This window comes from Rhodococcus sp. p52 (assembly GCF_000763325.2).
Classification (GTDB): Bacteria; Actinomycetota; Actinomycetes; order Mycobacteriales; family Mycobacteriaceae; genus Rhodococcus; species Rhodococcus pyridinivorans.
Genome location: NZ_CP016819.1, coordinates 1142519 through 1373204, shown reverse-complemented (window position 1 = coordinate 1373204; position 230686 = coordinate 1142519). Strand labels below are relative to the sequence as shown.

The 230686-nt window shown below is 67.2% G+C and carries 221 protein-coding genes and 10 pseudogenes (2 of these 231 cut by a window edge); 111 read left to right on the top strand and 120 right to left on the bottom strand.

Going from position 1 to position 230686, the window contains the following annotated elements; translation table 11 throughout:
* The 3 genes in view from murJ to IM25_RS06295 are tightly spaced (each overlapping or abutting the next) and all read right to left on the bottom strand, a layout consistent with a single transcriptional unit that may run on beyond the window.
* On the bottom strand, positions 1–776 hold the start of the coding sequence (murJ, locus tag IM25_RS06305; RefSeq protein WP_065995875.1) for a murein biosynthesis integral membrane protein MurJ. 3043 nt of this gene lie to the left of the window's left edge; only the first 776 of its 3819 coding nucleotides appear in the window; the start codon lies at positions 774–776; its stop codon lies off the left edge, out of view.
* Positions 773–3256, bottom strand: coding sequence for a DUF6049 family protein (locus IM25_RS06300; RefSeq protein ID WP_033098069.1), 2484 nt, complete (start codon positions 3254–3256; stop codon positions 773–775). Before IM25_RS06300 ends, murJ begins: the two co-directional genes overlap by 4 nt.
* Positions 3253–3858: an NUDIX hydrolase gene (locus IM25_RS06295; RefSeq protein ID WP_033098068.1), complete on the bottom strand. Its 606-nt coding sequence runs from the start codon at positions 3856–3858 to the stop codon at positions 3253–3255. Before IM25_RS06295 ends, IM25_RS06300 begins: the two co-directional genes overlap by 4 nt.
* A 75-nt stretch (positions 3859–3933) precedes the next feature.
* Here IM25_RS06295 and IM25_RS06290 point away from each other — a divergent pair, with 75 nt between their 5' ends.
* The 6 genes from IM25_RS06290 (at position 3934) to IM25_RS06265 (ending at position 12643) form a co-directional block, all read left to right on the top strand.
* Positions 3934–5388, top strand: coding sequence for a CCA tRNA nucleotidyltransferase (locus IM25_RS06290; protein ID WP_006550891.1), 1455 nt, complete (start codon positions 3934–3936; stop codon positions 5386–5388).
* A gap of 141 nt (positions 5389–5529) precedes the next feature.
* Entirely contained in the window at positions 5530–9585 is a 4056-nt protein-coding gene (locus tag IM25_RS06285) for a bifunctional nitrate reductase/sulfite reductase flavoprotein subunit alpha (RefSeq protein WP_065995874.1), read from the top strand.
* Between the two features lie 64 nt (positions 9586–9649).
* Positions 9650–10054, top strand: coding sequence for a TOBE domain-containing protein (locus tag IM25_RS06280; RefSeq protein WP_019290487.1), 405 nt, complete (start codon positions 9650–9652; stop codon positions 10052–10054).
* Positions 10051–10803 carry a molybdate ABC transporter substrate-binding protein gene (modA, locus tag IM25_RS06275; protein ID WP_033098066.1) on the top strand — a complete coding sequence of 251 codons (753 nt, stop codon included), beginning with the start codon at positions 10051–10053 and terminating at the stop codon, positions 10801–10803. The genes IM25_RS06280 and modA overlap by 4 nt, the downstream gene beginning before the upstream one ends.
* The gene (locus tag IM25_RS06270) at positions 10800–11585 is read left to right on the top strand and encodes an ABC transporter permease (protein WP_033098065.1); all 786 of its coding nucleotides are present in this window, start codon (positions 10800–10802) and stop codon (positions 11583–11585) included. Before modA ends, IM25_RS06270 begins: the two co-directional genes overlap by 4 nt.
* Entirely contained in the window at positions 11582–12643 is a 1062-nt protein-coding gene (locus IM25_RS06265) for a sulfate/molybdate ABC transporter ATP-binding protein (protein WP_065995873.1), read from the top strand. The genes IM25_RS06270 and IM25_RS06265 overlap by 4 nt, the downstream gene beginning before the upstream one ends.
* A 3-nt stretch (positions 12644–12646) precedes the next feature.
* Here IM25_RS06265 and IM25_RS06260 read toward each other — a convergent pair whose 3' ends face one another.
* Positions 12647–13939, bottom strand: coding sequence for an MFS transporter (locus IM25_RS06260; protein WP_065995872.1), 1293 nt, complete (start codon positions 13937–13939; stop codon positions 12647–12649).
* A gap of 10 nt (positions 13940–13949) precedes the next feature.
* On the bottom strand, positions 13950–14897 hold the full coding sequence (locus IM25_RS06255) for an NAD-dependent epimerase/dehydratase family protein (protein WP_006550883.1): 948 nt from the start codon (positions 14895–14897) through the stop codon (positions 13950–13952).
* A gap of 166 nt (positions 14898–15063) precedes the next feature.
* On the opposite strand from IM25_RS06255, the gene IM25_RS06250 reads away from it, so the two are divergent.
* Positions 15064–15732 carry a TetR/AcrR family transcriptional regulator gene (locus IM25_RS06250; RefSeq protein WP_006550882.1) on the top strand — a complete coding sequence of 223 codons (669 nt, stop codon included), beginning with the start codon at positions 15064–15066 and terminating at the stop codon, positions 15730–15732.
* 13 nt (positions 15733–15745) lie between these two features.
* Positions 15746–16363 carry a YqgE/AlgH family protein gene (locus IM25_RS06245; RefSeq protein ID WP_019290494.1) on the top strand — a complete coding sequence of 206 codons (618 nt, stop codon included), beginning with the start codon at positions 15746–15748 and terminating at the stop codon, positions 16361–16363.
* A 25-nt stretch (positions 16364–16388) separates the two neighbouring features.
* On the opposite strand, the gene IM25_RS06240 is transcribed toward IM25_RS06245, so the two are convergent.
* Positions 16389–17342 (bottom strand): DUF1648 domain-containing protein, encoded by a 954-nt coding sequence (locus IM25_RS06240; protein WP_006550880.1) that lies wholly within the window; start codon positions 17340–17342, stop codon positions 16389–16391.
* 5 nt (positions 17343–17347) lie between these two features.
* Positions 17348–18508 (bottom strand): helix-turn-helix transcriptional regulator, encoded by a 1161-nt coding sequence (locus IM25_RS06235; RefSeq protein WP_033098062.1) that lies wholly within the window; start codon positions 18506–18508, stop codon positions 17348–17350.
* Positions 18509–18609: 101 nt separating this feature from the next.
* Here IM25_RS06235 and IM25_RS06230 point away from each other — a divergent pair, with 101 nt between their 5' ends.
* On the top strand, positions 18610–19263 hold the full coding sequence (locus IM25_RS06230) for a hemerythrin domain-containing protein (protein WP_033098061.1): 654 nt from the start codon (positions 18610–18612) through the stop codon (positions 19261–19263).
* A gap of 21 nt (positions 19264–19284) precedes the next feature.
* On the opposite strand, the gene IM25_RS06225 is transcribed toward IM25_RS06230, so the two are convergent.
* Complete coding sequence (locus IM25_RS06225) at positions 19285–19689, bottom strand: SdpI family protein (protein WP_016691037.1); 405 nt, start codon at positions 19687–19689, stop codon at positions 19285–19287.
* Positions 19690–19785: 96 nt separating this feature from the next.
* Between IM25_RS06225 and leuS the strand changes: the two genes are divergently transcribed.
* Entirely contained in the window at positions 19786–22653 is a 2868-nt protein-coding gene (gene leuS / locus IM25_RS06220) for a leucine--tRNA ligase (RefSeq protein WP_033098060.1), read from the top strand.
* A 68-nt stretch (positions 22654–22721) separates the two neighbouring features.
* Here the strand turns inward: leuS and IM25_RS06215 are convergent, their stop codons facing one another.
* The 4 genes and pseudogenes from IM25_RS06215 to IM25_RS06200 all read right to left on the bottom strand — a co-directional run bounded on the left by IM25_RS06215 (position 22722) and on the right by IM25_RS06200 (position 26321).
* Positions 22722–23381, bottom strand: coding sequence for a hypothetical protein (locus tag IM25_RS06215; protein ID WP_019290499.1), 660 nt, complete (start codon positions 23379–23381; stop codon positions 22722–22724).
* Positions 23382–23440: 59 nt separating this feature from the next.
* Complete coding sequence (locus IM25_RS06210) at positions 23441–24061, bottom strand: CsbD family protein (protein ID WP_084294967.1); 621 nt, start codon at positions 24059–24061, stop codon at positions 23441–23443.
* 65 nt (positions 24062–24126) lie between these two features.
* Positions 24127–24954, bottom strand: a complete 828-nt coding sequence (locus IM25_RS06205; RefSeq protein WP_065995871.1) for an alpha/beta hydrolase — start codon at positions 24952–24954, stop codon at positions 24127–24129.
* Positions 24955–25107: 153 nt separating this feature from the next.
* A pseudogene (locus tag IM25_RS06200) lies at positions 25108–26321 on the bottom strand (IS110 family transposase).
* Positions 26322–26547: 226 nt separating this feature from the next.
* Here IM25_RS06200 and IM25_RS06195 point away from each other — a divergent pair.
* The 3 genes and pseudogenes from IM25_RS06195 (at position 26548) to IM25_RS06185 (ending at position 28827) form a co-directional block, all read left to right on the top strand.
* The gene (locus IM25_RS06195; RefSeq protein WP_033098487.1) at positions 26548–26931 is read left to right on the top strand and encodes a nuclear transport factor 2 family protein; all 384 of its coding nucleotides are present in this window, start codon (positions 26548–26550) and stop codon (positions 26929–26931) included.
* Positions 26931–27811 (top strand): annotated as a pseudogene (locus IM25_RS25320) (alpha/beta fold hydrolase). The gene IM25_RS06195 and the pseudogene IM25_RS25320 overlap by 1 nt, the downstream one beginning before the upstream one ends.
* Positions 27766–28827 carry a DUF6777 domain-containing protein gene (locus IM25_RS06185; RefSeq protein WP_065995870.1) on the top strand — a complete coding sequence of 354 codons (1062 nt, stop codon included), beginning with the start codon at positions 27766–27768 and terminating at the stop codon, positions 28825–28827. Before IM25_RS25320 ends, IM25_RS06185 begins: the two are co-directional and overlap by 46 nt.
* A 38-nt stretch (positions 28828–28865) precedes the next feature.
* Here IM25_RS06185 and IM25_RS06180 read toward each other — a convergent pair whose 3' ends face one another.
* Together IM25_RS06180 and IM25_RS06175 are read right to left on the bottom strand one after the other, a co-directional pair.
* On the bottom strand, positions 28866–29537 hold the full coding sequence (locus IM25_RS06180) for an SDR family oxidoreductase (RefSeq protein WP_024102514.1): 672 nt from the start codon (positions 29535–29537) through the stop codon (positions 28866–28868).
* A gap of 10 nt (positions 29538–29547) precedes the next feature.
* Entirely contained in the window at positions 29548–30252 is a 705-nt protein-coding gene (locus IM25_RS06175) for a SanA/YdcF family protein (protein WP_006550869.1), read from the bottom strand.
* Positions 30253–30292: 40 nt separating this feature from the next.
* Between IM25_RS06175 and IM25_RS06170 the strand changes: the two genes are divergently transcribed.
* Positions 30293–31303, top strand: a complete 1011-nt coding sequence (locus IM25_RS06170) for a PHP domain-containing protein (protein ID WP_065995869.1) — start codon at positions 30293–30295, stop codon at positions 31301–31303.
* Between the two features lie 3 nt (positions 31304–31306).
* Entirely contained in the window at positions 31307–32749 is a 1443-nt protein-coding gene (locus tag IM25_RS06165; protein WP_033098486.1) for a flavin-containing monooxygenase, read from the top strand.
* A 4-nt stretch (positions 32750–32753) separates the two neighbouring features.
* Here IM25_RS06165 and IM25_RS06160 read toward each other — a convergent pair whose 3' ends face one another.
* Positions 32754–33374 carry a class I SAM-dependent methyltransferase gene (locus tag IM25_RS06160; protein WP_033098485.1) on the bottom strand — a complete coding sequence of 207 codons (621 nt, stop codon included), beginning with the start codon at positions 33372–33374 and terminating at the stop codon, positions 32754–32756.
* 86 nt (positions 33375–33460) lie between these two features.
* Between IM25_RS06160 and IM25_RS06155 the strand changes: the two genes are divergently transcribed.
* Complete coding sequence (locus IM25_RS06155) at positions 33461–33751, top strand: putative quinol monooxygenase (RefSeq protein WP_006550865.1); 291 nt, start codon at positions 33461–33463, stop codon at positions 33749–33751.
* A 47-nt stretch (positions 33752–33798) separates the two neighbouring features.
* Here the strand turns inward: IM25_RS06155 and IM25_RS06150 are convergent, their stop codons facing one another.
* The 3 genes and pseudogenes from IM25_RS06150 to IM25_RS25315 form a co-directional block, all read right to left on the bottom strand.
* Entirely contained in the window at positions 33799–34779 is a 981-nt protein-coding gene (locus tag IM25_RS06150; protein ID WP_006550864.1) for a pirin family protein, read from the bottom strand.
* 59 nt (positions 34780–34838) lie between these two features.
* Positions 34839–35738 (bottom strand): spermidine synthase, encoded by a 900-nt coding sequence (locus IM25_RS06145; RefSeq protein ID WP_006550863.1) that lies wholly within the window; start codon positions 35736–35738, stop codon positions 34839–34841.
* Between the two features lie 41 nt (positions 35739–35779).
* A pseudogene (locus IM25_RS25315) lies at positions 35780–35974 on the bottom strand (MFS transporter); the annotation flags it as partial.
* Positions 35975–36045: 71 nt separating this feature from the next.
* Between IM25_RS25315 and IM25_RS06140 the strand changes: the two are divergent.
* Positions 36046–36768 (top strand): annotated as a pseudogene (locus IM25_RS06140) (LLM class flavin-dependent oxidoreductase); the annotation flags it as partial.
* 118 nt (positions 36769–36886) lie between these two features.
* The gene (gene ggh / locus IM25_RS06135; protein WP_006550860.1) at positions 36887–38224 is read left to right on the top strand and encodes a glucosylglycerate hydrolase; all 1338 of its coding nucleotides are present in this window, start codon (positions 36887–36889) and stop codon (positions 38222–38224) included.
* Between the two features lie 49 nt (positions 38225–38273).
* On the opposite strand, the gene IM25_RS06130 is transcribed toward ggh, so the two are convergent.
* From IM25_RS06130 to IM25_RS06120, 3 genes are all read right to left on the bottom strand, one after another.
* On the bottom strand, positions 38274–40352 hold the full coding sequence (locus IM25_RS06130; RefSeq protein ID WP_065995868.1) for a PhoX family protein: 2079 nt from the start codon (positions 40350–40352) through the stop codon (positions 38274–38276).
* Between the two features lie 128 nt (positions 40353–40480).
* The gene (locus IM25_RS06125; RefSeq protein ID WP_019290511.1) at positions 40481–41713 is read right to left on the bottom strand and encodes an alpha/beta fold hydrolase; all 1233 of its coding nucleotides are present in this window, start codon (positions 41711–41713) and stop codon (positions 40481–40483) included.
* Positions 41714–41773: 60 nt separating this feature from the next.
* The gene (locus IM25_RS06120) at positions 41774–42568 is read right to left on the bottom strand and encodes an LLM class F420-dependent oxidoreductase (RefSeq protein ID WP_065995867.1); all 795 of its coding nucleotides are present in this window, start codon (positions 42566–42568) and stop codon (positions 41774–41776) included.
* 403 nt (positions 42569–42971) lie between these two features.
* Between IM25_RS06120 and IM25_RS06115 the strand changes: the two genes are divergently transcribed.
* Positions 42972–43220, top strand: a complete 249-nt coding sequence (locus IM25_RS06115; RefSeq protein ID WP_033098482.1) for a type II toxin-antitoxin system Phd/YefM family antitoxin — start codon at positions 42972–42974, stop codon at positions 43218–43220.
* Positions 43217–43471: a Txe/YoeB family addiction module toxin gene (locus IM25_RS06110; RefSeq protein WP_033098481.1), complete on the top strand. Its 255-nt coding sequence runs from the start codon at positions 43217–43219 to the stop codon at positions 43469–43471. The genes IM25_RS06115 and IM25_RS06110 overlap by 4 nt, the downstream gene beginning before the upstream one ends.
* A gap of 100 nt (positions 43472–43571) precedes the next feature.
* On the opposite strand, the gene IM25_RS26380 is transcribed toward IM25_RS06110, so the two are convergent.
* Positions 43572–44093: a hypothetical protein gene (locus IM25_RS26380; RefSeq protein ID WP_198162539.1), complete on the bottom strand. Its 522-nt coding sequence runs from the start codon at positions 44091–44093 to the stop codon at positions 43572–43574.
* Between the two features lie 156 nt (positions 44094–44249).
* Here IM25_RS26380 and IM25_RS06100 point away from each other — a divergent pair, with 156 nt between their 5' ends.
* Complete coding sequence (locus tag IM25_RS06100; protein WP_019290518.1) at positions 44250–45206, top strand: ERCC4 domain-containing protein; 957 nt, start codon at positions 44250–44252, stop codon at positions 45204–45206.
* Between the two features lie 313 nt (positions 45207–45519).
* The gene (locus IM25_RS06095) at positions 45520–45762 is read left to right on the top strand and encodes a transposase (RefSeq protein WP_082331778.1); all 243 of its coding nucleotides are present in this window, start codon (positions 45520–45522) and stop codon (positions 45760–45762) included.
* A gap of 376 nt (positions 45763–46138) precedes the next feature.
* On the opposite strand, the gene IM25_RS06085 is transcribed toward IM25_RS06095, so the two are convergent.
* Positions 46139–46765, bottom strand: a complete 627-nt coding sequence (locus IM25_RS06085) for a TetR/AcrR family transcriptional regulator (protein ID WP_065995866.1) — start codon at positions 46763–46765, stop codon at positions 46139–46141.
* A gap of 102 nt (positions 46766–46867) precedes the next feature.
* Between IM25_RS06085 and IM25_RS06080 the strand changes: the two genes are divergently transcribed.
* Together IM25_RS06080 and IM25_RS06075 are read left to right on the top strand one after the other, a co-directional pair.
* Positions 46868–48037 carry an acyl-CoA dehydrogenase family protein gene (locus IM25_RS06080; RefSeq protein WP_065995865.1) on the top strand — a complete coding sequence of 390 codons (1170 nt, stop codon included), beginning with the start codon at positions 46868–46870 and terminating at the stop codon, positions 48035–48037.
* A 10-nt stretch (positions 48038–48047) separates the two neighbouring features.
* Positions 48048–49184: an acyl-CoA dehydrogenase family protein gene (locus IM25_RS06075; protein WP_065995864.1), complete on the top strand. Its 1137-nt coding sequence runs from the start codon at positions 48048–48050 to the stop codon at positions 49182–49184.
* Positions 49185–49194: 10 nt separating this feature from the next.
* Here the strand turns inward: IM25_RS06075 and IM25_RS06070 are convergent, their stop codons facing one another.
* From IM25_RS06070 to IM25_RS06015, 12 genes are all read right to left on the bottom strand, one after another.
* On the bottom strand, positions 49195–49488 hold the full coding sequence (locus IM25_RS06070) for a gas vesicle protein K (RefSeq protein ID WP_016693994.1): 294 nt from the start codon (positions 49486–49488) through the stop codon (positions 49195–49197).
* Positions 49485–49712 carry a gas vesicle protein gene (locus tag IM25_RS06065; RefSeq protein ID WP_033098480.1) on the bottom strand — a complete coding sequence of 76 codons (228 nt, stop codon included), beginning with the start codon at positions 49710–49712 and terminating at the stop codon, positions 49485–49487. Before IM25_RS06065 ends, IM25_RS06070 begins: the two co-directional genes overlap by 4 nt.
* Positions 49709–50497 (bottom strand): GvpL/GvpF family gas vesicle protein, encoded by a 789-nt coding sequence (locus tag IM25_RS06060; RefSeq protein ID WP_033098479.1) that lies wholly within the window; start codon positions 50495–50497, stop codon positions 49709–49711. The genes IM25_RS06065 and IM25_RS06060 overlap by 4 nt, the downstream gene beginning before the upstream one ends.
* Positions 50490–50888: a gas vesicle protein GvpJ gene (gene gvpJ, locus IM25_RS06055; protein WP_033098478.1), complete on the bottom strand. Its 399-nt coding sequence runs from the start codon at positions 50886–50888 to the stop codon at positions 50490–50492. The genes IM25_RS06060 and gvpJ (IM25_RS06055) overlap by 8 nt, the downstream gene beginning before the upstream one ends.
* Positions 50885–51181 carry a gas vesicle protein GvpO gene (gene gvpO / locus IM25_RS06050; protein WP_019290524.1) on the bottom strand — a complete coding sequence of 99 codons (297 nt, stop codon included), beginning with the start codon at positions 51179–51181 and terminating at the stop codon, positions 50885–50887. Before gvpO ends, gvpJ (IM25_RS06055) begins: the two co-directional genes overlap by 4 nt.
* A 4-nt stretch (positions 51182–51185) precedes the next feature.
* Positions 51186–51440, bottom strand: coding sequence for a gas vesicle protein GvpG (locus IM25_RS06045; protein WP_065995863.1), 255 nt, complete (start codon positions 51438–51440; stop codon positions 51186–51188).
* 2 nt (positions 51441–51442) lie between these two features.
* A complete protein-coding gene (locus IM25_RS06040) occupies positions 51443–52255 on the bottom strand; it encodes a GvpL/GvpF family gas vesicle protein (RefSeq protein WP_033098477.1) in 813 nt (270 codons plus the stop codon).
* Complete coding sequence (gene gvpJ / locus IM25_RS06035; RefSeq protein ID WP_024102484.1) at positions 52255–52665, bottom strand: gas vesicle protein GvpJ; 411 nt, start codon at positions 52663–52665, stop codon at positions 52255–52257. Before gvpJ (IM25_RS06035) ends, IM25_RS06040 begins: the two co-directional genes overlap by 1 nt.
* Entirely contained in the window at positions 52662–53924 is a 1263-nt protein-coding gene (locus IM25_RS06030; protein ID WP_065995862.1) for an SRPBCC family protein, read from the bottom strand. Before IM25_RS06030 ends, gvpJ (IM25_RS06035) begins: the two co-directional genes overlap by 4 nt.
* Positions 53925–53929: 5 nt before the next feature.
* Positions 53930–54625, bottom strand: a complete 696-nt coding sequence (locus IM25_RS06025; protein ID WP_065995861.1) for a hypothetical protein — start codon at positions 54623–54625, stop codon at positions 53930–53932.
* Positions 54626–54922: 297 nt separating this feature from the next.
* Entirely contained in the window at positions 54923–55450 is a 528-nt protein-coding gene (locus tag IM25_RS06020) for a TIGR04338 family metallohydrolase (RefSeq protein ID WP_019290529.1), read from the bottom strand.
* Positions 55447–56256, bottom strand: coding sequence for a DUF2786 domain-containing protein (locus tag IM25_RS06015; RefSeq protein ID WP_033098495.1), 810 nt, complete (start codon positions 56254–56256; stop codon positions 55447–55449). The genes IM25_RS06020 and IM25_RS06015 overlap by 4 nt, the downstream gene beginning before the upstream one ends.
* A gap of 97 nt (positions 56257–56353) precedes the next feature.
* Between IM25_RS06015 and IM25_RS06010 the strand changes: the two genes are divergently transcribed.
* From IM25_RS06010 to IM25_RS05980, 7 genes are all read left to right on the top strand, one after another.
* Positions 56354–57808: an alanine/glycine:cation symporter family protein gene (locus IM25_RS06010; RefSeq protein WP_033098474.1), complete on the top strand. Its 1455-nt coding sequence runs from the start codon at positions 56354–56356 to the stop codon at positions 57806–57808.
* A 47-nt stretch (positions 57809–57855) separates the two neighbouring features.
* Positions 57856–58929, top strand: coding sequence for an ABC transporter ATP-binding protein (locus IM25_RS06005; RefSeq protein ID WP_065995860.1), 1074 nt, complete (start codon positions 57856–57858; stop codon positions 58927–58929).
* 157 nt (positions 58930–59086) lie between these two features.
* The gene (locus tag IM25_RS06000) at positions 59087–60370 is read left to right on the top strand and encodes an ABC transporter substrate-binding protein (RefSeq protein ID WP_006550832.1); all 1284 of its coding nucleotides are present in this window, start codon (positions 59087–59089) and stop codon (positions 60368–60370) included.
* A 17-nt stretch (positions 60371–60387) separates the two neighbouring features.
* Positions 60388–61461 (top strand): carbohydrate ABC transporter permease, encoded by a 1074-nt coding sequence (locus tag IM25_RS05995; protein WP_019290533.1) that lies wholly within the window; start codon positions 60388–60390, stop codon positions 61459–61461.
* 83 nt (positions 61462–61544) lie between these two features.
* A complete protein-coding gene (locus tag IM25_RS05990; RefSeq protein WP_033098494.1) occupies positions 61545–62366 on the top strand; it encodes a carbohydrate ABC transporter permease in 822 nt (273 codons plus the stop codon).
* Entirely contained in the window at positions 62363–62587 is a 225-nt protein-coding gene (locus IM25_RS05985) for a hypothetical protein (RefSeq protein WP_065995859.1), read from the top strand. Before IM25_RS05990 ends, IM25_RS05985 begins: the two co-directional genes overlap by 4 nt.
* Before the next feature lie 109 nt (positions 62588–62696).
* Positions 62697–64826, top strand: a complete 2130-nt coding sequence (locus IM25_RS05980) for a transglycosylase domain-containing protein (protein ID WP_006550828.1) — start codon at positions 62697–62699, stop codon at positions 64824–64826.
* A 37-nt stretch (positions 64827–64863) separates the two neighbouring features.
* Here the strand turns inward: IM25_RS05980 and IM25_RS05975 are convergent, their stop codons facing one another.
* On the bottom strand, positions 64864–65451 hold the full coding sequence (locus IM25_RS05975; protein WP_033098472.1) for a TetR/AcrR family transcriptional regulator: 588 nt from the start codon (positions 65449–65451) through the stop codon (positions 64864–64866).
* A gap of 81 nt (positions 65452–65532) precedes the next feature.
* On the opposite strand from IM25_RS05975, the gene IM25_RS05970 reads away from it, so the two are divergent.
* Genes IM25_RS05970 through IM25_RS05960 form a run of 3 tightly spaced genes read left to right on the top strand, consistent with a single transcriptional unit; the run spans position 65533 to position 68610 of the window.
* A complete protein-coding gene (locus IM25_RS05970; RefSeq protein WP_006550825.1) occupies positions 65533–66765 on the top strand; it encodes an acyl-CoA dehydrogenase family protein in 1233 nt (410 codons plus the stop codon).
* Positions 66766–66781: 16 nt separating this feature from the next.
* On the top strand, positions 66782–67855 hold the full coding sequence (locus IM25_RS05965; RefSeq protein ID WP_006550824.1) for a phosphotransferase family protein: 1074 nt from the start codon (positions 66782–66784) through the stop codon (positions 67853–67855).
* Positions 67852–68610, top strand: a complete 759-nt coding sequence (locus IM25_RS05960) for an SDR family oxidoreductase (protein ID WP_006550823.1) — start codon at positions 67852–67854, stop codon at positions 68608–68610. The genes IM25_RS05965 and IM25_RS05960 overlap by 4 nt, the downstream gene beginning before the upstream one ends.
* Before the next feature lie 88 nt (positions 68611–68698).
* Here the strand turns inward: IM25_RS05960 and IM25_RS05955 are convergent, their stop codons facing one another.
* Positions 68699–69799 (bottom strand): inositol-3-phosphate synthase, encoded by a 1101-nt coding sequence (locus IM25_RS05955; protein WP_065995858.1) that lies wholly within the window; start codon positions 69797–69799, stop codon positions 68699–68701.
* The gene (locus IM25_RS05950) at positions 69792–70349 is read right to left on the bottom strand and encodes a PadR family transcriptional regulator (RefSeq protein WP_006550821.1); all 558 of its coding nucleotides are present in this window, start codon (positions 70347–70349) and stop codon (positions 69792–69794) included. Before IM25_RS05950 ends, IM25_RS05955 begins: the two co-directional genes overlap by 8 nt.
* Positions 70350–70581: 232 nt before the next feature.
* On the opposite strand from IM25_RS05950, the gene IM25_RS05945 reads away from it, so the two are divergent.
* The 15 genes and pseudogenes from IM25_RS05945 (at position 70582) to IM25_RS05885 (ending at position 83436) form a co-directional block, all read left to right on the top strand.
* Entirely contained in the window at positions 70582–71004 is a 423-nt protein-coding gene (locus tag IM25_RS05945) for a DUF5318 domain-containing protein (protein ID WP_172414849.1), read from the top strand.
* Between the two features lie 33 nt (positions 71005–71037).
* Positions 71038–71196: a hypothetical protein gene (locus IM25_RS25995; RefSeq protein ID WP_019290537.1), complete on the top strand. Its 159-nt coding sequence runs from the start codon at positions 71038–71040 to the stop codon at positions 71194–71196.
* 523 nt (positions 71197–71719) lie between these two features.
* Entirely contained in the window at positions 71720–74389 is a 2670-nt protein-coding gene (locus IM25_RS05940; RefSeq protein WP_052040168.1) for a transglycosylase domain-containing protein, read from the top strand.
* A 9-nt stretch (positions 74390–74398) separates the two neighbouring features.
* Positions 74399–75991, top strand: a complete 1593-nt coding sequence (locus IM25_RS05935; RefSeq protein WP_065995857.1) for a glycosyltransferase family 87 protein — start codon at positions 74399–74401, stop codon at positions 75989–75991.
* 27 nt (positions 75992–76018) lie between these two features.
* Positions 76019–76501, top strand: coding sequence for a hypothetical protein (locus tag IM25_RS05930; RefSeq protein ID WP_024102475.1), 483 nt, complete (start codon positions 76019–76021; stop codon positions 76499–76501).
* Positions 76502–76757: 256 nt separating this feature from the next.
* Positions 76758–76941, top strand: a pseudogene (locus tag IM25_RS25310) (IS256 family transposase); the annotation flags it as partial.
* Between the two features lie 166 nt (positions 76942–77107).
* Positions 77108–77407: a YrhK family protein gene (locus IM25_RS05920; protein WP_006550815.1), complete on the top strand. Its 300-nt coding sequence runs from the start codon at positions 77108–77110 to the stop codon at positions 77405–77407.
* A gap of 89 nt (positions 77408–77496) precedes the next feature.
* Positions 77497–78744, top strand: coding sequence for a cation:proton antiporter domain-containing protein (locus IM25_RS05915; RefSeq protein ID WP_065995856.1), 1248 nt, complete (start codon positions 77497–77499; stop codon positions 78742–78744).
* An 815-nt stretch (positions 78745–79559) separates the two neighbouring features.
* Positions 79560–79778 (top strand): hypothetical protein, encoded by a 219-nt coding sequence (locus tag IM25_RS05910; RefSeq protein WP_006550812.1) that lies wholly within the window; start codon positions 79560–79562, stop codon positions 79776–79778.
* 8 nt (positions 79779–79786) lie between these two features.
* Positions 79787–79939: a hypothetical protein gene (locus tag IM25_RS25990; RefSeq protein WP_157126929.1), complete on the top strand. Its 153-nt coding sequence runs from the start codon at positions 79787–79789 to the stop codon at positions 79937–79939.
* A gap of 261 nt (positions 79940–80200) precedes the next feature.
* The gene (locus tag IM25_RS26690) at positions 80201–80542 is read left to right on the top strand and encodes a lipopolysaccharide assembly protein LapA domain-containing protein (RefSeq protein ID WP_232333413.1); all 342 of its coding nucleotides are present in this window, start codon (positions 80201–80203) and stop codon (positions 80540–80542) included.
* Positions 80543–80594: 52 nt separating this feature from the next.
* Positions 80595–81206, top strand: coding sequence for a hypothetical protein (locus IM25_RS05900; protein ID WP_052040166.1), 612 nt, complete (start codon positions 80595–80597; stop codon positions 81204–81206).
* Between the two features lie 282 nt (positions 81207–81488).
* Positions 81489–81995: pseudogene (locus tag IM25_RS05895) on the top strand (IS1634 family transposase); the annotation flags it as partial.
* Positions 81996–82256: 261 nt separating this feature from the next.
* Positions 82257–82991 carry a WD40 repeat domain-containing protein gene (locus IM25_RS05890; protein ID WP_033098469.1) on the top strand — a complete coding sequence of 245 codons (735 nt, stop codon included), beginning with the start codon at positions 82257–82259 and terminating at the stop codon, positions 82989–82991.
* Positions 82992–83112: 121 nt separating this feature from the next.
* Complete coding sequence (locus IM25_RS05885; RefSeq protein ID WP_033098468.1) at positions 83113–83436, top strand: hypothetical protein; 324 nt, start codon at positions 83113–83115, stop codon at positions 83434–83436.
* Positions 83437–83518: 82 nt separating this feature from the next.
* Here IM25_RS05885 and IM25_RS05880 read toward each other — a convergent pair whose 3' ends face one another.
* The 3 genes from IM25_RS05880 to IM25_RS05870 are packed head-to-tail and all read right to left on the bottom strand — an operon-like array spanning position 83519 to position 85853.
* A complete protein-coding gene (locus IM25_RS05880; protein WP_006550806.1) occupies positions 83519–83899 on the bottom strand; it encodes a DUF2752 domain-containing protein in 381 nt (126 codons plus the stop codon).
* A gap of 26 nt (positions 83900–83925) precedes the next feature.
* The gene (locus tag IM25_RS05875) at positions 83926–84513 is read right to left on the bottom strand and encodes a GNAT family N-acetyltransferase (protein ID WP_019290550.1); all 588 of its coding nucleotides are present in this window, start codon (positions 84511–84513) and stop codon (positions 83926–83928) included.
* Entirely contained in the window at positions 84510–85853 is a 1344-nt protein-coding gene (locus IM25_RS05870; RefSeq protein WP_033098467.1) for a glycosyltransferase 87 family protein, read from the bottom strand. Before IM25_RS05870 ends, IM25_RS05875 begins: the two co-directional genes overlap by 4 nt.
* A gap of 154 nt (positions 85854–86007) precedes the next feature.
* On the opposite strand from IM25_RS05870, the gene rpsF reads away from it, so the two are divergent.
* The 5 genes from rpsF (at position 86008) to dnaB (ending at position 91329) form a co-directional block, all read left to right on the top strand.
* Positions 86008–86295 carry a 30S ribosomal protein S6 gene (gene rpsF / locus IM25_RS05865; RefSeq protein ID WP_006550802.1) on the top strand — a complete coding sequence of 96 codons (288 nt, stop codon included), beginning with the start codon at positions 86008–86010 and terminating at the stop codon, positions 86293–86295.
* A gap of 64 nt (positions 86296–86359) precedes the next feature.
* Positions 86360–86878, top strand: coding sequence for a single-stranded DNA-binding protein (locus IM25_RS05860; protein WP_006550801.1), 519 nt, complete (start codon positions 86360–86362; stop codon positions 86876–86878).
* 41 nt (positions 86879–86919) lie between these two features.
* Positions 86920–87162, top strand: a complete 243-nt coding sequence (gene rpsR, locus IM25_RS05855; RefSeq protein WP_006550800.1) for a 30S ribosomal protein S18 — start codon at positions 86920–86922, stop codon at positions 87160–87162.
* Positions 87163–87179: 17 nt separating this feature from the next.
* Positions 87180–87635 (top strand): 50S ribosomal protein L9, encoded by a 456-nt coding sequence (rplI, locus tag IM25_RS05850; RefSeq protein ID WP_006550799.1) that lies wholly within the window; start codon positions 87180–87182, stop codon positions 87633–87635.
* Positions 87636–88104: 469 nt separating this feature from the next.
* Entirely contained in the window at positions 88105–91329 is a 3225-nt protein-coding gene (gene dnaB, locus IM25_RS05845; RefSeq protein WP_084294966.1) for a replicative DNA helicase, read from the top strand.
* Between the two features lie 75 nt (positions 91330–91404).
* On the opposite strand, the gene IM25_RS05840 is transcribed toward dnaB, so the two are convergent.
* Complete coding sequence (locus tag IM25_RS05840) at positions 91405–91905, bottom strand: ArsI/CadI family heavy metal resistance metalloenzyme (RefSeq protein WP_033098489.1); 501 nt, start codon at positions 91903–91905, stop codon at positions 91405–91407.
* 93 nt (positions 91906–91998) lie between these two features.
* On the opposite strand from IM25_RS05840, the gene IM25_RS05835 reads away from it, so the two are divergent.
* Together IM25_RS05835 and IM25_RS05830 are read left to right on the top strand one after the other, a co-directional pair.
* Positions 91999–92358, top strand: a complete 360-nt coding sequence (locus tag IM25_RS05835; protein WP_006550795.1) for an Rv2640c family ArsR-like transcriptional regulator — start codon at positions 91999–92001, stop codon at positions 92356–92358.
* A gap of 48 nt (positions 92359–92406) precedes the next feature.
* On the top strand, positions 92407–93012 hold the full coding sequence (locus tag IM25_RS05830; protein WP_006550794.1) for a phosphoribosylanthranilate isomerase: 606 nt from the start codon (positions 92407–92409) through the stop codon (positions 93010–93012).
* Between the two features lie 23 nt (positions 93013–93035).
* Here the strand turns inward: IM25_RS05830 and IM25_RS05825 are convergent, their stop codons facing one another.
* From IM25_RS05825 to IM25_RS05810, 4 genes are all read right to left on the bottom strand, one after another.
* On the bottom strand, positions 93036–93986 hold the full coding sequence (locus IM25_RS05825; RefSeq protein WP_183079246.1) for a DUF808 domain-containing protein: 951 nt from the start codon (positions 93984–93986) through the stop codon (positions 93036–93038).
* Between the two features lie 205 nt (positions 93987–94191).
* Complete coding sequence (locus tag IM25_RS05820) at positions 94192–94599, bottom strand: arsenate reductase ArsC (protein ID WP_019290558.1); 408 nt, start codon at positions 94597–94599, stop codon at positions 94192–94194.
* Positions 94596–95675: an ACR3 family arsenite efflux transporter gene (arsB, locus tag IM25_RS05815; protein WP_033098464.1), complete on the bottom strand. Its 1080-nt coding sequence runs from the start codon at positions 95673–95675 to the stop codon at positions 94596–94598. The genes IM25_RS05820 and arsB overlap by 4 nt, the downstream gene beginning before the upstream one ends.
* A complete protein-coding gene (locus IM25_RS05810; protein WP_232333412.1) occupies positions 95672–95983 on the bottom strand; it encodes an ArsR/SmtB family transcription factor in 312 nt (103 codons plus the stop codon). Before IM25_RS05810 ends, arsB begins: the two co-directional genes overlap by 4 nt.
* Positions 95984–96112: 129 nt before the next feature.
* Between IM25_RS05810 and IM25_RS05805 the strand changes: the two genes are divergently transcribed.
* Entirely contained in the window at positions 96113–96871 is a 759-nt protein-coding gene (locus IM25_RS05805) for an IclR family transcriptional regulator (protein ID WP_033098463.1), read from the top strand.
* A gap of 111 nt (positions 96872–96982) precedes the next feature.
* Here the strand turns inward: IM25_RS05805 and IM25_RS05800 are convergent, their stop codons facing one another.
* A complete protein-coding gene (locus tag IM25_RS05800; RefSeq protein WP_065995854.1) occupies positions 96983–98197 on the bottom strand; it encodes an IS110 family transposase in 1215 nt (404 codons plus the stop codon).
* 227 nt (positions 98198–98424) lie between these two features.
* On the opposite strand from IM25_RS05800, the gene IM25_RS05795 reads away from it, so the two are divergent.
* A complete protein-coding gene (locus IM25_RS05795; protein ID WP_033097543.1) occupies positions 98425–99621 on the top strand; it encodes a 4-hydroxybenzoate 3-monooxygenase in 1197 nt (398 codons plus the stop codon).
* Between the two features lie 3 nt (positions 99622–99624).
* Here IM25_RS05795 and IM25_RS05790 read toward each other — a convergent pair whose 3' ends face one another.
* Positions 99625–100842 carry an alpha/beta hydrolase gene (locus IM25_RS05790; RefSeq protein WP_065995853.1) on the bottom strand — a complete coding sequence of 406 codons (1218 nt, stop codon included), beginning with the start codon at positions 100840–100842 and terminating at the stop codon, positions 99625–99627.
* A 134-nt stretch (positions 100843–100976) separates the two neighbouring features.
* Positions 100977–101966, bottom strand: coding sequence for a bile acid:sodium symporter family protein (locus IM25_RS05785; protein ID WP_065996477.1), 990 nt, complete (start codon positions 101964–101966; stop codon positions 100977–100979).
* An 84-nt stretch (positions 101967–102050) separates the two neighbouring features.
* On the opposite strand from IM25_RS05785, the gene IM25_RS05780 reads away from it, so the two are divergent.
* Both IM25_RS05780 and IM25_RS05775 read left to right on the top strand, forming a co-directional pair.
* Positions 102051–102908 (top strand): LysR family transcriptional regulator, encoded by an 858-nt coding sequence (locus IM25_RS05780; protein WP_033097578.1) that lies wholly within the window; start codon positions 102051–102053, stop codon positions 102906–102908.
* 70 nt (positions 102909–102978) lie between these two features.
* Positions 102979–103473 (top strand): hemerythrin domain-containing protein, encoded by a 495-nt coding sequence (locus IM25_RS05775; RefSeq protein ID WP_006550785.1) that lies wholly within the window; start codon positions 102979–102981, stop codon positions 103471–103473.
* On the opposite strand, the gene IM25_RS05770 is transcribed toward IM25_RS05775, so the two are convergent.
* On the bottom strand, positions 103466–104149 hold the full coding sequence (locus IM25_RS05770) for a phosphodiesterase (RefSeq protein ID WP_033097577.1): 684 nt from the start codon (positions 104147–104149) through the stop codon (positions 103466–103468). The genes IM25_RS05775 and IM25_RS05770 overlap by 8 nt on opposite strands.
* A gap of 85 nt (positions 104150–104234) precedes the next feature.
* Between IM25_RS05770 and IM25_RS05765 the strand changes: the two genes are divergently transcribed.
* Positions 104235–105509 (top strand): glutaminase, encoded by a 1275-nt coding sequence (locus IM25_RS05765; protein WP_024102450.1) that lies wholly within the window; start codon positions 104235–104237, stop codon positions 105507–105509.
* Between the two features lie 208 nt (positions 105510–105717).
* A complete protein-coding gene (locus tag IM25_RS05760) occupies positions 105718–106590 on the top strand; it encodes an alpha/beta fold hydrolase (RefSeq protein WP_065995852.1) in 873 nt (290 codons plus the stop codon).
* 301 nt (positions 106591–106891) lie between these two features.
* Here the strand turns inward: IM25_RS05760 and IM25_RS05755 are convergent, their stop codons facing one another.
* The 8 genes from IM25_RS05755 to IM25_RS05720 form a co-directional block, all read right to left on the bottom strand.
* Entirely contained in the window at positions 106892–107365 is a 474-nt protein-coding gene (locus tag IM25_RS05755; protein ID WP_033097541.1) for a hypothetical protein, read from the bottom strand.
* A 95-nt stretch (positions 107366–107460) separates the two neighbouring features.
* A complete protein-coding gene (locus IM25_RS05750; RefSeq protein ID WP_006550780.1) occupies positions 107461–108135 on the bottom strand; it encodes an ABC transporter permease in 675 nt (224 codons plus the stop codon).
* Positions 108132–108776 carry an ABC transporter permease gene (locus tag IM25_RS05745; RefSeq protein WP_065995851.1) on the bottom strand — a complete coding sequence of 215 codons (645 nt, stop codon included), beginning with the start codon at positions 108774–108776 and terminating at the stop codon, positions 108132–108134. The genes IM25_RS05750 and IM25_RS05745 overlap by 4 nt, the downstream gene beginning before the upstream one ends.
* Positions 108773–109882: an ABC transporter ATP-binding protein gene (locus tag IM25_RS05740; protein ID WP_065995850.1), complete on the bottom strand. Its 1110-nt coding sequence runs from the start codon at positions 109880–109882 to the stop codon at positions 108773–108775. Before IM25_RS05740 ends, IM25_RS05745 begins: the two co-directional genes overlap by 4 nt.
* A gap of 16 nt (positions 109883–109898) precedes the next feature.
* Positions 109899–110810, bottom strand: a complete 912-nt coding sequence (locus IM25_RS05735; protein WP_065995849.1) for an ABC transporter substrate-binding protein — start codon at positions 110808–110810, stop codon at positions 109899–109901.
* Positions 110811–110893: 83 nt separating this feature from the next.
* Entirely contained in the window at positions 110894–111394 is a 501-nt protein-coding gene (locus IM25_RS05730) for a cysteine dioxygenase (protein ID WP_033097539.1), read from the bottom strand.
* Positions 111395–111600: 206 nt separating this feature from the next.
* A complete protein-coding gene (locus tag IM25_RS05725; protein WP_033097538.1) occupies positions 111601–112494 on the bottom strand; it encodes an amidohydrolase family protein in 894 nt (297 codons plus the stop codon).
* A 48-nt stretch (positions 112495–112542) separates the two neighbouring features.
* Entirely contained in the window at positions 112543–114618 is a 2076-nt protein-coding gene (locus IM25_RS05720; protein WP_065995848.1) for a sensor histidine kinase, read from the bottom strand.
* Between the two features lie 287 nt (positions 114619–114905).
* Here IM25_RS05720 and IM25_RS05715 point away from each other — a divergent pair, with 287 nt between their 5' ends.
* A complete protein-coding gene (locus IM25_RS05715) occupies positions 114906–115829 on the top strand; it encodes a LysR family transcriptional regulator (RefSeq protein WP_006550773.1) in 924 nt (307 codons plus the stop codon).
* A gap of 71 nt (positions 115830–115900) precedes the next feature.
* Here IM25_RS05715 and IM25_RS05710 read toward each other — a convergent pair whose 3' ends face one another.
* From IM25_RS05710 to IM25_RS05695, 4 genes are read right to left on the bottom strand one after another with little or no spacing between them, the layout of a single operon-like run.
* The gene (locus IM25_RS05710; RefSeq protein ID WP_033097536.1) at positions 115901–116773 is read right to left on the bottom strand and encodes an SRPBCC family protein; all 873 of its coding nucleotides are present in this window, start codon (positions 116771–116773) and stop codon (positions 115901–115903) included.
* A 55-nt stretch (positions 116774–116828) separates the two neighbouring features.
* Positions 116829–117683, bottom strand: coding sequence for an FAD binding domain-containing protein (locus IM25_RS05705; RefSeq protein ID WP_019290574.1), 855 nt, complete (start codon positions 117681–117683; stop codon positions 116829–116831).
* Positions 117680–120079, bottom strand: coding sequence for a xanthine dehydrogenase family protein molybdopterin-binding subunit (locus IM25_RS05700; RefSeq protein WP_033097535.1), 2400 nt, complete (start codon positions 120077–120079; stop codon positions 117680–117682). The genes IM25_RS05705 and IM25_RS05700 overlap by 4 nt, the downstream gene beginning before the upstream one ends.
* 2 nt (positions 120080–120081) lie before the next feature.
* A complete protein-coding gene (locus IM25_RS05695; protein WP_006550769.1) occupies positions 120082–120570 on the bottom strand; it encodes a (2Fe-2S)-binding protein in 489 nt (162 codons plus the stop codon).
* Between the two features lie 172 nt (positions 120571–120742).
* Between IM25_RS05695 and IM25_RS25300 the strand changes: the two are divergent.
* Positions 120743–121062: pseudogene (locus IM25_RS25300) on the top strand (SDR family oxidoreductase); the annotation flags it as partial.
* Here IM25_RS25300 and IM25_RS05685 read toward each other — a convergent pair.
* The 6 genes from IM25_RS05685 to IM25_RS05665 all read right to left on the bottom strand — a co-directional run bounded on the left by IM25_RS05685 (position 121050) and on the right by IM25_RS05665 (position 125148).
* Positions 121050–122192, bottom strand: a complete 1143-nt coding sequence (locus IM25_RS05685) for an XdhC family protein (protein ID WP_006550767.1) — start codon at positions 122190–122192, stop codon at positions 121050–121052. The pseudogene IM25_RS25300 and the gene IM25_RS05685 overlap by 13 nt on opposite strands.
* A complete protein-coding gene (locus IM25_RS05680) occupies positions 122185–123297 on the bottom strand; it encodes a vWA domain-containing protein (RefSeq protein WP_006550766.1) in 1113 nt (370 codons plus the stop codon). Before IM25_RS05680 ends, IM25_RS05685 begins: the two co-directional genes overlap by 8 nt.
* Positions 123294–124187, bottom strand: a complete 894-nt coding sequence (locus tag IM25_RS05675) for an AAA family ATPase (protein ID WP_006550765.1) — start codon at positions 124185–124187, stop codon at positions 123294–123296. The genes IM25_RS05680 and IM25_RS05675 overlap by 4 nt, the downstream gene beginning before the upstream one ends.
* A gap of 56 nt (positions 124188–124243) precedes the next feature.
* Entirely contained in the window at positions 124244–124456 is a 213-nt protein-coding gene (locus IM25_RS05670) for a hypothetical protein (protein WP_019290577.1), read from the bottom strand.
* 72 nt (positions 124457–124528) lie between these two features.
* Positions 124529–124693 (bottom strand): hypothetical protein, encoded by a 165-nt coding sequence (locus IM25_RS25985; RefSeq protein WP_153811622.1) that lies wholly within the window; start codon positions 124691–124693, stop codon positions 124529–124531.
* Between the two features lie 125 nt (positions 124694–124818).
* Complete coding sequence (locus IM25_RS05665) at positions 124819–125148, bottom strand: MerR family transcriptional regulator (RefSeq protein WP_006550764.1); 330 nt, start codon at positions 125146–125148, stop codon at positions 124819–124821.
* Positions 125149–125305: 157 nt separating this feature from the next.
* Between IM25_RS05665 and IM25_RS05660 the strand changes: the two genes are divergently transcribed.
* Positions 125306–125731: an Hsp20/alpha crystallin family protein gene (locus tag IM25_RS05660; protein WP_019290579.1), complete on the top strand. Its 426-nt coding sequence runs from the start codon at positions 125306–125308 to the stop codon at positions 125729–125731.
* A gap of 56 nt (positions 125732–125787) precedes the next feature.
* Here IM25_RS05660 and IM25_RS05655 read toward each other — a convergent pair whose 3' ends face one another.
* Entirely contained in the window at positions 125788–126969 is a 1182-nt protein-coding gene (locus IM25_RS05655; RefSeq protein WP_006550762.1) for a zinc-dependent alcohol dehydrogenase, read from the bottom strand.
* A 227-nt stretch (positions 126970–127196) separates the two neighbouring features.
* Here IM25_RS05655 and IM25_RS05650 point away from each other — a divergent pair, with 227 nt between their 5' ends.
* Positions 127197–127442 (top strand): DUF6480 family protein, encoded by a 246-nt coding sequence (locus IM25_RS05650; RefSeq protein ID WP_006550761.1) that lies wholly within the window; start codon positions 127197–127199, stop codon positions 127440–127442.
* Between the two features lie 34 nt (positions 127443–127476).
* On the opposite strand, the gene IM25_RS05645 is transcribed toward IM25_RS05650, so the two are convergent.
* Together IM25_RS05645 and IM25_RS05640 are read right to left on the bottom strand one after the other, a co-directional pair.
* Positions 127477–127941 carry a response regulator gene (locus IM25_RS05645; protein ID WP_006550760.1) on the bottom strand — a complete coding sequence of 155 codons (465 nt, stop codon included), beginning with the start codon at positions 127939–127941 and terminating at the stop codon, positions 127477–127479.
* Positions 127938–129578: a sensor histidine kinase gene (locus tag IM25_RS05640; protein ID WP_006550759.1), complete on the bottom strand. Its 1641-nt coding sequence runs from the start codon at positions 129576–129578 to the stop codon at positions 127938–127940. Before IM25_RS05640 ends, IM25_RS05645 begins: the two co-directional genes overlap by 4 nt.
* A gap of 264 nt (positions 129579–129842) precedes the next feature.
* On the opposite strand from IM25_RS05640, the gene IM25_RS05635 reads away from it, so the two are divergent.
* Positions 129843–130715, top strand: a complete 873-nt coding sequence (locus tag IM25_RS05635; RefSeq protein WP_198162536.1) for an LLM class F420-dependent oxidoreductase — start codon at positions 129843–129845, stop codon at positions 130713–130715.
* Between the two features lie 71 nt (positions 130716–130786).
* Here the strand turns inward: IM25_RS05635 and IM25_RS05630 are convergent, their stop codons facing one another.
* Positions 130787–131557 carry a thioesterase family protein gene (locus IM25_RS05630; protein ID WP_006550757.1) on the bottom strand — a complete coding sequence of 257 codons (771 nt, stop codon included), beginning with the start codon at positions 131555–131557 and terminating at the stop codon, positions 130787–130789.
* Positions 131554–132213: an SACE_7040 family transcriptional regulator gene (locus IM25_RS05625; RefSeq protein ID WP_006550756.1), complete on the bottom strand. Its 660-nt coding sequence runs from the start codon at positions 132211–132213 to the stop codon at positions 131554–131556. The genes IM25_RS05630 and IM25_RS05625 overlap by 4 nt, the downstream gene beginning before the upstream one ends.
* 89 nt (positions 132214–132302) lie before the next feature.
* Between IM25_RS05625 and IM25_RS05620 the strand changes: the two genes are divergently transcribed.
* The 5 genes from IM25_RS05620 to IM25_RS05600 are packed head-to-tail and all read left to right on the top strand — an operon-like array spanning position 132303 to position 138406.
* Positions 132303–133922: a carboxyl transferase domain-containing protein gene (locus tag IM25_RS05620; protein ID WP_065995847.1), complete on the top strand. Its 1620-nt coding sequence runs from the start codon at positions 132303–132305 to the stop codon at positions 133920–133922.
* Between the two features lie 8 nt (positions 133923–133930).
* Positions 133931–135934, top strand: a complete 2004-nt coding sequence (locus IM25_RS05615; RefSeq protein ID WP_065995846.1) for an acetyl-CoA carboxylase biotin carboxylase subunit — start codon at positions 133931–133933, stop codon at positions 135932–135934.
* On the top strand, positions 135934–137097 hold the full coding sequence (locus IM25_RS05610) for an acyl-CoA dehydrogenase family protein (protein WP_024102433.1): 1164 nt from the start codon (positions 135934–135936) through the stop codon (positions 137095–137097). The genes IM25_RS05615 and IM25_RS05610 overlap by 1 nt, the downstream gene beginning before the upstream one ends.
* Positions 137094–137588, top strand: a complete 495-nt coding sequence (locus IM25_RS05605) for a MaoC family dehydratase (RefSeq protein ID WP_019290589.1) — start codon at positions 137094–137096, stop codon at positions 137586–137588. Before IM25_RS05610 ends, IM25_RS05605 begins: the two co-directional genes overlap by 4 nt.
* Entirely contained in the window at positions 137585–138406 is an 822-nt protein-coding gene (locus IM25_RS05600) for an HpcH/HpaI aldolase/citrate lyase family protein (protein ID WP_065995845.1), read from the top strand. The genes IM25_RS05605 and IM25_RS05600 overlap by 4 nt, the downstream gene beginning before the upstream one ends.
* A gap of 7 nt (positions 138407–138413) precedes the next feature.
* Here the strand turns inward: IM25_RS05600 and IM25_RS05595 are convergent, their stop codons facing one another.
* Positions 138414–139187 (bottom strand): IclR family transcriptional regulator, encoded by a 774-nt coding sequence (locus IM25_RS05595; protein WP_019290591.1) that lies wholly within the window; start codon positions 139185–139187, stop codon positions 138414–138416.
* 202 nt (positions 139188–139389) lie between these two features.
* Here IM25_RS05595 and IM25_RS05590 point away from each other — a divergent pair, with 202 nt between their 5' ends.
* Complete coding sequence (locus IM25_RS05590; protein WP_024102430.1) at positions 139390–140151, top strand: CoA transferase subunit A; 762 nt, start codon at positions 139390–139392, stop codon at positions 140149–140151.
* 3 nt (positions 140152–140154) lie between these two features.
* Positions 140155–140808 carry a CoA transferase subunit B gene (locus tag IM25_RS05585; protein WP_024102429.1) on the top strand — a complete coding sequence of 218 codons (654 nt, stop codon included), beginning with the start codon at positions 140155–140157 and terminating at the stop codon, positions 140806–140808.
* On the opposite strand, the gene IM25_RS05580 is transcribed toward IM25_RS05585, so the two are convergent.
* Positions 140795–141331, bottom strand: coding sequence for a J-domain-containing protein (locus tag IM25_RS05580; RefSeq protein WP_024102428.1), 537 nt, complete (start codon positions 141329–141331; stop codon positions 140795–140797). The genes IM25_RS05585 and IM25_RS05580 overlap by 14 nt on opposite strands.
* 138 nt (positions 141332–141469) lie before the next feature.
* Here IM25_RS05580 and IM25_RS05575 point away from each other — a divergent pair, with 138 nt between their 5' ends.
* From IM25_RS05575 to dmpG, 4 genes are all read left to right on the top strand, one after another.
* Positions 141470–142225, top strand: a complete 756-nt coding sequence (locus tag IM25_RS05575; protein WP_033097576.1) for an IclR family transcriptional regulator — start codon at positions 141470–141472, stop codon at positions 142223–142225.
* A gap of 91 nt (positions 142226–142316) precedes the next feature.
* Complete coding sequence (locus tag IM25_RS05570) at positions 142317–143162, top strand: 2-keto-4-pentenoate hydratase (protein WP_065995844.1); 846 nt, start codon at positions 142317–142319, stop codon at positions 143160–143162.
* Positions 143159–144091: an acetaldehyde dehydrogenase (acetylating) gene (locus tag IM25_RS05565; RefSeq protein WP_019290597.1), complete on the top strand. Its 933-nt coding sequence runs from the start codon at positions 143159–143161 to the stop codon at positions 144089–144091. Before IM25_RS05570 ends, IM25_RS05565 begins: the two co-directional genes overlap by 4 nt.
* Positions 144088–145143 (top strand): 4-hydroxy-2-oxovalerate aldolase, encoded by a 1056-nt coding sequence (gene dmpG / locus IM25_RS05560; protein WP_033097530.1) that lies wholly within the window; start codon positions 144088–144090, stop codon positions 145141–145143. The genes IM25_RS05565 and dmpG overlap by 4 nt, the downstream gene beginning before the upstream one ends.
* A gap of 19 nt (positions 145144–145162) precedes the next feature.
* Here the strand turns inward: dmpG and IM25_RS05555 are convergent, their stop codons facing one another.
* From IM25_RS05555 to IM25_RS05515, 9 genes are all read right to left on the bottom strand, one after another.
* On the bottom strand, positions 145163–145450 hold the full coding sequence (locus IM25_RS05555) for a GNAT family N-acetyltransferase (protein ID WP_065995843.1): 288 nt from the start codon (positions 145448–145450) through the stop codon (positions 145163–145165).
* A gap of 111 nt (positions 145451–145561) precedes the next feature.
* A complete protein-coding gene (gene bfr / locus IM25_RS05550; RefSeq protein ID WP_016693088.1) occupies positions 145562–146038 on the bottom strand; it encodes a bacterioferritin in 477 nt (158 codons plus the stop codon).
* 48 nt (positions 146039–146086) lie between these two features.
* Entirely contained in the window at positions 146087–146284 is a 198-nt protein-coding gene (locus IM25_RS05545) for a (2Fe-2S)-binding protein (protein WP_033097528.1), read from the bottom strand.
* A 151-nt stretch (positions 146285–146435) separates the two neighbouring features.
* Positions 146436–147185 carry an AIM24 family protein gene (locus tag IM25_RS05540; RefSeq protein WP_016693090.1) on the bottom strand — a complete coding sequence of 250 codons (750 nt, stop codon included), beginning with the start codon at positions 147183–147185 and terminating at the stop codon, positions 146436–146438.
* Entirely contained in the window at positions 147182–147886 is a 705-nt protein-coding gene (locus IM25_RS05535; protein WP_065995842.1) for an AIM24 family protein, read from the bottom strand. Before IM25_RS05535 ends, IM25_RS05540 begins: the two co-directional genes overlap by 4 nt.
* A 6-nt stretch (positions 147887–147892) precedes the next feature.
* Positions 147893–148513, bottom strand: coding sequence for an AIM24 family protein (locus IM25_RS05530; protein ID WP_033097527.1), 621 nt, complete (start codon positions 148511–148513; stop codon positions 147893–147895).
* 83 nt (positions 148514–148596) lie between these two features.
* Positions 148597–149754 carry an acyl-CoA dehydrogenase family protein gene (locus IM25_RS05525; RefSeq protein WP_019290603.1) on the bottom strand — a complete coding sequence of 386 codons (1158 nt, stop codon included), beginning with the start codon at positions 149752–149754 and terminating at the stop codon, positions 148597–148599.
* Positions 149755–149796: 42 nt separating this feature from the next.
* A complete protein-coding gene (locus tag IM25_RS05520; protein ID WP_006550736.1) occupies positions 149797–150990 on the bottom strand; it encodes an acyl-CoA dehydrogenase family protein in 1194 nt (397 codons plus the stop codon).
* Positions 150987–152231 carry a CoA transferase gene (locus IM25_RS05515; RefSeq protein ID WP_033097526.1) on the bottom strand — a complete coding sequence of 415 codons (1245 nt, stop codon included), beginning with the start codon at positions 152229–152231 and terminating at the stop codon, positions 150987–150989. Before IM25_RS05515 ends, IM25_RS05520 begins: the two co-directional genes overlap by 4 nt.
* A gap of 304 nt (positions 152232–152535) precedes the next feature.
* Between IM25_RS05515 and IM25_RS05510 the strand changes: the two genes are divergently transcribed.
* From IM25_RS05510 to IM25_RS05495, 4 genes are all read left to right on the top strand, one after another.
* Positions 152536–153882: an MFS transporter gene (locus IM25_RS05510; protein ID WP_006550734.1), complete on the top strand. Its 1347-nt coding sequence runs from the start codon at positions 152536–152538 to the stop codon at positions 153880–153882.
* A gap of 166 nt (positions 153883–154048) precedes the next feature.
* Positions 154049–155179: a thiolase family protein gene (locus IM25_RS05505; protein ID WP_033097525.1), complete on the top strand. Its 1131-nt coding sequence runs from the start codon at positions 154049–154051 to the stop codon at positions 155177–155179.
* A 40-nt stretch (positions 155180–155219) separates the two neighbouring features.
* Entirely contained in the window at positions 155220–155984 is a 765-nt protein-coding gene (locus IM25_RS05500) for an SDR family NAD(P)-dependent oxidoreductase (RefSeq protein WP_006550732.1), read from the top strand.
* Between the two features lie 14 nt (positions 155985–155998).
* The gene (locus tag IM25_RS05495) at positions 155999–157654 is read left to right on the top strand and encodes an AMP-binding protein (protein WP_033097575.1); all 1656 of its coding nucleotides are present in this window, start codon (positions 155999–156001) and stop codon (positions 157652–157654) included.
* 126 nt (positions 157655–157780) lie between these two features.
* Here IM25_RS05495 and IM25_RS05490 read toward each other — a convergent pair whose 3' ends face one another.
* Positions 157781–158965, bottom strand: coding sequence for an acyl-CoA dehydrogenase family protein (locus IM25_RS05490; RefSeq protein WP_065995841.1), 1185 nt, complete (start codon positions 158963–158965; stop codon positions 157781–157783).
* A 166-nt stretch (positions 158966–159131) separates the two neighbouring features.
* On the opposite strand from IM25_RS05490, the gene fabG reads away from it, so the two are divergent.
* The 3 genes from fabG to IM25_RS05475 all read left to right on the top strand — a co-directional run bounded on the left by fabG (position 159132) and on the right by IM25_RS05475 (position 162158).
* Positions 159132–159872, top strand: coding sequence for a 3-oxoacyl-ACP reductase FabG (fabG, locus tag IM25_RS05485; protein ID WP_019290608.1), 741 nt, complete (start codon positions 159132–159134; stop codon positions 159870–159872).
* Between the two features lie 40 nt (positions 159873–159912).
* Positions 159913–161124 carry an acetyl-CoA C-acetyltransferase gene (locus IM25_RS05480; protein ID WP_006550728.1) on the top strand — a complete coding sequence of 404 codons (1212 nt, stop codon included), beginning with the start codon at positions 159913–159915 and terminating at the stop codon, positions 161122–161124.
* Between the two features lie 173 nt (positions 161125–161297).
* On the top strand, positions 161298–162158 hold the full coding sequence (locus IM25_RS05475; protein ID WP_065995840.1) for an endonuclease domain-containing protein: 861 nt from the start codon (positions 161298–161300) through the stop codon (positions 162156–162158).
* A 77-nt stretch (positions 162159–162235) separates the two neighbouring features.
* Here the strand turns inward: IM25_RS05475 and IM25_RS05470 are convergent, their stop codons facing one another.
* The 9 genes from IM25_RS05470 to IM25_RS05430 form a co-directional block, all read right to left on the bottom strand.
* Positions 162236–163336: a class I SAM-dependent methyltransferase gene (locus IM25_RS05470; RefSeq protein ID WP_084294964.1), complete on the bottom strand. Its 1101-nt coding sequence runs from the start codon at positions 163334–163336 to the stop codon at positions 162236–162238.
* A gap of 56 nt (positions 163337–163392) precedes the next feature.
* Positions 163393–164304: a LysR family transcriptional regulator gene (locus IM25_RS05465; RefSeq protein WP_065995839.1), complete on the bottom strand. Its 912-nt coding sequence runs from the start codon at positions 164302–164304 to the stop codon at positions 163393–163395.
* 4 nt (positions 164305–164308) lie between these two features.
* Complete coding sequence (locus IM25_RS05460) at positions 164309–165178, bottom strand: LysR family transcriptional regulator (RefSeq protein ID WP_006550724.1); 870 nt, start codon at positions 165176–165178, stop codon at positions 164309–164311.
* 44 nt (positions 165179–165222) lie between these two features.
* A complete protein-coding gene (locus IM25_RS05455) occupies positions 165223–166017 on the bottom strand; it encodes an enoyl-CoA hydratase/isomerase family protein (protein WP_033097523.1) in 795 nt (264 codons plus the stop codon).
* 2 nt (positions 166018–166019) lie between these two features.
* The gene (locus tag IM25_RS05450) at positions 166020–166781 is read right to left on the bottom strand and encodes a crotonase/enoyl-CoA hydratase family protein (protein ID WP_006550723.1); all 762 of its coding nucleotides are present in this window, start codon (positions 166779–166781) and stop codon (positions 166020–166022) included.
* Position 166782: 1 nt separating this feature from the next.
* A complete protein-coding gene (locus tag IM25_RS05445; RefSeq protein ID WP_006550722.1) occupies positions 166783–167847 on the bottom strand; it encodes an MBL fold metallo-hydrolase in 1065 nt (354 codons plus the stop codon).
* The gene (locus IM25_RS05440) at positions 167844–169409 is read right to left on the bottom strand and encodes a long-chain-fatty-acid--CoA ligase (protein ID WP_065995838.1); all 1566 of its coding nucleotides are present in this window, start codon (positions 169407–169409) and stop codon (positions 167844–167846) included. Before IM25_RS05440 ends, IM25_RS05445 begins: the two co-directional genes overlap by 4 nt.
* A gap of 198 nt (positions 169410–169607) precedes the next feature.
* The gene (locus tag IM25_RS05435) at positions 169608–169931 is read right to left on the bottom strand and encodes a putative quinol monooxygenase (RefSeq protein ID WP_006550720.1); all 324 of its coding nucleotides are present in this window, start codon (positions 169929–169931) and stop codon (positions 169608–169610) included.
* Between the two features lie 125 nt (positions 169932–170056).
* Positions 170057–171184 (bottom strand): DUF418 domain-containing protein, encoded by a 1128-nt coding sequence (locus IM25_RS05430; RefSeq protein WP_442971911.1) that lies wholly within the window; start codon positions 171182–171184, stop codon positions 170057–170059.
* A gap of 172 nt (positions 171185–171356) precedes the next feature.
* Between IM25_RS05430 and IM25_RS05425 the strand changes: the two genes are divergently transcribed.
* Positions 171357–171881, top strand: coding sequence for a pyridoxamine 5'-phosphate oxidase family protein (locus IM25_RS05425; protein ID WP_033097520.1), 525 nt, complete (start codon positions 171357–171359; stop codon positions 171879–171881).
* Between the two features lie 21 nt (positions 171882–171902).
* Here IM25_RS05425 and IM25_RS05420 read toward each other — a convergent pair whose 3' ends face one another.
* From IM25_RS05420 to IM25_RS05390, 7 genes are all read right to left on the bottom strand, one after another.
* A complete protein-coding gene (locus IM25_RS05420) occupies positions 171903–173390 on the bottom strand; it encodes a TerD family protein (protein ID WP_033097519.1) in 1488 nt (495 codons plus the stop codon).
* 3 nt (positions 173391–173393) lie between these two features.
* Entirely contained in the window at positions 173394–174611 is a 1218-nt protein-coding gene (locus tag IM25_RS05415) for a TerD family protein (RefSeq protein WP_033097518.1), read from the bottom strand.
* Positions 174612–174653: 42 nt separating this feature from the next.
* Positions 174654–175430: an HAD family hydrolase gene (locus IM25_RS05410; RefSeq protein WP_052040079.1), complete on the bottom strand. Its 777-nt coding sequence runs from the start codon at positions 175428–175430 to the stop codon at positions 174654–174656.
* Positions 175431–175495: 65 nt separating this feature from the next.
* Positions 175496–176602: a cysteine protease StiP family protein gene (locus IM25_RS05405; RefSeq protein WP_065995836.1), complete on the bottom strand. Its 1107-nt coding sequence runs from the start codon at positions 176600–176602 to the stop codon at positions 175496–175498.
* The gene (locus IM25_RS05400; protein WP_065995835.1) at positions 176599–177894 is read right to left on the bottom strand and encodes a phosphoribosyltransferase family protein; all 1296 of its coding nucleotides are present in this window, start codon (positions 177892–177894) and stop codon (positions 176599–176601) included. Before IM25_RS05400 ends, IM25_RS05405 begins: the two co-directional genes overlap by 4 nt.
* A complete protein-coding gene (locus tag IM25_RS05395; protein ID WP_006550712.1) occupies positions 177891–179048 on the bottom strand; it encodes an HpcH/HpaI aldolase/citrate lyase family protein in 1158 nt (385 codons plus the stop codon). Before IM25_RS05395 ends, IM25_RS05400 begins: the two co-directional genes overlap by 4 nt.
* 29 nt (positions 179049–179077) lie before the next feature.
* Positions 179078–180199, bottom strand: a complete 1122-nt coding sequence (locus tag IM25_RS05390) for a hypothetical protein (RefSeq protein ID WP_033097515.1) — start codon at positions 180197–180199, stop codon at positions 179078–179080.
* A 292-nt stretch (positions 180200–180491) separates the two neighbouring features.
* Here IM25_RS05390 and IM25_RS05385 point away from each other — a divergent pair, with 292 nt between their 5' ends.
* From IM25_RS05385 to IM25_RS05375, 3 genes are all read left to right on the top strand, one after another.
* Complete coding sequence (locus IM25_RS05385; protein ID WP_006550710.1) at positions 180492–181067, top strand: TerD family protein; 576 nt, start codon at positions 180492–180494, stop codon at positions 181065–181067.
* A gap of 104 nt (positions 181068–181171) precedes the next feature.
* Positions 181172–182278: a DUF475 domain-containing protein gene (locus tag IM25_RS05380; RefSeq protein ID WP_033097514.1), complete on the top strand. Its 1107-nt coding sequence runs from the start codon at positions 181172–181174 to the stop codon at positions 182276–182278.
* A gap of 121 nt (positions 182279–182399) precedes the next feature.
* On the top strand, positions 182400–183059 hold the full coding sequence (locus IM25_RS05375) for a TerD family protein (protein ID WP_065995834.1): 660 nt from the start codon (positions 182400–182402) through the stop codon (positions 183057–183059).
* A 155-nt stretch (positions 183060–183214) separates the two neighbouring features.
* Here IM25_RS05375 and IM25_RS05370 read toward each other — a convergent pair.
* The 3 genes and pseudogenes from IM25_RS05370 to IM25_RS26685 form a co-directional block, all read right to left on the bottom strand.
* Positions 183215–183352, bottom strand: a pseudogene (locus IM25_RS05370) (nitroreductase/quinone reductase family protein); the annotation flags it as partial.
* An 80-nt stretch (positions 183353–183432) separates the two neighbouring features.
* Positions 183433–184257 (bottom strand): helix-turn-helix transcriptional regulator, encoded by an 825-nt coding sequence (locus IM25_RS05365; RefSeq protein WP_033097512.1) that lies wholly within the window; start codon positions 184255–184257, stop codon positions 183433–183435.
* A gap of 126 nt (positions 184258–184383) precedes the next feature.
* The gene (locus tag IM25_RS26685; protein WP_232333411.1) at positions 184384–184560 is read right to left on the bottom strand and encodes a hypothetical protein; all 177 of its coding nucleotides are present in this window, start codon (positions 184558–184560) and stop codon (positions 184384–184386) included.
* Between the two features lie 44 nt (positions 184561–184604).
* Here IM25_RS26685 and IM25_RS26680 point away from each other — a divergent pair, with 44 nt between their 5' ends.
* The 3 genes from IM25_RS26680 to IM25_RS05350 are packed head-to-tail and all read left to right on the top strand — an operon-like array spanning position 184605 to position 186671.
* Entirely contained in the window at positions 184605–184967 is a 363-nt protein-coding gene (locus IM25_RS26680; RefSeq protein ID WP_232333410.1) for an Atu4866 domain-containing protein, read from the top strand.
* A gap of 22 nt (positions 184968–184989) precedes the next feature.
* On the top strand, positions 184990–186390 hold the full coding sequence (locus IM25_RS05355) for an amidohydrolase family protein (RefSeq protein WP_033097511.1): 1401 nt from the start codon (positions 184990–184992) through the stop codon (positions 186388–186390).
* Between the two features lie 23 nt (positions 186391–186413).
* On the top strand, positions 186414–186671 hold the full coding sequence (locus IM25_RS05350) for an Atu4866 domain-containing protein (protein ID WP_006550703.1): 258 nt from the start codon (positions 186414–186416) through the stop codon (positions 186669–186671).
* A gap of 21 nt (positions 186672–186692) precedes the next feature.
* Here the strand turns inward: IM25_RS05350 and IM25_RS05345 are convergent, their stop codons facing one another.
* The 10 genes and pseudogenes from IM25_RS05345 to IM25_RS05300 all read right to left on the bottom strand — a co-directional run bounded on the left by IM25_RS05345 (position 186693) and on the right by IM25_RS05300 (position 194709).
* Complete coding sequence (locus tag IM25_RS05345) at positions 186693–187445, bottom strand: nucleotidyltransferase domain-containing protein (protein ID WP_232333409.1); 753 nt, start codon at positions 187443–187445, stop codon at positions 186693–186695.
* A gap of 161 nt (positions 187446–187606) precedes the next feature.
* Positions 187607–188502, bottom strand: a pseudogene (locus IM25_RS05340) (IS256 family transposase); the annotation flags it as partial.
* Between the two features lie 108 nt (positions 188503–188610).
* Positions 188611–189072: a Sec-independent protein translocase subunit TatA/TatB gene (locus tag IM25_RS05335; RefSeq protein ID WP_033097510.1), complete on the bottom strand. Its 462-nt coding sequence runs from the start codon at positions 189070–189072 to the stop codon at positions 188611–188613.
* Positions 189073–189088: 16 nt separating this feature from the next.
* Positions 189089–189874, bottom strand: coding sequence for a twin-arginine translocase subunit TatC (gene tatC / locus IM25_RS05330; protein WP_052040073.1), 786 nt, complete (start codon positions 189872–189874; stop codon positions 189089–189091).
* A complete protein-coding gene (locus IM25_RS05325; RefSeq protein WP_033097509.1) occupies positions 189871–190116 on the bottom strand; it encodes a twin-arginine translocase TatA/TatE family subunit in 246 nt (81 codons plus the stop codon). The genes tatC and IM25_RS05325 overlap by 4 nt, the downstream gene beginning before the upstream one ends.
* A gap of 33 nt (positions 190117–190149) precedes the next feature.
* The gene (locus IM25_RS26375; RefSeq protein WP_198162566.1) at positions 190150–191067 is read right to left on the bottom strand and encodes an intradiol ring-cleavage dioxygenase; all 918 of its coding nucleotides are present in this window, start codon (positions 191065–191067) and stop codon (positions 190150–190152) included.
* Between the two features lie 6 nt (positions 191068–191073).
* Positions 191074–192269 (bottom strand): annotated as a pseudogene (locus IM25_RS26370) (IS3 family transposase); the annotation flags it as partial.
* Between the two features lie 32 nt (positions 192270–192301).
* Positions 192302–193087 carry an AAA family ATPase gene (locus IM25_RS27435; RefSeq protein ID WP_335739991.1) on the bottom strand — a complete coding sequence of 262 codons (786 nt, stop codon included), beginning with the start codon at positions 193085–193087 and terminating at the stop codon, positions 192302–192304.
* 477 nt (positions 193088–193564) lie between these two features.
* Positions 193565–194233 (bottom strand): DUF6308 family protein, encoded by a 669-nt coding sequence (locus IM25_RS05305; protein WP_033097507.1) that lies wholly within the window; start codon positions 194231–194233, stop codon positions 193565–193567.
* Positions 194230–194709: a hypothetical protein gene (locus IM25_RS05300; RefSeq protein WP_033097506.1), complete on the bottom strand. Its 480-nt coding sequence runs from the start codon at positions 194707–194709 to the stop codon at positions 194230–194232. Before IM25_RS05300 ends, IM25_RS05305 begins: the two co-directional genes overlap by 4 nt.
* A gap of 954 nt (positions 194710–195663) precedes the next feature.
* Between IM25_RS05300 and IM25_RS05290 the strand changes: the two genes are divergently transcribed.
* The 4 genes from IM25_RS05290 (at position 195664) to IM25_RS05275 (ending at position 199855) form a co-directional block, all read left to right on the top strand.
* Positions 195664–196299: a TetR/AcrR family transcriptional regulator gene (locus IM25_RS05290; protein ID WP_019290640.1), complete on the top strand. Its 636-nt coding sequence runs from the start codon at positions 195664–195666 to the stop codon at positions 196297–196299.
* Positions 196300–196404: 105 nt separating this feature from the next.
* On the top strand, positions 196405–197049 hold the full coding sequence (locus tag IM25_RS05285) for an HAD family hydrolase (protein WP_065995833.1): 645 nt from the start codon (positions 196405–196407) through the stop codon (positions 197047–197049).
* A 305-nt stretch (positions 197050–197354) separates the two neighbouring features.
* Positions 197355–198311 carry an alpha/beta fold hydrolase gene (locus IM25_RS05280; RefSeq protein WP_232333408.1) on the top strand — a complete coding sequence of 319 codons (957 nt, stop codon included), beginning with the start codon at positions 197355–197357 and terminating at the stop codon, positions 198309–198311.
* Between the two features lie 158 nt (positions 198312–198469).
* The gene (locus IM25_RS05275; RefSeq protein ID WP_033097502.1) at positions 198470–199855 is read left to right on the top strand and encodes an MFS transporter; all 1386 of its coding nucleotides are present in this window, start codon (positions 198470–198472) and stop codon (positions 199853–199855) included.
* 20 nt (positions 199856–199875) lie between these two features.
* Here the strand turns inward: IM25_RS05275 and IM25_RS05270 are convergent, their stop codons facing one another.
* Complete coding sequence (locus IM25_RS05270; RefSeq protein WP_232333407.1) at positions 199876–201006, bottom strand: PucR family transcriptional regulator; 1131 nt, start codon at positions 201004–201006, stop codon at positions 199876–199878.
* Between the two features lie 103 nt (positions 201007–201109).
* Here IM25_RS05270 and IM25_RS05260 point away from each other — a divergent pair, with 103 nt between their 5' ends.
* The 4 genes from IM25_RS05260 to IM25_RS05245 are packed head-to-tail and all read left to right on the top strand — an operon-like array spanning position 201110 to position 208731.
* Positions 201110–204631, top strand: coding sequence for an indolepyruvate ferredoxin oxidoreductase family protein (locus IM25_RS05260; RefSeq protein WP_232333406.1), 3522 nt, complete (start codon positions 201110–201112; stop codon positions 204629–204631).
* Entirely contained in the window at positions 204628–205611 is a 984-nt protein-coding gene (locus IM25_RS05255; RefSeq protein WP_232333405.1) for a 2-hydroxyacid dehydrogenase, read from the top strand. Before IM25_RS05260 ends, IM25_RS05255 begins: the two co-directional genes overlap by 4 nt.
* A gap of 52 nt (positions 205612–205663) precedes the next feature.
* Positions 205664–207373 (top strand): dihydroxy-acid dehydratase, encoded by a 1710-nt coding sequence (locus IM25_RS05250; RefSeq protein WP_033097499.1) that lies wholly within the window; start codon positions 205664–205666, stop codon positions 207371–207373.
* Positions 207373–208731 (top strand): alpha-hydroxy acid oxidase, encoded by a 1359-nt coding sequence (locus IM25_RS05245; RefSeq protein WP_232333404.1) that lies wholly within the window; start codon positions 207373–207375, stop codon positions 208729–208731. Before IM25_RS05250 ends, IM25_RS05245 begins: the two co-directional genes overlap by 1 nt.
* 143 nt (positions 208732–208874) lie before the next feature.
* Here the strand turns inward: IM25_RS05245 and IM25_RS05240 are convergent, their stop codons facing one another.
* Both IM25_RS05240 and IM25_RS05235 read right to left on the bottom strand, forming a co-directional pair.
* Positions 208875–210374: an AMP-binding protein gene (locus IM25_RS05240; RefSeq protein WP_065995830.1), complete on the bottom strand. Its 1500-nt coding sequence runs from the start codon at positions 210372–210374 to the stop codon at positions 208875–208877.
* A 243-nt stretch (positions 210375–210617) separates the two neighbouring features.
* A complete protein-coding gene (locus IM25_RS05235; protein WP_033097497.1) occupies positions 210618–211094 on the bottom strand; it encodes a MaoC family dehydratase in 477 nt (158 codons plus the stop codon).
* A 229-nt stretch (positions 211095–211323) separates the two neighbouring features.
* Here IM25_RS05235 and IM25_RS05230 point away from each other — a divergent pair, with 229 nt between their 5' ends.
* The 10 genes from IM25_RS05230 to IM25_RS05185 all read left to right on the top strand — a co-directional run bounded on the left by IM25_RS05230 (position 211324) and on the right by IM25_RS05185 (position 224564).
* Positions 211324–212139 (top strand): SDR family oxidoreductase, encoded by an 816-nt coding sequence (locus tag IM25_RS05230; RefSeq protein ID WP_033097496.1) that lies wholly within the window; start codon positions 211324–211326, stop codon positions 212137–212139.
* Between the two features lie 65 nt (positions 212140–212204).
* Positions 212205–213431 (top strand): acyl-CoA dehydrogenase family protein, encoded by a 1227-nt coding sequence (locus IM25_RS05225; protein WP_019290707.1) that lies wholly within the window; start codon positions 212205–212207, stop codon positions 213429–213431.
* Positions 213432–213433: 2 nt separating this feature from the next.
* Entirely contained in the window at positions 213434–214216 is a 783-nt protein-coding gene (locus IM25_RS05220) for an SDR family oxidoreductase (RefSeq protein ID WP_065995829.1), read from the top strand.
* Positions 214176–215252: a phosphotransferase family protein gene (locus IM25_RS05215; RefSeq protein ID WP_050993556.1), complete on the top strand. Its 1077-nt coding sequence runs from the start codon at positions 214176–214178 to the stop codon at positions 215250–215252. The genes IM25_RS05220 and IM25_RS05215 overlap by 41 nt, the downstream gene beginning before the upstream one ends.
* 180 nt (positions 215253–215432) lie before the next feature.
* Positions 215433–216416, top strand: coding sequence for an NADPH:quinone oxidoreductase family protein (locus tag IM25_RS05210; protein ID WP_019290704.1), 984 nt, complete (start codon positions 215433–215435; stop codon positions 216414–216416).
* A 213-nt stretch (positions 216417–216629) separates the two neighbouring features.
* Positions 216630–218018, top strand: a complete 1389-nt coding sequence (locus IM25_RS05205; RefSeq protein WP_019290703.1) for an MFS transporter — start codon at positions 216630–216632, stop codon at positions 218016–218018.
* Positions 218015–218716, top strand: coding sequence for a TetR/AcrR family transcriptional regulator (locus IM25_RS05200; protein ID WP_230824873.1), 702 nt, complete (start codon positions 218015–218017; stop codon positions 218714–218716). Before IM25_RS05205 ends, IM25_RS05200 begins: the two co-directional genes overlap by 4 nt.
* A gap of 2 nt (positions 218717–218718) precedes the next feature.
* Positions 218719–220422, top strand: a complete 1704-nt coding sequence (locus tag IM25_RS05195) for an AMP-binding protein (protein ID WP_033097494.1) — start codon at positions 218719–218721, stop codon at positions 220420–220422.
* A gap of 3 nt (positions 220423–220425) precedes the next feature.
* Positions 220426–223623, top strand: coding sequence for an acetyl-CoA carboxylase family protein (locus tag IM25_RS05190; RefSeq protein ID WP_065995828.1), 3198 nt, complete (start codon positions 220426–220428; stop codon positions 223621–223623).
* A gap of 53 nt (positions 223624–223676) precedes the next feature.
* Positions 223677–224564: an SDR family NAD(P)-dependent oxidoreductase gene (locus tag IM25_RS05185; RefSeq protein WP_065995827.1), complete on the top strand. Its 888-nt coding sequence runs from the start codon at positions 223677–223679 to the stop codon at positions 224562–224564.
* Positions 224565–225165: 601 nt separating this feature from the next.
* Here IM25_RS05185 and IM25_RS25975 read toward each other — a convergent pair.
* Both IM25_RS25975 and IM25_RS05180 read right to left on the bottom strand, forming a co-directional pair.
* Entirely contained in the window at positions 225166–225369 is a 204-nt protein-coding gene (locus IM25_RS25975; RefSeq protein WP_157126926.1) for a hypothetical protein, read from the bottom strand.
* A 403-nt stretch (positions 225370–225772) separates the two neighbouring features.
* Positions 225773–227344, bottom strand: coding sequence for an FMN-binding glutamate synthase family protein (locus IM25_RS05180; RefSeq protein ID WP_174556248.1), 1572 nt, complete (start codon positions 227342–227344; stop codon positions 225773–225775).
* A 122-nt stretch (positions 227345–227466) separates the two neighbouring features.
* Between IM25_RS05180 and IM25_RS05175 the strand changes: the two genes are divergently transcribed.
* Positions 227467–229836, top strand: a complete 2370-nt coding sequence (locus tag IM25_RS05175) for an FdhF/YdeP family oxidoreductase (protein WP_065995826.1) — start codon at positions 227467–227469, stop codon at positions 229834–229836.
* 7 nt (positions 229837–229843) lie between these two features.
* On the opposite strand, the gene IM25_RS05170 is transcribed toward IM25_RS05175, so the two are convergent.
* Positions 229844–230686, bottom strand: partial view of an MBL fold metallo-hydrolase gene (locus IM25_RS05170; protein WP_065996474.1) — the 3' portion only. Its footprint extends 156 nt past the window's final position; 843 of the gene's 999 nt are visible here — the last part of the coding sequence; its start codon lies beyond the right edge, outside the window; the stop codon is at positions 229844–229846.

The window sequence follows — 230686 nt, the reverse complement described above, 5'->3', positions numbered from 1 at the left end:
ATGCCTTCGCGGCGCAGCGCGGGTACCAGGCACATCGCCTGCGTGATGACGCCGAGCAGCACGCCGATGCCGAGGACGAGCAGTTTCGGATCGCTCATCCGCACCGGATCGAGCGTGATCTCGCCCGGCATCAGGTAGTAGATCACCAGCACGGTGAGCACCACGAGGTTGTTGCACACCGGGGCCCAGGCGCCCGGCTTGAACACCTGCCGGGTGTTGAGGATGCCCGTGAACAGGCCCGACAACCCGTAGAACATGATCGCGGGCAGGAGCAGGTACGACAGCGCTGTGGTCAGCGACGTCGAGACCTTGCCGGACTCGTCGAGGAAGACGTGGGTGGTCAGGACCGGGGCTGCGGCCACCGCGAGAACGGTCGCCGTGCCGAGCAGCACCAGCGCCGCGGTGAACAGTCGCCGGACGAAGGCCTCACCGCCGTCGGGGTCCTCCCGCTCGGCCCGCACCAGCACCGGCACGACGATCGAGGTCAGGACGGCGCCGAGCACCAGCTCGGAGATCATGTTGGGGATCTGGTGCGCCACGGTGAAGGACGACGCGACGCTCGCACCGAGCAGGGTCAGGATGAGCAGCTGCTTGAGGAAGCCGGTGATGCGGCTGACCAGGGTCGCCACGGCGATGGAGCCGGTCGCCGCGAGCAGGCTCTGCGGCCTGCGGCGACCCGCACCGGCACCCGTGACGTCCGGTGAGGTGGTGGGAGAGTCCGACGGTCCCGGGTTCGGGTGTGTCTCCACGTCGTCCCGTGTGGAGTTCCCGGTCATTTCTCATACCCTTCGTCGGCTGGATCCGGCTCTCCCCGGAACCGGTGCAGAAGTCGCCTGCCCGCCAGGAACAGCAGGAGGGCTCCCGCACATCCCGTGACGACGGCGAGGATCTGGCCGTACGCATTGGAACGTACCGTCACCGTCGTCGAGCTGCCGAGAGGCAGGCCGGAGTCGGTGGTGAGTGCGAACTCCAACCGGAGGTTCCGCGAGTCGCTGATCTGAGCCGGCACCGTGAGGGTGCGGCTGCCACGCGGCGGGAGCTGGGTCGGCCCGATATCGGTGATGTCCACCGTGTCGGGCGCGTCCACCTGCAGTCGCACGGTGATGCCCACGGGCAGGTCGTTGCGCGCGGTGAGCAGCAGCGGACTCTGTTCGGACGTCAGGGTGTAGACACCGCCGGTCGAGATGACCGTCACGGCGTCGTAGATGTCGTCGACGGCCTCCCGCACCTCGGAGGCGCGGTGCTCGCCGGTCGCGTAGGCACCGTCGGCGTCGGCACCGCGACGACCGGCCAGGCTCATCGCGCGCAGCAGGTCCTCGCGCAGCGGGGCGGTGAACTGCTGCGGGGTGAGCTGGGCCTGCGGGTCCTCGACCAGCGCCGTCTGGATCGCGTCGAGGCGGCCGATCTGTTCCTCGGCCTCGGACACGACCGCCGCGGAGGCGCCGTCGGTGATCGCCTGCTCGGGATAGACCAGCATCGAGGCCGTCGGGTCGTTCGCGGTGTTCGCGGCCGCGTCGACGAGCGCGGCGAGCGGTCGCGGCGTGGTCAGGCCCGAGCGGACGAGCGTGGAGAGCATCGACAGCACGGAGGCGGCGTCGTCGGGCGATGCCGACCAGTTCTGCGGCGGCGCGAACAGCACCGATCGGCCTGCGGCCGGCAGTGCCGCCCCGGTGACCTCGCTGACCGTCGGCACCATGGCCGGCCAGGCCAGCGCGCCGAGGGCGTCCTGCAGGCGGGCCGTCGAGGAATCGCGGGAGAGGTCGTAGCGCGCCGAGGAGGGGACGAAGGACGGCGTCTGCGGGTCGGTGCCCATCCCGGCCAGTGCCGCGGACGCGGACGAGTCGAACAGGGCGGCGGTGAGGCCGGAGACACCGGAGATCCGGAAGCCGTTGCCGCCCGGCGCGGTGGACGGCGTCGACGACGTGCCCGCGAGCAGGGCGCGTCCGCCCTCGAGGGCGTTGTCGGACACCAGAGCGGTCACCGGGCCGTCGGCGGCGAGCATCGATCCGGTCTTCTCGGTGAGTACGCCGGAGTCGGGCCACATCACGCCCGGGGTGGAGGTGACGCCGAGGATGGAGTCGACGATGGCCGCCGGTGATTCGAGCGCGGAGTCGGTCAGGGACGAGTCGGCGAGGTCGCCGAGCGCGGTCAGGTCGACCTGTGCGAACGGCACGGCCATCGTGCAGGTCGTCGCCGCGAGGGCACGCAACCGCTCGAGCCAGGCGACCGCGGCATCCGTGCCCGAGCCCGGACGCGCATCGCCGGTCGGTTCGTTCGGATCCTCGACGACGAGATAATCGCGCGTCATGTTCGCGACGGTCACGAGCAGGTCCGGGTCCACGGCCAGGCACAGTCCCTCGAGGACGCGGGGTTCGGTGCGGGCGGTGTCCTCGACGGCGCGCAGCAGACCGTCGAGCCTCCCGCCCTCGGTGAGCGAGGCCGCGAGGTCGTCGTCGACCAGGCGTACCGGCTCGGTGCCGGAACCGGCCACGCCGGCGGCGAGCCTCGGCCGATCGGCCAGTGGCCACAGCATCGTGACCGCGGCGGGGCGGGACACGTCGGGCGGTACGGCGGGGAACGCCTTCTCCTCGCGGTCGAGCCGGCCGTCGTCGGACGAGCGGGTCGTGCCCCGCGACCCGCCGTTCCCGGTTTCGGTCTCCTCGGTGACCTCGTCGCTCGCGGGAACCGCGAGCACGGGCAGCAGGAAGCGTGCGTCGTCGAGCCGGGCCGCCCCGCCGTATTCGGGGACCCCGTTGACGTTCACCAGCAGCGGGTAGACGCCGGGAGTGTCGATGTCGAGCGACGGCACGAGATCGGAGCGCAGCGGCAGTTCGAGTTCGAAGTCGGCACGTTCGCCCTGCCCCAGCCGGTCGGCGACCTCCTCGAACTCACCGACCGTGTCGAATCCGGCCTGGTCGAGGGACAGCGAGGTGCGCAGCGCTGCGGAGTCGGAGACCACCGGTGCGCGCTGCAGCCGCACCCAGACGTCCTCGACGTCCCGGTCGCCGATGTTCGCCACCGTGCCGCGGACCGTGACGACGGACTCGCTCGTGAGAGTCACCGTCTGCGGCGTCACCTCGTCGATACTCAACTCGAGGAAGCGCGGCTCGTCGGGGTCGGTCTGGGCTGCGGCCGGATTCGCCGAGGCCGTCGGGAGAAGAGTCGTCGGCAGAAGAGGCGTCACGCCTGCCGTTGTGAGGACGAGTACGAGCACGGCGAGCACCGCGGCGCCCGCCCGGGACACCACCACCGTCATCCGCGTGGGGCCCCCGGTTCGTCGGCATCGGGGAGTCGCGTGTGGTCCATCTCGGCGATGAGCTGATCGGCGATGTCGGCGAGCTTGCGTTCGTCGGCGTACGCCAGGCGGGTCCGCAGTTCGCGCAGCGGCACCCACGCCACCTCGGTGACCTCGACGTCCGCGTCGGAGAGTTCTCCGCCGAGATAACGCAGCAGATAGTGGTGCACGGTCTTGTGGACCCGGCGGCCCTCGGTGACGAACCAGTAATCGATGCTGCCCAGCTCGGCGAGCACCGAACTGCGCACGCCGGTCTCCTCGCGGACCTCGCGCATCGCGGTTTCCTCGGCGGTCTCACCCTGCTCGATGTGGCCCTTCGGCAACGACCACAGCAGGCGTCCCCGCCGGTCGGTGCGGCCGATCAGGGCTGCGCAGAGTTTCTCGGGCGGACCACCGAGTCCGTCGACCACCAGACCTCCCGCGGAAGTCTCGCGGACGGTCCGCATGCGAGGTCCGGGCGAAGCGGACGATCCGGGCGAAGCACCGTGTGCGGTCTTCTTTGCGCCCGCGCCACGCCGCCGCGAGCTGCGGCGGTTACGGTTGGCACGTTCGGCGGGCGACACCTCATAGATAGTAGATGGACCGACGTCGGTCCCGGCTCAACCACACGAACGCGCTGCTCGGTAAGGTGCAAAGACGTGAACTCCCCCACCGCAGACACCGACCGTCGTACCCGGCTGCTCGCCGGAGCCGAGGCCACTCTGCGCGATCTGTCCGACATCCTCGCCCCGCTGGGGGCGCGATTCGCCGAAGCCGGACACGAGCTGTATCTCGTGGGGGGCAGCGTGCGCGACGCGGTGCTCGGTCGCCTCGGCACCGACCTCGACTTCACCACCGATGCGCGTCCGGAGGTCGTGCAGGAGCTGCTGCGCGGATTCGTCGACCACCAGTGGGACACGGGTATCGACTTCGGGACCATCAGTGCGGTGAAGGGACTCGAGCAACTCGAGATCACCACCTTCCGCAGCGACGCCTACGACCGTGTCACGCGTCACCCCATCGTGAAGTACGGCACGAGTCTCGAGGACGATCTCGTGCGCCGCGACTTCACCGTCAACGCGATGGCCGTGCGGATCGGACCGGACGGTGCGGGTGAGTTCGTCGACCCGCTCGGCGGCATGGACTCCCTGCTCGCCGGCGTGCTCGACACCCCGGCGAAGCCCGAGGACTCCTTCCACGACGATCCGCTGCGCATGCTGCGCGCGGCGCGGTTCGTCTCCCAGCTCGGCTTCGCCCTCACCGAGCGCGTGCACACCGCGATCGTCTCGATGGCCGACGAGATCCTGCGGATCAGCGCCGAGCGGGTGCAGGCCGAGCTCGACAAGCTGATCCTCGGCGACTATCCGATCGAGGGCATCGACACGATGGTCGAGACCGGTCTGGCGCAGCGGGTGATCCCCGAGATCCCCGCGATGAAGCTCGAGATCGACGAGCACCACCAGCACAAGGACGTGTACTGGCACTCGCTGACCGTCCTGAAGCAGGCCATCGACCTCGAGGACGGCGATCCCGATCTCGTCCTGCGGTGGGCCGCGCTGCTGCACGACATCGGCAAGCCCGACACCAAACGCAACGAGCCGCAGGGCGGCGTCAGCTTCCACCACCACGAGGTGGTCGGAGCGAAGCTCGTGCGCAAGCGCATGCGCGCCCTCAAGTACTCGAAGCAGATGATCGAGGACGTCAGCCGTCTGGTCTTCCTGCACCTGCGCTTCCACGGCTACGGCAGGGGACAGTGGACGGATTCGGCCGTGCGCCGTTACGTGCACGACGCCGGGCCGCTGCTGCCGAAGCTCCACAAGCTGGTGCGCGCCGATTGCACGACCCGCAACAAGCGTCGGGCCGCCGCGCTGCAGGCCACCTACGACGGTCTCGAGGAACGGATCGAGCGCATCGCCGCCGAGGAGGATCTCGCCAAGGTCCGGCCCGACCTCGACGGCAACGCGATCATGGAACTGCTGGGTATCTCCGCAGGTCCGACGGTCGGCAAGGCGTGGAACTTCCTCAAGGAACTGCGGCTCGACCGCGGCCCGCTCGAGCGCGACGAGGCCGAGGCCGCGCTGCTCGAGTGGTGGGCACAGCAGCAGGAGGCCTGACTCCGAACGTCTGATCTCACATCGTCGTGACGGCGGCGTGAGCCAGATGTCACCGCGTGCTCACCGCGGGTGACGCCACCGCAACACCGCTTCTCCAGCATGGACACCGGCGTAGTCGAGACGGTGTCGAGGAGTTGCGGGATGCAGGACGCGATCACCACGGTGAAATCCACCTGCTCCTACTGCGGTGTGGGATGCGGGATGCTCCTCGACGTCGCCGTCGACTCGGAGACGGGTGACCGACGCGTGGTGAGGGCATACGGAGACAAGGATCACCCGACCAACAGGGGTCGGTTGTGCACGAAGGGCGCGACCAGCGCGGAGATGCTCGCGGCCGGGGGCCGGCTCGATACGGCGTGGATGCGTTCCGAGCGGGCGGCCGAGGTCGCCCCCCTCCCCTTCGACGATGCGATCGCCGAGACCGCGCGGCGCCTGAACGATATCGTCTCGGCCCACGGCTCCGACGCGGTGGCTCTCTACGTCTCGGGACAGATGTCGCTCGAGGCCCAGTATCTCGCGACGAAGCTCGCGAAGGGATACCTGCGCACCTCGCACATGGAATCGAACTCGAGACTGTGCATGGCCGGCGCCGCGACCGGGTACAAGCAGTCGCTCGGATCCGACGGCCCGCCCGGCTCGTACGAGGACTTCGACCGCGCCGACGTCTTCTTCGTGTCGGGTTCCAATATGGCCGACTGCCATCCCATTCTGTTCCTGCGCATGATGGATCGGGTCAAGGCGGGAGCGCGACTGATCGTCGTCGATCCGCGGCGCAGCGCGACCGCCGACAAGGCCGACCTGTTTCTGCAGATCGCGCCGGGCACCGACCTGGCGCTTCTCAACGGTCTGCTGCACCTGATCGTCGAGAACGGACACGTCGACCGCGACTTCGTCGAGAAGCACACCGACGGCTGGGACGCGATGGAGTCCTTCCTCGCCGACTACCCACCGCACGTCGTCGCCGAAGTCACCGGTCTGGCCGAGGCCGACATCCGCACCGCGGCGCAGTGGATCGGCGAGGCCGGGGAGTGGATGAGTTGCTGGACGATGGGTCTGAACCAGAGCACCCACGGCACGTGGAACACCAACGCGATCTGCAATCTGCACCTCGCGACCGGGGCGATCTCCCGCACCGGCAGCGGGCCGTTCTCCCTCACCGGTCAGCCCAACGCGATGGGCGGCCGCGAGATGGGATACATGGGACCGGGTCTGCCCGGTCAGCGCAGTGTCCTCTCCGACGATGACCGCGCGTTCGTCGAAGATCGCTGGTCGCTGCCGCGCGGCACGCTGCGCACCGAGGGCGGCGCCGGCACCGTCGACATGTTCGAGCGCATGGCCGCCGGAGAGATCAAGGCGTGCTGGATCATCTGCACCAATCCCGTGGCGTCGATCGCGAATCGGAGCACCGTTCTCGAGGCACTCGGGAAGGCCGAGCTGGTGATCGTGCAGGACGTCTATCGCGAGACCGAAACCGCTTCGTACGCAGACGTTCTCCTACCCGCAGCTCTGTGGGCCGAATCCGAGTATGTCACCGTCGGATCCGACCGCACCGTCAATCTTCTACAGCAGGCCGTCGAACCCGTCGGTGAGTCGCTGCCCGACTGGGAGATCATCGCGCGGGTCGCTCAGGAGATGGGTTTCGGCGACGCCTTCGACTATTCGAGTGCCGAGGAAATCTTCGAGGAGATCACCGGATTCGCGAATCCGCAGACCGGCTACGACCTGCGCGGCATGACCTACGACCGACTGCGGGAAGGGCCCGTGCAATGGCCGTGCCCGCCGGAGTCGGCCGCGACACGGCCCCCCGTCCGCTATCTCAACGACGGGACGAGCCGGACCCCGGTGGTGCGCGAGGACGGTTCCCGTCCGCGACTGGCGTTCGCGACCCCCGACGGCCGCGCTCGTTTCTTCCCTCGCCCGCACATGCCCGCCGCGGAAATGCCGGACGACGACCACCCCTTCGTCCTGAACACCGGACGCGTCCCGCACCAGTGGCACACCCTCACCAAGACCGGGAAGGTCGAGAAACTCACCAAACTGAATCCCGGACCGTTCGTCGAGATCAATCCCGATGATGCACAGCGACTGTCGATCGTCGACGGCGACCGGGTCGAGATCGCATCGCGGCGCGGCCGGGCCGTGCTGCCGGCCGTCGTCACCGACCGGGTGCTGCCCGGGAACTGTTTCGCGCCCTTCCACTGGAACGACCTCTTCGGCGACGATCTCGCCATCAACGCCGTGACGAACGACGCCGTCGACCCGGCATCCCTGCAGCCCGAATTCAAGGTCTGCGCCGTGTCGGTGGAGAAGGTCGCGGGTGCGGTCGAACCGGTGCTCGAGAGCGGTTCGGTGCTCGACCGTCTCGAGTCTGCGCTGGGACTCGGGACGATTCCCGCACCCACCTTCGACGACGCCGAACGAGGTTATCTCGCAGGTCTTCTCGCCGGACTCAGGACGGCGGAGATCACTGCCGCGCCGACCCTTCCGCCGACCGCGCCGTTCCCGGCCGACAAGCGGGTATGGGTCGACGGACTGCTCGCCGGGATGTACGCGCACTCGGCCCCGGTTCCCGACGCGACGCCCACCGAGGCGGTGCCGGACGGGCCGGTCGTCGTGGTGGCCTGGGCGTCGCAGACGGGCAACGCCGAATCCTTCGCGGCGAGTTGCGCACAACGGCTCCGCGATGCCGGTCGGGCCGTGCGGCTGAGGGGGCTGAACGAACTCGACGTCGCCGCGCTGGCCGACATCGACGACCTCGTGGTCGTCACGAGCACCTTCGGCGACGGCGACCCACCCGACAACGGCGGGGCGTTCTGGCGGTCGCTCGCGGCGGACACCGCGCCCGAAATGAGCGGAACGCGTTATGCAGTAATGGCTTTCGGCGATTCGAGCTACGACGATTTCTGCGGCTTCGGGCGCCGTGTCGATGACCGTCTGAGCACTCTCGGCGCGACCCGCCTGGCCGAGCGCGTCGACTGCGAACCCGGAGAGGACGAGCGCGCGCAGAACTGGCTCGACGCCCTCGTACCGCTGCTGGGAGGCTCGACGACCCCGGTCGCATCGGCTGCTCCCGCGGCCCCTGCCTATACCCGCAACTCGCCGCTCGTCACCCGGATCACCCGCAACATTGCACTGAGCGGTGCGGGTTCGGCGAAGGACGTGCGTCAGTTCGGATTCGAGATCTTCGATCCAGCATTCGAATACGAGGCCGGCGACGCACTCGGGGTGATGCCGACGAACGGCCCGGAGGCCGTCGACGAATGGCTGCAGGTCACCGCCCTCGACCCGGAGACCGCCGTCGAACTCGGCGACCGTCCTACCGTGCCGCTGCGCGAGGCCGCGACCCGTCACCTCGACATCACCCGGGTGACACCGGAACTGCTCCGGTTCGTGCAGAAGCAGAGCGGCAGTCCCGAACTCGCGAAACTCCTGCGACCGGGCAACAAGATCGAGCTGCAGCAGTGGCTGTACGGGAGGCAGGCGATGGACGTCATCGCCGAGTACCCGTTCAAGGCGCCCTGGGACGAATGGAAGGACCTCCTCGGCCGTCTGCGTCCGCGCCTGTACTCGATCTCGTCGAGCCCGAAGACGAACCCGCGCGAGGTACAACTGACGGTGTCGGTGGTGCGCTACGAATTCGAGGGTCGATCCCGGGCAGGCGTGTGCTCGTCGTTCCTCGCGGATCACAGCAAGGGTGTGGACATCCCGATCTTCGTGCAGCGCAACGAGCACTTCCGGCCACCGGCACCCGAGACCGACATGATCATGGTCGGTCCCGGTACGGGCATCGCACCGTTCCGCGGTTTCCTCCACGACCGTCGCGAGGCCGGGCACACGGGCCGCAACTGGTTGTTCTTCGGCGACCAGCGATCCGAGGCCGACTATCTCTACCGCGACGAGATCGAGTCGATGCACGCCGACGGTTTCCTCACCGAGCTGGGACTGTCCTTCTCCCGCGACCAGCGGCAGAAGATCTACGTGCAGGACCGGATACGCGAGCATGGTGCGCAGGTGTGGAAGTGGCTGCAGAACGGTGCCCACTTCTATGTGTGCGGCGACGCCGGACGTATGGCGAAGGACGTCGACGCGGCCCTGCGCGAGGTGGTGCAGGCACACGGACGGCTCGACCGCGACGCCGCCGCGGCGTACGTCGAGCAGATGGCCGCCGACAAGCGGTACGTCCGCGATGTCTACTGATCTGTTTATCGGTCCGCAGATGCGGGTATAACGTAGCGTTCATGATGCATCTGCGGAGATACCCGTGACTTCCCTCCGGATCCGCGACGCCGCGTCGTTGCTGGGGGTCAGCGACGACACGGTCCGTCGCTGGATCGACCAGGGGCTGCTGCGCGCCGGCAAGGATTCCGCCGGACGCAAGACAGTCGACGGTCGCGAGCTGGCGGAGTTCGCCCGCGCTCAGGCCGATGCCGGTCCCGATCCGCTCGGGGTGGGCAGCTCCGCTCGCAATCGCTTCGTCGGGCTGGTTACGCGCGTCGTCTCCGACACCGTCATGTCGCAGGTGGAGATGCAGTGCGGTCCGCACCGCATCGTCTCGCTCATGAGCACCGAGGCCGTGAACGAACTCGGTCTCGAGCCGGGCAGCATCGGGGTGGCCGTCGTCAAGGCGACCACTGTCATCGTCGAGACACCCGGAGGGGACGGATGAGGCGCCGGGCGCTCGCCGCGTTCGCTGCCGGTCTCACCGCTGCGGCACTGACGTCGTGCGGCACCGGCGGTGGCTCGGATGTCCTCACCGTTTATGCGGCGGCCTCGCTCCGGGCGCCGTTCACCGAGATCGCCGAACGATTCGAGGAGGCGAACCCCGGAGTGTCGGTGGAATTCTCGTTCGCCGGCTCGTCCGATCTCGAGACCCAACTCGAGCAGGGGGCCCCCGCCGACGTCTTCGCCTCCGCCGACACCCGGACGATGGACGCCGCCGTCGCGGCCGGACTCGTTGCCGGTGAGCCGATCCCGTTCGCGACCAACATGCTCACGATCGTCACCGAACCGGGGAACCCGAAGAACGTCACCTCGTTCGACGATCTCACCGGCGACGGTCTCTCGGTGGTCGTGTGTGCGCCCCAGGTGCCGTGCGGGGCGGCGACCGAGCGACTCGAGGAGGCCGGCGGTGTCGAGCTCGCGCCGGTGTCCGAGGAATCGTCGGTGACCGACGTGCTCGGCAAGGTCACCTCCGGTCAGGCCGACGCCGGTCTGGTCTACGTCACGGACGCGATGGGGGCCGGCGAGAAGGTCACCATTGTCCCCGTCCCGGAAGCCGCGGAGATCGTCAACATCTATCCCGTTGCACCACTGTCGAATTCCCGAAATCCCGGTCGCGCCGACGCCTTCGTGCGCTTCGTCACCGGCACGGGCGGTCGTGCCGTCCTGGCCGACGCAGGATTCGGTGCACCGTGACCGCGACGGGACTGCCCCGGTGGTTGTTCGTTCCCGCGGCACTCGGGTTGCTGTTCGTCGTCGTGCCCCTGGTGTCGATGCTGCTCACCGTGGACTGGACGACCTTCCCCTCGCTGGTGACATCCCCGGCGTCCCTCGACGCGCTCGTCCTGAGCCTGCGCACCTCCGCGGCCGCCACGATCCTGTGCATCCTGCTCGGCGTGCCTCTCGCAATGGTGCTGGCGCGCAGTAGCTTCCGGTGGATATCGGTGATCCGCGGGTTCGTCCTGCTGCCGCTCGTGCTGCCCCCGGTCGTGGGCGGTATCGCCCTGCTCTACACCTTCGGTCGTCGCGGACTGATCGGTGAGCACCTCGATGCGCTCGGGATCCACATCGCCTTCACCACCACCGCGGTCGTGCTCGCGCAGACCTTCGTCGCACTGCCCTTCCTCGTCACGAGTCTCGAAGGTGCGCTGCGCAGTGCGGGTTCACGCTACGAGGACGTCGCGGCGACACTCGGTGCGCGTCCCACGACGGTCTTCCGGCGCATCACCCTGCCCCTCGTGCTGCCCGGCCTGGTCTCCGGTTCGGTACTCGCATTCGCCCGCGCACTGGGCGAATTCGGCGCGACCCTCACCTTCGCCGGCAGCCTCCAGGGTGTAACGCGCACGCTGCCGCTCGAGATCTATCTGCAGCGGGAAACCGATCCCGATGCCGCCGTCGCGCTGTCGCTCGTGTTGATCCTGGTGGCCGTCGTGATCGTCGTGGCCGTGTACTCGCGGCGGAAGGACCGCCCGCTGTGAGCCTGACGGTGCGGGCCCGGGTCGCCGCACGCGATGTCGACGTCGACCTCGAGGTCGCGCAGGGTGAGATCGTCGCGGTGCTCGGCCCCAACGGAGCCGGCAAGTCGACGCTGCTGGGAGTGGTCTCCGGTCTGCTGCGTCCCGATGCGGGTCGCGTGGAACTCGACGGTCGCGTCCTCACCGATACCGCGACCGGCGTCGCCGTCGCTCCGCACGACCGGTCGGTGGTGCTGCTCGCCCAGCAGGCGCTGCTCTTCCCGCACCTGACGGTCGCGGACAACGTCGAGTTCGCACCGCGCAGTGCGGGTGCGGGTCGGCGTGAGGCCCGTGTGCGCGCCGAGAGGTGGCTGCAGGAGGTCGATGCCGCAGCACTCGCCGATCGTCGTCCGCACGAGTTATCGGGTGGGCAGGCGCAACGGGTCGCACTCGCACGTGCCCTCGCGGCCGAACCGCACCTGCTGTTGCTCGAGGAGCCGATGGCCGCGCTCGACGTCACCGCGACACCGGTGTTGCGGTCGTTGCTGCGACGCGTCCTGCGCGACAGTGGACGCACGGGCCTGCTCGTCACCCACGACCCGCTCGACATGCTCGCCCTCGCCGATCGGGTGATCGTGATCGAGGCCGGGCGGGTCGTCGAGGACGGGCCGGTACGCCGGGTGCTGACGCGACCGCGCAGTGCCTTCGCCGCCCGCATCGCGGGGAGCAATCTCGTCACCGGCATCGTGCGAGCTGAGGCGCTGGAATCCGCGGACGGTCTCGTCCACGGCCGCGTCCACGACGACTGCGTCCCGGGAACGGCCGCCGTCGCCGTCTTCGCGCCGTCGGCGGTCGCCGTCTACACCGAGGCCCCGCACGGGAGCCCGCGCAACGCCCTGAGGGTGAGGATCGCGGAACTCGAGGCGCAGGGTTCGTCGGTGCTCGTGCGATCGGATACGGGTATCGCCGCGGAGATCACGACGGCGGCACTCGCCGACCTCGACGTCCATCCGGGTGACTCCGTATGGTTCGTCGTCAAGGCCACGGAGGTGGGGATCCATCCGGCCGCGCTGAGCGCGTGATCGCTACTGCCGCGTGCGGCGCACGACGAGCACGGCGACGAGCCCGATCAGGTAGACGACCCCACCTGCGACGGCCAGCTCGGGTGTGCGCCCGTCGGGGTCGATGACGAAGGCCGCCACGACGATCGCGCCGAGGAAGGCGATGTTGAAGACGGTGTCCTGCAGCGCGAAGACCTGACCTCGGCGCGCGTCGTCGATATCGATCTGCATCGCGGCGTCGCCGGTGAGTTTGATGGTCTGACCGGCGAGGCCGAGCAGAAAGGCCGCGACGAGCAACGGTCCGGCCGACACGGTGGTGACGAACGCGAACTGCACGATCGCGGCGACGATCAACCCGACGGTGACGGTGCGCGGCCGGCCCAGCCGCGGGATCAGGATCGGTGCGAGCACCGCTGCGAGGAGCATGCCGGTGGCGGTGCAGGCGACCGCGACACCGAATCCGGAGAATCCCGCGAGCAGGTCGGAGCCATTCTCCTCGGCACGCAGGACGAGCACCATGATGAGCGTGTCGATGCCGAACACGATGCGGTGCGCGCCGATTCCGAGCATCGCGATCGTCACGCCAGGAGCTTCGAGGACGGCCCCTGCACCGGTCCGCAGACCTGACAGGACGGTGGGGATCACGGCCCGGGGACGTATTCCCTCGGGGCCGAGGGCATTCGCGGCGAATCCCGCTGCGGCGACCGCACCGACGAGCGAACCGCTCACTCCGAGGAGGACGGCCGTCCCGGAGCCAGTGTCGCCCGCGCCCACGAATCCTATGGTCGCGACCGCCGTGGCGGCCCCGACCGCCGAGACACCCGAACCGACCGTTGCCAGAACGGAATTGACCGGGACGAGCCACGACTGGGCGACCACGTGTGGGAGCGAGGCCGAGACGCCCGCCAGGACGAATCTGCTCACACCGATGGCGGCGAGCGCGAGCAGCATGAGTGGGGTCTGCGGTCCCCCGAGGAGCAACACGGCCGCCGCTGCCGCGATGAACACTCCGCGGAGCAGGTTGGCCCAGACGAGGACGAGGCGCCGGTCCCACCGGTCGAGCAGGGCGCCGGCGAACGGACCGATCACCGAGTACGGCAACAGCAGCACCGCGAAGCCTGCCGCGATCGTCACCGGGTCGGTGTGACGTTCGGGGTTGAACAGGATCGCCCCGCCGAGTGCGGCCTGGAACAGTCCGTCACCGAACTGGCTCCCGAACCGCACTCCGGTCAGTCGTACGAGACCCGGCGAGTTCCGCAGGGCGGTTGCGGTCGATCGCCACGCCCGCTGCCTGGACTGCTGCCCGGAGTCTCGCACAAGCACGACACTATCGGCTCCGCCACCATTCGACGGTGCGGGCGGCCGCCTCGTCGAGCGGGGTGGGCGACAGGCCGAGTACCTGTTCGGTGCGGGTCGAGTCCATGACGAACGGGGCATCGAACTGGTAGAGCATCTCGGCGAGTTCCTTCATGTCCCGGTTCACGTGGCCGCCGGCCCGCACCAGCCAGGACGGGATCGTCCCCACCGCGGGCGCGGGCAGGCCGGCCGTCCGCGTGAAGGCGGTGGCGATCTCGCGCTGTGCCACGGCCGGTCCGGTGGGTGCGTGGATCACGGTGTTCCACACGGTCGGCTCCCCCGCTGCCGCGATCATCGCCGCGGCCAGGTCGGGAACGTAGGTGAACGAATGCGGGACGTCGGCCGAGCCGAGCACCCGCACCTTCTTCCCGGCGAGCACGGTGGGCACCATGCGTGCGCCGGCCATCGCGTTCAGTACCCGCGGACCGAAGAAGTCCGACGCGACCACGCTCACCGTCGGTGCGCGATGCGCTGCCCGGGCGGCGAGGAGCTGCCGTCGGACACCGCGCTTGCCGGTGTCGGCCTCGCGGGGCGAGTCCTCGGTCATGACCCGGTCGGGTTCGCTGTACGAGTAGAGGCTCTCGGGGAAGACGACGACCGTCTTCTCCGACAGGTTCGCGGCGGCGTCGAGAACGACCCGCTCGGCGACGGGGAGTTCGCGTGCCCACACGTCGGCGCGGTAGGCCGACCCGTGGACGCACATGTACACCGCGTCGGCAACAAGTCCGTCTTCGTCGACGAGTGCTGCGGCCGCGGCCTCGGGATCCGTGACGTCGACACGCAGGCGTTCGATGCCCGCGCCTTCCGGTCCACTGCCCGATCGGGTGAGAACGCGCACGCGATGTCCTTGTGCGGCAATCTGTTCGGCGACGGTCCAGCCGACGGGTCCGGCTCCTGCGACCACCTGGAGATGCGACATGATTCCTCGCTTCGGAAAAGTGTGAGCACTGCTCTCTGATGCCGTCGACGATCCTCCGTGCAGCCGTGCTTGTCAAGAGCAGTGCTCTCATTTGTTGACGGTGCTCTCTATTCGACGGCAGAATGGTCCGGTGACGACACCACGGGCGCGCGCACGCGCACAGACGATGGCCGACATCCTCCGGATCGGCCGCGAGCATCTCGGCACCCACGGAGCGGCGGCGCTGTCGCTGCGTGCCGTCGCCCGAGACCTGGGCGTCGTCTCCTCCGCCGTCTACCGCTACGTCTCGAGCCGCGACGAGCTGCTCACCCTGCTCGTCGTCGACGCCTACGACGAACTCGGCGACAGTGTCGACCGTGCCGTCGACGCAGTCGACCCCTCCGATCACCGCGAACGGTTTCTCACCCTCGGCCGGGCGGTGCGCTCGTGGGCGCTGGCCGAACCGGCCCGCTACGGGTTGCTGTTCGGCAGTCCGGTGCCCGGTTACGCTGCCCCGGCCGAGCGCACCACCGCACCCGGTATCCGCGTGGTCCTGCGACTGGCCCGGATCGTGGACGAGGCCCACGCCGCGGGTGTATTGGACGACACGGCCGCTGCCCCACCTCCGGAGAGCCTGGGGGAACCGCTGGGCCGGATCCGGGACGAGTTCTCCCTCACGGCCCCGGATTCCGTACTGGCACGCGGTCTCTGGGTGTGGCCGTCGTTGTTCGGGTCCGTGAGCTTCGAGGTCTTCGGGCAGTACGGCCCCGACACTTTTCCGGACCACGAGGTCCTGTTCGAACATCATCTCGCCCTGTTGGCACAGACCGTCGGGTTCCACCCCACGCGCCGGTGACGGCGGTGACAGAATGGCTGACGTGGCGCAGCATCAGGACGAACCCGAGGACCGCACCGCACCCTCGACACCCAGGGTGCGGGCCGGAAGCCTGCTCGTCTCCGCCACCGATCTCACCGAGCCGACCTTCCGCCGCACCGTCGTCTACATCATCGAGCACACCGATGCCGGCAGCTTCGGTGTCGTCCTGAACCGCATCAGCGACACCTCCGTCGACGCCATGCTGCCGCAATGGTCGTGGCTCGCCGCCGAACCGAAGACCCTGTTCGTAGGCGGTCCCGTCCACCGCAGTTCGGCGCTGTGCCTCGGCACGCTGCGGGTGGGGGCCGACATCACCGACGTCCCCGGCATCCGCCACGTCGACGGCCGAGTGGTGATGATCGACCTCGATGTCGACCCCGGGCACATCGCCCACTACGTCGAGGGTGTGCGGATCTTCGCGGGATACGCGGGGTGGAGCGCAGGTCAGCTCGACGGCGAACTACGCAACGACGACTGGATGGTGGTCTCGGCACTGCCCACCGATGTGCTCGCCCCCGCGCACCTCGACGTGTGGGCGAGGGTGCTGCGCCGGCAGCCGCTGCCGATGGCGTTGCTCGCGACGCACCCCATCGAGGTCGAGCGCAACTGAGCCCCCCTCGGGCGACCGGGACCGGTCAGCGGGCGTCGGCGAGAGTGTTGAGCGCGCCGGCCATCTCCTCGGCCCTCGTTGCGGTCACGGTGAATTCGTGTCCCGAGGCCGTGGTCACCACGACGGCAGGCCCGGTGCGCGTGACCAGGCCGTACCGCTTGCCGCCCTCGGCCCGCAGGCCCCAGCCGCCCCAGTCCTGGAACGGGCGGGTCTCGGTGACCTTCGCCCCGACGATCTCGTCGAGGTCGTATCCGAGCGCGTCGGTGGCCAGATTCGACACCCGGATCCCGTCCGCGTCGACCACCACGGTGTAGCGGAGCAGACCCAGCACGAGCAGAGCGACGGGCGCGATCAAACCCAGCGGCCACCAGCTCTGCGTCGCACCGCACACGACGAGCGCGGGGATCAGGACGAGCAGCGACAGTCCCGCCGTCGTGCCCACACCGGTGCCCACCTGCTCGACGATCGGCAGTTCGGCACGACCGCGCGGCAGCGCCGGATCCGGAGCGGCGGTCGCCGCCTTCCGCTCCCGACCGTCGCGCAGGAGCCGTCCCCCAAACCAGCCCACCGCGATACCCACCCACATGCCGAGCACCGCCGGCCAGCCCTCCAACGCGGCCTGCGTGGCGTCGGTCGTGTCGAGCTGCCCCGCGAGACCGGCCAGGAACAGTGCGGTGATCGTGCCGGTGACCCCGAGACCGATCGCGAGCATGTAGCGACGCATGAGCAGTTGCGCCTGCGCGATCGCGGCGATCGCGCAGCACCCTCCCCCGACGAGCACGATCAGCAGGGCGGCGGTCCACGCCGAGGTCATCGGTGACCCGAACGAATCGGGTGTCGTGCCCGACCAGTGCGTGGCGATCTCCTCGGGCAATCGTGGGATCCACGAGCGGGTGAGCACGAGTACGGCCACGGCACACAGCAACGGAACGGCCAGTCCGAGCAGCGCACCGACGGGGTCGACCTGACGCGTCGTCATGGGGGTCAGCCTAGGGTACGGGCCTCCACCGGCGCCGTCCTCGTTCCGCTCTCGTCGAACCATCCGTCGGGTCGCAGGTCGCCACCGAACCGGGGCATGTACTCGGTACACGCGAGTCGCGAGACGAGGCTGCGCCGGCTGTTCACACCGGTCTTGGTGAAGATGTTCTTCAGGTGGTCCTGCACGGTGTACGGGCTGATGAACAACCGACTCGCGATCTCGTTGCGAGACCGTCCGGCGAGCACTTCGACGAGTACCTCCGATTCGCGTGGCGTCAGACCGTAGGCGGCGGTGACCAGGGCGACGACCTCGGGCAGGCGTGCCCGCTCGAAGGTCATGACGACGCGGCCGGTCTCGTCGAAGATCGCGGCGCGCAGTACGAGCCATTCGCCGTCGAGGGTGCGGACACGCACATCCGCGGGCACGGGTCGTGTTCTACGGACCTGACGGGCGATCACATGCGCCGGTCCGGGGCGCCCCCGAGCGGGACTCTCCCAGCCGAGGCGTTCGAAGAAGATCATCGCTGCGGCAGTGACGGAATCGAATTCGTCGTCCGCCCCGATTACCACCACGGCCGGACCCGAGCATTCGCAGGCGGTGCCCTCGACGACCGTGTTCCGTGTTCGTGCGGATGCGTGCCGGATCAACGTGGTGCGGAATCCGTTCGCGATGTCGTCGAGAACGTCGTCGAGCATCGTGAGTTCGGCGTCGGAGAAACCTCGGCCCGACGCGCGGAGCAGATCACCGACACCCCAGCACCGACGGTCTCCGTCCCGGAAGACCAGCTGCACTTCGTGTCCCATGCCCAGATGCGACACGAGTTCGAGATACCGCCTGTTGCCGTATCCCGGTCCGCGGCCGGAGGGTTCTTCGATCCGCCGCACTCCGGACCGGTGCTGCATGAGCGCGTAGAGGCTGTCCGGATCGAGGTCCGGACCGTACTCGAACTCGATCGACAATCGGAGTACCTCGGCTGGGTCGTCGAGGCCGCGGGTGGTGAAGCCGGTGGGAACCCCGACGGCCGGGTCCACGGGTGCGACACAACCACCGTCGTACGGAATGAAAGCGCCGAGCACATCCATCACGAACTCGCGAAACTGCGCCCCGTCCGCAGCCGCGGATGCTGCGTCGTGGATGCCTGCCCTCAACCGCTGTGCAGAGCGCATATCCCGAAGTATCCCCCTCGAATGTGGGATTGAGAACACCTCACGCGGCGACGAGGCTCCATGGACACGGGGACATTCATACGGAAGTCGAGGTCCCCGCCATGACCACCACTCACGCCACGCCGTTGTCCGCCGAGGATCTGGAGGTCGTGCATCTGATCCACTCCGCTCTACGCCGGGACACCGAACGTCTCGCCGACTTCGCGCAGAAGTGGCGGACCGCCGATCCCGGCACGCACGATGCGCTGCTCCTCGGCTGGCACGGATTCAGCACCGAACTGCACACGCACCACTCCGTCGAGGACGTCTACGTCTGGCCGTTCATGCGGCCACGCCTCGCACACGATGCGGGGGCGATGGAGGTGCTCGATGCGATGGAGGCCGAACATTCCGTGATCGACCCGGCGTTGGCGGAGATCGAGGCTGTGCTCGACGACCGGGAGACGGCGACCGAGCGGCTCGGCGGGCTGCTCGACGGTCTCGTCACGTCGCTGGGTGCTCACCTCGCGCACGAGGAACGGGACGCCTTCCCGCTGATCGAACAATCCATCACCAAGGAGGAATGGCACGACATCTCGATGCGGGCGTTCGCGCAACTGGACAAGCGCGAGGTCTCCGAAATGCTGCCCTACCTCTTCGATGGAGCACCGAAGGACCGCGTGGCCGTCGTGCTGAAGAGTCTCCCGGTACCGGTGCGGGTGCTCAACCGGTTCTGGTGGACACCGCGCTACGCACGGGAGCGCCGCTGGGCGTGAGGACTGCCGGTGGGAGGACCGTCAGGCGGTCGGCTCGCACGCCCCGCGCAGGCTGCACGCCCCGCACGAGGTACCGCAGCCGGCTGTCTCCTCCGGCTTCGTCGCCGCAGCGACCCGCGCTGCGACGGATCCGCCGGCTCCGGCGGTGATCAGGGCGGCCACCACGGTGACGACGACTGCGATGATCCCGGCGACGGTGGGCAGCGTCAGCGACGCGACACCACCGAGGGCGAGGAGCACCGCGGACCCGAGCATGCTGGGTGCGGCAACCTTGTTGGCCAGGGCGAACGCCTCGTCGTCACGCAGCGCGTCGGGGGTGCGCACACCGGCCCAGCGGTTGCGCGGGAGCTTGCCGGTCAGTGCCGCGACACCCACCGCGCCGACGACGAGAGCGAGCACGAAGAGCAGGACAGCGACGATGAGCACCCGACCAGGATACGCGGCCGGTGGTGCCACCGGTCTGCGCGGGTGCGGGCACGTTCTACCCTGGTGGGAGCACTCACACGCCCGGCCGAGTAGATAGTGATCACCGTGACCCGTCCCGAACAGACCTCCCAGCACGAACCCGGCAGCACTCCGCAGCATCGGTACACCGCCGAGCTCGCGGGGCGGATCGAGCAGCGCTGGCAGGAGCTCTGGCGCGAGCGCGGCACCTTCCACGCCCCCAATCCGGTGGGCGATCTCGCCGGCGAGGTGCCCTCCGACAAGCTGTTCGTGCAGGACATGTTCCCGTACCCCTCGGGCTCGGGCCTGCACGTGGGGCACCCGCTCGGGTACATCGCCACCGACGTGTATGCGCGCTTCAACCGCATGCAGGGCCGCAACGTGCTGCACACCCTCGGTTACGACGCCTTCGGTCTGCCGGCCGAGCAGTACGCCGTGCAGACGGGCACGCACCCGCGCACGACCACCGAGGCCAACATCGGGAACATGAAGCGGCAGCTCTCCCGGCTCGGTCTCGGGCACGACGAGCGTCGCTCGGTCGCGACGACCGACGTCGACTTCTACCGCTGGACGCAGTGGATCTTCCTGACGATCTACAACGCCTGGTACGACCGCGAGGCCGGCCGGGCGCGTCGCATCTCCGAACTCGAGGCCGAATTCGCCGACGGCACGCGTCGTCTCGAGGACGGACGCGACTGGGCGTCGCTGCCGGAGGGTGAGCGCGCCGACGTCATCGACTCGTACCGCTTGGTCTACCGGTCGGATTCGCTCGTCAACTGGTGCCCGGGTCTGGGCACGGTGCTCGCCAACGAGGAGGTCACGGCCGACGGCCGCTCCGAGCGCGGCAACTTCCCGGTCTTCCGGAAGAACCTGCGCCAGTGGATGATGCGGATCACCGCCTACTCCGACCGCCTGATCGACGATCTCGAGCATCTGGACTGGACCGACAAGGTCAAGTCCATGCAGCGCAACTGGATCGGGCGCTCGCACGGCGCCCAGGTGAAGTTCGCCGTCGCCGACCACGATTCGGCGATCGAGGTGTTCACCACCCGGCCCGACACCCTGTTCGGTGCCAGCTACGTGACCCTCGCTCCCGAGCACGAACTCGTCGACCGGATCGTCGCCGCGTCCTGGCCCGAGGGCGTCGACCAGCGCTGGACCGGTGGCGCCGCCGATCCGGCTGCCGCGGTCGCGGCCTACCGCGCGTCGATCGCCGCGAAGTCCGATCTCGAGCGGCAGGAGTCGAAGGAGAAGACCGGTGTCTTCCTCGGCGCCTACGCCGTGAACCCGGTCAACGGCGAGCGACTGCCGATCTTCATCGCCGACTACGTCCTCACCGGCTACGGTACCGGCGCGATCATGGCCGTTCCCGGCCACGACCAGCGCGACTGGGAGTTCGCGACCGCCTTCGGTCTGCCCATCCGCGAGGTCATCTCCGGCGGCGACGTCACCGCCGAGGCGTACACCGGCGACGGTGTGCTGGTGAACTCCGGCCTGCTCGACGGTCTCGACGTCGCCGAGGCGAAGAAGACGATCGTCGCGAAGCTCGAGGCGGACGGCGCCGGACGCGGCACCATCCAGTACAAGCTGCGCGACTGGCTGTTCGCGCGGCAGCGGTACTGGGGCGAGCCCTTCCCGATCGTCTACGACGAGCAGGGACGCGCCCATGCTCTGCCCGAATCCGCTCTGCCCGTGGAACTTCCCGAGGTGGAGGATTACGCGCCGGTCTCCTTCGATCCGGACGACGCCGATTCCGAACCGTCCCCGCCGCTCGCGAAGGCGGTGGATTGGATGAACGTCGAGCTCGATCTCGGCGACGGCCTGAAGCGCTACACGCGCGACACCAACGTGATGCCGCAGTGGGCCGGCAGCTCGTGGTACCAGCTGCGCTACATCGACCCCACCAACTCGGAAGCCTTCTGTGACAAGGAGAACGAGGCGTACTGGACCGGCCCGCGGCCGGAACTGCACGGCCCGAACGACCCGGGTGGCGTCGATCTCTACGTCGGCGGTGTCGAGCACGCGGTGCTGCACCTGCTGTACGCGCGGTTCTGGCACAAGGTGCTCTTCGACCTCGGGTACGTCACCTCCTCGGAGCCGTACCGTCGCCTGTTCAACCAGGGTTACATCCAGGCCTACGCCTACACCGACTCGCGCGGCGTGTATGTGCCGGCCGAGGAGGTCGTCGAGCGCGACGGCACGTTCTACTGGACCGGCCCGGACGGTGAGCAGGAGGTCGCTCGCGAGTACGGGAAGATGGGCAAGTCGCTCAAGAACTCCGTCAGCCCCGACCAGATCTTCGACGAGTACGGCGCCGACACCCTGCGCGTCTACGAGATGTCGATGGGCCCGCTCGACCAGTCGCGTCCGTGGGCGACCAAGGACGTCGTCGGCGCGCACCGCTTCCTGCAGCGCGTGTGGCGTCTCGTCGTCGAGGAGGAGGGTGGCGCGCTGCGCGTCACCGACGACACCCCCGGCGACGACACGCTGCGGGCGCTCAACAAGACGGTCGCGGGTGTGTCGGACGACTTCACCCACCTGCGCGACAACACGGCGATCGCCAAGCTCATCGAGTACACGAACCACCTGACGAAGCAGTACCCGTCGGGTGCGCCGCGCGGCGCCGTCGAACCGCTCGTGCTCATGCTCGGCCCGGTCGCCCCGCACCTCGCCGAGGAGATGTGGTCGCGTCTCGGACACACCGAATCGCTTGCGCACGGCCCGTTCCCGGTCGCCGACGAGAAGTGGCTCGTCGAGGACAGCGTCGAGTACCCGATCCAGGTCAACGGCAAGGTGCGCAGCCGCATCACCGTCCCGGCCGACGCCGCACCCCACGCGATCGAGGCCGCCGCGCTCGTGGACGAGAAGATCGCCGACCTGCTCGGCGGTGCCGCACCGCGCAAGGTGATCGTGGTTCCCGGCAAGATGGTCAATGTCGTGAAGTAGCAACCGCTTACGACGGACGAGACCCCGGTGCACAGGATGCACCGGGGTCTCGTCGACTACAACCGGGATCAGGGGTGCTTGTGTTCGATCTTCTCGAACTCGGCGACCTCGCCCGCATCGTGCGCGCGCTCCTCCGCTTCCTTCGCCTCGAGCTGCTTGGCGACGGCATCCTTGAGGGAGACCTTGGCGGGCTCGGCGGCCTCCTGCTCGGCCTTGCGGATGCGCTCCTCGTCCTTCTTCTTCGCGGTCTCGGCGGCCTGGCGCTTCGCGGCGGCCTCCTGGTCGGCCTTCGCGGTCTCGGCGGCCTTCTTCTGCTCGGCCTCCTTCTCCGCCTGCTTCGCGCGTTCCTGCGCACGCTCCCGGGCCTGCTCGACTTCGTTCTCGCGGTCGCGTCGCGCGGCTTCCTGCTGGGCAGCGGCACGTTCACGCGTTCGACGGAGTTCGGCGTCTGCCGCGCGCTTCTCGGCTGCGGCCTGCGCGTCGAGTTTCTCCGCGCGCTTCACCGCCTCGGCGCGTTCGGTGGCGAGCGCCCCGCGGGTGGCGATCTCCTGGTCGTCGAGCACGCTGCCGACGATGCCGTCCAGCATGCCCAGCCCCCGCTCGTACATCAGGCGCGGCGGGGCGTCGGTGGGCAGGAACCGCAACTGCTGCTCGATCAATCCCAGCGGGAAGCGGGCGATCTTGTACTGCAGTCGCAGAACGCTCTTGGGCAGAGTGGCGAGGTTCATGGGCGCATCTCCAACTTCGATGGGGGTACAGCTCCGGTAGGGAATGTCGGTGGTGTTCGTCAGCGATCCGGCTCGTCGGTCAGCGTGCGTTCGAGGGCTTCGGCCTTGCGGCGTTCTTCTTCGGCCTGGAGGCGTGCACGTTCGGCGTCGTGGGAGGCTCGTCGGTGGTCCTCGTCGGCGGCCGCGACCTCTGCGGCGGCATCCGTGACCTGCTCGTTCTCCTCGCGACGTGCCTGTTGTTCGGCGGCTGTGGCCTCACGGGCGGCATCGGATCGCCCTCGGACGATGTTCTCCTGATGTTCGAGGTCGGCGGCCTGTTTGCGGACCCGTGCCTCCCGCTCGGCCTGCGACTCGACGGCGTCGGTCCGCTGCTGCACGGCCTCGCGTTCCTGTTGTCCGGCCTCGCGGACGGCGTCGAGCTGTTCGACCGCCTCGTCGCTCTCGGCCTCGGCCATGTGCGAGAGGGTGTCGGCCTTCCTGGTCTGCCGAGCCTGCTCCTGCTCGAGACGGCCTTCGGTGGTGAGGGAGTCGTTGCCGGTCAGAGCGCCGGCGACCTCCTTCGCCTTACCGACCACGGTCTGCTTCAACCCGAGGCGTGCCTTGTCGGCCGGACCGGGGCGAGCCCTGTCGGATGCACCAGGGCGAGCCTTGTCGGATGTGTTGTCTTCGACCACGGTCATCTCCTTCCGTACGGGACACGAAGGGGACGGCCCCCATGGCTTGGGGTAGCCAGACGCGGTCGGCTTCAATCCTCGAGAGTCTCGAGAGGGTGGATGTGCGCGCCGACGAAGTCGACGACATCGCCCAGGACCTCGTCCCGATTCGTCTCGTTGAAGATCTCGTGCCGCGCTTCGGGATAGGTCTTCGACGACGCCCCGCGACCTGCCAGCGACGACCATCCGGTGGCGGTGCCGTCGAGGGGAACCAGTCGATCGTCCTCGCCGTGCAACCACAACACGGGCACGTCGTCGACGGCACCGGCGGCGGTGATCGTGTCGATGCAGGTCTTCAGCGCCTGCACGGTGGTGCGCTTGAACGGGCCGTGCCAGACGAGCGGGTCGGCCACGTAGGCGCGACCCACCTCGGGATCACGGGAGAGGGTGGACGGATCGATGGGGGTATCGGGGATCTCCTCGGCCGTGAGCAGGGCGTCGACGGCCGCCCCCCTGCCGAGGACCGGGCCGGACAGGACGCCCGCGGCCAGTTCCGAGCCGTATCGCTGCGCGTACCGGGCGGCGATCATGCCACCCATCGAGTGTCCGACGAGCACGACCGGCAGGTCGGGATGCTCGCGTCGCGCCGTGAGATCGAGCAGACGGAAATCGTCGACCACCTTCTCGAAGTCGTCGATCAGGACGCGTTCGCCGTCGCTGAGACCGTGACCGATGTGGTCCACCGCGTAGACGGCGGCGCCGTCGGCGACGAGGTGCGCGGCCACATACTCGTAGCGTCCGCAGTGCTCGCCGTAACCGTGGCACAACAACGCCACGTAGCGCGGGGCCTCGCCGACCCACGTGCGGGCTGCGAGAGCACCGGCGTGTCCGTCGAGGGTGAAGGCGACAGCGTCGATCATCGGGTCTCCGATCGTTCCGGGTGATGGCGATGTCATCGTCCTCCGGCGCGGGGGTCTTCCGAGTGGGAATCGCGAGTGCATCCGCGGATCCGGCCCACTACCGTCGAATTGAAACGTGTTCCCGATTCGAACGTAGGACTCTCAATGACTGTGTCAAGCAACAGCAGCGGCCGGAGCCGGGTTGTCGATGCTGAATTCTCGGCCGTCACGCAACAACGCCCACAGAACATCGACCAGGCGCCGGGCCAGGGCCAGTAGGGCTTGGGTATGAATCTGTCGTTCACTGCGTTTGCGGTCGTAGAACCGTCGCGACGGTCCGCTCTCGTAGCGCAGGCTCGACAACGCCGCCATGTAGAACACCCTGCGCATGCGCCGGTTGTAGCGTTTCGGGCGGCGCAGATTCCCGGCGACCCGACCGGAATCACGGGCACGGGCACCAGCCCGGCATACGACGCCAGGCGTCCGGCACTGGCGAGATTGGCCAGATCACCCCCGGTGCCGACGAGAAACTCGGCGCCCAGTCCCGGTCCCATGCCGGGCAGGGATTCGATGATCCGCGCCCACGGGTGCTGCCGGAACCGGGTGGTGATGAGCTTGTCGGTGTCCTTGATCTCCCGATCGAGATCGAGGAGCTTGCGGGCGATGCGCTTGATCAGCATCGCGGTATCGGCTTCACCCGGCAGGGCCAGCGTCTGCCGCTGCGCCGCCTCGACCGCCGTGGCCGCGGTTTTCGCGATGTCCGGTTTCCAGGCGCCGCTCTCAGCGAGATATGTTGCGACCCCTACCGTTCCGGCGCCGCGGATCTCGGTGGGGGTGCACATACCGGCGACCAGGATCAGTGGAGTGCGGGTCGAGTAGTCGAATGCGGCTTCCAGTGCCGGGAAGATCGATCCGAGCAGCGACCGCAGCCGGTTGATTCCGGCGACCCAGTCGGCCATCAGATCGGTGCGGTAGCCGGTCAGTTGGGTCAGTCCGACCACCAGTTCGTCGGGCATGGTGACCTGGTTCAGGTCTCGGCGCAGGCGGGCGGTCTCGGCGATCACCTTCGCGTCCTTGGCGTCGGTTTTCGCTTCGCCGCGAAATCCGTGGGTCATCGTGTTGACCACCCGGCCGGGCACATAGGTCACCGTCTGGTCGGCGGCGAGCAACACGCTGATCAGCAGCAGTGCCATCGGGCTGGTCAGATCGATCGCCCACCGCACCTGCTCGCCGATCCGGCCGGCGCGGGCGATCACCGCTTCGATCGCGGCCTGGTCGTTGTCGACCTTCTGGCTGAAGACCGTGGTGCCTGCATTGTCGACGGCGCACGCGTGATGCGCTGTCTTGCCGACGTCGATTCCGACCCATATCTCTGGCCGAGTTGTCATCTTTGTGCTCCTGACCTCGCAGTTCGTGCCCGTGGACAACCCCGCCGACAGATCCCTAAACAGCGACGACCCGCACCAAGCTCTCAATCAGCAGTCGGAGCGTCCAGCGCGGTGGGGCAGCCAGTCCTTCGAAGCCTCGACCGAAGCAAGAACTCATCAGCTACACCCCACCGCTCTGGGCATCCAGGGCACTGACCCCAGACACCTACAAACTTAGGGAGACCCCATGGCACCGAGTCGGGACGCGATCCGCACCACCGTCGAGAACTACGTGAAGTCCGTGGCCTCCGGCACCGTCGACGATGTCCTCGCGCTGTACGCACCGGGCGCTACGGTCGAGGATCCGGTCGGCACGCCGGTCCGCGCCACCGAGGCCGAGATCCGCGAGTTCTACGGAGTGGTCGAACCGCTCGCGCAGACCGGTGAGGTGATAACCCTCAAGATCGCGGAGAACAACGCCGCATTCGTGTTCCGCCTGGTCACGCACCTGGGTGAGCAGGATCTGGTCATGGAGGTCGTCGACGTGATGACCTTCGACGACGACGCGAGGATCACGAGCATGAGGGCGTTCTGGAGCCAGGAGGACATGCAGACCGTCCCCGCCCCCTGATGGACAGCCTCATCGTCGAGGTCGATGGTTTCACGTGGAACATCGACGATCGGGGCGACGGACCCGCGGTCGTCATGTGCCACGGCTTCCCCGGCCTGGGGTATAGCTACCGGCACCAGTTCGCGCCGCTCGTCGACGCCGGATACCGTGCCGTCGCCCCCGACATGCCCGGCTACGGCCGAACCGGCCGGCCCCGGGAGGCCGAGGAGTACACGAACGTCGCGATTTCCAATCGCCTCGTCCGACTGCTCGACGTCCTCGGGATCGACAGCGCGGTCGTCGTCGGTCACGACTTCGGTGCGCCCGTCGCATGGACGACGGCGCTGCGACATCCGGACCGCGTCGCCGGTCCGGCGGATACCGCTATCACGACGTATGGTCGCATCCGTCCGAGAGACGCGGATATCTCGACGTGCTGCACACCGCTCCCGAGTTGCCGTGGGATTGGCTCACCGACGACGAACTCGCCCATTACGCGTCCGAGTTCGCCCGCACCGGATTCGGCGGAGGTCTGTCCTGGTATCGCGCCTACGACGCGAACTGGGAGGCGTCGCGTCCCTACGAGGGCGCGAAGGTGCAGGTACCGACGCTGTTCGTGGCCGGCGACCGGGATCCCGTCATCACGATGTCGGGGTCGTCGGCGCTCGAACGGATGCGTGCCTTCGTCCCCGATCTGCGCGGTGTCCACCTGCTCGAGGGCGCGGGGCATTTCGTGCAGATGGAACGTCGCGACGAGGTGAACAACCTCCTCCTGCGTTTCCTCTCCGGATCCGGATACCGACGAGAACCGCCGAACAACACTTTCACCGGCGATCATCGACCTAGCATGACGGCGTGGCCAGCGACACGGTTCGTGGATTCGGTCTGGCACTCGCCCTGACGGCACTGGTGGCGGGTGCCTGCTCGTCGGGCAGTTCGGTCGAGACGACGACGCCCGTGCAACTGCATGTCGCCACCGCGCAGGACGACCCGTGGACGCCGCGTCTCGTGCCGCCGCAGGTGCCGGTCGCGGTGCCGCCAGCTCCCCCCGAAGTCGTCGAGGAAGGCGGTGATCCGGTCACCGCGACCGCCGGGACCCCGGCCGTTTCCGGTGATCGGCCGGCGCTCTACGGGGGCAGTCTCGACCGGCCCCTGTGCGATCGCGAAGGGCTCATCCGTCATCTGGAGGAGGATCCCGCCAAGGCCGAAGCGTGGCGCGGTGTCCTCGGCGTGCCCGACATCCGCGGCTACACCGACACCCTCACGGCGGTCCTGTTGCGCGCCGACACCCGGGTGACCATGCACGAGTACCGCGACGGTGCGGCGCGGCCCGTGCAGTCGCTGCTCGAACGCGGCACGATCGTCCTCGTCGACGAACTCGGTGTTCCGCGCGTGCGGTGCGTGCGCGGCAATCCGCTGTCCGCGCCGGTGCTCACCGGAAACGACGAACTCGAAGGTCCGAAATGGCCCGGACTGAACGCCGAGCGGATGTTCGTCGTCCAGCCCGCCGCGACTGCCGTGCGGGAGTTGGAGGTCATCGACATCACGACCGGCGCGATGGTCCCCGTGCCGGTCGGTGAGGCCCTGCCGAAAACCATGGCTCCGGCCGCACCGGAGACCACGGAGGAAACCCGCCCGGAGACCGAGGCGCTGCAGGTACCCGTTCCTGCACCGCGGCGCGATCCGGTGCCGGAAGCCGCGGCACCACCACCGCCTCCTCTCCCGGAACCGTCGCCTCCGCCTCCCCCCGCTCCGGAACCGCCGCCACCGCCACCGCCACCGCCACCGCCGCCGGCTCCGGACCCCGCTCCGGCACCGGCCCCCCCGCCGGCGCCGCGGGCTCCCGCGCCGCCGCCTCCGCAGATCCAGATCCAGATTCCGGGCGCTCCCCCGGTCGTGACCCCCCTGCCGTTCTGAGCCGCCTGCCGTTCTGAGCCGTCAGCTCTTTCGAGTCGTCAGCGAGGACGCAGAACGACCTCGGTGGGGTGGGCGTCGACCGGCGCCTCGACGACCTGCCGCACCGCACGCGCCACCGTGCCGGGGCTGAGGAACTGCGACGGGTCGTACTCGCGGCCCTCCGACGCGACGATCGCGCGCTGCATGTCCGTGTCGATCCGGCCCGGGTGGATCGAGGTGACCCGCAGCGCGGGTTCCTCCTCGCGCAGCGCGTCGCCGAACGCCCGCAGTGCGAACTTGCTCGCGGCGTAGGCACCCCACCCGGGGCGAACGCGCAGACCCGCCCCCGAGTTGATGAGCACCACGTGGCCGTTCGCGGCCCGCAGGGCCGGTAGCAACACCTGCGTCAGGGCGACGACGGCGACGACGTTCGCCTCGAACGTCTCGCGCCACTGCCGGGGCTCGCTGTCGGCGATCGTGCCCAGTTCGGCGACGCCCGCGTTGTGGACGAGCACGTCGAGCCGATCGATGTCGGCGGCGGCCGCGGCGACGGCGACGTGATCGAGCAGGTCCACGGGCCACGGCGTGGCGTCGGGCAGTTCCTCGAGGATCGCATCGAGCGACTCGCGACGTCGTCCGCCGAGGAGCAGATCGTGGGTGGGAGCGAGTTCCTGGGCGATCGCGGCGCCGAGACCGCGACCCCCTCCGGTGACGAGAGCTGTGGGGCGCATGATCACGAGCCTAGGAAGCAGACGGTGGGGCGGCCACCGCACCGTGCTCGAGACCGGCCAGGATCTCGGCGAGCCGGTCGTCCGGAGGGGTCTCCACCGCCGGGTCGCGCGGGAACCGGAGTTCGAGGAACGCCTTGGGTCGCGACAGCACGTACTCGCGCGCCAGATTCCTCAGCCGCGTGCGCAGTCGCACGTCGTTCGCGGCGCGGACTCCGGCGATGTCGATGCCCGCCCGCCGGCACAACGCCACTGCACGCGGAAGGTGGAAGGCCTGGGTCGTGATCAGCGCCTGCCGCACGCCGTAGGTGGCCACCGCACGCCGGGCGGTGTCGTAGGTGTCGAGACCGTACGGGTCGGCGACGATCCGTTCCCGGTTCACACCCTGCTCGACGAGATACGCGATCATCGCCTCGATCTCGTCGCCCGAGGTTCCGGCCCCGTCGCCCGAGACGAGCACGGCTTGCACCCGTCCCCGTGCCATCAACGCGACTGCGACGTCGAGGCGGCTGCGGAGCACCCGCATCGGACGGCCCTCGTGCACCCGCGCGCCCGGCACGATCACCACCGGGGCGGGCGGCGCGCCGTCCACCTCGTACATGAGGTCCTTCGCTTCGGACGCCACGCGGGCGGAGACGAGTGTCAGCGCGGACACCGCACCGACGACCAGTGCGGAGACCGCACCGAGGGGGGACGACGACCGGACGGATTCGAGCATGCGTCCCAGATTACGGACGCCCGGCGGCCACAATGGAGGGGTGGACCCCGTCGACGCACTCCGCGAAGTCGCCTTCTGGCTCGAACGCGAACACGCCGACACCTACCGTGTGCAGGCCTATCGACGCGCGGCGGAGGTGCTCGCCGAGGTGAGCGACCACAAGCGGGAGGTTCTGCGGAAGACCGACTCGTGGACCGATCTACCGGGCGTCGGGAAGAAGACCGCGACGGTCGTCCGGGAGTCGTTCGACAAAGTGCCCGCCTATCTCGAGCAGTTGCGCGAGGAGGCCGACCCGATCGGGCGCGGCGGCCGCGACCTGCTCGAGTCCCTGCGCGGCGACCTGCACACCCACTCGAACTGGTCCGACGGCGGCAGCCCGATCGACGAGATGCACCGCGTCGCGTCGACGATGATCGGGCACGAGTACTTCGCCCTCACCGACCACTCCCCTCGCCTGAAGGTCGCGAACGGGCTCACCGCGGAGCGGTTGCGCTCGCAGCTCGCCGTCGTCGCGGAGATCAACGAGAACGACAGTGGTTCAAGGATTCTCACGGGTATCGAGGTCGATATCCTCGACGACGGGTCGCTCGACCAGGACGAGGGGCTGCTCGCCGAACTCGACGTCGTCGTCGCGAGCGTGCACTCGAACTTGCGGGCCGACCGGTCGGCGATGACGAAACGCATGCTGCGTGCGGCGGCGAATCCCCACGTCGACGTCCTCGGGCACTGCACCGGCCGGCTCGTCGCCGGGGGGCGCGGAAACCGTCCCGAGTCGAAGTTCGACGCCGAGAAGGTCTTCGCCGCATGTCGCGACCACGACACCGCCGTCGAGATCAACTGCCGGCCCGAACGCCGCGACCCGCCATCGCGTCTCATCGACCTCGCGCTCGAGACGGGCTGCCTGTTCTCCATCGACACCGATGCGCACGCACCCGGGCAGCTCGACTGGCTCGGGGACGGTTGCGAACGTGCCGTCGAGCGGGGTGTCGAACCCGAACAGGTGATCAACACCTGGGAGATCGACGACCTGCTGGCGTGGGCCGACAGGTAGGAGATGCGCGTGGAACACGTCGACGTACTGATCGTGGGAGCCGGATTGTCCGGCATCGATGCCGGTTACCGGTTGCAGACACAGTGCCCGGATCTCGGGTACGCCATCCTCGAGAGTCGCGACGCGATCGGTGGTACGTGGGATCTGTTCCGCTATCCGGGGATCCGATCGGACAGCGACATGTACACGCTCGGCTTCCCGTTCCGCCCGTGGCGGGGCGAGAAGTCCATCGCCGACGGCCCCGACATCCTGCAGTACATCCGCGACACCGCCGCCGAATTCGGCATCGACCGACGGATCCGATTCGGCCACAGGGTGATCGATGCATCCTGGTCGTCGGAGGACGCCCGGTGGACGGTGCGTGCCTCGACCGGGCACGGAACCGTCGAGATGTCCTGTTCCTTCCTCTATCTCTGCAGCGGCTACTACAGCTACGAGTCGGGTTACCTCCCCGACATCCCCGGTCTGCAGGACTTCGCGGGCACGGTCGTGCATCCGCAGTTCTGGCCCGAGAACCTCGAATACGAGGGGAAGAGGATCGTGGTGATCGGCAGTGGCGCCACGGCCGTCACGCTCGTGCCCGCCCTGGCTGAGAAGGCCGAGCACGTGACGATGCTGCAGCGCTCCCCCACCTACGTGATGTCGCTGCCCGCGCGCGACCCGATCGCGACGCGGATTCGACGCCTGTTGCCGGACAGGGTGGCCCACCGCGCAGTGCGGACGAAGAACGTCGTAGCCAATCTCGGCTTCTACCAGTTCTGCCAGCGGTTCCCCTCGGCCGCGAAACGCATGTTGCGCACCCTCACCGAACGTCGCCTACGCGGCAGGATCCCGGTCGATCCCCACTTCTCACCGCGCTACGACCCGTGGGATCAGCGACTGTGCGTGGTCCCCGACTCCGACCTGTTCCGCACCCTGCGCGCCGGGAAGGCCGAGATCGTCACCGACCGGATCGACACCGTCACCGAGAAGAGTGTCCGCCTCGAGTCCGGCCGCGAACTCGAGGCCGAGATCCTGATCCCCGCGACGGGTCTGCAACTGGTGCCTGCGGGCGGAATCGAGTTCGTCGTCGACGGGGAGAAGATCGACCTCTCGGCCCGGTTCATCTACCGTGGCATGATGCTCGACGGCCTGCCCAATGCCGCGATGTGTCTCGGCTACACCAACGCGTCGTGGACCCTGCGTGCCGATCTCGCGTCCCTCTACGTGTGCCGGTTGCTGCGGTACATGCGACGCAACGGTTACCGTTCGGCGGTGCCGAGGTATTCGGGCGACGGGCGTACCCGCCCGCTTCTCGGTCTCGACGCCGGGTACATCCACCGCGCGGAAGGTGCTCTGCCCAAACAGGGTGCGCGCAGCCCGTGGTTGATGCGGCAGAACTATCTCCTCGACCTGCCCACCATGCGGCTCGGGCGTGTCGACGAATCGATGCAGTTCACGCCCTGACCCGTCAGCGCCGCCGCGCCGCCAAGTGGACGTCGGGGAAGCGATGATCGGTGTCGGGGCGGCCGACCGTCCGCCACACCTCGTCGAATCCGGCGTCGGACAGGGCCGCGGCGAGACGATCCGGGTGCCACCGCCACGCCGGCGCCACCGCGTGATCGAACTCCACCACTTCGCCGGGGGTGTCGGTGGTCTGGCCCGCGATGAGCACCACGCCGCCGGACGGAACCCGCTCCGACCACGCGTCGAGGATCCTGGGGATCTCGGACGGCGGAACATGGATGAGGCTGCACCGTGCGATGATCGCGCTCGGAACCACTCCGCGGAGTTCGTCGGACCCGAGTCGCGCGTCGTCCCGCACGAATCGCAGGGCGGGGTAGGCGCCCCGCGCGATGCGCAGCATCTCGGTGCTGGGATCGAGGCCGATCACGTCGAGTCCGCGGTCGGCGAGATCCGCGGCCACGTATCCGGGTCCGCAGCCCACGTCCAGCACGACACCCTGCACCTGGCTCTGGCACACCATCTCGGAGAAGGCGGCGACGGTGTGGCGTTCGAGCGGAGTCAGGTACGGATCGGGAAACAGCTCGACGTACAGATCCGCGAGGGCATCGTATCCGGGCTGGGTCACTCCGGCATGGTACGACGGGCCGCGATGAGTTCGACCCCGTTCGCAGGTCCTATCCACGACGAGGCAGTGACCACAGGAGGGAATTCATGATCATCGTCGCAGGACATCTCACCGTCGACGCCGACAGGCGTGAGTTCTATCTGGCGACCTGCAGGTCCGTCGTCGAGGCCGCCCGTAGAGCGCCGGGCTGCCTCGACTTCGCTGTCACCGCCGACCTGATCGAGCCCGACCGCGTCTGCATCTACGAACGGTGGGAGTCACAGGCACACCTCGACGACTTCCGCGGCAGCGGACCCGACGACGATCAGGCCCGGGAGATCCGGTCGATGGAGGTCTCCGAGTACCTCGTCCCGGATGTGCAGCCGTCGAACGAGTAGTTCTCGTCGCAGATCCCGCCGGAAATCGACAGGATCTGCGCACGCCGTCAGCGTTGCTCGAGCTTCTCGTCGGGATACCGCGCGAACCGGCCGGCGTCACGTTCGTGCACGGGACCGTCGCTGTCCCAGGGCCATCCGCCGAATCCGGTGCGGCGGTAGTCCTCGAACGCCTGGCGGACCCCCGCCTCGTCGTTGAGCACGAACGGGCCGTACGAGACGACGGGTTCGCCGATCGGGCGACCCTGCAGCATCAGGATCTGCGTGCCCTCGTCGCCGCCGGTGAGGTGCACCGGCACCGACGCGTCGACGACGACCCCGTGCCCGGACTCGATCGTCCGGTCACCGATCCGCACGGGGGAACCGTTGTACACGTACAGGACCCGTTGCGTCTGCTCACCGCGCGCGGCCGGCAGTTCCCAGCGCGCACCGGACGACAGGTCGATGTTCCAGATCGCCACGTCGGTGCCGGGTCGGGACGCCCACGAATTCGGCGGGGGCGGCGGCGGAGTCACGTCGTCGAGCTCACCGGCGATGACGCGGACGGAGACGGTGCGTCCGTCCTCGTCCGAGACGGTCACGGTGGGGGTGTCCTCGTTCCACAGCATCGAGAAGTGCGGATCGACGGTCTTCGACTCGGCGGGCAGGTTCAGCCAGATCTGGAACAACTCGAGCGGATTGTCCGAATCCTTGTTCAGCAGAGGGAACATCTCGCTGTGGACGACCCCGTTGCCGGCGGTGAGCCACTGCGTGTCGCCCTCACCGAAACGCGCCGCCGCACCCACCGAATCGGAGTGGTCGACGAAACCCGAGCGCACGAAGGTCACCGTCTCGAAGCCGCGGTGCGGGTGGCCGGGGAATCCTGGGACGGTGGTGCCGTGGTACATGCTCCAGCCCGCCGGGTTGCCGAAGTCCTGGCCGATCGGGCGGCCGTCGAGCGACGCGTCGGGTCCGAGCTCGTCGTTGCCCGCCGGATACGCGTCGACGTGGTGTGCGACGAACAGGAAGGGATCGATCGTCTGCCAGGGCATACCGAGCCGGAAGACCTGGAGTACCGGAGTAGGGGCTGCTGACGTCATGACCCGTGCAACTACGTGCCCGTGCTCTTTGTTCCGGGCGGTGTGGTGGCCTCGCTGTCGTCGAGCACGCGCGCCCCGGCGGCGAACTTCTCGACCTGGTCACCCAGCCGGATCTGCGCGGGGACGGCTCCGCCGAGCAGGTCGCGGGCCAGGGCCGGGGAGTCACCGAGCGGCAGGTCGCTGCCGGCGATGACGACGTTGCCGTAGCGGCGTCCCTTGAACATCGCGGGGTCGGCGATGATCACGGTGTGCTCGAAGACCTCACCGATCGTCGCGGCCTCACGTTTCGCGACGGTCAGGTCGCGGAAGTCGCCGCAGTTGACGACGTAGACACCGCCGGGCGCGAGCACGCGTCGGGCGTGCTGTGTGAACTGGAGGGTGGTGAGTGCGACGGGAGTGCGGTTGTAGGCGAAGACATCCCGCACGATCACGTCGCGGCTCGCGTCGGAGAGCGAGGTGAGGACCTGACGGGCCTCCCCCACGCGGATACGCAGCAACGGAGCGCGGGGCAGATCGAACCAGTGGCGGACGAGTTCGGCGAGGCGACCGTCGATCTCGACGACGACCTGCCGAGCGTCGGGGTAGACCGCGGCGAAGTAGCGCGCCATCGTGCACGCACCCCCACCGAGGTGCAGCACGCGCAATCTCGAGTCGTGTTCGAACCTGCTCTCGACGAGCATCGCGATCCACCGCATGTACTCGAACTCGAGCAGGGCCGGGTCGCTCAGGTCGATGTGCGAGCTGGGCACCCCGTTGATCTCGAGGACCCATCCGTCGGCGAGATAGCGGTCCTTGACGAGCTCGCACGTACCCGTGTCGATGTCGTACAACCCCTCGGCCGGGCCGCCCGGTGCACCCGTCTTCTCCTTGCGCGGCGACGATGCGGCGCGGCCACCTCGTTGCCTGCTCATACGACGAGCCTAGTACCGGCTCGTTTGCCTCGGATCAGAGGCATCGTGCCGACGAACGAACTCTGGTCGGGGAAGAACAGCTGGTTGAACACCAGGCTCGCAGCCGTCGCGTAGAGGAAGAAGTCGTACCACTCCACCGTGGTGCCGAGCAGGCTCGCCGCGACCACGGTGCGTAGTCTCCTGCGACGATCGAGATCGGACTCGGGTGCGGAACTGGGCTGTGACAGCGTGGTCACGGACTCGATTCCCGGTGGTGGACAGCGTGCAACCCGGCGACGCCAACCACGTCCGACACATTCACACACGGGCGGGCAACGGCCCGGTCGACTTCCAGGCCGAATACATCCAGGTCGAGAACGCCCAGCTCCAGCGCATCCCCGATCCGGTGCCGCCGCTCTTCTTCGGCGGGTCCTCTCCCGCCGCCGGCACCGTCGCATCGCAGTTCTGCGACACCTATCTCACGTGGGGTGAGCCGCCGGCCGCCGTCGCCGACAAGATCGCGTGGATCCGCGGCCTTGCCGACATCCAGGGACGCACCTTCGACTACGGCATCCGCCTGCACGTCATCAGCCGGGACACCTCCGACGAGGCCTGGGCCGAGGCCGACCGCCTGCTCTCCGCGCTCGACCCCGCGACCATCGAGAAGGCCCAGCAGAGCCTGGCCCGCTCCGGTTCCGAGGGGCAGCGCCGGATGGTCGAGCTGCACGGCGGCGGCAGCGCTTACGCCGCGAGCAAGGACGCCCGCAGCCTCGAGGTCTCCCCCAACCTGTGGGCGGGCGTCGGACTCGTCCGTGGTGGCGCGGGCACCGCGCTCGTGGGTTCCCACGAGGAGGTCGCCGACCGCATCGCCGAGTACGCCGAGATCGGACTCGACCACTTCGTGCTGTCGGGCTACCCGCATCTCGAGGAGGCCTACCGCTTCGGTGAGGGCGTGCGTCCGATCCTCGAGCGTCGCGGCCTGCTCGCCCCGGCCTCCCACCGCCCGGGCGACCTGTCGGGCTCGACGGCCTTCCTGCCCTCCGCGCACTGACCATCCCTGACACATCGATACAGCACAGCTCGACACAGCGCCGGCGCGAAATGTGTCGGCGTTGTTACAGCTGCGGCCCTCGTCGTGCGGATCCGTCCGCAGCACAGAGAATGGGGCCATGCCGGACCGAGGATTCACCTCCACACAGCTCGCCGCACGCGCGGCGTACCTGCTGCGTGGGAACGACCTGGGCGCCATGACGAGTGCCGCTCCCAAGCTTTATCCACACATGTGGAGTTGGGATGCGGCGTTCGTCGCCGTGGGGCTCGCGCCGCTCAGTGTCGAACGGGCGGTGGTCGAACTCGACACCCTGCTCTCGGCGCAGTGGAAGAACGGGATGATCCCACACATCGTCTTCGCCAACGGTGTCGACGGCTACTTCCCGGGCCCGGCGCGCTGGGCGGTCTCCGAACTGGCCGCGCACGCACCGGCGCAGGTGCAGACCTCGGGTATCACACAGCCTCCCGTGCACGCCATCGCCGTACAGCGCATCCTCGAGCATTCACGACGGCACGGCCGCTCGACACGTGCTGTCGCCGAGGAGTTCCTGGATCGCCGGTGGGCGGATCTCGTGCGGTGGCACCGCTGGCTCTCGCACGCACGCGATCTCGACGGCAACGGCCGCATCGCGCTGTACCACGGGTGGGAGTCGGGCATGGACAACTCCCCGCGCTGGGATACGGCGTACGCCAACGTTATCGCCGGTCCGGTGCCGCCCTTCCACCGCGAGGATCTCGAGCACGTCGCCGACGCCACCCAGCGACCCACCGACCGTGAATACGCGCGTTATCTGTGGTTGCTCGAGGAGATGAAGACGGCGCGTTACGAGGACAGCGTGCTCGCGAAGGCCATGAGCTTCGCGGTCGAGGACGTCTTCGTCAGCGCGGTGTTCTCGCTGTCGTGCGAGGTGCTTGCAACCATCGGTGAGGAGCATTCCCGTCCCAACGCGGATGTGCGCGAGCTGTATCAGTGGGCCGAGCGGTTCCGGAAGGGCGTGATCACCACGACCGACTCCCGCACGGGCGCGGCGAAGGATTTCGATCTACGCAGCGGGAAGTGGGTCGCCACCGACACTCTCGCGATGTTCGCGCCACTGCTGTGCGGAGGTCTCGACCGGCAGGCCGAGAGGGCGCTGCTGCGCACCTTCGAAGGGCCGAAGTTCTGCGGGCATCCGGATCTTCGCTATGCGGTACCGCCGTCGACGTCCCCCGTCTCGGGCGACTTCCGTCCCCGCGAGTACTGGCGCGGACCGGTGTGGCCCGTGATGACGTGGTTGTTCTCGTGGGCGTTCGCCCGTCGTGGCTGGGCCGAACGGGCCAACGTGCTTCGCGCGGAAGGACTCCGGCAGGCGAGCGACGGCACCTTCGCCGAGTACTACGAACCGTTCACCGGCGACCCGCTCGGCAGCATGCAGCAGTCGTGGACCGCCGCAGCGGTATTGGACTGGCTCGGATGACCCGTGCGTGGTTCCGGGAGCGAGCGCGACCGGAACCACGCACGAGGTGTCAGACCCCGATACGTCCGCCGTCGGACTTCCACGCCGCGACCACGGCGGGACGCGGCTGGGAGGCGCCTCCGTCGGGCCAGTGCGAGGCCGGCGACGCCCACGACGCGTCGTCGGTCTCCCCGGGATGCTGGACGCACACCACGACCCGGCCGTCCTGCACGATCGGCCCGCACGTCTCGGCGCCGATCGGCACGGTGAGGAACTGCTTCGTCTCACCGCGACGCGGACCGTCGAGGACGACGCTGAACAATCCGTCGTTGGAGCCGAGTGCGTTGCCGTCGGTCGAGATCCACAGATTGCCGTACGAATCGAAGGCCAGGTTGTCGGGGCACGAGATCGGACTGACCTGCGACTTGTCGAAGCCGCCGAAGTAAGTGTCGGCCTCGTTCGGGTCCCCGCACACGAGCAGCAGCCTCCACGTGAAGGACGTACCCGCGTGGTCGTCGTCGATCTCGAGGACCTGACCGTTCTTGTTGTTCTCGCGCGGATTCGCCTCGTCGGCCGGCGCGGCGCCGTCGACGCCGCGCTTGGTGTTGTTGGTGAGTGCGACGTAGACCTTGCCGGAGACCGGATTCGGTTCGAAGTCCTCGGGGCGATCCATCTTCGTCGCGCCCACCCGGTCGCCGGCGAGGCGGGGGAACACCGCGACCTCTTCGGCGCTCATGCCGTCGACCAGCGACTCGGCGCTGCCGTCCTCGTTCGCGCGCAGCAGCGGGATCCACTCGCCGCTGCCGCGGAACTCGCCGGCCTCGGGAAGTGTTCCGGATCCGTCGATCTCGTCCGGATGGTCACCGCTGAGCTTCGCGACGTAGAGCGTGCCGGCGTCGAGCAGGGTCATGTTGTGCCGCATCGCAGCTCGCGAGTTTCCGGGCTGCATCTTCCGCGACGAGACGAACTTGTACATGTAGTCGAAGCGTTCGTCGTCACCGCTGTACGACACGACGGTGCCGTCGTCGGTGATGTGGACGGTGGCCGCCTCGTGCTTGAACCGTCCCAGTGCGGTGTGCTTGACGGGCACCGAATTCGGATCCCACGGATCGATCTCGACGATCCACCCGAACCGGTTGACCTCGTTGGGTTCCGTGGCGATGTCGAAGCGCCGGTCGAATCGTTCCCACTTCCGTTCGGTGTCGGCGCCCTCGAGTCCGTACCGGGCGAGACGTTCGGCGACGACCGGGTCGGTGACGCTTTCGGCGTTGGCGAAGTACTGGTTGAAGTTCTCCTCGCCCGACAGCACGGTGCCCCACGGGGTGAGCCCGCCGGCGCAGTTGTTGAACGTCCCCGAGACCCGCGTGCCCGTCGGGTCGGCGGTGGTCTTCAGCAGGCCGCTGCCCGCGGCCGGTCCGGTGAGGAGGAACTCGGTGGTTCCGGTGATACGACGGTTGTATTCACCGAATTCCGGTGTCAGGCGGCCGGTCCCGGGCTCGCCCTTCACCTGGACGACCGACATCCCGTGACCGGCGATGCCGATGCGCACCTGTTCCTCGGTGGGGTCGTCCGCATCGTAGTCGGCGAACATGAAGGGTTCGGTGGTGTATTCGTGATTGACGACGAGCAGGTAGGTGTCGGGTCGGCCGTCCACCGGGAGCAGGCCGGCGAAGTCGTTGTTGAACCCGAACTGCTTCTCCTGCGCGGTCGCCGTCTGGTTCCCGATGTCGAAGGCCGGGGCATCGGGCAGCACCGGATCGCCCCAGCGGATGACGACGTCGTTCTCGTACCCCTCCGGAACCGTCACCGCGTCATCGGTGTTCGGCGCGACCGCCGTGAAGTTGGTGCCGTCGGGCACCGGCCCGAGATCTCCCGCCGCCCCGGCGTCACTGCCGGCGGCCGCAGCGGAGTCGTCCGCACAGGCCGTCAGGACACCACCGGCGCCGACGGCGAGCACGGCCATAGCACCGCCTCGCAGGACCCCGCGACGCGAGACGGCGGCGCGCACGATGTCGCCGAAGTATTCACCGCGGGAGGTGTTCGGGACGGCGTGCGAACAGGCATCCCCGCACTTGTACTTGCACGTGATGTTCGAGCGCGACGATATGCCGTCGTGCGTGACGAACAAGGGCAGGACTCTACGGGCCACAACGTTCTCCTCGGAAATCGGTTCGACGCCGGAACCGTAGGAGCGTCAGGCGAGTCGGACGGAACGAGAAGGTGAACACCCGATGAGCATTCGGCGGCCGTGAGACGGCGTCACAGAACGGGCCGAGGTCAGCCCGGGGCGATGCGGTCGAGATCCACGATCGGCCGTAGGCCGGGACGGTTGCCATCGGAGAATTCCTCGTCCCGCGACTGCTCGTCCTCGTCCTCGACCTCGCCGGGCCGGCCGTCGACGAACGGCACCACCCGGTCGGTGATCGCCGTGTTGTATTCGGCGGGAGCCTGGATGGGATTGGCGTGACCGGTACGGTCGAGCTTCGACACCAGCAGCGTGCCGTCGACACCGCCGGACTGGTCGATCAGGATCCGGTGGCTGTACTCGACGTCGACGACGTTGTCGGACAGTGCGTTCCGGGGCCGGAGGAACACCACGGCGGGACGGATCTTGTCGTCGCGTTCGTCGGCGAGTGCCCGCAGGTTGTCGACCGCACCGGAGGCGACGATCGCCCGGAACTGCGATTCGATCAGTCCGTTGCTCGCGGCGTCGGTGGAGAAGATCTTGTCGTGGAGCACCTCGACCGCGACGTCGTGCAACTCTTCGGTGTCGATACGGCGGTACCACCGGTCCGAGGGAAGTACGAAACGGTCCATGCGGGCGACGACCTCGACGAGCATCCGCATACTGCGGCTCTCCCGCGCGCCGGGCAGCCAGCCGATCCAGCGCAACAGGTCCTCACCGGCGTCGCGCGCGTCGGCCCGCACGGCGTGCAGGTCGAGCGGCGTGCAGTCCAGGATCACGCCGGTCACCTCGAGATCGGTGTCCTGATACAGGTGCTGGGCGACCTCGAGGGCGATGATCCCACCCATGCTGTGCCCGGTGAGCACGATGTTCTCGATCCCGGACCACGCGGCACGCTCGCGGATCAGGCGGCTGACGACGGCGGTGTCGAGACCGCTGTTGTCGTACTCGACCGCCCACACCTGCCCGAGTTCGCTCAGTGCGGGCAGTGCCGTGGCGGTCTCGGTAGCGTCGAGGTTGCCCAGGCCCACCAGGTCGACGACCGCCGTGTCGCGGTCCTCCCGCGTCGCCGCGTCGTGGATCGGATGTAGCTGTGGCTGCGTGAGAGCGAGTCGCTCACGGACCGGCGCGACGTCCCATGCCCAGTACTGGGTGAACAGGGCGACGAGCGGGAGCGCCGCGACGGCGGTGCGCGCGAGGGCTCGTCGAAGCCGGCCGAACCGTACCCAGTGATGACCGGCGCGGGTATCGCGGAGACGTCGCCGCCGCCGACCGTCGTCCCAGTCGTCGGCGGTGCAGGGCGGTAGCCATGGTGCGTTCGACATGCACCACCGATGCTACCGACGTACTGTGCTCGGCTCAGGGTCCGTCGGCACGGGCCGGGATCAGCTCAGCCCCGTCAGCGGGGGTGCGGAGTTGTCGTCTCGCCACGCGATGGCTTCGCGCAGTTCGGTGAGGTCGTAGTCGGGACCACCGACACCCACCGTGAACTGCGTGATCCCGAGCTCCACATAGGACGGGGCCGCGTCGGCGCCGGGCCACGAGGTGGACCGTTCGATGTCCTCGGGTCGACGACCGGCCTCGGCGCAGCGCTGCGCGAGGATCTCGGATCTCTCGGCGTGGGTCTCCATCTCGCCGAAGCTGTGCCAGATGTCCGCGTACTTCGCGACCATCGGAAGCGTCTTCTTCGGGCCGCCGCCACCGATGAGGATGGGAATGTGCCGGGTGGGCTGCGGGTTCAGCTTGCCGAGGCGATTCACGATGCGGGGCATGTACTCGGCGAGCAGGTCGAGGCGGGAGCCCTTGGTGCCGAACTCGTAGCCGTACTCGTCGTAATCTCGTTCGACCCAGCCGGAGCCGATGCCGAGGATGAGACGACCGCCGCTGATGTGGTCGACGGTGCGGGCCATGTCGGCGAGCAGGTCGGGGTTGCGGTAGCCGCCACCGGTGACCAGTGCGCCGATCTCCACGCGCTCGGTCTGCTCCGCCCAGGCGCCGAGCATCGTCCAGCACTCGAAGTGGGCGCCGTCGGGGTTGCCGTAGAGCGGGTAGAAGTGGTCCCAGTTGAACACGATGTCGGCGCCTGCGTCCTCGGCGCGGAGCACGGTGTCGCGGATGACGCCGTAATCGGGTTGCTGCTGGGGCTGTAGTTGGAGTCCGATGCGAATGGGGCGCGTCATGGAGTCCAGGTTAAGAGAGTGTGTCTCATGTGGACGGCTTCTTGAAGCAAGTGAGTGCAGCACCGAGATGGAGGAACCCGACGAAATGTTCCCCGCCGGGCTCGATAGCGATCGGCGGACGAGGGGAACGCGCACGACGATGACCTCCAGCTCGGGCGCAGCCGGACGGCGGGCCGGGTCCGGGGCCATGTCGGCAGTTTCCCGCGCGTCCTTCTCCAGAGTCGCTGCGGTCTCGGCGAACTGGTCGAGGGCGGGATTCACGCCGACGAGTGTGAATCGCGTCCGATCACGGTGACGTCGCCACCCCACAGGTCGCCGAGGATTCGGACGAGGAACGCGGTGCTGTGATCCCCGCCGTCGCGCGGGGCGCCGGCGCCGTAAGAGCCGCCGCGGGTGATGACCTATGGCTGCCATCACTGCTACCGAAGCGAGAAGAAACTTCTTTCCGCTGGTCGAACAGGTCAACAAGGACCACACCCCTGTGGAAATCGTATCCAAGCGGGGCAATGCCGTCCTGATGTCGAAGGATGACTACGACGCCATGCTCGAGACCTCGTACCTGATGCAGTCTCCGGCCAACGCCCGACGACTGCTCGCCAGCATGCAGAGAGCTCGCGGAGGTGAACACACCGAAAGGGAACTCATCGAGTGAACATCACCTTCACCGACGAAGCCTGGGACGACTACCAGTTCTGGATCTCGACCGACAGAAAGCAGCTCGAGCGTGTCAACGAGCTGATCAGGGATTGCCAACGAGACCCGTACTCGGGGATCGGCAAACCCGAACGGCTCAGTCATGCCCTGTCAGGACTGTGGTCTCGACGTATCGACAAAGAACACCGCCTGGTCTACGAGGTCATCGACGGTGCCCTGGTCATCATCGCCGCCCGCTACCACTACTGACCCGATCCACGGTCCGACGACCGAATCCGGGCAGGATTATCACCTCTGACTGAGCAACCGCAGACACATCCTTGCCGATGGTCGGGGGGTTGCTTGCAGGTCAGCGACAGTCGACATGCACCGAGACATACACCCGGCCACTGTGCTCGCCGCTCCACTGGTCCGGACCTTCGACGGCCGCGGCGATGTCGAACTGGTCGGGTTCGGACCAGTCCACCGGCTCGGGGGCCGCGATCAATGCGGTGGTGTCGAGCTCGGCGGACGGGAACTGCTGGTCGGTGTTGCCCACCGTCAGTACCGGCGAGCCGCACGCAGCGCGGAGCAGATGGTCGATGGCCGATGTGCGCCACGCGGTCGCCGAGAACCGGATCGTGTCCTGAGCGAGTAAGTCCACTGCCTGCCCGACACCGACGACGTGCGCCGCGGCCATCTCCACCCCGGTGCTTATGCCGCTGTCGAGCAGCCACGCATGGAATATGGGTATGAGCCGCCGGTACTCGTCGACCGCGGTTCGGCGAGAGCGATCTGCGAGCGAGACCACCGTCCCCTGGTTCTTCTGCGCTCGCTTCTTGGCTTTCGCGGCGCGCTTCTGCCCGGCCGAACCTCTGCTCTTGTCGGACATGTGGCAGGACCTTTCATCGACGACCGGTTTCTGTCGCGCCCACCCGATGCATTCCTGCCTCGCACACGCGTGTCCGGCAGGCTTGTCGGCGGGCGATCGGTATCGGACACTGCTCGGTATGTATCGCCGAGCGAAAGGCCGCCGAACTTCGTGGACATGGTGATCGCCCGCAACCCGGACCCGGAATCACGGCTGCCGTTCCTACTGCGCCTGCCCCTGTCGGACGGACTGGTGTTTCGCACCTCCGACACCTGGCCGCGTACCAAAGCCCTGTTCTGCTATCCCGTTCCGGCCGACGAGTGGCCTGAGGACCCCGAGATCGTCGAGCAGGTTCGGTTGCGTTCGTGTGTGCGTCGCGGCGCCGCGATCGACGTGGTCCTGGACCGGGGACGGGAGAACCGGTCGCAGATCGTGTTCACCCAAGCTCGGGGGCGCGATGCCGTGTTCTGGCAATCCCCGCGCACTCGGAAGCAGGCACGTCCGAATGTGCGCACCCCCACCGCCCGAGCCGCCGGCATCGCCGAACTGACGATCGTCGTCGATTCCCACGAGCGTTACCCCTACAAATTCCCCGGGCAGCAGGTCGACACCGTCCGCCGTGCGCTGGCGTGCGGAGACTACGGTCTGCTCGTCGACGACCGGTTGGTCGCCTCGGTCGAACGCAAGTCGTTGGCCGACCTGGTAGGCAGCCTGACCAGCGGGAGGCTGCGTTTCGCGATGGCCGAGCTCGCTGCCCTGCCCCGCGCCGCAGTGGTGGTCGAAGACCGTTACTCGGCGGTGTTCAAGTTCGAACGGGTCCGGCCGGCGATGATCGCGGACGGTCTCGCCGAGCTGCAGGTCCGCTACCCCGGTGTGCCGATCGTGTTCTGCGAGACTCGTCAGCTCGCCGAGGAGTGGACCTACCGCTATCTCGCCGCCGCGCACGAGTGGACCGGCGTCGAGGACGCGGCGTGTGACCGCATCACACCGCAGCACAAGGACGCTCCCACCGCGGAACCGTCCACCGCCGACGTACGCGCGTGGGCCCGCGGCGAGGGCATGAAGGTCCCCGATCGTGGCCGGCTCCGTCCCCAGGTGTGGGCGGCCTGGCGCAACGCTCACGCCTCGGGGTGAGGCTGAACGCCGCAGCAGCCGATGCCACGTCCTGCCGTTTCGTGCGGAAGGCGCGGCGACTGCCACGCGCGCTCGATAGACCGCGCCCCATCCAGCGGTTCGACGCCACGCCGTGCTGAGCACGGCGATCACGTCATCGTCGAGCATGATTACTGAATCGTCCCTGATTTCATCGAGGGTGAGCCAGGCATCCCGGAAGGATCACCCCAGACTCATCATGGCGAACTACAAATACCCTCAGGAACTGGCGTGAGCGAGCGACCCGACTCGCCGTCGAAGCCCGCCGTGACCCCGACACCCGCACCGGCGCGCCATCAACCGGATCGCCGAGCAGACCGGCGTCCACAAGGAAGCCCTGCGGACCTGGGTGCGCAAAGCCGAAGACGACGAGCTCCCGACCGAGCCGGTCGATGCCGAAGCGCGCATCCGCCGTCCGGAGAAAGAGAACCGCGAACTACGGCAGTTGATGGAGATACTTCGCTCTGCCACAGTGTTTTTCGCGAAGGCGGAGTTCGTCCCCCGCAAGTGGGAGGTGGCCCCACGCCGACTGAAGTAATCGCCTGTGTTCATCGACGAACACCAACACCGCTGGGGGATCGAACCGATCTGTCGCGTTCTGTCGGAGAACACCGGCCGGGAAGACGTCGAAGCGGCCACCGTGCAATGGGTGCATTGGTTCGATACCGAACGGGTCCACGGCATACTCGACTACCGCACCCCGACCGAGATCGAGACCGCCTACTACGCACAACCACCGGCCGCACCTGCGGCCTGAGGACTGAACACACGCTCAGCCTCAACAAGACTCGGGACTTGACGATCCAGTGGAACAACCCGACCCGAGTGGTCGGACGATCAGCCATGCCAGCAGAGCGATCGTTACCGCACAACCATATTCACAGCAACGCGCTCAGCTGATCGGTGCATTCGGGCTAAGGAAACATCTCGTATCGTCGCCCGAGTTCCCGCAGGAAGGACTCGAGAACGAGGTCGAAGCTCTCGGCATCGATCTCGGCGGCGTACTCGCGAAGCCGATGCGCCTGCGACAGATGCGGATACCGCTCGTTGTAGGTGTCGATGTGATCGTCGAATCCGCCCGCGAACGAGGTGATCGCGGAACCGATGACGATGTACTTGATCGAGGCTCCGATCATCGTCGCGAAGCGGGGCGCCCAGCCGGCGCGGGTGAGGCCGCCGTGGATGGCGTCGGACGCCTGGAGGGAGACGGGCCGCGTGCCGGGACTCGAGGCGAGGAAGGGCACCATATTCGGGTGCGCGGCGAGCGCGTCGCGGTAGGTGCGAGCCCAGCGTCGGAGCGCTTCCTGCCAGTCGTCCTCGGCGAACCCGCTGACATCGACCGATTCACCGATGGCGTCGGCGATGTCGTCGAGCAGTTCTTCCTTGGTGGCGTAGTGGCTGTACAGCGACGGGGCGCGAACACCCAGTTCGGCGGCGATCCGACGCATCGAGACGGCGTCGAGGCCGTGCTCGTCGACGAGTCGTAGCGTGACGTCGCGGATGAGCTCACGGCTGAGCAGAGGCGTGCGCGGGCGCGCCATCCATCGTCCTCCTTCCGGCCCGGCCTGGACGAGCTAACAATGTAAGGTTAGTTTGGAATCGCGAGAAGCGCTACGGCGCCGGCATCCCTGGAAGGTCCCTCCATGAACCTGAAGCTCACCGAGGAGGAGCGTGCGTTCCGCGACGAACTGCGCACCTTCTTCACCACCGAGATCCCCGCCGAAGTGCGTGCGAAGACCGCCTCCGGCACTCCGCTGGGCAAGGACGACTACGTCGCCGTCCAGCGCATCCTGCATTCGCGCGGCCTCGCCGTTCCCAACTGGCCCGTCGAATGGGGCGGTCAGGACTGGACGCCGATGCAGCGCAACATCTGGCTCAGCGAGCTGCAGCTCGCGTCGGTGCCCGACCCGCTGCCGTTCAACGCGTCCATGATCGGGCCGGTCATCGCGCAGTTCGGCTCGCAGGAGATGAAGGAACGCTTCCTCCCCGCCACCGCCAACCTCGACATCTGGTGGTGCCAGGGCTTCTCCGAGCCCGAGGCCGGCTCCGACCTCGCGTCCCTCAAGACCCGCGCCGTCCGCGACGGTGACGACTACATCGTCAACGGTCAGAAGACGTGGACGACGCTCGCGCAGCACGCCGACTGGATCTTCTGCCTCGTCCGCACCGATCCGAACGCGAAGAAGCAGGCCGGCATCTCGATGCTGCTCTTCCCGATGGACACCCCGGGCGTCACCCTCCGTCCGATCAAACTGATCGACGGCAGCTACGAGGTCAACGAGGTCTTCTTCGAAGACGTGCGCGTTCCCGCCGAGAACCTCGTCGGCGAGGAGAACACCGGCTGGACGCAGGCGAAGTTCCTGCTCGGCAACGAGCGCACCGGCATCGCCCGGGTCGGCGCCACCAAGGTCAAGCTCGCGCGGGCGAAGTCCCTCGCGGCCGCGACCCGCTACGGCAGCGGCTCGCTGCTCGACGACCCGATCTTCGCGGCACGCCTGGCCGAACTCGAGAACGAGCTGCTCGCTCTCGAGCTCACCCAGCTACGCGTCGTCGCCGGCTCGGCCGACGGCAAGCCCAACCCGGCATCGTCGCTGCTCAAGATGCGCGGCTCCGAGCTGCAGCAGGCCGCGACCGAACTGCTCGTCGACATCGCCGGCCCCGATTCGCTGCCCGCCGGCGAGGCCGGTATCGACTCGCCCGACTGGGCGCAGCTGACGATGCCGACCTACCTCAACAACCGCAAGGTCACCATCTACGGCGGGGCGAACGAGGGTCAGCGTTCGATCATCGCTTCCTCGATTCTCGGACTGTGAGGCCCCGGACATGAACTTCGAACTCGACACCGAACAGGACATGCTCCGCGCGACCGTCCGCGACCTGCTCTCCGGCGCGTACGACGTCGAGTCGCGCAACCGGGTGGCCGAAGGTGACCTGGGCTGGAACCGCGACGTATGGAAGCAACTCGGCGAACTCGGCGTGCTCGGCCTGCCCTTCGCGGAGGAGCACGGCGGCATGGGAGCCGGACCGGTGGAGGTCATGGCCGTCATGACCGAGATCGGCCGCGCGCTCGCACCCGAGCCCGTGCTCGACTGCGTCTACCTGCCCGGCCGGCTCGTCGCCGAGGTCGGCACCGACGCGCAGCGCTCCGACATCCTGCCGCAACTGTCCGAGGGCACCGTGCTCCTCGCGTTCGCGCACGACGAGCCGGGCAGCCGCTGGCCGCACACCGAGGTGGCCACCACCGCGGCGCGCGACGGCGACTCCTGGACCGTCTCCGGTCGCAAGAATCCTGTGCTGCACGGTGATTGCGCCGACACCTTCATCGTCTCCGCGAAGCTCCCGGAGGGTGGCGTCGGACTGTTCGTCGTCGACGCATCGGCGGACGGTCTGGCCCGCACGCCGTACCGCACCCACGACGAGCGTCGCGGTGCGCAACTCGTGCTCGACGATGTTGCGGCGACCCCGCTCGGTGAGGCGGCCGACGCGTCCGCCGCCATCACCGCGGCGCAGGTGCACGCGCAGGCGGCACTGTGCGCCGAGGCGGTCGGTGCCCTCGACTCCTCGGTGCAGCTGACCACGAGCTACCTCAAGCAGCGCAAGCAGTTCGGTGTGCCGCTGTCGATGTTCCAGGCGCTCACCCACCGTGCGGCCGACATGTACGTGCTGTACGAGCTGGCGTCGAGCATGAGCCTGTACGCGACCATGGCCCTCGCCGACGGCATCGTCGACCCGACCATCGCCTCGCGCGCCAAGCTGCAGGTCGGCCGGTCCGCTCGGAAGATCGGCCAGGAGTCCGTGCAGATGCACGGCGGCATCGGTGTCACGGCCGAGCACTCCATCGGCCACTACCTGAGCCGCCTGACCGCGATCGAGCACACCCTCGGCACCATGGACGATCACCTGCGGGTGCTCGCCGGCGGTGTGAAGGACTACGAGCTCGTGGAGATCGCCGGAATGTGACCGATCGGGCTCACTCCCGGGGCAGCAGTGTCCCCAGCGGACCGAGATCGATGTTGAGATCCTCGGGGGTGAGCCCGAAATGGTCGCGCAGTTCGCCCATGCGCTGCTCGAGCAGCATCAGTGTCGTGCCGAGCCGTTCGATCTGCTCGTCGCTGAGATCCCCTGCATCCATGCGGTGCAGGGCCTGACGCTCCATCAGCTGCCGGAGCAGTTCGACGAGCGTGAGCACCAGCGTCACCAGACCCCGCTCCACGGATTCGGGATCGGCGTCGATACGCGACGGGAAGTTCACCGGCTCGCTCACGAACCCTCCCGGGCCCCACGGGGAACGGGGACGTCGACCCCGGGCAGCGACAGGGTACTGATCGACGAGATCAACGCGCGTAACGAGATCCGCACCAGATCGATATTCGCGATCGACAGTGTGATGTCGCCGGTGATGACCACGCCGCCCGACAGCACCCGATCCAGCAGATCGATCAGAGCGATCCGCCGTTCCTCGTCCACCGATCCGTCGGCGTATCTCACGGCGAGATCCGTTCTGCTCCAGCGAACGAGTAGGGCGGCCACGGGCCGCTCGTCTCGAGCCTGATCCCCGGATTCAGGGACCCGAGTTCCTCCACCTCGGAATAGAATTCGTCCGCCCTGTCGTCGTCGACGAGATATGTCCCGTTGAGCAGCATCCACTCCTGGCTGCCGCTCAGTGCCGGATCGGTCGGCGCGCTCCGGCGACCCGCGGCCGACACACGCAGCAACCGATCGTGGATATCGGCGGCGCGTTCGGCCGCATCGCGTTCGATGCTCTCCTGCGCCGCCAGTTGCGCGCGGCGACGCAGCAGATAGGCCGTGCCCCTGCCGGAACCCGCACCCTCCGCATGCGCTTCCGCGGCGGCCGCGGTCAGCGCCTTGCGATCGGCGAACGCCTTGACCCCCCATTCGGTACGACCGGTCACGAGGGCGAGCGCAGACGCGAACTGCTCCCGGTGCTCGGTGAGCAGGGCCCGGACCCGTTCGTCGTCGAGGCAGACGGTCGCGAGTCGAAGGGGTACCACGGAGAAGTGCCGTGCCAATCCGGCGACGACCGAATCATGGGCGCGGGCCACTCTTTCCAGCCAGTCCAGGTCCTCGAGATTGCGAGCCAGTGCGGCCTCGCCGAAATCGTCCAGGGGCACCGTTCCGACCACGGCGGTCAGTCCGCCCTCCTGCACCGTGCGGACCTGCTCGCCGGCGACGCCGGAGGCGCCCTCGGTCTCGTGGCCGACGAGCGTCCCGTCGGTCACGGCGTACATCCAGGTCCCGGTCGTGTCAGTCACGGTTCTCCTCGTCCACGATCTCCGCCGGTTCCGACTCCAGTTCCTCCGCTCGGGCCTCGAGTGCGGCCAACCGTTCGCGAAGCTGCCGGTTCTCCAATTCGAGTTCCACCCGGCTCGAATCGACCTCGGGTGCGCGAGCCTTGCTCGTCAACCACGGATCGCTCTCCCACCAGTCGATCCCGACGGCCTTGGCCGTCTCGAGCGATGCGATGACGAGGCGGAGCTTGATCGTGAGCAGTTCGATGTCGAGCAGATTCACCTGGATGTCGCCGGCGATGACCAACCCCTTGTCCAGGACACGTTCGAGGATGTCGCCGAGATTGGTCGACCGTCCTCCACCCCCGTAGGGCTGCGGCGACGACATGCCGCCTCCCCCACCGACCACCGTCATGACCCGGTCCTTGCGCCGATGTCGCTGCTGCCGCGTCCGTAACGCCGGGTCCGCCGGTACGCGAGCAGATCACCGTCCAGATCGACCTCCACCTCGTAGAGCGCGAGCATGTCGGCCGACGACGGAATCCGCCTGTCTTCCACGACCTCCACCTCGACGACCCATCCGTCCTCGGTGGGTTCGACGGAGGTGACCCCCTGAGCTTCCTTCGAGGTCAGTTCCTTCAGATGTGTGAGGGCCGCCGATGCGGCCTCGGCCGCCGAGATCGCGGGCGGGCCGGTGTCCTGCGCCACGGGATCACTCCTTTCCCCCGGCGGGGCCGGAGCCGCCCCGGGAGATCATGCGGTTCAGCACGGCCTGCTGCGCCTCGTCCTTCTCCTCGGGGGTCAGCTCACCCGCCTCCGCCGCTTCCTCGATCTGCTCGAGTTCGCGCCGCACGTTGGCGGGATCGTGCAGTTGCTGTTCGACCTGCTCCTGGATGATCTCTCGGAGCCACATCACTCCCCTGACGGGAGCGAGGGGCAGCGTGAGCAGGGAGGTCAGCAGACCCATCGTCAACCTCCTTCGCCGGGGTCGGATTTCGCCACGAAGTCGTAGGCCGCCATCGGGCCGAGCAACGAGATCTCGACCCGGTCCTCCCATTCCCGACCCAGTTCCTGCAGGGCCTGTTCGAGTTCGTCCTGCCGCTCGAGTTCGACGAGGACGGCGATGTGCACGGCATCCTGCTCGTGCGTGGGTTGCCGCTCGTTGACCATCGGGTCGAGCGACGACAGGGCCTCGACCGTGCGGCGCGTGTCCTCGTTCCGTTTGGCCTCGATCGCCGCGTTGATGATTTCCCCGAGCGCCATTCGCGCCTCGCGGGTCGCGTCCTCGGACTGCCCACGGATCTGCTCCCGCAACTGCGCCGCCTCGGAGTTCTCCTCGAGGATCTCCTGCAGGATCGCCCTCTCGTCGTACCGTCCCTTCACGACGAACTGTGCGAGACCGTCGAGTTGGTCGAGGGCCGAGGCGAGTTCGTCCTCGTTCCCCTCGAGCAATTCCGCGGCCACCGCGTCGCGGTCGGTGAGGACGGCACCGAATCTCAGCGGGAGCACGGGGGCGACCGTCACGGTCCCGTCGAGCAACGCGGCGTGCGCCTCGAGATCGTCCGGTGTGCCGAGAGCGCGATCGGTCGGGATCTCGCTCACCAGTGCAGCGATGCGACCGGACTTGACCACCGACACCTCGGCCGGCGGATTGCCCACCCCTTCCGCATGCTCCTCCGGTTCCACATCCGACGGGACGATGCCGTAGACGTAGACCGCAGTGGTCGTGGCGGTTTCGTCGCTGTCGCCCTGCTCGGGTCGTTCGGTCTGTTCGGTGGACATCAGTCCTCACCCCTGCGTGATCGTCGAGCGGGCTGCCGCTGCTCCTGGACGTCCCCGAGGAACTCGCTGACTTTCTCCCCCGCAGCCTCGAGCGCGCCCTTCGTCTTGTGCTTGGAACCGCCGGAGGTGATGTCGCCGACGAGATCCGGAAGGCCCTTCGGCTCGTTGTCGGAGATCTCGAGCCGGTTCACCGCTTCCGCGAAACGCAGATAGGTGTCGACACTGGCCACGACGACGCGGGCGTCGATGGTGAGCAGTTCGATACCGACGAGCGAGACACGCACGAACGCGTCGATGACGAGGCCTTTGTCGAGGATGGTGTCGATGACGTCGGCGAGGCCGGACGAGTTGGGACGGGCCATACCGCCCCCGCCGCCTCCACCGCCGCCCCCTGCAGGTTGGATGGTCATGACCGGGATCCTCTCGAGCGGGACGAGCGCGTACCGGTGCTCTTCGTCGCCCGGGTCCGCTTGGCGGGCGCACGTTTCCGAGGCGGTTCGGGCTCTTCCTCTTCGTCGTCGGGTTCTTCGTCGGAGGACTCGTCCTCCTCGGGATACTCGTCCTCGAGATCCTCCTCGTCCTCGGCCGACTCCTCGTCGCCTTCGTCCTCGGACGGCTCACTCTCCTCGAAATCCTCGTCCTCGTCGCGGATCTCGTCCTCGTCACCGGAGGCGTCGGTCTCCAACTCCTCGCCGTTCTCGCCGGTGTCCTCCTGCTCCTCTTCCTCCCGGCGCGCGGTCTCGTCGTCCTTGACGACCTCGCTGTCGCGGATCTCGCCGTGCCAGCCGACGACGTCGTCGGGATGCAACACGGCTTCGGTCATGACGTGGCGCCGGAAGTGCTTCAGTTCCAGGCGTGACCGGCGACCCACCGCCCGCCACAGATTCGCGGTGCGCTCGAGCAGGCCCCGGGGGTGGTACTCGAGCACCAGGAGTATCCGGGTGAGATCCGGTGTGAGTTCATGGAAGGTCACCGCGCCGTCGATGTAACCTTTTCCTCCCTTGGAACGCCACACGATCCGTTCGAACGGCACCTGTTCGAGGATCGTGGACTCCCAGTTCCGACGCGACCAGAAAACCTTGCCCGTCCAATGGAGTTTCTCGTCCTGGACCTGCTCGACCTGTTCGACCTTCTTCATGAACTTCGGCCAGTCGGCGAATTGCGTCCACAGGTCGTAGGCCAGATCGACCGGCACCCCCACGTCGATGCTCTCGACGATGTTGGTGAGCTTGATCTTCTTGTTGCCGCCGCCGCCCCCCTTGCCCCCGCCGGTGACGGCCTCCTTGACGTCCTCGAACTTGTCCTTCGCCGTGTTCTTCAGATTCTCGAACCCCGAGCTCGCCGCCGCCTTCAGCGGCGACTCGCCCTGAGCGAGCTTGTCGACGCCGGTGAGCGCACTGGCCAGATTTCCGCCTTTGCCCTCGGAGTAATCCTGTAATCGTCCCGCCGTGCCGGTGACCCTGTCCGACAGGCTCGACAACGCATTCTGCGCGACGGTTCCTGCGAGGCCCTGCAACGACTGCTGCAGACCGCCGGTCAGTCCGCCCGTGGCCTCCCCCGCCGTGTCCGAGGCGGTGCGGCCCGCCTTACCGGCGGTATCGGTCGCGGTCTTCCCGGCCTTGCCCACCGCGTCGGCGACTCCGCCCGATACATCGCTCAACCTGGCCATCGCTCTCACCCCTTCGTTCGACGTACGGGCCCACGACCGGAGGAGGAGGACGACGCAGTGCTACGCGCTGCGCGCTTGCGCGGCTTCGGAGGTGCCTCCTCCGAGTCGTCCGGATCTTCGCTGTCGGCCGTCTTCTTGCTGCGGGACGTCCGCGGACGGGATGTGGCGCGGGCTTCACGGCGCCGCGGTGCGGGACGCTCGGGTTCCGGCTCCTCTTCGTCGCCCGAATCCTCCTCGCCCGAATCCTCTTCGTCGGAACCCTCTTCGTCCGTCTCGTCGTAATCCGGCTCCTCGTCCCGATTCCGGCTGCCGCGACGCCTGCTGCCGCGACTTTCCTCCTCGTCGCGTGATTCGTCGTATTCGTCCTCGTATTCGGCATCCTCGGGTTCCTCCGATCGCCCGCCACCGCTCGCACGGGACTGCAGACGTTCGTTGAGGGCGTCGATCCGGTTGCTGGCCGCGGTCACGGCAGCGGCAGGAGCCGCATGCACGAGTTCTCCGCGAACGGATTCGGTGATCTTGTTGATCTCGGGAGACGAGCCGAGCATCGAGGCGCTGCGCTGCAGGAGTTCCTGCGGATTGCTGGGCAGTTTGCCGGTCATTCCGGCACCGGCGAGCATCATGGTCACCCGCATCTTCTTGATACGGCCGAGGAAATATCCGATGCCCACACCGAGGGCGACTCGTGCTGCGGGTTTCATCACCGTTCTCCTTCGTATGCCGCGCGTCGTGTGGCGTGCTCGGAAGGGGTCGGGGAGGTCTCGGTACGGTACGCAGCCGATGCGAGTCTTTGTGTGATGTAAACGACAGTACGTCGCTCGAGGCCTTGATTCGCGTGCTTCGTCGGCATGCGGATTCCGGAGTGAACGACGGGCTCGAAAAGTACCAATCAGTATGTTGTGCAGCAGGATACGAGGCTTGCTACAGATCTCGACCGGCCGTCCGCAGGCATGCCGAAGAAAGGTTCTCGAGCCGGTAAGGATTCCGGAAACCGGAGGTTATCGCCGCGGATGCACCGGGGTGGCGATCCCTGTCGCCTGCAAAGCGAATGCTGCTTCCGGACCGATTATTTCGCCGACGAGTGCGAGGAAGCGGTCGACGAAGGCCGGCCCGTGGGCCCCTTCGGTGGCGTCGTCTGGATCCTGCGGATCGAGATGGTGCGCGAGTTCGTGCAACACCACCATCTCGCGGAACGCCCACGCGGTGTTCACCCGGTGTTCGGGAAGAGCGATCGTCGCGCAGTCGCGTTCGTAGTGTGCGGCCGCGTTGCCCGCACGGGCCCGCACGCGCACCGGCACGGCGGCGCGTTCCCACCGGGTGCGTACCCAGTCGAGGGCGAGCACGGCGTCGATGTAGTCCTGGACCGAGGCGATGGAGGCGAACCGTCTCTCCACCGGGAGCGTGACGTGGGAACCGGCTACCTCGACGGTCCGCAGACCGCGCTCGTCGGCGCGGTCGAGCATCTTCCGTACGATGGACTCCGCTTCGTACACAGCGGTTCTGCGGGTGTCGCGCACCTTGGTCACCGTTCCAGCCTCCTCGGAGCCGACGGCAGTTCGGGTGCCGTTCCCAGCCGGGCCGCGCGTCCGGCGCGGTCGCCCGCGCGCCGGGCATCGGCCGAGCGCGCCGACGGGGCCCGGTTTCCCCGCCAACTGCCCCGTGCCTGCGACGTACTGCGGTAGAAGTCCTGCAGTTCCAGACTCTTCCCACGCAACACCAACGCCGTACCGGGCGCGGATGTTTCCACCTCGCGTTCGATCTCTTGCTTCGCCTCGGCCAGCCGGGCGCCGATGCGGGCGGCAAACGCCGACTGGAAGTTCAGCCGGGCCGTCACCGCGGCAACGGGCTTGCGCACGCGTGTGCGCACACGGCGGCCACCGCGTTCCTCGACGACGGTGCGCACCGTGGTCTCGTTCCGGTAGGTGCCCTCGCGCAGATATGCGTCGGACGCCCGCACCATCTGCACGAGCAGGGAGGAGTACAGCGCCTCGCACACGTCGATGTCGTCGGCGAAGCCGTAGGCGTAGATGACGGTGGAGTTCGCGGTGATGTCGCACTGCACGTCGTTGGCCCCGGCGATCGCGATGAACAACTGGGCGTAGGTGCGCAGTCCCTTCTTGCCCGTCTCGCCGATGGTGATCAGTCGCTGCACGGGAGTTGCGCGGCGTTCCTTCGCCGCCGTGTGACTGCGCGCGACCGCCAGATCGATCGAGGAGGACGTCGCGAGCCGCTGCGCCGCGGCGAGGAAGGCGTCGGCCTCGTGAGGGTTGTCGGTGGACTCCGCCTGGCGGAGCAACCCGCCGATACGACTCAACATCTTGTCCGAACTCACCCAGCGAGCGTAGAGCTTGGCACCGACTCCGCCCACGAGACCGGGAACACGCACGAAGTTCCTGCGAAACCACCCGCGACCCACCAAGATCGTGCAGATGGACACTGCGGTCGATTTCGTCACCGATATCAACGACACGTTCTGGTATGCGGTGATCGCACTGCTCATCGGTTCGGGCCTGTACTACACGATCCGGTCCCGGTTCATCCAGATCCGGCTCCTGCCCGACATGCTGCGTTCCATCGTGGAGAAACCCGAGAGACAACCCAACGGAGAACCCGGCCTGTCCGCCTTCCGGGCCTTCTCCGTCTCGGCGGCCTCCCGCGTGGGAACGGGCAACGTCGCCGGTGTCGCGATCGCGATCAGCCTCGGTGGTCCCGGCGCGGTGTTCTGGATGTGGGCGATGGCCCTGGTCGGTGCAGCGACCGCTTTCCTCGAGTCCACGCTCGCCCAGCTGTACAAGGTGCGCGACGAGGACGGCAGCTTCCGCGGTGGCCCCGCCTACTACATGCAGTACGGGCTGCGGAAACGCTGGATGGGCATGATCTTCGCGGTCATCATCACGATCACCTACGGATTCGTGTTCAACGCGGTGCAGACCAACTCGATCGTCGACGCCGTCTCGAGTTCCGTCGGCGAGAAGACCATGGCACTCCAGGTGATCGTGGGGCTGGCCGTCGCCCTCATCGTCGGCGCGGTGATCTTCGGCGGAATCCGCCGCATCTCCGGCGTCTCCCAGATCGTCGTGCCGGTCCTGGCGTTCGTCTACCTGGTCATCGGCATCATCGTCGTGGTCCTCAACATCGGCGAGGTTCCGACCATGTTCCGCCTCATCGTCGAGAACGCCTTCGGTCTCGAGGAGGTCATCGGTGGTGGCTTCGGCGCTGCCTTCATGAACGGCATCCGCCGAGGTCTCTTCTCGAACGAGGCCGGCATGGGCTCGGCGCCCAACGCCGGCGCCGCCGCCGCGGTTTCCCACCCGGTCAAGCAGGGCCTGGTCCAGAGCCTCGGCGTCTACTTCGACACCCTGCTGGTCTGCTCGATCACGGCTTTCATCATCCTGCTGTCGGAACCCGAATTCGGCAGCGGTCTCGAGGGCGCCGCTCTGACGCAGAACGCGCTCGCGCTGCAACTCGGTGACTGGACGGTGCACTTCCTCGCCGTGCTGATCTTCTTCCTCGCGTTCACCTCGGTGATCGGCAACTACTACTACAGCGAATCCAACATGGAGTTCCTCACCGGATCGCGCCGCATTCTGCCCTACCTGCGCTCGGCGGTCGTGCTGTGCGTCTTCCTCGGGGCCGTCGGCTCGCTGCCGCTGGTGTGGGCGCTGGCCGACCTCGCCATGGGAATCATGGCCACCGTCAACCTCATCGCCCTGATCCCGCTGTCGGGTATCGCCTACGCGTTGTTCCATCACTACAGCGCGCAACGCAAGCAGGGTCGCGACCCCGTCTTCCGCGCCGGTGACGTCCCGGGCCTCCGCGGAATCCAGGTGTGGAACGACGACGACGTCACGCCGGTCGAGAGCCGATCGAGCGACGCACGGTAGATTCCCCTACCGCACGAGCGTGTACCGCTTCGGAAAGGATCTTCGAGATGGCGTCGGTGACCTTCGACAAGGCCACGTGCCTGTTCCCCGGCTCGAGTATGCCTGCGGTCGACGCGCTCGACCTCGAGATCGAGGACGGCGAGTTCCTCGTCCTGGTCGGACCGTCGGGCTGCGGCAAGTCGACCTCGCTGCGCATGCTCGCAGGTCTCGAGGAGGTGCACAGCGGACGCATCCTCATCGGCGACCAGGACGTCACCGGGCAGGATCCGAAGGAACGCGACATCGCGATGGTGTTCCAGAACTACGCCCTCTACCCGCACATGTCGGTCGCGGAGAACATGGGCTTCGCGCTGAAACTGGCCAAGACACCCAAGAACGAGATCCGCGAACGGGTCGTCGAGGTCGCGAAGATGCTCGACCTCGAGCAGTTCCTCGACCGCAAACCCAAGGCGCTGTCCGGCGGTCAGCGTCAGCGCGTCGCGATGGGGCGCGCCATCGTCCGCCAGCCGCAGGTCTTCCTCATGGACGAGCCGCTGTCGAACCTCGACGCCAAACTCCGCGTGCAGACCCGCACGCAGATCGCACAGCTGCAGCGCCGCCTCGGCACCACCACCGTCTACGTCACCCACGACCAGGTCGAGGCCATGACGATGGGCGACCGCGTCGCTGTGCTCGAGAAGGGCATCCTGCAGCAGTGCGCGTCGCCGCGCGTGCTCTACAACAAGCCCGCGAACGTCTTCGTCGCCGGTTTCATGGGCTCGCCCGCGATGAACCTGTTCCGCCTCCCGGTCTTCGACCGCGGCGCGATGATCGGCGACACCCACGTACCGGTGCCGCGCGACGTGGTCGGCCAGGTCACCGAGAAGGAGGTCGTGCTCGGGATCCGGCCCGAACACCTCGAGATCTCGAACGAGGGTCTGGCCATGGATGTCGACGTGGTCGAGGAGCTCGGCTCGGAGGCCTACGTCTACGGCCGGGCCGACGTCGGCGGGGTCGGCCAGCAGATCGTCGCCCGCAGCGACTGGCGCAACCCTCCGCAGAAGGGCGACCGGCTGTACCTGCGCTTCGACCCCGAGCACGTGCACGTCTTCGGAACGTCCGACGGGAAGCGGATCGGCTGATCACCGCTCCGGGATCGGTCTGCGGAGTCGACACTCGACCGATTCAGGATGGGCGGAATGCCGACTTTTACCGGTGCTGCGTGCCACAGTAGTGGCCGGTGTCGGTGCAGCTGGGTCACCGACGTGTGTTCTACGACCTCGAAATGGGGAGTTGTTGATGGTTCTGAATACGAAGGCGATGCGGAGGGCTGCGATCGCCGCTACGGCCGCGACCGCGCTCGTTCTCGCGGGCTGCTCGTCGGACAACGGTGGCGACGACACCTCGACCGGCGGCGAGGATACCGCTGCTTCCGGTGAGGGCCGCGGCCCGATCACGATCGTCGAGGGGCAGGATCCCCTGAACGCGGCGCTCGAGAGCATCATCGCCGACTGGAACGCCGAGCATCCCGACGAGCAGGTGACGTTCAAGCCGCTGGCCAAGGAGGCCAACGACCAGTACGACGACATCGCCCAGCGGATGCAGGCCCGCAGCGACGAATACGACCTCATCGCCGTGGACGTCACCAACACGGCGGAGTTCGCCGCGAACGGCTGGCTGCTCCCCCTCGAGGACGACCTGGCGATCGACACCGAGGGCCTGCTGCCCGCGACCGTCGAGTCGGGTACCTACAACGGCACCCTGTACGCCGCCCCGAAGAACACCAACGGCGCGTTCCTCTACTACCGCACCGACCTCGTCGACGAGGCCCCCGCGACCTGGGACGACCTGAAGGCCGAGTGCCCGAAGGCCGAGGAGGCGGGTATCGCCTGCTACATCGGTCAGTTCAAGAACTACGAGGGCCTGACGGTCAACGTCACCGAGATCGTCAACGCCTTCGGTGGCTCCTTCGTCGCCGAGGACGGCCTGACCCCGGCCGTCGACGACAAGACGGCCGAGGGCCTGCAGTTCATCGTCGACAACTTCGAGGACGGCATCATCCCGGCCGCCGCGCAGACCTACACCGAGGGCGAGTCGCAGACCGCCTTCGGCAACGGCGAGGCACTGTTCCTGCGCACGTGGCCCGGCTTCTACACCGACGGTGAGACCTCATCGGTCGCCGGCAACTACGGCATCGCCGTCCTGCCCGGCGTCGACGGCCCCGGCGTCTCGACGCTCGGCGGTTACAACGTCGGCATCAGCGCGTTCTCGGATGCTCCCGCCACCGCGCGCGACTTCCTCGAGTTCATGCAGACCCGCCAGGCGCAGATGTACTACGCGGAAGCGGGCGGCGCCCCGGTTCTCGCCGAGGTCTACGACGACGCCTCGATCCTCGAGCAGTACCCCTACTTCTCGACGCTGAAGGAGGCCCTCGAGGCCGCCAAGCCGCGTCCGGCGTCGCCGTACTACTCGGCCGTGTCGAAGGCGATCGCCGACAACGCCTACGCTGCGATCCGTGGCGAGAAGACCGTCCAGCAGGCGCTGGACGACACCCGGGCCGGCATCGAGACCGCCGGCAACTGATGCTCTAGGAGCAGTACATGGCTGACCCGCAGGTCGACACTCCCGCGGATCCGCCACACGCCCCCGCGGTCGGGACCGTCCCCGGTCCCGACCGCGGACGTGTCGGCGGACGTCACCGCGTGCCCGCACCTCCCGTCACGGCGGTGAAGAAGCGGCGCAAGATCCCGGTGTGGATGTTCGTCGCCCCGTCGATGCTCGTCCTGGCCGTGATCATCCTGTACCCGCTCGGACGAGCGGTGTGGATGTCGCTGCACGGTGACTCGAAGCGACTCGACCCCGAGACGGGCCGATTCGTCACCGGGGGTTTCGTGGGGATCGAGAACTATACGCGCTGGATCACCCAGACCTGCAACACCGCCACCGGTTCGATCCCGTGCCCTCCGGGCACCCTCGGCTCCCAGTTCTGGCAGTCGATCTTCAACACCTTCTTTTTCACCGTCGTCACGGTCTCGCTCGAGACGGTGATCGGTTTCGCGATGGCGATCGTGATGGCCAAGTCGTTCCGGGGTCGCGGCCTGCTGCGCGCCTCGGTGCTGGTGCCGTGGGCGATCCCCACCGCCGTCACCGCCAAGCTGTGGTTCTTCATCTTCGCCAACGACGGTGCCGCCAACAAACTGCTCGGCACCGACTACCTGTGGACCGCCGATCCGTGGCCCGCGCGCTTCGCGATCATCGTCGCCGACGTGTGGAAGACGGCACCGTTCATGGCGCTGCTCATCCTCGCCGGCCTGCAGATGATCCCGCAGGACGTCTACGAGGCCGCGAAGGTCGACGGTGCGAACGCCTGGCAGCGGTTCAAGATGATCACGCTGCCGCTGGTCAAGCCCGCCCTCATGGTGGCGATCCTGTTCCGCACCATGGACGCGCTGCGCATGTACGACCTGCCCGCGATCATGATGGGGTCCAATCCGGCGACGTCCACGATCTCGGTGCTCGTCGTCGACCAGATGCGTCAGGGTTCGAACTCCGCGTCCGCCCTGTCGACGATCACCTTCCTGCTCATCTTCGCCGTCGCCTTCGTGCTGGTGCGGTTCCTCGGCGCCAACGCGGTGAGTACGCAGGAGAAGCAGCGTAAGGGGGAGGTCGTATGACCGTCACCACCGAGATTCCTCGGAGCCGGCCGGAGCCGGAGCCCACGCCGGTGCAGACCCGCAAGGTGCCGTTCAAGCGCAGGATGAGCACGGTCGGCACCTATCTGGGTGTCGCGCTGATCGTCGTGTGGGGCCTGGCCCCCTGCTATTGGATGATCGTCACGGCCCTGCGCGACCCGTCGGAGACGTTCAGCACGACCCTGTGGCCGTCGAACCCGACACTGCAGAACTTCGCCGACGCGCTCGACCCCGACGCCAAGGTCAACTTCTCGCGGGCGCTGCTCAACAGCGTCATCATCGCCGGCGCCACCACCGCGGTCGCGCTGCTGCTCGGCGTGTTCACCGCCTACGCCCTGTCGCGCTTCGAGTTCCGCGGTAAGTACTTCGTCACCGGCATCATCCTCGGCGCGTCGATGTTTCCGGTCGTCGCGCTCGTGACGCCGCTGTTCCAGCTGTTCACCGACATCGGCTGGATCGGCAAGTACCAGGCGCTGATCATCCCGAACATCTCGTTCGTGCTGCCGCTGACCGTCTACACGCTCACCTCGTTCTTCTCCGAACTGCCGTGGGAGCTCGAGGAGGCCGCCCGCATGGACGGCGCGACGCGCGGGCAGGCGTTCCGCCTGGTCATGCTGCCGCTCGCGGCACCTGCGCTGTTCACCACGGCGATCCTCGCCTTCATCGCGACCGTCAACGAGTACCTGCTGATGTCGCAGCTGTCGAGCGAGAGCACGGCCCCGGTGACGGTGGCGATGGCACGGTTCACCGGCACCGACCCGTACGTCACCCCGTACGCGTCGATCATGGCCGGCGGCACGCTCGTCATGGTGCCGCTCGTGGTGATGGTGCTGCTCTTCCAGCGACGCATCATCTCGGGTCTGACCGCGGGTGGCGTCAAGTCGTGAGGAAGGTTCCGCGCCGGAACCGACTCGAGATGCTGCTCGGCCTGCTCACGGTGTTCACGGTGATGGCCGTGATCTCCGCGGTCGCCGAGCTGACGTCGCCGCAACCCGGCATCGTGCCGTCCCTCGTGCTGCTCGCATTCGTCGTGATGTGGGGGTTCGCGTTCCGCGCGTGGCGCCGATCGGGCTGCCCCTGTCGTGACGATGGCCCCGCCGTGACGTGAGAAGGAGCACCGTACCGGTGTTCCGGAGGCGTCTCGTGGTCGTTTCCGTACCATACGGTGGGCGGGAGACCCTCCCGTCCGGATTTCCGGTACCGAGAAAGTGGAACGAGTGACGAGCCCGACAAGGTCGACATCCTCGCGCGCCGCCGCGGCCGCAGCGAAGAAGCGCAGGGGACGCATCGTTCGCTACGCCGTACTCGTCGCGTTCGTTCTCGCCGTGCTCGTCCCGCTCGGGATCTTCGCCACCGCCTACTACTCGGCGGAGGTGCCGACCCCGGCGGACATGAAGACGAACCAGCTCGCGCGGGTCTACGCATCCGACGACGCCACCGAGATCACCCGGGTGGTCCCGCCGGAGGGCAACCGTGTCGAGGTCGGGATCGCGCAGATCCCCGAGCACGTCCGCAACGCCGTGCTGTCGGCGGAGGACCGCAACTTCTACAGCAACCCGGGCTTCTCGATCACCGGTTTCGCACGCGCAGCCCGCGACAACGTCATGGGCAAGGACACCGCCGGCGGCGGTTCCACGATCACGCAGCAGTACGTCAAGAACGTGCTCGTCGGCTCCGATCGCACGCTCGAACGCAAGATGCGCGAACTCGTCATCTCCACCAAGATGGCGCGGCAGTGGTCGAAGGACGAGATCCTCGAGGCGTACCTCAACACCATCTACTTCGGTCGCGGCGCCTACGGCATCGGCGCGGCGTCCCAGGCGTACTTCGGCAAGCCCGTCGAGGAACTGTCGGTCTCCGAGGGCGCCGTCCTGGCCGGGGTGATCCAGACACCGTCGTCGCTCGACCCCGAGTACAACCTGCCTGCCATCGAGGAGCGCTGGAACTACGTGCTCGACGGCATGGTCGAGATGAAGGTCCTCGACCCGGCCGAGCGGCCGGACCAGGTGTTCCCCCCCACGGTGCCGTCGGACACCCTCGTGCTGGCCACCGAGGCGACCGGACCGGAAGGTCACATCCGTACCCAGGTGCTGCGTGAGCTGTCCGCGGCGGGGATCAGCGAACAGGCCCTCAACACCGAAGGTCTGCGCATCACTACCACCATCGACCTGAAGGCCCAGCAGGCGGCGATCGACGCCGCTCGGTCCACGCTGTCCGGCGAACCCGGGGAACTGCGCACCGCCGTGGTCTCGATCGATCCCCGCTCCGGTGCCGTGCGCGCCTACTACGGCGGTGAGGACGGTGCCGGTTTCGACTTCGCACAGGCCCCCGTCCAGACGGGTTCGGCATTCAAGGTGTTCGGCCTGCTCGCCGCGCTCGACGACGGGATCGGCCTCAACGCGCGTTTCGACAGCTCCCCGCTCACGGTGGGCAATATCCGCATCGGCAACGTCGAGGGTGAGTCGTGCGGACGTTGCACGATCGCCGAGGCGCTCAAGCGGTCGCTGAACACGAGCTTCTACCGGCTCATGATGTCCATGTCGAACGGCCCGCAGAAGATCGCCGACGCCGCGCATGCGGCGGGGATCCCGCTGACGATCCCCGGGGTCGAGGGGCAGACGCTGAGCGAGAACGGCGGTCCGCCGGAGGGCGGCATCGTCCTCGGCCAGTACCAGGCACGGGTCATCGACATGGCTTCCGCCTACGCGACGATCGCCGCGTCCGGTGTCTTCCACGAGCCGTACTTCGTGCAGAAGGTCGTCACGGCCGACGGTGTCGTGCTCCTCGATCGTCCGCCGTCACCCGGCGAGCAGCGCTTCGACGCCGCGGTCGCCGACAACGCAACCCAGGCCATGATGCCGATCGCCGCATACTCGCGCGGGCACGCGCTCGCCGGTGGCCGGCCGTCGGCGTCGAAGACCGGCACCACGCAGCTCGGCGACACCGGGTTGAACAAGGACGCCTGGATGGTCGGGTACACGCCGTCGCTGTCGACGGCCGTGTGGATGGGCACCCCCGACGCCGGGGCGATCACCAACAGCTGGGGCGGGTCGATCTACGGTTCCGGACTGCCGTCGGACATCTGGAAGGGAACGATGGACGGCGCCCTCGAAGGCACGCCAGTCGAGAGCTTCCCGTGGCCGGCGCCGATCGGTGGTCAGGCGGGTGTCCCGAAGGACGCCGGCATCGAGACCACCACCGCTCCCCCGGCGCCGACCTTCCAGCTGCCCGACCTGTCGAACCTGCCGCCGATCACGATTCCCGCGCCGCCGGTCGATCTGCCCGTCCCGGTGCCTTCGCAGATCGAGGTGTTCCCCGGCGTGACGATCCAGATCCCCGGCTTGTAGATCCGCACTCCGCCCATCGAGGGGAGGTGGTTCGGGTCTACGGCCCGGCCAGCACCGCCGGCAGCAGCGCGGCCGAACAGTCGACGACCTCGTCGACGCTCGGTGTGCCTTCGCGGAACCGGTCGATGGCCAGCGACTCCACGAACGCCCACCACGCCCGCAGCCGCATGCGGGTGACGGGGGTGTCATCGCAGCCCAGCGCCGCGACGACCCGCTCGACCATGGTGTCGCGCATCGAGTCGTGGATGTCGCGGATCTGAGGGTCGGAGCCGACGCCGCTGTGGAAGAACGTCTGGTAGTTGTCGCCGTGGCGGTCGATGAACGACACGAACGGGTGCAGCACCGCCCGGAGGGGATCCTGCTCGTCCGGATCGGGATCCGCCGCGCGGAGCAACCGGCGTGATGCGGCGCCGACGACGGCGACGTAGAAGTCCTGCTTCGTGGGGAAGTAGCGGAACAGCAGGCCGCGGGAGATGCCGGCGATCTCGGCGACGCGGTCGATCGACAGGGCGTGGATCGGGCGCGTCGACAGCTCCTGCAGCCCGATCGCCACGAGTTGCCGGCGACGTTCCTCGGGTGGCAGGCGACGCCGTCCTTTGGACGCCTCTTGTCGCGGGGTGCTCACACCGATAGCCTAACTGAGCATCGCTCAGTTACGACCGCCCGACCGGGCAGATTCCCGGTCGAACTCGACGGAAGGCACCCGATGGATTTCGCACAGTCCGAGCGCAGTCGCGACTATCTCGAACGCCTCCGAGCGTTCATCGTCGCCGAGGTCACGCCCGTCGAACAGCGACTGCGGGCCGAGCGACGCACCCCGGGCGAGGGACGACGCGACATCGACGCCGCCGAGAGGTGGGCCGTCTCCCCCGAATTCCGCGAGCTGCAGCGCAAGGCCCGCGCCGAGGGCCTGTGGAACCTCTTCCTGCCCGACGCCGAACTCGGTGCCGGACTGTCGAACATCGAATACGCCCCGCTCGCCGAGGAGATGGGCCGCTCGCAGTTCGCCTCCGCGGTGTTCAACTGCGACGCCCCCGACACCGGCAACATGGAGGTCCTCTACCACTACGGCAGCGAGGCGCAGAAGGAACAGTGGCTGCGCCCGCTCCTCGACGGTGAGATCCGTTCGGCCTTCTGCATGACCGAACCCGAGGTCGCGTCGTCGGACGCGACGAACATGGCCGCGACCGCCGTGGTCGAGGGCGACGAGATCGTGCTCAACGGCCGTAAGTGGTGGAGCACCGGCGTCGGCCATCCCGACTGCAAGGTGCTCATCTTCATGGGCCTGACCGATCCGGAAGCCCACAAGTACCAGCGACATTCGATGGTCCTCGTGCCCTTCGACACCCCCGGCGTGAAGGTCGAACGCATGCTCCCGACGATGGGCTTCTTCGACGAGCCCGGCGGCCACGGCGAGGTGTCGTTCACCGACGTGCGACTGCCGCTCGATGCCGTCATCGCCGGTCCCGGACGAGGATTCGAGATCGCCCAGGGCCGGCTCGGTCCCGGCCGCATCCACCACTGCATGCGCCTCGTCGGGCTGGCCGAGCACACCCTCGAACTCGCGTGTCGCCGCGGCCTCGAGCGCACCGCATTCGGCAAGCCGATCATCAACCTCGGTGGCAACCGCGAACGCATCGCCGACGCCCGTATCGCGATCAACCAACTGCGGCTGCTCGTCCTGCACGCGGCCTGGCTGCTCGACACGCAGGGACTCGCCGGAGCGCGCTCGGCGGTCTCGGAGATCAAGGTCGTCGCACCGCGCGTCACCCAGCAGATCGTCGACTTCGCCATCCAGATCCACGGTGGTGGCGGCCTTTCCGACGACTTCCCCCTCGCCGGTGCGTGGACGGCGGCGCGAGCACTGCGTCTCGCCGACGGACCCGACGAGGTGCACCAGGGGCTCGTCGCCCGGTTCGAACTCGGCAAGTACGCGTGAGAGGGAGATTTCGACGATGACCACACTTCCCGACAACGCCCGCACCGTTCGCGAGGAGGACGCCTTCGACGTCGACGCGGTCGCGGCCTGGCTCGCCGAGCACGCCGGCATCACCGGAGTGCCGGAGGTCCGCCAGTTCTCCGGCGGCGCATCCAACCTGACCTACCTGCTGCGCTATCCGGATCGCGATCTCGTGCTGCGCCGGCCGCCGGCCGGGGCGAAGCCGTCGTCCGGTCACGACATGGCACGCGAGTACCGCATCCAGTCGATGCTCGCACCGGTCTACCCCTACGTGCCCACCATGATCGGCCTGTGCACCGATCACAGCGTGCTCGGCAGCGACTTCTACGTCATGGACCGCGTTCCCGGCACCATCCTGCGGACGAATCCGCCCACGCAACTCGACCTCTCCGAAGCGGATACCCGCACTCTGTGCCTGCGCATCGTCGATCTGCTCGTCGAACTGCACGGCATCGATCCGGAGTCCGCAGGACTGTCCGAACTGGGTCGCGGATCCGGTTACGTCGCACGGCAGGTCGCGGGCTGGACGTCGCGCTACGCCAAGGCCCGCACCGACAACGTCCCCGACTTCGCCCGTGTCACCGAGTGGTTGGCGGCTCGGCAGCCGCAGGACGTCGCGCAGACCGTGATCCACGGCGACTTCCGGCTCGACAACATCGTCCTCGACGAGAACGATCCGCTGAATCCGGTCGCGGTCCTCGACTGGGAGCTGGCCACCATCGGCGACCCCCTGATGGACCTCGGCTCGTCGCTCGCCTACTGGGTCCAGGCGGACGACGACGACATGCTGCTGCTGACGAAGCGACAGCCGTCCGATCTCCCCGGCATGCTCACTCGTCAGGAGATCGTCGAATACTATTCCGAGCGAACCGGACTGCCGGTGGACGGTTGGGGATTCTACGAGGTGTTCGGACTGTTCCGCCTCGCCGTGATCGCCCAGCAGATCTACTACCGCTATCACCACGGCCACACCTCCAATCCTGCCTTCAAGGACTTCTGGATCGTGGTCGGCTATCTCGAATCCCGTTGCAGTGCATTGATCGATCGATACGAGAAGGAGAGCCGATGAGCCGCCCGCAGCGACGGAACATCCTCATCACCGGTGCGAGTTCCGGCCTCGGTGCCGGAATGGCGCGTGAATTCGCCGCGCGAGGAAGGAATCTCGCGCTCGCCGCTCGGCGCGTCGAACGGCTCGAGGAGCTGCGGGACGAACTGCTCGCCGCGTACCCGGGCATCACCGTGAGCGTGCGCGCTCTCGATGTGAACAAGCACGACGACGTGTTCACCGTCTTCCGCGAGTTCGACGAGGAGCTCGGTGGTCTCGACCGGGTGATCGTCAACGCCGGCCTCGGCAAGGGACAACCGCTCGGTACCGGCTACTTCCGCGCGAACGCCCAGACGGCGAACACCAACTTCCTCGGTGCACTGGCGCAGAGCGAAGCGGCCCTCGAGCTCATGCGGCCCCGTGGGCGCGGGCACGTCGTCCTCATCTCGTCCATGAGCGCGGTGCGGGGCATGCCGCGCAACCTGACGACCTACGCCGCGTCGAAGGCCGCCGTCGCCTCGCTCGGTGAGGGGATGCGGGCCGACCTCGCCGACACCGACATCTCGGTGAGCACGATCTTCCCGGGATACATCCGGTCGGAGATCAACGAGAAGGTGAAGAAGGTCCCGTTCATCGTCGACACCGAAACAGGTTGTCGCGCACTGGCGGCTGCGATCGAGAAGGAACCGGCCAAGGCGTACGTGCCGGGCTGGCCGTGGATTCCGCTCGGCTACGCGATGAAGGTGCTGCCGCTGTCGGTGATCCGGAAGATGGCGTAGGCGGGTCCGGAACCCACAGCGGCAACGGCGAAGGCCGCATCCCACGTGAGGGATGCGGCCTTCGCCGGAAATACTGCCGGAGAACGACTTACGCGTCGGCTCCGATGATGAACGCCTCGAGCTGGGCACGAGCGGAATCGTCGGCCATCTGGACCGGCGGGGGCTTCATCAGGGATGCCGAAGCCGGGAGGATCGGGCCGCCGATGCCGCGGTCCTTGGCGATCTTCGCCGCGCGGATGGCGTCGATGATGATGCCGGCCGAGTTCGGGGAGTCCCAGACCTCGAGCTTGTACTCGAGGTTCAGCGGGGCGTCACCAAAGGCGCGACCCTCCAGGCGGACGTATGCCCACTTGCGGTCGTCGAGCCACTGCACGTAGTCGGAGGGGCCGATGTGCACGTCGCGGTCGTGGACCTTGCCGGCGAGGGGGCCGTTGAGGTTCGACGTGACGGCCTGGGTCTTGGAGACCTTCTTCGACTCCAGACGCTCGCGCTCGAGCATGTTCTTGAAGTCCATGTTGCCGCCGACGTTGAGCTGGTACGTGCGGTCGAGCACGACACCGCGGTCCTCGAACAGCTTTGCCATCACGCGGTGGGTGATGGTGGCGCCGACCTGCGATTTGATGTCGTCGCCGACGATCGGGACACCGGCGTCGGTGAACTTCTGCGCCCACTCGGGGTCGGAGGCGATGAACACGGGGAGAGCGTTGACGAAGGCGACGCCCGCGTCGATGGCGCACTGCGCGTAGAACTTGTCGGCCTCTTCGGAACCCACGGGGAGGTAGGAGACGAGAACGTCGACCTGGGCGTCCTTGAGCGCCTGAACCACGTCGACGGGCTCGGTGTCGGACAGCTCGATGGTCTCGGCGTAGTACTTGCCGATGCCGTCGAGCGTGTGGCCGCGCTGCACGGGCACGCCGAGCGGCGGCACATCGGCGATCTTGATGGTGTTGTTCTCGCTCGCGAGGATCGCCTCGGACAGGTCGAAGCCGACCTTCTTGGCATCCACGTCGAACGCGGCGACGAACTGGACGTCGCGCACGTGGTAGGGACCGAATTCGACGTGCATCAGGCCGGGGACGGTGGTCTCGGCGTCCGCATCCTTGTAGTACTCGACGCCCTGGACCAGGGAAGAGGCACAGTTCCCCACGCCCACAATGGCCACGCGCACCGCGGTGCTGTTCTCACCCATGGTCGGGTTCTCCTTCTTTGTTGCGTGCTGCTGACGACTGCTCGGCGGCGATGAGTTCGTTGAGCCAGCGCACTTCGCGCTCGCTGGACTCGAGGCCGAGCTGATGGAGCTGACGGGTGTAACGATCGAGTGTGCCGCTGGCCCGTCCGATCGCATCGCGGAGCGCTTCTCTGCGCTCCTCGACCTGGCGGCGCCTGCCTTCGAGAATTCGCATCCGCGCTTCGGCGGGAGTGCGACCGAAGAAGGCGAGGTGCACGCCGAATCCGTCATCGGTGTAGTTCTGCGGTCCCGTGTCGGCGACCAACTCGGTGAAGCGTTCTCGACCCTTCGGGGTGAGCTGATAGACGCGGCGGGCACGTCGTTTCACGGGACCGGGAATTCCCGGATCCTCTTCGATGAGGCCGTCCGCCTGCATTCTCCGCAGAGTCGGATAGAGCGACCCGTAGGAGAAGGCGCGGAAGGCTCCGAGGAGCCCGGTCAGACGCTTGCGCAGCTCGTAGCCGTGCATGGGCGATTCGAGGAGGAGCCCGAGTATCGCCAGTTCCAGCACGGGTCACCTCCTGTTTCCGTTCGAACCAACCGATTGATACGACACGGAACTATATCGCGCCGATATATACGACGATACGCCCCCTACGGTTCGTGTCACGTCCGGTTGCGGGCGGGCACCCTTCTCCGGACCCGATCGGACATGCGTCGGTGCCACCTCGACCACCCGTCTTCGATGTCCGGTGGGCCACTCCCCGCCCCTCGCCGCATCGCCCGCACGTACTCTGGAAGCCGTGCGAATTCAGCGGCAGGTGGTGGACTACGCGTTGCAGCGGCGCTCGCTGCTCGCAGAGGTCTACTCGGGGCGACGCGGAGTCAGCGAGGTCTGCGACGCGAGCCCCTATCTGCTGCGGGCGGCGAAATTTCACGGCCGGGGCAGCGATGTGATGTGCCCCATCTGCCGTAAGGAGCAGTTGACTCTTGTCTCGTGGGTCTTCGGCGACAAACTCGGTCCGGTGTCCGGGTCGGCGCGCACCCCCGAAGAGTTGGTGCGTCTGGCCGCCAGCCAGGAGGAATTCTCGGTTCACGTGGTCGAGGTGTGCCGCACCTGCAGCTGGAATCACCTGGTGCAGTCGTACGTCCTGGGATCGCAACCAGCACCCAAGAGCCCGCGTCGCCGGTCGACGGGATCGAGCCGTCGTACCGCCAGCGAGTGAAGGGGTACCGGCAACGTGCCCGTACGCTTTCTCGTGGAGTTCGCTCCTGGGTCCGACCCGCACGACCTGATCGTCGCGTCGTCCGCTGCGCACATCGTCGATCGACTGCCGTCCGTCGGCATCGCCGATCGGCTCTTCGTGGAGCAGTGTCGAGGCCGCGGCGTGATGCGTCGCGAGAACAGTTGGAGATGAGTACGTGAGTTCCCCCGACAACGAACCCGAGGACAACAAGGCCGTCCCGCCCCAGCGCAGCGGTCCCGCCGGACCGCAACCCGGGCAGCAACGTCCCGGTCCTCCTGCCGGTGCCGGTCAGGGACAGCCGGGTCCGGGACAGCCCGCTCCGGGACAGCAGCGCCCTGCCCAGGGCCCGGTGCAGGGTCGTCCGTTGCCGCCGCAACCGCGCCCGCAGGGTCAGCCGGGAGCACAGGGCCAGCCGGGTCGACCGGGCGGACAGCCCGGTGGTCCCGCAGGTCAGCAACCGCCGCGCCCCGGCAGCCGGCCGCCGTACCCGCCCCAGGCTCCCGGTCAGGGACAGCGTCCTCAAGCCCCCGTCCAGGGACAGCGCCCTCAGTCCCCCGGCCAGGGACAGCGTCCTCCGGCTCCCGGTCAGGGGCAGGGACCGGGCCCCCAGCAGGGCCGACCGGGACAGCCGTACCCACCGCGCGGACCGGTGCCCGCCCCGGGCGCCAACCAGCCGCGTAACCCCAACCAGTCGATGCCGCCGCGTCCCGGCACGTTGCCGCCCGGCGCGGTGCCTCCCGTCCAGCGCACGCCGCAGGCCGATCCGACCGTCGCCATGCGTCCCGGAGCGGACGCGGCAGGTGCGCAGCGTCCCGGAGCGGACGCGGCAGGGGTACAGCGTCCCGGAGCGGACGCGGCAGGGGTACAGCGTCCCGGAGCGGATGCCCCGACGCAGCGGGTCTCCGCGGCGAGCGCTGCAGTCGGTGCGAGTGCTGCAAAGAGTGCGAGTGCTGCGGACGATGCACCCACGACGCGCGTTGCCGGTGGCCCGCCCGCAGGCGGACCTCCCACGGTTCCGCCCGGTGGCGGTTCGGGTGGCGGCGCCGGGGGTGGAAAGGGCGACGGCAAGAGCAACCGCTGGCGCACGATCCGCCGGATCGGTTACGGCGTGGTCGCCGCCGGCATCCTCGTCCCGATCCTCATGTTCATGCTGGCGTACATCGTCCAGGACGTGCCGCGCCCCGGTGAGCTGCAGACGAACCAGGCCGCGACCATCTTCAACTCCGACGGCCAGGGTGTCATCACGAAGGTGATCCCACCGGAGGGCAACCGCACCGAGGTCGAACTCGACGCGATCCCCGTGCACGTCCGCAACGCCGTGCTCGCCGCCGAGGACCGCGATTTCTACAGCAATCCCGGCTTCTCGGTCACCGGCTTCGCGCGTGCCGCCCGCGACAACGTGCTCGGCCGCGACAGCGCCGGTGGTGGTTCGACCATCACCCAGCAGTACGTGAAGGTCGCCGTCGTCGGTTCCGAGCGGACGTTGACGCGAAAGCTCAAGGAGCTGGTGCTGTCGACGAAGATGGCGAACCAGTGGGCCAAGGACGACATCCTCGCGGCCTACCTCAACACCATCTACTTCGGTCGCGGTGCCTACGGCATCGCAGCGGCGTCGAACGCGTACTTCGGCAAGCCCGTCGGTGAGCTCACCGTCGAGGAGGGCGCCGTGCTCGCGTCGTCGATCCAGTTGCCGTCGCTGCTCGATCCCGAGCAGAACCCCGAGGGTGCGGAGGCGCGCTGGAACTACGTGCTCGACGGCATGGTCGCCGCCGGCACGCTCGATGCCGCCGAACGGTCGGGTATGAAGTACCCGGCCTACGTGCCGATCGCTGAGCTCGACAACGGCGACCAGTCGTCCGGCCCCGAAGGTCTGATCAAGAACCAGGTGCTCGCCGAGTTGGCCCGCGAGGGCATCGACGAGAACCTCCTCAATACGGCCGGTCTCCAGATCACCACGACGATCGACCCCCAGGCCCAGCAGTCGGCGGTCGAGGCGGCGCAGAGCAATCTCGAGGGCGAACCCGAGGAGTTGCGTACCGCGGTGGTGTCGGTCGATCCCCGGTCCGGGGCGATCCGCGCCTACTACGGCGGGGAGAGCGGGGTCGGTTACGACTTCGCCCAGTCCGGTCTGCAGACGGGTTCGTCGTTCAAGGTGTTCGGCCTGGCCGCCAACCTCGACCAGGGCGTGCCGTTGTCGCAGACCTACGACAGCGGTCCGCTGACGGTCAACGGCATCAAGATCGGCAACGTCGAGGGCGAGTCGTGCGGGCAGTGCACCATCGCCGAAGCGCTCAAGCGGTCGCTGAACACGAGCTTCTACCGGATGATGCTCGAGATGGACAACGGCCCGCAGGCCATCGCCGACATGGCTCACAAGCTGGGTGTCGCGAAGGAACTGCCGGGCATCGGTGAGACGCTCACCGAGCCGGAGGGCGTCGGCCCCAACTACGGCATCGTGCTGGGGCAGTACCAGTCGCGCGTGCTCGACATGGCCTCGGCGTACGCCACCCTCGCGGCGTCCGGCCGTCATCACGAGCCGTACTTCGTGCAGAAGGTCGTGACGTCCGACGGCGAGGTGCTCCTCGACCGTGGCACCCCTGCCGGTGAGCAGGTCGTCGACGCGGCGGTGGCCGACAACACCACTTCCGCGATGACCCCGATCGCCGCGTACTCGAACGGCCACGCCCTGGCCGGCGGCCGTCCGTCCGCGTCGAAGACCGGTACCGCTCAGCTCGGCGACACCGGCTCCAACAAGGACGCGTGGATGGTCGGTTACACCCCGTCGCTGTCGACCGCGGTGTGGGTCGGCACCGAGGAGGGCCTGCCCCTCGAGAACAGCTGGGGCGGCATGATCTACGGCTCGGGGATCCCGTCGGACATCTGGAAGGACACGATGGACGGCGCTCTCGAAGGCACCGAGGTCGAGTCGTTCCCGAAGCCGGAACCGATCGCCGGTGTCTCCGGCGTGCCGGCGTGGACCGCGTCGACGACAGCTCCGGCCACCCGTGAGCAGACCACCACCTCGCGTGTCGTGCCGAGTCTTCCCGAGGTTCCGGAGATCACCACGCAGAACGTGGAGATCTTCCCCGGCGTCACCATCCCCGTTCCGGGTGTCGCCCCGCAGACGACCACCCAGAACGCGCCCTCCCGTCCCGGTAACGGCGGTCAGGAGGAGGAGAGCGAGGATACCGGCGGCGGAACCGGCGGTGGTACCGGCGACGACTCCGACGAGGGTGGATCGCCTCCGCAGAACCGCATCCCGGGACTCGAGAGCCCCGCGATCCCGGGCGCGCAGGGAGGCGGATTCCAGGGCGCGCAGGGCGGTAGCCCCCAGGGCGCGTTCGAATACGCTCCGGCCGGGTAGCCTCGCCGCGTGAGCGACGACCGGGGATCCGACGCCCGGCCGGTGGTGTCCGCTGCACCACCGGCCGAGGATCGTCGTTCCCTGGACTGGCGCGACCCCCCCGGGCGTACCGACCCGACGGTGTCGCGCCTGACCGCCGTCATCGGCGGTCCGGTGGGCCGGCACGCCGTGCTCGGGCGCACCCGCTTCTTCACTCCCCTGCGGGCGATGTTGCTGCTCGCGGTCGTCTTCCTCGCCTTCGGCTGGTTCACGAAGGCGGCCTGCGTCCAGCAGGGACCCGTCGGTCCCGACGGCGCGCTCGGCCTGGACTGGAGCGGCAACCGGCAGTACGTGGCGATGTGTTATTCCGACATCGTTCCGCTCTACGGTGCCGAACGGCTCGCCGAGGGCGCCTTCCCGTACCGGACGTCGTGGGAGGAACCCGGCCCGGACGGGCAGATGCAGACCCGGTACATGGAGTATCCGGTGCTCGCGGGGCTCTACCAGTACGGCTCGATGCGCATCGCGAAGGCGTGGGACGCCACACCGTGGCTCCCCGATGCACTGCAGGTCGCGATCTACTTCGCCGTCGTCGCGGTCGGTCTCGCGCTCGCCTGGCTCGTCACGGTGTGGGCCACCGCGATGTCGGCGGGCCGCAGGATCTGGGACGCCGCGCTCGTCGCGGCGTCACCACTGGTCGTGGTGCACGCCTTCACGAACTTCGATGCCCTGGCCACGGCCTTCGCCGCGGGTGGTCTGCTGGCGTGGGCCCGCCGTCGACCGGTTCTCGCCGGCGTCCTGCTCGGCCTCGGTGCGGCGACGAAGTTGTATCCCTTGCTGTTGCTCGGTCCGCTGCTGGTGCTGTGCCTGCGGACCGGCCACCTGCGGTCGTTTGCCCGCACCGCGGGAGCGGCCGCCGCGGCGTGGCTAGTGGTGAACCTGCCGATCATGGTGCTGTACCCGAGCGGGTGGGCGGAGTTCTTCCGACTCAACTCCGATCGCGGAGCGGATCCGGATTCGATCTACAACGTGCTGCACTCGTTCGTGGGCTGGCCGGCCTGGTCGGCCTCGACCTTCAATGGGGTCTCGCTCGTGTTGTTCGCCGCGGCCTGCGCCGCGATCGGGTGGATCGGGCTCACCGCGCCGCGCCGTCCCCGCCTCGCGCAGCTGTGTTTCCTTCTCGTCGCGGCCTTCCTGCTCACGAACAAGGTGTGGAGTCCGCAGTATTCGCTGTGGCTCGTGCCGCTCGCCGTGCTGGCCGTACCCCACCGGCGCGCACTGGTCGCCTGGATGACGATCGATGCGCTGGTGTGGGTTCCGCGCATGTACTACTACCTCGGTCCCGATCGGAAGGGGCTGCCGGAGCAGTGGTTCACCGCCACGGTCTTCCTGCGCGACGTCGCCGTCGTGGCACTGTGCGCGGTTGTGCTGTGGCAGATCCGGCGTCCGGTGCGGGATCCCGTGCGGTACGGCTTCGTCGACGATACCGTCGGTGGTGTGCTCGACCAGGCTCCCGACCGTCCGCCACGATGGCTGCCCGCCAGGTTGCGACCTGCTCACCATCGGGTCACAAGAGAAGAATCATCCGAACGAGGGATGTCGGAGACTTCGTCGGTCCCCTAGGCTCGGGAACGAGCACGAGGGGGGACAATGGCGAGCGGCGGACGGGGATTCGGAGCGGGGACGGATGTCACCGCCTCACAGTTCACGACGTGTGAGTTGGCGTGGACGGTCGCGAGCGGCGACGCCACCGCGATCCCACGACTTCTGCGCGACCTGCATCCGCTCGTGATCGCCTACTTCCGGGCCCGTGCGAAAGCCGCCGGAGGTACCTTCGCCGACGCCGATCGTCTCGCCCTGGCCGCCTGCCGTGCGATTCTCGCCGAGCTCACCGCGCCGTCCGGAGCCGACCGGCCTTTCCTGCGGTTGGCCTACACGCTGGTCGCCGACGCGGCCGATGCCGAGTTCGCGAGCCCGCGGGCCTTCCCTCTGACCCGACTCCAGCAGGAGATCCTCATCCTGCGCACCATCGTGGGTCTCGACTCGTGGCAGACCGCGGTGGCGCTCGCCGTGGCGCCGGGACGGGTCGGTGTCGAGCAGCACGCGGCGCTGAGTTCCCTGCGCGCGGCCTGAACCGGGTGGACAGAGTCCGCATCCACGGGTGCGAGATGAACAGCCGCCTCGCCGCTTCGGTCTTCGAGTCCGCTGCCAGTCAGGTGAGCAGAACTTCCTTTTCGCGGGCGGGGTAAGTCCCGGGGAGTGGTGGGAATCTGGTGAGGACATCCGGACAGGTCCACGGCGTGTCGATCCCTCACCGGGGGGGGGGTGGGCCATCGCGTAGTGATCAACGAGTTACCTACCACAGTGACTCACAGAAAGCAGCTATGCGATGACCCACGATCATCCTGCCCTGCCCTGCTCGCTCAGCTCGACGCACTCACCGGCGCCGACAGCGCCAGCGTGTTCGCCGCACTGATCCGCACCGGCCTGCAGGCCTGCAGGCGCTGATCGAAGCCGAGGCCACCGACAAACTCGGTGCCGGCCGGTATGAGCGCACCGCCACCCGCACCACGCAGGCGTTGAGTTTGGCCAGGGTTCGTTTTGCCGAGATTCGCAGTACGAACTACCAGCCAGAGATAGGCGGCCGCACCGACGCGCACCACAGGCATCGGATCGGACCAGCTGCCGAACCACATTCGTCGGGCGTACCCGCACCTGCACGCGGGTACTCGCCCGGCCATGGCCACCGATCGCACCCACACAGATCCGTCGCTGCGACTGTCCGTCGGCCGGGAGCAGGTCGTGATCGACAACCGGTACGAGACAGCCTCGATCGTCAACGACGTCCTGATCGCGGTGTTCTTCACCGTCGGCAGCGTGTTGTTCTTCTTCGACTCCACCCAGACCGCCGGCACCTGGCTGTTCTTGCTCGGCTCGCTCGATTTTCTCGCCCGGCCTGTGATCCGCCTGAGCCGGCGCACTCATCTGCGACGGCTGGGACATCACTCCGGCGCCACCGGCGGTGACTACGACTACTGACCGTCCCGATCTGGGTCCGCGATCCGCGCACGAGCCCGCTCGTTGAGCCGTGCAGGATTGCCAGAGGTCGATCCGGGAATGCGACGGTCATGCACATCGATGTCGTTCTCGCCGTGGTCGGCGCGCTCGGCGTGGTCGTGGCAGCGATTTCCTCGACGATGCGACGCCTGCCGTTGTCCGAACCCCTACTCGGTCTGCTTGCCGGGGTACTGCTCGGTCCCCAACTGCTCGATGCGTTGCCGATTGCACCGGTGACGGTCGAGCACGGTCTGTTCCATGAACTCGCCCGGATCCTGCTGGCCGTGTCCGTCATGGCGGTTGCGTTGCGTTATCCCATCGCCGCGGTGCGTCGCCACCGCCGCGCACTGGCCGTGTTGCTGTTGATCGTCATGCCCGCGATGGCGGCGATCTCGGCCGGACTCGGATGGGCGATGGCCGGTTTACCGTTGGCCGCGGCGCTGCTGTTCGGCACCGCGATCTGTCCCACCGATCCGGTGCTGGCCTCGAGTGTGGTCACCGGCGATCTTGCAGAACGTGACCTTCCCGCCCGGGACCGACAGCTGCTCTCGCTCGAATCCGCCGCGAACGACGGCCTGGCGCTGCCACTGGTGGTCGCCGCGATCGCGGTCGCCGGCCCACTCAGCGCCGGTGCGGCGGTCACCGAATCACTGTGGCAGGGCCTCGGCGCCCTGGTCGCCGGCGCACTCCTCGGCGCCGTCGGCGGTGCAGCACTGCGACTGGGTGACAAGCACGGCGCCACCGCACACGGCCCGGCCCTGTTATTCACCGTTGTGCTTGCCCTGGGCATCCTCGGCGTGGCCGGTCTGCTGCACGTCGACGGGGTGCTCGCCGTATTCGTCGGCGGCCTGGCCTTCAACGCCGTCGGCACCGGCGCCGAACGGACTTCCGAAGTCGAGATCGACGAGGCCGTCAACAGGTTCGCAGTCCTGCCGTTGTTCTTCCTGCTCGGCGCCGCCCTGCCGTGGCAACAGTGGGCCGAGCTGGGCTGGAAGGCACCCGCCCTGGTGGTCGCTGTCCTGCTTCTGCGGCGGATCCCGGTCGTACTGTTGTTGCGACGGCCACTGCACCTACCGCTGCGCGACGCGGTGTATCTCGGCTGGTTCGGGCCGGTGGGGGGATCCGCATTGTTCTATCTGACGATGGAAGCCGAACGCCTCGGCGTCGACGACGCCGTGCTCGGCGCCGGCACGCTCGTGCTGACCGCAAGCACGGTCGCGTTCGGTCTCACCGGCGCGGCGGGACGCAAACTCTACATCCGGGCCGGAGCAGGACGAGGCGATCGCGTGCAACCGACCCCTGATAGGGACCGGAGGTAGACGGCAATGACGCGGTTACTCAGTGCGCTCGGCGCAGGGGGAGCCCCCCGGCACTCATCGCAGGGGCGTTGCGGGACATCTATGCAACGTTGTGGCATCCCCACGGGCTGGGCACGCTGAGCCGCTGGGTGTGCCGAATCATCTGGTCGATCGCCGGGAGGATCTGCCGGCACGGCCTGCATCACCAAACCCCTCGACTTCGATCAGTTCGCCGACGTGATCCGCAAGATCGACAACTCTTTCTTGCATGTGGTGCGGCTACCCGGCCACCCTCCCACACCCAGCACGCTCTGAGTCCGAGCGGCCGGCGCAGAGTTGAGATCACCGCAACGCTCGCCTTCCGGCTCGTCGAACGTGGCGGCGGACGGGACGAGGCGAACCAGGCCGCTGCCTGGGCTGAGGTCACCGCGATCGCCGCTACGCGCACACCCTTTCTGCCCGCGGCCTCGAGGAGCGTGACCGGTAGCCCTGTCGTGAGAGGGACGGATCATTCCGGGCGCGAATTGACCCGGACCGCACCGAGTGATTGCAATCGCATAACCATCAACCCACATCCTCCCTCCTGCCTTGGCACGCCTCCACCGCGTTACTAGGGTGGACCGTAGAAACGAAAGCGCAAGATCCACCGCCGATTTCACGATGCACCATAGATCGCAACAGTTGCTTCGCCGCAACGAACAGCGTATCGGAGGGCGCACCCGCCGGGTAACGCCGATCGGATCGAGCACCCAGTCCCGCACACAGCACACCTCGGGTTGGGACGGCGGACCGAGCACCGTGCGCGATGCCGCCGCTTTCGTGGACAGGAGCACACGATGCGAACCAGAAGCCGTCTATCCGGCCTGCTCAGCCTCCTGATACTGATCTGGTTGATCATCGGCGCCGTCGCCGCAGGACAACGCGGATACTACGGTGACGCCTCGACCAACTGCGCCAGCGTCGGCACCATCGCCGTAACCATCGTGGCCGGACCCCTGAACTACATGGGAATCAACCCGACCGTGGACTGCGAGTATCCGCAACCCACCAGCTGAGCAGGATCATGAACTCGTACTTCTTTCTCCCCCGGACCGTGGCCACCGAATGGATCAAGCTGCACCTGGACCGCATGTACGCGCCGACCTCAGCAGACCGGCCCGAGCGCGACACCACGGTCGGCGACACACGGCCGAACACCTCCACCGAACCGCACTGAACTGGCCTCGGACAGCGCGTGGCGCCCATGTCGAGCACCCCTCGAGATCTCGACCCCTCACACTGCCTCGCAGCAGTGATGTCACATCGCCCCGTGCGGCCCATGTAAAGCATGCTGAGGAACATCGATGAATCCCTACTATCCCCTCGCTGTCGCCATCTACCTCCTCGTGGCCGTGTGGCAGGGCACCCTCGGCACATTCTGACCACCCACGGGATCGCCCTGGTGCCTGCTTCGGACCGATGAAGAGAGAAACCGATCATGCGTACCCACAACTCACACCCCGCCCGGCGTTCCGGTGACGCCGACCCCACCCCCACCGGGTCCGCAGACCACACCGCACCCGCAGCTGGAGCGGTCGAACCGACCCGCACCGGCCGGATGCTGGTGGCACTGACAGTAGGAGCTGTGGTCACCATCGCGCTGCTGGTGTTCATCCTGCAGAACACCGAACGCACCGCCATTGCCTTCTTCGGCTGGAATTTCACCCTCCCGCTGGGCGTGGCGCTACTGTTCGCAGCTCTGGCGGGACTGCTGATCGCCGCGGTGATCGGCGGCGCCCGGATCTGGCAGCTGCGCCACGCCTACCGCAAAGCGCAGTGATCCGGCGAACGTCCGAACCGACGCCCGGTCGATCACGACGAAAGGAGACCCTGTGGAACCCCCTGCACGACATCGCCTACCCACCCACCGCATCTCGGCCGCGCGTCGCCGCGCCTGGTCGCTCCTCGTTCTCGCGTTGACGGCGCCCCTGCTCGTCGCATGTGGGGCAGGGCAGATCACCCAAACCGATACCCAGCAGGCCGCCATCAACGGCACCAACGCCGAACTCGGCGACCTGCTGCTGCGCAATGTGTACTTCGAGGCCGAACCCACCGATCCAGCCGTCCCCCGATACGGACAGGTCACACTCTCCTTCACCGTCATCAACCAGTCCTCCACCCCCGACCGGCTCGTCTCGATCGACTCCCCCGCCGGAGAGTTGACACTCGATGCCTCCGATCAGGTACGCGAACTTCTGCCCGGCAGTTCCCTGGCCGCCGGAGAACCCATCGAACAACTCCGACCGACCGCGGCACCGGATCGGCCTCTGACAGTGCGCGGCCGATTCCCCGCCGAAGCGATCCGACCCGGCCTGACCCACCCGGTGACCTTCACCTTCGAACGAGCCGGCACGGTGACCTTCGAGGTGCCCTTCGACGCCTGGACCCCGAACGAACCGCTGCCCACCGAGCGGCCGCTTCCGCCCCAGCCGGCGAGCCCTTGATATCTCGACGTCTCTGCACGACAGGAATTCTCAACCATTCGCACACCGATGCGGCCCTGCCCTTCGCGGTGTACGCCCTCGATGACCCGGTCCGTGTGGTCATCGACGTCGCCCCCTGATTCAGGAACGCACCCAGGAATCCCGGCACAGCGACAACTGCCTCGACCCACCGGCACGACCCACCCCGGCATCGGCCGAGCGGAGTTCTCAGCCCGAGCACCGACCATCGGGTTCGTAGGCGAACATGAACATGCACATCCGGGCCACGCCCGTTGTCGCCGGGCGGCCCAGGAAGCCCGCACCCGGGCCGTAGTCGACGGGGACGCCGCGCCGAAGTCCGCACGGTTTGTGACAGTCACCGCGAAGGGCCGGCGGCTGGACACTGCCTCGCTCGAACGCGCCAGGATGCTCGTCGGCCTGAAAGGCTACGTCACCAACCTTCTTGTCTCCCTGATGGATCCGAGCGAGATCATCGGCAAGTATCACGAGTTGTGGCATGTCGAACAGTCGTTCCGGATGTCGAAGACGGATCTGCGGGCCCGGCCGATCTTCCACCGCACCCGCGATGCGATCGAGGCGCACCTGACGGTGGTGTTCGCGGCATTGGCGGTCTCCCGGGTGGTGCAGGAACGCAGCGGTCTCGCGATCGTCAAGGTCGTCAAACTGCTGCGTCCGCTGCGGTCGGCGACCATCGCGATCAACGGCACCCGACACATCTTCCCACCGCAGGTCGACGCCGACCTACAAGGACTGCTCGAACGGATTTCGGGGTCCTCACTCACGCACTAACGAAAGGAGCCAACTCGGGCGGCGGAGGACGGTCGAATGGTTTGCCGCTGTGGGACATCGCCGATACCGGTGCGGCGGTGGAACTGCCGTCTCTGAGCCCATCCGTCGAGGATCGGTTCAGCGGTGCCGCGGCACTGTCGAAGACCGGATCACTCGCTGCAGCAGGAACATCCGGCGGGTCCGTGCACCTGTGGATCTGGCGGACCCTGCAGCGCCGCAGTTCGCCGGGACAACCGAGGGCGTCGTCACGGTGTCGTCGGAGTGGTCGAGTTCGCTCCCGACCGACCCGTCGTGGCGGTAACGGCGACGGGGAACGCGAAAGTCGCGATCGTCGGCGCCTCCGATCTCGCTGCTCCGCGTGTCGTCGGCACCTTCGAAGCCGACAACTATCCGTACATGCTGTCGTGGCATCCCACTGCCGACATCGTGGCTGTAGCGAGTGCCGGCGGTCTCGTCGAACTGTGGGATCTTTCCGATCCCACCGACCCGACTCGGATCTCCGAGTCGTCCGGATTCGAGAGTCAGGCGCAGACGGTCGCGTTCGGTGGCGACGGAACGATCCTGGCCGCGGCGAGCACCGACCGCAGTGTGCGCCTGTGGGATGTCGCGGACCCTGCCGTCCCACGCGAACTGGCGCGGATCACCGGGCGGGCGGACGCGGTGTACTCGCTGCACTTCTCCCCCGGCGGGGATCGTCTCACGGCCGGCGTCGGCGACGGGTCGGCGTGGATCTGGGACGTCACCCGACCGGACTCCCACACCACCCACGCGGTGCTCACCGCCTGCGGAAGCCGGGTCTACGACGCCACCTTCGCGCACGACGGAGCGGTGCTCGTCGGAGGTGGTCCCGACCGTTCCGTACGGCTGTGGCAGCTCGATCCCGATCCCGTCGCGGCGACACTGTGTTCCACCGTCGGCACTCCGGTGACCGAGGACGAATGGGAACGGCACCTGCCGGGTGTTCCCTTCCGGCCGCCGTGCGGCGACACGGCGTGAATCGGAATGGCCGGAAGATGTTCCGACCGAGACAGATTCATCCGATTGCAGGATACGCACAGGCCTCGCGGTGTGGGAACGTCCTGGTGGGGGATTCAACGCATCGATCATCGGAGGAAGCATGTCTCGTATTCGCAGGTCGGGTCTGCGCGCGGTTCTGACGGCGGTCACGGTGGCGGCGGTCGCATTCGGTGCGCCCGTTGTCGCTTCGGCCGCTCCCACCGGCAGCGCCGACAGCAACGATCTGCCCGGCAGCGTGTCCGAACTGCCCGGCAGCGTGGTGGATCTGGGTGGACGGGCGATCGATCTGGGCAGTGCGATCCTGGGCAACGGATCATCGCTGCCGACGACCCAGCAGTGCAACCAGTCGCGGCAGTCGGGAGGGGAAGGTGTCACCGGCACCTACCACGAGTTGGGTCGCAGTGGTGAATGTGCCGGCAGGTAGCGCATCCTCGATTCTCGTCCGAGTGACCGGGGATCCCCGGACGGACTGGGACTACCTGGTCAACTGCCCGATCCTCTGACGGTCAGATCCGTAGGGCGGTGAACGGCGCGACCGGGATGTTGCGCACGACGAACCACATCGCCGTCAGGATCAGCACGAGGTGCGGGGGCCACCGGTATCGCGTCCACCGCGGCATCGGTGTGCCCCGCGCCCTGCTCCACGTCCACAGACCGAAGGACACGGTGAGCACGGCCAGCGCGACGAGACCGAGGGCGTTGTAGTGCAATGCTGCCGGCACGTCGAGATGGACGAGCGAATACAACATCCGCGACGAACCGCAGCCGGGACACAGGATTCCGAACAGTGAGTAGGTGGGGCACGGCGGAATGACCCCGCCCGGCGTGGTCGGGTCGGCCCACGCCACCGCGGCGCACACCGCGACCGCACCCACGGCGATCGCCATGGGGGCTGCGAGCGCGCGCCTCGTCCTCATCGCACCGTGCGCTCCTCGAGCCGGGCGCGTACCCCGGGCCACTCGTCGTCGGTGAGGGAGAACAGCGCGGTGGTCCGCCAGCTGCCGTCGCGGCGCCTGCGGTGCTTGCGGAGCAGGCCCTCCTCGGTGGCGCCGAGCCGGCGCAGGGCGTCGCGCGAACGGGTGTTGCGTTCGTCGGCGTGCCAGGTCACGCGCACGGCCCCGAGGTCGTCGAAGGCGCGCTGCAGCAGAAGCAGTTTCGACTCGCTGTTCACGTGGGTCCGCTGCACCCGGGTCGACAGCCAGGTGTAGCCGATCACCAGTGTGCGGTGGGCCGGTTCGAGGAGGTAGTAGGACGTCGACCCCAGCACCTCGCCGGTCGCCCTGTCGACGATTGCGTAGGGCAGCCGGGACGGATCGGCCACGGCCTCGCGCACGAACGTGCGCGCGTCGTCGAGGTCGCGGATCACAAGGTGTGCCCAGGCGAAGATCGTGTCGGGATCGTCGGCGGCCTTCAGTAGACCTTCGACGTGCGCGTCGGCGAGGGGCTCGAGTCGGATACGAGGGCCCTCGAGGACGGGATGTTCCATCCAGTTATCGTTCATTGCGCTCTCCCGGTCGTCGTCGGACGGCGAGCGTAGCCCGTCCGTTCCGTCTGCTGCCACGGAGTTCTGGGCGGGACGCGCAGGAAGACGAAGAACAGCACGACCAGCAGGACCGCGCGTCCCCACACTCCGATGTGGACGAGCGTGAGCGGCAGGGCCATGTCCGTTTCGCCGGCGGTCGCGGCGAACCACCGGAAGATGCCGATGCCGATGGCGAGATCGGCGAGCAGATAGGCGGCGACGAGACCCCATGGCACGCGCAGCAGAATCAACATCGGCAGCAGCCACAACGTGTACTGCGGTGAGTGCACCTTGTGGAAGAGCATGAACCCGCACAGCATCGCGGCCCCGGTACCGAGCCACGGATAGACGCCGTCGCGGAGGTATCGGCGCCATCCGAGCCACAGGGCGAGCGCGAACGACAGCGCGATCAGCGTCGGCGACAACTGGGCCACCAGCTCGTTGTACTGGGGGGTGTTCTCGTATTCCTGGTAGCCGCCCATCAGCGGCCGCAGACCCCAGTACCAGATGGAGTTGCTGGTCCCGTCCGCTTCCCGGTTCTGCTGGAAGGCGAACGACGCCCGCCAGCCCTCGTAGCCGAGGATCGCGAAGGGCAGGTTGATCGCGGCGACCGTCGCTGCCGCCGTGCCCGCGACGGCGAGGGCGCCGGGGACGTCCCGCTTCCGATCGGGTGAGCTCCCGCCGGTGAGGGCATAGGCCATGAGCGGCAGAACGAAGATGCCCGGATAGAGCTTGAGGCAGAAGCCCACGCCCAGCAGCACTGCCGCGACCACTCCGCGAGTCCGCAGCGACCAGCGTTCGATCGTCAGCACCGCGGCGGCGGTGACGGTGACCGCCACGACCGGCAGGTCCCAGTTGAGGAAGGCGTAGAGCACGAGCGGCGGCGTGAGCGACCACAACAGCGCGGCCCATCCGGCCATCCGTGCGAGCAACCACGCGGTGACCAGCCCGAAGGGGGCGAGCAACAACGCCGACTGCAGGAGGAACTCCGCATCGGTGTGGGCACCGATGGCCCCGATCCACATGAGCACCCCGCTGAGCACGGGGTACTCGACGGTGCCCCCGGTCAGCGCTCCCGACGAGGTGATGCCCCCGTCGACGAAGGGGAAGACGTGGAGGTTGATGCCGCGGCCGATCCACAACTGCTGGATGTCGGAATAGCAGACGTCGGCGTCCTTGATGTCCTCGAACCGCAGCGTGCGGCCCTCGGCGTCGAAGGTGGGGCCGGCGCACCGGGCCTTGTTCAGGTAGCCGAACCACATCATCACCGCGCACGTCAGGACGGCGACGAGCGAGACGGTCCCGGAGCTCGTGCGCATGTTCTCACCCTAGGACAAATCCCCCGCCCGCGACGGTCGGCGATTTCGCTGGTCGCCGGGCCGTCGTGTACCCTTCATGGGTTGCTGACGCAACGACCCTCCTGTCACGGAACGTCCGTGACCGTTCACAGTCCATAGGAGGTGATGAGGTCTTATGCGTCATTACGAATTGATGATCATCCTGGACCCCAGCCTGGACGAGCGCACTGTCGCTCCCTCGCTGGAGACGTTCCTCAACGTCATTCGCCAGGAAGGCGGCAAGGTCGACAAGGTCGACGTGTGGGGTAAGCGTCGTCTCGCCTACGAGATCGCCAAGAACAGCGAAGGCATCTACGCGGTGATCGACATCAGCGCGACGCCTGCTGCCGTTGCAGAGCTGGATCGCCAGCTCGGCCTGAACGAGTCGGTGCTCCGCACCAAGGTTCTGCGCCACGGCAAGTGAGCCTGTCGGCGCCGGGCCGTAGGCTCTGGCGCATCAGGACTCCCCACACTGCAGGAGGAACCACATGGCAGGCGACACCGTCATCACCGTGGTCGGCAATCTGACCGCCGACCCCGAACTGCGTTTCACCCCCGCGGGTGCTGCGGTTGCGAACTTCACCGTTGCATCCACGCCCCGCGTGTTCGACCGTCAGTCCAACGAATGGAAGGACGGCGAGGCTCTGTTCCTGCGCTGCAACATCTGGCGTGAGGCAGCGGAGAACGTGGCCGAGAGCTTGACTCGCGGCTCGCGTGTGATCGTGCAGGGCCGGCTCAAGCAGCGCAGCTACGAGACGCGTGAAGGCGAGAAGCGCACTGTCGTGGAGCTCGAGGTCGACGAGATCGGCCCCTCGCTCCGTTACGCCACGGCCAAGGTCACCAAGGCCGGTCGCGGTGGCGGTGGCGGAGGCTTCGGTGGTTCCTCCGGTGGATCGGGCGGTGGCCGTCCCGCTCAGAACACGAACGTCGGCGGAGACGACCCGTGGGGCGACGCCCCGCAGTCGGGTTCCTTCGGTGGTTCCGGGGACGACGAGCCTCCGTTCTGATCCGACCTCGATCGGAACATCCAAAATTACGGAGAACGACCATGCCTAAGTCGCCCGCGCGCGAGAAGGTTTTGAAGAAGAAGGTCTGCACCTTCTGCAAGGAAAAGAACGTGCAGATCGATTACAAGGACACGACGCTGCTGCGCAAGTACGTCAGCGATCGCGGCAAGATCCGCGCTCGCCGCGTCACCGGCAACTGCGTGCAGCACCAGCGCGACGTCGCTGTTGCTGTCAAGAACTCTCGTGAGGTGGCTCTGCTCCCTTACGTCTCGACGACTCGCTGAGGAAAGGGAGGGACACGATGAAGCTCATCCTTACTGCTGACGTGGACAACCTCGGTGCGCCTGGCGACACCGTTGAGGTCAAGGACGGCTACGGCCGCAACTACCTGCTGCCCCGCGGCCTGGCGATCGTCGCCACCCGTGGTGCCCAGAAGCAGGTCGAGGGCATCCGCCGTGCCCAGGAGGCTCGCGCCGTGCGTGGCCTCGAGCACGCTCAGGAGCTCAAGGCCGCCATCGAGGGCCTCGAGGACGTTTCGCTGAGCGTCAAGACCTCGAGCGACTCGGGCAAGCTGTTCGGCTCGGTCACCGCTGCCGATGTCGCCGGTGCTCTCAAGGCTGCCGGTGGCCCGGTTGTCGACAAGCGCATCATCGAGCTGCCCAAGGCCCACATCAAGGCGACCGGCAAGCACCAGATCGTCGTGAAGCTGCACCCGGATGTCACCGCGAAGTTCACGCTGAACGTCGTGGCTGCCTGATTCCGGCCCCTCGAGGAGCCCCGCGCCTGGTCGGCGTGGGGCTCCTCGTCGTCTGTGCACAGCCTGTGGATAAACCGGGGGGTAAACCACACCGTTGTGACTCCTCGGAATGTCGTTCGGGGAACGAATGGGTGAACACGCCCGGCCCTCCGACACGCCGAAATTCTTCTTCTCCACACGTGTGAACAGACATTTTTCTGCTCCTACCTGCAGTTATGAGAGATGTGAGATGTGTTGTCCCCAGGCTGTGCACATCCGGTACACAAGGCTGTCCTCCTCTTTCCACAATTCATCCCCAACTGTGTGCACAACCCGAGTTGTGGAGGGTCATCCGGATCCCTAACGTCGGGCGCACGACTCCACACACAGGATGTCGGTAGGGGCGAGTAGAACCGGACACGAAACCCCGGGTACCGACACCGGGAGTGCGTGCAGGTATCCGCCGGAGCACAGCGCGCCGGACGGGGACATGTGGAGGAAGGCAGGCACTGCAGTGGCCGTCGTTGACGATCGTGGAAATCCCGAATATTCGGGACCTCCCGAGGAACCGAGTGGAGACTTCGGTCGACAGCCCCCTCAGGATCTCGTGGCCGAGCAGTCCGTGCTCGGTGGCATGCTGCTGAGCAAGGACGCCATCGCCGACGTCCTCGAAGTGCTGAGGCCCGGCGACTTCTACCGTCCGGCCCACCAAGCCGTGTACGACGCGATCCTCGATCTCTACAGCCGTGGCGAACCCGCCGACCCGGTCACCGTGTCGGCCGAGCTCGACCGGCGCGGCGAACTCAAGCGTCTCGGCGGAGCCGCCTATCTCGTCACGCTCACCCAGACCGTCCCCACCGCGGCCAATGCCGGCTACTACGCCGAGATCGTCGCCGAGAAGGCCGTCCTGCGTCGTCTCGTCGAGGCGGGCACGCGCATCGTCCAGTACGGCTACGCCGGCGCCGACGGCCAGGACGTCGCCGAGATCGTCGACCGCGCGCAGGCGGAGGTCTTCGAGGTCGCCGAACGACGCACCACCGAAGACTTCGTGCCGCTCGAAGAACTCCTGCAGCCCACGATGGACGAGATCGACTCCATCGCCAGCCGCGGCGGTATCTCCCTCGGCGTGCCCACCGGCTTCGCCGAACTCGACGAGCTCACCAACGGGCTGCACGCCGGCCAGATGATCATCGTCGCCGCGCGTCCCGGTGTGGGTAAGGCCCTCGCGCTCGACACTCTCCTGCCCACCCCCACCGGCTGGACCACGATGGGCGAGGTCGGTGTGGGCGACGAACTCCTCGGCGCCGACGGCCGCCCCGTCCGCGTCCTCGCCGCCACCGAGGTCATGCACGGCCGGCCGTGCTTCGACGTCGTGTTCTCCGACGGCACCGTGATCGTCGCCGACGAGCAGCACCAGTGGCGCACCGGCGACGGCGCGATCCGCACCACGGGCGAACTCGCCGCCACCGCCGACGCCGGGCACACCGTCGCGAACACCGAGGCACTGTCGTTCCCGGCAACAGAGCTGCCCGTCTCCCCCTTCACGCTCGGTGCGTGGCTCGGCGGCCCGTCGTCCGATCCCGAACTGCACATGCGTATCGACGGCGAAGGTGGTTTCACGAGCGCCCTCGTCGCGCTCGGCGCACACATCCCCGCCGAATACCAGCGGGCATCCGAACCGCAGCGTCGCGAACTCCTCGCGGGTCTGCTCGACGCCGGTGGAGAGATCGACGACGACGGCACCATCCGGTTCGTCGGCTCGTCCGAGCGTCTGGCGCAGGGCGTCGCCGAACTCCTGTCGGGCCTCGGTTACGCGCCGGTGCTCGACGGCACCGAGATCTCCTTCACCACCGACGACGACGTCTTCGTCCTGCCCAGCAAGGCCGTGCGGCACAAGGAATGCCGCGCCACCGTGCCGCGCGAGCGCCGCATCGTCGCCGTCCGCCCGGTTCCCTCGGTCCCGGTGCGGTGCGTCGAGGTCGACGGCGACCACATGTACCTCGCGGGTCGCGCGATGGTGCCCACACACAACTCCACGCTGAGCATGGACTTCATGCGGTCGTGCTCCATCAAGCACGGCATGGCGTCGGTCATCTTCTCGCTCGAGATGGGCAAGACCGAGATCGTCATGCGTCTGCTGTCCGCGGAGGCGAAGATCAAGCTCGGCGACATGCGATCCGGACGCATGACCGACGACGACTGGACGCGTCTCGCCCGCCGCATGAGCGAGATCAGCGAAGCGCCGTTGTTCATCGACGACTCACCGAACCTCACGATGATGGAGATCCGCGCAAAAGCGCGGCGGCTCAAGCAGAAACACGACATCCGTCTCATCGTCATCGACTACCTGCAGCTCATGTCGTCCGGCAAGAAGGTCGAGTCGCGTCAGCAGGAGGTCTCCGAATTCTCGCGTAGCCTCAAGCTTCTCGCGAAGGAACTCGAGGTTCCGGTCGTCGCGGTGTGTCAGCTCAACCGTGGTCCCGAGCAGCGCACCGACAAGCGGCCGCAGGTCTCCGACCTCCGTGAGTCGGGCTGCCTGCCGGCGTCCACGCGCATCATGCGCGCCGACACCGGCGCCGAAGTCACGCTCGGCGAGCTGCTCGAGTCGGGTGAACAGCCCCTCGTGTGGTCGCTCGACGAACGCATGCGGATGGTCGTCCGGCCGATGGTGAAGGTCTTCCCCAGCGGCCGTAAGGAAGTCTTCCGGTTGGAGCTGGCCTCGGGGCGTCGTGTCGAAGCCACCGCGAACCATCCCTTCCTCACCATCGACGGCTGGATGCCGTTGGGCGAGTTGGTCGCCGGTGAGCGTGTCGCAGTGCCGCGTGCGGTGCCCGCACCCCTCGACGTGATACCCGCATCCGACGACGAGGTGGCCGTTCTCGCGGACACTGCCGTGGCCGGCCGACTGATCCCCACCCGCGCGTTCTCGCTCCCCAAGGAGCAGGTCGCCGAGCTCGTCTGCCACATCTGGGAGGACAGCGGTGAGGTCGCATGGGACGCAGGCGCTGCCCGCGCCGTCGTCCGCTACCGGTCGGCGGAGCGTCGTCTGGCCGACGACCTCGCGCGCCTGCTCCTGCGCATCGGCGTGTTCGCGCGGATCACCGATGCCGTCGAGGGCTGGGACCTCACTGTCACCGGGGCGGAGAACCAGGCGGTCTTCCTCCACGACGTGGGCAAGCACGGAACCGCGGCGCAGTGGGTCCTGGCGCAGCTCGGACCGAAGCTCGTCAAACACAGCCCTGACACCGTCACCCCCGAGATCGAAGCCGAGCTCGGCGAATTGCTCGCCGTCGAACAGCTCGCTCCGATCGGACCGGTCGCGTCCGCCACCCCGCGCACCACCGAGGGTGCACGCTCGCGGCTCGCCCGGGGCGCCGATGTCCTCGACACGGCCGACATCGACATGGTCGCCACCAACAACGTGTTCTGGGACGAGATCGTCTCCGTCACGAGTCTCGGCGAGCAGGACGTCTACGACGGAACGGTGCCCGGCACACACAATTTCGTCGCCGACGGCATCGCGGTGCACAACAGCCTCGAGCAGGACGCCGACATGGTCATCCTGCTGCACCGCCCCGACGCCTTCGAGCGCGACGACCCGCGTGGTGGCGAGGCCGACCTCATCGTCGGCAAGCACCGTAACGGCCCGACCGCGACCATCACCGTTGCCCACCAGCTGCACCTGTCGCGGTTCGTGGACATGGCGCGAGGCTGATACGAGTCGTCGCCCCGCCCGGCGGCGAGGCGACAGATCTCGTCCCGGTTCCGTGATATTCGTAGCGAAAGGCGGTCAGCAGCAGGAGGTTACGCCGGTTCTCGGCGTGGAGTTGTCGTCCTGCTGCTCGTCCGGGGCACCGGTCGTGCAGCATGTTCCGCCGCTGGCTTCCTGCGTGCCGTCGAGATGCTGCGGGCTCGACCCGAAGGTGGCCGAATCCGCCAGGACGGTGTACACCTCCCACTTCTCCCCTGCCGGACCCGTCACCCACGCCTTGTCTTGCGTGGCGTAGCAACAGGTCGTGCCCATCTCCTCGTCGGCGAACAGGCCCGCCTCGGTCAATCGGGCGATCTCGGTGTGCACCTTCTCGGACGAGTCGACCTCGACCCCGAGATGGTTGATCGTGCCGCCCTTGCCCGGGTTCTCGAACAGCACCAGCTTCAACGGCGGATCGGCGATCGCGAAGTTGGCGTAGCCCGGTTCGAGCTTGGCCGGTTCGGTGCCGAACAGTGTCGAGTAGAAGGCGACCGCTTCGGGCAGGTCGTCGACGTCGAGGGCGAACTGGATGCGTGACATGACTGCCTCCACCTGTGTGACATATATCGAATTACCGCCCACAGGATGCTCCTGTATTTCGACATATGTCAAGAAGGTGGTTAGGCTCGAATCATGCCGAAAGCGCTGCCCGTGATCGATGTCCGCGCCCCGATCTGCTGCGCGCCGGTATCGGCTGCGCCGATGCGCGACGACGCCGCCCTCGAGGTCGCGTTGCGGTTGAAGGCCCTGGCCGATCCGGTGCGCATCAAACTCGTGTCGATCCTGCTCACCGCCGACGAAGGTGCGGTGTGCACGTGCGATCTTGCCGCCGGTGTGGATCTGGCGGAATCCACGGTGAGTCATCACCTCGGACAACTACGCAAGGCGGGCATGGTCGAATCCGAGCGACGCGGGATGAACGTCTATCACCGTGCCCGCGCCGAGTCCCTCGAGGCGCTCAGGGTCGTCCTGGATCCGAACTGCTGCCGCTGACGGTCGCACACATATCCTCGAGATGGAGAAGCGGCGAGGAAGGTAGTGATGACGTTCATCAAGATGTGCGGACTGCAGGACGAGGCGACCGTCGATCTCGCCGTCGAACTGGGCGTCGACGCGGTCGGTTTCGTCCTCGTGAAGAGCCCTCGTCGCATCTCCCCGGATCGGGCCGCGACGCTCCGCACCCGCGTGCCGGCGGGAACACTCGCCGTCGGCGTCTATGTGAATGCGTCCCTCGACGAGATCGTCACGACGGCCCGGGCCGCGAATCTCGATCACGTCCAGGTGCACGACCTGCGGTCGGCCGACGACGTGCGCGTGCTGCACGACGCGGGATTCACGGTGATCCGCGCGATCAACACCGGAGGAGCCGAGGCGCTGTCGGAGGACTTCGGCGCCGACCTGTTGCTCGTCGACGGCGCAGTCGCCGGTGCCGGGAAGACGTGGGACTGGCAGGACCGCAGTGCCTTGCCGTCCGGCCGGTGGGTCCTTGCGGGCGGGCTGAACCCCGACAACGTGGAGAGGGCACTTTCCACGTCCGGGGCGTGGGGTGTCGACGTCTCCAGCGGCATCGAGGCCGAACGCGGCGTCAAGGATCCGGGTCTCATGCGGGCGTTCGCGCAGGCGGTCCGGAGAAACGCCCCCGAGTGACCCGTCCGGGGGATCCGGCGGCGTCAGTGCGCGGCGTCGGCCCTCTTCCGCCGCGGGATCAGGTGCATGATCAGCACGACGATCGCACCCACGATCAGGCCCACCAGAGCGGATGTCACGGTCCCCGCGGTCCACGACAGCACGCCGCCGAATCCGCCGTGCACGAGCTCGCCGAACCAGTGCTCGAGGTCGTGCAGACGATCGGCAGGCCAATGGAATCCGGCCTCGCCGACATTGACGAGCAGGATGTGCCCACCGACCCACAGCATGGCGGCGATCCCGACCACGGTGAGAACGGTCATCAGCTTCGGCATCGCCTTCACGAGACCGCGACCGACGCGCTGAGCGAAAGTGGACTTCCGTTTCGCGAGCGCCAGGCCGACGTCGTCCATCTTCACGATCAGGGCGACCACGCCGTACACCAGGACGGTGATGAGGACGGCGACGACGATGAGGACGAGCAGGCGAGTCAGGAAGGGTTCGTCCTCGACCGAGGCCAACGAGATCACCATGATCTCGGCGGACAGGATCAGGTCGGTGCGGATCGCCCCGCCGATCATGGCCTTCTCGAACTCGGGGCCCTTCTCCGCTGCGGTGGCCTCTTTTTCGTGGTGTCCGCCGGTGAGCGCTTCGTAGACCTTCTCGGCGCCCTCGTAGCAGAGGAACAGACCGCCGGCGATGAGCAGATACGGCAGGGCCTGCGGGAGGAACTGACTCAGGATCATCGCGACCGGCAGGATGATCAGAAGCTTGTTGCGGATCGACCCGATCGCGATCTTGCGGATGATCGGCAGTTCGCGATCGGGGGTGAACCCGTGCACGTAGCGGGGGGTGACGGCCGTGTCGTCGACGACCACGCCCGCTGCCTTGACGCTCGCCCTGCCGGCTGCGGCGCCGATGTCGTCTATGGATGCCGCGGCTGCCTTCGCAAGTACCGCGACGTCGTCCAGAAGGGCGACGAGACCACCAGCCACGGGAACCTCCCACAGTTCGGCTGCACCGAGCCGATCGACCGACACGCGATTACGAGTCGTCTCAGAACGCTACCGGACCTGCGATGACGTGCAACGCGGTGTCCGGAGCAGGTCGGGGACGACGTGCGTCCACACCGAGTGCCCTACATGGGCGCCCAGCGTGACAGACCTGTGGGTACCCGGTGGATGCGGTTACCGAACTCGATCATGCCGGTGGCGTCAGTTCGGCGATCAACGCCTCGACCTTCGCCCGGATCTCGTCACGGATCGGACGCACGGCGTCGAGCCCTCGTCCGGCCGGGTCGTCGAGCACCCAGTCCCGGTAGGACGTACCGGGGAATACCGGGCAGGTGTCGCCGCACCCCATCGTGATCACGACGTCGGAGGTCTGCACGGCGTCGGCGGTGAGGATCTTCGGGTTCTCGCCGGAGATGTCGATTCCGACCTCGGCCATCGCCGCGACCGCAGCAGGGTTCACCTCCTCGGCGGGTGCGGACCCGGCGGAACGGACTGTGATGCGATCCCCTGCGAGGCGACTCAGGAACCCGGCGGCCATCTGGGACCGTCCGGCATTGTGCACGCACACGAACAACACGGACGGAACGGCGGTCACGACGCACCTCCGGCACGGGCGACGAAACGTGTGCGCAGGGCCAGAGCGACATACACGAGTGCGACGAGGACGGGCACTTCGATGAGGGGGCCGACGACTCCCGCCAGTGCCTGCCCGGACGCGACCCCGAACGTGCCGATCGCGACGGCGATGGCGAGTTCGAAGTTGTTGCCCGCGGCGGTGAAGGCGAGTGTGGTGGTGCGTTCGTAGCCGAGTCCTACTGTCGCGCCGAAGAGATACCCGCTCCCCCACATGATCGCGAAGTACGCCAGCAGGGGCAGCGCGATGCGTACGACGTCGAGTGGTCGCGAGGTGATCTGTTCACCCTGCAGCGCGAACAGGACCACGATGGTGAACAGCAGTCCGTACAGCGCCCACGGTCCGATGCGCGGCAGGAAGGTCTGCTCGTACCAGCTGCGGCCCTTCGCCTTCTCGCCGAATCGACGAGTGAGGAAACCGGCGACGAGCGGGATCCCGAGGAAGATCAGCACGGACTTCGCGATCTCCCACGGGGAGACGTCGAGACCGGTCTGCTCGAGGCCGAGCCATCCGGGCAGCACCGACAGGTAGAACCAGTCGAGAGCGGCGAACATGATCACCTGGAAGACCGAGTTGATCGCGACCAGCACGGCTGCGGCTTCCCGGTCGCCGCACGCGAGGTCGTTCCAGATGATCACCATCGCGATGCAGCGCGCGAGGCCGACGATGATCAGACCGGTGCGGTATTCGGGTAGGTCCGGCAACATCAGCCACGCGAGCGCGAACATCAGTGCGGGACCGAGGATCCAGTTGAGGATCAGCGACGAGATCAACAGGGTGCGGTCGCCGGTGACCGTGTCGAGACGGTCGTAGCGCACCTTCGCCAGCACCGGGTACATCATGATCAGCAAGCCGAGGGCGATCGGCAGCGAGATCCCGTCGATCTCGATGAAACCCAGGGCTTCTCCGAGTCCGGGAATCATGCGGCCGAGCAGCAGGCCGACGACGATGGCGGTGCCGATCCACACGGGAAGGAAGCGGTCGAGTGTCGACATCCTGCCCATCACGGGAGTGTCCACCGCAGTTCGCTCACTCATGCGGATACCTCGGTCGGCTCGATCCCGAGTACATCGGAGAGTTGCCGTAGTGCAGCCGGAACCACCCGGTAGTACACCCAGGTGCCGCGACGCTCGCACTCGAGCAGGGCTGCCTCGCGCAGAACTCTGAGGTGGTGCGAGATCGTCGGTTGGGACAGATCGAACGATCCCGAGATGTCGCATACGCACGCCTCACCGCCGGCATGACTCGCGACGAGCGACAGCAACCGCAGACGCACCGGATCGCCGAGGGCCTTGAACATCCGGGCGAGGTCGGCGGCGCGATCGCCCGTCAGGGGTTGGCGCACGAGCGGAGAGCAGCAGGCGTCGTCACCCGCGAGATCTTGATTCGACGCACGTCTATATTGACAGATGTCGAATCTACGGACGGATCCGGATGGTGAAGCTGCCCGGATCGGACACGGAACAATGGCGGCATGGCCAACTCGCCGTCCGGTGACTCGATGCTCGACCGCGTCGTCCGCATCCTCGAGTCGTTCGACGACACCCAACCCCGCCTGACGGTCGGGAGTCTCGCCCGCAGGTCCGGCATCCCGCAGGCCACGACCTACCGGCTCGTCGGCGAGCTGGTGCAACACGGTCTGCTCACCCGGGACGACGACGGCCGGGTACGGCTCGGTCTGCGCCTGTGGGAACTCGTCGCGCGCAGTGCACCCGCGCGCGATCTGCGGGAGTCGGCGCTGCCCTTTCTGCAGGACGTGCAGTCGGTGGTGCACCAGCACACCCAGCTCGCGGTCCTGCAGGACGACGAGGTCCTCGTCCTCGAACGGCTGTCGGCGTCCGATTCGGTGGTCAACCAGGCCTCGGTCGCGCGTCGGCTCCCCGTCCACGACACGTCGCTGGGCATGTCGATGCTCGCGTTCTCACCTGCGGAGGTGCAGGAAACCTATCGGCGACGACATCCCGAGGTGGAGAAGCGTTTCGCTGCGACGACGAGAGATTTCCGTCGCGCGCTCGCGGAGGTCCGCCGGCGGGGTTATGCGCGCTTCGACGGTGTGCTCGACGAGGGCACCACGGGCATCGCGGTGCCCGTCCTCGCGCGGTCGGGTCATGCCCTGGCGGCGCTCGGCGTGGTGGTGCCCACCGGTGCGTCCCGGCAACAGGCCGTCGTGCCCGTCCTCATGGCCGCTGCCCGCGGCATCGCGCGCGGAGTCGGCGAGCGTCCCCCGGACTGACCAGGTCGTTTTCTCATTGAACGAGAAGTCGACGTGTGCGGTGGGAGAGGCGCACGACACTCGACGGGACGCGAATCGGATATGCGCAGCGAAGGACTCTCAATGACTGTGTCAAGCAACAGCAGCGGCCGGAGCCGGGTTGTCGATGCTGAATTCTCGGCCGTCACGCAACAACGCCCACAGAACATCGACCAGGCGCCGGGCCAGGGCCAGTAGGGCTTGGGTATGAATCTGTCGTTCACTGCGTTTGCGGTCGTAGAACCGTCGCGACGGTCCGCTCTCGTAGCGCAGGCTCGACAACGCCGCCATGTAGAACACCCTGCGCATGCGCCGGTTGTAGCGTTTCGGGCGGCGCAGATTCCCGGCGACCCGACCGGAATCACGGGGCACGGGCACCAGCCCGGCATACGACGCCAGGCGTCCGGCACTGGCGAGATTGGCCAGATCACCCCCGGTGCCGACGAGAAACTCGGCGCCCAGTCCCGGTCCCATGCCGGGCAGGGATTCGATGATCCGCGCCCACGGGTGCTGCCGGAACCGGGTGGTGATGAGCTTGTCGGTGTCCTTGATCTCCCGATCGAGATCGAGGAGCTTGCGGGCGATGCGCTTGATCAGCATCGCGGTATCGGCTTCACCCGGCAGGGCCAGCGTCTGCCGCTGCGCCGCCTCGACCGCCGTGGCCGCGGTTTTCGCGATGGCCGGTTTCCAGGCGCCGCTCTCAGCGAGATATGTTGCGACCCCTACCGTTCCGGCGCCGCGGATCTCGGTGGGGGTGCACATACCGGCGACCAGGATCAGTGGAGTGCGGGTCGAGTAGTCGAATGCGGCTTCCAGTGCCGGGAAGATCGATCCGAGCAGCGACCGCAGCCGGTTGATTCCGGCGACCCAGTCGGCCATCAGATCGGTGCGGTAGCCGGTCAGTTGGGTCAGTCCGACCACCAGTTCGTCGGGCATGGTGACCTGGTTCAGGTCTCGGCGCAGGCGGGCGGTCTCGGCGATCACCTTCGCGTCCTTGGCGTCGGTTTTCGCTTCGCCGCGAAATCCGTGGGTCATCGTGTTGACCACCCGGCCGGGCACATAGGTCACCGTCTGGTCGGCGGCGAGCAACACGCTGATCAGCAGCAGTGCCATCGGGCTGGTCAGATCGATCGCCCACCGCACCTGCTCGCCGATCCGGCCGGCGCGGGCGATCACCGCTTCGATCGCGGCCTGGTCGTTGTCGACCTTCTGGCTGAAGACCGTGGTGCCTGCATTGTCGACGGCGCACGCGTGATGCGCTGTCTTGCCGACGTCGATTCCGACCCATATCTCTGGCCGAGTTGTCATCTTTGTGCTCCTGACCTCGCAGTTCGTGCCCGTGGACAACCCCGCCGACAGATCCCTAAACAGCGACGACCCGCACCAAGCTCTCAATCAGCAGTCGGAGCGTCCAGCGCGGTGGGGCAGCCAGTCCTTCGAAGCCTCGACCGAAGCAAGAACTCATCAGCTACACCCCACCGCTCTGGGCATCCAGGGCACTGACCCCAGACACCTACAAACTTAGGGACGAACACATGAACGCAACCCGCACGGTCGTCACCACCGAAGTCGGCATCGTCGGCGGCGGCCCGGCAGGTCTCATGCTCTCCCATCTCCTCGCGAAGGCGGGGATCGACAACATCGTCGTCGAGAAGCGTGATCACGAGACCATCCGGACCACCCACCGTGCGGGGATCCTCGAGCACGGCTCGGTGTCGCTGCTCACCGAGAGCGGAGTCGACACCCGTGTCCTGAACGAAGGGCACCGCCACGACGGCATCGATCTGCGCTTCGGAGGTGAGAGCCACCGCATCGATTTCCGGGACCTCGTGGGTGAGTCAGTGTGGTTGTATCCGCAGAACGAGGTCTTCGTCGATCTGGCCGCCTCGCGCGAACGCGACGGTGGCGATGTGCGCTACAGCGTCTGCGACACAGAGGTTCTCGACATCACCACCGACACACCGAAGATCCGGTTCGCCGAATCCGACGGCAGGCCGGTCGAGATCCGGTGCCGCATCCTCGTCGGAGCCGACGGATCACAGAGCATCTGCCGCAAGGCGATTCCCGGCGACGTCCGCACCGACCACTTCATCGAGTACCCCTTCGCATGGTTCGGGATCCTTACCGAGGCTCCACCGAGTGCACCCGAATTGATCTATGCGCGTTCTGATCACGGATTCGCCCTCATCAGTCAACGCAACGAGTCGGTGCAGCGGATGTACTTCCAGTGCGATCCGTCCGAGGACGCGTCGACGTGGAGCGAGGACCGGATCTGGGACGAGCTTCAGAGGCGTGTCGACGGCCCCGACGGTTTCGAACTGAAGCGCGGCCCCATCTTCGAACAGATGGTCCTGCCGTTCCGCTCGTACGTGTGCGAACCGATGCGGCACGGAAACCTCTTCCTGGCAGGCGATGCCGGCCATACCGTTCCGCCGACCGGTGCCAAGGGACTCAACCTCGCCCTGGCCGACGTCCGGGTGCTCTTCCGCGCGCTCGACTCGTTCTTCTCCACCGGCTCGTCCGACCTGCTCGACGCCTACAGCGACACGGCGCTGCAGCGCGTGTGGAAGGCGCAGAACTTCTCGTACTGGATGACCTCGATGCTCCACACCCGTGAGGACGCAACGTCGTTCGAGAACAAGCGGGCACTGGGCGAACTCGCCGCGGTCGTCGGCTCCCGGTACGGACAGCAGTATCTCGCGGAGGCGTACACGGGCCGGCCCGACCGCTGATCGTCAGGGCGTGCGGGCCAGGAGCTCGTCGAGCCGATCGAGAACCCGCCTGTTGAGGAGGGTGCGGTTGCCCATCTCGCAATGCCCACCCGCACCCTCGGCCTCGGTGAACGGGATGAGAGTCCCCGTGTCGCCGAGCCGATCTCCGAATGTTCCCGCACCGCGTGCGAGGGCATCGCTCTCGGCGGCGGTCACCACGACAGGGCACGAGATACGCTCGCCTACCTCGTCGAGTGTGTACTCGTTCATCTCCGCGAACAGTTCCCGGATGTCCGAGGCGCCGTTGACCCAGAATCCGCGGGCGATGATCTTCCAGCGTAGTGACGGATCCGACTGCACCGCAGCCATGATCGTGTCGGCGTCCTGTGCGCTCATCGAGAGAGGATCGTCGAGGACCTCGGGGGAGAGGCCGAATGCTGCCCCGAGGGCCCGGGTGCCGGCCGCGACGCTCCACTGACCGGGATCGGCGACCACCGCGGCCAGACGATGCTCACCGGATGCTGCGCGCGGCGCGAGATACCCACCGAGACTCCATCCGCTCAGGACGATGCGTTCGGGGTCGACGATGGGGGAGGCCGTCGCATGATCGATCACCGCGCGCACGACCACTTCCCAGTCCGGACGCATCGGCATCTTCTGCTTGTAGAGCATCTCGCCCTGGCCCGGTCCGTCGAACAGGAGACAGTGGTAGCCGCGTCGCAGCGCTGCCACGGCCGATGCGAAGTACATGTCGGTGATCGTGGCGTCGTATCCGTTGGTGAAGACGATGAGCGGCCGCACGCTGTTCTCGTGGCCGGGTGCGGGAATCAGGTAGCCCGGAAGCGTGGTGTCCTCGAACGGAATCCTGGCAACCTTGACGGGTGTGTCCCCGATCGCCAGCCCGGCCTCGAAGGCCGCGACCTGCTTGTCGAAGGCGGCGATCAGACGTGGGTCGACGGGAGATCCGTACAGCGGGTGGTACGCGGTCGCGTAGTAGGCGCTCGCCCGCAGGAACAGCTCGCGTGCCGAGTCGTCGTGCCCGGCGGTCGCGCAGGACTCCGCTTCGGCGACGAGACGGTCCCCGGTCTCGACCCACGCCCGATAGAAGTCCCCGTCGTCACCGTCGCCCACCTGCCGGGCCACTGCGGCGATCTCGCCGAAGTCGGCGCCGCCGTAGGGGATGTAGGCCAGCGGCCAGGTTCCGAACTCGTCGTGCAGATGATCGTGGAACAGCAGACCCATGTCGGTGCTCCTTCGAGCCGAGGTTCGCGAATCGGGGTTCTCCCTGCACGGTGACGGCACGATGACGTCACCGCTACCGGAATCAGCGGCTTTCACCCTCGGTTTCGTCTAACAGGAGCTTCGGCTTCGCTCTCCTATACGGCTACGAGCCCATCCGGTGCCTTCTTCGCCAGGCGTCCGGCGAGGGCCGCGCACACCAGGAGCTGCATCTGGTGGAACAGCATGAGCGGCAGCACGATCAGGCCGATGGGCTGGCCGGGGAACAGCACGATCGCCATGGGCAGACCGGTGGCGAGGGACTTCGTGGAGCCGCAGAAGAGGATCGCGACACGGTCCTGATATTCGAAACCGAGTCCGCGCGACGAGTACCAGGTGAGCGCGAGCACGATCGCGAGCAGCACCGCGCACACACCGACGAGGGCGAGCAGGCGGCCGACCGAGATCATCGACCAGATACCCTCGTTCATGCCGCGGCTGAACGCCACGTACACGACCAGCATGATCGATCCGCGGTCGACGAGTTTGAGCGGCTTGCCGTGGGCCTTCCCCCAGCCGCCGATCCAGCGCCGCAGGAGCTGACCTGCGACGAACGGCACGAGCAACATCAGCACGATGTCGAGCACGGCCGACCCGCTGAAGGTGACGCCCTGGGTGGACATCGTCAGCGCGACCAGCAGTGGAGTCGCGAAGATTCCGATGAGACTCGAGGCGCTGGCCGAGACGATCGAGCCGGGGATGTTGCCGCGCGCCACCGAGACGAGCGCGATGGCGGACTGCACCGTGGACGGCAGCAGGCACAGGTACAGGACGCCGAGATAGAGCGGGTCGCTCAGGATCGACGGCACGAGCACCTTGGCGGCCAGGCCGAGCAGCGGGAAGACGACGAAGGTCGTGGCGAGGATCGTCAGGTGCAGACGCCAGTGCTCGAGACCCTCGATGGTCTCCTGCGTGGACAAGCGCGCGCCGTACAGGAAGAACAGCAGCCCGATGGCGATCTTGGCGGCCCAGTTCACGCCGTCGAGTACGACCCCGTCGGCGGGCAGCAGAGCAGCGACGGCGACGGTGGCGAGGATGGCGAGCAGGAACGGGTCGAGCCGTCCGAGCACGGGGATCTTGGAGAGCACGAATCGACGGTACGGCAGCCGGATGTCATTACAGAAGACGGTCGCCACGTTTTCTGTAATCGCGATTCGTGATGAAATGGGGTGGTGTTCGATCCGGTGCACCTACGGAGCTTCCTGGCCGTCGAGCGGGAGCGCGGCTTCACCGCGGCCGCCCAGCGGCTCGGCCTGCGGCAGTCGACGGTCAGTCAGCACGTCGCGCGACTCGAGAAGGAGATCGGGCGCCGCCTGTTCGTACGCGACACGCACAACGTCGAGCTCACGGCGGACGGCGCCGACATGGTCGCCTTCGCCCGCGAGATCCTCGATCGCCACGATGCCGCCCGCAGGCACTTCTCGGAGTCGCCGCTCAGCGGCCGGCTGCGTTTCGGGGTCTCCGAGGACCTCGTGCTCTACGAGCTGCCGTCGATCCTCGCCGAGTTCCGGCGTAGTCATCCCCGCATCGATCTCGAACTCACGGTGGATCTGAGCGAGGATCTGCAGCGCCGTCTCGACGACAACGAGCTCGATCTGGTCTTCGGCAAGCGTCGACCGGGCAGCCGCCACGGTGAAATGATCTTCAGCGAGCGTCTCGTCTTCCTGTCCGCCCCCGATTACGTCCTCGATCCGGACGAGCCGACACCGCTGGTGTCCTATCCGTCGCCGGCCCTGACCCGCGACATCGCGCTCGAGGTCCTCCAGCGCAGTGGGCGCGGTGTCCGCGTTGCGTGCACGACCGACAGTCTCAACGGTCTGCGCGCTGCAGCGCTCGCGGGACTGGGCGTGGTGCTGCACGCCGAGCGGCTTCCACCACCCGGTCTCGTCCCGGTGCGCGATCCCCAACGATTGCTTCCCGGTGCGGGTGAGATCGAGTTCGTGCTCATGGCGCGTCGTTCCGTACTCAACGGCCCGGAGGCGGCACTGCGGGCGGCCATCCTCGCGAATGCGGATCGTGTGCGCGTGTGACGGTGTCGCGGACGGGTATTCCTGTGCCACGCCCGCTGGGGGCGGCAATGTTCACGCCGCAGGAGGAACCGTGTCCACAGACGCAATCGTGTTGCTGAAGGAAGACCACAAGGAGATCAAGAAACTCTTCCGCGACTTCCGGAAGGCCGAGGGGGAGAAGGAGAAGGGCAAGATCGTCGACAAGATCATCGAAGCCCTCACCGTGCACACCTATCTCGAGAACGAGTGCATGTACCCCGAGGTGCGTTCCCTGCTCCCCGATCTCGAGGACGACATTCTCGAATCGTACGAGGAGCACCACGTCGCCGACGTGCTCGTCATCGAACTGGCCGGGATGAAGCCCGACGCAGAGCGTTTCGACGCGAAGACGACGGTCCTCATCGAGAACGTCGAGCATCACATCGACGAGGAGGAGGACGAGTGGTTCCCCAAGGTGCGCGAGGCGCTCGGCCGTAAGCAGTTGCAGGACATCGGTGCCCGCATGCTCGAGATGAAGGAGGGCGCCCCGCGGTCACCGGCGCAGCCGTCCGCGCTGAAGAAGACGATCGACGCGGTGATCAGCTGACGGTGTGCTGCGGCCGGGCGAGGAAGGCGCCTCGTCCGGCCCGGCTCGCCCGGTAGGCGTCGCGCCGCGTCTCGACGAGCCATCCCGGCCACGGATCGACGAATCCGGGGCAGTGGACGGTCGGATCGAATGATGGCTGCTCCGAATCCTTCTCGGGCAGGTGGCGAGTCAGCGTCAGACGTCCCGCCGCTTCCAGAGGCCCGCGGGCGGAACCCACCAGGAGAGAGAACTCGAGCGGTATCTCGAGTGCCTGCACGGAGGTCGTCGAGGACGGTTGTCGTCCGCGCGGAACGGCGGTGATCCACCGCGGCGCGGGGTCGCTGTCGGTCCGATAGGCCATGAGCGTGCTGTAGCGGGCACTCGACCACGAACGGGCCGGCAGCAGCGCCACCCGGGCCGGCAGATGAGACGATGCGAGCAGGACGTCCCACGGGCCGGTCTTCGTGGCGAAGCGCACCGCGAGACCGAGCACGTCCGGCATGCCGTCCGGTGTGCCGATGGCCCGCGACACCCGGGCGACGACAGGAGTAGGGCGGGGAATCTGCCGCGGCCACCAGGACGACTCGAGTTCGGCAACCCCTTCGAAGGTCGCACCGCGCGGGTGGAACACGCGCGCTCCGCGCAGCGCGGATCCCACTCGGAACGGCACGGACAGCGCCGACGACAGAGCAGTCATGGGGATGGCATACCCGCGATCCGCCGGTTCAATCGCCTTCGTCACTCCTCACCCCGGCAGCGTCCGATTCGGTCACGATGAATACATGCGTTCACCGTTGCCGGATTATCTGACCGAAGTGCTCCGAGGATGCGCCGACAGTTCGGGCGCCCTCGCCGACTACATCCCGGAACTGGCGAGGGCCGACCCGGACCGGTTCGCCCTCACCCTCGTGACCGCCGAAGGTGCGGTGTACTCCGTGGGCGACGACCACACCGAGTTCACGATCCAGTCGATCTCGAAGCCCTTCGTCTACGGTCTTGCGCTGCAACAGAGAGGCTTCGACGCCGTGCTCGACGTGATCGATGTCGAACCCTCCGGGGAGGCGTTCAACGAGGTCTCGCTCGAACGCAACACGGGCCGTCCGCTCAACCCGATGATCAATGCCGGTGCGCTCGCCGCACACGCCCTGGTGCTCGACGGACGGCAACCCGAGGCCTCGGTGGAGGACATCCGTTCTCTGCTGTCGTCCCTGGCCGGTCGCGAGCTGACGATCGACGAGAAGGTCGCGTCGTCGGAGCTCGAGAACTCCTACCGCAATGTCGCCATCGCCAATCTCCTTCGGGGGTACGAGGTTTTCGAGGACGATCCGGACGAGATCGTCGAGGGGTACATCCGGCAGTGTTCGGTGACAGTGACGACCAAGGATCTCGCGATGATGGCCGCGACGCTCGCGGCGGGCGGTGTGCAACCCGTGACGTGCGAGGAGATCTTCTCGCGGGACGTGGTGCGTCAGGTGCTGTCGGTGATGGCGACCTGTGGGATGTACGACGCGGCGGGGGACTGGCTCTCCACCGTCGGTATCCCCGCCAAGAGCGGCGTGTCCGGAGGAATCATAGGAATCCTACCGGGACAGTTGGGTATTGCCGCATACTCGCCGCGCCTCGACGACCACGGCACCAGCGTCCAGGGGGTCGCCGCCTTCGGTCGTCTCTCCCGCGACATGAACTTACATCTGATGGACGCGCCGATGGTCGCGCACTCGGTGTTACGCAGAAGACATGTCATCGGCGAGGGTGACGAGTCTCTCACCTTACTCGAGTTGCAGGGCGACCTCCAGTTCACCAGTTCCGAGGGTCTCGTGACGGCCGTGGTCGATGAGCCTGTGGAGACGAAACGCCTGGTCTTCGACCTGTCCCTCGTCCGTACCATCCTGCCGGTCGGCCGAAGGATGTTGCTGGAGATGATCGGTCGGCTCCACCGGGACGGCGTGGAGGTCGTCGTGATCGACCCCGAAGGGCATCTGCCCGAACCCGACACCGGCTACGGCTTCCGACCGCAGGTTCACACCTCGTGGGAGGACCTGGAGGCGCAGGGGTGAAAGGGCATTCGGCACGAAAGTGACGTGAGGGACGGCTGTGAAGTTTTCCGGAACCACGGGTGGCGTCCACACCGAGCACTGGGCTACGGTGTCGTGCGGTGTGCCCGAGGTTGGTCGGCGAAAGACGCTCGTACCCCACGAAAGAAGATCCATTCATGCCGTTCCGTGAATCCCTCGTCGTCCCCGGAATCGTCCGGGTAGGAGGATGATGGCGTTGCTGACACGTTCGCCCTACCGCTGCCCCGGAGACGGCAGCGTGATCCACCACGCGTGCGCAGGACTGCTGACCTACTGGGAGCGTCCCGTCGAGGAGCACGTCGCCCGCACCTCGCTGGGTGACACCTACGTGCTCACCACGGGTCCTGCGACCGCACCGCCGATCGTGGTGCTCGCGGGTGGCGATCTCCCGGCGGCGGGGCTGCGTCTGCTCGCCGAGCAGTTCGGCGAGCGCCACCGGGTGGTGCTCGTGGATGTCCCGGGCCTTCCCGGTGCGAGCGCGGGCAGCCGGCCCGACAGCCGGATCCACAGCGTCTACGGCCACTGGCTCCTCGAGGGGCTCGATGCACTCGGCGTCGAGCGGATTCCCGTGATCGGTCTCGGCTGGTCGGCCTCCGTGGCCGCTGCGGTGGAGGATCTTGACCGGATCGAGAAGCTGGTGATCGCGGCGCCGCTGGGTCTCGTCCCGCGCGTCCGGTGGAACCGCGCCCTCATCCCCGGCCTGCAGTGGCGCAACGAGCCCAACTTCGAGAACACCGAGCGGTACCTTCGAGCACTCGCGGGATGCGACTACCGGCCCGACGAACAGACCCTACGGTGGTCCTGCCGCGTCGGTGCGTATTGCACGTCGCTGACGAACATGCCCCGCATCGATCGGGCCGTGCTGCGCCGCTGGCGCGGGCGTCCGGTCGAGGTCGTCGTGGGAAGCAAGGACCCCCTCGTACAGGTGGACGCGCTGAACAAGCTGGCCGACGACATGGGTGCTCATTTCGTGGCGCTTCCCGAGGTGGGTCATCTCCTCGCGGTCGAGGCGCCGGCCGCTCTGGCGGCGACGGCCGCAGCCGCAGCGGTAACGGAGAACTGAGAACCGGGACTCGGAAGAATCCGGTCCGGGAGAGTGTGGGTCGAAAGTGGCGGTGCCGGGCTGCCCCCGACGGGCGTAGCTGTCAGTCCGGCATCGCCACTTCCGGTCACCCTCCCAGTGGAACCCGAAGGCTCGAGTACCCACACCAGGGCTGCGATAATCCCCGAATTATTACGTTTTGGTCACGGGGACGCCTACGACCGTACCACCTGAATGCTGTGTCGTTGCAGATGTGTGTATCGGCGCGTCACACATCCGCGATTACGGGGACGCGATCACATCACGCCACGGCTATGTCGGATCACGCCACAGCGGGGCTCCAGTCGACCACCACCGACCGTGCTCCGATGTATTCCAGCAGGTCGCGGACCGGTCCGCCGAAGCGGAGCTGACGGGCGACCTCCAGTTCGTCGAGGTCGTCGTTCTCCGTGCCGACGACGATCCCATCGATCATGCTGCGGGCCGCGGACACGACGAGCGTCTCTTCCTCGGCCACCCGGACCGGTACATCGTTCTCGCCCGCCACCGCGCCGACCGCCACGGCCACGTAGTCCCTGTCCTCGTCCGCGTCGTGATACGCGACCAGGCGGCCATGCAGCACGGACTCGGGCAGGATGCGGTCGAGCGTTACGCCCGAGGGAACGCGCTCGTCCTCGGGACGGATGCTCGGGCCGGCTGCGGCCGGTGTGGCCGGGGATGCCGTGGGCTGCGCGGCTGCGTACAGGGGCACGCGCCGAGACGTCCAGCCGAAGTAGGTTTCGCGTTGCGCATACATCGCACCTGCGCCTCCTCGATAGGACTTCGTCTCTACCTCCAGTGTGCTCCGGGCCACCGACACGTTTGTCGGTTCCGAAGGAGGGGTCGTAGGAGCTAGTCGCGCGAGGCCCGGACGCCGGGTGAGACGAGCAGTCGGCCGAGGACCGCGAAGAGCGCGAGGATCACCAGCGAGCAGATCCCGGCGAGGGCGGCACCGCCCACGACCAGGGCGTAGTCGCTGCGCGCGAGACCGTCCACGATGGGCCTTCCCACCCCGCCGAAGCTCACTGCCGCGGCGATCGTGGCGGTCGCGACGATCTGCACGGCGGCGGTGCGCAGGCCGACGAGGATCAGCGGCAAGGCCACCGGCAGCTGGGCCCGCAGCAGGATCTGGGACGAGGTCATCCCCATCCCGCGGGCGGCGTCGGTCAGCGCCGGGTCGATCCCGCGGATCCCTTCGTAGGAGTTCAACAGGATGGGTGGGATCGCGAGTGCCACCAGCGGCACCATCACCGGAACGAGCCCGATCCCGTACAGCACGACCAGCAACACGAGCAGGCCGTAGGTGGGGAGGGCGCGTGCGGCGTTCGCTGTGAGCGACACGAGCACACCGCCGCGGCCCGTGTGCCCGGTCCACAGGCCGAGCGGCAACGCGAGGAGCACGGAGATCACGAACGCGAGCAGGGTATAGCCGAAGTGCTGGGCCAGTCGCGTCGGGATCCCGGACGCGCCCGACCAGTTCGCGGAGTCGCCGAAGTATTCGGCCAGATAGTTCAGCAGCGTCGTCATCGGCGCACCTTCGAGGTGCGGTGCATCCACGGCGTGGCGAGACGCTGGACGAGCACGAGCACCGCGTCGACGACCAGTGCCATCACGACGGTCGCGATGATGCCGATGATCGCCAGATCGAGTCGGTCGAGCTGCACCGAGGCGGTGAACAACGCGCCGAAGGCACCCATGCCGATCAGCGCTCCGACGCTCACCATGCTGATGTTCGCGACCGTCGCGACCCGCAGCCCCGCGATGACCGCGGGGATCGCCAGCGGCAGGGCGACGGTGAGCAACCGGCGCGGCGTCGAGAATCCCATCGCCACCGCCGACTGGCGGACACTGTCGGGCACAGCACGCAATCCGTCGACGACGTTCGGAACGAGGCCCGCCAGCGCGTAGACGGCCAGCGGAAGGATCACGGTGGTCCGGCTGATCCCGGTGAACGCGATGAGCAGGACGAAGAAGGCAAGCGACGGAATCGAATACAGGACACTGCAAACCGCGAGCACCGGGGCGTACACCCGCGGCCACCGCACGCACGCGAGGCCCAGCGGCAGAGCGAGGACGAGGCCGAGCAGCGACGCGCCGAGGGCCATGACGAGATGATCGCCGAGCAGTTCCCAGAACGTCCCGAGATAGCCGGGAATCCGCAGGCTCACCGCAACTTCCGCATCGCGAGCGGAGACGGGGTGCCGGCCTCCCTGTGGTTGTGCGCCGCGCGGACCGCCGCGGTCACCTCTTCGCCACTGATCACCCCGAGCGCACGTCCGTGGTCGTCCACCGCCACGGCATGGCCCGACGGTGAGAGCACGGCCGCGTCGAGCACGACGCGCAGCGGATCCCGCCCGGGAACGAACGGCTTTCCGGCCGGCAGGAATTCTGCATCGGCACTGCCGTCTCGCCACCCCGTCGGGCGTCCGTCGTCGTCGACGACGAGAAGCCAGCCGTCGCCGACGGCGAGTTCGGCGGCATCGCGGGTGACGATCGGATCGGTGCGCAACGGCAGGTCGGCGGACGAGAAGAACGACATGAGTCGCACACCGCGGTCGACGCCGAGGAATCCGGCGACGAAATCGTCGGCGGGGGAGGTGAGAAGCTCCTCCGGAGTCGCGTACTGGGCGAGCACCCCGCCCGGCCGCAGGACGGCCACGCGGTCGCCGAGCTTGATCGCCTCGTCGATGTCGTGGGTGACGAGCACGATCGTCTTGGCCAGCACCGATTGCAGGCGCAGGAGTTCGTCCTGCAGATCCTTGCGGACCACGGGATCGACCGCGGAGAACGGCTCGTCCATCAACAGGATCGGAGGATCGGCCGCCAGCGCGCGTGCCACACCGACACGCTGCTGCTGCCCGCCGGACAGCTGAGCAGGATAGCGTTGCGCCAGTTCTTTTCCGAGGCCGACTCGGGTGAGCACGTCCATCGCGGTCGCGCGGGCCTCCTTACGGCTCCCGCCGCGCAACCGGGGCACGGTGGCGACGTTGTCGATCACTGTGCGATGGGGGAACAGCCCGGCGTGCTGGATGACGTATCCGATGCCGCGGCGCAGGATCCGGGGATCCTCGTCCCGGACGTCGCGGCCCCCGACGAGCACACGCCCGCTCGAGGGCTCGACCATCCGGTTGATCATGCGCAACGAGGTGGTCTTCCCACACCCCGACGGCCCGACGAACACCGTCAGGGTGCCCGTCGGGACTTCCAGCGAGAGTCCGTCGACGGCGACGGTCCCGTCGGGATAACGCTTCCCGACGCTGTCGAATGTGATCACGTGGCACCGACTTCCGTCAGTTCAGATCGTTCTGCTGCAGCCACTCCTCGGCGACGACGTCGATGTCGCGACCGTCGGTGACCACCTGTCCGACCAGGACGACGAGGGTGTCGGTGGTGAGCTTGTCGGACACGGCGTCGATCTTCGCGACGTGGTCGTCGTCGAGATCGGCGCGATGCACCAGCGGGGTGACGTTCTGGGCTCCGAAGACCGATTCCGGGTCCTCCAGCGCAACAAACGGTTCGGTGCTCAGCGACGGATCGGTGGTGAAGATGTTCGCGGCCTGCACGGTGCCGTCCGAGAGCGCGCGGATGGTGATGGGGCCACCGGTGTCGGTGGGGACGAATTCGCGGAACTCGACCCCGTACACCTCACGCAGACCCACGACACCTTGCTGACGCGTCTCGAACTCGGGCGGTCCGCCGAGGACGAGTTCGCCGGCGACCGGCGCGAGATCGGCGATGCTCACAAGGTTGTAGCGCTGCGCGGTCTCCTCGGTGACGACGAGGGCGTCCTTGTTCTCACCGGGGGCGGAGGCCAGGATCTCGAGCCCGTCCGGAAGGGCTTCGGACAGGGCCGCATTGACGTCCTCCGTCGTCGAGGCGGTGCTGTCGGGGTCGACCCGCGCGAGCAGTGCGCCGTTGTACTCCGGGACGAGCGTGATGGCACCCGAGGCGACCTGGTCGTAGTAGATCTCGCGGCTGCCGATGTTGAACTGGCGGGGGACCTCCGCCCCCGTGCTCTCGAGCGCCTGCGAGTAGATCTCCGCGAGCAGGACGTTCTCCGGGAAGTTCGCCGAACCGACGACGATCGCGCCTCCGTCCGCTGTGTCTCCGGCGAGGGGATCCTCGTCTCCGCCGCCGGAACAGGCGGCCAGGGCGAATACGGACACGGCGAGAAGCGCGGTGGTGCGTGCGAAGCGTTTCACGGGTTGCTCCCTCGGATGCGGCACGGTCGGTTTTCGACTCTATCCCGGCGGATACCCACTGTGCCGGATTTGTCACGAGTGGATCACCAGTCGTCGCCGGCACGCTCCGAGGTCGTGAGGGCGAGGATGCCGCTCTCGAGACGGTATCGGCTCATCGAGTCCAGCGCGGGGGTATAGGCGTGCACGGTCACCGCCGGGACGGGACCGTCGTTGACGACCTCGTGCACGTGCCGATCGTCGAATCGACGCGTGACACCCGTCGACAGATGGGTGCGGGAGAGCGTCACGCGTTGCCCGGGAGGATCTTCCGACCACGGCTGGTCGACGGTGTCCTCCCGGACCTGTCCCTGCGCGACGGCGAATGCACCGGCACTCCCACCGTGATCGTGGATCCCGGTGCGCTGCCCGGGAAGCCAGCTCAGCAACCACACCTCGTAGTCGTCGGCGACGGCGAGCCGGGTGTACCAGCGTTCGGTCTCGTCGAAGCGGACGAGCGGACGCCAGCGGGAGACGTCCGCGGCGATGTCACGGACGATCTCGGCGAGATCGACGCGCACGGAGGGGGACAGAAGAGCAGCAGCCATCGTGGTTCCTCGAAACGGGAGCCGGACGGGATCGTAGGGTCGTCCGGGCAGGGGAAGTGGGTCGGGCCGGGATCAACGACAGGCGCGACAACCACAGAAACCACCGGCGATGCGGACGTAGTCCACATGAAGCCTGCGATGCCGCAGGGTCGCCGAAAGACGCATGTCGCTCACTTCAGCGGCCGGATGCGGCACTGTCAAGATTTTCACTCGTGTGACGTTCGGATCAACCGGGCCGGATTGCGTCGCCGTACGGGCTCGTCGCGCGCGTCGCCGAACAGCAACGGTGCTGCGTACGGGCGGTCCGAACCGAGCACGACGCGGTCGGGGCCGAGTCCGGACGCCACGGCCTCGACGATCTCGGGACCGTACGACGAGGTGTCGACGAACACTCCGGCCGACGGGACCGTCGCCGGTCCGCCGCGCGCGGCCATCCGGTCGGCGTGCAGCGGCGCGAGCCCGGCGAGCATCGCGAACCCCACGCGCAGTCCGGGGAGGCGAGGGGCCCCGTACTCGTGCCAGGCGAACCACGCGGTGTGCATCTGCGCCACGTACGACACCATCGCCGGCCACCACGGCGGAGCCGACGGATCGGCCGCGGCGGGCCCGGGATGCACGAACAGGGGAGCACCGACGCGGTCGAGTTCGTCGAGGAGCGGGGCGCACCGCGCGTAGCCGTCGGCATCCGCCAACGCGGTGGCGGGAAGCTGGAGACCGACGCATCCCGCCCCGAGCACCTCGCGCAGCGCCGCGGGATCGGGATCGTCGACCGACGCTGCCGCCCACGCCCCGAACGGGTGCGGCAGCGCGAGCACTCCCTCGTGGTAGGCGTCGAGCAGGCCGGCCCCGTCGGCTGCGAGAAGCGTTTCGATCCCCAGCGGGCTCGACAACGACACCAGCGCCAAGTCGATGCCGTCCTGCGCCGCGAGCTCGGCCCGCCGGGCGATCGAGTGATCCTCCGGTCGCACCTCGTACGGGGGTTCGCCGCCGAGGTACAGCGTCCATCCGACGAGCCGCGGCGCACGGGTGCGTGCCCGTAACGCAGCGACGAGTGGTGCCGGCCAGACGTGCTGGTGGACGTCGACGCGGGGAACGGTCATGCCGTCAGGATGGCAGACCGCCCGCCCGCTGTCCGTTGTCCGCGTCGCCTACTGTCCCGCGCCGCGGGGAACCCATCGTTCGTGCAGCTGTCCGCGCCGGATACCCGGACTCGTCCCGGGCGTCGCGAGAGCGGGGGTGGGTGCCGAGTGACGGCTTCCGACCACCGGCTGCGATCCGGATGCCGGGTCGGCGTGGAACTGCTCGCCGTACTCCGATGGGGGATCGGGCAGGCGGCGCGGCCGATCGATCCGGTACGGATCGTCGTGGTTCCTGCCGGTTCCCTTGAGCAGGCTGGTCGGCAGGTAGATGCTCGCAGTGATGCCGGCATTGGTGGACGAGTCGAAGGTCGGACGCAGACGCACCGTGATGTCGTGACGATCGGCGAGGCGCGCGACCACGAACAGACCCATTCGCCGTGCGGCGCCGGATCCGGCTTCGCCGTCCGAACCCAGCCGCATGTTGATGTCGGCGAGTTCATCTGCGGGAATACTGATTCCACGGTCGGCGATCTCGAGGAGGAGGCCGCCGTCGACGGCGCGGGAGAACGCGAATGCCACGGTGCTCTCGGGCGGTGAGGCGCGCAGTGCGTTGTCGAGGAGCTCGGCGATCATGTGGACGACGTCGGTGACGGCGCTGCCGACCAGATTGCCGTCCGGCGCATTTCCGATGTTCACGCGCTGGTAGTTCTCGACCTGCGAGAGGGATGCGCGCAGGACGTCGACGAGCGGTGTGTCGGGGACGCGGCCGAGGCGCTGGCGGGGACCGGCGAGGACGAGCAGCGAGTCGCCCGTGCGCCGCATGCGGGCGGCGAGGTGGTCGAGCGCGAACAGGTTCTGCAGACGCGTCGGGTCGCGCTCTTCGTGTTCGAGCGAATCGATCAGCGCCAGTTGATGTTCCACGAGCGTCTTGTTGCGGCGGGCGAGCGTTTCGAGCATCTCGTTGACCTGCCGGCGCAGCTGGGCCTGCTCGCCGGCCAGACGTAGGGCACCTTCGTTCATGCTGTCGACGGCGCGCGCCACCTCGCCGATCTCCTCGCGGGTGTAGACGCGGATCGGATCCAGTGTGACGGATTCGATCTCGGCGCCGTCCTTGATCGCAGCGAGTGCGGCGGGCAGATCCTGTTCGGCGGTGCGCAGGGTGTCGTCGCGCAGTCGGCGCAACGGCCGGACGAGCGACATCGCGATCACGATCGCCAGGGCGAGGGCGAGCGCGAGGACGATCGCGATACCGATGGCGTTCTTGAGGGCTTCGGCGCGTGCTTCGGCCGCGAGGTCGTCGAGGGCGGCCACGGCTCGGGGCGCGGAACCGGCGACCTCCTCCTGGTAGATCATGAGGCTCTCGAAGAGCGACCCGCGCAGAGCGGCGACGTTGCCCGCTTCGTTGTCGAGGTTGGCCGTGAGGCTGCGGCGATTCTCGAGCTGGGTCATCAGACCGTCGACCCGGGAGGAGTCGGCGGTCTCGTTCTCGACGAAGGTGTCACGGAGGACGGCCAGTCGCGCGGACTCGACACCGAGGGCGTTGTTCCACATGAGCAGGGCACCGTCGGTTCCGGCGCTCAGCGCGGAGTATGCGAGGACCTGGTCGAGCAGGGACCACTGGGTGTCCCACAGGTCGAGAAGTGTCGCGCTCTCGCGCTGGACGGTGGGGTCGTCCGTGGTGGTGGTGATGGCGCGGTAGGCAGCCTGGGCGCGGCTGACGAATCCTTCGGCGCGCTCGCTGGCCACGGTCGGTGCCAGGGTTCCCGACGACGCGCTGTCGAGCAGGCTCTCGCCCTCGGCGAGCATGCGGTTGATCATCGCCGCGATCTGCGGATCGAGATCCTTCGCGTCGATGTGGTCGCGCAGCGTCGCGGCGGATTCGCGGGCGACCTGGGCGCCGTTGTCGACGGGCAGTGACAGGATCGTCGCTGCCGCGGCGCCGGTGACACTGGTGGCGTAGTCGGCGAGGGTCGGCAGGATGGAGACGTTCTCGGCGGCGGCGCTGTAGGCGTCGTTCTCCTGGTAGAGGTCGTAGACGCGGAGCGAGCCGTACAGGGTCGCTGCGACGATGGGGACGGCGACGACCGCGGTCATCCTGCGCCACAGACGCCAGTTGTCCGGCGTGTACTGCCGGAATTTCCTCATGACACTCACAACGTTTCGCCCCCCGAGACTCTCTACCTGCCTGAGTCGGCGGCCGGCCGAAACTGGACTTCGGCAAGTAAAGAACTTCGCCTTGGAAATTCGGGCCAGGGCGAATCACGGTTCGCTGCCGTCAGGACGTGGGTCAGAGTAGGTAGTACTTCGCTGCGCTCACAAGATCGCCGTCCAAGTCCGATAGCTGGTATTCGATCTTGTGTATACATCACGGTCGTGCGCTACGATGCCGCCGGAATTTCCCGTTCCGCCGGGTTTCGATGTCAGGGGGGCGCATGGATCTGCGACGGGTCGATCTCAACCTGCTCGTCGTCCTCGAAGTCCTGCTCTCCGAACGCAATGTCACGCGCGCGGCGCGGCGACTGAACATGTCGCAACCGGCGACGAGTACGGCTCTCGCCCGGTTGCGCAAGCAATTCGACGATCCGCTTCTCGTGAAGAGCGGCCGCACACTGCGTCCCACCGTGCGCGCCCAGGCGATCGTCGAACCGCTCCGCGAGGTGCTGCGGACCCTCGAGCGCTCGGTACTGGCTGCGCCCGGCTTCGATCCCGCGACGGATTCACGCACCTTCACCATCATGACCGGCGACTACGCCGCGATCACCCTCCTGCGTCTGCTGGTCCGGGGGAGCACCCCGGCCGGCATCCGTTTCGATCTGCTGCCGTTCAACGGTGCCGGTCTCGATGCCTTCCGCCGGTTCGAGATCGATCTCGCGGTGCTACCGGAACACGTGCTCGAATCCCCGGAGTTCGAGAGCTGCCGGAGGCAGGTCGTGCTGACCGACAGACTCGTCGGGGCGGTCTGGTCCGGGCACCCGTACACCGGCACCAAGCTCACCCGCGAAGTGCTCGGCCGCTACCCGTTGCTGTCCTACGCGCAGTATTCCGACGACACCAACCTCGGCCGCGCTCTGCTGCGTGCGGGGGCGGTGGCCCAGGTCGGCGCGACCAGCGGCAACCTCGCGGTGCTTCCGTACGCCCTGGAGAACACCCGCATGGTCACGTTCCTGCCCGAGCGCTTGGCCCGGCACCTCGCCGAGATGGCGTTCCTGCGCATCCTGGAACCGACCTTCCAGTTGCCGCCCCTGCGCGAATTCGCGGTCTGGCACGCCGAGCGCGATGCGGATCCCGCGCACGCCTGGCTCCGTGCGCAGCTCGACCCGATCGGGCGTCGCCGCGTCGCAGCACAGGCAGGCTGACGACGACGAACGCTGCGGACCGGCCCGTTCGACGGGGTTCGATCCGCAGCGTTCGAGTGGATCCGACGAGGTCAGCGTCCCGATCGACGCTGGAGGATCACCGCGATGACCACGACGAGAATCGCGACCACTCCGACCGGCGCGACCCGCGTCGCGACCGATCCCTTCGCGTACTGCATGAGGTCGAGCGGTTCGGCCTCGGGCTGCGGGGGCGCGGCCGGGGAGGGAGTCGTCGATGGCGTGAGAGGCGTCGAGGTCATCGCCGGTGCCGGTGAGGCGCTCACCGGGCTGGGTGGAACCGACTCGTTCGGCCGCGTCTGCGCGGAGTCGTCGTCCCCGGCGCCGGGCCCGACGAATGCTCCACCGGCCGGCTCGTCGCCCGAACCCGCGGCGGTGAGCGGCGGGCTCGCCGGCACGGACTCGTTGGGCTGCGACTCGGCTGCCTCAGCGGTCGCCGCGGAGGAGGAGGACACAGAGGAGGACGTGGAGGAGGCCGCCGCTTCGGGTCCGAGCTTCTTCGACAGGCAGTCCGCGAACTGCTCGAGGATCTTCCCACCGACATCCGAGATCATCCCCCGCCCGAACTGGGCGGGCTTGCCGGTGATCTTCATGTCGGTGCTCACGATGCCGTCGGTGCGGTCGCCGTCGCCGGTGAGGGTGACGGTGATGGTCGCGGCCACCGTGCCGTTGCCTCGGGTGTCCTTCGCATTGGCCTCGATGACCGCCCGGCGGGCGCTCTCGTCCTTTTCGACGTACACGCCGGTGCCCTTGAACGTGAGCGCCACCGGTCCGAGCTTCACCTTGACGGTCCCGGTGAACGTGTCGCCGTCGACCCCGGTGAGCGTCGCGCCGGGCATGCACGGCGCGACCTTCTCCGGATTCAGCAGGGCGGTCCACACCTCGTCGACCGGGGCGGGAACGGACAGTGTGTGTTCGAGTTGCATGAGGTCCTCAAGTTCGTAGGTGGTCCGGGATCTCGGTGTTCGGCGTGGAAAACGCCTAGACCCCGGAGGCAGTGGTGACCGCTCGTCGGGTGAGTACCCGGGCGAGGTGGCTCCGATACTCGGCGTCGGCATTCCCGTCGGTCATGGGAGCCGTGCCGTCGGTGGCGAGCTCGGCGGCCTCCCGGATCGTCTCGGCCGTCGCGGGCTTACCGATCAGCGATTCCTCGACGCCGCGTGCCCGGACCGGGACGGCTGCCATGTTAGTAAGCGCGATCCTCGCCCGTTCGATGGTGTCGCCGGACGCCTGTAGGGTCGCAGCGACCCCGACGATGGACCACTGCTGGGCCGCGCGATGGAACTTCTCGTAGCGCGCAGACCAGCCCGTGTGCTTGGGAATCCGGACCTCGACGAGGATCTCTCCGGGCTCGACCGCGGTCGTGAAGAAGTCCTGGAAGAAGTCGTCCGTCGCGATGGTGCGACGCCCGGACGGACCGGCCACGGTGAAGGTCGCCTCGAGCGCCACGGCAGGCGCCGCGAGATCCCCGGCCGGGTCGGCGTGCACGAGCGACCCGCCGAACGTGCCGCGGTGCCGGATCTGGGGATCGGCGACGGTCGCCGTCGCCTCGGCCAGCAACCGTGCGTGCTCCGCGACGAGCGGGTCGTGCAGCACATCGTGGTGGGTGGTGGTCGCGCCGATCACCAGGGCGTCGCCGTCGTCGCGGATGCCCCGCAGTTCGGGGATCCTGCCGAGGTCGACGAGCACGGTCGGTGCCGCCATCCGCAGGCGCAGGACGGGCATGAGGCTCTGCCCACCGGCGATGACCTTCGCGTCCTCACCGGCCTCGGTCAGCGCGGCGACCGCTTCGTCGACGCTCGACGGGGCGACGTAGTCGAACGGGGCCGGAATCATTTCGTGCCTCCTCGGGCGTCGCGGAGCGCGTGCCAGATCCGCATCGGTGTACAGGGCATCTCGACGTCGGTGACGCCGAACGGCCGGACCGCGTCGAGTACGGCGTTGACGACGGCCGGGGTGGAGGCGATGGTTCCTGCCTCGCCGACACCCTTGACACCCAGCGGATTACCGGGTGCCGGAGTGTCGGTGCGATCGGTGACGAAGGGCGGCAGATCCACCGCGGTGGGTAGCAGATACTCGGCGAACGACGAACTCAGCAACGTGCCCGACTCGTCGTGCACCGCTTCCTCGTAGAGGGCCTGGGCGATACCCTGGGCGAGTCCGCCGTGCACCTGGCCCTCGACGATGAGCGGATTCACGACGTGCCCGACGTCGTCGACGCACACGTACTTGCGGATCCGCGCGTGCCCCGTCTCGGTGTCGACCTCGATGGCGCACAGGTGGGTGCCGTGCGGGAACGAGAAGTTGTCGGGATCGTAGGTCGCCTCGGAGTCGAGGTTCGGTTCGACACCGTCGGGCAGGTCGTGCGCGGCGAACACCGCGAGCGCGACGTCGGTGAGCCCGACGGACTTCGAGGTGCCCTTGACGCGGAACTGTCCTGCCTCGAAATCCAGATCGTCCTCGGAACATTCGAGCAGGTGTGCGGCGATCGGCCGGGCCTTGGCGACCACCTTCTCCGCGGCCTTCACGACCGCGATGCCGCCGACGGCGAGCGAGCGGGAGCCGTAGGTGTCGAGACCGCGCGGTGAACTCTGCGTATCGCCGTGCAGGATCTCGATGTCCTCGAACGGGATTCCGAGCCGGTCGGCGACGATCTGGCTCCACGCCGTCTCGTGGCCCTGACCGTGGGCGGACGAACCGGTGACGACCTCCACCTTGCCGGTGGGGAGCATGCGGATCGCGGCGTGCTCCCAGCCGCCGGCGCCGTAGGAGAGTGAACCGAGCACCCGCGACGGGGCCAGGCCGCACATCTCCGTGAACGTGGAGACACCGAGACCGAGCTGCACCGGGTCGTTGCGCTCGCGTCGTTCGGTCTGCTCGCGCCGTAATGCGTCGTAGTCGAACAACTCTCGGGCCTTGGCGGTCGCGGCCTCGTAGTTGCCCGAGTCGTAGGTCAGGCCCGCGACGGTGTCGAACGGGAACTCCTCGTGCTTGATCCAGTTCTTCTCGCGGAGCTCGAGGGGATCCATGGACAGTTCGACGGCGAGCTCGTCCATGATGCGTTCGATCGCGAAGGTGGCCTCGGGGCGTCCGGCGCCGCGGTAGGCGTCGGTGGGCACCTTGTTGGTGAACACGTTGGTGCAGGCGAACCGGTACGAGTCGAACTTGTAGATGCCGTTGAACATGAACGCGCCGAGGATCGGCACACCCGGGGTGACGAGACGCAGGTAGGCGCCCATATCGGCGAGCAGTTCCACCTTCAGGCCCGTGACGGTGCCGTCGCGGCGCGCGGCGAGGGTCAGCTTCTGGACCTGGTCGCGGCCGTGGTGCGCGGCGAGCATCGACTCGCTGCGCGTCTCGGTGTACTTGACGGGCTTGTGTAGGCGACGCGCGATGAGGAGCGTGAGCACCTCCTCCGGCGTGACCTGCAGCTTGCCGCCGAAACCACCGCCCACATCGGGGGCGATGACGCGCAGTTTGTGCTCGGGGAGACCGAGGGTCATCGCGAGCATCAGCTTCAGCACGTGCGGGACCTGGGTCGCCGACCACATGGTGATCTGCGAGGCGGTGGGGTCGACGACGACCGATCGCGGTTCCATGAAGGCCGGGATGAGCCGCTGCTGCCGGAAGGTCCGTTCGACGACCACCTCCGCGTCGCGGATCGCGTCCTCGACGTTGCCGCCGCTGCCGGCCTCGGCGGAGTCGAACACCCATGTCGCGCTGACGTTGGTGCCGAGATCGGGGTGGACGAGGTCGCCGTCCTGCGCCGCGCTCTCGAGATCGAGCACGACCGGCAGGTCCTCGTAGTCGACGTCGATCGCGTCGAGGGCATCGTGGGCCTCGTATGCGCTGCGGGCCACCACGACTACGACGGCCTCACCCGCGAACCGCACGGTGTCGACGGCCAGGGCCGGGGCGTTCGGGGTCTTCATGTCCTCGGTGATCGGCCACGCACACGGCAGGCTGCCCTGCTCCTCGGCGAGGTCGGCGCCCGTGTAGACGGCGACGACCCCCGGCTTGCCCCGGGCCTCGGAGACGTCGAGTCCGGTGATGCGGGCGTGCGCGATCGGGCTGCGCAGGATCGCGGCGTGCAGCATCCCAGGGAGCACGATATTGTCGGTCCAGCGCGTGCGGCCGGTGATGAGGTGCTCGTCCTCCTTGCGGCGGCGTGCCCGGCCGAGTTCGGATTCGCCGGTGCCCTCGTCGGTGGTGGGATCCACGGTGCTCGTCATCGTCATACCTCCTGCGTGGCGGCCGGGTTCTCGCGCAGTCGCTGAGCGGCGTCACGCGCAGCGGCCACGATGTTCTGGTATCCGGTGCAGCGGCACAGATTTCCTTCGAGACCGTGCCGTACGTCCTCGTCGCTCGGATCGGAGTTCTCGGAGAGCAGGTCGATGGTCGCCATGATCATCCCGGGCGTACAGAAGCCGCACTGCAGGGCGTGCTTCTCGCGGAACGCCTCCTGGACCGGATGCAGGCTGCCGTTCGTGGTGAGCCCTTCGACGGTGGTGACCGAGTGTCCGTCGGCCTGTACCGCGAGCATCGAGCACGACTTGACGCTGCGGTCGTCGAGCAACACGGTGCAGGCGCCGCAGTTGCTCGTGTCGCAGCCGACCACCGTGCCCACCTTCCCGAGTCGATCTCTGAGGTAGTGGACGAGAAGCAGTCGCGGTTCCACGTCGTCCGTGTACTGCGTTCCGTCTACGGTGACAGTGATGCGCATCGATCCTCCAAGTGCCTCGCGTAGCGCAGTGATACAGATCACTGACACTCTGCTGCATATCGCGCGTCGAAAGGACCCGAATCGCCGAAATCGCCTTTGGGCTCGCGTCGATCGGAAGCGGGATCGTCACGAGACACGCCGGCTGGTCGAGGCGGAGGGCGCCAAGGAACATCTGGTGCACTACACGACCAGCAAGCACGCCCTCGTCGGGATGGCGCGGGCCTTCGCCGCCGAACTCGGACAGCACGACATCCGGGTCGACAGCATCCACCCGGGCGCGGTGAACACCCCGATGGGATCCGGTTCGATGCGCGACCGCATCGCCCAGACCGCCGAGAGCAACCCCCGGCTCGGCGGCATGACCATGCCCTTCCTGAACAAGTACATGGCCGAGGCGGACGAGATCGCGAACATGGTCGCCTCGCGTCCGACGAGTCCGTCTTCGTCACCGCCCAGAGCTTCGCGATCGACGGTGGTGCTCAGTACTTCTGAGCGCCGATGTGCTCCTCGTGGGCGTGGATCGGTCCGCGTGTCTCCGCGAGGCGGCCGCCGCCCCCGCCCCAGCGCAGCGCGATGATCTCCGCGGCGATCGACACCGCGGTCTCCTCCGGGGTGCGGGCCCCGAGATCCAGACCGATCGGCGACGACAGGCGCGCCAGTTCCTCCTCGGTCAGTCCCGTCTCCCGCAGACGCTCCATCCGGTCGTCGTGTGTGCGGCGCGACCCCATCGCCCCGACGTAGGCCACGTCGAGCCGTAGGGCGACTTCGAGGAGCGGCACGTCGAACTTCGGGTCGTGGGTGAGTACCGTGATGACGGTGCGGGCGTCCACACGTCCGGCCTCGGCCTCGGCCGCGAGATAGCGGTGCGGCCAGTCGACGATCACCTCGTGGGCGCCGGGGAAGCGGGCCTCGGTGGCGAACACCCCGCGCGCGTCGCACACCGTCACCGTGTAGCCCAGGAACGAGCCGAGCCGGGCCATCGCCGACGCGAAGTCGATCGCCCCGAACACGATCAGCCGCGGCGGGGGCTGGAAGACGTTGACGAACACCGACATCCCCTCGCCGCGACGCTCACCGTCGGTGCCGTAGTGAAGGGTGCCCGAGCGTCCCACCTCGAGCAGGCCGCGCGCGTCGTCGACGACGGCGTCGTACATGCGGGACGAGGCGAGCTGTCCGTCGGCGCGGTCGCGCCACACGACCATCCGTCGTCCCCGTAACGCCGGGTCGGGATGGGCGGTGACGGTCGCGAGCGCGACGGGTTCGCCCGCGCGGACGGAGTCGAGCAGGTCGGTGAAGGCGGGGAAGGACGCGGCGTCGATCCGTTCGACGAAGACGTCGATGATGCCGCCACAGGTCAGGCCGACGGAGAACGCGTCGTCGTCGGAGACCCCGTAGCGTTGCAGCACCGGCTGCCCGCTGTCGATGACCGACCGGCCGAGTTCGTAGACGTCGCCTTCGACGCACCCGCCCGAGACGCTGCCGGTGACGGTGCCGTCCTGCGCGACCAGCATCGATGCACCCGGCCCCCGGGGCGCCGAACGGAAAGTCGAGACCACGGTGCCTACCGCGACGGCCTCCCCGTCCCGGTACCGCCGGTCGAGCTCGTCCAGAATTTCACGCACGCCGAACCTCCTCGAGAAGTTCTTCCAGTGTCGCAAGGCTGTGTCCCGCGAGCAGACGATCGATGTGCGGCAGGGCCGCGGAGATACCCGACTGGATCGGTTCGTATCCGGCGCCGCCGGCGTGCGGGTTCACCCACAGCACGCGGTGCGCGAGGCGATGCAGCTGCGCCATGCGTTCCCCGAGCTGCGAGGTGTCGCCGCGCTCCCAGCCGTCGGAGAAGATCACCACCACCGCGCCGCGCGCGAAACCTCTGCGCCCCCAGCGGTCCAGGAACGCGCCGAGCGTGTCGCCGAGACGTGTCCCGCCCGCCCAGTCCGGTACCGCACGCGAAGCCCCGGCGAGCGCGATCTGCGGGTCGCGGGCACGCAGCGCACGCGACAGGCGGGTCAGCCGCGTGCCGAGGGAGAACACCTCGGTGGACGACGGCGCGGCACGCGTGACGACGTGCGCGAACCGCAGGAGCGCGTCGGCGTAGGGACTCATCGAGCCGGATACGTCGATCAGCAACACCACCCGGCGCGGTCTCGTCGCTCGTGCCCGGTGCCGCGGCCGGACGGGTTCGCCCCCGCCCGCCAGCATGTCGCGCAGGGTGTGCCGCGGGTCCACCGGCCCGCGGCGGGAGGGCTTCGACCGCAATCCCCGACGCGTCGGGGGTCGGGGCTGCAACCGCGCGAGCAGTTCGGCGAGGTGAGCGCGTTCGGCGGTCGTCAATTCGGCCACGTCGCGGTGCCGGAGGACGTCGGTGTCGTCCGCCGCGACCTGCAGGCGTGGCGCGTCGTCACCGGAATCGCCCTCGGCGCCCTCGCTGCGGGACAGCGCGGCGATCCGTGCGGTGCGGGTGCGTTGCCCGTGGGTACGGGAGCCGGTGGGGACGGTGTCGCCGAACCAGTGGACGAAGACCACGTCGTAGCGGGCCGTGTCGTCCGGTGTGCGGCACAGCGTGGCGCGGCCTGCCCAATAGACCTGCACGGGATCCCCGACGTCGACGTGTGCGAGGGCGTCGAGATAGGTGGCGGTGGCGTCGAGGGCGACGGGCAGACCGGCGGCGGCGAGGGCGCGGCAGAAGCCGGCCAACCCGGCGACCGGTCCGGGGGCGGTCGTCATCCGGCCCTCGAGAGGTCGAGTCCGGCGCGGGTGACCCGGTCGATGTCCTCGCGGTACTTCAGTACGGCACCGAGTGTCGCCGCAGCGGTCGCTGCGTCGAGGACGTCGCGGTCGAGGGCGACCAGTGCGCGCGCCCAGTCGAGGGATTCGGCGATCCCTGGTGGCTTCAGGAGGTCCTGTTCGCGGAACGAGCGCACCGCGCGGGCGATCTGCTCGGCGAGCGGGTGCCCCAGACCGGGCAGCCGCCGCTGCAGGATCGCGACCTCGCGTTCGAGATCGGGATGCTCCACCCAGTGGTACAGACAGCGGCGCTTGAGTGCGTCGTGCACCTCGCGGGTCCGATTGGAGGTGAGCACCACCAGCGGTGGGACCTCCGCGCGGATCTCGCCCAATTCGGGGATCGTCACCGCGTTCTCGTCGAGCAACTGGAGTAGGAAGGCCTCGAACTCGTCGTCGGCGCGGTCGATTTCGTCGACGAGCAGCACGCACGGTGAGTCGGTGAGCGCCTGCAGCAACGGGCGGACGAGGAGATAGCGCTCCGTGTAGAGGGAACGCTCGGCGGTGTCCGCATCGAGCACACCGTCGCTCGCCGCTTCGAGCGAGCGCAGATGGAGCAACTGCCGGGGAAAATCCCAGTCGTAGAGGGCCTGCGAGGCGTCGATGCCCTCGTGGCACTGCAACCGGACCATCGGCAGATCCAGGGCCTGAGCGAGAGCCGCTGCGAGCGAAGTCTTCCCGGTTCCGGGTTCGCCTTCGCAGAAGAGCGGCCGGCCCATACGCATCGCAAGGAAGACGACGGTCGCCAGTCCGTCGTCGGCGAGATATCCCGTGGTCTCGAGAGCAGCCGAGAGTTTCTCGGGTGAATCGATACGTGTTGCGTCGCCGGTCATGAAGCGAGCCTAGATGCTCACCCGCCTCCCGACCGGCGACTGCGACAACTATCGGATCAACCGTCGGCGTGCGCGAGCGGCGCGAACTCGCCGGTGAACAGTGTTGCGCATCCGGGGCACAACGTCGTCGGATGGATGGCCCAGCCGTTCATCTGGGCATAGAGCTCTGCCTGCAGCTTGCTCTGTGCGGCAGTGCGGTAGCAGTGATCGCAATGGTCGCAACGGAAGACCCACCGGCCACCGGAGATCGGGTCGCGGTGCGGCGTCATGTCCACCTCGATATCAACAACTCGGTATCCGCGAATCGAAGGCGTGGAATGGTCGGATCGTGCCGGTTCCTCTCAGGGAACCGACTTGCCCATGACGCGGGCCCACCATCCGTCCAGCGGGCTCGGATCGGGCCAGCGGATCGTGTCGTCTGCGATGTGATTGGGCCGGGATGCCATGTCCTGCTGTCCCTGTCCGGTATTCGGTGAATCGTGCTGTGCGTTGCGCACTGAGGTCACCCCTTATTGCTATCGGTGCGTCATTGGCGGACGCACTCCTACGCACCTCTGAGGCGTTCTTGAATCTTAGCCCGGTTCTACTGAACCGGCCCGGTCTTTCTGCTGTTTGCACAGGTAGAGGAGGTCTAGGAAGTATGCGGCGGGGGAGGGGGTCTGCTGTCCAGGGTGGAGCGCAGACGGTCGTTGTCCTCCTTGAGGGCCGCGTTGTTCGCCTCGAGTTCGAGGATCCGGGCGATTCCGGCGATATTGATTCCGGAGCCCACCAGTTCGACGATCCGTTGGACGATCTCGAGATCGTTGTCGCTGTAGCGGCGCGTCCCACCCGCTGTGCGTGCGGGGTTCAGCAACCCTCGGCGTTCGTACAGGCGCAAGGTCTGCGGGTCGAGTCCCGACAGTTCGGCGGCCACCGAGATGCCGTAGACCCCGCGCCGGGCGCGTAACGGATCTGGCGTCATCGTTTCCTCCGGAGTCGGTCTTCTCGGGTCGCGCTGCGGTCACCCGCGACTTGACCGAACCTTACCACAGGTCCATAATAAATCTGTGTCTACGGACACAGGTAATCGACAAAGTGTGGCCGCCACGAACGGCCGGACAGTCGGAGGTGACAGACCGATGTTGATGCGCACCGACCCCTTCCGCGATATCGATCGCTTCACGCAGCAGGTGCTCGGCACCATGGCACGGCCCGCGGTGATGCCGCTCGATGCATGGCGAGAAGGCGACCGTTTCGTCGCCGAGTTCGATCTCCCGGGCGTCGACGCCGACTCGATCGACCTCGATGTCGAACGCAACGTGCTCACCGTGCGCGCGGAACGTCCGGAAGTCGACCGGGACAAGGAATTCGTCTCGACCGAGAGGCCGCGAGGCATCTTCACTCGTAGGCTGTTCCTCGGTGACACCCTCGACACCGATCGGATCGAAGCGCAGTACCGCGGTGGTGTTCTACGCGTGACGATTCCGGTCGCAGAGAAGGCGAAGCCCCGCAAGATCTCGGTGATCGACGCGGAGACGAACGGCCAGGCCGCGATCGAGAAGTGAACCGCTACGGCGAACCGGGCCCGGGATGATTCCCGGGCCCGGTTCGGCTGCGTCCACTACGGTTTCAGGCAGATCTTGATGGCGCCGTCCTGCTTCTTCTGGAAGATCTCGTACGCGTGCGGTGCGTCGTCGAGCGGGAGGCGGTGGGTCGCGAAGTCGTCGACCCCCAGCGGATCCTCGTCGGTCAGCAGCGGCAGGATCTCCGGGACCCAGTTCAACACGTTGGCCTGACCCATGTGGAGACGGATCTGCTTGTCGAACAGGGTGAGCATCGGCATCGGATCCGCCGCCCCGCCGTACACACCGCTCAACGAGATCGCGCCACCACGCCGCACGACGTCGATCGCGGTGTACAGCGCGTGGAGACGGTCCACTCCGGCCTTCTCCATGAACGGCTCGGCGATCGCCGACGGCAGGAAGCCGGCGGCACTCTGGGCGAGCTTCGCGACGGGCGAGCCGTGCGCCTCCATACCCACGGCGTCGATCACCGAATCGGTGCCGCGCCCGTTCGTCATGTCACGGATCATGTCGCCGGGATTGTTGTCGACCTCGCGCAGATCGACGACCTCGATGCCGCGGGAGGCCGCGCGGGCCAGTCGCTCGGGGACCATGTCCACGCCGATCACGCGGGCACCCTTGTGCACCGCGATGCGGGCGGCCATCTCTCCGATGGGGCCGAGGCCGAGCACCGTGACACTTCCGCCGTCGGGGATCTCCGCGTACTCGACGGCCTGCCACGCGGTGGGCAGCACGTCGGAAAGGTAGACGAAACGGTCGTCGGCCGGCCCTTCCGGGACCTTGATGTGGGTGGCGTCGGCATGGGGGACGCGCAGATATTCGGCCTGCCCGCCGGGCACGCTGCCGTAGAGCTTCGAGTAGCCGAACAGTGCGGCGCCGGTGCCCTCCTCACGGACCTGCGTGGTCTCGCACTGCGAATGCAGGCCGTGGGAACACATGAAGCACTGGCCGCAACACACCTGGAAGGGGATCACCACCCGGTCGCCGGGCTTCAGGTTCGTGACGCCGGAGCCGACCTCCTCGACGATGCCCATCGGTTCGTGACCGAGGATGTCGCCGGGAGTCATGAAGGCTCCCAACACCTCGTACAGGTGCAGGTCGGAGCCGCAGATGTTGGTGGTGGTGACGCGGATGACGGCGTCACCGGCCTCCTGGATCGTCGGATCGGGCACCGTATCGACGCTCACGTTGCGGCGCCCTTGCCATGTCACTGCCTTCATGTCGCTCCTCGGTTCCTCGGGTGCAGGAATGTCGGGCCGTGCCCGGCACGTGTCCCTCGATGCCTACCCCCGCTCGGCGCGGGCAAACGCTGCCCGCGAGCGGGTCCCTGCCGCGCCGCACATGTTTGCGCGTGCCGGAGGAGAGGTATGTCGCCACAGAACCGAATCGCCGCGACACATGTCTGTGGCCGCTCTTGCGGGAGCGCAGCCGCACAGAAGGAGGTCAGGTGACCACTTCGGACCCCGAACACCACGGAAGCCAGGATCCCGAACCTTCGCGCACCCCGGATCTCGAGCCCGGTGGCGGCGTGGCGCCCGGATCGACGCCCCCGGACTCGGGGACGACGTCCGGGCTGTCCGCTCCGGAACCGGACACGAGAAAGCGATTCCCCATCAGCGGGTGGCTCACGCTGCTCGCCGTCGCGGTGATCGTGATCATCTTCGTGGTCGCGATCTTCGGCATCCTGTCCTGACGGTTCGGCCCGAGCCGCCCCGCGGAGCTTCTCGTCAGCGTCCGCGACGCGGTAGCCGCACGACCTGCACGAAGAATTCGTCGATCTGCTTCACGGCACCGATGAACTGGTCGAGATCGACCGGCTTGGTGACGTACGCATTGGCGTGCAGCTTGTAGCTGCGGAGAATGTCCTCCTCGGCCGACGAGGTCGTGAGCACCACGATCGGGATGTCGGACAGTTCCGGATCGGACTTGATCTTCGTCAGCACCTGCCGGCCATCGTACTTCGGCAGGTTCAGGTCGAGCAGGATCAGATCCGGGCGCGGCGCACCCTCGTGGTCGCCCCGGCGGTACAGGAAGTCGAGTGCTTCCGCCCCGTCGCGGACGACGTGTAGGGCGTTGCCGATCTTGTTGTCCTCGAATGCTTCACGGGTCATCAGCTCGTCGCCGGGATCGTCCTCGACCAACAGGACGTCCACCGGTCGGGCAGCGGGATAGGTCACGATCGTGCTCCTCATGACGTTGTCCCCTGCTTCTGCTCGACGGGGCGTGATGCGGTTCCGAGGGTGAAGCAGATTCGAGTGCCCTCGGTATGAGTATCGCCGTACTCGGTGTCGATCCAGATTCTTCCCGCGTGATACTCGACGATTTTCTTGCTCAGCGCCAGTCCGATACCGGTGCCCTGGTAATCGTCGCGAGGATGCAGCCGCTGGAAGATGACGAACACCTTCTCGGCGTACTCGCTGTCGATCCCGATGCCGTTGTCGGTGACGCAGAAGTGCCACCGCGGACCGTCCGACTCGTCCTCGGCCTTTTCGCACTCGATCCTGATCACCGGGGTGCGATCGGGATGGCGGAACTTGATGGCGTTGCCGACCAGGTTCTGCCACAGCATCGTCAGCAGAGTGGGGTCACCGGTGAGCTCGGGGAGGTCGTCGGGGCGTTCGATCTGCGCCTGTGACTCCTCGATGGAGGCGGAGAGGTTGAACAACGCCTTCTCGAGCGGTCGGCCGAGGTCGACCCGGACGTAGGCGTCGTGGACGCGTCCGACCCGGGAGAAGGCGAGCAGATCGCTGATCAGCACCTGCATCCGTTTCGCGCCGTCCACGGCGTATTCGACGTACTGTCGTCCACGATCGTCGAGGACGTCGCCGTACCGCTTCTCGAGCAGCTGGCAGAAGGACGCGACCTTCCGCAGCGGTTCCTGCAGGTCGTGCGATGCGACGTAGGCGAACTGTTCGAGTTCGGTGTTCGAGCGGCGGAGTTCCTCGGCCTGGGCATCGAGATCCTCGGTCTGTTTCGCGAGCAGGGTCTGCTGCTTCCGGGAGTCCGCCAACGCGTCCGCGATACGACCGCGCATCGTCTCGACGTCGAGGGCGAGTGCCCGGATGTCCTTCGGTCCCTGGGGGTATATGTGCTGGTAGAAGTTCTCCTCCAGCGCGACCCGGCGACTGGCGTTGCGGAGTTTGCTGAGCGGCACGGCGACGAGATTGTGGACGAGGGCCACCATCGCGAGGCCGGTGAGGATGAACGTGATCACCATGGCGATCAGGACCGAGTTGCGGATCGTCCGGGACTGCACGAGATCGTCGAGGTTCTCTTCGAGCACACGGGAGAGCGCGTTGTTCTCCTGGACGAACATCGACCGGATCTCACCGAAGGTCAGCCGGTCCTCCTCTGCCAGGTTCGCATCGACGGGGCGCGGCTGCCCGGGCACGACTGTGGCGATGATCGGCTCTGCATATTGCGTCTGCCACTGCCGGGCGGTGGCGTCGATGGAGTCGATGTCGGCGAGGAGCTCGGGATGGTCGGCGAGGAGTTCACGGAGGCGATCGAGGGCGACCTGCTGATCGGCTCGGCCGGCGCGATACGGCCCGAGGAAGATCGGGTCGGTCGTGAGCGCATACCCGCGGACCGCGGTCTGCTGATCGAGCAATGAGCGCTGCAGCCGGTAGGACTCCGTCATCGCGGGCTGGATCCGCCCGGTCACCTCGTCGGTGATCTGCACGGTGCGCTGGATGAAGATTCCGCCCACGATCGAGCCGAGGACGGCGAAGACCGCGAGGACCGCGAACGCGACCTGGAACCAGCTCTGCACGACCAGCCGCGACGAGAACCGCTCGATGCGCGGTTCGGGAACCGAAGGATCCCTCATCGCCGCACCGTCGCTCCGACCTCGGCGGAACGCACGATACCGATCACATCCACCCCAGCTTCCCGGCCCGTGCCCGATTCGCGCCTACGGGCGACGAATCCCGACGGCGGTGCGGTCCCGAACCTGTCGGTCTGCGAACACACGTATGGACGGGCTGTCTGTTGAACCCGAATGCGAACTGTAGCCGACCGGTGGAGCCGTTCCGATCCGGCCACGGGCCGAACCGGCTGCACCGAGTGCCGGAACGCGACTAGGGTCGGTCGCATGACACGACGAGTGAGTGTGTGGGGTGGCGCGTTCTGGCTCAGTCGGAAGGTTCGCGAGCAGGCGCTCGATGCAGCCCGCGAACTGGAGGAGCTCGGGTACTCCCGGTTGTGGACGTCCGGCGGATTCAAGGACGGCTTCCCCTCCGTCTACGGTGAACTGCTCGCGGCGACGACGAAGCTCGAGCTGGCGAGCGGCATCATCAGCATCTGGCACGCCGACCCGGAGACCACGGCCGCTGCGGTCGCCGATCTGGAGTCTCGGTATCCCGGTCGTTTCCTGCTGGGCGTCGGAACGAGTCACGCCCCCGTCGTCGACGCGCGGGAGAACACCAGCTACACCAAGCCCTACAGCCGGATGGTCGAGTACCTCGACGGCCTCGATGCGGCATCGACGCCGGTGCCCACCGATCGCAGGGTTCTCGCGGCGCTCGGCCCGCGCATGCTGAAGCTGTCCGCCGAGCGCGCGGCAGGAGCCCACCCGTACTTCGTGCCGTCCGAACACACGGCGATCGCGCGCGAGACCCTCGGCTCGGAGCCGTTGCTCGCCCCCGAGGTGGCCGTCGTTCTCGAAACCGACGAGACCGTTGCGCGCGGCATCGCCCGCGAGTACATGCGCGGCTATCTCGCGCTGCCGAACTACTCGAACAACCTGCGTCGCCTCGGGTACACCGACGAGGACCTCGCCGACGGTGGCAGCGACGGCCTGATGGACGCGCTCATCCCGTGGGGTGATCTCGACAGCGTCGTCGCCGGCATCGAGAAGCACTACGCCGCCGGTGCCGACGAGGTCGCCATCCAGGTGCTCACCGCGGATCCGTTCACCTTCCCGAGCGAGGGCTACCGGCAGCTCGCGTCCGCGCTGCTGAGCTGAGGCCACCGAACCCCGAGGTCACCGAACCCCGAGGTCACCGGACCCCGAGGTCACCGGATCGGTGTGGCCGCTCAGATCGGCCGCACCGTGAGGATCTGGGACATCGTGCCGATCGGTCCGGTCGCATCGTGCAGCACCGTGCTCGTCAGGCCGACGCCGTCGGCGCCGAACGAGACCGACGTATCGAAGCCGACCCATTCACCGCGGGGTTCGGCGAACAGGTGCGCGGTCAGGTCGACGTTGGGGAAGGCGACCGTTCTCGGATCGGCACGCACCGCCATGCCGTTGGCGATGTCGAACAGGCCGGCCGTGGCGGCGAGATCGCTGACCTTCTCGCCCTCCACGAGCGGGAGACCGGTGCGCACCCAGAACGAGGCCCGTCCGGGTGCGGTCGAGACGCGGCGCACCTCCACCGAGTCGATGAATCCTCCCGGCCACAGCGTCGTCGGGTCCCAGGGTTCGCAGTCCTCGGGCGTCGGAATCGGCTGCAGCGTGGTGCCGGCGATCTCCGCGGTGGGACGGGTCTGCATCAGCCACGCGCGCGCACGCACGATCGCGCGCCCGTCGTAGGCGAGGGTCGCTTCCACGAGTTCGATGGTGCGTCCGGGCCGCAGGACCTCGACCGTCGTGACGACGGGACCGACGGGCACGGTGCCGAGGATGTCGTACGACAGGCGTCCGATCGTGAGGTCGTCGTCGCGCCGCGCGTCGCGGTCGCATTCGACGACGTGGGCGATCAGCCCGAGAGCGGGAGCGATGTGCTGCTCCGCCTCGTTCCACGCCCCACCGACATGTTCGGTGGCGCGGAAGGAGGTCGGGCCGAGTCGTTCGAAGTAGCTCATGCGGTCTCCGTTCGTGACGGCTCTGCCGCGAGAGCCGAGGGGGTCGCGGCGAGAGCTGCCAGTGCCATGCGTCGCAGCACCGCGCGGGTGCCTTCGGGGGAACGCGGGTCGGCGCTGTGCGGTGTCGAGTTGATGAGTCCGAAGGTCGCGTGCGCCATCGTGCGCGCATCGGATTCGGGCAGTGCGGGGTCGATGCGGCGCAGGGCGTCGACCCAGATCTCGACGTAGCGACGCTGGGTCACCCTCACCTCCCGCTGCCCCTCGTCGGGGAGGGACGTGAACTCGCGGTCCTGCACGCGGATGAGATCGGGCTCGCCCAGCGCGAAGTCGAGATGGAAGTCGACCAGGCCCTCGAGGGCGTCGCGCGGGTCGGGCGTCGTCTCGGCGACCTGCGTGCCACCTGCGAGGAGGCGGCGGCTGATCTCGACGAGGATCTCGACGAGCAGGGCGTCCTTGTTGGGGAAGTGTCGGTACACGGCGGGACCGCTGATCCCCACGGCCGCACCGAGATCCTCGAGGCGGACCCCGGGGAATCCGCGTTCGGCGATCAGGTGCGCCGCGGCACGCAGGAGGTCCCGTCGGCGTTCCGCCTTGGCGAGGCTACGCCGCGTCGGGCGTCCCGATGCGGTCGAGACGTCGATCGCGGACTCGGTCATGAAAATCTCCGCTCGGTGTGGTCTGGACAACTCGGTTAATCATAACTAACCTAGATTTCAGTTAATGGCGATTAGTCGATCTACCGAGGATGGTGTCCGTGACAACCGCTGAGACGGCCTCGACAACCAGCCGCGACCAGCACGAACAGCTGGTCGGAGAGCTCCGAGACAAGCTCGCTGCCGCAGCCCTGGGTGGCAGCGAGAAAGCCCGGGAGCGGCATGTCGCCCGCGGCAAGCTGCTTCCCCGCGACCGCGTGGACGAACTGCTCGACACGGGCAGCCCGTTCCTCGAACTGTCGCCCCTCGCCGCCGACGGCATGTACGACGACGAGTGCCCCGGCGCCGGCATGATCGCCGGCATCGGCCGCGTCGCCGGCCGCGAGTGCGTGATCGTCGCGAACGACGCCACCGTCAAGGGGGGCACCTACTATCCGATCACGGTCAAGAAGCACCTGCGGGCGCAGGAAGTCGCGTTGCAGAACAACCTGCCGTGCCTGTACCTCGTCGACTCCGGTGGCGCCTTCCTGCCGCGGCAGGACGAGGTCTTCCCCGACCGCGAGCACTTCGGCCGCATCTTCTACAACCAGGCCACCATGAGCGCCAAGGGGATTCCGCAGATCGCCGCGGTCATGGGCTCGTGCACCGCCGGCGGCGCCTACGTCCCCGCCATGAGCGACGAGGCCGTCATCGTCCGCAACCAGGGCACCATCTTCCTCGGTGCCCCGCCGCTGGTGAAGGCCGCGACCGGCGAGGTCGTCACCGCCGAAGAGCTCGGCGGCGGCGACCTGCACTCGAAGGTCTCCGGCGTCACCGACCACCTGGCCGAGGACGACCGCGACGCGCTGCGCATCGTGCGAGACATCGTCTCCACCTTCGGTCCGCGCAACCCGCGTCCGTGGGACGTCGAACCCACCGTCGAACCCGAGGCCGACCCCACCGAGCTGTACGACGTGGTGCCCACCGACTCGCGCATCCCCTACGACGTGCACGAGGTCATCGACCGTGTGGTCGACGGCGCCGGCGGTGACGGCCATGAATCCAGCAGCTTCCACGAGTTCAAGGCCGAATACGGCAAGACTCTCGTCACCGGCTTCGCACGCATCCACGGCCACCCGGTCGGCATCATCGCGAACAACGGCGTGCTCTTCGGCGAATCCGCCGTCAAGGGAGCGCATTTCATCGAACTGTGCGACAAGCGCTCGATTCCGCTGGTGTTCCTGCAGAACATCTCCGGCTTCATGGTCGGCCGCGACTACGAGGCCGGCGGCATCGCCAAGCACGGCGCGAAGATGGTCACCGCGGTCGCGTGCGCCCGAGTGCCGAAGCTGACCGTCGTCATCGGCGGCTCGTACGGCGCCGGCAACTACTCGATGTGCGGTCGCGCGTATTCGCCTCGCTTCCTGTGGATGTGGCCCAATGCCCGCATCTCCGTCATGGGTGGCGAGCAGGCCGCCTCGGTGCTGGCCACGGTGCGCTCCGACCAGCTCGATGCCTCGGGCAATCCCTGGACGGCCGAGCAGGAGGAGGAGTTCAAGGCTCCGATCCGCGCCCAGTACGAGGAACAGGGCAATCCCTACTACTCGACCGCGCGCCTGTGGGACGACGGCATCATCGATCCCGCAGACACCAGAAAAGTTCTCGGACTGGCACTGTCGGTGTGCGCCAACGCCCCGCTCGAGCCGGTCTCCTACGGCGTCTTCCGGATGTGAGTGCACCCATGACTGATACGACTCGGATCGACACGGTGTTGGTCGCCAACCGCGGTGAGATCGCGGTGCGCGTCATCCGCACCCTGAAGGCGATGGGCATCCGCTCGGTCGCCGTGTTCAGCGAGGCCGACCGCGACGCCCGGCACGTGCAGGAGGCCGACACCGCGGTGCTGCTCGGACCCGCCGCGGCGCGCGAGAGCTATCTGGTGATCGACAAGGTCATCGACGCGGCGCTCGCCACCGGTGCGCAGGGCATCCATCCCGGCTACGGATTCCTTTCGGAGAATTCGGCTTTCGCCGCCGCGTGCGCCACTGCCGGTATCGCCTTCCTCGGCCCGTCCGCCCACGCCATCGAGACCATGGGCGACAAGATCACCGCCAAGGCCGCGGTGTCGGAGTTCGGCGTTCCCGTCGTGCCCGGCATCTCCCGGCCCGGACTGAGCGACGACGAACTGATCGCGGGCGCCGAGGAAGTCGGCTATCCCGTGCTCGTCAAGCCGTCCGCCGGCGGTGGCGGCAAGGGCATGCGCCTCGTCGAGGACCCGAAGGATCTGCCCGCCGCGCTCGAATCCGCCCGTCGCGAAGCGGCGTCGGCGTTCGGCGACGACACCCTCTTCCTCGAGCGGTTCGTGCAGCGCCCCCGGCACATCGAGGTCCAGGTCCTCGCCGACGCGCACGGCAACGTCGTGCACCTCGGGGAGCGCGAGTGCAGCCTGCAGCGACGGCACCAGAAGGTCATCGAGGAAGCGCCCTCGCCGCTGCTCGACGAGGCCACCCGCGCCCGCATCGGTGAGGCCGCGTGCAACACCGCGCGCAGCGTCGACTACACCGGCGCCGGCACCGTCGAGTTCATCGTCTCCGCCGACAAGCCCGACGAGTTCTTCTTCATGGAGATGAACACCCGGCTGCAGGTCGAGCATCCGGTCACCGAGATGGTCACCGGCCTCGACCTCGTCGAGTGGCAGGGGCGCATCGCCGCGGGGGAGCCGCTCAGCTTCACCCAGGACGACATCACCCTCACCGGCCACGCGATCGAGGCCCGCGTCTACGCCGAGGATCCGGCCCGCGGCTTCCTCCCGACCGGCGGCGAGATCGCCGATGTCGTGGAACCTTCCGGCCCCGGCGTGCGCGTCGACTCCGGCATCCGCGCCGGCACCGTGGTCGGCAGCGACTACGACCCGATGCTCGCCAAGGTCATCGCCCACGCCGACGACCGCGCCGGAGCGCTGCGCCGCCTCGACCGGGCGCTCGCACAGACCGCCGTGCTCGGCGTCGTCACCAACGTCGACTTCGTGCGGTTCCTGCTCGCCGACGACGACGTCGTGGCCGGTGCGCTCGACACCGGACTCCTCGACCGTCGACTCGGCGACTACACCGCCCCCACGACCGCCGATTCCACGCTCGTCGCCGCGGCCATCCTGCGGTGGCTCGACCGCTGGGCGGGCGACACCACCGATCCGTGGGCGGTGCCCGACGGATGGCGCGTCGGTGCCCACCGGCCCGTCACGTCGCGGCTCACCTCCGGCGACCGCACCGCACATGTGCGCCTGACCGGAACTCCGGCGGCCGGTGTCGCTGAGGTCGAGGACGGCGAGACCTACCGGTTCAGCGCCGTGCTGCACGGCTCCGCTCTGGCGGTCGTGCTCGACGGCCGGCGTCACAGCTACCGCGTCGGCGAATCCGACGGTGCGGTCTGGCTTTCCGACGGTCACGGCAGCGTCGCCGTCCGCGAGGTGCGCGAGGCGTCGGTGCGCGGCGACGACGCCCACGCCGGCGACGCCGACATCACGAGCCCGATGCCCGGTGCCGTCATCGCGGTGTCCGTCGCCCCCGGCGACACCGTCACGGCCGGGCAGACGCTCGTCGTCGTCGAGGCCATGAAGATGGAACATTCGCTCACCGCCCCCATCGACGGCACCGTCGAACTGTTCGCGGCCGCCGGTGAGCAGGTCAAGGTCGATCAACTTCTCGTGCGAATCACCCCGCACGCCGACACGGAAGAGACAAAGTGATGACGGAATACCTGGCCACGGGCCAACTTCCCGACGAGTACGAGCAGCTGCGCAAGACGGTCGCCGACTTCGCCCGCACGGTGGTCGCGCCGGTCGCCGCCAAGCACGACGCCGAGCACTCGTTCCCCTACGAGGTCGTGCAGGGCATGGCCGAGATGGGCCTGTTCGGCCTGCCGTTCCCCGAGGAGTACGGCGGCATGGGCGGCGACTACTTCGCGCTGTGCCTCGCGCTCGAGGAACTCGGCAAGGTCGACCAGTCCGTCGCCATCACCCTCGAGGCCGGTGTCTCGCTCGGCGCGATGCCGATCTACCGCTTCGGCAACGAGAAGCAGAAGCAGGAGTGGCTGCCGCAGCTCGCGAGCGGCCGCAACCTCGCGGCCTTCGGGCTCACCGAACCGGGTGCGGGCAGCGACGCCGGAGGCACCAAGACCACCGCCAAGCTCGAGAACGGCGAGTGGATCATCAACGGCAACAAGCAGTTCATCACCAACTCCGGCACCGACATCACCTCGCTCGTGACCGTCACCGCCGTCACCGATGTGCGGGAGAACGGCAAGAAGGAGATCTCCACGATCCTCGTGCCGACCTCCACGCCGGGCTTCACCGCCGAACCCGCCTACAACAAGGTCGGCTGGAACGCCTCCGACACGCATCCGCTCACCTTCGCCGACGTGCGGGTGCCCGAGGAGAACCTCCTCGGCGAGCGGGGCCGCGGCTACGCCAACTTCCTGCGCATCCTCGACGAGGGCCGCATCGCCATCGCCGCGCTGTCGACCGGCGCCGCGCAGGGCTGCGTCGACGAATCGGTGAAGTACGCCAAGGAGCGCGAGGCGTTCGGCAGCCCGATCGGCAACAACCAGGCCATCGCCTTCAAGATCGCCCGCATGGAGGCACGTGCGCACGCCGCACGCACCGCCTACTACGACGCCGCCGCCGCGATGCTCGCCGGCAAGCCGTTCAAGAAGCAGGCCGCGGTCGCCAAGCTCGTCGCGTCCGAGGCCGCGATGGACAACGCGCGCGACGCGACGCAGATCCACGGTGGCTACGGCTTCATGAACGAGTACGCCGTGGCGCGCCACTACCGCGACAGCAAGATCCTCGAGATCGGTGAGGGCACCACCGAGGTGCAGCTCATGCTCATCGGACGGGAGCTGGGACTGTGAGCGAGACCGACACCACCGTGGAGAAGCGGATCGTCCAGCGTGGCCTGTGGTTCGAGGAGTTCGAACTCGGCGCGATCTACGAGCACCGCCCCGGCCGGACGATCACCGAGGCCGACAACACGCTGTTCACGACGCAGACGATGAACACGCAGGCGCTACACCTCGACGCCGCATACGCTGCCGAGACGAGTTTCGGTGAGCGTCTGGTCAATTCGATGTTCACGCTCTCGACGCTCGTGGGACTGTCGGTCGCCCAGCTCACGCAGGGCACGATCGTCGCGAATCTCGGGTTCTCCGAGATCTCCTTCCCCAAGCCGTTGTTCCACGGCGACACGCTCTACGCCGAGACGAAGATCGTCGACAAGCGCGAGTCGAAGAGCCGGCCGGGGGAGGGCATCGTCACCCTCGAACACACCGGTCGCAACCAGCACGGCGATGTCGTCGCCGTCGCCGTGCGCAAGACCCTGGTCCAGAAGAGGCCCACGACATGACCTGGGAACTCCCCGGCCCCGCATGGCTTTTCTGTCCCGCCGATCGTCCGGAGCGCTACGCCAAGGCCGCCGAACGTTCCGAGGTGGTGATCATCGACCTCGAGGATGCCGTCGCGCCGGCCGACAAGCCGGCGGCCCGTGAGGCGCTGATCGCCACTCCGCTCGACCCCGAACGCACCGTGGTGCGGGTCAACCCGGTGGGCACGGCCGACCACGAGGCCGATCTCGAGGCACTGCGCCGCACGTCGTACACGCGGGTCATGCTGCCCAAGTGCGAGAGCGGCGACGAGGTGCGCTCGCTCGCACCGCTCGAGGTGGTCGCGCTCATCGAGTCGCCCCTCGGGGTGCTCGCGGTGGAGGACATCGCCGTCGCCGAGAACACCCTCGGAATGATGTGGGGTGCCGAGGATCTCGTCGCCGGACTCGGTGGCAACGCGAGCCGTCACGCCGACGGGACGTACCGCGCGGTCGCGCAACACGCCCGGTCGGTGACCCTGCTCGCCGCGAAGGGTCACGCCCGCTGGGCGCTCGACTCGGTGTACCTGAACATCAAGGACACCGACGGCCTGTACGAGGAGGCGCTCGACGCCGTGGCGGTCGGATTCGACATCAAGGTGTCGATCCATCCGAGCCAGGTCGACGTCGTCCGCCGGGCGTACGCGCCCACCCCCCAGGAGGAGGCGTGGGCGCGGCGCGTTCTCGAGGCCGCCGAATCGGAACGCGGCGTCTTCGATTTCGAAGGGAAGATGGTCGACGCCCCGGTGCTGCGCCACGCCGAACGCGTGCTGCAGCGCGCGTCGGCCGCCGCCTCGGCATGACCGAGTGTCACCGGGGACGGTGACGCAACAACTGAGTGAGACGGTGGGCGCTGTCGAGCAGCGCCTCACCGAGTTCGGGCACACGATCGGGCCGGAACCGGCTCTCCACGCCGGTCAGACTCAACGCCCAGGTCGGGGCGCCGCGGTGATCGAACACCGCGGCGCCCATTCCCCAACTGCCCTCGACGATCAGTGCCGGATTGACGGCGTAGCCGGTCAGCCGTGTCGTCTCGATCCGTTTCTCCAGTGCGGGTCGCGCGTGGTCCGGTCCCCAATCCTGCGTGAGATCCACCCGCGACAGATGCGCCTCGATCTCCTGATCGGGCATGTGCGCGAGGATCGCCAGCCCCGCCGACGCCACCCCGAGCGGGAACCGGATCCCGATGTGGAGCACGTGCGAACGCAGCGGGAAGCTGCCCTCCTCCATCGCCAGACAGACCGTCTCGTCGCCCCGCCGCGCGGAGAGGAAGGCGCTCTCGCCGGTCGCGCGCGCCAGATCGCGCAGCACGTCGCCCGCGAGATCGGTGATGTCGTAGCGCACGGAGGCGAGCGATCCCAGCAGGTAGAGCTCGGGTCCGAGGGCCCAGCGTCCCGACGCCGGATCCCGGTCGACGAGCCCCTCGTCGGCGAGCGAGCTGAGCAGCCGGTGCACCGTGGGCCGGGCGAGATCGGTGGTGCGGGCGACCTCCGAGGTCGTCACCCCTTCCGGTTCGTGCGACGAGACGGTGCGCAGCAGGGCGGCGATCCGCGCGACCAGTTGACCCCGTGCATCGGACGACATACCTCGATTCTACGTCCACTCAGTGAACGCATATAGCGTCTCTGTTCGATGAACGATCAATTTCAGAGAGATTCCGGCAGGTACTTGTGTTCGCCACCTGCGGACTCTTTAGTAGAAACCAAGCATGCGACTGCGTTCATCCAGTGGACGTGATTTGTCCAGCGGAGCCCGGCGGCTCCCCCGGAAACCCGAGAGGTGAGAGTTGGCAACGAAAGTGTTCGAGACGGCGGCGGAGGCCGTCGCCGACATCCGTGACGGTGCGACGCTCGCGGTGGGCGGATTCGGATTGTGCGGTATCCCCGACATCCTGATCCGGGCCATCGCCGACGCCGGGGCCACCGACCTCGAGGTGTTCTCCAACAACTGCGGTGTCGACGGCCACGGTCTCGGAATCCTGCTGGGCAGCAAGCGCATCCGCCGGGTCACCGCGTCGTATGTCGGGGAGAACAAGGAATTCGCCCGGCAGTACCTCTCGGGTGAGCTCGAGGTCGAGCTGACCCCGCAGGGCACCCTCGCCGAGAAGCTCCGCGCCGGTGGCGCAGGCATCCCCGCCTTCTTCACCCCCGCCGGCGTCGGCACGCCCATCTCGCAGGGCGGACTGCCGTGGAAGTACCACGCCGACGGTTCGGTCGCCGTGGCGTCGCCGGCGAAGGAGATCCGCGAGTTCCGCGGCAAGCGGTACGTGCTCGAGGAGTCCATCACCGCCGACTTCTCGCTCGTGCACGCCCTCAAGGGCGACACCGAGGGCAACCTGGTGTTCAACAAGGCCGCGATGAACTTCAACCCGCTCGCCGCGATGGCCGGCCGCGTGTGCATCGCCCAGGTCGAGGAACTCGTCGAGCCGGGCGAGATCGATCCGGGCGAGGTGCACCTGCCGGGAATCTTCGTGAACCGGCTCGTGCACACCGGTGTCCAGGACAAGCAGATCGAAAAGCGCACCGTCAGCGCCGCGAAGGGAGCGTAGAACATGACCACAGCTGTCGAGACACTCGGCTGGACGCGCACACAGATGGCCGCGCGCGCCGCGCAGGAACTCGCGCCGGGGGAGTACGTCAACCTCGGTATCGGCTTGCCGACCCTGATCCCCAACTACCTGCCCGAGGGTGTGCACGTCACCTTGCACAGTGAGAACGGCATCCTCGGCACCGGGCCGTACCCCACCGAGGACTCGGTCGATCCCGACCTGATCAACGCCGGCAAGGAGACCGTGACGGTCAACCCCGGCGCTGCCTTCTTCGACTCGGCGCTGAGCTTCGGCATGATCCGCGGCGGCCACATCGACACCGCCGTGCTCGGCGGCATGGAGGTCTCGGCCACCGGCGATCTGGCCAACTGGATGGTGCCCGGAAAGATGGTCAAGGGCATGGGCGGGGCGATGGACCTCGTCCACGGCGCCCGCACGGTCATCGTGCTCATGGAGCACACGGACAAGCAGGGCAACCCGAAAATCGTCTCGGAGTGCTCGCTGCCGCTCACCGGTGAGGGCGTGGTCCAGCGCATCATCACCAACCTCGCGGTGATCGACGTGGCCGCCGACGGCCTCGTCCTGACCGAGTGCGCCCCCGGCGTCACCGAGGAGCAGGTGCGCGCCGCGACCGGAGCACCGCTCACCCTTCCCTGACGACCGGCCGGTTCCGCCTGCGGAACCACCGGAAGATCCACCCCCTGCGCACGGCCCCGGCCTCGGACTCCGTTTCGAGCCGGGGTCGCGTCGAGTTCAGAGCCGTGCGGGCCTCCTCACGACGACGCGCCCGCTCGACGGTCCACACCTCCACCATCTCCTCGGCGTCGACCTTGTGGATCGGCACGGGCAGTCCGCTCGGGAACCGCAGGCAGTCGGCGATCCGCCGGTTGAGATCGGAGACGATCTCGCGCACCACCTTCTCGCTGGGAGCCGACCCGACCGTGCCGGGCAGCCGCTCGATCTCGCGCCGCAACTGTAATTCGGGCGGCAGCAGAGCCTCCGTTGAAAGACCTTCGCGCGCCAGATAACTCTTCACCCACCACAGCTCGTCGTCGCCGTGGTCGGGGATGGGTTTGCCGTAACCGGGCAGATCGTCGAAATCGCCCCGGTCCTGCGCCACGCGGATCTGCCGTTCGATCCACGTCTCGAACGTCAGATCCCACCGCTTGCGCTCGGTCACACATCCAGGATGCCAGGGGCGGGCACCGGGTCCGGGCGGCTGTGGGTCCCGACCGCCACACGGTGCTGGTGTCCTAACCTGAGCCACGTGGAAGGACAGCGCGAGTCGCCGGTGCATGCCCGCCCGCCGGGCGACGGGGTGGACACCAACACGGTGCTCGGCAAGGTCGTCACCGTGCTGTGGGCGTTCACCGCCGACGACCACGTCCTCACCCTCGCCGAACTGGGTCGACGCACCGGTCTGCCGAAGGGGACGCTGCACCGCGTCGTCGGCGACCTCGTCGCCGTCCGGTTGCTCGACAAGGACCCGGCCGGTTACCGCCTGAGCGGGCAGCTCTTCGAACTGGGCCTGCGCGCCTCCCTCGAGCGGGGGCTGGTCGAGGTCGCCATCCCGTTCATGGAGGACCTCTACGAGCGCACCCACGAGACCGTGCACCTCGGCGTCCCCGAGGGTGTCGAGGTCGTCTATGTCTCGAAGATCGGCGGACATCGCCCCGCGTCCACGCCGTCCCGGATCGGTGGGCGAATGCCCATGTACTGCACCGGGATCGGCAAGGCTCTTCTCGCGTTCTCCCCACCGGAGCTGCTGGCCGAGGTGGTCGAGGCCGGATTGGCGCGCAAGACTCCCCGCACCATCACGACCCCCGGGCGGCTCGGGGCGAATCTCGCGACCGTGCTCGAGCGCGGGGTGGCCTTCGAGTTCGAGGAGTCCGCGGTCGGCCTGGCCTGTGTCGCCGCCCCGATCCTCGACGCGGACGAGCGTCCCATCGCGGCGGTGAGCGTCACCGGTCCCGTCACCCGGTTCCGTCCGGAGAAGCACGAGGGAGCGGTGAAGGCCGCCGCCGCGGGTATCGCCGCCACCCACGCCCGCCGCGAGGCCATTCGCAACCTCTGAGCGCGCACGTTCCACTCACCGGAACGACCCCCTGTACGGGGGCGGACCTCGCCGCCACGATGGTCGTAATCCATCGAACGACGAGGACGTGATGACTACCAGCTCCAACACCACATCAGCGGCGGATCGCACCCGCATCGCCGGTGCGGCGGCCGACCGTCTCATCGAGGCCACACGCAGCTCCACACCGTGCGGTCCGGTCCGCGACCTGCTCGGGGAGACCGACATCGACCTGGCGTATGCGGTGCAGCAGCAGCTCACCGACCGCCGGCTCGCCGAAGGTGCCCGCATCGTCGGACGCAAGATCGGCCTGACCTCCCCGGCGGTGCAGCAGCAGCTCGGTGTCGACCGCCCCGACTTCGGTGTCCTCTTCGAGGACATGGACGTCACCGCTCTCGACGAGGTGCCCAGTGAGCGCCTGCTGCAGCCGAAGGCCGAGGCCGAGATCGCCTTCGTCCTCTCCGCCGACCTCGACTCGGACGATCTCGATCTCGCGACCGTCCGCGCCGCCGTCGGCCACGCGGTTGCCGCTCTCGAGATCGTCGACAGCCGCGTCGCCGGCTGGGACATCAAGATCACGGATACGGTCGCGGACAACGCATCCAGCGGCCTGTACGTGCTCGGTTCGCAGACGCTCCCCCTCGACGAGTTCGAGCCGATCGACGCCACCATGCGGATGTACGTCGACGACGAGCTCGTCTCCGAGGGCAACGGCGCAGCCTGCCTCGGCGATCCGCTAAACGCCCTGCTGTGGCTCGCGCGCACGGCACGCGAGTTCGGGCAGCCCCTGCGCGCAGGGCAGGTCGTGCTGTCGGGGGCACTCGGCCCGATGGTTCCGGCGCCGCCCGGCGTCACGGTCCGCGCCGAGATCTCCTCGCTCGGCACCGTCACCGCGCGTTTCTCTTCCGAAAGCTCCACCGCACAGGAGAACTCATGACCACCAAGGTTGCCGTCATCGGGTCGGGCAACATCGGCACCGACCTGCTCATCAAGATCAAGCGACTGGCCGACGCCGAACTCGAAACCGTCGCCCTCGTCGGCATCGACCCCGAATCCGACGGCCTCGCACGGGCGAAGCGCCTCGGCATCGACGCCATCTCGACCGGTGTCGAAGGACTCGTCGAGCACCCGCGCTTCGACGAGATCGAGATCGTCTTCGACGCAACCTCGGCGAAGGCCCACGAGTACAACGAGAAGGTCCTGCGCCCGCACGGGAAGATGCTCATCGACCTGACGCCGGCCGCGATCGGCCCGTACACGGTGCCGCCGGTGAACCTCACCGAGCACCTCGACGCCCCGAACGTCAATATGGTCACCTGCGGTGGTCAGGCCACCATCCCGATCGTCGCGGCCATCTCGCAGGTCACCAAGGTGCACTGGGCCGAGATCGTCGCCTCGATCTCCTCGAAGTCGGCCGGCCCCGGTACCCGCGCCAACATCGACGAGTTCACCGAGACCACCTCGCAGGCCATCGAGAAGATCGGTGGCGCCACGCGCGGCAAGGCGATCATCATCCTCAATCCGGCCGAGCCGCCGATGATCATGCGCGACACCGTGCTTGCTCTCGTCGGTGAGGACCGCAAGGACGAGATCGTCGCGTCCGTCGAGGCGATGGTCGCGAAGGTCCAGGAATACGTGCCCGGCTACACCCTCAAGCAGGAGGTGCAGTTCACCGAGGTCACCGAGCCCATGGAGACGCTCACCGACCACACCGGCCCTCTGTGGAAGGTCGCGGTGTTCCTCGAGGTCAAGGGCGCAGCGCACTACCTGCCCGAGTACGCGGGCAATCTCGACATCATGACCTCCGCGGCGCTGCAGGTCGCACGCGCCGTGGCGGCACGCACGAAGGATCAGGTGACGGCATGACCGCGGCAACGACGACGACTCGCGAATTCGCAAGCGACGGAACGGCTCTGTACATCCAGGACGTGACCCTGCGCGACGGCATGCACGCCATCCGCCACCGCATCACGCCACAGGACGTCGCGAAGATCGCCGGTGCGCTCGACCGTGCTGGTGTGGACGCCATCGAGGTCTCTCACGGCGACGGTCTCGCCGGTCACTCGCTGACCTACGGTCCCGGCAGCAACACCGACTGGGAGTGGCTCGAAGCCGCTGCCGGAGCGATCAATTCGGCCACGCTCACCACGCTGCTCCTGCCCGGTATCGGAACCGTCCACGAGCTGAAGCGTGCCTACGAGATCGGCGTGCGGTCGGTGCGCATCGCGACGCACTGCACCGAGGCCGACGTCTCCGCGCAGCACATCGACGCGGCGAAGGAACTGGGCATGGACGTGTCCGGCTTCCTGATGATGTCGCACATGGCCCCGTCCGAGGAGCTCGCCCGCCAGGCGAAGCTCATGGAGTCCTACGGCGCCGACTGTGTCTACGTCACCGACTCCGGCGGACGCCTCACGATGGACGGTGTCCGCGAGCGTGTGCGTGCCTACCGTGAGGTCCTGAACGAGACCACGCAGATCGGCATCCACGCGCACCAGAACCTGTCGCTGTCGGTCGCCAACTCCGTGTGTGCCGTCGAGGAAGGCGTCATCCGCGTCGACGCGTCGCTGGCCGGACACGGTGCCGGTGCCGGCAACTGCCCGATCGAGCCCTTCGTCGCCGTCGCCGACCTGCTCGGCTGGAAGCACTCGTGCGATCTGTTCGGGCTGCAGGACGCCGCCGACGATCTCGTGCGCCCGCTGCAGGACCGTCCGGTGCAGGTCGACCGCGAGACCCTCACCCTCGGCTACGCCGGCGTGTACTCGAGCTTCCTGCGTCACGCCGAGACCGCCGCGAGCATCTACGGTCTCGACACCCGCGACATCCTCGTCGAGATCGGCCGTCGCGGCCTCGTCGGTGGGCAGGAGGACATGATCACCGACGTCGCACTCGACCTGCGCAACCGCGCGGGGAACTGACCAGCGCCCGCGTGCATGTCTAGTCGGTCAGATCCCGGTAGTCCGGGTGCTTCTCGATGAACTTGTCGACGTACGAGCAGATCGCGACGATGCGCTTGCCGCGTTCGCGGACGTCGTCGAGGGCGAAACCGACGAGCTTGCCTCCGAGTCCCTGACCGGAGTAACCCTTGTCGATCTCGGTGTGGTCGAAGACGAGGCGGCCGTCGTCGGGGGGGTACTGGGTGTATCCGACGACGGCGTCGTCGTCCCGGACTTCGTACCTCTGTTTCTCGGCGTTGTGCACCACGGTCACGGACGAATCGCTCATGGTCTTCCTCTCACCGTCGACAAGCTGGTGTGTCCCACAGCCAAGCTGGTGTGTCCACAGCATAGAGAACGGGCCGCGGCGCAATGCCGCGGCCCGTTCTGCTGTGCCGGGTTATTCCGGCGGAGAGATGTGCTGGGCGAGGTACAGCGGTTCGCCGAGCTGCTCGATCAGATCGAGCTGGGTTTCGAGATAGTCGATGTGTTCTTCCTCGTCGGCGAGGATCTCCTCGAAGATGTTGGCCGAGGTGATGTCGCTGACCGAGCGCATGTATTCGGCTCCCTTCCGGAGCCGGTCGCGGGCCTCGATCTCCACCTGCAGGTCGGCCTCGAGCATCTCCTTGACGGTCTGACCCAGACGCAACGCCCCGAGGCGCTGGTAGTTGGGGAGTCCGTCGAGATAGAGGATCCGATCGGTGAGTCTCTCGGCGTGACGCATCTCGTCGAACGACTCGTCGCGAGTGTGCTTCGCGAGTTTCGCCCATCCGCGGTTGTCCTGCATCTTCGAATGCAGGAAGTACTGATTGATCGCGGTGAGCTCGGCGGTGAGTTGTTCGTTGAGCAACTCGATGACCTTCTTGTCGCCCTTCATGGCACCTCCCGGGGTGAACCATCAGGTTTACCGCCGGGTAGGGGCTGGCTACACGGCGGTCTCGAGTTCGATGGTCTCATTCCGCCGGCGGGCCTGCCGGATGATCGCGGAGATGTTCCGGACGCAGCTGCCACAATCGGTGCCGGCGCGGCACTTGGCGCTCACCTCGCGGGTACAGCGTGCTCCCGCAGCCACCTCTGCCTCGATGTGGTGGTGGGTAAGAGCGTGGCAACTGCAGACGATCATCAGAGCCACCTTTCTGCGACTGAGGGAACACTCACTTAGGTTGCCCAAACCTTACATCGGCTTAGGCTAGCCTAGCTTGTGATCGTAGTCACAAGAAGAGGGGGTCGGATCCGTGTTATGCCCAGGTCCGTCCCAGGGTGTGATACTGCAGCTACTGCTGTTGCAGGTGTTGCGAGACCACCTGGTTGATCCGGTGCAGACCGGGCGAGGTGAGGCCTGGGATCTGGTTCTCGATCGTGCGCACCAGCGACGAATCGTCGAGGACCTTCTCGCTCGACTGGATCAGGACGGTTCCGGCACCGGTGAAATCGAACTGCCGTTCCTCACCGGACTGCACACCGAAACGCCGCGCCCCGGCCGAGACGAATCCGGTGATCCACGATTCGTCGTAGTGATGGCTGGGGGACGGACAGTCGGCCCACCCGACGAGCGCCTCCGGGTCGACCCGCAGCGGCGGCTCGGCGAACATCACCGGCCCGTTCGACGACGCGAGGAAACGGCCCGTACCGATGAGGGTGAGGAAACCCGGGACGATCGACTGGTTGAGCGACAGGCCCGGTTCGAAGGCCAGCAGATTGGCCTGCCGGATCGTGAGGTTGCCGTCGTCGAGGTCGTACGAGTTGATGTCGTATCCGCGGTCGCCGATGATCAGCTTCCCGAAGCCTTCGGCCACGACGTAGTCGCCGAGATAGAGCGGAGCGGAGAACTGCTGGGCCACCATGTGCAGCAGGTGTCCTTGCAGCCCGTGGGTGAGTGCCGAGAACTGCACCTGACCGTAGTACGCGATCATCGCGCCCTTCGACAGGAACCAGGGCGTCTGCAGGTCGATGCAGTAGGCGTAGGGGTTGCCCGGCACGTTGTCGCTGCCGCCGAAGCTCGACGGGTTCAGAACGGTACTCACAGCTTCTCCTCCGATGCCTGCACGTAGACGATGCCCTGTCCGCTGCATTCGAGTTGCATGGCCTCCCCACCGGTGCGACCGACGTTCCGCCAGCTCATCGACGACTTCAGTTCGGTGCGGACCGGGCCGTAGGACGCCACGAACGCCTGCGGGTCGACGACCACGGGCGTCGGACCACCCACCTGAAGCTCGAACACGCCGCCATGGGCGAGCAGCACCGCCGCGCCCTGGCCGATCAGCTGGGTGGTGAACATGCCGGTGCCGGTCATCGCTCCGGTGGCGGCGCCGCGCAGCGCCCCGAGCAGACCCCCGCCGCCACCGCCCCCACCGGAGGCGGCGGCCACCGAGACGACCGTGGACTGCAGACCGGTGGTGTGGGCGAGCAGGCGCGACGCTTCCGCCCGCAGCTCACCGCCCGCGGACATGTCGACGATGTGCGTCTCGAGACCGCGGAAGCCGTAGTGCACGACACCGTCGCCCTGCGCGAGCATCGTGGCCTCGTGCTCACCCTGCAGCATGCGTCCCGCCATACCGGCGAGACCACCGAGACCCGGAGCGCCCCCGACGCCACCGGGAACACCGTGGGGGGAGAACCGGACGTTGCCGGTGTAGAACAGCATCGCGCCGCGGCGGGGCACGACGGGACCGGACTGCCGCAGGTCGACGCGCACGACCTTGCCGTTGATCTTCGTGAAGCTCATCTGTTCCTACCGTTCCGCCGGCTGGATGGAGACCACGCCCACGCCGACCCACTCGAGGGAGAACGCCTCGCCGCTGCCCTGACCGATGGCCGAGCGCCACGACACGTCGGTGACGAACGACTGCGTGAGCTGCCCCTTCGCGCACACGAAGGCGTCGGGATCGACGACGAGGGGATACTGCGGCGACACCTCGAGATGGATGAGCGGGCCCCCGGCGGAGAGCAGCGCGACCTGCCCGGTCCCCGTCACCGTCGTGGTGAACAGACCCTGGCCGCTCATGCCGCCGCGCAGACCCGCGAACGTCACGTTCGTGTTCAGATTCCCGCTCAGCGCCAGCAGCTGCTCGGACTCGACCTGCAGCGTCTCGTTGTTCAGCTCCAGCACCGTGACGTCCTGCGCCTGGTGCGCGAAGTAGACGACGCCCGTGCCGCTGCACTCCATGAGCGAGAGCCCCTCACCCGTCGCGCGCTGCCGCAGCCCGGAGAGAACACCCTCGCCACCACCGAAACCGGCGGACTTGAAACCGACCTGGCCCTCGTACGCCACCATCGACCCCGACAGGGCCCGGACGGACGAATTGTTCAGGTGGGCTTCGATCACCCTCTTGGTCTTCACGACTAGCCGCATGGCGGGAAACGATAGTCGGAAACGACTTCGGTGGAGTGAACCCCCGGTAGCGGGGCCCACTCCACCGAAGAACTACAGAGGACCTACAGTCCCAGATCCTTGGCGATGATCGTCTTCATGACCTCGTTGGTGCCGCCGTAGATGCGGGTCACGCGGGTGTCGGCGTAGAGGCGGGCGATGGGGTACTCGGTGATGTAGCCGTAGCCGCCGTGCAGCTGCAGGCACTTGTCGATGATGCGGCCGGCGGCCTCCGTCGCGAACAGCTTCGCGCGGGCGGCGTCGGGCACCGTCAGTTCGTCGCGGTCGTTGAGCTCGATCGCGTTGTCGACCATGATCTGCATGGCCTGCAGTTCGGTCGAGCACTCGGCGAGCACGAACTTGGTGTTCTGGAAGGACGCGACCGGCTTGCCGAAGACCTTGCGGTCCTTGGTGTATGCGATGGCGTGCTGGATCGCCGCGGCCGCGGTGGCGGCAGCACCGAACGCGATGGTGAGACGCTCCTGCGCGAGGTTCTGCGTCAGGTACGAGAACGCCTCGCCCTCCTTGCCGAGCAGATCGGCGACCGGCACCTTCACGTCGTCGAACGACAGCTCGGCGGTGTCCGAGGTCTTGAGACCGATCTTGTGGAGCTTGCGTCCGACCGCGAAGCCCTCACTCTTGGTGTCCACCACCAGGATCGACAGGCCACCGCGACGGTCCTCGGGGTTGTACGGCGAGGTGCGGCCCACGACGAGAATGCGGTCGGCGAGAGCACCGCCGGTGATGAACGTCTTCGCGCCGTTGAGGACGTAGTGGCTGCCGTCCTCCGAGAGCTTCGCGGTGGTCGCGATGTTGGCGAGGTCGGAACCGGTGCCCGGCTCGGTCATCGCGATGGCGAACATCAGCTCACCCGAGGCGAACCCGGGGAGCCAGCGCTGCTTCTGCTCCTCGGTGGCGTTCTGCATGATGTACGGCAGGATCAGGTTCGAGTGCACCGACGACGAACCGAACGACACACCGGCCGCCGACGCCTCCTCGGCGAGGATCACGTTGAACTTCAGCGACGTCTCGCCGCCTCCGCCGTACTCCTCGGGAACCTGGATGCCGAGGAGCCCGAGTTCGCCCATGCGGCTGTAGAACTCGCGCGGAGGATGGCCGGTCTCTTCCCACTCGGGGTAGACGGGCACGACCTCCTTCGCGATGAAGTCGCGGACGGTCTGCCGGAACGCCTCGTGATCCTCGTTGTACAGCGTGCGCTTCACGCGTTGTCCTTCCAGGGATGGATGTGATTGTGGGGGAGCACCTTACAGCGCGTAGCTGCGCAGCACACCCTTGCTGATGATCGTCTTCTGGATCTCACTGGTGCCCTCGCCGATGAGCAGGAAGGGAGCCTCGCGCATGAGGCGCTCGATCTCGTACTCCTTCGAGTAGCCGTAGCCGCCGTGGATGCGAAAGCCGGCCTGGGTGACCTCGGAGCAGTATTCGCTGGTGAGGTACTTGGCCATGCCGGCGGCGACGTCGTTGCGCTCACCCGAGTCCTTCAGACGTGCGGCGTTGACCATCATCAGGTGGGCGGCCTCGACCTTGGTGGCCATCTCCGCGAGGGAGAACGAGATCGCCTGGTGCTGGGCGATGGGCTTGCCGAAGGTGGTGCGCTGCTGGGCGTAGCGGGCGGCGAGCTCGAAGGCGCGGATCGCGACACCGCACGCGCGGGCCGAGACGTTGACACGGCCGACCTCGACACCGTCCATCATCTGGAAGAAGCCCTTGCCGGGCTCCCCACCGAGGATCGAATCGGCCGAGGCCTTGTAGTTGTCGAAGACGAGCTCGGTGGTGTCGATGCCCTTGTACCCCATCTTGTCGATCTTGCCGGGGATGGTGACGCCCGGGACGACCTCACCGAAGCCGGCAGGCTTCTCGACCAGGAAGGTGGTCAGGTTCTTGTGGGGTTTGTCGGAGCCTTCCTCGGTCTTGACCAGCGCGGCGACGAGAGTGGAGCTACCACCGTTGGTCAGCCACATCTTCTGGCCGTTGATGACGTAGTTGCCGTCGGCGTCGCGCTTGGCCTTGGTGCGGATGGCGGCGACGTCGGAGCCGAGTTCGGGCTCGGACATCGAGAACGCGCCGCGGACCTCACCGGTGGCCATGCGGGGCAGGTAGTACTGCTTCTGCTCTTCGGTGCCGTGCTGGCGGATCATGTACGCGACGATGAAGTGCGTGTTGATGACGCCGGAGACGCTCATCCAGCCGCGGGCGAGTTCCTCGACGCACAGCGCGTAGGTCAGCAGCGACTCGCCGAGCCCGCCGTACTCCTCGGGGATCATCAGCCCGAACAGGCCCATCTCGCGCATCTGGTCGACGATGGCCTGCGGGTAGGTGTCCGAGTGCTCGAGTTCCTGAGCGTTCGGGATGATCTCGCGATCGACGAAGGCGCGGACCGTGTCGAGGATCTCGGACTGGAATTCCGTCAGACCGAGGGTCTGGGCGAGGCGGGTCATGCGTGCTCTTTCTGGGAGATGCGGATGGTGCCGGATGCTGCGAGGGCGTCGATCTCGTCGTCGGTCAGCCCGAGATGTTCGGTGAGCACCTCGGCGGTGTCGTCGCCGTTGGCCGGCGCGGGGCGGACCTCGGGGTACCGGCCGTCGAAGGACATCGGGGTGCTCGGGGCGTGGTAGCTGCCGATGCGCGGCTGGTCGAGCTTGTGGAACATCGGGTTGTCGGTCACGCGCGGGTCGGCGGCGAGTTCGGCGAACGTGCGGTAGCGCTCGTGCAGGACCGAGGTGCCGCCCAGCGCCGTCTCGACCTCGTCGGCGGTGTGGCGCGAGAACCAGGCGCCGAACAGGCTGTTGAGCACGTGGCGGTGCTCGAACCGGGTGCCCTCGTCGCGGAAGTCGACGCCCAGGGCGGATTCGAGTGCGGCCACGGCCTCGGCGGTGCCGGTGAGCTCGGTGAGATCGCGGAAGTGGCGCGGCGTGAGCGCGACGAGCATGAAGCGTGCGCCGTCGCTGGTGGCGAAGTCGGCGCCGTAGGTGCCGTAGACGGAGTTGCCGACCTTCTCCCGGACGGGGCGGCCGAGCTGGGCCTCGGCGATGTAGCCGAGATTGCCGACGGTCGCGAACGCGACGTCCTCGAGCGGGAGAACGACTCTCGTTCCGGCGCCGGTGATCTCGCGACGGTAGACGGCCGAGGCAACCGACAGGGCCGCGTACAGGCCGCACGAGACGTCCCAGGCGGGCAGCACGTGGTTGACCGGAGTCGAGACGTTCTCGGCACCGGTGACCTGCGGGAAACCGGCGGCGGCGTTGACGGTGTAGTCGACGGCGCCGGTGCCGTCGGCGCGACCGAGGACCTGCACGTGGATCAGGTCGGGGCGGATCGCGGCGAGTTCGTCGTAGTCGAGCCACGAGCGACCGGCGGCGTTGGTGACCAGCACGCCGGCATCGATGATCAGGTCGCGGATCAGGTTCTGTGCCTCCGGGCTACGGAAATCCGCTGCGAGCGATCGCTTGCCCTTGTTCAGGCCGGCCCAGTAGATCGACTCGTTGCCGTCGGTGACCGGCCAGCGGCGGTAGTCGGCAGCGCCGCCGATCGGGTCGACCCGGATCACGTCGGCGCCGAGCGCGGCCAGGGTCATGCCGCACAGGGGTGCGGCCACGAAGCTGGACACCTCGACCACGCGCACTCCCGCGAGGGGTGCAGTGGACGAGGGCAGCTCGTCGGTGGAAGCGGTGGAGTTCATGCTGGGCTCGCTCGTCCTCGTCGCAGATTGTTTCGGGCACAGTCAGCATGCCCAGGTTTTGCCGCCCGGAACAGCACCGATCGGCTATCGCTCGGTTAGCGCAGACCAATACTCGATGCGGCTTGAATCCGCCGTGTGATGAGTCATAGGTTTCAGTGATCGATTCGTTCGCCTCCCGCTCTTTGCTTCAGGTGACATGGCTCACGTTCAATACATGCAGACGCCAGGCGTGACGTTCTTCCGACAGCGACATACCGATCGTTCGTAAGTCGGCCATCCCGCTCGAGTTCTGAAGGGACTCCCAGTGACCACAGGCGAAATCGCGCACGACAAGTCGGCAGCCGCCGGCGGGCCCGGTCGGCCGACGACCGGCTCGACCCCTCTCGTGACCCCCGGCCGCGCGTGGAGCATGACCGGCCTGGTCATCTTCCTCTACGTCGTCAACTACGCCGACAAGGCCGTCCTCGGCATCATCGCCCAGCCTCTGGCGCGTGAGCTCGGCATGAGCTCCTCCCAGATCGGCCTGGTCGGGTCGCTGTTCTTCGTCACATTCACCGTCGGCGGTTTCTTCGCCGGGCCGTTGAACAAGTACATGACCCTCCGCTGGGCCCTGCTGGCCCTCGGCCTGACCTGGTCGCTCGTCATGCTGCCGCTGGTCGTCAGTGCGAGTTTCGCGATGCTGGTCGTCACCCGCATGCTGCTCGGTCTCGCCGAAGGACCGAGCTCGGCGCTCATGCACACCGCCGCGTACTCGTGGCACCCGCCGGCCAAGCGTGGCCTGCCCGGCGCCTTCCTGGCCGGTTCCGCCTCGGTCGCCAAGATCGCCCTCGCTCCCGTCCTGACCTTCATCACCGTCGAATGGGGATGGCGTGCCGCGCTGATCTCGCTGTCGATCCTCGGTGCGATCTGGATGGGCTGCTGGCTCCTCGGCTGGAAGGAAGGCCCCTACACGACCCGGGCCGTCAAGGGCGCCGAGACCGCCGCTTCCGCCGCGCAGACCGAACCGTCCGTGCCGTGGCGCAAGATCTTCCTCACTCGCACCTTCATCAGCTGCGCGATCCTGATCATGGTCGTCTACGCGCTCACCACCGTCGTCCTGACCTGGCTGCCGTCCTACTTCGAGGTCGGTCTCGGCTACAGCGCTCTGCAGGCCGGCTCGATGTTCGCCCTGCCGTCCATCATCGGCCTGTTCCTCATGATCAGCTCGGGCACGGTCACCGACCGCCTCAGCGCCAAGGGTTACCGCTCGCGGGTCGTCCGCATCATCGTGCCCGCCGTCGGTGTGCTCATCTGCGGTGCCATCCTGGTCTTCCTCCCGTCCATCGGTACGCCGGCTCTGGCCGTCGCGGTCGTCTCCATCGGCTACGGCTTCGGCGCCATCGCGTTCCCGCTGATCAACGCCGCGATCTCCGAGTTGTGCCCGCCGCAGCAGACCGCCGGCACGATGGGTGTCTTCCTCGCGCTGATGGCGGTCGGCGGTCTCGTTGCCCCCTACGGCACGGGTGTCCTCGTCGACAACGCCGCCACCGCGGCGGAGGGCTATGCAACGGCCTTCCAGGTCATCGGTGCACTCGGTGCGCTCGCCGCGATCCTGGTGCTCTTCCTGGCCGACCCGGAGCGCGACCGCAAGATCATCCGGGCAGCCGCCTGACCTGTTCGGCATAGCTTCCGCCTAACGGAAGCTTCCGCCGAAAGACTTACCCCTACCGGCCGGGTGCATGGTCTCCTCGAATGTGAGGACCACCACCCGGCCGGTCGTCTTTTCCCACCACGGTTGCCCGGCAACCGTGTCCCGCAACAGCAAAGGACCGATTCGCATGCGCGATGCCGTGATCGTCGACGCCGTCCGTTCCCCCATCGGACGTCGAGGTGGTGCACTGTCCGAGATCCACCCCGTCAACCTGTCCGCCCACGTGCTGACCGCACTGGCGGAGCGGACCGGCCTCGATCCCGCCACGATCGACGACGTCCAGTGGGGTTGTGTGAGCCAGGTCGGCGACCAGGCCGGAATCGTCTCGCGCAGCGCCGTGTTCGCGGCCGGATGGCCGGTCACCGTCCCCGCCACCACCATCAACCGGGCGTGCGGATCGAGCCAGCAGGCCGTGTCCTTCGCCGCCGCGACCGTCATCTCCGGCCAGAACGACGTCGTGATCGCCGGTGGTGTCGAGTCCATGAGCCGTGTGCCGATGGGCAGCGCCAGCAAGGACGGTCAGCACTTCCCGCAGAACGTGCTCGACCGCTTCGAGGTCGGCGGCTTCAGCCAGGGCATCGGCGCCGAGATGATCGCCGAGAAGTGGGGTTTCTCCCGCACGCAGCTCGACGAATTCTCGCTGCGCTCGCACGAACTGTCCGCAGCCGCCACCGACGCGGGCGCCTTCACCGGCCAGATCGCCGTGGTCGGCGAGTTCGCCACCGACGAGGGCATCCGCCGCGGCGGCACCGTCGAGTCGCTTGCCAAGCTCGAGACCGTCTTCAAGGAGGACGGCGTGATCCACGCCGGCAACTCCTCGCAGATCTCCGACGGTGCCGGCGCCCTGCTCATCACCACCAGCGAATACGCCGCGGCGCAGGGCTGGACCCCGCTCGCACGCATCCACACCGCCGTCGTCGCCGCCGACGACCCGGTCGTCATGCTCACCGGCCCCATCCCCGCCACCGAGAAGGCCATCGAGCGTTCCGGTCTGTCCATCGACGACATCGGCGCCTTCGAGATCAACGAGGCCTTCGCGCCGGTGCCGCTGGCATGGCAGGTCGAGACCGGTGCGAAGCCCGACCGCCTCAACCCGCTCGGCGGCGCGATCGGTGTCGGCCACCCCCTCGGCGGCTCCGGCGCGATTCTCATGACCCGCCTCGTGCACCACATGCGCGACAACGGCATCCGCTACGGTCTGCAGTCGATGTGCGAGGCCGGCGGCATGGCCAACGCCACCATCCTCGAACTGCTCTGATCTCACGTCACCCAGCTGCTACGAATCCGAAGGAAACACTATGGAACTCAAGGGTCTGTCCGTTGCCGTCACCGGCGGAGCGTCCGGTCTCGGTCTCGCCACGGCACGTCGCGTCCTGGCCGCCGGCGGCAACGTCACCCTCATCGACCTCCCCGGCTCGAACGGTGAGGAGATCGCCAAGGAGCTCGGCGACGGCGCCGTCTTCGCCCCCGGCGACGTGACCGATTCGGAGCAGTTCGCTGCGGCTCTCGACGTCGCGCACGAGCGCGGCGGCCTGCGCGGTGTCGTGCACTGCGCCGGCGCCGGACGCAAGATGCGCATCCTCGACAAGGAGGGCAAGGCCGGTTCGCTCGAGGACTTCGAGTTCGTGATCCGCCTCAACCTCATCGGCTCGTTCAACGCGCTGCGCCTCGGCGCCGAGCGCATGGCCGAACTCGACCTCATCGAGGACGAGCGTGGCGCCGTCGTCATGACGGCCTCCGTCGCGGCCTTCGAGGGCCAGATCGGCCAGATCAACTACTCGGCGTCCAAGGCCGGCATCGTCGGCATGACGATCGTCGCCGCACGCGACCTCGCCAGCAAGGGCATCCGCGTCAACACCATCGCCCCCGGCATCATGGACACCCCGCTGCTCGCCCGCCTGCGCGAGGACGTCCGCACGTCGCTCGAAGCGACCGTGCCCAACCCGTCGCGTCTGGGCCGGCCCGACGAGTTCGGGCAGCTGGCCACGAACATCCTCGAGAACGGCTACATCAACGGCGAGACCATTCGCCTCGACGGCGCCATCCGTATGGCACCGCGGTGAACCGGGCGTCGACCATGACCTCGGCTTCCGACCTCGCACAGCGCAGGCTGTCGTACCCGGCGACGACGATGGCGGTGTGGGCACCGAGCCTCGCCGCCGTCTACGGCGACCGTCCCGCGGTGATCGACGGCGACCGGGTGCTCACCTACAACGACCTCGACGCACGCTCGGCGCAGTTCGCCGGCGTGCTGCACGAGGCCGGGGTGCGGGCCCGCGACGTGGTGCTCCTGCACCTCGGTAACTGCGTCGAGTTCCACATCGCCTACTACGGTGCGCTCCGCGTCGGAGCGGCGGTCACGCTCGTGAATCCGCTGCAGCCCGAACCGGGTCTGCGCCGGCAGATCGAGGAGACTTCCGCAGCCGCGGCGGTCACCGGTTCCGCACAGGCCGACACCCTGTTCCGGGCTGCGTCCGGAACGAGTATCCGGTTGATCGCGGTCGTCTCCGACGAAGCGGTCACCGCGCCGGGTGCCGTGCGCTTCGGCGATGCGCTCGAAGGACGTCCGCAGACCTTCGAACCGGTCGTCACCAGTCCGGACGATATCGCGCACATCGCGTACACCGGTGGCACGACCGGCATTTCGAAGGGCGTGCGAGTCCTGCACCGCAACGTCGTCGGCAACGTCACGCAGATGTGTGCGTGGCGCGCCGGGCACCAGCTGGTCGCCGATGTCGACGGGCGCATCTCGCTCGAACCGATCGGCGACCTGAAAATCGCCGGTGCGGTCCCGGGTCAGGGTTCGACGATCGTGGTGTCGCCGCTGTTCCACGCGCACGCGCTGATCAACACGTCGTTCCTTCTCGCGTGCGGCCTGACCCAGGTCCTCGCGGGTCGCTTCGATCCGGCCCGGATGCTCGAGCTGATCGAACGGTACGAGGCCGGCTACATCACCGGCAGCCCGGCGATGTGGCACGCCCTCGCTACGCATCCCGACGTCGAGACCCGCGACCTGTCCACCGTGCGGGTCGTGTCGTCCGGTGCCGCTCCGATCGACCACGTGACCCTCGGGAACCTCGAGCGTGCGTTCCCCAACGCACGTATCGCGGAGGGTTACGGGCTCACCGAGGGCACCTGCGTCGTCACGGCGATGCCGCTCGTCATCGACTCGGAGTACCGCCTCGGAAGCGTCGGCCTCCCGGTCTTCGACACCGAACTCGAGATCCGCTCGCAGATCGATCCGACCGTCGTCCTCCCCGACGGAGAGCTCGGCGAACTGTGGATCCGCGGACCGCAGGTCACCGACGGATATCTCGGACACCCCGAGATCACCGCGGAACAGTACGTCGACGGCTGGCTCGCCACCGGCGACATCGCCTACCGCGATGCCGACGGATTCGTGTACATCGCCGACCGGGCGAAGGACATGTTGATCTACAAGGGCTACAACGTGTATCCGCGTGAGCTCGAAGAGATCCTGGTGACCCACCCGAAGGTGTCCACTGCGGCGGTCGTCGGGCGGGAGGCAGGCGCGATCGGTCAGGAGCCGGTAGCCTTCGTCGTCCCCGTCGACGGCGAGGAGCCCGCCGCGGAGGAGCTGAAGGCGTACGTCGCCGAACAGGTCCTGCCGTACAAGAAGATCCGTGAAGTGGTGGTGGTCGACGCATTGCCGACCTCCGCCGCGGGCAAGATCCTCAAGACCGATCTGCGATCGCGACTGACGGTCTCCTGACCCCGCACACGAGAAACCCCCGGCATCCGATGCCGGGGTTTTCTTCGTATGCGGTGAAAGGTGATTCGCAAGAATCGGTTCGGGCGCGGTTCCGGACGTACCTGTTCCGGAACCGCGCCCCGAAGGTCAGGAGTTCTTCTGTTGCTCCTGCTTGACGAGTCCGCCGCCGATGATCAGACGCTGGATCTCGCTGGTGCCCTCGTACAGGCGCAGCAGACGCACGTCGCGGTAGATCCGCTCGACCGGCACCTCGCGCATATAGCCGGTGCCACCGTGGATCTGGACGGCGAGATCGGCGACCTTGCCGACCATCTCGGTGCAGAACAGCTTCGCGACCGACGGTGCGATGCGGCGGTCGGTCTCCTCGACCCACGCCTTCGCGGCGTCGCGGACGAGGGCGCGGCCGGCCATCACACCGGTCTGCTGGTCGGCGATCATCGCCTGCACGAGCTGGAAGTTTCCGATGGGGTTGCCGCCCTGCGTGGCGGTCGCGGCGTAGGCGACAGACTCGTCGAGTGCGCGCTGGGCCTGGCCGACCGACAGTGCGGCGATGTGCACGCGACCGCGGGCGAGCGAGACCATGGCGGCCTTGTAGCCGACGTCCTCGCTGCCGCCGACGAGCGCGGAGTTCGGCACACGCACGTCGTCGAAGTGCACGTCGGCGGTCCAGGCGCCCTCCTGGCCCATCTTGGCGTCCTTGTTGCCCACCGTCAGGCCGGGGGTGTCGGCGGGGACGAGGAAGACCGCGATTCCGGTGCCGTTCCCGTCTGCCGGACGGGTGCGGGCGAACACGACGAACAGGTTCGCCAGCGGCGCGTTGGTGATGAAGCGCTTCTCGCCGGTGATCACCCAGTCGTCACCGGCGCGCACGGCCTTGGTACGCAGACCCGACGGGTTCGAGCCGGCGCCCGGCTCGGTGAGGGCGAAGGATGCGACGCCCTCGCCGGAGGCGATGCCCTCGAGCCACTGCTGCTTCTGCTCGTCGGTACCGAAGTTGACGAGCACCTGGCCGGCGATGCCGTTGTTGGTGCCGAACATCGAGCGCAGCGACAGGGTCGTGTAACCCAGCTCCATCGCGAGTTCCGCGTCCTGCTGCAGATTCAGGCCGAGGCCGCCCCACTCCTGCGGGATGGCGTATCCGAACAGGCCCATGTCCTTCGCGGCCTGGCGGATGTCCTCGGGAATCGCATTGGTCTCGGCGATCTCCTGCTCGCGCGGCACGACCACGTTGCGCACGAACGCGCGGGTCTGCGCGAGGATCTCGCGGAAGTCGTCCTCGTCGACCTCGGGGGCCGGGATGGAGAGTGTCATGTCTACAACCTTCGTGCGGCCGCGGGGAGGTGTCCAATACGAATGGCGCCATTCCCGTATAGGCATTGTCGATGGATGAGAGCCGTTCTACCGGCCGGTTCGCCGTTATATTCGGAGCATCGACTTGCCTGGGGGCCGTCCCGAGCCCCGCCGAAAGGAATCATAGATGTCTCTGTTGGAGAACCGCACTGCCGTGATCACCGGTGGCGCTCAGGGAATCGGCTTCGCCATCGCGCAGGCGTTCGTCGACGCCGGCGCCCGCGTCGTGATCGGCGACCTCGATCTCGATGCCGCCACCGCCGCCGCCGAGAAGCTCGGAGGGCGCGACGTGGCCCGGGCCGTGCGCGCCAACGTCGTCGAGTCCGCCGACTGGGACACCCTCCTCGCCGAGGCCGTCGACGGTTTCGGCTCGCTCGACGTGGTGGTCAACAACGCCGGTATCACCCGCGACGCGACGATGCGCACGATGACCGAAGAGGACTTCGACCTCGTCATCTCGGTGCACCTCAAGGGCACCTGGCACGGCACCCGCAAGGCCGCCGCGATCATGCGTGAGGCCAAGCGCGGCGCGATCGTCAACATCTCCTCGCTGTCCGGCAAGGTCGGCATGGTCGGCCAGACCAACTACTCCGCCGCCAAGGCGGGCATCGTCGGCCTCACCAAGGCCGCCGCCAAGGAGATGGCGCACCACGGCGTCCGCGTCAACGCGATCCAGCCCGGCCTGATCCGTTCGGCGATGACCGAGGCCATGCCGCAGAAGGCATGGGACCGGAAGATGGCCGAGATCCCCATGGGCCGCCCCGGCGAGGTCGACGAGATCGCCTCCGTCGCACTGTTCCTCGCGTCCGACATGTCCTCCTACATGACCGGCACCGTCCTCGAGGTCACCGGCGGCCGCTTCATGTGACGGTCCATCCGTCACCTCCCTCTCTTCCCGAAAGGTCATCATGCGTGAAGTTGTCATCTGCGAGCCGGTCCGTACCCCGATCGGCCGCTACGGCGGAATGTTCAAGTCCCTCACCGCAGTCGATCTCGGTGTCGCAGCCCTGAAGGGTCTACTCGAGCGCACCGGTGTTGCGCCCGAACAGGTTCAGGACGTCATCCTCGGCCACTGCAACGGCAACAGTGAGGCCCCGGCCATCGGCCGCGTCGTCGCTCTCGACGCCGGTCTGCCGATCACGGTGCCCGGCATGCACATCGACCGTCGCTGCGGTTCGGGCCTGCAGGCCGTCATCCAGGCCGCCTTCCAGGTCGGTAACGGCGACCACGATCTCGTCGTCGCCGGTGGCACCGAGTCGATGAGCAACGCGGCGTTCTACTCCACCGATATCCGCTGGGGCGGCGCCCGCACCGGTGTGCAGATGCACGACGGGCTGGTCCGAGCCCGCTCGACCGCCGGTGGCCGTTTCTACCCGGTGCCCGGCGGCATGATCGAGACCGCGGAGAACCTGCGTCGCGAGTACTCGATCTCCCGCGACGAGCAGGACGAGCTGGCCCTGAACTCGCACCTGCGTGCAGTCCACGCCCAGAAGAACGGGATCCTCGCCGAGGAGATCATCCCCGTCACGGTGAGCAGCCGTAAGGGCGACGAGGTCATCGACACCGACGAGCACCCGCGTCCCGACATCAGCCTGGAGACCCTCGCCAAGCTGAAGCCGATCATGGGCAAGCAGGACCCCGAGGCCACCGTCACCGCCGGCAACGCCAGCGGCCAGAACGACGCCGCGTCCATGGCCATCGTCACCACCCCGGAGAAGGCCGCCGAGCTGGGCCTGACCCCGCTGGTGCGGTTCGTCTCGTGGGGCGTCGCCGGTGTCCAGCCCAAGGTCATGGGCATCGGCCCCGTGCCGGCCACCGAGGTCGCCCTCGCCAAGGCGGGCATCACCCTCGCCGACGTCGACATCATCGAGCTCAACGAGGCGTTCGCCGCGCAGGCCCTTGCCGTGACCCGCGAGTGGAAGTTCGGCAAGGCCGACTTCGAGCGCACCAACGTCCACGGCTCCGGCATCTCGCTCGGCCACCCGGTCGGCGCGACCGGCGGACGCATGCTCGCCACCCTCGCCCGCGAGCTGCACCGTCGCGAGGCCCGCTACGGCCTCGAGACCATGTGCATCGGCGGCGGCCAGGGCTTGGCAGCGATCTTCGAGCGCGTCGCGTAAGCAGACAGCTCCCGGTTCGGGGAGGGTGTGTTCGGTTTTTCTCGAAAAGCCCGGACACAACCTCCCCGAACTTCTTTCGTCGCAGGTGACCGGGCTGGGGATGACGCCGGGTTGTCCACAACCGGGCCTCGACGCGGCGTCAGGAGGCGCGTCGCGCCCGGCATGCTCGGCGCGTGATCGACTTCGACGAACCGTTCTCGGGACGCGCGGCACTCGCTGCCGGCGTCGTCACGCGGCATCGGCTCGCACGCGACTTCGTCCCCCTCCACCGCGACGTCTACATCCGACGAGAGATCCCGGCCACCCTGCTGCTGCGTGCGAAGGCGGCATGGTTGTGGTCGCAGGGCCGCGGCGTCCTCGCGGGAGTGTCCGCCGCTGCCGTGCACGGCACTCGATGGCTCGACCCGGATGCGGCGGCCGAACTCGTCCGCTCCGATCACGTCCGGTCGGCGCCGGGCATCTCGGTCCGACGCGCCCCGAAGCTCGACACCTGCGTGGTCGACGGGATGTTCGCGACCACACCGGCGCAGACGGCCTTCGATCTCGCCCGACGAATGCCGTTCGATCGGGCCGTCGAAACGATCGACGCGCTCTGCAACGCGACCGGCCTGAAGGTGCCTGAGATCGAGGAACTCGCGACGAGGAGCAAAGGCGCACACGGTATCGGTGCCGTGCCGCGGGTGCTCGCCCTCGTCGACGGTGGGGCTGCGTCACCGCCCGAGACCCACACGCGTCTGCTCCTCGTCCGTGCCGGTCTCCCACCGCCGGAGACCCAGATCGAGATCTTCGACGGCGACGTGTTCGTGGCGCGAGCCGACATGGGATGGAAGCAGTGGCGGGTGCTCGTGGAGTACGACGGCGTGCAGCACTGGACCGACCCCACTCAGCGCACCCGCGACATCGATCGGTACGCGGTGCTGCCCGAACTGGGGTGGACGGTCATCCGGGTCGGCGCCGACCTCCTCTACCGGCGGCCCGAAGTCTTCGTCGAACGGGTGCGGCGTGCTCTGGGAGCGGCCGGTGCGCCCGTCTGAGCAGAACTTCGGGGAGGTTGTGTGCGTGTTTTTCGAGAAACGCGAACACAACCTCCCCGAACTTTCGACGGGCAACGCTATTCGGTGCGGAGGAGGTAGAAGCGGAAGAAGCCGAAATCCTCGATGGGGAGCACGTCGACCTCGGTGAAACCGGCATCGAGGGCATAGCGGCGCAGGGTCGCGGGACGCATGACGGTGCCCGTCGCGGCGCTCGGTGTGTGGCTCATACCGTCAGGGAGGCAGATGGTGAGCCTGTAGCCGTACATGAGCCGTTCGACGTCGTCGCCGGGCGCGGTGAAGGTGTCGGCGACCGCTTCGTCCATGACGATCATGAACCCGCCGGGTGCGAGCGACCGCCGTACGGCAGCCAACACTTCGACCGGTCGGGGCATGTCGTGGACGCACTCGAATGCGAAGGCCGCCTGGAAGTTTCCATCGGGCAGTTCGGACGCGTCGCACTGCGTGAACGTGACCCGTTGCGCCACATCGGCATTCTCCGCGAGGTTCGACCGGGCCATCTCCACCGACGGGGCGTCGATGTCGAAGCCGTGAACCTTCGCATCCGGATAGGTGCGCGCGATCGTGATCGTCGACCATCCCCCGCCGCAGCCGATGTCGGCGATCTGCGCGCCCGGCTGCCCGAGCACCCGGTCGACCTCCGGTACCGACCGCAGAGCATCGGGCAGCGCCTTCTCGAACAGCGGCCTGTTCGCGTCGGCCTGCGACTCGCACACGTCGCGGCCGAACTGGCTCCAACTCACGCCGCCACCGTTGCGGTACGCCTCGAGCAGACCGGGAAGCTGCATCGTCGCGCCGACGATCATCCGGGCGAGCGGCGCCATGTACGCCAGGCTGTGCGGATCGGTGAGTACCTCGCGACCGACCGCAGACAGCGTGAAGCGTGGGGGATCGCCGTCGTCGACGTCGAGCAGACCGGTCAGAGCCTGCTGCTCGAGCCACTCGCGGGTGTACCGCGGGTGGGTTCCGGTGCGTTCGGCCAGTTCGTCGGCCGTCGCAGGTCCGTCGTCGGCGAGGCTTCGGTACCAGCCGAGACGGTCGCCGATCAGGATCGTGAGGGTGTCCATGGTGCCGAGGACGGAATCGAGGACGCGCTGCGCGTACGCGTCGACGGAATCGAGGTGGACGGAGGAAGTCGTCGAGGTGGACATACGGATCATCTCCCGAGGAGAAGTGGATGTCGTCCCCACCATCGTCGCCCCCGGATCCCCGGATGTCACCGTTCCGTCGGGAGTTGCTCCTCCGCGCCGGACTCCTCGGACGACCGCACGAAGTCGACGAAGGCGCGACCGGCCTTCGACAGCGAGGCCGGGTCGAACACCAGTCCGTACGACTGCGCGAAGGTCGGCTCGCACGGACGGACCACCGCGACGTCCTGCGCCGACTCGGCGAGCGTCCGTTCGACGAACGACCCACCCAGACCGGCGAGCACCATCGGCAGGCGGGCCTCGCGATGATCGGTGAGCACGGAGATGGGACGGCGCACCTCGGCCTGCCGCATTGCGTAGTCGATCGCGTCGCTCACGGAGCCACCGCCGCGCGGCACGAACACCATCGGGATGTCGGGGAGCTCGGCCAAGGACAGCGGCCCGGGTGGCAGGTCGGTGCGGGGGGGATAGGCGAGCCAGTACTCGGTCTGTCCGAGCTCGATGATCTCGAGACCCACCTCGTCCTCGACGGGCAGATGGGTGACGACGAACTCGCAGTAGCCGTCGTGGATGACCGACGCGGTGAACTCCTCCGCACGCAGATCACCGAGGCGCGCGGTGACTTTGGGATGGAGACGGCGGAACTCGGAGACCAGGTCGACGATCGGGCCGGTTGCGAGAGCGGGGAAGACCATCAGATCCAGTCGGCCCGTCACCTCGGTCGTCGACACGGTGAGCAGCTCCTCGACCGCGTTCACATCGCGGAGGATCTGCCGGCTCGGGCCGATCAGTGCCTTGCCCGCCGCGGTGAGCACCATGCCGCGCCCGATGCGGTGGAACAGCTGCACCCCCAGCTCGCGCTCGAGGCTGCGCAGTGCCTGGGAGACGGTGGGCTGGGCGACGCCGAGCTCGGCGGCCGCGCCGTTGATGCCGTCGTTCTCCACGACGGCGAGGAAGTATTCGACCTGACGGAACTCCATGTCGTCACGCTTCCCAGGGGGTGCCGGTGGTGGTCGCCACGAATGCGGCGGCAGCGGGGGACAGATCGCCGGGTCGCATCACCAATCCGACGGGACGCCGGAACGGTGGGTCCAGGGGCCGGACGACCGCACCGGGGATCTGCTTCTCGGCGACGCGACGCGGCACGATCGTCCCGGCGGTGCCACGCTCGACGAACTGCCACAGGGCTGCCTGGTTGGCGCAGTCGACGACGACGTTCTGATCGCCGAGCAGTTCACCGGTGCGTGCGGCGCTCGCGCGGGAGCCGAGGTCGAGGACCAGCGGGAAGTCGCGGACCTGGGCCCGGGTGACGGGGTCGGGCACGTCGGCGGCGAGGTCGGGGTGCACGGCGAGCACCATCTCCTGCTCGAGGACCGGAACGGTGATCATGCCGGCGTGATCGACGGACAGGTCGGTGATGCCGATCTCCGCCTCGCCGCGGCGCAGCGCCGCGTGGACTCCGGGAGGGCCTTCGGCGTCGTTCACCCGCACGGTCAGGTTGGGGTAGCGCCGACGGAAGCGCTGGACGAACTCGATGACGGGGTGGATCGAGAACGTCGCGAAGGTGACGATCTCGACGCGACCGGCCTGGAGATCGCGCACCGCCGCGACCTTCTGTTTCGCCCGCTCGACGTCGGCCAGGATGCGGCGTGCGGCGCCCTCGAGGACACGACCGTCCTCGGTGAGGGTGAGCCGTCGGCCGGTGCGGTCGAACAGGGTCGTGTCGAGGCGGCGTTCGAGGGTGCGGATGGCCTGCGACAACGACGGCTGCGAAATGTAAAGTGCCTGAGCAGCTTTCGTGATCCCGCCGTGGTCGACGACCGCCACGAAATAGGTCACGAGGTGCAAGTCCACCCGATTATCGTAGGTGACGCTCAGAACCGTCCCGGACGCAACCGTCAGGAAGGGGTGTCTACCGGGCGCGGTACCCGCCATCCGCCGGTGAACGACGGCTCGCGTTTGTCGACGAATGCACGCATCGCATCGGGGGCGTCGGTCGCGTGGTTGATCGCCTGCGAGCGGGCCTCGTTCTCGAGTGCTTCGCGGAGCGTGAGCGACGAACCCTGCTCGACCATCCGCGCCGACATGCTCACCGCGACCGGCGGGGCGGCGGCCAGCCGCGCGGCCAGTTCGGCGGCGCGACCGGCGAGGGCGTCGGGCTCGACGAGCTCGGTCACCAGGCCCAGGTCGTATGCTTCCTCGGCGCACACGATGTCGGCGAGCATGACCAGACGCTTCGCCTGGTGCAGTCCCACGAGGCGCGGCAGGATCCACGACCCGCCGAAGTCGATCGACAGTCCGCGCCGCGCGAAGATCTGACCGAACTTCGCGGTGCGGGAGGCGACGACCACGTCGCACAGCAACGCCATGTTCCATCCCGCGCCCACCGCATACCCCTCGACCTGCGCGATCAACGGCTTCGAGAACTCCGCGACGGCGAGCGCCGTCTCGTTGATCTCCCGCATACGGTCGAGGGGATGGGTGGAGTCGCGCCGCTCCATGTCGGCACCGGTGCAGAAGTCACCACCGGCGCCGGTGAGGATCACGGCGCGGACGGAATCGTCGTGCTGGAGCGCACCGAACGTCTCACGCAACGACCGCCACGCCTCGACCGTCATCGCGTTCTTGCGCTCCGGTCGACTCAGCGTGATCGTGGCGACCGAGCCGTCCTGCGCGACCAGAACATCCGACATTCCTACTCGCCCTTCCAGACCGGTGCGCGCTTCTCGGCGAACGCCCGGGCGCCTTCCTTGGCGTCGGCCGACGCGAAGACCGGGTCGATGAACTTGCGCTGCGCGACGAAGGCGTCGGGGTCGGTGTAGTTGGCGGCCATCGCGACGACCTGCTTGGTGGCCTTGACGGCGAGGGGGCCGTTCGCCGCGACGCGGGCGGCGAGTTCCTTTGCCACGGTGAGTGCTTCACCGGGCTCGGTGACGCGGTTGACCAGGCCGTGCTGGTGGGCGACCTCGGCGGTGAGTGGGTCACCGGTGATGGCCAGTTCCATCGCGAGCGGGTAGGGGAGGATCTTCGGCAGGCGCAGCAGGCCGCCGGCCGCCGCCGCGAGTCCGCGCTTGACCTCGGGGATACCGAACTTCGCTTCGCGCGACGCGACGATCAGGTCGGCGGACAGGGCGAGCTCGCATCCACCGGCCAGGGCCCAGCCCTCGACTGCGGCGATGAGCGGCTTGCTCGGCGGTGCCTCGGTGAGGCCACCGAAACCGCGGCCGGGGATCGACGGGCGCTCCCCGCGTGCGAACGCCTTCAGATCCATTCCGGCGCAGAACGTTCCGCCGGCACCGGTGAGGATGCCGATGGTCAGGTCGGGGCGTGCCTCGAACTCGTCGATGGCCGCGGCCAACGCCTCCGAGACCTCCAGGTTCACGGCGTTCTTGGCCTCGGGGCGGTTGAGGGTGAACACCGCGACGCCGTCGGCGAATTCGGTGAGGACAACGCTCATGTCAGTTTTCCTTCGTATGGGTCGGAGTGGAGAGAGTCCAGTGGGCGGGAGTTCCACCGTCGGAACGGATGTCGCCTCTATCGGCGAGAACGAGCAGATGGGCCTGGGTTTCGCGGACGGCGAGTCGCTGCAGCCGGGGATCCATCACATCGATAGGACGCGACCACGTGACGCGGGTCGTGATCTCCCACGCCGTCGACTCGGGCCTGGACGCGACGGCATCGCGGATCTCGTCGAGACGGACCTCGTGGTGGTCCATGAGTTGGCGTGCGCGTTCGGTGACTCCGCGGAACCGGTACTCGTGGGCGGGCAGCACCTCGCAGTCCGGCAGAGCCGTCGTCGCATGCAGCGACAGCAGGTAGCGGTGCAACGGGTCGCCCAGTTCGCCGGGGCCGGAGGAGATGTTGGGGCTGATGCGCGGGAGCATGTGGTCGCCGCTGAACAGCAAGTCGCGGTCGCGGTCGACGAAGGCGAGGTGACCGGGCGTGTGGCCGGGCGTCCACACCGCTTCGATGTTCCACCCGGGCAGATCGAGTCGATCACCATGAGCGAGAACGACATCCGCGCTCTCGCCTCGGGGGAAGCGGACGAGTTCGAAGCGGGCGGCCTCGACGACCTCGGGCGGTGCGCCGAGTCCGGTGAGGTCTACGCGCCATGCTTCCTTGTCGGCGGCGGCGTCCTCCGGGGTGAAGTGCCCGAGGGCGGCGGCGTCGGCGGCGTGCATCGCGATCACAGCGCCGGTCGTTTCCTTCAACCGGGGTGCCAGACCGAAATGGTCGGGATGCAGGTGAGTGATCGCCGCGTAGCGCACCTCGGTGATGTGATGGCCGGTCGCGGCGACACCGGCCACGAGGGTGTCCCACGACTCCTCGGTGTCCATACCGAGGTCGATCAGGGCGAGGCCGTCGTCGAAGGCGAGCGCATAGGACAGCACGTACCGCAGCGGGTTCTTCGGCATCGGAACCGGAATCGACCACAGTCCTGGCCGCACCTCTTCGACCGGTGGCAGTACGCCGGCCGCCCACGCTTCACGCTGGACGGTACCGAGATCCTCGGTGACGATCATGACGTCGTTCCTTCCCGTGCAGGAGCGAACTCGTCGCGCAGTGTGCGCTTCAGGATCTTGCCGCTGGCGTTGCGAGGCAACTCGTCGACGAAGTGGATGTGCCGGGGCTTCTTGTAGGAAGCCAGACGTTCGACGGTGAACTCGAGGAGTTCGGCCTCGGTCGGTGTCTCGGCTCCGGGCGCGACCCGCACGACGGCGGTCACGGCCTCGCCCCACCGGTCGTCCGGAACTCCCACCACTGCGACCTCGGCGACGGAAGGATGTTCGGAGATGACCGATTCGACCTCGATCGGGTAGACGTTCTCACCCCCGGAGATGATCATGTCCTTCACGCGGTCGGTGACGAACAGGTAGCCGTCCTCGTCGATGTGCCCGGCATCGCCGGTGCGCAGAAAACCGTCCTCGGTGAACAGGGCGGCGTTCTCGGCCTCGCGTCGCCAGTAACCCTGTGTGTTGTTGCGCGACCGGCTCACGATCTCACCGGTTTCGCCGCGGGGGAGCGGTTCGCCGGTGGCGAGGTCACGGATCTGGACCTCGATCCCCGGCAGCCCGGTGCCGGCCGAACGTAGGAGGTAGGAGCGCGGACCGTGCGGGTCGTGGTCCTCGGCACGTAGCGCTGTGAGGGCGCCCATCGTCTCGGTCATCCCGTAACGCTGCACGAAGCGGCAGCCGAGGGTGTCCATGGCGCGGGCGAGTTGCGTGGGCGTGATGGGAGAGGCGCCGTAGGCGACCAGACGCAGCGCCGACAGGTCGTAGTCCGACAGGTCGGGCATCTCCACGAGCATGTTGATCACCGACGGCACGAGGAATGCGTGGGTGATGCCGTGCTCGGAGATGGCGGCCGCCAACAGGTTCGGGCGCATCTCACCGAGCAACACCAGGTGCAATCCCGCCGACAGGGTCGTGCTCATCCAGCCGGCGCCGGCGATGTGGAACAGGGGCAGCGCGTCGAGGGACACCGAGTCCTCGGTGAACTCGTACAGCGCGAAGTTCTGCGGTTCGTTGAACAGGTTGTGATGCGTCGCCACAACACCTTTGGGTCGACCTGTGGTGCCCGAGGTGTAGAGCTGCAGCACCTCGGTCCGCGGGTCGTCGCCGAAGCCGGGGTCGATGTCGTCACCGGAGGCGACGAAGTCGTCCCACGACCGTGCACCGGGAACGGTGGAGGCGTCGCCGACCACGACGATCTGTACGGCGGGCAGGACTGTGGCGGCAGCCCCGGCCGATGCGGCGAACTCGTCCTCGACGATCAGGACGTCGAGCTGCGCGTCGTCGGCGATGTCGGCGATCTCGCCCGGGTTCAGGCGCCAGTTGAGTGGGGTGAAGACCAGTCCGGCCTTGGCGCAGCCGACGAACGAGGACGCGCCGGGTAGGCCCATGCGCAGCAGTGCGCCGATGCGCTCGGACGTCGCCGGAACGGTCGCGAGCGCCGAGGCGACCCGGTTGGTGAGCGCGTCGAACTCGGAGCAGGTGAGTGTGGTTCCGCCGGAGCTGACCGCCGCACGATCCGGATGTTCGACTGCCAGCTGCCGGATTCGGTTGGGAAGGTGCAACTCGCTCACATCACGCTCCTGATCGACACGGCCGACGCGCGGACATGCCGTCCACGCCGTTCCAGTCGATCACGATCGTGACTGCTGCCACAAAGACCTGCAGCCGTACGCAACGTTAGGGCAAACCTATGGGCGCGTATCGAGACCGACGTCGTGTGCGAAATCCCCGACGGGTCTCGCACACGACGTCGGTCTCGAGGCGATCGATCAGTCGATCTGCAGTTCACCCATCCGGCCCCACTCGGTGCCCGGAATCTCCGTGTTGAGGATGCGCGGAGTCTCGACCAGCGCCGGCCGCATTGCGTCGAGCCCCCTGCGGAAGTGATCGGACTTCACGTGCTCGGATCCGGCGTCCCCGTCGCGGAACGCCTCGACGAGAACGAACTCGGACGGATCGTCCACGCTGCGGGACCAGTCGAACCACAGGTTCCCGGGTTCGCTGCGAGTCGCCTCGGTGAACTCCGCGGTGGTCTCGAGCCAGCTGTCCTGGTACTCGGGCTTCACCTTGAAACGGACCACGATGAAGATCATCTTGCCTCCGGTCGGTAGATGTTGGAGGGACGGATCGTCCCTTCGTCGAACATATCGCCGTACTCACCGGTGAGGGCGTCGAATCCGTGACCGAGCGGCAGACCCCCACGAGGCAACCCGACACGTCAGCGACGTTCCGTCAGCCGCTCGTAGGACACCCGCCACACCCATTCGACCGGTCCCTGGCGGAATCGGCCGAGCCACCAACGGGATCCGACGACCATCACCGCTCCCACCGCGATGTACACCGCGATCGTGAACGGGACCCGCATGGCGGGGTCCACGGTCTTCGCCAGACCGAATCCCCAGTCGTAACAGAGCACCGACGCGACGATGTTCTGCAGGATGTAGCAACTCAGCGCGGTCCGCCCGATGCGTTCACAGGCGGTGCCGACCGTGCCGGTGGTGGCCCTGCCGATGTAGAAGTGGGCGATCCACGCCAGCAGGCCGAGCGCGACGAACGGGGCGATGCCGTAGCGCGCTGCGAATACACCTGCGGCACCGCCGAACAGACCCACGGCGAGGTCGAGCGGTGCTGCGATCGCCCCGACCACCATCAGCCGCCGGCGCAGCACCGCACCTCTGCTGTCGAACAGCCCGGAGGAATACAGTGCGGCGCCGGTCAGGAACAGCGCGACCGTCATCGGGATCACGAAGATCACCTCGGCGCGGAACGCAGCGGCGTTGTCCACGCGGAAGACGATCATGTCCCACCAGGTGGCGGTGGTCAGCTCGGGGGTCTCCGCATTCGGCGGTGAACTGGCGAGCGCCACGACGAGCGCGGTCACGGCCAGCGCGTGAACAGCGACGGCCGTACCCGCGACCCACAGCCGCACACGACGGGAGGAGATCACGAGCCCGCACACGAGCATGGACGTCAGCGCATACCCCATGAGGATGTCGAACTCGGCGACGAGCAGGTAGTGCACCATCCCGTCGACGAAGAGCAGGGCGGCGCGTACCCGGTAACCGCCGGGCCACGGCCGCCCCGCTCGCTGAGCGGACGCCGCTTGCACGGCCAGGCCGATCCCGAACATCAGGGTGAGCAACCCGAGGAACTTTCCCTGCGCGAGTTGCATGAGGATGCGTTGCGGCCACGGATCGGTGCCGATCGAGGCGAGATATCCGACGATCCCGGCGGGGTCGGTGAAGATCCAGACATTGGCGGCGAAGGTGCCGAGGATGGCGATCCCCCGGGCCACGTCGAGGGCGAGGATACGTTGCTGTCGCGTCGTCGAACCGGTGACCGTCATGATCCTCACCATGCGATGCGGCGGGGTCGGCGCGCGTCGGCCGACCGGGGGATGACGGGTCCTCCATGCGGGTGACCCGCGTTCGGTGATCTCCCCGAGAGCAGACATCGGCGAGGAGAACAGAGCAGGAACTGTCGGGTCCCGTGAGCCTCGGTGATGTGAACATGGAGCCATGCACGAAACCCCCACCGAGCTCGCCGACCTCCAGGTGCTCCTCGACACGTCGCTGTCCCGGTCCACATCCCACCTGAGGTCGATCGTCGACGCGTCGCGGACCCTCACGGCCGAGCAGCTCGTCGAGGTGCTCACGGGCATGTGCGTCCTCTCGCTGGCGACGGTCACCGCCGGCGGGGAACCGCGCATCAGTGCTGTGGACGGACATTTCCTGCACGGCAAGTGGTACTTCGGCACCGCCCCCACTGCAGCCAAGGCCCGGCATCTCGCCGCGCGTCCCGCGGCCAGCGCGGCGCACATGCGCGGGGAGGACCTCGGCGTGTTCACACACGGCCACGTGGAGATTCTCAACCCGCGCGGCGGTGAGCCGGCCGACGACTGGCCCGAACTGCTCGCCTACCTTCAGTCGTTCTACGGCGGGGACGCGTTCGACTGGAGCGAGGAGGTGGTCTACTACCGCCTGAACCCGCACTGGATGACCGTGTACGCGCCCGATGTCACGACACTCGTCGATCGGCGCTGATCCCTCTGTGCGAGGGGACGATCAGTCCGGAAGCGAACTACCACCCAGCGCGCCGCGCAGATGCTCGGTCTCGGTGGGCAGGCTGTCGGGAACGAACGTCCATCGGCCTCCCGTCCACGGATCGGCCAGCTCCCCGTCGACTGGAAGCTTCTGCGCCTCGTCCCACAGGATCTCCGCGACCCGATCGTCCGGGGGATCACCCGCGAGGACGACCGAGACCCGGCCGGCACTGCCGGTACGCGCGATCCGGACGATCTCGAGCAGGTCGTCGTGGTCGTAGCCGTAGGGGAACCCGGCGAGGACCAGCAACACGGGTGAGGCGGTCTCTGCGTCGACCTGCCGGGCGAGCGCGTCGAGGTCCGCCGCGTCGGCCAGCCCCCGGAGTCTGGCGGGGACCCGCGACCGGTCGTGGACGGGCGGTCCGGCAAGTCGGGCTGCGGTGAGGGGTTCGAGTGCGGGCAGCGTCCGCCCGGGATCGACGAGGTGCAGCAGGGTGTCGGGCCGGGCCGTGAGCAGCCGCACGACCACGGACGACACGACGGGACCGAGGTCGGCGGGGTCGCCGTCGATCCACAACGGTCGCGTGAGCGGTGCCGGCAGGCACAGGGGGATGCGCAGCGGACCCAGATCGGGCGCCGTCACCTCACCCACCCGCACGCCGTCGCTCGGCAGGTGCACGTGCATCCAGGCCGGGGAGATCCAGGATGCGAGTGCGGGCGGCAACGTCGCGTCGACGGTGAGCAGTTCGGCGGCGAGCACCGCGCTGTCGTCGCGGTAGCGGGCCTCGGCGACACCGACGAGCTCGTCGTAGCGCTGCTGCGCACGCGCCCGGGCACGGTCGGCCTCGGGCTCCATGCGCCGGGCGGGATCGGCCGCCGCTGTCGAGAGTTCGTCGTCGAAACGGTGCTGGGCGAACTCCGCACTCGACGTGTACGCGGCGGCCGATCGGGCGGCGTCCTCGAAGATCTGCCACAGCACCTCGAGAGGTGAGAGGCCGATGACCGGGCCGGGCCCGGGAGCGGCCACCTTCTCCGCGTCGGAGGGTGACTCGACCTCCACCCCGTGCGCGGTGAACATCTCGGCGAGTCCACCGGCGTATCCCTGGCCGAGGGCGCGGATCTTCCATTCGTCGTGACGACGGTAGATCTCCCAGCACAGCAGCGCCGTCTCGGTACCGACCGCCGGTTCCACGTGAAACGACGCGAGGACGGTGCCCGCCGCGTCGCACAGCGAGGTCGACACCGCTGCGGGTCGCTCGCAGCCGACCGCACACAGCACGCGTGCGCCGGGACGGACCGCGTCGACGTCGACGACGATCACCTTGCCCTCGAGCCGAACGCCCGCCGTCGTCGGTTGGTTGTAGAACACGACGTCGTCGGAGGACGCCACCTGCAGGCCGTCGTCCACGACGAACGCGCACACGTCCAGAGGGACGGATGCGGTCGCCGTGAAACGGGCCGTGCGGGTCGGCAGCGGGGCGTTGCGCCCCGCTGTGAAGAGTTCGCCCACCGGTCAGACGGCCAGGAACCGGCCCAGTTGCGGCGCGGCCTCACCGGGATGCTTCGCCTGCATGCCCTCGCCGATGGCCTGCAGCTTCCATTCGCTGCCCTGGCGGTAGACCTTCGCCATGACCATGCCCGTGAACGGCATGCCGCCCTGCAGCGTGTAGCGGGCCAGCTCGGTGTCGATCGTGCCGTCGACGAGACGGCAGAACGCGTTCTGCACCTGCTCGAAGGTGTGGCCCTTGTAGGAGGTCACGATGAACATCACCGTCGTGACATGGGCGGGGACCCGCGTGAGGTCGACGAGCATCACCTCGTCGTCGCCCTCACCGGCACCGGTGAGGTTGTCGCCCTGGTGCTGGACCGAGCCGTCCTTCGACTGCAGCTGGCCGTAGTACACGACGTCGGCGATCTGGTTGTCGGCGAACATCACGGCCGAGGCGTCGAGGTCGATGTCGGCGGAACGGTTGCCGAACAGGCCACGCTTCTCCACTGGATCCCAGCCGAGCCCCATGCGCAGGAAGGTCAGCGCGACGCCGCCGTCCTTGCGGAGGGTGACCTTCTGGCCCTTCACCAGGCTTACCGGGCGGTTCTTCGTGAGGCTGACCTCCGCAGGCTGTGCCGGAGGTGTCTGCTGTGCCGGAGGCGGTGTCTGCTGCACGGGCGGGGCCGGAGCCGGCGTGGGAGCGACGGGCTGAGGTGCGGCAGCAGGCTGGGCGGGTGCGTCGTCGACGCTGACCCCGTGATCGGTCACCAACGCCGCGAAACCGCCCGCGTATCCCTGGCCCACGGCGCGGACCTTCCACGCGCCCTGGCGCCGGTACAACTCCAGCGCGATCACGATGGACTCGGTGCTCAGTCCGTCGATCCGGTACTCGTACAACACCGTTCCCGCACTGTCGGACACGCGCGCGGTGGGCGGTGCGAACCGGCCGAAGCTACTCGACGCGTCGTCGAGGGTGATCACGGCGCGCACCTGATCGATGTCGGCGGGAACCTGCGCGAGCGACACGGCGAGCGAGGCCGCCTGCCCGGGCGCGCCGGATACGAGACGCACACCCGGCCCGGTGGGCTGGTTGAAGAACACGAAGTCGGCGTCGGAGCGCACCTTGCCGTCGGCCTTGACGAGCAGTGCGGACAGATCGGCGGGCGTGGTCAGCTCGAGCGAGACGACGACGTCGGATGCGGTGAGCGGTCCGTTCTGACCCTTGGAGAGCGGAGTCGGCAAGAGATGTGTCCTCACTGTGTCGGTGACCGGGCACCTTCTACTCTACGAAGCGACCGGAAGACGAGCGGATCGGGCGAACCAGGCGAGGATCTCCTCCCCGGCGGTGACGCCCGCGGCGTCGGTCACCGAGACGGTCGGGTGGCGCCAGTCCATCAGTTCGAGTTCGCCGTGGCGAGGCCGGATCGCGGCGTCGGCGGCCTTCAGCATCTCCGCATCGAGCGCACCGTCACCCGCGGCGAAGACCGGGGCGTCGTCGGTAAGCACCCCGCGGTCTCGGAGCCGGCGGTGCACCTCTGCCACCGCGCGGCTCTTGCACACGCTGTTCGGCATCGTGTAGATCTTCCGGCCCTGCTGCGACGCGTTCCAGCCGCGCGTCGAACACCACTCGTGCCAGTCGTCGAGAAATCCCGCCGGTTGCCCTGCGACGTCGACGACGAGGTAGCAGAACAACTCGTCGGCGATGCGGAACTTCGACACCCAGTCCTCGGAGATTCGGCGGCGCAGTTCGGTCGTCATCTCGTCGAGGCTCGCACCCCCCGCGCGTACCGCTGCTTCCACGGTCCTGCGCCAGTGCGGGTCGAGATGCCCGTCCTCGAGGATCGACCCACCGTTGCTCGCGATTGCATAACGCCACGGACCGCCGGGGAGGTCGATGCGGCGGAACTGTTCGGGTGTGCGCGTGGTCGTCGGCACCATCGCGACCTCGCCGGCGAGCGTCCGAAGCTGTTGCGCAGCAATGTCGGTGACGTACGACAGCGGTGCGCTCTCGTAGTACTCGACACAGAGTAGATCCTGCGTGTCGAACTGGTCGCCGGTCATCGCGGCGCGCGAATAGATGAGGGTGCGGTCGAGATCGGTGGCGACCAGTGCGGTTGCAGTGCTGGTCACGGCAGGGCCTTGATCAGTCCCATGCAGGAGTAGGCCAGGTCGGGAACCTCCTCGACGGGAACGTCGCGAGCGGCCGCGAGCATCCGGATATGGGCGTGCTCGTCGGCGGTGATGTCGCGCACCAGAACCTTCCAGGGAACGCGGCGCAACAGCACGCGGGTGGTCTCTCCGACACCGGGTTTGACGAAGTTGACGCTCGAGATGCCGTACTGCGCCCGCACCCGCTCGACGGACTCCCAGCCGGCCCAGGTGGGGGTGCGGTCGGATTCGAGCACTGCCTGCGCGGCCGATGCGACGTCGCCGCACGTGTCGAACTCCGCGGCGACGGCGTCCAGCAGATGATTCGACACGTCGTCCGCGGCCAACTCGGCGTAGAACTTGGCGCCGTGGAACTCCCCGGGGCCGATCAGGCTGTCGTTGAGGACCGTTCGTGAGACCAGTCCGGAGACGGTGGAGTTCAGGCAGGCGGAGGCGATGAGAAAGTCGTCGCGCGTGCCGTAGGTGCGGACGCAGTGGCCGGGGTCGGCGAGTACCGCGAGATCGTCGGACAGGACGGGACCGCCTCGCGCGGTGTATTCGGCGAGCGCAGCGGACAGTTCACGCGCGATCGCGCCTTTGCCCGTCCAGCCGTCGACGAAGACGACCGACGCGGGAGCGTGCCGCGCGGTGATGTGGTCGAGAGCGGCGGAGTCGATGCCGCGACCCCGGACGATCGACACGGCGTAGTGCGGCAGCGTCAGACCGTGGTGGTGCAGCGCCCATCGACGGATCAGGATGCCGATCGGGGTGCCCGCCCGCGCGAGCGACACGAGGGTCAGGTCGGTTCCGCGTTCGGAGAGAAGCAGTTCGGTGACCGTGCCCACCGCGTGCGCCAACCGGCCCGCAGTGCCGGCCAGTGCCTTGTCGAACAGTTCGCGGTAGGCGGCGTCGGGTTGGTACTCGATCGGCAGGGACTCCGCGTAGTGCGCGAGACCCGCCTGGATCCGCGCCTCCCGTTCGGCGATGTCGCCCTCGAGGTCGGCGTGGGAGAGATCCTTGAGCAGCCACGTCACCTCGTCGGGCGCGTAGGAGCCGAACTCGGGTCCGGTCAGTGGCACGGTCATACGGTCTCCCTGTGGGTGCGCAGCACCGTCGGATCGGTGGCGGGCACGATCACGACGAGGACGTCCTCACCGGCAGCAGTGAGCACGTCGAGAACACCTCCCGGTGCGCGCAGGCGGTCGGTGTCGGCGGGCGGATCGATGACGAGGATCAGCTCGGCGCGGACCTCGGTGGACGTAGGCCACTGCGCGTTGTAGAGGAAGCGCGGCACCTCGTTCTCGAACTCGCTGTCGATGTGTTCGGGCGCGGTGAAACGGAATCCGCGGCGCAGCGGATATCCGTCGACGTCCATCACGTGGACGGGGGAGCGGGTCGTGGTCTGGAACAGGGCGGGAGTGCCGCGGTCGACGAGTGCCTCGGCGAGTCGCAGCGGCAGATACATCAATTCCTCGTGTCCGACGACGACGGCGGGGCGCCGGGCGTCGCGTACGTCCGCGATCGTGTCGGCGAGCGTCGACAGAGCCGCGTCGAAGGCCGCCGTGTCGGTGCGCAACATCCCGTGCCGCCCGCCGTCGGGCACATGGGACGGCCACGCCGCGTGGAGGAACCGGACGTCGCCGCGTTGCTCCCCCACCGGATTGAGGAGAGGGTCGGGTAACGCCGCGACCCGCGCGACGAGATCGTCGGGGACGACGGATCGTCCGGCGGCCAGGCTCACGTGCTCGATGCTCGTGCCGAGTTCCGCGGCGCCCTCTGCCGTCCGGCGGCGATCCTGTTCCGACCGCATGTCGACGAGGGAGGCGAGGACGTAACGATTACGCGGATGATCGCGGTGCAGCGCGCGGATGGCGTCGAGGGCCGTTGCTCCCGTGGAGATCTCGTCGTCGACGAGCACGAGCGGCGCGGCGTTGGCGAACAGTGCGCCGGAGGTCGGCTGCAGCAGGTGGAAGGTCGCGTGCGAGTGCCCCTCCTCGAATCCGGTGAGCACCTCCGCTCCGGGAACCTGGCGTCGCGTCGAATGCAGACAGCATGCGGCGTCGAGGGCGTCGGCCACGCAGTGACCGAGACCCGTTGCGGTCTCGGCGAATCCCATGACGACGGCGTCGGATGCCGCATCGCCGAGGAGGTCGGTGACGAGCCGGCCGAGCCGGTGACCGGCGCCGCGCACCGCGGCCGGTTCGGTGGGGATGTGCTTGCCGAGAACCGTGGAGACGAGCAGGTGCGCACGCCGTGGATTGCGTCGCAGCCCGGGCCTGACGAGCTCGGGAACCGTGAAGCCACATGACGACTCCGCATGTTCGAGAGCGAAACCGAGCTCTGCGGTGGCCCAGGGGATGTCGAGAATATCGGTCATCGGTCCACCAACGCCGTCAGCAGGTCGACGAAGGTGATCCCCTTGCGGGTGACACCGAACACCGACGCGCGCAACAGGGTCTGCTCGGCCCACGTACGGTGGGGTCGTCGTTCGTTCATCTTGTTCCCGTATCCCGAGGCCTGCACACCACCGGTGTCGCGATCGAGGATGTCGGTCGCATCGTGGAACTCCTCGTGGGTCACGGCCGACAGGGCATGCACCGCAGCGACATGCGACGGATGGATGACGGTCTTGCCCTGGATGCCGTTGGCGCGGTCGAGGGCGATCTCGCGCAGCAGACCGTCGAGGTCGCGGCTGACGAGCTGCTGACGGAACAGCACGGCATCCTGTTCCTCGAAGGGTGTCGAGCGCAGCATCGGTCGGAACATGCGTTCGTGGTCGGCAAAGTACTCCCAGACGGGCCCGGTGATGACGAAACCCGTTCCGTCGGTTCGCCCGAGGTGGTTGACGATGTCGGCGATCACGTCGACGACGACCCGGACGTCGTAGATCGTCAGGTCGCGGTCGCGCCGGATACCGAAGGTCGCGCACATGTCGGTCGCGCCGATCCGGACGGCGAGGATGCGGTGGCGATGTTCGGCGAGGATGCTCGAGATCGCACGCAATTCGCCGTCGCGGGTCTCGCGGTGGACGACCTCGGCCGACTCGATGACGGGCATCGCGTAGAGGTGACGGCCGAGGAGGTCCGACGCCGCGGCCACCGCCTCGAGGAAGACGGGGCCGGTGTGTGCGGTGAACTTGGGCACCACGAATCCGGTCAGCACGGCCTTGCCGGCGCCGAGCATAGACGCGATCCGCCCGACACCGTCGGCGGTGCGGACACGGACGAACAACATCATCGGCGTCGGTCCGCGTTCGGCGAGCGCATCGAGTGTCGCGACGGCGTTCTGCAGGCCCTGCTCGACCTCGTCGTCGGCGACGGCGTCCTCGAGGTCGAGCACCATCGACGTCACACCCTCGGCCGCACGTTTCGAGATGGTCGTGACGAGATCTCCGCGCGTCGCGGGTACGTAGAGCGTGGCGCCGAGAGCGGTCGCCAGGCGGTCGCGATCGTCGCTGTGCCCGAACGGCTCGGGACGGTGCAGGAACAACTCCTCCATCGTCGCGCCGTCGAGATGCCGAAAGTGCTGCATGGCGCGCACTTCGGTAAGCGTGGCCCCCCTCATGCGTTCTCGGTCCGTCCTCTCATCCGATCGACCACTCCTGCGATGAAGGTAGACACCGCATCCAAATTTCTGACGTAGGCCCAGTAGTCGGGGTGCACACCGGTGAGTGCGTCGACGGCCCTGTCGATCCGGCTCAACTGCGAGTCGAGAACGGAACCCCATTCTGCGGTGAGACCGCGTTGCACGGCCAGGTGTTGTGCGTCACGGAGGTGGAACCGTACCTCGTCGACCTTGGCCCCCGGATTCTGCCGGACGGAGCGCAGCGTGGCGAGTCGTGCGGTCACGGCGTCGACGAGTTCCTCGGCGCGTGACAGCTCGGCGCGGATCGCCGCGACCAGCTCGAGCGCTTCCTCGGGGCGGCCGTCCTTCGCCGCCGCCCGTGCGCGTCCGAGCTGGTCCTCGGCGCGAGCGAGCAGTTCTGCGGCCTGTTTCTCGTTCCCGGACAGGTCGGCGGAGCTGGCCGCATTGAACTCGCGCAACAGCGCGGAGAAGGCCGGGGCGAGACCTTCCGCACGGGTCCGGACCGCTCCGATCCTGGTGGTGACCGAGGCGAGGGTGCGAACGGCTTCGTCGCGGCGCCCCGGTGCTGCGGCGAGGGCGTCGAGCAGAGCAGTGGTCGCCTCTTCGACTCGGAGGGCCGCTGTGCGGGTCGCGCCCACGCTGTGCGCTGCATCGAGGCTGTTCAGAGCCTTCTCGAGCGTTTCGGTGGCGGATCGGACCGACGGATAGTTCGCAAAGGAAACAAAATCCGGGGTCCGCGTCGCGGCGAGGGTGTTGCGCGCTTCGGTACGCATCCGGTGTGCCAGCTCGGGCACCGTGTTCGCCACGGTCGTCATGTGCTCGAGGTGTCCCCGGTTGTTTCCGAAGAATTCATCAAGTGTTCGTGTTGCTTCGGTTATCTGCCGCAGTGCCTGCTCGTAGGCCGGAGCAGGTGCGAGCGGTTGTTCCGGATCCGTCACTGCCAGTTGAAGATACGTCTCACCGGCGCGATAACACGCCTGACGGATGGGATCCCACTGACGGAGCAGGTGCCGTTCGGGTTCGAGCTCGTAGGACGCGGCCACACCGGCCTCGATGACGGACTGGCGCTTGTCCATGTCGAGGAACGCCGCGACCATCGCATCGTGTGCACGACGAGCCGCGGGATCTTCCGTGTTTCCCCCGCCGAACAGGCGGCGCGTCCATCGGCTCGCCACAGAACCGAATGGTACTGGGCGCACGTCCACCGGGCCGATCCGTCACCTTTCCGCCGGTCGGAACTGTGGTTCGTGCGGGTCACGAAGTGAGGCGCGGGACCGGGCATAGTGGATATGGGCGTACCCCACGGCAACAACTAGTGTGGGGAGAAACGCACACCGGGCGTGCCCTATACCGGTACGTCGACCGTTGGAACGATCGAAAGGACCCCGCATGGGCGTCAGCTTGACCAAGGGCGGAAACGTCTCCCTCACCAAGGAAGCTCCGAACCTGACGGCAGTGGCCGTCGGCCTGGGCTGGGACGTTCGCACCACCACCGGCACCGACTTCGACCTCGATGCCAGTGCCATCGCTACCGGGGCCGACAAGAAGGTCGTCTCCGACCAGCACTTCGTCTTCTTCAACAACCTCAAGTCGCCCGACGGTGCCATCGAGCACGCCGGTGACAACCGCACGGGTGAGGGCGAAGGCGACGACGAGGTCATCAACGTCGACCTCGCCGCCACCCCGGCGAACATCGAGAGCATCTTCTTCCCGGTCTCGATCTACGATGCCGATTCCCGCAGCCAGTCGTTCGGCCAGGTCCGCAACGCTTACATCCGCGTCGTCGACCGCGCGAACGGCAACGAACTCGCTCGTTACGACCTGTCCGAGGACGCCTCGACCGAGACCGCCATGGTCTTCGGCGAGCTGTACCGCAACGGTGCGGAGTGGAAGTTCCGCGCCATCGGCCAGGGCTACGCGTCCGGTCTCGCGGGTATCGCCCGCGACTACGGCGTCAACGTCTAGTTCGTTTCTTCCGGGTTCCGGCTTCGGTCGCAGTACCGAAGCCGGAGCCGACGTGCAGTAACCACCCTGCAACGCCCTGATTCCGATTAGAAAGGCCACGCTTCGTGGTTCTGCGAATATTCGGTGCATCCTTCGCGGTCACCGTCGTCTCCCTCGTGGTCGCCTTCCTCTACGGCGGCCCGCAGGCTCTGTTCCTCTGCGTGATCCTCGGCATCCTCGAGGTCTCGCTGTCGTTCGACAACGCGGTCATCAACGCGACCGTGCTGCGGCGGATGAGCGAGTTCTGGCAGAAGATCTTCCTCACCGTCGGCATCCTCATCGCCGTCTTCGGTATGCGTCTGGTGTTCCCCCTCGCGATCGTGTGGGTGGCGTCCGGACTCGGCCCCATCGCGGCACTCGACCTCGCGTTGAATCCGCCGCCGGACGGAGCCGCCTACTTCCCGGACGGCAGCCCCAGCTACGAGACCCTGATCACCGATGCGCATCCGCAGATCGCGGCGTTCGGCGGCATGTTCCTGCTGATGCTCTTCCTGCACTTCATCCTCGAAGATCGCGAGATCAAGTGGCTCGAATGGCTCGAGCGTCCCCTCGCGAAGGCCGGCAAGCTCGAGCAGCTCGAGGTCGTCGTCGCCACCGCGCTGCTGCTCATCACGGCCACCGTGATCGCACCCGAGGACAAGGTCTCGACCGTCATGATCGCCGGCGCGCTCGGCATGATCACCTACATCGCGGTCAACGGACTCGGCGAGATGTTCCACATCCCCGAGGAAGGCGAAGAGCCCAGCGGCGGACCGAGCGGCCTCGCGAAGGCCACCGGTAAGGCCGGCTTCTTCCTGTTCCTCTACCTCGAGGTGCTCGACGCGTCGTTCTCGTTCGACGGTGTCATCGGAGCCTTCGCCATCACGTCCGACCCGATCATCATCGCCCTGGGCCTCGGCTTCATCGGCGCGATGTTCGTCCGCTCGATCACCATCTTCCTGGTGCGCAAGGGCACGCTGTCCGACTACGTGTACCTCGAGCACGGTGCTCACTGGGCCATCGGTGCGCTGGCACTGATCCTGCTGTACTCGATCGGCACCCACGTGCCGGAGGTCATCACCGGCCTCGTCGGTGTCGCCCTGATCGGTGCGGCATTCGCCTCGAGCATCTACCGCAACCGCAAGATCGCGGCGAGAGAAGGCGAAGATGCTGTGAAGACCAGCATCCCCTGATCCTCGACAATTCGAACCACATGCCGATGGGAGCCCTCGATCCGACATCTCGGATCGGGGGCTCCCATCGCTTTTCCGTACCCCGTGCGCATCCGCGCAGCACTCCGACGAAAGGCTCGACATGGCCATCGACTACAACAAGAAGCCCGAACAGAACGCAGGCGGCGTCAACCTGAGCAAGATCAACCTCACCAAGGAATCCCCGACCGTGAGCCTGTCGAAGGCCGGGTCCGGGCAGGGCGTCACGCGGGTGAACCTCAACTGGTCGCGCGATGAGCAGAAGAAGGGCTTCCTCGCGAAGCTCACGGGCGCGAGCGGCGGCGTGGACCTCGACCTCGGCTGCCTGTTCGAACTCGCCGATGGTTCCAAGGGAGTCATCCAGGCGCTCGGGAACAGCTTCGGCGCGCTGAACCCCCCGCCGTACATCCACCTCGACGGCGACGACCGCACCGGCTCGAACACCGGTGGCGAGAACATGCACGTCAACCTCGAGCGCCCCGAACTGTTCAAGCGTGTGCTGATCTTCGCGATGATCTACGAAGGAGCGCCGAACTGGGCTGCCGTGGACGGCGTCGTGACGCTGACCCCGCCGTCGGGTCCGCAGATCGAGGTGCGCCTGGACTCGCCGAACAACGGCGCGCGCATCTGCGCGATCGCGATGCTGCAGAACACCGGGCAGGGCATCACCGTCGAGCGTCTCGTGCAGTACATCGACGGCAGCCAGTCCGACCTCGACCGCGCGTTCGGGTGGGGCATGCAGTGGCAGGCGGGGCGTAAGTAGCCCCTAGTGCGAAATTCTTTCCGGCCTGGTGGCCGGTCACGGGAGATCCCGCCGGCGCATGTCGGCGGGATCTCGGTGGTTCCAGGGGTGCAAGCAGGTCAGCGTCGTCGGAGAGCGAGGACCGGAATGGTGCGTTTCCCGCGCGTCTTCTCCTCGACCTCTGCTCGACCGGTCTTGCGGCCACGATGATGCACGAGCGCCATGGGCGCACCCTCGAAGTTGCCGCCGACCCGGCCTCCGTTGGCCCGGAACTCGGCGATCACCTGCGCATTCCAGTCGTCGGACGAACTCATGGGAGAAATCCTCCTGGCTACTGCAGTCGGCTACGAACCACCGTAATCATGTAGAGGACCACGGGGTCCGGAACGAGGAATCACGAGCGGTCGGTGGTCGCCGCCAAGGATCCCAATAGCCGAAGTTTGTCGTCACTGGGCGAGCCGGCAGAGGCCCGGTACACGATCAACTGATGTCCAGGTGCGCTGCGAACGTCGAATGCGTTGTATTCGAGGACGAGATCGCCGACGGCAGGATGCCGGAACTCCTTGGCCTCGTGTGTTTTGCCCCGCACATCGTGCCGATTCCACAGTTCGCGGAACTCCGCGCTCGCATCGTGCACCTCGAGAACGAGGGCACGAACGTCGTCGACCGAGCCGGTGTGGCCCAGAGCGAGCCGGAGATTCGCGACGCACGACGTCGTGGCGCGCTCCCAATCGGTGAAGAAGCGGCGCCCGAAGGGATCGAGGAAGGTCATGCGCACGAGATTGTCGATGCGCTCGAAGCCGCTGTAGAGCGCACCGGCGAGCTCGTTGTACGCGAGAACATCCAACCGGCGGTCGATGATGAACGCGGGTGTGTGCGACCAGGATGAGAGAAGCTCCCGCAGTGAATCGTCCACGGTCTTCCGCACCGCAGTGGGCGGTGTCGGAGCCAGTCCGGCGAGACGGAACAGGTGCTCGCGCAGGTCGGTGTCGAGAGCCAGTGCGCCGGCGAGGGCGTTGAGAACCGCCGGAGACGGGTTCCGTTCGCGACCCTGTTCGAGTCGCGTGTAGTAGTCGACGCTGACACCGGCGAGCATGGCAACTTCCTCGCGACGCAGACCGGAGACCCGCCGCCCCGACTGCGCCGTGATGCCGACATCCGACGGCTGCACGTGCCCGCGTCGCGCCTTGAGGAAGGTTCCGAGTTCGGTGGAGGCCATGAGACGACGCTAGCTCCCCGGATGCGGTACAGACAGGCCCTGGTGCACCCAGGCACACACCGGCCTGTTCCGGCCGCCCATCCGCCCCGACAGTGGAACTCGCCGGATCTCCCGGCACCCCGATCCTCATCTGGAGTACACATGACCATCCCCTTCACTCCCGAATTGTTCGAACTCATCCGCGAGAACGCCGGAGGGCATCGTCCGCTCCTGTTCGGCAATGCCCGGATCATCACCGGCGACTCCCTGATCGGCGATTTCGACCGCGGCGACGTTCTGCTCGGTGGCTCTCGTGTCCGGCAACCTTCGCAATCCTGCCCGTTTCTCGCGACGACTCGGAAACAAATGTGCTGCAACGATTCATCGATGATGCCGACGCCGCGCACACGGTCGTCGTCGACGGTGAGATAACCCTCTGGGGCGGTCGATCGGTCCACGCCGACGACCCGACGGAGACCCCGACCGCCACGGACGTGGCATCGGACCGTCATCTCGGAACTTGGATCGACGAAACGGATTTCGTGCACCAGCACCTGACCGCGGACGGTCGCTACGACGAGACCCGCGGTGGACGCCCGCATGCATATCAGGGCTCCTATCGGATCACCGGCGACCGCATCGACTACCGCGACGACCTCGGATTCTGGGCCTTCGGCGAATTCGTCGACGGCACCCTGCAGCACGCCGGTTACACCTTCCGCCGCGCCTGACACTCATCGGAAAGCCACCACAATGAAGACAACTCTCGCCGATTTCACCGCGGCCCACGACAGCGACCGTCCGATCCTGCTGACCGGTGGCGCCGTCGTCACCATGGACCCCTCGATCCCGGACCTCGACGCCGGCGACGTCCTGCTCGTCGGCCCGCAGATCATCGCGATCGGCGCCGACCTACGCTCCGATCCCGGGCACGGTGCCGCAGCAGCCTCGGCACTCGTGGTCGACACCCGCGGTGCGATCGTCGGCCCCGGTTTCGTCGACACCCACCGTCACGCCTGGGAAGCGCAACTGCGCCGGAGCATTCCCGACGTTTCCGACCTCGGCGAATATGTCATGTCGACCCTGGCCGGCGTCGCCCCGAACTACGCACCGGAGGACATGTACATCGGTACCCGTCTCGCCGCGCTGACCGCGCTCGACTCGGGCATCACCACCATGCTCGACTTCTCGCACAACTCCCGCACTTCCGCGCACTCCGATGCTGCACTGAATGCGCTCATCGACACCGGAATTCGGGGCGTGCATGCCTCGATGGGTCCTCACTTCGGTGAGTGGGATCGTCAATGGCCCAAGGATATGAACCGGTTGGTGAGCGACTTCCACGGCGCCGCAGACGGTCTCGTCACGGTGCGGCTGGCCGCCCTGGCGACCGACGAGATCGCCGGACCTGCGATCGCCTACGGGCCCGAACTCGCTGCTTTCGCACGTGATCTCGGTGTGTGGACGAGCATCGACGCGGTTTTCGGGATACCGTCGTCGGAGGCGATCCTGCGCTGGGCACGGATGGGGATCCTCGATCCGACCCTCACCTTGATCCATGCGACCGGCCTGACCCCCGAGGCGTGGACGGCGATGGGGGATGCCGGTGTCACGGTTTCCCTCGCCCCGACCTCCGACGCCCAGATCGGCCTCGAATCGGCGGCGCCCGCTGTGGACGAGGCTCTCGCCGTCGGGATCCGGCCGGGTCTGAGCATCGACGTGGAGGTCGCGCTCGCGAGCGACATGTTCACCCAGATGCGGACCCTGCATGCCATCCAACGCATGCGCGCCACCAATGCTGCATACGGAACGGAGGAGACCCGCAACCGGATCACCACCCGCGACGTCCTCGACTTCGCCACCCTGCAAGGCGCGCATGCCAACGCGCTCGGGCACGTCACCGGTTCGCTGACACCGGGCAAGGAGGCCGACCTGCTCATCGTCCGCGCCGACGACATCAACAACATGCCGCTCAACGACGCCGTCGGCACCCTCGTGCTCGGCTCCGACGCACGCAACATCGACACCGTCCTCGTCGCCGGCAACCCGCGCAAGTGGGCGGGTTCGCTGGTCGGCGAGGACATCGACGCCCTGCGCGAGGCCGTGATCCGTTCCCGCAACGCCATCATCGGGCGGGTGGCGGCGACACTGTGACGACCTCCAGGGAAGTGAAGGACATGAAACAAGCCGGGCACCCGTTCGTCGGACTGTGGGTGACCGCCGACGGTAACATCCGCCAGCGTCTGCTGCCGGAGGGGCGATACGTCGAGGCCCGCGGCAGCCGGGAAGCTGCATACACCGGTGACTACCGGATCGAAGGAACGATGATCTACTACCGTGACGACACCGGCTTTTCCGCCGACGGTGAGTTCCGCGACGACGTGCTGTACCACGCGGGAATGGTCATGTATCGGCACCTGAGAGCGCGGCAGTAGGAGTGCCGATCCGGACGATGGTCATGCGGGCCGTTCGGTCGCAGCCAGGAGCTCGTGCAGCACGCCTTCCTGGAAAGTCCGTGCTTGCCGACCTGAAGGCGGAAGCTCACCGGAGCGTGCTGCGATGGACTGTTCGATCGCCTCGACCGGCTGGTAGCCGGTTCCGAGTAACCGTCGGCCGGCGTCGATTTTGGACAGCCACTTCCCGTAGCGATGTCGAACCAGCGCGCGACAGGCTCCGAGGACCGCGTCGTCGGCTCCGGGTGCGGGCCGGTCATCGGCTGGGCCGGGCAGCGCCATCCACCAGCGCAGCGAGTCGACCAATAGGCTCTGTAGTTCCTCCGGTGCCAGCTCGGCGAATGTCTCCGGGGCCGGCGGTCCCGCCAACACCCGGCCGCTCTGGTGCAGGATGCTGCGGTCCAGTCCGTACCAGAACGTCCCGTCGGCTGCCGGGCGGTCTGTGGGCTGAAGTGTCTGCCGGAAGGTCATGTCCGGCCCGTCGTTCAACTCGAGCTCGAAGCCCGGTTCTCCGGTGCCCGACTGCGCCGTAGCTATGGTGTAGACCACCAGTTCCAGACCTCGGGCCGGACATGGCAGGGCGCTGTGCCGCAGCCGAGCGATCAACTCCCGCTTCACCGTTTCGCTCAGGGGGTCGCGGCAGAGCAGGGCGATGTCGATGTCGCTGCGGCCGGGATGGAAGGCGTTCAGGGCGAGCGACCCGGCCGCGTACGCCCCGACGAACTCCGCACCGAGCACCTCCCGGGCAGTGTCCACGACGGCTTCGAGGTATGGCTCTACATCGATATTCGGCACCACCCCATCATGCGCGGCACACCGTGCCGTGCACACGATGCATGCCTCTCCGTGGTGAGGCGCAGGATGCGGGCCGATAGAGCCCCGTGGGGTGGTGGGCTTTGAGGTCGAATCCTCGGTGCCTACTCGCCGCGGTTGAGCGCGGCGATGGTTTCAGTATCGCTGCTGGGGACCAGCAACGCCATCGACCCTTCGGAGAGGTAGCGGCGCTCGCCGGACTGCCACTCGTCGTGCATGTCGGCCAGGACCGCTCCGACGAGCCGGATCACGGCCGCTTCATTCGGGAATATGCCCACGACGCGGGCTCTGCGCTCGATCTCCTTGTTCACCCTCTCCAGCGGATTGGTCGACCAGATCTTCGACCGATGCGCCCGCGGAAAGACACTGAACGCCAGGACCTCTGCCTTGGCCTGGTCCATCAACGGACCGATCTTGGGGAACCGGCCGGCCAGCTCGTCGCGGACCTCGTCCCACGTCGAGGCGACGGTGGCGGGATCGGGCTGGGCGAAGATCGTGCGAAACGCCGCGGCGACCATGTCGGAGTGCGACGTGGGCACGTGCGCCAGCAGGTTTCGCGCGAAATGCACCCGGCATCACCGGTGCCCGGCCCCCTGGAACGAGCGGCGCAGTGCGGCGACCAGGCCGGCATGTTGATCGCTGATGACCAGCCGGACACCGGACAGACCGCGTCGTTTGAGCGAAGCGAGGAAACCGCGCCAGAACACCTCGTCCTCGCTGTCCCCGACATCGAGGCTCAGCACTTCCCGGGCACCCTCGGCGGTGACCCGGTGGCGACCACGACCGCCATCGAGGTCACCTGTGAGGACGAGTTACGTACGTGCAGATAGGTCGCATTGAGATAGACGTACGGAAACGCGATGTGATCGAGCGGGCGGGTGCGGAACGCGCCGACCACCTCGTCGAGGCCGGCGCAGATCCGTGACACCTCGGACTTGGAAATGCCCGACTCGATTCCCAGAGCCGCGACGAGGTCGTCCACGCTGCGGGTGGAGACGCCGGGTCGGAGGTCGAGGCGCCACACCGAGGTCGGCCAGTGGCATACGAAACTTGGGGTGTCCGCAGCGATCCGGGCGGTAAAGCGGCTGTCGTGTTGTTCGTCTTACCCTCACTGCACGGTGTTATCCGTCGGTGGGCTGTCGCGTGTCTCGGCGGCGATTCGGCGGGGATCGTCGTGGGCGAGTGCTTCGATGAGAATCCGCCGCGGGTGTGCGGCGGTTCCGGTGACCAGATACTTCTGGCCGAAACGCACGTGCCGGGCCTGATCGATCATCTCGTCGGTGACGATGGTGGCCGTCGGCGAGGGCGGGACCGCAGTGGCCTCGTGCAGCGCGTCGCTCACGATACGGCGCGGGTCGTACCGTCGTAGATCCAGCGATTCCCACTCCTGGGGGTGCAATGAGATCCCTATGTCGCGTTCGGCGTCGCTGCGAGTCTTGTCGATGAAGTCGCGCAGCGATCGGACGGTCCCGGCGAGGTGGTGGGCGTAGACAGTCAGGCGTTGCGGGCCGATCACGGTCCCGGCGAGGACAGCGATGAGGAACAGTTTTTCGAGGGTCAGGCCGAACATGGTGTGGACTCCTCAGTTACGAGGTCGAGGACAGCTCGGGGTGATCCGAGTCGAGGGTGCGCCGGGCTGCTCTGCGGTCGTGTAGATGGGTGATCAGGAGAGCGGCGCCGAACAGCGCCGACATCGGTACTGCGACCAGGAACATCGACAACACGTCGGCGGCCGGTGTCACCAGGGCGCTGAAGAGGGTGATGACGACGACGATGAGGCGCCAGCTGCGGCGCAGGGCGTGTGCGGAGACGATCCCGAGACAGTTGAGCATCACCAGCACGACCGGCAGGACGAATGCGACCCCGGTGGCCAGCACGATCTTCATCACGAAGTCCACGTAGTACGAGGCGTTGAGAAGGGTGCTGTCCTGGTCGGAGGAGAAGCCGGTGAGCACGCTCACCATGCGGGGGAAGAGCAGGAAACCGAAGGTGCATCCCGCAGCGAACAGTGGCGCGGCGGCCGCGGAGAATCCGATGGCGTACGTCTTTTCGCGACGGGTCAGTCCGGGGGTGATGTAGGCGAACAGTTCGCGCAGCCAGACGGGACTGGAGACGATGATCCCGGTGAACAGCGCGATCTTCAGTTCGACGTCGAACGCTCCGGTGACGGTGTCGTAGTTCAGGCTTGCCTGGCGGGATCGGGCCAGTTCCTCGATGGGTGCGCGCAGGACGTCGAGGATCTGATCGGCGAAGACGAAGCCGGTGATCACGCCGACCAGCAGCGCCACCGCCGCGCGAAGTCCGCGCCGTCGTGCCTCGTTCAGGTGGTCGGCGAGCGGCATCGTGCCGCGCGCGGCGGTGCCCGCGGTCATGAGGCGTGTCGGTGGGGCACCGGCGTCATGGTGCCGGTGGAGGTGGCCGTGTTCCGTTCGTCGACGGTGACAGGGGCGTTGTCGCCCGTGGTGACGGTGGGTTGCTCACGTACCTCGTCTTTGAGGATGCGCAGGGATTGTCCGACGCCCTTGGCGAGGGCGGGGAGTTTGGCGGCACCGAAGACGAGCAGCAGGATCGCCAGGACGATCAGGGCGTGCCAGCCGGTGAGGTTGTGCAGCATGAGGTTCTCCTCGAGGGTGGGAAGCGATCGTGGTCAGTTCGTGGTTGCCGGGGTGGTTCCTGGCGCTGTGCCGTTGGGCGGTGCGCCGGCCGGGGGAGTCCCGGCGCCGGCCGGGGGTTGACCTGCTCCGGGTCCACCCGGACCAGCGCCGGGTGCGCCTGCGCCGTGGCTGAGGGTGGGTTCGGTGGTGGTGTCGACGGCGACGGCGAGTGTCCCGACGTAGCCGGTGGCGGGGTCACCGGTGAACGTGCCCATCTGCAGGTCGTACCCGTCGCCGAAGACGTTGTCGTTGTCGAGGCTGCCCACCTGGGCGAGGTTGCGGGCAGACTCGGGATAGGTGCTGAGTTGGTAGACCGCGTCGAGCATGTCCTGCGGGAAGGCGACCTGCGAGGTCGCGATGGCGTTGTCGGCATCGGTTGCGGAGTCGGCGTCGGGATAGATCTCGAAATGGATGTGGGTCCAGCGGCCGGTGTAGCAGCCGGGAACGATGGTCTCGAATGTTGCCGTGCCGTCGGCGTCGGTGATCTGGATTCCACGGAGATAGGTTTGGTCCTCGACGCCTTCGGAGTACATCGAGTACCGGCCCTGAGCGTCGCACTGCCAGGCGTACACGGCCACCCCGTCGAACGGGACGCCACCGTTCGCCGTGTCGGTGACAGTGAAGGTCAGCGAGAGCGGGACACCGTCGGCGGTGCTCCCGCCGTCGAGGCTCGAGGTGATGTCCCTGCGGACGATTCCCGATTCCTCGAGCACGTTGATTCCATTCGTGCCGTCGGCGGGGGAGGGCCCGTTGGTTTCTTCGGGTATCTCGCCTGCAGGGGTCACCGACGCAGTCGCTGAGGCCGTGGTGGTTGTGCTTGCGGTGCCTGTGGAGCAGGCAGCCAGGGCCAGGGCGCCGGCTCCGGCGCCGACGACGCCGAGCACCCGACGCCGGGTGACCAGGGTCGTGATGTCGAATTCATCCGGCGGGACGTATCCGAGACGGCTGTGCAGGCGACTGCGATTGAACCAGTCGACCCACTCCATCGTGGCGTACTCGACGTCCTCGACGGACTTGTAGGGACCCGGATGGAACGGGTTTCCCTTGGCGATCACTTCGGTCTTGAACAACCCGATCGTGCTCTCGGCCAGAGCGTTGTCGTATGCGTCTCCGACGCTGCCGATCGACGCGGCAATACCCTCCAGCACAAGGGTTTCCGCGAAAGCAATGGAAGTGTACTGACTGCCGGCATCGCTATGGTGGATCAACCCCGAGCCGACCGGATGGCCCGTGTGGTCACGTCGCCACAATGCCATCTTCAAGGCGGTGGTGACCATCGCGGTGTCTTTGACGGTGGCGGCATGCCAGCCGACGATCGCCCGCGAGAAGCAGTCGATCACGAACGCGACATAGACGAACCCCGCCCAGGTGCGGCAATAGGTGAAGTCGGTGACCCACTTCCGATTCGGAACCTCGGCGGTGAAATCACGATCGACCAGGTCAGGGGCGCGTCGACTGTCCGAGCCGCCGGGCACGGTGGTGCGGTGCCGACGGCCCCGGACCGCTCCGGACAGCCCTTCATCACGCATCAACCGGTCGACGGTGCATGCCGCGACGTCGTGGCCGTGTCTACGCAGGTGCACGGTCATCTTCCGGCGACCATAGAGACCTTCGGCGGTGCCGACGGTCTCACGCAGAGCGTTCGTCAGATGTGCATCGGCGACGGTCCGGCGGGATGGAGAAGCAGTTTTCCAGTTCCGATACGTGCGTGGGGCGACCTTGACGCCACGCTCGGTGAGCACGGCGCAGATCGACTCGACCCGGTGTCCTTGTGCACGCATCTGGTCGATGAACTGGCAGATCAGCGGCGGCGAGGGTCGAGCTCCCCCGCGAAGAAAATCGAGGCCGATTTCAAGATTTCGTTGGCCTCACGGAGGTCTCGGACTTCGCGTTCGAGCTCTTTGATTCGTTGCTGTTCAGCGGTGGTCACGCCGGGTGTCTTGTCGGCATCGATCAGAGCCTGGTGGGTCCAGGTGCGCAGCGACTCGACACCGACGCCGAGCTTCGGGGCGATGGCTTTGCACGCCGCGAACGGCGAAGAATATTCGTCGAGGTGGTCGAGGACCATCTTCACCGCTCGTTCACGCTGCTCGGCGGGGTAACGCGTGGACATGATGTGCATCCTCCTCAAGAAAGGAGGCGGCATCAAACCCGAGACGGTTCAGCAACGGCTACCGTGTCCACTACCAGTCGAACAGACTCTGACAAGCTCCCTATCTGCTGTTCGATCAGGTCGGCGAGACTGTCGGAGATTACTGGATTGTCGAACCAGTGCCAGCAACCGGAGAGCCTTCGGAGCCTACCTTCCCTGAGCTCTTGAGTCACGAGGTGGTACGTGTACAGGGCGTTGCCCTGCGTCAGTCTCCACATACGCAATGCACTGTTGTCATCGACAGGACCATGAAGAGCAGCCGTCAAAAGCTCGTCGGATTCATTCTTCGATAGGGCCTGTAGGTCCAGTCGTTGTAGGTGAGCTTCCTTCCACAATGCAGTGACGGCGTCGGGCGTAGGTTCACCTGAGCGAATCGTGATCAGTGCTTTTGCGGCTCCGCGAAGGACGAGCTGGTGGAGGACGAATGCAGAGAAATCGTCGATAAGGTGTGCATCGTCGACACCGATCACCACGGGGGTCCCGGAGTGCGCAAACCTCTCGACGAGCTGCTGTGCAAAAGTGTTTGGGTTGCTACTAGCATTCGCGCACCATCCCGCTATGGCACCGAGTGGAACAGATCGTGCAGATTCGGTTCCGACAGCCCAATGACGGGTAAAATCGCAATTGTGTGCCTTGCGGAGTAGCTCGCGAGCCAGCCGACTCTTTCCGACTCCAGCCTGACCAGCAATGACGGCCCCGAGAGAATCGGGTCCGAACAATGCCGCTTCAAGGAATCGAAATTCCTCTACCCGGCCAACCAGTGGCCAGTCCCCCTGCATGAGCAGAATCGTAGGCGCCCATCACTCTGTCAGTCCATCCCCGTGCAATACAGAAGCCAACTTGTCTTCCGCTATCCGTAGCAGCCCGTCAAATGACTCCGGTTCGATCGCCAAATAACCACAAATGACCTCGTCGGGTGTCCCTGCGTCGCGAAGTCGCAACGCCAGTGAATAGGCTGGCGGGAGGCGTTGGAGCGCTTTCTCCATAGAGTCTGATGCGTTCACCTTCTCAGTGTGTCGCTCAACGCTCACCGCGAGCTGAGTACACCTACACTCGAATTTTCTTTCCCTACTACCCAGGAACGGGACGCCCTTGCCCGCCGCTAAACCGTTCCTCGATCGATGCGGGGCGCGTGGTGGATAGCTCCGCGGCTGACCGTCCGGGTCCGCGAACACGACTGCTGCCGCTGACCGAGCAGCTCACCACCGCCGCCGAAGGGGACATGCGAGCGGATAACTGCGATGACAGCGTCGGGTTCAGGCGATAGCCCAGGTCAGCAGGTCGAGCAGACGTATATCGGTCAGGCTCGCGAGCCGCCGGACGTGCTCGGTCTCCGACTGTGCCAGGCGGTGGCGGAACAGCGGGAGGGCACCGCTGTCGAGGTTGGTGCACACGTCGTCGCGAATGGCTGCCCAGAACATCGCGCGCCTGCCGCGGTGGGGGTATCGGGCAGCGGCGGCACGCGCAGGATGCCGGTAGAACGCCATGACCTTCGAGTCGAGGATGGGGAACAATCCGGGGCGTTTGAGGTGGAGCATCTTGCTGATCTTGGCGACCCCCACCTGCCGGGGAGCGGCGGTGCGGAAATGGTCGTAGAGAGCTTCGGCACGGTCGTAGAGCCCCCCACTGACGTGCGGGTCGGCGTCGACCAGCTGCGCGTCGATCGGCACCGCCGCCCACGGGGCGGTAACGGCGCTGCGGATGAACCAGTCGCGTTGGGCGTGGCTGATGCGGGAGCGCACCTTGTGGGTGCGGGCGATCTCGTCAGCGGTGATCACCGCGGCGGGTCCGGGGCCGGGCAGGTCGTAGCGGGCCACGGTCACCGTCGGATAGCCGTGGACTGTGGCGACCGCGGTGTCGATGTCGATGCTGCGGCCGGCGATCACCAACACAGTGGCCCCGGCCTCACCGCCGGCTCGGTTCATGGCTTCTGCTGCCCGGCCGCGCCCGGGTCGGTGTCGTCGCTGCTTCTCGGATCGGTGCGTGGAGTCGCAGCGGACGTGCCTGCATTCGTCGCAGCGGCGATTTCCGTCGGGTCCGGCCGGCTCGAGGTGCGGATCGTGCGAGCAAGTGCCCGCAGCTGCTGAAGCGAGCGGATTCCGTCCGGGACGCTGCCGTCGGCGGGGGGCCGTGCACCTCGGGAGCAGGCTCGGAAGTCCTGGGTGCCGGTCTCGTTCATCGCGTCTTTGAGGTCTTGTGCTGCGGCGATGTACTCGGCGCGGTCGGGTTCGGTGAGCGAGCCGAGGTAGCTGTCCAACTTCCCGATCTGCGCCTGGGCGTGGGTGTGCGCTGCTGCGTCGGCCTTCGTCTGCGCGGGTGTGCCGGCACGGTGTGATTCGGTGGTCGGCGCGTGGGCTGGGGTCGATCGTGTGCGGAATCGGCCGCGTAGTGCGGTGAACATCGTTGTCCTCGGTGCGTGTCGGTGGCCTCTCACCATGCACGCCATCTGAGGACTCGACCACGCACCGGCTTGGACGGATGCGATCACGCCGGGCCCGGGCTCAGGTGGGCAGACGAAACCGAGGCCTTCTACGGACGTCGCGGCCCTGGTCGGCGATGAGTGAGTGCCCCACGGCAGAAAGCACCCCCGCCGCAAGGGGTACGGCGGGGATGGCCGGATCGAAGTATGCCGGGTCGACCCCTTTTCGAACCTCGAGGTCCGCAGCTGCGGCAGCCGGCAGTACAGGGAGCCGGCCGGGGGTTCAGGGGCAAGCCGAGGGCTTGCACAGGTTCTGGGGGGTGCCCGGGATCGGAGGTTCTTCCGCTCTCGACGCCGATTTTCCTGGGGAAACGATGTGGCGGGCCGATGCTTCCCGAAGTCCGCTCTCGCGTCCCTCCATCGACCTGCCGCCCACTGACTGCAACCCTCGATTCGAACACGTGTGCTAAAATTGGTTGTGTGGTGTCCTACGAGCGCACCGAAACGGTGCCTGAGCGGGCACCGTGCGTGGACGCTTGAGGATCTCGCGGCCTGCCGCGGTGCGCCCCGATCGCTCGAGGGCGCGGTCAGGATCGTCACCACCTTGTTCGCGGAGATGAGATTCGATCCCGAACTCGAGGCTTCGAAAGAGGACGTACGTATCCATTTGCATGCCTGCCCCTTCGAATCGGTCGCCCGGCAGAACCCGCCCGTCGTGTGCGCGCTGCATCTCGGACTGATGCGCGGCGTCCTGGCTCGACTCGGCGCACCGGACACCGACAATCGACTCGTTCCATGGGAAACCCCTCGGACCTGTGTGGCTCATCTGATGCGGTAGCCCCCCGGCGGACGACTTTCCGCACCGACGGTCGTTGCTATAACTGTGGTATGTCACGTTCTGCTCCAGAGGAAGATCCGGAGAACACTCCTCCGTCGATGGTGAACTCCGCGCTGCTCCGCGACCTTCCCACCACCGAACGCGGACTGCGCACTCGGTCGTCGCTGATCGCGGCCGCCCGCACGGTGTTCGAGCACCTTGGCTACCTAGATGCCCGGCTGATCGATATAACCACCGAGGCCAAGTGCTCGGCCGGCACCTTCTATACGTACTTCTCCAGTAAGGAGGAGATCTTCACTGCAGTTCTCGAGAATGCGCAGGAGGACATGATGCATCCCGGTATGCCGCACGTGGCCGCCGCGGACGACCCCGCGGCGATCATCGAGGCGAGCAACCGGGCGTACTTCGAGGCGTATCGGCGTAATGCGAAGCTCATGGGATTGCTTGAGCAGGTCGCCAATATCGATCCCGAGTTCCGTAAGCTGCGCCAGAAGCGGGCCGATGCCTTCATCCAGCGCAATGCCCGCAGCATCGCGTCCCTACAAGATCGCGGTATGGCCGAGGCCGAGATCGATCCTCTCCTGGCATCTCGGGCTCTGTCCGGAATGATCAGTCGACTCGCCTTCGGCTATTTCGTCAGCGGTGAGTTCGACGACAGTACGGACGCGGACGAACTGGTCCGCACCGCGACCCGACTGTGGGTCAATGCGCTCCGCATCCCCCGCCCGTCCTGACCGTTCTTCGCCGTTCCCCAGTCTCCCATCGGGAACTGAACCAACATTGACTTCATCTTCAACTTAGGGTCCACTGGAGGCCACGGCGAGCAGGGCGAAACGCAGATGACATCGAGTGTGGAGACCGGTCGGACTGCGGTGCTGATCGACTTCAGGGGAGTGGTGACCACAAGTGTTCTCTCCGCATTCCGGTCGATCGGTGCCGAGGTCGGCGATGCGGAACTGCCACTGACGCTGCTCTCTCGGGACGAAGCCTCGCGCACTCTCCTGTCCGACTACGAATGCGGCCGCATTTGCACAGACGCCTTCGAGGAATGCTTCGCTCGGCGCCGCCGCGTACACGGAGCGCAGGTCGAGGCCGACGGTCTGGCCGCTCGAATGCAGGCGAATCTCGCACGCGACGAGGAGACCATCGAGCTACTCGACGGACTGCGGTCCGCTGGAGTCCCGGTCGCCTTGGTGTCCAACGCTTTCGGACGGGATACCTATGCAGGCTTCGACCTCGGGGCCTTGGCCGACGTAGTGATCATCTCGTCAGAGGTCGTTATCCGTAAGCCCTCCCGCCGGATCTACCGGATCGCTTGTGACCGCCTCGGTATCGAGCCCGAGAGTGCGGTGATGGTCGACGATCTCCAGCAGAATCTCGACGGTGCAGCCCGGCTCGGCATCGCTGGCGTCCTTCACAGCGACGGTGCCGGCACAGCGCGGGAACTGCACGATCGATTCGGACTCCCGGCGTTGAGACGCTGATCGTCAATGCTCTCGACGTCGGCGTCGACGTCGAGAGCCCGGAACGAATCGTTCACGCCTTCGCGGCCCGCAGCTTGCCACGGTGGATGTCCCGCTGATGAGGACGGCCATCATGACCGACGCTTGCTCGACTACGTGGCAATGCGATCGCTGGCGAAGACGTAGGAACGCCGCGGTACTTCTGGAAAACCTCAGCCCTATCGCGTCATTTCTTCGTATCTCACAAGATCCTTCCGGAGGTTGCCATGAGAAGCTCATGGTGCACGTCACATCGCGGGGGTGGGTATCCGACAAAGGAGATGTCAGTGAGCACGGTGGCACAGGAACTCTTTCCGGGATTCGAGCCCTTCGATTCGATGACCGGTGACGGCATTACCATCCATGGGATGAGGGCCGGCACGGGTATGCCGATTCTTCTTCTGCACGGGTTTCCGCAGTCACATGTGATGTGGCATCGGGTCGCTCCGGTTTTGGCCGAACGCTTCACTGTCGTGGTGACGGATCTACGCGGGTACGGTGATTCCACCCTTCCCGACCTCGATTCCACGCACTCGCCACATTCCTTTCGTGCCATGGCAGCAGACCAGGCGGCGGTGATGCAGCGACTCGGATTCGACAGATTCGTCGTTGTCGGGCACGACCGCGGTGCCCGCGCCGCACATCGTATGGCCCTGGACTTCAGCGACGCGGTTTCCGGGATCGTTCTGTTGGACATCATGCCGACGGAATGGGTCTACGCGAACGTTGATGCCGAACTCGCCCTTGCCTATTACCACTGGTTCATGTTTCCCCAGCCCGATGGGCTGCCGGAGAAGTTCCTCGAAGCCGATCCGATCGGCTACCTGCATTCGGTGCTGGGTGTCGGCGGCCACAGTGCCGTCGGGGCCAAAGGCGACGCTTACCATCCGTCCGCGTTGGCCGAATACGAACGATTGTTCGCTGATCCGATGCGTCGTCTGGCAACGATCGAGGACTACCGTGCGGCGGCCACGATCGACTTGCAACACGATGCGCAGAGTCGAGAGGCTGGACGGCTCATCGACTGCCCCTGCCACGTTGCTTGGGGAGCGAACGGAATGATTGCGCGTGCCGGTCATTCTCCGGTGGACGTCTGGCGCGAACTCTCCCGTCGACCAGAGTTGGTGACCGGTGGTGAGGTTGCCGGTGCCGGTCACTTCCTTGTAGACGAGTTTCCCGACGAGATCGGGCAACTGATCGCGGACTTCGCAGCTTCCGCGACGCCGGTGTTCCGGCGCGGTTGAACCTTCACATGACACAGAGCCGGACAAAATAAACATAACAGAAACCCGGATCGGGGATTGCACCAGCATGTTCGGTGCCCTCGCGTCGATGATCGGGTCAGTTCGTCAGACGTACTCGTCACGGCTTCAACGCAATCCACACAACAGGAGGGTGGATAGTGGCCCATCACATCGACACCGACCAGAGCGATGCAATCGAGAAGGTAACCATCGGGCGTATCACTCGACGTCTGCTTCCGTTCTTGGTACTACTCTACTTCCTCAACTTTCTCGATCGAGTCAACGTCAGCTTCGCTGCCCTGCAAATGAACGCGGATCTGGGTATGAGTCAGGCCGCATACGGCTTCGGCGCCGGCCTGTTCTTCATCGGATACTTCATATTCGAAGTGCCCAGCAACATGATCCTGCACAAGGTCGGAGCGCGAATCTGGATCGCCCGCATCGCAGTGTCATGGGGAGTGGTGTCGGCAGCGACGGCATTCGTCCAGACGGAAGTGCAGTTCTTCATCGCACGATTCATGCTCGGCTTCGCTGAGGCCGGGCTGTTGCCCGGTCTCATCCTGTACCTGACCTACTGGTACCCGGAACGTCACAGGGCGCGCATCGTCGCGTTGCTGTACATAGCGGTCCCGCTGTCGTCGGTGCTCGGTGGACCTCTCTCGACCGCGATCATGCAGCACGCCGACGGTTTCCTCGGCCTTGCGGGTTGGCGGGCGATGTTCCTGATCGAGGGGTTACCGACTGTCATCGTCGGTGTCGTCACGTTCTTCTACCTGACCAGTCGTCCTGCAGAAGCGAAATGGCTCACCGGTGAGCAACGACGCTGGCTGGTGCGTTCACTGGATGCCGAGGCTCAGGCAACTGTCAGCCGGCAGGGAACGGCAAACGGACATCGCGGGGTGTTCAGCGCACTCAAGGACATTCGGGTCGTAAGCTTGAGTGTGGTGCTCTTCGGCATCTTCTACGGCTTCTATGGCGTGTCCTTCTTCCTCCCGCAGATGATCAGCGGGATGTCTGCGGACTGGGGCGTCGAATTCTCGCTTGTCCAAGTCGGGTTCATCACCGCGGTGCCGTTCGCAATAGGAACCGTCGCGATGATTCTCGTGAGTCGGCATTCCGATCGGAAGAGCGAACGTATCTGGCACACAGCGGTTTCCATGCTGGTCGCCGGAGCCGGAATTACGATCGCCGTCCTCGGCAATTCGTCGCCGTATGTCATGCTCTTGGGCATCGCGCTGCTGCTGTCGGGTGTGCTGAGCGCGACGTCCACCTTCTGGGCTATCCCGCCGCGCATTCTCACGGGAATGGCGTTGGCTGCGGGCATCGGGTTGATGAACTCCTTCGCGAACCTGAGCGGGTTCATCGGACCGTACGTTGCCGGATACATGAAGGATCTGACGGGGACCTTCGACGCCCCGATGTACATCATCGGTGCGGTGCTGGTCGTGGCCACGCTCGTCCTGCTCGGGATGCGCCGGGGGCTCGACGATGCGTCTGTGACGACGGAGACATCGGTTCCGGACGAAGTGGCATCGGGACGATGAGTCCGGCTTCCGCGCACTCGTCAACCTTCGAGGCAGCGCAGCGACGCCACGAGGCCTTCGACGTTATGCACATCCCATCCGGTCAGGTCGCGCCAGCGATCGAGTCGGTACTTCACCGTGTTCGGGTGGATCCGTAGCTCCCGCGCACAGACCGAGAGGGAGAAACCGCTGTTGGCGAACGCCCGCAACGTGTCGGCAAGTCGATTGTTGCGGGCGGCCACGTCGATGCCGTGTCGAAGGAGAGGGTCCAGACGAGCGGCCGAATCATCGAGGACTGCCATGAGCCAATCGTCGGCCAGCATGATGCTGCGGCCGAGTCGGCAGGCTCGGTCCAGTGCCAGTCGGGCATCCTTCAAGCTCTCCGTCGCCCCCGACATTCCGGTCCGGGCGTGGCCGATTCCCGCGATCGCGGAGGACGCGAGCGCGTGCATGCTTTCCAGAAAGTCCGACGCCGGGTGGTTCTGCAGAACTACCACCGTGCTTTCGTCGTCGTACAGTCCCGCCCCGCCGTTGTCGGCGAGTTCCTCGTCGAGACGCGCGATCAGGTGCCGGGGAAGACCCTCCAGGCAGGCGACTTGGAAGGACGCGTCCGGATCGAACCCGAGGCCGGTTGCGAGCGCCGGGTGCTGTGGGGCACTGCCTGCCACCAAAGCGTCGAGAAACTCTCGCTGGATCACCGCTCGCGTCGTGGAAGTCGTACGAAGTTCGTCGGAATGCCCCTCTGCGACGGCCGCGCTCAACCGATGGAACCAGTTCCACAGCGACGCCACGGCAGCGAGGAGCGGTTCGCTTCTGTCCGCATTCTCGGTTCGCGACAACGCCAACAGTTCGTTCCAGATCTCACGGTAGGCAACGTGATATGCCTCGATCACGTCGCGAAGAGCAATGCCTTGCGTGGCGCGCTCTCGGCCCAGATTCCGCGCGTTCGAAATATGGGAGGCACTCGGCGTCCTGTGCTCCCGGAGTCCGGCGAGGATGCCGACAACTTGGTGCTCCACCGCTTCGTGATGAGACGGCAAGGGAATTGCCGAGTAGTGCGGCACTTCAGACCGGATGCGGCTCACGACGAGGTTGGACAGCTGGGAGGCGTTGTCGGTGATCTGTTCGAGCAAAGCAGCAAGGTGCAACTGGTTCTTCTGTGCATTGCACAAATCTGAGCTCTCCTTTTGCGCAATTCAGTCATGGAGTTCCGGGTCGGACCATCTTAACTTCGTGTTTACGACCAGCTGTAGGAGTACTGAAACGATGTCGCTGATGCCTGACGCCGAGGCTCTGCCTCGCCAACTCGATCTTGCGGACCGATTCGCCGCCGTCAACGGACCGATACTGCTCACCGGGGTGCAGGCCGTGTGCCGTGTGCCGCTCGACATGCGCCGAGTCGACGCGCGGAAAGATCTGACCACCCGTGCGTTCGTCAGCGGTTACCAGGGATCACCACTGGGGACGTTGGACTTTACGATGCGACCGATCTCGGGACTGCTGTCAGAGCATGGCGTCGATTTCACTCCCGGTATGAACGAGTTCCTGGCTGCCACTGCGGTGCAGGGCACCCAATCGGTCGGACAGTTGGGCTCGCCGTATGCAGGGGTTACCGCCTACTGGTATGGCAAGGCACCGGGTGTCGACCAGGCGCTCGACGCGATCCGGCACGGGAACCTGATGGGTACGAGCGCAAACGGCGGTGTCCTGGCGTTCTGCGGTGACGATGCGACCGCGAAATCATCGACCGTACCGTGTGGTTCGGAAACGGTGCTCCGGTCGGCTCTGGTTCCGACGTTGATGCCGGCCGATGCGCAGGAGGTGTTGCGCTGGGGCCTGCACGGGGTGTCGATGTCGCGGGCGAGCGGAGTCTGGGTTGCCATGAAAGTTGCCACGCACGTAGCGGATTCGCTGGCACTGGTCGAAGCGGACACGGACGGATTCGATCCGATTTTCCCGCTCGTCGACGGTCGCCGCTACGAGCATGAGGTGATGACGAAACCGGTTGCGGCGGCGGCGGTGGCCGCGGAGCGCAACCTGTTGGAGGTGCGTCTACCGCTGGCCCTCGAATACGCGCGCCTGAACGGACTGAATCAGATCGTGGCGTCGGGACCCGATGACGTACTGGGTATCGTGGTCGCGGGGCAGCCCTACCTCGAGGTTCGGCAGGCGTTGTCCGACATGGGTTTTTGTGACGACGGCGATGTGGCCGCGGCCGGAATTCGGATTCTCAAGATCGGCATGGTTTGGCCTCTGGACGAGCAGATCGTGCAACAGTTCGCGCACGGGCTGACCAAGGTGCTCGTGGTGGAGGACAAAGGACCGTTCCTTGAAACCCTCGTCAAGGAAGCGCTTTACGGGCTCGAGAACAGACCCGGTGTGGTCGGCAAGACCGACGAACAGGGGCGGACGCTGCTGCCGAGCCACGGCGGTGTCGACGCGGACGCGATTACCAAGGTTCTCGCTCCCATGATCCTTGCGAGCAGAGATATTACTTCGGTGCGTGATCGGGTTCGCCGGTTGGCTACGCCGTCGACCCTTCGTCTTCCGCTGACGATTGCCTCCCGCACCCCGTACTTCTGCTCCGGATGCCCTCACAACAGTTCGACGAAGGCTCCCGAAGGTTCGCTGATGGGCGCCGGTATCGGTTGCCACGGTATGACCACATTCATGGATTCCGGGCAGGTCGGCGATGTCACCGGCCTCACCCAGATGGGCGGTGAGGGTGCCCAGTGGATCGGGCAGCAGGCGTATGTCCATGCCGATCACATCTTCCAGAATCTCGGTGACGGGACGCTGTCGCATTCGGGGTTGATGGCGATCAGGGCCTCGATCGCCGCCAGAACCAACATCACCTACAAGGTGCTGTACAACTCGACGGTCGCGATGACTGGTGGTCAGGACGCCGTCGGTGAGTACACGGTGCCGACGCTCGCCCGGACGTTGGTGTCGGAAGGTGTCGAGCGGATATGCATCACGACCGATCATCCCGAGAACTACAAGGGCGTGCGGCTACCGGACAGAACCACGGTCCACGACCGAAGTGAACTGCTGTCCCTGCAAGAAAAGCTGCGGGCGATCCCCGGCACCACCGCGTTGATCCACGACCAACCTTGTGCGGCCGAACTGCGCCGGGACCGCAAGCGTGGCAAGGCTCCGCAACCGGCGATGCGGGTGGTGATCAACGAGCGCATCTGTGAAGGTTGCGGTGACTGTGGTCGCAAATCGAACTGTCTGTCTGTTGTCCCGGTCGATACCGAGTTCGGCCGCAAGACGCAGATCCACCAGGCGTCGTGTAACTCCGACTTCACGTGCATGACCGGTGACTGCCCTTCGTTCATGGAGATCATTCCCGACGGCGCCTATGCGGGGCCGCAACGGCTGGGTGCCGCGCCGCTGAGCCGTGACGTGCTTCCCGATCCGGCCGGCTCCACCGTCGCGCCGGACGAGTTCAATATCCGCATCACGGGGATCGGCGGCACCGGCATCGTGACTGTGGCGCAGACCCTGGCTGTTGCCGGATACATGGACAGGTTGACACCACGCAGTCTGGACCAGGTAGGCCTGTCGCAGAAGGCGGGGCCGGTGGTGAGCGACGTGAAGTTCACCCGGGCTACGCGGTCGCTCTCACCCAAGGTCTCGGCGGCGACCTGCGACCTGTATCTGGGGTGCGACGTGCTGGTTGCGGGCAACCCGGACAACTTGGTGGTCGCGGATCCGGAGCGCACCGTCGCGGTGGTGTCCACGGCTGACGTCCCCAGCGGCGCGATGATCCGTGAACCCGAAACAGCGTTCATCGATCACGGCTCCCTCGCCGAAGGGATCGACGCCCGCACGCGTGCGGACCGCAACACGTACATCGACGTTCAACAGCTGTCACTGGACCTGTTCGGCAGCGACCAGTACGCGAACATGATGCTCGTCGGCGTGGCCTACCAGTCGGGTGTGTTGCCACTGTCGGCTGCGTCGATCGAACGGGCGATCGAGATCAACGGCGTCGCGGTGGAGACGAACCTGCAGGCGTTCCGTCGGGGGCGGCAATCGGTCTGCGATCCGGCAGGGCTCGATGACGTTCTCGCGCAGCTGGATCCGGTGAACGAGCAGCGGAAGCCCCCGAGCGCTACCGCGGTGAAGTTGGTGGATTCGACCGGCGTGGCACGCGACACCGAACTGTGGCACACGATTGCTCGCTTCACTGACGACCTGATCGATTACCAGAACGTCGCGTATGCGCGTCGTTATGTCGAGGTGGTAACCCGGGCACATACCGCCGAACGCGACGCCACTCCCGGTGACGACTTCACCACGGCTGTCGCAGAAAACCTGTATCGACTGATGGCCTACAAGGACGAGTACGAGGTGGCCCGCCTTGCGCTCGATGCCACCGAACGCAGCAGGATCGCCGCTGCCTACGGCCCCAAGGTGAAAGTCACCTGGAAGCTGCATCCGCCGATCCTGCGGGCACTGGGAATGAAGAAGAAGATCTCGCTCGGGCCGTGGTTCGCGCCCGCGTATGCAGCTCTGCGCGCGGCGAGAAAAGTGCGCGGCACACGCCTCGACGTGTTCGGCTACACCCAGATGCGCCGGCTGGAGCGGGAGCTGGTCGACCATTACATCGGTGTGGTCGACGAGATCGGCGCCGCGATCTGTACCGACAACCATGCGGTGGCCGTGGAAATCGCCTCGGCACCGGACATGGTGCGCGGCTACGAACATGTCAAGCTGGCCAACGTCGACGAGTACCACACCCGGCTCGCCTCCCTGCGACACCGGTTCTTCGAAGGAGTTGCATCGTGACACGGGATGCGGGATCGGTCCGGATCCTCCTGGTGGAGCCGTTTCCGGCAGAAGCCGCGGCCGTGTTGTCCGCACGGTTCGACGTGGCGGTACTGTCCGACGGCGCCGCGTCCATCGAAGACACCGACATTGTGGTGTGCTCGTCGCTCGGCACGGTCGATGCGGCACTGATGGACCGGCTGCCGCGGTTGACGGCCGTGGTGAACCTCGGTGTGGGAGTCGACAAGATCGATACCGGCCACGCCCGGCGCTGCGGCATCGGTGTGAGCAACACTCCGGGTGTGTTGGATGAATGCGTCGCCGACACCGCGGTGGGACTGCTGATCGACACCGTGCGCCAGTTCTCGGCGGCGGACCGGTTCGTCCGGGCAGGGAGGTGGCCGGAAGGCCCGTTCCCGATGACCCGCAATGTCAGCGGGATGCGCATCGGCATCGTGGGACTCGGCCGGATCGGTCGCGCCGTCGCAACACGACTGTCGGCGTTCGGATGTCTCATCGCGTACCACAATCGCCGGCCCGTGCCCGACGTGGTATATCCGTACGTGGACAGTCTGATCGGGTTGGCGTCGCGATCCGATGCGCTGATCGTTGCCGCGTCCGGCGGACCGGACAATACCGGGATGATCGACCGCGACGTGCTGCAGGCTCTGGGCGCGAACGGTTATCTGGTCAACATCGCCCGTGGACGCCTCGTGGACGAGCAGGCACTCGTCGAACTGCTCAGCACCGGCGGGTTGGCGGGCGCAGGCCTCGACGTGTACGTCGACGAGCCGAACGTGCCGGAAGCGCTGCGCAGTCTCGACAACACCGTGTTGTTGCCGCACGTCGGAAGCGCCACGGAGGAGACGCGCGCCGCGATGGGTGAGCTGTTCTTCGACAATCTTCGACAGTTCGTGGCGGACGGTACGTTGGTCACCCCGGTCGTCGTGCCCCGCGATGGTGCGACCATGCAGCCCGAACCGTCGTCGACCGGTACGTGAGCGATGGATGCACACGTGTCGTATCACCTCTTTGTCACCAGATAGGAATGCCATGTCTGATTACAGGTCTCGAATCGTCACCCAAGGTGTGGAGCGGGCGCTGCACCGCTACCAACTGCGGTCGACCGGCCTCGACGACCAGGCGATCGAGCAGCCGTTCGTCGGTGTCGCTCATACGCTGGGCGAGGTCAGCCCCTGCTCGCAGTCGCTGAAGTCACAGGTCGACGCCGCGAAGCTCGGTATCGAGGTCGGCGGCGGCACAGCGCGGGAGTTCTCCACGATCTCGGTGTCCGACGTCCTCACCCAGAACCACGAGGGCATGCGGTACTCGCTCATGTCGCGGGAGGCCATCGCGGATTCGGTGGAGATCGTGATGCGCGCTCAGCAGTACGATGCCCTCGTCGGCGTGGGGGCGTGCGACAAGACGATCCCGGGCATGCTCATGGCGATGGTGCGGCTGAACGTGCCGAGTCTGTTCCTGCACGGCGGAACGATGCTGCTCGGGTTCGTCGGTGGCAAGCCCACCAACCCCTTAGCGGTCCTCGAAGGCGTCGGAAAGGTCCAGGCGGGTCTGATGAGTGCCGACGAGTTGGAAAACATGGCGCGCGAGATCCAGTCGACCGTCGGCTCCTGTCCCGGCCAGTTCTCGTCCGGCACCGGCGGTGCCTATGCGGAGGTCCTGGGGCTGGCCCCGCTGGGGACCACCACCATCCCCGCCGCGTACACCGAGCGCCAGGCAGTGGCGCGCCGCGCCGGTGAGCAGTTGATGGAGAATCTGCGACGAGGTGGCCCGTTGCCGCGCGAGGTGGTGACCCGACGCAGTCTCGAGAACGCGGCTGCAGTGGTGGCCGCCACCGGCGGCACGACGAACGCGGCACTGCACCTGCCCGCCATTGCCCACGAAGCCGGAATCGACTTCCGGATGAAAGATCTGGCAGAGGTCTTCCACCGCACGCCGCACATCGCCGCGCTTACTCCCGGCGGCCCGTACGTGCCGCACGACCTGCACCAGGTGGGGGGAGTTCCCGTGGTACTCAAGGCGTTGCTGGACGGCGGCTACCTCCACGGTGACGCATTGGCGTTCGACGGGCGGACGCTCGCCGCCGCACTTGCTGAGGTGGCAGAACCCGATGGTGATGTGGTGCGCCGCACCGACGACCCGATCCGTGCGTCCGGCGGATTGGTCGTCCTGACCGGAAGTCTCGCCCCGGACGGCGCGGTGATCAAGGTGTCGGCGGCCCCCAGCCTGTCGTTCGAGGGCACTGCCCGGGTCTTCGAGCACGAGCAGGACGCATATCGCGCGGTCCGGCGGCGCGAGTACTCCGAGGGTGATGTCCTCGTTATCCGTAACGAGGGCCCCAAGGGCGGTCCGGGCATGCGGGAGATGTTGAGCGTGACGTCGGCGATTGTCGGTCAGGGGATGGCGGAGAAGACGGCGCTGGTAACCGACGGGCGGTTCTCCGGGGGAACCCGCGGGCTGTGTGTCGGTCACGTGTGCCCGGAGGCCGCCGACGGTGGTCCGATCGCGCTAGTCGAGAACGGCGATCGCATTCGTATCGACGCGGTGGCCGGCACGATCGACCTCCTTGTCGACGACGAAGAACTGGAGCGTCGTCGACGCGAGCTGACTCCGCGGGTCCGCGACACGGCCTTGGCCGGAGTATCCGAGAAGTACGCGCGGTTGGTGGGCTCCGCGGACAGGGGAGCGGTTACTCACAGCGGCAACCTGCATTGGGCGGTCGAAACGCCTGCGGACGAGTGATGCATCGCAGCTTGATCTTCTTGGACAACTGGATTGGAAAGAAGGCACCTTCCGACATGGTGACGAAAATGCGCACTGCCCTGAAAAATGTTCCTTACCTGTGGAGCATGTTGGATCTGCGCATCCCGCCTGCCGACCCCATCGAACGAGTCCTCAACAAGTGCGTGACGATCGAGGACCTCAGGGACGCGGCGCGGGTGCGTGCTCCCCGCCCGGTCTTCGACTTCGTCGACGGGGCCGCCGGCACCGAACGTAGTTCGGCGCGGGCACTCGAGGCGTTCGATCGGGTGTACAACCACCCTGGACCCGTCGGCGCCACCGCCGGCATCGATGTCGATCTGTCGGTCGAGGTCTTCGGCAAGCGCCAGGCGATGCCACTCGTCCTCGGCCCTACCGGGTTTACGCGGCTTTCGCACTCAACTGGTGAGCTGGCAGTGGCGAGGGCTGCCGGTGCTGCCGGAATTCCCTACACGTTGTCCACACCGGCCACATATTCCATAGAGGATGTCGCCGGAATCGACCCGCGGCCCGATTTGTGGTTTCAACTGTATGTATTGCGTGACCGTGCACTGACGCTCGACTTGTTGCACCGGGCCGAAATAGCGGGGTACCGCGTTCTGGTGCTCACGGTGGATACACCTGTCGCTGGGGACCGACGTCGTGACAGCCGGAACGGATTCACCATCCCCGCGAAGGTTCGATTCGGGAACATGCTTCGAATGGCGCGACACCCCGGATGGATCAAAGGGGTGGCGACATCGGAGCCGCTCGACCTGGCGTCCTTTCCGTTGGCCGGACAAGGCGATATATGGTCGCGCATGAAAGCGGTCACGGACTCGAATTTCGGGTTCGACGAGATCTCGTGGGTTCGGGAGGTGTGGGACGGGCCTCTCGTCGTCAAGGGGCTACTCGATCCACAGCTCGCGCGCCGGGCGGTTGACCTCGGCGCCGACGGTGTTGTCGTCTCGAACCACGGGGGCCGCCAGCTCGACCGGACCGTCGCACCTCTCGACGCGCTCGGGCCAGTGCTTGACGCCGTCGGTGCGGACGCGTCGGTATTTCTCGACGGTGGGGTACGTGAGGGCGCCGATATCGCTGCCGCCGTTGCCTTCGGTGCCACCGCTGTCCTGGTCGGCCGCTCGTACCTGTACGGCCTCATGGCGGCCGGGGAGCGTGGGGTTCAGCACGCGATCGACATTTTCCGTACCGGTCTCGACCACCACCTTCGGCTCCTCGGCGTCGATGCAGTGATGAAGTTGGACCAACGCCACGCCTCCTTGGCACCGAGCCCCCTCGGAGACGCGGTATGGTCTCGCTTCGACCCGGCCCCACTTCGGGTTGTCCCGCAGACCCCGTAGACGCAGTAGTTCGGCGATCCCCTGATCTCACAGGATCTCCGGCGCTGAAGTCGCCGAAACCACCTACACCGCTCCGGGCTCCCGGCGTTGAGGCGCTGACTTCCCGCTGTCGACGTCAACGTCGAGAGTCCGGTACGACTCGTCTATGCGTTTGCGGCCCGCAACTCATCGCGGTCGATGTTGCGCTTGAGGATCTTGCCCGTCGAGCCCTTGGGAAGTTGCTCGACGAACCGGACGATGCGCGGAACCTTGTATGCGGACAGCTTCTTCCGGGACCACTCGGTGACCTCGGACTCGGTGAGGTCGGAACCGGGCTTGCGGGTGATGACGGCGGCGACCTCCTCGCCGTAATGATCGTCGGGGACACCGACCACAGCCGCCTCGACGATGTCGGGATGCTGGTAGAGCACCTCTTCGACCTCGCCCGGGTAGACGTTGTACCCGCCGCGGATGATCAGATCCTTGAGACGGTCCACGATGCGCAGGTCGCCCTCGTCGTCGAACTCACCGAGGTCGCCGGTCCGGAACCAACCGTCCTCGGTCGATACCGCGGCGGTCGCGTCGGGCCGGTTCCAGTAGCCCTTCATGACGGTGTCGCCCTTGATGTAGATCTCTCCGACGGTGCCCGCAGGACAGGGTGCGCCCTCGGGATCGCGGACCTCGACCTGCAGTCGCGGCACGGCACTGCCGGTATAACCGATCTTGCCGCCGCGTTCGATGTCGTTGAATGTGCCCAGTGCGGTGGTCTCGGTCAGGCCATAACCTTCGAGAATGGTGCAGCCGAAACGGGCTTCGAATGCGCGCGCGATCTCGCCCGGTAGTGAAGCACCACCGGACACCGCGACGCGGAGATGGGCGAAGTCGGCGGCGTCGGCGTCCCCCGCGGAGTGCAGCATGGCATTCCACATCGTCGGCACTCCGCACATGACGGTCAGTTCGTCCCGGCGCATCATGTCGATCATGCCGTCGGGAGTGAATCTGCTCAGCAGCGACAGCGAACCGCCGCTGGTGAACGCGGCCATCATGACCGACGCCTGCCCGAACACATGGAACAGGGGGAGGCCGGTGCCGACGCGGTCGATGGAGGTACTACCTGCGGCGGCTGCGCCGATCTCTCCCGCTGCCAGCAGGTTACCGACGGAAAGTTGTGCACCCTTGGGTTTTCCGGTAGTTCCGGAGGTGTAGAGGATGGCTGCAGTAGCGTCGGGTTCGAGGTCCGCGACATCCGCGATCGGCTCGGCGGTGCAGTCCCCGCCGGGCTCGAGAGCCCGATACGCGATACCGACGGTCGTGGCGGCATCGGCGGCGGCAGGTCCCAGCTCGTGTCGGCCGACGACAAGTGCAGCCCCCGAATCGGTAATGTAGTACTCGATCTCCTCGGCAGTGGACATGGTGTTCACAGGAACCACCACGGCGCCTATCGCCTGAATTCCCATATATGCCACGACGAATTCGGGTGACGACGGAGCCAGAAGGAGGACCCGGTCGCCCGCGGAAATACCACCGTTGCGCAGCATGCCGGCATATCGGAGGCACTTCTGTTCCAGCGCAGTATAAGTCCACGGACCGGTCTCGGTTCGTAGGGCGACGGCATCGTCGGCTCGTGCGGCATGACGGGGAATCGGATCGAGCAGGTTGGGCATCTGGTGTCCGCCTTCCGGGTACGAGGGGATGTGTGACGGGGATCTCACTCGATCACAACTTGAATCCGACGTCAATATGCCGATCCGGATGTCGGTGGGTTCCCCGGACTTCGGGGGTGATGTCGGCCGCATGCCGCGTAGCGACGTGGCCGTTGTGCGTTGCACCGTGAACGAGCGGTAAAAGGTACGTGCTGAAAGACTTTGCGCGGTCGAGGTTCTCCCGCCTGCAGGGAGCCGGCCGGATCAATCTCCGGCGACGACGCGCGCGATCGACTCGGCGACCATGACCGGCTTGTCGGAACCTTCCCGCTCGATGATCTGTGTGGTCGTGACCTGGACGTCACCGGCGACCTCGTTCACGGAGGCAACCGTGACGCGCATACGGATCCGAGAGCCGACCGGAACCGGAGCGGGGAAACGGACCTTGTTGTAGCCGTAGTTCAGACCGTGCGCGAAACCGTCGAATGCAAGCAATCGGCCGGACAGGTATGGACCCAGCGAAAGGCTGAACAACCCGTGCGCGATGGTGCTACCCAACGGGCTCGCCGCGGCTCTCTCGGGGTCGATATGGATCCACTGATGGTCGCCGGTCGCGTCGGCAAAAGCGTTCACGCGCTCCTGGGTGATCTCGTACCACTCGGTCGGTCCGAGTTCTTTTCCGATGAGCGCAGCGAGATCGGCAGCCGTACTCGGGCGGACGGGAAGGGTGGTCGTGTCCATGTTTCTCCCTGACGCAGGTCGACAGTGTGCAGATCGCGGGGATGGCGCCAGAATTCGACGAGAACGCACAGGGGTTGAACTTGACGCCGGATTCAACTATACATGAGGGAAGAGAGATGCATCACATCCGGATGCTCCGAAGGCCCAGCGGGTCGGCCAGGGCCGACCCGCTGGGCGTAGCCGGTGCGGGACCGGCACGAGAATCCATCGACACGAAAGCGGGCCGGGAGTGCAGGTTGCAGGCAAAGTAGCTGTCGTCACCGGGGGCGGCGGGGGGATCGGGGGCGCGATCGCACGGGCGCTCGTCGACGAGGGTGCGCGGGTCGTCGTCGCCGACCTCGATGCCGCAGCCGCTGGGACCGTTGTCGACAAGATCGTCGCCGATCATCCGGGTGCCGCGGTCGCCGCCGACGGTGACGTCTCGAAGACCGAGATCGTCACCGATCTGATCACGCTGGCGGAGAAGGAATTCGGTCCGGTCGACCTCTACTTCGCAAACGCCGGCATCACGGGGACGCCGGGACTCGGAGCCGACGACGCCGCATGGGACCTGTCGCTCGATGTGAACCTGCGCGCCCACATCCGCGCCGCGCAACTACTGGTACCGGGATGGGTCGGGCGCGGCGAGGGTTATTTCGTCAGCACTGCTTCCGCTGCCGGACTACTCACGCAGGTCGGTTCGGCCACCTACTCAGTGACCAAGCATGCAGCAGTCGGTTTCGCCGAATGGCTCAGCGTCACCTACGGCGACCGAGGCGTGAAAGTCAGCTGCCTGTGCCCGCAGGGCGTCAACACCAAGCTTCTGTTCCCGGACGACAGTGCACCGGACGGCCTGGCGGATATCGGGGCGAAGGCAGTCACCACTGCCGGGGAAATCCTCGAACCTGCCCAAGTCGCTGCGGACGTCCTCGCCGCGATCGACGACGAGCGTTTCCTCGTCCTGCCGCATCCCCAGGTCCTCGACATGTACCGCCGTAAGGGCGCCGACTACGACCGATGGTTGCGCGGCATGCGCCGCTACCAGGCGTCCCTCCAGGAGGGCTGACATCGGGCCGGCCCTTCCCGAACGAGCTTGTTCACCGAATCCCATGCCACCATCAGGAGCGTCACATGTCCCTGTTCGACCTTTCGGAGCACGCCCAGCGGTTGCAGAAGGAACTGCTGGATTTCATGGACATGCATGTGTATCCGGCCGAGGCCGTGTACGACGAACAGATGCGCGCGTCCGGTGATCCACACTTCCAGCCGCCGATTCTCGAAGAGCTCAAAGCCGAGGCGAAAAGGCGGGGTCTGTGGAACCTCTTCCACCCCCATCCCGGCACCGGCGGTGGCCTGACGAACCTCGAGTACGCTCCACTGGCAGAGATCATGGGTCGCAGCCACATCGCGTCCGAGGCATGCAACTGCAACGCCCCCGACACCGGCAACATGGAGGTGCTCGAACTCTTCGGCACCGAGGAGCATCGGGAGAAGTACCTGAAGCCGCTGCTCGACGGCACGATGGCTTCCGCATTCGCCATGACCGAGCCGGCCGTCGCCAGCTCCGACGCGACCAACGTCGAGCTGTCGATGGTCAAGGACGGCGACGATTACATCCTCAACGGACGGAAATGGTTCGCCTCCAACGCTCTTCACAAGAACTGCAAAGTGATGATCGTGATGGGCAAAACGGATCCGTCTGCGCCGCCCCACCGGCAGCAATCGATGATGGTGGTGCCGATCGACGCGCCGGGAGTCACCGTGATGCGCGGACTGCCGGTATTCGGTTACCAGGACCGCGAGGGACATGCGGAGATCGACTTCAAGGACGTCCGGGTGCCTTCGAAGGACCTGCTGAAAGGGGAAGGTGAGGGCTTCGCGATCAGCCAGGCCCGTCTCGGGCCGGGACGTATCCACCACTGCATGCGTTCCATCGGAATGGCCGAGCGTGCATTGGCCCTGATGTGCGCACGCGCCCAGTCGCGCGTGACCTTCGGTAAGCCGGTCGCCGACAACGCCAACATCCAGGACTGGATCGCGGAGGCACGCATCGAGATCGAGATGATCCGTCTGCTCACCCTCAAGGCCGCCTACCTCATGGACACGGTCGGCAACAAGGAGACACAGACCGAGATCGCTGCGATCAAGGTTGCGGCTCCGACGATCGCACTGAAGATCGTCGACCGAGCCATCCAGGTACACGGCGGCGGGGGAGTCACCGACGACTTCCCGCTCGCGATGGCCTACGCCCATCTGCGTACCCTGCGTCTGGCCGACGGCCCCGACGAGGTGCATAAACGCGCCATCGCCCGACGCGAGCTGCGGCAGTACCGTGACCTGCGACCGGAAGGCCACTGAACATGATCACCGTCGACCTGACCGGCAGGACCGCCATCGTCACCGGCGCGTCCCGGGGCATCGGGATGGCCGCGGCGCAGGCCCTGGCGACCGCGGGCGCCGCCGTGGTGCTCACCTCCCGCAAGCAGGACGCCGCCGACGCCGCCGCCGCGCAGATCACCGGCAACGCGATCGGTGTCGGCGCACACGCCGTGGGGGAGGACCAAGCACGCCGCTGCATCGATATCACACTCGAAAAGTTCGGTAGCGTCGACATTCTCGTCAACAACGCGGGAACCAACCCCGCCTACGGACCGATGATCGCGCAGGATCACGGCCGGTTCGCGAAGACGATGGACGTGAACCTGTGGGCGCCGCTGCTGTGGACGAGGCTGGCCACCGAAGCGTGGATGGGCGAACACGGTGGGTCCGTGATCAACACCGCCTCGATCGGCGGTCTCGGTCACGAGGCCGACATCGGCTTTTACAACGTGTCGAAGGCAGCGTTGATCTACCTGACCAAGCAGCTCGCTCTGGAGTTGTCACCTGCGATCCGCGTCAACGCTGTCGCGCCCGGTGTCGTGCGGACCAAACTCGCCGAAGCGCTGTGGAAAGAACACGAGAACGAGGTATCGGGGGCGACGGCCCTGGCTCGGATCGGTGAACCCGAGGACATCGCCTCGGCAATTGCCTTCCTCGCCTCCGACGCAGCCGCGTGGATCACCGGTGAAACGATGGTCATCGACGGTGGCCAGCGGCTCGGCGATGCCCGTGCCTACCGGAAGGGAGCGTCGCTCGGTGTCTGAGGCAGTGCGGCGGGAGATCCTCGGGGTGGATCCGGCCGCGGTCACCCGCTGGTTCGGCGAGTTGGGCATCGACATCACCGGCGAACTGTCGTTCGACCGCATCGGCCTCGGTCAGTCCAATCTCACGTATCTGGTGCGCGACGACGGCGGCCGACGGTGGGTGCTGCGTCGCCCGCCGCTCGGCCACCTACTGGCCTCTGCGCACGACGTCGCCCGCGAGGCACGGATCATGTCGGCGCTCGAACACACGGACGTGCCTGTGCCGCGGATCTTCGGTGTCGCCCAGGACCCTGCGATATCGGACGTGCCACTGGTGCTGATGGAGTTCATCGACGGCATGGTCGTGGACACGATGGAAGTCGCAGAGTCGCTGACGCCGCAGCGGCGCCGCGAGATCGCGGTGGCACTACCCCGCACGCTCGTCGAGATCCACGCGGTGGACCTGGCGCATGTAGGGCTGGACGATCTGGCCAGTCACAAACCCTATGCGGCGCGGCAGCTCAAGCGCTGGTCCGGTCAATGGGAGCAGTCGAAGACCCGGGAACTACCGGAGCTCGACGACCTCACCCGGAGACTGATCGCCGCGATACCCGAACAGACCGAGATCTCGCTCGTACACGGCGACTTCCACTTGCGCAACGTGATCGTCTCCCGCGACACCGGCGACGTGATCGGCGCGCTGGACTGGGAGCTGTCGACTCTCGGCGACCCGTTGGCGGATATGGGATCGTTGCTCGCCTACTGGCCGCAGCCCGGTGAGACCACCGGGGGTGATTTCCCGGCCTCGACGCTCGAGGGATTCCCGAACCGTGACGAACTCGCCCGGATCTACCTCGACGCAAGCGGGCGGGACCCGCAGGCGTTGAAGTTCTGGCACGTCCTCGGATTGTGGAAGGTGGCGATCATCGCCGAGGGCGTGATGCGCCGGGCCATGGACACGCCGGCCAACAGGGCAGCCGCGGGCACCCCCACCGTGGAACGGATCGACGCACTCGTGCACAAGGCACGTGAGATAGCGGCCGCAGCCGGCATCTGATGCCGTAGCGGCGCGCTCGGACATCACGAAGACGTCGAGAACTCGTGACGGACGAGACGGCCATTGCCGCTTCCGGCACCGCAGGACAACAGGCACCCCGCGATCACTGCGACGCGCAGCCGCCCCGTAGGCGGCCCGGACCGGGCACCACCATCCATCGGCACCAGTTGAGGAGAACAGATGAAGGCTTGGCGTGTGAGCCAACTCGGAGAGCCCCGCGCTGTCCTGAAACTCGAGGACGTCGCAGAACCCACCGCCGGTGACGGCCAGGTACTGGTGAAGGTGCTGGCCGTGCCGGCGAACTTCCCCGATGTCCTGCTGTGCAGGGGCAAGTACCAGATCACGCCGCCGCTGCCGTTCACACCGGGTGTCGAACTGTGCGGTGAAGTCGTTGCAGTGGGAGAAGGTGTCACTCGCGCCGCGCTCGGTGATCGGGTCGTCGGAACGCCGGTACTGCCGCACGGCGGATTCGCGGAGTACGCAGTAATGGAGCAAGCCAACGTGTTTCCCGCGCCCGAAGCGCTGGACGACGCTGCGAACGCCGCGCTGACCATCGGATATCAGACAGCCTGGTTCGCATTGCACCGCCGCACGCAGATCGCCGCGGGCGACTATCTGCTCGTGCATGCGGCTGCCGGTGGAGTCGGCAGCGCGGCCGTGCAGCTCGGTAAGGCCGCGGGTGCGACCGTCATCGGTGTCGTCGGCGGGCAGGAGAAGGCCGCCTATGCCAAGGAGCTCGGTGCCGATCTCGTGATCGACCGGCACACCGAGGATTTCGTGCCGATCGTGAAGGATTTCACCGGTGGGCACGGTGCGGACATCGTGTTCGATCCGGTCGGCGGGGACGCGTACGCCGGCTCGGCCAAGTGCATCGCTTTCGAGGGCCGCATCGTCGTCATCGGTTTCGCGGGTGGCACCATCCCCCAACCGGCGCTCAACCACGCGCTGATCAAGAACTACTCGATCGTCGGCCTGCACTGGGGTCTCTATCAATCGAAGAACCCGGCCGTGACCGACGTGTGCCACGCCGAACTGACCCGGCTCGCCGACGAGGGGTTGCTCGTCCCGCTGATCGGCGAACACCTCTCTCTGGGTGATGTGTCGGACGGGGTGGGTCGACTCGGCGACGGTACGACAGTGGGCCGTCTCGTCTTCCAACCCTGATCCGACCGGGAAGTCGGGCCGATACGGCCGGAAACCGTTGAGCGCCCTCGTTTGCCGAGATCTCCGAGCGGGGAAAGCGCATCGGTGACGCGACGGCCCGACCGCGTCCCGACATGTTCACGGCAGCAGGAAAACGCATGTTCACACGCTTGACATGAACGTCAATGTAAAGCAGCCTGTGTGCGGTATCACATCGAGAACTGGAGATGATTCATGACACGAACAATTCCGGCGGACAAGGCCTCGGAACGACAGAGTCGCCGGTCTCATCGCAAGCTTCTGGGCGCCGGGCTGATCGGCAGCTCGATCGAGTGGTACGACTTCTTCATCTACGGCACCGCAGCGGCGCTGGTGTTTCCGAAGATCTTCTTCCCGGACACGTCGGCCATGGTGGGTACTCTGCTGGCATTCAGCACCTTCGCGGTCGGTTTCGTCGCCCGCCCTCTGGGCGGGATTATCGCCGGCCACTACGGAGACAAGATCGGCCGCAAGCCGATGGTGCTCATCTGCTTGATCACGATGGGTATCGCAACTTTCGCGATCGGCTGCCTGCCGTCGGCGAGCGTGATGGGTATCGCCGCGCCGATACTGCTGGTGACCCTACGATTCGTCCAAGGTCTGGCCTGCGGCGGCCAATGGGGCGGAATCGTCCTGCTGCTCACCGAATCGACCGGCCCGAAGAAGCGTGGTTTTGCCGGTACGTTCGGCCAGATGGGCGTTCCCCTCGGCCTGGCCCTGGGCAACCTCGCGATGATCCTCGCCAATTCGGTCATGTCGGATGCGGCATTCCTCAGCTGGGGTTGGCGGATCCCGTTCTGGGCCAGCGCGCTGCTCTTCCCGGTCGTGCTCTACATCCACACTCGTGTGGAGGACTCCGCGGAGTTCCGCCAGCTGCAGGCCGAAGTCGAAAGCAAGCGCAACACGGAGGAGCACATCGCGCAGGCTCCGCTCGCGGAGGCCGTTCGTGTGCACTGGCGGATGATCCTGCTGGGGGCAGGCCTGCTGGCCGCCACCAATTCGGCGTTCTACGTCTCGATCGCCGGATTCCTCAGCTACGGCACCCAGCCGGCTGCGCAGGGAGGCCTGGGGATGAGCCGGAATGTGATCCTGGTGTGCATTCTGTCCACCTCGGTGCTCATGCCGATCGTGATCATGCTGGCAGGCAAATTCTCCGATTCCGTCGGCCGCCGACCGTTGATCCTCGTCGGCGCCGCTCTTCTGATGGCGTGGGCCTTCCCCTTCTTCTGGCTCGCGAATTCGGCCTCGGGTCCGTTGTTGTTCATCGCCATGGTCGTCAGCAGCGTCGGGCAGGCACTCACCTACGGGCCTCTCGCTGCCTTCATGGGTGAGTTGTTCGAGCCGCGGGTGCGCTACTCGGGTGCATCCCTGGCCTACCAACTCGCGGCCGTGGCGGTTTCCGGAGTCGCGCCGCTGGTGATGACCTGGATCGTGGCCGAAACCGCGTCGACGGTAGGTGTGTCGATCTACATCGGGGCGATGGCGGCGGTCACTCTGGTGTGCGCCTGGCTTCTCCCGGAGACCAACCACAGGGTCGTGCGAGAAGATCCGGATGCCGTCCCCGGCATTCGTGTCGCCGCGTGATCCCTGCCGACGTCCTTGAAGGCGAGCCCGTGCCCCAGCAGACTCTGTGCGTGAGCAACGTACAGGATCATGCCCGTGCCAGGCGTAAGGATGCCGGAGGCGAACGCCGCAACCAGCTTCTCTCCGCTGCCGCCGAATGCTTCGACGAGGTGGGGGTCGGGGCCGTCACCGTGGAGATGATCGCCGCCCGTGCACACACGTCACGCCCGACGTTCTATGCCTACTTCCGCTCCAAGGAGGAGATCTTCCTGGCGGTGGTCGAGAAGATCGCCGATGAACTGACGGAGGCGCAGTTCCTCGAAGGTATCGAGACGGCTGCACCGGCCGAAGTGCTCGCCGCCACCACACGGGCGTATGCCGAGGTCATCTTCACCCACGGAGGGCTGGTCGGGCTCATCGATGTCGCCGCTTCGGTGAACCCGGAGGTCGAGGCCATCTGGGGCAGCGTGCGCCGCCGCACCATGCGGCGATTCGCCAACTACCTCAATGGTCTCGACTCCGACCTGATCGACCCGGCAGTCGCACCCGAGCGACTGGTACTGATGATCGCCGACTCGATCCACCATGGCGCGAAGCGATTGGTACACAGCTCGCCGGAGGAGAAGCAGCAGTTCATCGCCGATCAAATCCTCCTCACCGAACGGCTGGTCGGTATCGGCGCCCGCCCCGCTCGGGACACACACTCCGAAGAAAGGTGACCATGTCCGACCGTATCGAGTCCGCGCTGGCCCAGATTCGCGCCCTACAGGAGAAGAACTGGCCGGCGCAGGTACCGCGTGAATTCACCTATCCGGCGGGCACACCGGCGCTCGCCGAGCACCTGCGACATTGGGCGCGCGAGCGTCCGGACACCGTCGCCATCTCTTTCTACGGTCGCGACATCACCTACGCCGCCTACGACGAGATGTCCGACAGATTCGCCGGGTGGCTCACGTCCATCGGCGTGCAGCCCGGGCAACGCGTCGGAGTGCACCTGGGCAACTGCCCGCAGTTCCACATCGCGATGCTCGGGATCCTCAAGGTCGGCGCCGTACATGTTCCGATCAATCCGCTGTTCAAGGAACACGAACTGCGCCACGAACTCGACGATGCCGGCGTCGGGACGCTGCTCACGCAGACGGACCTGCGCGAGCTGGTCGAGACGGTGCGTGCCGACACGCCGGTGCAGACCGTCGTGACAACGGCACTGGGAGATCTCCTTGAGGCTGCACCGACAGTTCCGGTTCCGTTCGACCCCGACGACCGGGAAGGGTCGGATTGGGCCGACCTGATGGCGGCGCCTCGCCACGTCGGCGGACCGAGCGACCCCGATGCGCTCGCCGCGCTGAACTACACCGGCGGAACCACGGGGATGCCCAAAGGCTGCGAGCACACACAGCGTCACATGGCCTACACCGCTGCAACTGTCACGATGTCCGGTGGGCGGATCCCCGGGGATCCCGACTGTGTGAGCCTGAACTTCCTGCCCGTCTTCTGGATCGCGGGGGAGGACTTCGGCATCCTCAAACCGCTGATCAACGGCCAAACCGTGGTGCTGATGACGCGGTGGGATCCGACGGCTGCAGCGGCATTGATCGCCGAGCACAAGGTCACCGACACCGTCGCAACCGTCGACAGTTACCTCGAGATGATGAACCGGCCCGATTTCGACGGCGCCGACTTCACGTCTTTGCACAATCCCCTCGCCGTCTCCTTCGTCACCAAGCTCTCGCCGGAGATCCGGCGCCTGTGGCGGGAGGCTACGGGTGGTGTGCTGCGCGAAGCGTCGTACGGCATGACCGAAACACACACCGGTGACACCTTCACGCTGGGTTTTCAGGACGAGGACCACGACCTGCACGCCGAACCCGTGTTCTGCGGATTTCCGGTGCCGGGTACCGACATTCTCATCGTCGACGAGCAGGGCGTGCCGGTGCCTGTTGGGGAAAGTGGCGAGATCATCGTGCGCAGCCCCTCGATTCTCACGGCCTATTACGGACGTCCCGACGCGACAGCCGAGTCGATTCGTGATGGCTGGTTGTACACCGGCGACATCGGTCGTATCGACGAGCGCGGAGCGCTGCACTACCTCGCGCGCACGAAGGAAATGATCAAGATCAACGGAATGAGCGTGTTTCCCACCGAGGTCGAGTCGTTGCTGATGTTGCACGCCGGAGTCGAGTCGGTGTCGGTGGTCCCGCGTCCGGACCCCGAGCGAGGACAGGTTCCGGTGGCGTTCGTCGTACCGGCCGACGACAGCGTGACCGAAGAAGCGCTCACGGCCTGGGCCCGCGAGAACATGGCCCGCTACAAGGTGCCGGACATCCTGCTCGTCGCCGAGATGCCGATGACGGCCACCGGCAAGATCCGCAAGGGCGTGCTGCTCGAGCGCGCCGCAGAACTGAAGCCCGGAACGGAGTCCTGACCGATGAAGCTGCTGATCGCCAACCGTGGTGAGATTGCACTGCGCGTCATCCGTACCGCCCGGGAGATGGGAATCGCCACCATCGCGGTGTACGCCGACGACGACGCCGGGACACCGCACGTCGGTGCGGCAGACCACGCTGTGCGGCTGCCCGGGTCCGGACCGGCCGCCTACCTGGACATCGACGCGGTCCTCGCCGCCGCCGACGAGTGGGGAGCGGACGCGATCCATCCCGGTTACGGGTTCCTTGCCGAGAACGCGGATTTCGCTCGCGCTTGTGACCGGGCGGGGATCGCCTTCGTCGGCCCCGCCACCGACGTGCTGGACACCTTCGGTGACAAGTCCTCGGCACGCGCTGCGGCACAGCAGGCCGGGGTACCGGTGTTGCCCGCGACCGGCCGGGGCGTGGATGTGGAGGCGGTGCGCGCCTTCGCCGCCGGACAACCAGGAGGCGTGATAATCAAGGCCGTCGCCGGCGGCGGAGGGCGCGGTATGCGCGCCGTTCCGCCCGGCGCCGACATCGATGCCGCCTACCGCGCTTGTGTCGCGGAAGCCGAACTGGGCTTCGGCGACGGACGGGTTTTCGCCGAAGCACTGTTCGGCGGCGCCCGTCACATCGAGGTGCAGGTGATCGGGGACGGCACCACCGCACTGGCGCTCGGCGACCGGGACTGCAGCGTGCAACGCCGTCACCAGAAGCTCGTCGAGATCGCACCGGCGCCCGGCTTGTCCGAGGATCTGCGGGTGCGGTTGCAGTCCGCCGCGAGTGCACTGTGTGCCTCGGTCGGCTACCGGGGTCTGGCCACGGTCGAATTCCTGCTCCGCGACTCCGAATTCGTCTTTCTCGAAGTCAACCCACGTATCCAGGTCGAGCACACCGTCACCGAAGAGGTGACTGGAGTCGACCTGGTGGCCACACAACTCCAACTTGCCGAGGGCAGACCGCTGTCCAGCTGTGGGCTACCTCCCGGAATCATCTGCACCGACGGCGAGGTGACCGGCACGCCGACTGCCGCACAGGGCGTTGCCGTGCAGGCACGGGTGAACCTGGAGACGATGTCTGCGGACGGGTCCGCCGTACCCAGCGCCGGAACCCTGTCCGTCTTCACTCCGCCGACCGGCCCGGGCGTACGGGTCGACACCTTCGGCGTGCCGGGTCTGGTCACCAGTGCACGTTACGACTCGCTGCTGGCGAAAGTCGTCGTGCGGTCGTCGACCACCCTGTCGGCCTTCGCCAAGGCATACGGTGCGCTGGGTGAGTTCGTCATCGAGGGCCCCGCGACCAACATCGCCTTCCTGCGGAACCTGCTCAGCGACGACGAGTTCCGCTCCGGTCCTGTCGACATCGACTTCCTGCGCCGCCGCCTGGGCGACCTCGTACCCGAGTCGGAGGAGCGATCCACGACGGCGGTCGCCGAGGTCGATCTGCTTCCCGGACGAGAGGTGGTGCGGGCACAGATGGCCGGCACCGTGGTCACCGTCGTCGAATCGGGAGCACGGGTGGCCGCCGGTTCGACGCTGGTGGTGCTCGAGGCGATGAAGATGGAGCACGAGATCCTGACCGACGCCTCGACGACAGCTGTCCGAGTGCTCGTCTCGCCGGGACAGACCGTCGGCATCGGCGACCCCCTCGTGGTGCAGGAGCCGCAGGAAGGCGCTCGGGCCGGGGTGTCCGAAACCGAGACGCTCGACCTTGATCGCCACCGCACCGATCTGGACGAGGTGAACGAACGTCACCGCCTCACCCGCGACGAGGCGCGCCCGGACGCGGTGGCCAAGCGCCGGAGCATCGGCCGCCGGACCGCACGGGAGAACATCGAGGATCTGGTCGACCCGTCGAGTTTCGTCGAATACGGGCCGCTCGTCCTGCCGGCACAGCGCAGACGGCGCAGTGAGGAAGACCTGATCGTCAACGGACCGGCCGACGGACTGGTCGGTGGGATCGCCACGATCGGGGCCGATCGCTTCGGTGCCGACCGGGCAGAGACAGTCGTGATGTCGTACGACTACACCGTCATGGCGGGCACACAGGGCTGGCGCAATCATGACAAGACGGATCGACTGCTCGAAGTCGCTACACGCCGGAAGCTCCCCGTGGTGCTCTTCGCCGAAGGAGGCGGTGGACGACCGGGTGAAACCGACCACGACATCGTTGCAGGTCTGGATGTGCCGACCTTCCGCACCCTGGGCGCACTGCGCGGAGTGGTGCCGCTGATCGCGGTCGTCTCGGGCCGGTGCTTCGCGGGCAACGCAGCGCTGGCAGGCGTATGCGATGTGCTGATCGCGACACCGGATGCCAACATAGGCATGGGCGGGCCGGCCATGATCTCCGGCGGCGGACTCGGCGAGTATCCACCCGAGGCGATCGGACCGATCGACGTACAGCGCCGGAACGGTGTCGTGCACCTCGTGGCCGACGACGAAGCGCATGCGGTGGAGTTGGCTCGACGGTATCTGAGCTACTTCCAGGGACCATTGTCCGAATGGGCCGCACCCGACACCCGGCTGGCTCGCCACGTGATCCCGGAGAACCGACTGCGTGCCTACGACGTACACGCGGCGATCGAATCGATCGTCGACGTCGACTCCGTGCTCGAACTGCGTCCCGATTACGCACCGGGAATCGTGACAGCCCTGGTGCGGGTGGAAGGGCGACCGTTCGGCTTGATCGCCAACAGCAGCCGCCATCTCGGCGGAGCCATCGATGCCGAAGGCGCCGACAAGCTCGCCGACTTCCTCGAACTGTGCGAGGAACACCGACTTCCCATGATATCGCTCTGCGACACACCGGGTTTCATGGTGGGTCCCGCCGCAGAGGAGGAAGCCACCGTGCGCCGATTCGCGCGTCTGTTCGTGCTGGGGGCCCGGCTGACCGTGCCGTTCGGAGCAGTGGTGCTGCGCAAGGGCTACGGGCTGGGTGCCATGGCGATGACCGGCGGTAGCTACCGCGCGCCACTGTTCACCGTCGCGTGGCCCACCGGCGAGATCGGAGGCATGGGACTCGAAGGCAGTGTCCGCCTGGGCTACAGCAAGGAGCTGGCAGCTGCACCGACGGACGAAGCCCGTACCGAACTCTACGACCGGTTGGTGACCGACGCCTACAGTCGCGGACGCGCTCTGAGCGCGGCAACCACCTTCGAACTCGACGACGTGATCGATCCGGCGGCGACACGCGACTGGATCCGTACTCTGCACAACTGATTCGACAAGCTTCGAGGCCGGGCCGTACGGCAGGCCGGGGAAGGACGAAAGATATGGACAGGTTTGCCGGGCAGGTCGCGATCGTCACGGGTGCCGGGGGGGGCCTGGGGCGTGCACATGCCCTCGCGCTTGCGGAACGCGGCGTCAGGGTGGTCGTGAACGACATCGGCGACGGGGCCGCCGGGGGGGCGGCCGAGATCGTCGATGCGGGCGGTCACGCGGTCCCATCCGACACCGATATCACCGATGTTGCTGCGGTCCGGACGATGGTCGACGGTGCCGTCGAGCGGTGGGGCCGTATCGACATCCTGATCAACAACGCCGGGATTCTGCGCGACAAGACTTTCGCCAAGATGGAGCTGGCCGACTTCCGCAAGGTGATCGATGTGCACCTGATGGGATCGGTGCACTGCACCAAGGCTGCGTGGCCGCACATGCTGGCACAGGGTTACGGTCGGATCCTGATGACCACCTCGGCGTCCGGAATATACGGGAACTTCGGACAATCCAACTACGGCGCAGCAAAATCCGCGTTGGTCGGCCTGACGAATGTGCTCGCGATCGAGGGGGACCGCAAGGGAATCCGGGTCAATGCTCTGGCCCCGACCGCCGCTACGCAGATGACCGAGGGTCTGCTCCCCGACGACGCTGCCGCTAGACTGGGTCCGGAAACCATCGCGCCCGGGGCGGTCTTCCTGGTCTCCCCGGATGCCCCGAACGGTGTCATCCTCGGCGCCGGCGCCGGCGTATTCGCCGTCTCGCGCATGCTGGAAGCCCGGCCAGTCTTCATTCCCGAGGCCGAGCGCACCGCCGAGACGATCGCCGAGCGTTGGGACGAGATCGCCGATATGACCGACGCGCGCCCTGTGGGCTCGGCCTTCGATCAAACCGACCTGTACGTCGAACTGGCAAAGCGCGCGAACGCCGATTCTTCCTCTTGATTGGTCATGGAGCGTCCGGTCTGCCGACGTCGTGGGGAGTCGACGACCGAGGAACATGCACGAACATGCTCGCCTTGGCCGGCAATGTTCTCGCGACGAGACTCGTTCGCGCCCAGATAACTTCGTCGCGCGGCAGAGGACAACGCTTACCTTGTAATTCGGCACAGGCAATCCCTGTGCAGATTGTGACAGAGCCTCTGTTATTGGCATTGTCGGTCGAGCAAGGTGGGTGGTGTCATCGGAAGCGCCTCCGGCGAACGCCGATCGGAGACGGGAACGACGAACATCACGACTCCGGTCAGGGTTACTCCGTACGGGTGGCGCCTCCACTGCATCCCGCCGCGACGAGTCTCGCGGTTCGACCAGCAAGGACTTGCCTGAAGTGACCTCCTCGACCACTACCGAACCCCGCTCGAACCGGCTGCGGAATCCCATTACGGACGTTGCGGCGGCCGGCGCCGGTGTCTTCGACTTGGGGATCCGGGCTTAGTACTGCAACGACAGTTTGTGACCGAGGTGCCTCCTGTCCGTCGGTTTCACGAGCGATCAGCTGCGCGGTGCCCGGGGTCAGTAGACGGTCGGGTTGCGTGGGGGCGGCGACCTAGCGGCGGATGAAGCCGGACAGACGCGCCGGGGCGACGGTCAGCCCGTCGATGCGCTGACCGCGGTCGAGCAATGCGACCAGCTCGTGCAACGCGCGTCTCGCGTCCTTGCGGGCCCCGGTACGGGCGGTGTGCAGTGTCCAGTCGGACCGCCGTGCCGCGCAACTCGTGACGGTTTTTGATGGATAAGCACGATTATCCATCAAAAATGGAAGGGGTGATGGCGGCCGGTGGGCCGTAGGAACTCGCCGGGGACGTGATCCTTCCGCCCTGCCCAACGCACTGTCGGACGACAAAGGTGTCGCATGGGCGCGGTTGCCCTTGGCAGCGTGGCGTTACTGCAACGGACACGACATTCGCGTGTCGCTGCGCCTCAGTGCCGGCGGATACGCGGTGATCGGACCGGTGGCGCAAGCCGCCCGTCGGTGACGGCTTCGCGGAGTCACGGACGACACTGAGGCCGGATCGACTTCCCAAATACGGCGCGCCGAGAATCGACGCACGAGCGGGCGGATCGGTCATCGCATGCAGCACCGAAAAGTTGCTAGTTAACATAACGAGGCATTATCGGCCACATCGCTTTGTCGATCTTTTGACCACAGGTGATTACGAGGTCGCCGTCGACTCCTCCGTCCCACCCGGTGTCGTCACCGCTTCCGCGGTCATCAGACGCGTGATCTCCTCCCGGTCCGCCTGCGACGGCAGTCCCCACCCGTCTCGGTAGCCGTACAGCTCCCGCAGGGTGACGGCGCGTCGATTGCCGTCGGCGATCTCGATGTCGTCGACAGTGATGAGGCCGGGATGCGCCACACCCGTGGCCTGCGCGATCTTGAACACGTCGCGGCGGAGGGCTTCGATGTAGTCGGCGACGCGGTCGGCCTTGGTCGGGACGTCGAGTCCTCGGGTGAGCCAACGGTTCTGCGTCGCCACGCCGGTGGGGCACCGGTCGGTATGGCATTTCTGCGCCTGGATGCATCCGATCGAGAACATCGGTTCGCGGGCGACGTTGACCATGTCGCATCCGAGCGCCATCGCCACCACCGCGTTGTCGGGCAGGCCGAGTTTGCCGGCACCGATGAAGGTGACGTCGTCGGTCAAGCCGGCTTCGGCGAATGTCGCGTAGACCCGCGCGAAGCCGCTGCGGAACGGAAGCGATACGGCGTCGGCGAACACCAATGGTGCAGCGCCGGTTCCACCTTCGCCGCCGTCGATGGTGACGAAGTCGACTCCGCGGTCGGTCTCGCTCATCTGGCGTGTGAGTTCGTCCCAGAAGGTCGTGTCGCCCACGGCGGACTTGATCCCCACGGGAAGTCCCGTTTCGGCTGCGAGCAGTTCGACCCAGTCGAGCAGGCTGTCGATGTCGTGGAACTCCGTGTGCCGCGACGGGCTCACGCAGTCCTTGCCGACGGGGATTCCACGGACCTCGGCGATCTCCGGGGTGACCTTGGCTCCGGGTAGCAATCCGCCCAGTCCGGGCTTGGCGCCTTGGCTGAGTTTGATCTCCAGGGCACGCACGGGTGCCGATTCGACGACCCGCTTCAGTCGTGCGAGGTCGAAGTGTCCGTCCTCGTCGCGGCACCCGAAATAGCCGGTGCCGATCTGGAAGATCAATTCTCCGCCGTTGCGGTGGTACGTCGTCAGGCCGCCTTCACCGGTGTTCTGCAGGCATCCGGCCGTCCCGGCACCCCGGTTGAGTGCTTCCACGGCGGCACCGGACAGCGAACCGAAGCTCATCGCCGAGATGTTGACGAACGACTCGGGACGGAAGGCACGGGTACGTCCCCGGGCAGCGCCGAGCACCTTCGCGGACGGGAGCGACACCTTGTCGCCCCCGTGAGGGGCACTCGACGGCGGCAGGTCCGAGAACGTGCGGTGCTTGATGATCGTGTACCCGTCGGTGTACTCGATGTCGTTGTCGCTGCCGAATCCGAAGGTGTTGGTGACGTTCTTCGACGAAGCGTATATCCACCGGCGCTGATCGCGGTTGAACGGCCGTTCCTCGTTGTTGTTCGTCGTGATGTACTGCCGCAGTTCGGGTCCCAGCGACTCCAGCAGATAGCGACCGTGCCCGAGAATCGGGAAGTTGCGTAGCAGCGAATGTCGCTTCTGCACAAGATCGTAGGCACCGACAGCGGCCGCCGCAGCGGCCGGGATTCCGAGCATTTTCGACCGTCCCATTTCCCGAGAGTACGTCCGGGTGGGGCTGCGCGATGCGGGTCCGGGCGTAATCGCCGACCCGTTTCGGCAGGCGGCGGACCGGGGGACTCCTCGGCAAATCGTGCGTGGGGAGAGGTGATCGAATGCGGAACCGTGACCGGCGGGCCGACTACGACGAAGGCGACCTCGAGGTCGAAGACCGGAAGAAGGCCGCAGCGGGTGTCACCGGCGTCGCCGTGGCGGTGAAGCGATCCCTCGAGCAGATGGGGCTGGTGCGTTCGGTCGAGGCACTGCTCGAGTTGAACCAGGCCGAAGGGTTCGACTGCCCGAGTTGCGCGTGGCCCGACCCGGACCCCGGTCATCGCAAGATCGCCGAGTTCTGCGAGAACGGCGCCAAGGCCGTCGCCGAGGAGGGCACCAAGCGACGTGCCGACCCGAGCTTCTTCGCCAGGTACAGCATCGCGGAACTGGCCGAGCACAGCGAGCTGTGGCTCCGCAAGCAGGGCCGCATCACGCATCCGATGGTCAAGCGGCCCGGCGCCACGCACTACACCCCGATCGAGTGGGACGAGGCCTTCACCCTCATCGGTGAACAGCTGAAGTCGCTGGACAGCCCCGATCAGGCCACCTTCTACACGTCCGGACGGGCATCGAACGAAGCGGCCTTCGTGTACCAGCTGTTCGCGCGGGCGTTCGGGACCAACAATCTGCCCGACTGCTCGAACATGTGCCACGAGTCCACGAGCATCGCGCTGCAGGAGTCGATCGGCATCGGCAAGGCCAGCGTCACGCTCGACGATGTGCACTACGCCGAGCTGATCATCCTGCAGGGGCAGAACCCCGGCACCAACCACCCGCGCATGCTCACCGCACTCGAAGAGGCCAAGCAGAACGGCGCGAAGATCCTGACGATCAACCCGCTGCGCGAAGCGGGGCTGGTCAACTTCCGGAACCCGCAGACACCGCGCGGGGTGCTCGGTCGGGGAACGGATCTGTCCGACCTGCATCTGTCGATCAAGGTGAATGGCGACCTCGCGCTGTTGCAGGCGTTCGGGTCGCTGCTCGTCGAATGGGACGCGCTCGACCACGACTTCGTGCAGAGCCGCACCCGGGGATTCGACGAATGGGTCGAACACGTCCGGGACATCGACTGGGACGAGGTGGTCGCCGCGACCGGCCTGTCGCGTCAGCAGATCACCGAGGCTGCGCAGATGCTGCGACGCTCGAAGGCAACGGTCTTCTGCTGGGCCATGGGCCTGACTCAACACCGCAACGCGGTCGCGACCATCAAGGAGATCTGCAATCTCGCATTCGCGCAGGGCAACATCGGTAAGCGCGGCGCCGGCCTCATGCCCGTGCGCGGACACTCGAACGTCCAGGGCGACCGCACGATGGGGATCTGGGAACGCGCACCGCAGAGTTTCCTCGACGCGGTCGAGAAGGAGTTCGGTTTCGATCCTCCTCGTGAGAACGGTTACGACACGGTCGATTCGATCAAGGCGATGCGCGACGGCAAGGTGCGGTTCTTCCTCGGCCTCGGCGGCAACTTCGTGCAGGCGGCACCCGACACCGCTGTCACCGCGGAGGCGATGGCAGGTATCGACATGACGGTGCACATCTCGACGAAACCCAATCGTTCCCATCTGGTCTGCGGCAGAACGGCATTGATCCTCCCTACGCTCGGGCGTACCGACAAGGACGTCCAGGCCTCGGGACCGCAGTTCGTGTCGGTCGAGGACACGACGTGCGCGGTCCACGCCTCCCGAGGACCGCTGAAACCGCCCAGCGAGCACGTGCGTTCGGAGGTCGCGATCATCACGGGCATCGCCGAGGCCACGCTCGGCGACCGCTACGGGATCGACTGGAAGGCGATGCGCGACGACTACGCGAACATCCGCTCGCGCATCTCCCGCGTCGTCCCGGGTTGTGAAGGGTACGAGGTCAACGTCCGGCGTCCGGGAGGATTCATCCTGCCGCATCCGCCCCGCGACACCCGAAGCTTCGAGACAGATTCGGGTAAAGCGGAATTCGCCGTCTCGCCGGTGGAGGTGGTTCAGGTCCCGCCGGGGCATCTGTTGCTGCAGACGATGCGCAGCCACGACCAGTTCAACACCACCATCTACGGCCTCAGCGACCGCTACCGCGGGATCGAGGGCGGCCGTCGCGTCGTGTTCATGCACCGGGACGACATCGCCGCACTGGGTTTCGACGACGGAGACTTCGTCGACCTGTTCACACGATGGGACGGCGACGACCGCGAACGGTGCGCCACGAGGTTCCGGATCGTCGAGTACGACCTGCCACGAGGAAGCGCGGCCGCCTACTACCCGGAGACCAACCCTCTCGTCCCGCTCGATTCGACTGCACTGAAGAGCAACTGCCCCACCTACAAGTCGATCGTGATCTCCCTGGCTCCTGCCGGACGCGACGAGTGCCCGGACGCGCTCGGAACCGCGCCCGCGGGATCGGACTGGTCGCACAAGACGACCCCGGAGCCGAAACACCTGTCCTGACCGTCGATCAGGACGCCTCGAATGCTCCTTCGCGCAGCAGTGTTTCGGCCGCGATGAAGGCTGCGACGCGACGTGCGACGGTGGGCGGCGCCGGTGGGTTGCCGTTCCACTGGTCGAACAGCGTGCTCAGGCTCAGTGCGATGCGCTCCGGCGACTCCCAGTGACGCCACGCATCGAAATCTTTCGTGAGCAAGAGTTTCCGCGCTGTTTCGAGCGGGGTGAGTCCGGCCCGGTGATGATCCTGGGCGGCATCGCGCAGCCACAGCCAGTAGTCGCGCAGTGCTCGGATCTCCGCCGCACCACAGGTCGGCCCGTGCCCGGGTACGTACACGTCGGCGCCCCAGCCGAGCAGCCGATCGAGCGCCGACAACCAGTTGTCGAGCGGGCCGTGCCACAGGATCGGCGTCGACCCGATGAACAGCAGGTCGCCGGTGAAGACGACCCCGGCATCGGCCACGCGGACGACGAGGTCGCCGGCCGTGTGGCACGGTCCGAGTTGCTCGAGTTCGATCGTGCGACCACCGATGTCCAGTGAGGTGGCGGTCGCGAAGGTCGTGTCGGGCATCCGCGGGGTGCGGCGCGGGAATCGGGCACCGCCGCGGACCCGCGCCATGTAGGCACCGGCCGCACCGATGGGGCCGGGGACGCGCCGGATCAGGGAGCCCGTGCCGGCCAGCACGGTGAGGGCGCGCGGTGGAAGATCCTCGCGCATCCCGTCCAGTGCGGCGGCGCTGGTGGTGATCCGCGCGTCGGGCGGCAGCGTGTCGTTGCCCCACCAGTGGTCACCGTCGCTGTGGGTGTTCACCGCGTCGGTGATCGGAGCATCGGCGACCAGCGGTGCCTGCGCCTC

Bases quoted from the DNA above. Each gene is read 5' to 3' on its own strand.
- IM25_RS05625 (WP_006550756.1), bottom strand. From the start codon at position 132,213: ATGACCGAGTCCGCGATCGACGTCTCGACCGCATCGGGACGCCCGACG.
- IM25_RS05335 (WP_033097510.1), bottom strand. From the start codon at position 189,072: ATGTTCGGCCTGACCCTCGAAAAACTGTTCCTCATCGCTGTCCTCGCC.
- IM25_RS05795 (WP_033097543.1), top strand. From the start codon at position 98,425: ATGAACGCAACCCGCACGGTCGTCACCACCGAAGTCGGCATCGTCGGC.
- IM25_RS05220 (WP_065995829.1), top strand. From the start codon at position 213,434: ATGATCACCGTCGACCTGACCGGCAGGACCGCCATCGTCACCGGCGCG.
- IM25_RS05675 (WP_006550765.1), bottom strand. From the start codon at position 124,187: ATGACCGGCGACGCAACACGTATCGATTCACCCGAGAAACTCTCGGCT.
- IM25_RS05325 (WP_033097509.1), bottom strand. From the start codon at position 190,116: ATGCTGCACAACCTCACCGGCTGGCACGCCCTGATCGTCCTGGCGATC.
- rpsR (WP_006550800.1), top strand. From the start codon at position 86,920: ATGCCTAAGTCGCCCGCGCGCGAGAAGGTTTTGAAGAAGAAGGTCTGC.
- IM25_RS05260 (WP_232333406.1), top strand. From the start codon at position 201,110: ATGCCTGACGCCGAGGCTCTGCCTCGCCAACTCGATCTTGCGGACCGA.
- IM25_RS05505 (WP_033097525.1), top strand. From the start codon at position 154,049: ATGCGCGATGCCGTGATCGTCGACGCCGTCCGTTCCCCCATCGGACGT.
- IM25_RS05715 (WP_006550773.1), top strand. From the start codon at position 114,906: ATGGATCTGCGACGGGTCGATCTCAACCTGCTCGTCGTCCTCGAAGTC.
- IM25_RS05455 (WP_033097523.1), bottom strand. From the start codon at position 166,017: ATGTCGGATGTTCTGGTCGCGCAGGACGGCTCGGTCGCCACGATCACG.
- IM25_RS06210 (WP_084294967.1), bottom strand. From the start codon at position 24,061: ATGACCGTGGTCGAAGACAACACATCCGACAAGGCTCGCCCTGGTGCA.
- IM25_RS05495 (WP_033097575.1), top strand. From the start codon at position 155,999: ATGACCTCGGCTTCCGACCTCGCACAGCGCAGGCTGTCGTACCCGGCG.
- IM25_RS06165 (WP_033098486.1), top strand. From the start codon at position 31,307: ATGCGCGTGGAACACGTCGACGTACTGATCGTGGGAGCCGGATTGTCC.
- IM25_RS05915 (WP_065995856.1), top strand. From the start codon at position 77,497: ATGCACATCGATGTCGTTCTCGCCGTGGTCGGCGCGCTCGGCGTGGTC.
- IM25_RS05290 (WP_019290640.1), top strand. From the start codon at position 195,664: ATGGTGAACTCCGCGCTGCTCCGCGACCTTCCCACCACCGAACGCGGA.
- IM25_RS06045 (WP_065995863.1), bottom strand. From the start codon at position 51,440: ATGGGTCTGCTGACCTCCCTGCTCACGCTGCCCCTCGCTCCCGTCAGG.
- IM25_RS05245 (WP_232333404.1), top strand. From the start codon at position 207,373: ATGCATCGCAGCTTGATCTTCTTGGACAACTGGATTGGAAAGAAGGCA.
- IM25_RS06115 (WP_033098482.1), top strand. From the start codon at position 42,972: ATGGCTGCCATCACTGCTACCGAAGCGAGAAGAAACTTCTTTCCGCTG.
- dnaB (WP_084294966.1), top strand. From the start codon at position 88,105: ATGTGGAGGAAGGCAGGCACTGCAGTGGCCGTCGTTGACGATCGTGGA.
- IM25_RS05385 (WP_006550710.1), top strand. From the start codon at position 180,492: ATGGGCGTCAGCTTGACCAAGGGCGGAAACGTCTCCCTCACCAAGGAA.
- IM25_RS05285 (WP_065995833.1), top strand. From the start codon at position 196,405: ATGACATCGAGTGTGGAGACCGGTCGGACTGCGGTGCTGATCGACTTC.
- tatC (WP_052040073.1), bottom strand. From the start codon at position 189,874: ATGACCGCGGGCACCGCCGCGCGCGGCACGATGCCGCTCGCCGACCAC.
- IM25_RS05205 (WP_019290703.1), top strand. From the start codon at position 216,630: ATGACACGAACAATTCCGGCGGACAAGGCCTCGGAACGACAGAGTCGC.
- IM25_RS05600 (WP_065995845.1), top strand. From the start codon at position 137,585: ATGACCTGGGAACTCCCCGGCCCCGCATGGCTTTTCTGTCCCGCCGAT.
- IM25_RS06205 (WP_065995871.1), bottom strand. From the start codon at position 24,954: ATGATCGACGCTGTCGCCTTCACCCTCGACGGACACGCCGGTGCTCTC.
- IM25_RS05710 (WP_033097536.1), bottom strand. From the start codon at position 116,773: ATGCAACTCGAACACACACTGTCCGTTCCCGCCCCGGTCGACGAGGTG.
- IM25_RS05405 (WP_065995836.1), bottom strand. From the start codon at position 176,602: ATGACCGTGCCACTGACCGGACCCGAGTTCGGCTCCTACGCGCCCGAC.
- IM25_RS06155 (WP_006550865.1), top strand. From the start codon at position 33,461: ATGATCATCGTCGCAGGACATCTCACCGTCGACGCCGACAGGCGTGAG.
- IM25_RS05535 (WP_065995842.1), bottom strand. From the start codon at position 147,886: ATGAGCTTCACGAAGATCAACGGCAAGGTCGTGCGCGTCGACCTGCGG.
- IM25_RS05480 (WP_006550728.1), top strand. From the start codon at position 159,913: ATGCGTGAAGTTGTCATCTGCGAGCCGGTCCGTACCCCGATCGGCCGC.
- IM25_RS05995 (WP_019290533.1), top strand. From the start codon at position 60,388: ATGGCTGACCCGCAGGTCGACACTCCCGCGGATCCGCCACACGCCCCC.
- IM25_RS05665 (WP_006550764.1), bottom strand. From the start codon at position 125,148: ATGACGCCAGATCCGTTACGCGCCCGGCGCGGGGTCTACGGCATCTCG.
- IM25_RS06040 (WP_033098477.1), bottom strand. From the start codon at position 52,255: ATGTCCACCGAACAGACCGAACGACCCGAGCAGGGCGACAGCGACGAA.
- IM25_RS05930 (WP_024102475.1), top strand. From the start codon at position 76,019: ATGGCGAGCGGCGGACGGGGATTCGGAGCGGGGACGGATGTCACCGCC.
- IM25_RS05760 (WP_065995852.1), top strand. From the start codon at position 105,718: ATGGCGTTGCTGACACGTTCGCCCTACCGCTGCCCCGGAGACGGCAGC.
- IM25_RS05545 (WP_033097528.1), bottom strand. From the start codon at position 146,284: ATGATCGTCTGCAGTTGCCACGCTCTTACCCACCACCACATCGAGGCA.
- IM25_RS25975 (WP_157126926.1), bottom strand. From the start codon at position 225,369: ATGGATAATCGTGCTTATCCATCAAAAACCGTCACGAGTTGCGCGGCA.
- IM25_RS06250 (WP_006550882.1), top strand. From the start codon at position 15,064: ATGGCCGACATCCTCCGGATCGGCCGCGAGCATCTCGGCACCCACGGA.
- IM25_RS05640 (WP_006550759.1), bottom strand. From the start codon at position 129,578: ATGAGGGATCCTTCGGTTCCCGAACCGCGCATCGAGCGGTTCTCGTCG.
- IM25_RS05190 (WP_065995828.1), top strand. From the start codon at position 220,426: ATGAAGCTGCTGATCGCCAACCGTGGTGAGATTGCACTGCGCGTCATC.
- IM25_RS05570 (WP_065995844.1), top strand. From the start codon at position 142,317: ATGACTACCAGCTCCAACACCACATCAGCGGCGGATCGCACCCGCATC.
- IM25_RS05445 (WP_006550722.1), bottom strand. From the start codon at position 167,847: ATGATCGTCACCGAGGATCTCGGTACCGTCCAGCGTGAAGCGTGGGCG.
- IM25_RS05790 (WP_065995853.1), bottom strand. From the start codon at position 100,842: ATGGGTCTGCTGTTCCACGATCATCTGCACGACGAGTTCGGAACCTGG.
- IM25_RS05435 (WP_006550720.1), bottom strand. From the start codon at position 169,931: ATGATCTTCATCGTGGTCCGTTTCAAGGTGAAGCCCGAGTACCAGGAC.
- IM25_RS05830 (WP_006550794.1), top strand. From the start codon at position 92,407: ATGACGTTCATCAAGATGTGCGGACTGCAGGACGAGGCGACCGTCGAT.
- IM25_RS05670 (WP_019290577.1), bottom strand. From the start codon at position 124,456: ATGACGCCGCACCGCGACCCGATCTCCGGTGGCCGGTGGGTCTTCCGT.
- IM25_RS05365 (WP_033097512.1), bottom strand. From the start codon at position 184,257: ATGGCCTCCACCGAACTCGGAACCTTCCTCAAGGCGCGACGCGGGCAC.
- IM25_RS05355 (WP_033097511.1), top strand. From the start codon at position 184,990: ATGAAGACAACTCTCGCCGATTTCACCGCGGCCCACGACAGCGACCGT.
- IM25_RS05840 (WP_033098489.1), bottom strand. From the start codon at position 91,905: ATGTCACGCATCCAGTTCGCCCTCGACGTCGACGACCTGCCCGAAGCG.
- IM25_RS25990 (WP_157126929.1), top strand. From the start codon at position 79,787: ATGAACTCGTACTTCTTTCTCCCCCGGACCGTGGCCACCGAATGGATC.
- IM25_RS26380 (WP_198162539.1), bottom strand. From the start codon at position 44,093: ATGTCCGACAAGAGCAGAGGTTCGGCCGGGCAGAAGCGCGCCGCGAAA.
- IM25_RS05375 (WP_065995834.1), top strand. From the start codon at position 182,400: ATGGCCATCGACTACAACAAGAAGCCCGAACAGAACGCAGGCGGCGTC.
- rpsF (WP_006550802.1), top strand. From the start codon at position 86,008: ATGCGTCATTACGAATTGATGATCATCCTGGACCCCAGCCTGGACGAG.
- IM25_RS06000 (WP_006550832.1), top strand. From the start codon at position 59,087: ATGGTTCTGAATACGAAGGCGATGCGGAGGGCTGCGATCGCCGCTACG.
- IM25_RS05490 (WP_065995841.1), bottom strand. From the start codon at position 158,965: ATGACACTCTCCATCCCGGCCCCCGAGGTCGACGAGGACGACTTCCGC.
- IM25_RS05185 (WP_065995827.1), top strand. From the start codon at position 223,677: ATGGACAGGTTTGCCGGGCAGGTCGCGATCGTCACGGGTGCCGGGGGG.
- IM25_RS06075 (WP_065995864.1), top strand. From the start codon at position 48,048: ATGAACTTCGAACTCGACACCGAACAGGACATGCTCCGCGCGACCGTC.
- rplI (WP_006550799.1), top strand. From the start codon at position 87,180: ATGAAGCTCATCCTTACTGCTGACGTGGACAACCTCGGTGCGCCTGGC.
- IM25_RS06100 (WP_019290518.1), top strand. From the start codon at position 44,250: ATGGTGATCGCCCGCAACCCGGACCCGGAATCACGGCTGCCGTTCCTA.
- IM25_RS05750 (WP_006550780.1), bottom strand. From the start codon at position 108,135: ATGACGACGCTGCTGAACTATCTGGCCGAATACTTCGGCGACTCCGCG.
- arsB (WP_033098464.1), bottom strand. From the start codon at position 95,675: ATGAGTGAGCGAACTGCGGTGGACACTCCCGTGATGGGCAGGATGTCG.
- IM25_RS05680 (WP_006550766.1), bottom strand. From the start codon at position 123,297: ATGACGACCGCCCCCGGACCGGTCGCCGGGTTGGCCGGCTTCTGCCGC.
- IM25_RS05910 (WP_006550812.1), top strand. From the start codon at position 79,560: ATGCGAACCAGAAGCCGTCTATCCGGCCTGCTCAGCCTCCTGATACTG.
- IM25_RS05180 (WP_174556248.1), bottom strand. From the start codon at position 227,344: ATGGGACGGTCGAAAATGCTCGGAATCCCGGCCGCTGCGGCGGCCGCT.
- fabG (WP_019290608.1), top strand. From the start codon at position 159,132: ATGTCTCTGTTGGAGAACCGCACTGCCGTGATCACCGGTGGCGCTCAG.
- IM25_RS05500 (WP_006550732.1), top strand. From the start codon at position 155,220: ATGGAACTCAAGGGTCTGTCCGTTGCCGTCACCGGCGGAGCGTCCGGT.
- IM25_RS05765 (WP_024102450.1), top strand. From the start codon at position 104,235: ATGCGTTCACCGTTGCCGGATTATCTGACCGAAGTGCTCCGAGGATGC.
- IM25_RS05555 (WP_065995843.1), bottom strand. From the start codon at position 145,450: ATGAGCGATTCGTCCGTGACCGTGGTGCACAACGCCGAGAAACAGAGG.
- IM25_RS06255 (WP_006550883.1), bottom strand. From the start codon at position 14,897: ATGTCGCATCTCCAGGTGGTCGCAGGAGCCGGACCCGTCGGCTGGACC.
- IM25_RS05235 (WP_033097497.1), bottom strand. From the start codon at position 211,094: ATGGACACGACCACCCTTCCCGTCCGCCCGAGTACGGCTGCCGATCTC.
- IM25_RS05635 (WP_198162536.1), top strand. From the start codon at position 129,843: ATGACACGACGAGTGAGTGTGTGGGGTGGCGCGTTCTGGCTCAGTCGG.
- IM25_RS05885 (WP_033098468.1), top strand. From the start codon at position 83,113: ATGTCTCGTATTCGCAGGTCGGGTCTGCGCGCGGTTCTGACGGCGGTC.
- IM25_RS05350 (WP_006550703.1), top strand. From the start codon at position 186,414: ATGAAACAAGCCGGGCACCCGTTCGTCGGACTGTGGGTGACCGCCGAC.
- IM25_RS05770 (WP_033097577.1), bottom strand. From the start codon at position 104,149: ATGACTGCTCTGTCGTCGGCGCTGTCCGTGCCGTTCCGAGTGGGATCC.
- IM25_RS06230 (WP_033098061.1), top strand. From the start codon at position 18,610: ATGACCACCACTCACGCCACGCCGTTGTCCGCCGAGGATCTGGAGGTC.
- IM25_RS06195 (WP_033098487.1), top strand. From the start codon at position 26,548: ATGGCACCGAGTCGGGACGCGATCCGCACCACCGTCGAGAACTACGTG.
- IM25_RS05250 (WP_033097499.1), top strand. From the start codon at position 205,664: ATGTCTGATTACAGGTCTCGAATCGTCACCCAAGGTGTGGAGCGGGCG.
- IM25_RS05450 (WP_006550723.1), bottom strand. From the start codon at position 166,781: ATGAGCGTTGTCCTCACCGAATTCGCCGACGGCGTCGCGGTGTTCACC.
- IM25_RS06125 (WP_019290511.1), bottom strand. From the start codon at position 41,713: ATGTCGAACGCACCATGGCTACCGCCCTGCACCGCCGACGACTGGGAC.
- IM25_RS06030 (WP_065995862.1), bottom strand. From the start codon at position 53,924: ATGGCCAGGTTGAGCGATGTATCGGGCGGAGTCGCCGACGCGGTGGGC.
- IM25_RS05860 (WP_006550801.1), top strand. From the start codon at position 86,360: ATGGCAGGCGACACCGTCATCACCGTGGTCGGCAATCTGACCGCCGAC.
- IM25_RS05225 (WP_019290707.1), top strand. From the start codon at position 212,205: ATGTCCCTGTTCGACCTTTCGGAGCACGCCCAGCGGTTGCAGAAGGAA.
- IM25_RS05195 (WP_033097494.1), top strand. From the start codon at position 218,719: ATGTCCGACCGTATCGAGTCCGCGCTGGCCCAGATTCGCGCCCTACAG.
- IM25_RS05645 (WP_006550760.1), bottom strand. From the start codon at position 127,941: ATGAGGAGCACGATCGTGACCTATCCCGCTGCCCGACCGGTGGACGTC.
- IM25_RS05585 (WP_024102429.1), top strand. From the start codon at position 140,155: ATGACCACAGCTGTCGAGACACTCGGCTGGACGCGCACACAGATGGCC.
- IM25_RS05695 (WP_006550769.1), bottom strand. From the start codon at position 120,570: ATGCGCATCACTGTCACCGTAGACGGAACGCAGTACACGGACGACGTG.
- IM25_RS05990 (WP_033098494.1), top strand. From the start codon at position 61,545: ATGAGCACGGTCGGCACCTATCTGGGTGTCGCGCTGATCGTCGTGTGG.
- IM25_RS05530 (WP_033097527.1), bottom strand. From the start codon at position 148,513: ATGCGGCTAGTCGTGAAGACCAAGAGGGTGATCGAAGCCCACCTGAAC.
- IM25_RS05620 (WP_065995847.1), top strand. From the start codon at position 132,303: ATGGTGTCCGTGACAACCGCTGAGACGGCCTCGACAACCAGCCGCGAC.
- IM25_RS05175 (WP_065995826.1), top strand. From the start codon at position 227,467: ATGCGGAACCGTGACCGGCGGGCCGACTACGACGAAGGCGACCTCGAG.
- IM25_RS05730 (WP_033097539.1), bottom strand. From the start codon at position 111,394: ATGGCTGCTGCTCTTCTGTCCCCCTCCGTGCGCGTCGATCTCGCCGAG.
- bfr (WP_016693088.1), bottom strand. From the start codon at position 146,038: ATGAAGGGCGACAAGAAGGTCATCGAGTTGCTCAACGAACAACTCACC.
- IM25_RS05240 (WP_065995830.1), bottom strand. From the start codon at position 210,374: ATGCCCAACCTGCTCGATCCGATTCCCCGTCATGCCGCACGAGCCGAC.
- IM25_RS05970 (WP_006550825.1), top strand. From the start codon at position 65,533: ATGGATTTCGCACAGTCCGAGCGCAGTCGCGACTATCTCGAACGCCTC.
- IM25_RS05425 (WP_033097520.1), top strand. From the start codon at position 171,357: ATGCACGAAACCCCCACCGAGCTCGCCGACCTCCAGGTGCTCCTCGAC.
- gvpJ (WP_024102484.1), bottom strand. From the start codon at position 52,665: ATGACCATCCAACCTGCAGGGGGCGGCGGTGGAGGCGGCGGGGGCGGT.
- IM25_RS05515 (WP_033097526.1), bottom strand. From the start codon at position 152,231: ATGAACTCCACCGCTTCCACCGACGAGCTGCCCTCGTCCACTGCACCC.
- IM25_RS05805 (WP_033098463.1), top strand. From the start codon at position 96,113: ATGGCCAACTCGCCGTCCGGTGACTCGATGCTCGACCGCGTCGTCCGC.
- IM25_RS06240 (WP_006550880.1), bottom strand. From the start codon at position 17,342: ATGACGACGCGTCAGGTCGACCCCGTCGGTGCGCTGCTCGGACTGGCC.
- IM25_RS05800 (WP_065995854.1), bottom strand. From the start codon at position 98,197: ATGACAACTCGGCCAGAGATATGGGTCGGAATCGACGTCGGCAAGACA.
- IM25_RS06005 (WP_065995860.1), top strand. From the start codon at position 57,856: ATGGCGTCGGTGACCTTCGACAAGGCCACGTGCCTGTTCCCCGGCTCG.
- IM25_RS05875 (WP_019290550.1), bottom strand. From the start codon at position 84,513: ATGAACGATAACTGGATGGAACATCCCGTCCTCGAGGGCCCTCGTATC.
- IM25_RS06150 (WP_006550864.1), bottom strand. From the start codon at position 34,779: ATGCCCTGGCAGACGATCGATCCCTTCCTGTTCGTCGCACACCACGTC.
- IM25_RS05400 (WP_065995835.1), bottom strand. From the start codon at position 177,894: ATGACCGATATTCTCGACATCCCCTGGGCCACCGCAGAGCTCGGTTTC.
- IM25_RS06120 (WP_065995867.1), bottom strand. From the start codon at position 42,568: ATGACGCGCCCCATTCGCATCGGACTCCAACTACAGCCCCAGCAGCAA.
- IM25_RS06145 (WP_006550863.1), bottom strand. From the start codon at position 35,738: ATGAGCAGGCAACGAGGTGGCCGCGCCGCATCGTCGCCGCGCAAGGAG.
- IM25_RS05520 (WP_006550736.1), bottom strand. From the start codon at position 150,990: ATGACCCGCCTCGCCCAGACCCTCGGTCTGACGGAATTCCAGTCCGAG.
- IM25_RS05725 (WP_033097538.1), bottom strand. From the start codon at position 112,494: ATGACCGTTCCCCGCGTCGACGTCCACCAGCACGTCTGGCCGGCACCA.
- IM25_RS06300 (WP_033098069.1), bottom strand. From the start codon at position 3,256: ATGACGGTGGTGGTGTCCCGGGCGGGCGCCGCGGTGCTCGCCGTGCTC.
- IM25_RS05835 (WP_006550795.1), top strand. From the start codon at position 91,999: ATGCCGAAAGCGCTGCCCGTGATCGATGTCCGCGCCCCGATCTGCTGC.
- IM25_RS06010 (WP_033098474.1), top strand. From the start codon at position 56,354: ATGGACACTGCGGTCGATTTCGTCACCGATATCAACGACACGTTCTGG.
- IM25_RS05660 (WP_019290579.1), top strand. From the start codon at position 125,306: ATGTTGATGCGCACCGACCCCTTCCGCGATATCGATCGCTTCACGCAG.
- IM25_RS05955 (WP_065995858.1), bottom strand. From the start codon at position 69,799: ATGGGTGAGAACAGCACCGCGGTGCGCGTGGCCATTGTGGGCGTGGGG.
- IM25_RS05305 (WP_033097507.1), bottom strand. From the start codon at position 194,233: ATGAACCGAGCCGGCGGTGAGGCCGGGGCCACTGTGTTGGTGATCGCC.
- IM25_RS05960 (WP_006550823.1), top strand. From the start codon at position 67,852: ATGAGCCGCCCGCAGCGACGGAACATCCTCATCACCGGTGCGAGTTCC.
- IM25_RS05215 (WP_050993556.1), top strand. From the start codon at position 214,176: ATGCCCGTGCCTACCGGAAGGGAGCGTCGCTCGGTGTCTGAGGCAGTG.
- IM25_RS05595 (WP_019290591.1), bottom strand. From the start codon at position 139,187: ATGTCGTCCGATGCACGGGGTCAACTGGTCGCGCGGATCGCCGCCCTG.
- IM25_RS06080 (WP_065995865.1), top strand. From the start codon at position 46,868: ATGAACCTGAAGCTCACCGAGGAGGAGCGTGCGTTCCGCGACGAACTG.
- IM25_RS05965 (WP_006550824.1), top strand. From the start codon at position 66,782: ATGACCACACTTCCCGACAACGCCCGCACCGTTCGCGAGGAGGACGCC.
- IM25_RS06245 (WP_019290494.1), top strand. From the start codon at position 15,746: ATGGCTGACGTGGCGCAGCATCAGGACGAACCCGAGGACCGCACCGCA.
- IM25_RS06215 (WP_019290499.1), bottom strand. From the start codon at position 23,381: ATGAACCTCGCCACTCTGCCCAAGAGCGTTCTGCGACTGCAGTACAAG.
- IM25_RS05470 (WP_084294964.1), bottom strand. From the start codon at position 163,336: ATGATCCGTATGTCCACCTCGACGACTTCCTCCGTCCACCTCGATTCC.
- IM25_RS05390 (WP_033097515.1), bottom strand. From the start codon at position 180,199: ATGGTCGCGGCGTTCCTCGACATGGACAAGCGCCAGTCCGTCATCGAG.
- IM25_RS05465 (WP_065995839.1), bottom strand. From the start codon at position 164,304: ATGGAGTTCCGTCAGGTCGAATACTTCCTCGCCGTCGTGGAGAACGAC.
- IM25_RS05610 (WP_024102433.1), top strand. From the start codon at position 135,934: ATGACGGAATACCTGGCCACGGGCCAACTTCCCGACGAGTACGAGCAG.
- IM25_RS05410 (WP_052040079.1), bottom strand. From the start codon at position 175,430: ATGACCGGCGACCAGTTCGACACGCAGGATCTACTCTGTGTCGAGTAC.
- IM25_RS27435 (WP_335739991.1), bottom strand. From the start codon at position 193,087: ATGCAGGGGGACTGGCCACTGGTTGGCCGGGTAGAGGAATTTCGATTC.
- IM25_RS05210 (WP_019290704.1), top strand. From the start codon at position 215,433: ATGAAGGCTTGGCGTGTGAGCCAACTCGGAGAGCCCCGCGCTGTCCTG.
- IM25_RS06175 (WP_006550869.1), bottom strand. From the start codon at position 30,252: ATGCTCGAATCCGTCCGGTCGTCGTCCCCCCTCGGTGCGGTCTCCGCA.
- IM25_RS05630 (WP_006550757.1), bottom strand. From the start codon at position 131,557: ATGAGCTACTTCGAACGACTCGGCCCGACCTCCTTCCGCGCCACCGAA.
- IM25_RS05300 (WP_033097506.1), bottom strand. From the start codon at position 194,709: ATGTTCACCGCACTACGCGGCCGATTCCGCACACGATCGACCCCAGCC.
- IM25_RS26690 (WP_232333413.1), top strand. From the start codon at position 80,201: ATGCGTACCCACAACTCACACCCCGCCCGGCGTTCCGGTGACGCCGAC.
- IM25_RS05705 (WP_019290574.1), bottom strand. From the start codon at position 117,683: ATGATTCCGGCCCCGTTCGACTACGTCGCCCCGTCGAGCGTCGACGAA.
- IM25_RS05940 (WP_052040168.1), top strand. From the start codon at position 71,720: ATGCCGCCGCGTCCCGGCACGTTGCCGCCCGGCGCGGTGCCTCCCGTC.
- IM25_RS05395 (WP_006550712.1), bottom strand. From the start codon at position 179,048: ATGCAGCACTTTCGGCATCTCGACGGCGCGACGATGGAGGAGTTGTTC.
- IM25_RS05700 (WP_033097535.1), bottom strand. From the start codon at position 120,079: ATGACGAGCACCGTGGATCCCACCACCGACGAGGGCACCGGCGAATCC.
- IM25_RS05615 (WP_065995846.1), top strand. From the start codon at position 133,931: ATGACTGATACGACTCGGATCGACACGGTGTTGGTCGCCAACCGCGGT.
- IM25_RS05565 (WP_019290597.1), top strand. From the start codon at position 143,159: ATGACCACCAAGGTTGCCGTCATCGGGTCGGGCAACATCGGCACCGAC.
- gvpJ (WP_033098478.1), bottom strand. From the start codon at position 50,888: ATGACGGTGGTCGGTGGGGGAGGCGGCATGTCGTCGCCGCAGCCCTAC.
- IM25_RS05430 (WP_442971911.1), bottom strand. From the start codon at position 171,184: ATGACGGTCACCGGTTCGACGACGCGACAGCAACGTATCCTCGCCCTC.
- dmpG (WP_033097530.1), top strand. From the start codon at position 144,088: ATGACCGCGGCAACGACGACGACTCGCGAATTCGCAAGCGACGGAACG.
- IM25_RS06025 (WP_065995861.1), bottom strand. From the start codon at position 54,625: ATGAAACCCGCAGCACGAGTCGCCCTCGGTGTGGGCATCGGATATTTC.
- IM25_RS06235 (WP_033098062.1), bottom strand. From the start codon at position 18,508: ATGCGCTCTGCACAGCGGTTGAGGGCAGGCATCCACGACGCAGCATCC.
- IM25_RS06285 (WP_065995874.1), top strand. From the start codon at position 5,530: ATGCAGGACGCGATCACCACGGTGAAATCCACCTGCTCCTACTGCGGT.
- IM25_RS05720 (WP_065995848.1), bottom strand. From the start codon at position 114,618: ATGAGGAAATTCCGGCAGTACACGCCGGACAACTGGCGTCTGTGGCGC.
- IM25_RS05870 (WP_033098467.1), bottom strand. From the start codon at position 85,853: ATGCGCACGAGCTCCGGGACCGTCTCGCTCGTCGCCGTCCTGACGTGC.
- IM25_RS05755 (WP_033097541.1), bottom strand. From the start codon at position 107,365: ATGTATGCGCAACGCGAAACCTACTTCGGCTGGACGTCTCGGCGCGTG.
- IM25_RS05920 (WP_006550815.1), top strand. From the start codon at position 77,108: ATGGCCACCGATCGCACCCACACAGATCCGTCGCTGCGACTGTCCGTC.
- IM25_RS06180 (WP_024102514.1), bottom strand. From the start codon at position 29,537: ATGCGCCCCACAGCTCTCGTCACCGGAGGGGGTCGCGGTCTCGGCGCC.
- IM25_RS05880 (WP_006550806.1), bottom strand. From the start codon at position 83,899: ATGGCGATCGCCGTGGGTGCGGTCGCGGTGTGCGCCGCGGTGGCGTGG.
- IM25_RS05655 (WP_006550762.1), bottom strand. From the start codon at position 126,969: ATGAAGGCAGTGACATGGCAAGGGCGCCGCAACGTGAGCGTCGATACG.
- IM25_RS06085 (WP_065995866.1), bottom strand. From the start codon at position 46,765: ATGGCGCGCCCGCGCACGCCTCTGCTCAGCCGTGAGCTCATCCGCGAC.
- modA (WP_033098066.1), top strand. From the start codon at position 10,051: ATGAGGCGCCGGGCGCTCGCCGCGTTCGCTGCCGGTCTCACCGCTGCG.
- ggh (WP_006550860.1), top strand. From the start codon at position 36,887: ATGCCGGACCGAGGATTCACCTCCACACAGCTCGCCGCACGCGCGGCG.